This window comes from Amycolatopsis minnesotensis, assembly GCF_039529815.1.
In the GTDB taxonomy this organism is placed as follows: Bacteria; Actinomycetota; Actinomycetes; order Mycobacteriales; family Pseudonocardiaceae; genus Amycolatopsis; species Amycolatopsis minnesotensis.
Genome location: NZ_BAAANN010000004.1, coordinates 1 through 230,686 on the forward strand (window position 1 = coordinate 1; position 230,686 = coordinate 230,686).

204 protein-coding genes and 4 tRNA genes (1 of these 208 cut by a window edge) are annotated in these 230,686 nt (G+C 69.6%); 139 read left to right on the top strand and 69 right to left on the bottom strand.

The window, feature by feature from the left end; translation table 11 throughout:
- Nucleotides 1-149 precede the first annotated feature (149 nt).
- Nucleotides 150-728, bottom strand: coding sequence for a helix-turn-helix domain-containing protein (locus tag ABD256_RS05730; RefSeq protein ID WP_344414229.1), 579 nt, complete (start codon nt 726-728; stop codon nt 150-152).
- Nucleotides 729-816: 88 nt separating this feature from the next.
- Between ABD256_RS05730 and ABD256_RS05735 the strand changes: the two genes are divergently transcribed.
- The 5 genes from ABD256_RS05735 (at nt 817) to ABD256_RS05755 (ending at nt 5,757) form a co-directional block, all read left to right on the top strand.
- Nucleotides 817-1,437, top strand: a complete 621-nt coding sequence (locus ABD256_RS05735; protein WP_344414231.1) for a class I SAM-dependent methyltransferase — start codon at nt 817-819, stop codon at nt 1,435-1,437.
- 10 nt (nt 1,438-1,447) lie between these two features.
- Nucleotides 1,448-1,918, top strand: a complete 471-nt coding sequence (locus ABD256_RS05740; RefSeq protein ID WP_344414233.1) for a DinB family protein — start codon at nt 1,448-1,450, stop codon at nt 1,916-1,918.
- Nucleotides 1,919-1,943: 25 nt separating this feature from the next.
- Nucleotides 1,944-2,933 carry an alpha/beta fold hydrolase gene (locus ABD256_RS05745; RefSeq protein ID WP_344414235.1) on the top strand — a complete coding sequence of 330 codons (990 nt, stop codon included), beginning with the start codon at nt 1,944-1,946 and terminating at the stop codon, nt 2,931-2,933.
- A 169-nt stretch (nt 2,934-3,102) separates the two neighbouring features.
- Entirely contained in the window at nt 3,103-4,122 is a 1,020-nt protein-coding gene (locus ABD256_RS05750) for a polyprenyl synthetase family protein (RefSeq protein ID WP_344414237.1), read from the top strand.
- Nucleotides 4,123-4,215: 93 nt separating this feature from the next.
- On the top strand, nt 4,216-5,757 hold the full coding sequence (locus tag ABD256_RS05755; protein ID WP_344414239.1) for a sunset domain-containing protein: 1,542 nt from the start codon (nt 4,216-4,218) through the stop codon (nt 5,755-5,757).
- Between the two features lie 164 nt (nt 5,758-5,921).
- Here ABD256_RS05755 and ABD256_RS05760 read toward each other — a convergent pair whose 3' ends face one another.
- The 4 genes from ABD256_RS05760 to ABD256_RS05775 all read right to left on the bottom strand — a co-directional run bounded on the left by ABD256_RS05760 (nt 5,922) and on the right by ABD256_RS05775 (nt 9,674).
- Entirely contained in the window at nt 5,922-7,097 is a 1,176-nt protein-coding gene (locus tag ABD256_RS05760) for a M1 family metallopeptidase (protein WP_344414242.1), read from the bottom strand.
- 23 nt (nt 7,098-7,120) lie between these two features.
- Nucleotides 7,121-8,425, bottom strand: a complete 1,305-nt coding sequence (locus ABD256_RS05765; RefSeq protein WP_344414244.1) for a M1 family metallopeptidase — start codon at nt 8,423-8,425, stop codon at nt 7,121-7,123.
- A gap of 212 nt (nt 8,426-8,637) precedes the next feature.
- A complete protein-coding gene (locus tag ABD256_RS05770) occupies nt 8,638-8,820 on the bottom strand; it encodes a DUF397 domain-containing protein (RefSeq protein ID WP_344414247.1) in 183 nt (60 codons plus the stop codon).
- The gene (locus ABD256_RS05775; protein WP_344414249.1) at nt 8,817-9,674 is read right to left on the bottom strand and encodes a helix-turn-helix domain-containing protein; all 858 of its coding nucleotides are present in this window, start codon (nt 9,672-9,674) and stop codon (nt 8,817-8,819) included. Before ABD256_RS05775 ends, ABD256_RS05770 begins: the two co-directional genes overlap by 4 nt.
- Nucleotides 9,675-9,827: 153 nt before the next feature.
- Here ABD256_RS05775 and ABD256_RS05780 point away from each other — a divergent pair, with 153 nt between their 5' ends.
- On the top strand, nt 9,828-10,061 hold the full coding sequence (locus tag ABD256_RS05780) for a hypothetical protein (RefSeq protein ID WP_344414252.1): 234 nt from the start codon (nt 9,828-9,830) through the stop codon (nt 10,059-10,061).
- 135 nt (nt 10,062-10,196) lie between these two features.
- On the top strand, nt 10,197-11,522 hold the full coding sequence (locus tag ABD256_RS05785; protein ID WP_344414254.1) for an acyltransferase family protein: 1,326 nt from the start codon (nt 10,197-10,199) through the stop codon (nt 11,520-11,522).
- A gap of 28 nt (nt 11,523-11,550) precedes the next feature.
- Here the strand turns inward: ABD256_RS05785 and ABD256_RS05790 are convergent, their stop codons facing one another.
- On the bottom strand, nt 11,551-11,889 hold the full coding sequence (locus tag ABD256_RS05790) for a hypothetical protein (RefSeq protein ID WP_344414256.1): 339 nt from the start codon (nt 11,887-11,889) through the stop codon (nt 11,551-11,553).
- A 91-nt stretch (nt 11,890-11,980) separates the two neighbouring features.
- Between ABD256_RS05790 and ABD256_RS05795 the strand changes: the two genes are divergently transcribed.
- Nucleotides 11,981-12,751, top strand: a complete 771-nt coding sequence (locus tag ABD256_RS05795; RefSeq protein WP_344414258.1) for a helix-turn-helix domain-containing protein — start codon at nt 11,981-11,983, stop codon at nt 12,749-12,751.
- Nucleotides 12,752-12,779: 28 nt separating this feature from the next.
- Complete coding sequence (locus ABD256_RS05800; RefSeq protein WP_344414260.1) at nt 12,780-13,214, top strand: hypothetical protein; 435 nt, start codon at nt 12,780-12,782, stop codon at nt 13,212-13,214.
- A gap of 21 nt (nt 13,215-13,235) precedes the next feature.
- Here the strand turns inward: ABD256_RS05800 and ABD256_RS05805 are convergent, their stop codons facing one another.
- Nucleotides 13,236-14,213, bottom strand: coding sequence for a helix-turn-helix transcriptional regulator (locus ABD256_RS05805; RefSeq protein WP_344414262.1), 978 nt, complete (start codon nt 14,211-14,213; stop codon nt 13,236-13,238).
- A 96-nt stretch (nt 14,214-14,309) separates the two neighbouring features.
- On the opposite strand from ABD256_RS05805, the gene ABD256_RS05810 reads away from it, so the two are divergent.
- Nucleotides 14,310-14,711 carry a RidA family protein gene (locus ABD256_RS05810; protein ID WP_344414264.1) on the top strand — a complete coding sequence of 134 codons (402 nt, stop codon included), beginning with the start codon at nt 14,310-14,312 and terminating at the stop codon, nt 14,709-14,711.
- Nucleotides 14,712-14,824: 113 nt separating this feature from the next.
- Here the strand turns inward: ABD256_RS05810 and ABD256_RS05815 are convergent, their stop codons facing one another.
- From ABD256_RS05815 to ABD256_RS05830, 4 genes are all read right to left on the bottom strand, one after another.
- Nucleotides 14,825-15,889 (bottom strand): 2-oxoacid:ferredoxin oxidoreductase subunit beta, encoded by a 1,065-nt coding sequence (locus ABD256_RS05815; RefSeq protein WP_344414266.1) that lies wholly within the window; start codon nt 15,887-15,889, stop codon nt 14,825-14,827.
- Nucleotides 15,886-17,805, bottom strand: coding sequence for a 2-oxoacid:acceptor oxidoreductase subunit alpha (locus ABD256_RS05820; RefSeq protein ID WP_344414268.1), 1,920 nt, complete (start codon nt 17,803-17,805; stop codon nt 15,886-15,888). The genes ABD256_RS05815 and ABD256_RS05820 overlap by 4 nt, the downstream gene beginning before the upstream one ends.
- 219 nt (nt 17,806-18,024) lie before the next feature.
- On the bottom strand, nt 18,025-18,786 hold the full coding sequence (locus ABD256_RS05825) for an enoyl-CoA hydratase (RefSeq protein ID WP_344414270.1): 762 nt from the start codon (nt 18,784-18,786) through the stop codon (nt 18,025-18,027).
- Nucleotides 18,787-18,799: 13 nt separating this feature from the next.
- Nucleotides 18,800-19,246, bottom strand: coding sequence for an Lrp/AsnC family transcriptional regulator (locus ABD256_RS05830; protein ID WP_344414273.1), 447 nt, complete (start codon nt 19,244-19,246; stop codon nt 18,800-18,802).
- A 73-nt stretch (nt 19,247-19,319) separates the two neighbouring features.
- Here ABD256_RS05830 and ddaH point away from each other — a divergent pair, with 73 nt between their 5' ends.
- Both ddaH and ABD256_RS05840 read left to right on the top strand, forming a co-directional pair.
- Nucleotides 19,320-20,171, top strand: coding sequence for a dimethylargininase (gene ddaH, locus ABD256_RS05835; RefSeq protein ID WP_344414275.1), 852 nt, complete (start codon nt 19,320-19,322; stop codon nt 20,169-20,171).
- 918 nt (nt 20,172-21,089) lie between these two features.
- Nucleotides 21,090-21,779 (top strand): glycoside hydrolase family 75 protein, encoded by a 690-nt coding sequence (locus ABD256_RS05840; RefSeq protein ID WP_344414277.1) that lies wholly within the window; start codon nt 21,090-21,092, stop codon nt 21,777-21,779.
- 105 nt (nt 21,780-21,884) lie between these two features.
- Here the strand turns inward: ABD256_RS05840 and ABD256_RS05845 are convergent, their stop codons facing one another.
- From ABD256_RS05845 to ABD256_RS05865, 5 genes are all read right to left on the bottom strand, one after another.
- Nucleotides 21,885-23,981 carry a glycosyltransferase gene (locus ABD256_RS05845; RefSeq protein WP_344414278.1) on the bottom strand — a complete coding sequence of 699 codons (2,097 nt, stop codon included), beginning with the start codon at nt 23,979-23,981 and terminating at the stop codon, nt 21,885-21,887.
- Nucleotides 23,978-24,829, bottom strand: a complete 852-nt coding sequence (locus ABD256_RS05850) for a WecB/TagA/CpsF family glycosyltransferase (protein ID WP_344414279.1) — start codon at nt 24,827-24,829, stop codon at nt 23,978-23,980. The genes ABD256_RS05845 and ABD256_RS05850 overlap by 4 nt, the downstream gene beginning before the upstream one ends.
- Nucleotides 24,830-25,153: 324 nt before the next feature.
- Nucleotides 25,154-26,464, bottom strand: a complete 1,311-nt coding sequence (locus tag ABD256_RS05855) for a cytochrome D1 domain-containing protein (RefSeq protein ID WP_344414280.1) — start codon at nt 26,462-26,464, stop codon at nt 25,154-25,156.
- A 28-nt stretch (nt 26,465-26,492) separates the two neighbouring features.
- On the bottom strand, nt 26,493-27,470 hold the full coding sequence (locus ABD256_RS05860) for a TolB-like translocation protein (protein ID WP_344414281.1): 978 nt from the start codon (nt 27,468-27,470) through the stop codon (nt 26,493-26,495).
- On the bottom strand, nt 27,467-28,714 hold the full coding sequence (locus ABD256_RS05865) for an MFS transporter (RefSeq protein ID WP_344414282.1): 1,248 nt from the start codon (nt 28,712-28,714) through the stop codon (nt 27,467-27,469). Before ABD256_RS05865 ends, ABD256_RS05860 begins: the two co-directional genes overlap by 4 nt.
- A gap of 259 nt (nt 28,715-28,973) precedes the next feature.
- Between ABD256_RS05865 and ABD256_RS05870 the strand changes: the two genes are divergently transcribed.
- From ABD256_RS05870 to ABD256_RS05915, 10 genes are all read left to right on the top strand, one after another.
- On the top strand, nt 28,974-29,894 hold the full coding sequence (locus tag ABD256_RS05870; RefSeq protein WP_344414283.1) for a glycosyltransferase family 2 protein: 921 nt from the start codon (nt 28,974-28,976) through the stop codon (nt 29,892-29,894).
- Nucleotides 29,891-30,778, top strand: a complete 888-nt coding sequence (locus ABD256_RS05875; protein ID WP_344414284.1) for a DUF6492 family protein — start codon at nt 29,891-29,893, stop codon at nt 30,776-30,778. The genes ABD256_RS05870 and ABD256_RS05875 overlap by 4 nt, the downstream gene beginning before the upstream one ends.
- A 3-nt stretch (nt 30,779-30,781) precedes the next feature.
- Nucleotides 30,782-31,864: a glycosyltransferase family 2 protein gene (locus ABD256_RS05880; RefSeq protein WP_344414286.1), complete on the top strand. Its 1,083-nt coding sequence runs from the start codon at nt 30,782-30,784 to the stop codon at nt 31,862-31,864.
- Nucleotides 31,861-33,300, top strand: coding sequence for a lipopolysaccharide biosynthesis protein (locus ABD256_RS05885; RefSeq protein WP_344414288.1), 1,440 nt, complete (start codon nt 31,861-31,863; stop codon nt 33,298-33,300). The genes ABD256_RS05880 and ABD256_RS05885 overlap by 4 nt, the downstream gene beginning before the upstream one ends.
- Before the next feature lie 10 nt (nt 33,301-33,310).
- A complete protein-coding gene (locus ABD256_RS05890; RefSeq protein ID WP_344414290.1) occupies nt 33,311-34,528 on the top strand; it encodes a rhamnosyltransferase WsaF family glycosyltransferase in 1,218 nt (405 codons plus the stop codon).
- Nucleotides 34,525-35,259 carry a class I SAM-dependent methyltransferase gene (locus tag ABD256_RS05895; protein WP_344414292.1) on the top strand — a complete coding sequence of 245 codons (735 nt, stop codon included), beginning with the start codon at nt 34,525-34,527 and terminating at the stop codon, nt 35,257-35,259. Before ABD256_RS05890 ends, ABD256_RS05895 begins: the two co-directional genes overlap by 4 nt.
- Nucleotides 35,260-35,350: 91 nt before the next feature.
- Complete coding sequence (locus ABD256_RS05900) at nt 35,351-36,100, top strand: YveK family protein (protein ID WP_344414294.1); 750 nt, start codon at nt 35,351-35,353, stop codon at nt 36,098-36,100.
- Nucleotides 36,097-37,410: an O-antigen ligase family protein gene (locus ABD256_RS05905; protein ID WP_344414296.1), complete on the top strand. Its 1,314-nt coding sequence runs from the start codon at nt 36,097-36,099 to the stop codon at nt 37,408-37,410. The genes ABD256_RS05900 and ABD256_RS05905 overlap by 4 nt, the downstream gene beginning before the upstream one ends.
- A gap of 86 nt (nt 37,411-37,496) precedes the next feature.
- Nucleotides 37,497-39,323 (top strand): DUF4082 domain-containing protein, encoded by a 1,827-nt coding sequence (locus ABD256_RS05910; protein WP_344414298.1) that lies wholly within the window; start codon nt 37,497-37,499, stop codon nt 39,321-39,323.
- A gap of 458 nt (nt 39,324-39,781) precedes the next feature.
- Nucleotides 39,782-40,801 (top strand): HNH endonuclease signature motif containing protein, encoded by a 1,020-nt coding sequence (locus ABD256_RS05915; protein ID WP_344414300.1) that lies wholly within the window; start codon nt 39,782-39,784, stop codon nt 40,799-40,801.
- Nucleotides 40,802-40,844: 43 nt separating this feature from the next.
- Here ABD256_RS05915 and ABD256_RS05920 read toward each other — a convergent pair whose 3' ends face one another.
- Together ABD256_RS05920 and ABD256_RS05925 are read right to left on the bottom strand one after the other, a co-directional pair.
- A complete protein-coding gene (locus tag ABD256_RS05920) occupies nt 40,845-41,033 on the bottom strand; it encodes a DUF397 domain-containing protein (protein WP_344414302.1) in 189 nt (62 codons plus the stop codon).
- A gap of 1 nt (nt 41,034) precedes the next feature.
- Nucleotides 41,035-41,877 (bottom strand): helix-turn-helix domain-containing protein, encoded by an 843-nt coding sequence (locus tag ABD256_RS05925; protein WP_344414304.1) that lies wholly within the window; start codon nt 41,875-41,877, stop codon nt 41,035-41,037.
- 95 nt (nt 41,878-41,972) lie between these two features.
- On the opposite strand from ABD256_RS05925, the gene ABD256_RS05930 reads away from it, so the two are divergent.
- A complete protein-coding gene (locus tag ABD256_RS05930; protein ID WP_344414306.1) occupies nt 41,973-43,274 on the top strand; it encodes a pentapeptide repeat-containing protein in 1,302 nt (433 codons plus the stop codon).
- Between the two features lie 183 nt (nt 43,275-43,457).
- Nucleotides 43,458-43,784, top strand: coding sequence for a beta/gamma crystallin domain-containing protein (locus ABD256_RS05935; protein ID WP_344414308.1), 327 nt, complete (start codon nt 43,458-43,460; stop codon nt 43,782-43,784).
- Nucleotides 43,785-43,807: 23 nt separating this feature from the next.
- Here the strand turns inward: ABD256_RS05935 and ABD256_RS05940 are convergent, their stop codons facing one another.
- The 9 genes from ABD256_RS05940 to ABD256_RS05980 all read right to left on the bottom strand — a co-directional run bounded on the left by ABD256_RS05940 (nt 43,808) and on the right by ABD256_RS05980 (nt 55,990).
- Nucleotides 43,808-44,161: a VOC family protein gene (locus ABD256_RS05940; RefSeq protein WP_344414310.1), complete on the bottom strand. Its 354-nt coding sequence runs from the start codon at nt 44,159-44,161 to the stop codon at nt 43,808-43,810.
- A 27-nt stretch (nt 44,162-44,188) separates the two neighbouring features.
- Nucleotides 44,189-44,767, bottom strand: a complete 579-nt coding sequence (locus tag ABD256_RS05945; RefSeq protein ID WP_344414312.1) for an acyltransferase — start codon at nt 44,765-44,767, stop codon at nt 44,189-44,191.
- Nucleotides 44,764-45,876: a DegT/DnrJ/EryC1/StrS family aminotransferase gene (locus tag ABD256_RS05950; RefSeq protein WP_344414314.1), complete on the bottom strand. Its 1,113-nt coding sequence runs from the start codon at nt 45,874-45,876 to the stop codon at nt 44,764-44,766. The genes ABD256_RS05945 and ABD256_RS05950 overlap by 4 nt, the downstream gene beginning before the upstream one ends.
- A complete protein-coding gene (locus tag ABD256_RS05955) occupies nt 45,873-46,532 on the bottom strand; it encodes a NeuD/PglB/VioB family sugar acetyltransferase (protein WP_344414316.1) in 660 nt (219 codons plus the stop codon). Before ABD256_RS05955 ends, ABD256_RS05950 begins: the two co-directional genes overlap by 4 nt.
- Nucleotides 46,529-51,373: a DUF4082 domain-containing protein gene (locus tag ABD256_RS05960; RefSeq protein ID WP_344414319.1), complete on the bottom strand. Its 4,845-nt coding sequence runs from the start codon at nt 51,371-51,373 to the stop codon at nt 46,529-46,531. Before ABD256_RS05960 ends, ABD256_RS05955 begins: the two co-directional genes overlap by 4 nt.
- Before the next feature lie 205 nt (nt 51,374-51,578).
- Nucleotides 51,579-52,691 carry a DegT/DnrJ/EryC1/StrS family aminotransferase gene (locus ABD256_RS05965; RefSeq protein ID WP_344414321.1) on the bottom strand — a complete coding sequence of 371 codons (1,113 nt, stop codon included), beginning with the start codon at nt 52,689-52,691 and terminating at the stop codon, nt 51,579-51,581.
- Between the two features lie 8 nt (nt 52,692-52,699).
- Complete coding sequence (locus tag ABD256_RS05970) at nt 52,700-53,698, bottom strand: SDR family NAD(P)-dependent oxidoreductase (protein ID WP_344414323.1); 999 nt, start codon at nt 53,696-53,698, stop codon at nt 52,700-52,702.
- Nucleotides 53,695-54,735 (bottom strand): Gfo/Idh/MocA family protein, encoded by a 1,041-nt coding sequence (locus ABD256_RS05975; RefSeq protein WP_344414326.1) that lies wholly within the window; start codon nt 54,733-54,735, stop codon nt 53,695-53,697. The genes ABD256_RS05970 and ABD256_RS05975 overlap by 4 nt, the downstream gene beginning before the upstream one ends.
- Nucleotides 54,736-54,847: 112 nt before the next feature.
- Nucleotides 54,848-55,990 (bottom strand): BtrH N-terminal domain-containing protein, encoded by a 1,143-nt coding sequence (locus tag ABD256_RS05980; protein WP_344414328.1) that lies wholly within the window; start codon nt 55,988-55,990, stop codon nt 54,848-54,850.
- Between the two features lie 150 nt (nt 55,991-56,140).
- Between ABD256_RS05980 and ABD256_RS05985 the strand changes: the two genes are divergently transcribed.
- The gene (locus ABD256_RS05985) at nt 56,141-56,698 is read left to right on the top strand and encodes a hypothetical protein (RefSeq protein WP_344414330.1); all 558 of its coding nucleotides are present in this window, start codon (nt 56,141-56,143) and stop codon (nt 56,696-56,698) included.
- A 114-nt stretch (nt 56,699-56,812) separates the two neighbouring features.
- Here the strand turns inward: ABD256_RS05985 and ABD256_RS05990 are convergent, their stop codons facing one another.
- Nucleotides 56,813-57,784 carry a beta-propeller fold lactonase family protein gene (locus tag ABD256_RS05990; protein ID WP_344414332.1) on the bottom strand — a complete coding sequence of 324 codons (972 nt, stop codon included), beginning with the start codon at nt 57,782-57,784 and terminating at the stop codon, nt 56,813-56,815.
- A 258-nt stretch (nt 57,785-58,042) separates the two neighbouring features.
- Here ABD256_RS05990 and htpX point away from each other — a divergent pair, with 258 nt between their 5' ends.
- On the top strand, nt 58,043-58,912 hold the full coding sequence (gene htpX / locus ABD256_RS05995; protein ID WP_344414333.1) for a zinc metalloprotease HtpX: 870 nt from the start codon (nt 58,043-58,045) through the stop codon (nt 58,910-58,912).
- A 116-nt stretch (nt 58,913-59,028) separates the two neighbouring features.
- Here htpX and rfbA read toward each other — a convergent pair whose 3' ends face one another.
- Nucleotides 59,029-59,910: a glucose-1-phosphate thymidylyltransferase RfbA gene (gene rfbA, locus ABD256_RS06000; protein ID WP_344414335.1), complete on the bottom strand. Its 882-nt coding sequence runs from the start codon at nt 59,908-59,910 to the stop codon at nt 59,029-59,031.
- Between the two features lie 70 nt (nt 59,911-59,980).
- Complete coding sequence (locus ABD256_RS06005) at nt 59,981-61,132, bottom strand: glycoside hydrolase family protein (RefSeq protein ID WP_344414337.1); 1,152 nt, start codon at nt 61,130-61,132, stop codon at nt 59,981-59,983.
- 189 nt (nt 61,133-61,321) lie between these two features.
- Between ABD256_RS06005 and ABD256_RS06010 the strand changes: the two genes are divergently transcribed.
- Nucleotides 61,322-63,970, top strand: a complete 2,649-nt coding sequence (locus ABD256_RS06010; protein WP_344414339.1) for a glycoside hydrolase family 84 protein — start codon at nt 61,322-61,324, stop codon at nt 63,968-63,970.
- Here the strand turns inward: ABD256_RS06010 and ABD256_RS06015 are convergent.
- Together ABD256_RS06015 and ABD256_RS06020 are read right to left on the bottom strand one after the other, a co-directional pair.
- Nucleotides 63,942-64,505, bottom strand: a complete 564-nt coding sequence (locus ABD256_RS06015) for a CYTH domain-containing protein (protein WP_344414341.1) — start codon at nt 64,503-64,505, stop codon at nt 63,942-63,944. The genes ABD256_RS06010 and ABD256_RS06015 overlap by 29 nt on opposite strands.
- 214 nt (nt 64,506-64,719) lie before the next feature.
- Nucleotides 64,720-65,211, bottom strand: a complete 492-nt coding sequence (locus ABD256_RS06020) for a YajQ family cyclic di-GMP-binding protein (RefSeq protein WP_344414343.1) — start codon at nt 65,209-65,211, stop codon at nt 64,720-64,722.
- Nucleotides 65,212-65,330: 119 nt separating this feature from the next.
- Between ABD256_RS06020 and ABD256_RS06025 the strand changes: the two genes are divergently transcribed.
- The 4 genes from ABD256_RS06025 (at nt 65,331) to ABD256_RS06035 (ending at nt 68,342) form a co-directional block, all read left to right on the top strand.
- Nucleotides 65,331-65,412: transfer RNA gene (locus tag ABD256_RS06025), tRNA-Tyr, on the top strand.
- Nucleotides 65,413-65,574: 162 nt separating this feature from the next.
- On the top strand, nt 65,575-65,784 hold the full coding sequence (locus ABD256_RS44345; protein ID WP_425546396.1) for an HNH endonuclease: 210 nt from the start codon (nt 65,575-65,577) through the stop codon (nt 65,782-65,784).
- A gap of 102 nt (nt 65,785-65,886) precedes the next feature.
- Nucleotides 65,887-67,446, top strand: coding sequence for an LVIVD repeat-containing protein (locus ABD256_RS06030; RefSeq protein ID WP_344414345.1), 1,560 nt, complete (start codon nt 65,887-65,889; stop codon nt 67,444-67,446).
- A 149-nt stretch (nt 67,447-67,595) separates the two neighbouring features.
- A complete protein-coding gene (locus ABD256_RS06035) occupies nt 67,596-68,342 on the top strand; it encodes a hypothetical protein (RefSeq protein ID WP_344414347.1) in 747 nt (248 codons plus the stop codon).
- A 2-nt stretch (nt 68,343-68,344) separates the two neighbouring features.
- On the opposite strand, the gene ABD256_RS06040 is transcribed toward ABD256_RS06035, so the two are convergent.
- Complete coding sequence (locus ABD256_RS06040) at nt 68,345-69,082, bottom strand: TIGR04222 domain-containing membrane protein (protein ID WP_344414349.1); 738 nt, start codon at nt 69,080-69,082, stop codon at nt 68,345-68,347.
- Nucleotides 69,083-69,142: 60 nt separating this feature from the next.
- Here ABD256_RS06040 and ABD256_RS06045 point away from each other — a divergent pair, with 60 nt between their 5' ends.
- Complete coding sequence (locus ABD256_RS06045) at nt 69,143-69,970, top strand: alpha/beta fold hydrolase (protein WP_344414351.1); 828 nt, start codon at nt 69,143-69,145, stop codon at nt 69,968-69,970.
- A 315-nt stretch (nt 69,971-70,285) separates the two neighbouring features.
- Here ABD256_RS06045 and ABD256_RS06050 read toward each other — a convergent pair whose 3' ends face one another.
- Nucleotides 70,286-72,805 carry a DUF4135 domain-containing protein gene (locus ABD256_RS06050; RefSeq protein WP_344414353.1) on the bottom strand — a complete coding sequence of 840 codons (2,520 nt, stop codon included), beginning with the start codon at nt 72,803-72,805 and terminating at the stop codon, nt 70,286-70,288.
- 215 nt (nt 72,806-73,020) lie between these two features.
- Here ABD256_RS06050 and ABD256_RS06055 point away from each other — a divergent pair, with 215 nt between their 5' ends.
- Entirely contained in the window at nt 73,021-73,209 is a 189-nt protein-coding gene (locus ABD256_RS06055) for a hypothetical protein (RefSeq protein WP_344414356.1), read from the top strand.
- A gap of 51 nt (nt 73,210-73,260) precedes the next feature.
- Here ABD256_RS06055 and ABD256_RS06060 read toward each other — a convergent pair whose 3' ends face one another.
- Complete coding sequence (locus ABD256_RS06060) at nt 73,261-74,208, bottom strand: methionyl-tRNA formyltransferase (protein ID WP_344414358.1); 948 nt, start codon at nt 74,206-74,208, stop codon at nt 73,261-73,263.
- Nucleotides 74,209-74,376: 168 nt separating this feature from the next.
- Between ABD256_RS06060 and ABD256_RS06065 the strand changes: the two genes are divergently transcribed.
- The 4 genes from ABD256_RS06065 (at nt 74,377) to ABD256_RS06080 (ending at nt 101,272) form a co-directional block, all read left to right on the top strand.
- Nucleotides 74,377-75,729, top strand: a complete 1,353-nt coding sequence (locus ABD256_RS06065; RefSeq protein ID WP_344414360.1) for a lysine N(6)-hydroxylase/L-ornithine N(5)-oxygenase family protein — start codon at nt 74,377-74,379, stop codon at nt 75,727-75,729.
- Between the two features lie 61 nt (nt 75,730-75,790).
- A complete protein-coding gene (locus ABD256_RS06070) occupies nt 75,791-76,813 on the top strand; it encodes an iron-siderophore ABC transporter substrate-binding protein (protein ID WP_344414362.1) in 1,023 nt (340 codons plus the stop codon).
- On the top strand, nt 76,810-77,802 hold the full coding sequence (locus tag ABD256_RS06075) for an iron-siderophore ABC transporter substrate-binding protein (protein ID WP_344414364.1): 993 nt from the start codon (nt 76,810-76,812) through the stop codon (nt 77,800-77,802). The genes ABD256_RS06070 and ABD256_RS06075 overlap by 4 nt, the downstream gene beginning before the upstream one ends.
- A 16-nt stretch (nt 77,803-77,818) precedes the next feature.
- Nucleotides 77,819-101,272 carry a non-ribosomal peptide synthase/polyketide synthase gene (locus tag ABD256_RS06080; protein WP_344414366.1) on the top strand — a complete coding sequence of 7,818 codons (23,454 nt, stop codon included), beginning with the start codon at nt 77,819-77,821 and terminating at the stop codon, nt 101,270-101,272.
- Between the two features lie 529 nt (nt 101,273-101,801).
- On the opposite strand, the gene ABD256_RS06085 is transcribed toward ABD256_RS06080, so the two are convergent.
- A complete protein-coding gene (locus ABD256_RS06085; protein ID WP_344414368.1) occupies nt 101,802-102,401 on the bottom strand; it encodes a TetR/AcrR family transcriptional regulator in 600 nt (199 codons plus the stop codon).
- Nucleotides 102,402-102,496: 95 nt separating this feature from the next.
- Here ABD256_RS06085 and ABD256_RS06090 point away from each other — a divergent pair, with 95 nt between their 5' ends.
- Nucleotides 102,497-103,987: a carboxylesterase/lipase family protein gene (locus ABD256_RS06090; RefSeq protein ID WP_344414370.1), complete on the top strand. Its 1,491-nt coding sequence runs from the start codon at nt 102,497-102,499 to the stop codon at nt 103,985-103,987.
- A gap of 312 nt (nt 103,988-104,299) precedes the next feature.
- Here the strand turns inward: ABD256_RS06090 and ABD256_RS06095 are convergent, their stop codons facing one another.
- Entirely contained in the window at nt 104,300-105,556 is a 1,257-nt protein-coding gene (locus tag ABD256_RS06095; RefSeq protein ID WP_344414372.1) for an APC family permease, read from the bottom strand.
- Between the two features lie 214 nt (nt 105,557-105,770).
- Here ABD256_RS06095 and ABD256_RS06100 point away from each other — a divergent pair, with 214 nt between their 5' ends.
- On the top strand, nt 105,771-105,986 hold the full coding sequence (locus ABD256_RS06100) for a hypothetical protein (protein ID WP_344414374.1): 216 nt from the start codon (nt 105,771-105,773) through the stop codon (nt 105,984-105,986).
- 245 nt (nt 105,987-106,231) lie between these two features.
- Here ABD256_RS06100 and ABD256_RS06105 read toward each other — a convergent pair whose 3' ends face one another.
- Together ABD256_RS06105 and ABD256_RS06110 are read right to left on the bottom strand one after the other, a co-directional pair.
- Nucleotides 106,232-107,977: an ABC transporter ATP-binding protein gene (locus ABD256_RS06105; RefSeq protein ID WP_344414376.1), complete on the bottom strand. Its 1,746-nt coding sequence runs from the start codon at nt 107,975-107,977 to the stop codon at nt 106,232-106,234.
- Entirely contained in the window at nt 107,974-109,662 is a 1,689-nt protein-coding gene (locus ABD256_RS06110; protein ID WP_344414378.1) for an ABC transporter ATP-binding protein, read from the bottom strand. Before ABD256_RS06110 ends, ABD256_RS06105 begins: the two co-directional genes overlap by 4 nt.
- An 88-nt stretch (nt 109,663-109,750) precedes the next feature.
- Between ABD256_RS06110 and ABD256_RS06115 the strand changes: the two genes are divergently transcribed.
- The 5 genes from ABD256_RS06115 (at nt 109,751) to ABD256_RS06135 (ending at nt 115,524) form a co-directional block, all read left to right on the top strand.
- Nucleotides 109,751-110,815 carry a FecCD family ABC transporter permease gene (locus tag ABD256_RS06115; RefSeq protein WP_344414380.1) on the top strand — a complete coding sequence of 355 codons (1,065 nt, stop codon included), beginning with the start codon at nt 109,751-109,753 and terminating at the stop codon, nt 110,813-110,815.
- Between the two features lie 20 nt (nt 110,816-110,835).
- Nucleotides 110,836-111,867 (top strand): FecCD family ABC transporter permease, encoded by a 1,032-nt coding sequence (locus ABD256_RS06120; RefSeq protein ID WP_344414382.1) that lies wholly within the window; start codon nt 110,836-110,838, stop codon nt 111,865-111,867.
- Nucleotides 111,868-111,981: 114 nt separating this feature from the next.
- A complete protein-coding gene (locus ABD256_RS06125) occupies nt 111,982-113,019 on the top strand; it encodes an ABC transporter substrate-binding protein (protein ID WP_344414384.1) in 1,038 nt (345 codons plus the stop codon).
- On the top strand, nt 113,016-114,527 hold the full coding sequence (locus tag ABD256_RS06130; RefSeq protein ID WP_344414386.1) for a sugar ABC transporter ATP-binding protein: 1,512 nt from the start codon (nt 113,016-113,018) through the stop codon (nt 114,525-114,527). Before ABD256_RS06125 ends, ABD256_RS06130 begins: the two co-directional genes overlap by 4 nt.
- Nucleotides 114,514-115,524, top strand: coding sequence for an ABC transporter permease (locus ABD256_RS06135; RefSeq protein ID WP_344414388.1), 1,011 nt, complete (start codon nt 114,514-114,516; stop codon nt 115,522-115,524). The genes ABD256_RS06130 and ABD256_RS06135 overlap by 14 nt, the downstream gene beginning before the upstream one ends.
- 36 nt (nt 115,525-115,560) lie before the next feature.
- Here the strand turns inward: ABD256_RS06135 and ABD256_RS06140 are convergent, their stop codons facing one another.
- Together ABD256_RS06140 and ABD256_RS06145 are read right to left on the bottom strand one after the other, a co-directional pair.
- Nucleotides 115,561-115,743, bottom strand: a complete 183-nt coding sequence (locus tag ABD256_RS06140; protein ID WP_344414390.1) for a DUF397 domain-containing protein — start codon at nt 115,741-115,743, stop codon at nt 115,561-115,563.
- Nucleotides 115,721-116,590, bottom strand: coding sequence for a helix-turn-helix domain-containing protein (locus ABD256_RS06145; RefSeq protein WP_344414392.1), 870 nt, complete (start codon nt 116,588-116,590; stop codon nt 115,721-115,723). The genes ABD256_RS06140 and ABD256_RS06145 overlap by 23 nt, the downstream gene beginning before the upstream one ends.
- 173 nt (nt 116,591-116,763) lie before the next feature.
- Here ABD256_RS06145 and ABD256_RS06150 point away from each other — a divergent pair, with 173 nt between their 5' ends.
- On the top strand, nt 116,764-117,048 hold the full coding sequence (locus tag ABD256_RS06150) for a hypothetical protein (protein ID WP_344414395.1): 285 nt from the start codon (nt 116,764-116,766) through the stop codon (nt 117,046-117,048).
- Between the two features lie 30 nt (nt 117,049-117,078).
- Here ABD256_RS06150 and ABD256_RS06155 read toward each other — a convergent pair whose 3' ends face one another.
- Nucleotides 117,079-117,609: a cupin domain-containing protein gene (locus tag ABD256_RS06155; RefSeq protein WP_344414397.1), complete on the bottom strand. Its 531-nt coding sequence runs from the start codon at nt 117,607-117,609 to the stop codon at nt 117,079-117,081.
- 88 nt (nt 117,610-117,697) lie between these two features.
- Between ABD256_RS06155 and ABD256_RS06160 the strand changes: the two genes are divergently transcribed.
- Nucleotides 117,698-118,258, top strand: coding sequence for a TetR/AcrR family transcriptional regulator (locus tag ABD256_RS06160; protein WP_344414399.1), 561 nt, complete (start codon nt 117,698-117,700; stop codon nt 118,256-118,258).
- An 80-nt stretch (nt 118,259-118,338) separates the two neighbouring features.
- Here ABD256_RS06160 and ABD256_RS06165 read toward each other — a convergent pair whose 3' ends face one another.
- On the bottom strand, nt 118,339-118,983 hold the full coding sequence (locus ABD256_RS06165) for a response regulator transcription factor (protein ID WP_344414401.1): 645 nt from the start codon (nt 118,981-118,983) through the stop codon (nt 118,339-118,341).
- The gene (locus tag ABD256_RS06170; protein WP_344414403.1) at nt 118,974-120,104 is read right to left on the bottom strand and encodes a sensor histidine kinase; all 1,131 of its coding nucleotides are present in this window, start codon (nt 120,102-120,104) and stop codon (nt 118,974-118,976) included. The genes ABD256_RS06165 and ABD256_RS06170 overlap by 10 nt, the downstream gene beginning before the upstream one ends.
- A gap of 133 nt (nt 120,105-120,237) precedes the next feature.
- On the opposite strand from ABD256_RS06170, the gene ABD256_RS06175 reads away from it, so the two are divergent.
- Nucleotides 120,238-120,882: a DedA family protein gene (locus ABD256_RS06175; protein WP_344414405.1), complete on the top strand. Its 645-nt coding sequence runs from the start codon at nt 120,238-120,240 to the stop codon at nt 120,880-120,882.
- A gap of 278 nt (nt 120,883-121,160) precedes the next feature.
- On the opposite strand, the gene lon is transcribed toward ABD256_RS06175, so the two are convergent.
- From lon to ABD256_RS06190, 3 genes are all read right to left on the bottom strand, one after another.
- Nucleotides 121,161-123,572 (bottom strand): endopeptidase La, encoded by a 2,412-nt coding sequence (gene lon, locus ABD256_RS06180; RefSeq protein ID WP_344414407.1) that lies wholly within the window; start codon nt 123,570-123,572, stop codon nt 121,161-121,163.
- Between the two features lie 103 nt (nt 123,573-123,675).
- The gene (locus tag ABD256_RS06185) at nt 123,676-124,524 is read right to left on the bottom strand and encodes an SAM-dependent methyltransferase (RefSeq protein ID WP_344414409.1); all 849 of its coding nucleotides are present in this window, start codon (nt 124,522-124,524) and stop codon (nt 123,676-123,678) included.
- A gap of 121 nt (nt 124,525-124,645) precedes the next feature.
- Nucleotides 124,646-125,584: a GNAT family N-acetyltransferase gene (locus ABD256_RS06190; protein ID WP_344414411.1), complete on the bottom strand. Its 939-nt coding sequence runs from the start codon at nt 125,582-125,584 to the stop codon at nt 124,646-124,648.
- A 275-nt stretch (nt 125,585-125,859) separates the two neighbouring features.
- On the opposite strand from ABD256_RS06190, the gene ABD256_RS06195 reads away from it, so the two are divergent.
- The 7 genes from ABD256_RS06195 (at nt 125,860) to ABD256_RS06225 (ending at nt 131,408) form a co-directional block, all read left to right on the top strand.
- Entirely contained in the window at nt 125,860-128,502 is a 2,643-nt protein-coding gene (locus tag ABD256_RS06195) for a putative bifunctional diguanylate cyclase/phosphodiesterase (RefSeq protein ID WP_425546389.1), read from the top strand.
- A 66-nt stretch (nt 128,503-128,568) separates the two neighbouring features.
- Nucleotides 128,569-128,641, top strand: a tRNA-Thr gene (locus tag ABD256_RS06200).
- Nucleotides 128,642-128,792: 151 nt separating this feature from the next.
- Nucleotides 128,793-128,865 (top strand) — tRNA-Met (locus tag ABD256_RS06205).
- Between the two features lie 126 nt (nt 128,866-128,991).
- Nucleotides 128,992-129,156, top strand: coding sequence for a 50S ribosomal protein L33 (gene rpmG, locus ABD256_RS06210; RefSeq protein ID WP_005152047.1), 165 nt, complete (start codon nt 128,992-128,994; stop codon nt 129,154-129,156).
- A 256-nt stretch (nt 129,157-129,412) separates the two neighbouring features.
- On the top strand, nt 129,413-130,522 hold the full coding sequence (locus tag ABD256_RS06215; RefSeq protein WP_344414413.1) for a S1 family peptidase: 1,110 nt from the start codon (nt 129,413-129,415) through the stop codon (nt 130,520-130,522).
- Nucleotides 130,523-130,557: 35 nt separating this feature from the next.
- Complete coding sequence (locus ABD256_RS06220; protein ID WP_344414415.1) at nt 130,558-131,007, top strand: MaoC family dehydratase N-terminal domain-containing protein; 450 nt, start codon at nt 130,558-130,560, stop codon at nt 131,005-131,007.
- Nucleotides 131,004-131,408: a MaoC family dehydratase gene (locus ABD256_RS06225; RefSeq protein ID WP_344414417.1), complete on the top strand. Its 405-nt coding sequence runs from the start codon at nt 131,004-131,006 to the stop codon at nt 131,406-131,408. The genes ABD256_RS06220 and ABD256_RS06225 overlap by 4 nt, the downstream gene beginning before the upstream one ends.
- 15 nt (nt 131,409-131,423) lie before the next feature.
- Here ABD256_RS06225 and ABD256_RS06230 read toward each other — a convergent pair whose 3' ends face one another.
- From ABD256_RS06230 to ABD256_RS06240, 3 genes are all read right to left on the bottom strand, one after another.
- Complete coding sequence (locus ABD256_RS06230) at nt 131,424-132,329, bottom strand: SGNH/GDSL hydrolase family protein (RefSeq protein WP_344414419.1); 906 nt, start codon at nt 132,327-132,329, stop codon at nt 131,424-131,426.
- A gap of 220 nt (nt 132,330-132,549) precedes the next feature.
- On the bottom strand, nt 132,550-133,545 hold the full coding sequence (locus ABD256_RS06235; RefSeq protein WP_344414421.1) for a hypothetical protein: 996 nt from the start codon (nt 133,543-133,545) through the stop codon (nt 132,550-132,552).
- Complete coding sequence (locus tag ABD256_RS06240; protein WP_344414423.1) at nt 133,542-133,892, bottom strand: GntR family transcriptional regulator; 351 nt, start codon at nt 133,890-133,892, stop codon at nt 133,542-133,544. The genes ABD256_RS06235 and ABD256_RS06240 overlap by 4 nt, the downstream gene beginning before the upstream one ends.
- Before the next feature lie 128 nt (nt 133,893-134,020).
- Here ABD256_RS06240 and ABD256_RS06245 point away from each other — a divergent pair, with 128 nt between their 5' ends.
- Nucleotides 134,021-134,236, top strand: coding sequence for a hypothetical protein (locus tag ABD256_RS06245; protein WP_344414425.1), 216 nt, complete (start codon nt 134,021-134,023; stop codon nt 134,234-134,236).
- A 54-nt stretch (nt 134,237-134,290) separates the two neighbouring features.
- On the opposite strand, the gene ABD256_RS06250 is transcribed toward ABD256_RS06245, so the two are convergent.
- The gene (locus tag ABD256_RS06250) at nt 134,291-135,520 is read right to left on the bottom strand and encodes a pyridoxal phosphate-dependent aminotransferase (protein WP_344414427.1); all 1,230 of its coding nucleotides are present in this window, start codon (nt 135,518-135,520) and stop codon (nt 134,291-134,293) included.
- Between the two features lie 225 nt (nt 135,521-135,745).
- On the opposite strand from ABD256_RS06250, the gene ABD256_RS06255 reads away from it, so the two are divergent.
- The 6 genes from ABD256_RS06255 to ABD256_RS06280 all read left to right on the top strand — a co-directional run bounded on the left by ABD256_RS06255 (nt 135,746) and on the right by ABD256_RS06280 (nt 139,399).
- Nucleotides 135,746-135,818 (top strand) — tRNA-Trp (locus ABD256_RS06255).
- A gap of 28 nt (nt 135,819-135,846) precedes the next feature.
- Nucleotides 135,847-136,305: a preprotein translocase subunit SecE gene (secE, locus tag ABD256_RS06260; protein WP_344414429.1), complete on the top strand. Its 459-nt coding sequence runs from the start codon at nt 135,847-135,849 to the stop codon at nt 136,303-136,305.
- Between the two features lie 95 nt (nt 136,306-136,400).
- A complete protein-coding gene (nusG, locus tag ABD256_RS06265) occupies nt 136,401-137,258 on the top strand; it encodes a transcription termination/antitermination protein NusG (protein WP_344414431.1) in 858 nt (285 codons plus the stop codon).
- 83 nt (nt 137,259-137,341) lie between these two features.
- Nucleotides 137,342-137,773, top strand: a complete 432-nt coding sequence (rplK, locus tag ABD256_RS06270) for a 50S ribosomal protein L11 (protein ID WP_344414433.1) — start codon at nt 137,342-137,344, stop codon at nt 137,771-137,773.
- Between the two features lie 73 nt (nt 137,774-137,846).
- A complete protein-coding gene (gene rplA / locus ABD256_RS06275) occupies nt 137,847-138,563 on the top strand; it encodes a 50S ribosomal protein L1 (protein ID WP_344414435.1) in 717 nt (238 codons plus the stop codon).
- 71 nt (nt 138,564-138,634) lie between these two features.
- Nucleotides 138,635-139,399 (top strand): alpha/beta fold hydrolase, encoded by a 765-nt coding sequence (locus ABD256_RS06280; protein WP_344414437.1) that lies wholly within the window; start codon nt 138,635-138,637, stop codon nt 139,397-139,399.
- A gap of 245 nt (nt 139,400-139,644) precedes the next feature.
- Here the strand turns inward: ABD256_RS06280 and ABD256_RS06285 are convergent, their stop codons facing one another.
- Nucleotides 139,645-140,826: an acyl-CoA dehydrogenase family protein gene (locus tag ABD256_RS06285; RefSeq protein WP_344414439.1), complete on the bottom strand. Its 1,182-nt coding sequence runs from the start codon at nt 140,824-140,826 to the stop codon at nt 139,645-139,647.
- Nucleotides 140,823-142,001: a CaiB/BaiF CoA transferase family protein gene (locus ABD256_RS06290; protein WP_344414868.1), complete on the bottom strand. Its 1,179-nt coding sequence runs from the start codon at nt 141,999-142,001 to the stop codon at nt 140,823-140,825. Before ABD256_RS06290 ends, ABD256_RS06285 begins: the two co-directional genes overlap by 4 nt.
- A gap of 123 nt (nt 142,002-142,124) precedes the next feature.
- Between ABD256_RS06290 and ABD256_RS06295 the strand changes: the two genes are divergently transcribed.
- The gene (locus ABD256_RS06295; protein ID WP_344414441.1) at nt 142,125-142,847 is read left to right on the top strand and encodes an IclR family transcriptional regulator; all 723 of its coding nucleotides are present in this window, start codon (nt 142,125-142,127) and stop codon (nt 142,845-142,847) included.
- On the opposite strand, the gene ABD256_RS06300 is transcribed toward ABD256_RS06295, so the two are convergent.
- A complete protein-coding gene (locus tag ABD256_RS06300) occupies nt 142,831-143,730 on the bottom strand; it encodes a hypothetical protein (RefSeq protein ID WP_425546390.1) in 900 nt (299 codons plus the stop codon). The two genes, ABD256_RS06295 and ABD256_RS06300, sit on opposite strands and share 17 nt — an antisense overlap.
- A gap of 417 nt (nt 143,731-144,147) precedes the next feature.
- On the opposite strand from ABD256_RS06300, the gene rplJ reads away from it, so the two are divergent.
- From rplJ to ABD256_RS06400, 20 genes are all read left to right on the top strand, one after another.
- On the top strand, nt 144,148-144,699 hold the full coding sequence (rplJ, locus tag ABD256_RS06305; RefSeq protein WP_344414445.1) for a 50S ribosomal protein L10: 552 nt from the start codon (nt 144,148-144,150) through the stop codon (nt 144,697-144,699).
- A gap of 38 nt (nt 144,700-144,737) precedes the next feature.
- Nucleotides 144,738-145,124 carry a 50S ribosomal protein L7/L12 gene (gene rplL / locus ABD256_RS06310; protein WP_344414447.1) on the top strand — a complete coding sequence of 129 codons (387 nt, stop codon included), beginning with the start codon at nt 144,738-144,740 and terminating at the stop codon, nt 145,122-145,124.
- 259 nt (nt 145,125-145,383) lie between these two features.
- On the top strand, nt 145,384-146,550 hold the full coding sequence (locus ABD256_RS06315; protein ID WP_344414449.1) for an ABC transporter ATP-binding protein: 1,167 nt from the start codon (nt 145,384-145,386) through the stop codon (nt 146,548-146,550).
- Between the two features lie 55 nt (nt 146,551-146,605).
- A complete protein-coding gene (locus ABD256_RS06320) occupies nt 146,606-147,400 on the top strand; it encodes an MlaE family ABC transporter permease (RefSeq protein WP_344414451.1) in 795 nt (264 codons plus the stop codon).
- 3 nt (nt 147,401-147,403) lie between these two features.
- Entirely contained in the window at nt 147,404-148,243 is an 840-nt protein-coding gene (locus ABD256_RS06325; protein WP_344414453.1) for an MlaE family ABC transporter permease, read from the top strand.
- Nucleotides 148,240-149,592: an MCE family protein gene (locus tag ABD256_RS06330; protein WP_344414455.1), complete on the top strand. Its 1,353-nt coding sequence runs from the start codon at nt 148,240-148,242 to the stop codon at nt 149,590-149,592. Before ABD256_RS06325 ends, ABD256_RS06330 begins: the two co-directional genes overlap by 4 nt.
- On the top strand, nt 149,592-150,623 hold the full coding sequence (locus ABD256_RS06335; RefSeq protein ID WP_344414457.1) for an MCE family protein: 1,032 nt from the start codon (nt 149,592-149,594) through the stop codon (nt 150,621-150,623). The genes ABD256_RS06330 and ABD256_RS06335 overlap by 1 nt, the downstream gene beginning before the upstream one ends.
- Nucleotides 150,620-151,606: an MCE family protein gene (locus tag ABD256_RS06340; RefSeq protein ID WP_344414459.1), complete on the top strand. Its 987-nt coding sequence runs from the start codon at nt 150,620-150,622 to the stop codon at nt 151,604-151,606. Before ABD256_RS06335 ends, ABD256_RS06340 begins: the two co-directional genes overlap by 4 nt.
- A complete protein-coding gene (locus ABD256_RS06345; protein WP_344414461.1) occupies nt 151,603-152,799 on the top strand; it encodes an MCE family protein in 1,197 nt (398 codons plus the stop codon). The genes ABD256_RS06340 and ABD256_RS06345 overlap by 4 nt, the downstream gene beginning before the upstream one ends.
- Nucleotides 152,796-154,028, top strand: a complete 1,233-nt coding sequence (locus tag ABD256_RS06350; RefSeq protein ID WP_344414463.1) for an MCE family protein — start codon at nt 152,796-152,798, stop codon at nt 154,026-154,028. The genes ABD256_RS06345 and ABD256_RS06350 overlap by 4 nt, the downstream gene beginning before the upstream one ends.
- On the top strand, nt 154,028-155,305 hold the full coding sequence (locus ABD256_RS06355) for an MCE family protein (RefSeq protein ID WP_344414465.1): 1,278 nt from the start codon (nt 154,028-154,030) through the stop codon (nt 155,303-155,305). The genes ABD256_RS06350 and ABD256_RS06355 overlap by 1 nt, the downstream gene beginning before the upstream one ends.
- Before the next feature lie 36 nt (nt 155,306-155,341).
- Nucleotides 155,342-156,001 (top strand): hypothetical protein, encoded by a 660-nt coding sequence (locus ABD256_RS06360; RefSeq protein ID WP_344414468.1) that lies wholly within the window; start codon nt 155,342-155,344, stop codon nt 155,999-156,001.
- 195 nt (nt 156,002-156,196) lie between these two features.
- Nucleotides 156,197-157,156: a prolipoprotein diacylglyceryl transferase gene (locus ABD256_RS06365; protein WP_344414470.1), complete on the top strand. Its 960-nt coding sequence runs from the start codon at nt 156,197-156,199 to the stop codon at nt 157,154-157,156.
- A gap of 143 nt (nt 157,157-157,299) precedes the next feature.
- A complete protein-coding gene (locus tag ABD256_RS06370; RefSeq protein WP_344414472.1) occupies nt 157,300-159,234 on the top strand; it encodes a Xaa-Pro dipeptidyl-peptidase in 1,935 nt (644 codons plus the stop codon).
- Nucleotides 159,235-159,495: 261 nt separating this feature from the next.
- Nucleotides 159,496-159,918, top strand: a complete 423-nt coding sequence (locus ABD256_RS06375; RefSeq protein WP_344414474.1) for a hypothetical protein — start codon at nt 159,496-159,498, stop codon at nt 159,916-159,918.
- Nucleotides 159,915-160,505 carry a DUF3558 domain-containing protein gene (locus ABD256_RS06380; RefSeq protein ID WP_344414476.1) on the top strand — a complete coding sequence of 197 codons (591 nt, stop codon included), beginning with the start codon at nt 159,915-159,917 and terminating at the stop codon, nt 160,503-160,505. The genes ABD256_RS06375 and ABD256_RS06380 overlap by 4 nt, the downstream gene beginning before the upstream one ends.
- 2 nt (nt 160,506-160,507) lie before the next feature.
- Nucleotides 160,508-161,749, top strand: coding sequence for a hypothetical protein (locus ABD256_RS06385; RefSeq protein ID WP_344414478.1), 1,242 nt, complete (start codon nt 160,508-160,510; stop codon nt 161,747-161,749).
- A gap of 4 nt (nt 161,750-161,753) precedes the next feature.
- The gene (locus tag ABD256_RS06390) at nt 161,754-162,503 is read left to right on the top strand and encodes an ESX secretion-associated protein EspG (protein WP_344414481.1); all 750 of its coding nucleotides are present in this window, start codon (nt 161,754-161,756) and stop codon (nt 162,501-162,503) included.
- Nucleotides 162,504-162,880: 377 nt separating this feature from the next.
- Nucleotides 162,881-166,390: a DNA-directed RNA polymerase subunit beta gene (gene rpoB / locus ABD256_RS06395; protein WP_344414483.1), complete on the top strand. Its 3,510-nt coding sequence runs from the start codon at nt 162,881-162,883 to the stop codon at nt 166,388-166,390.
- Nucleotides 166,391-166,479: 89 nt separating this feature from the next.
- On the top strand, nt 166,480-170,391 hold the full coding sequence (locus ABD256_RS06400) for a DNA-directed RNA polymerase subunit beta' (protein ID WP_344414870.1): 3,912 nt from the start codon (nt 166,480-166,482) through the stop codon (nt 170,389-170,391).
- A 147-nt stretch (nt 170,392-170,538) separates the two neighbouring features.
- Here the strand turns inward: ABD256_RS06400 and ABD256_RS06405 are convergent, their stop codons facing one another.
- From ABD256_RS06405 to ABD256_RS06425, 5 genes are all read right to left on the bottom strand, one after another.
- Nucleotides 170,539-172,116, bottom strand: a complete 1,578-nt coding sequence (locus ABD256_RS06405; protein ID WP_344414485.1) for a hypothetical protein — start codon at nt 172,114-172,116, stop codon at nt 170,539-170,541.
- Nucleotides 172,116-173,276: a hypothetical protein gene (locus ABD256_RS06410; protein WP_344414487.1), complete on the bottom strand. Its 1,161-nt coding sequence runs from the start codon at nt 173,274-173,276 to the stop codon at nt 172,116-172,118. Before ABD256_RS06410 ends, ABD256_RS06405 begins: the two co-directional genes overlap by 1 nt.
- 11 nt (nt 173,277-173,287) lie before the next feature.
- The gene (locus ABD256_RS06415; protein ID WP_344414489.1) at nt 173,288-173,632 is read right to left on the bottom strand and encodes a type VII secretion target; all 345 of its coding nucleotides are present in this window, start codon (nt 173,630-173,632) and stop codon (nt 173,288-173,290) included.
- Complete coding sequence (locus tag ABD256_RS06420) at nt 173,629-174,210, bottom strand: YbaB/EbfC family nucleoid-associated protein (RefSeq protein WP_344414491.1); 582 nt, start codon at nt 174,208-174,210, stop codon at nt 173,629-173,631. The genes ABD256_RS06415 and ABD256_RS06420 overlap by 4 nt, the downstream gene beginning before the upstream one ends.
- 142 nt (nt 174,211-174,352) lie before the next feature.
- Nucleotides 174,353-174,631, bottom strand: a complete 279-nt coding sequence (locus ABD256_RS06425) for a hypothetical protein (RefSeq protein WP_344414493.1) — start codon at nt 174,629-174,631, stop codon at nt 174,353-174,355.
- Between the two features lie 633 nt (nt 174,632-175,264).
- On the opposite strand from ABD256_RS06425, the gene ABD256_RS06430 reads away from it, so the two are divergent.
- The 3 genes from ABD256_RS06430 (at nt 175,265) to ABD256_RS06440 (ending at nt 179,240) form a co-directional block, all read left to right on the top strand.
- Entirely contained in the window at nt 175,265-177,118 is a 1,854-nt protein-coding gene (locus ABD256_RS06430; RefSeq protein ID WP_344414496.1) for a hypothetical protein, read from the top strand.
- A 66-nt stretch (nt 177,119-177,184) separates the two neighbouring features.
- On the top strand, nt 177,185-178,957 hold the full coding sequence (locus ABD256_RS06435; RefSeq protein ID WP_344414498.1) for a hypothetical protein: 1,773 nt from the start codon (nt 177,185-177,187) through the stop codon (nt 178,955-178,957).
- 58 nt (nt 178,958-179,015) lie between these two features.
- Nucleotides 179,016-179,240, top strand: coding sequence for a hypothetical protein (locus ABD256_RS06440; protein WP_344414501.1), 225 nt, complete (start codon nt 179,016-179,018; stop codon nt 179,238-179,240).
- Between the two features lie 64 nt (nt 179,241-179,304).
- Here ABD256_RS06440 and ABD256_RS06445 read toward each other — a convergent pair whose 3' ends face one another.
- Nucleotides 179,305-179,544: a hypothetical protein gene (locus ABD256_RS06445; protein WP_344414503.1), complete on the bottom strand. Its 240-nt coding sequence runs from the start codon at nt 179,542-179,544 to the stop codon at nt 179,305-179,307.
- A 92-nt stretch (nt 179,545-179,636) separates the two neighbouring features.
- A complete protein-coding gene (locus ABD256_RS06450; protein ID WP_344414505.1) occupies nt 179,637-180,278 on the bottom strand; it encodes a hypothetical protein in 642 nt (213 codons plus the stop codon).
- A 230-nt stretch (nt 180,279-180,508) separates the two neighbouring features.
- On the opposite strand from ABD256_RS06450, the gene ABD256_RS06455 reads away from it, so the two are divergent.
- From ABD256_RS06455 to truA, 40 genes are all read left to right on the top strand, one after another.
- Nucleotides 180,509-180,655: a hypothetical protein gene (locus ABD256_RS06455; protein WP_344414507.1), complete on the top strand. Its 147-nt coding sequence runs from the start codon at nt 180,509-180,511 to the stop codon at nt 180,653-180,655.
- A 430-nt stretch (nt 180,656-181,085) separates the two neighbouring features.
- Nucleotides 181,086-181,460 (top strand): 30S ribosomal protein S12, encoded by a 375-nt coding sequence (rpsL, locus tag ABD256_RS06460; RefSeq protein ID WP_003102113.1) that lies wholly within the window; start codon nt 181,086-181,088, stop codon nt 181,458-181,460.
- Nucleotides 181,460-181,930 (top strand): 30S ribosomal protein S7, encoded by a 471-nt coding sequence (gene rpsG, locus ABD256_RS06465; RefSeq protein WP_344414509.1) that lies wholly within the window; start codon nt 181,460-181,462, stop codon nt 181,928-181,930. The genes rpsL and rpsG overlap by 1 nt, the downstream gene beginning before the upstream one ends.
- 64 nt (nt 181,931-181,994) lie before the next feature.
- Nucleotides 181,995-184,091: an elongation factor G gene (gene fusA, locus ABD256_RS06470; RefSeq protein ID WP_344414511.1), complete on the top strand. Its 2,097-nt coding sequence runs from the start codon at nt 181,995-181,997 to the stop codon at nt 184,089-184,091.
- A gap of 127 nt (nt 184,092-184,218) precedes the next feature.
- The gene (tuf, locus tag ABD256_RS06475) at nt 184,219-185,412 is read left to right on the top strand and encodes an elongation factor Tu (RefSeq protein WP_344414513.1); all 1,194 of its coding nucleotides are present in this window, start codon (nt 184,219-184,221) and stop codon (nt 185,410-185,412) included.
- A gap of 347 nt (nt 185,413-185,759) precedes the next feature.
- The gene (rpsJ, locus tag ABD256_RS06480) at nt 185,760-186,065 is read left to right on the top strand and encodes a 30S ribosomal protein S10 (protein ID WP_003883485.1); all 306 of its coding nucleotides are present in this window, start codon (nt 185,760-185,762) and stop codon (nt 186,063-186,065) included.
- A gap of 31 nt (nt 186,066-186,096) precedes the next feature.
- On the top strand, nt 186,097-186,753 hold the full coding sequence (gene rplC / locus ABD256_RS06485) for a 50S ribosomal protein L3 (protein ID WP_344414517.1): 657 nt from the start codon (nt 186,097-186,099) through the stop codon (nt 186,751-186,753).
- Nucleotides 186,750-187,457 (top strand): 50S ribosomal protein L4, encoded by a 708-nt coding sequence (rplD, locus tag ABD256_RS06490; RefSeq protein WP_344414519.1) that lies wholly within the window; start codon nt 186,750-186,752, stop codon nt 187,455-187,457. Before rplC ends, rplD begins: the two co-directional genes overlap by 4 nt.
- A complete protein-coding gene (gene rplW / locus ABD256_RS06495; RefSeq protein WP_344414521.1) occupies nt 187,454-187,765 on the top strand; it encodes a 50S ribosomal protein L23 in 312 nt (103 codons plus the stop codon). The genes rplD and rplW overlap by 4 nt, the downstream gene beginning before the upstream one ends.
- Before the next feature lie 15 nt (nt 187,766-187,780).
- Nucleotides 187,781-188,614 (top strand): 50S ribosomal protein L2, encoded by an 834-nt coding sequence (gene rplB / locus ABD256_RS06500; RefSeq protein WP_344414523.1) that lies wholly within the window; start codon nt 187,781-187,783, stop codon nt 188,612-188,614.
- A gap of 18 nt (nt 188,615-188,632) precedes the next feature.
- On the top strand, nt 188,633-188,914 hold the full coding sequence (gene rpsS / locus ABD256_RS06505; RefSeq protein WP_153035997.1) for a 30S ribosomal protein S19: 282 nt from the start codon (nt 188,633-188,635) through the stop codon (nt 188,912-188,914).
- A gap of 55 nt (nt 188,915-188,969) precedes the next feature.
- Nucleotides 188,970-189,398 (top strand): 50S ribosomal protein L22, encoded by a 429-nt coding sequence (gene rplV, locus ABD256_RS06510; RefSeq protein WP_344414528.1) that lies wholly within the window; start codon nt 188,970-188,972, stop codon nt 189,396-189,398.
- The gene (rpsC, locus tag ABD256_RS06515) at nt 189,398-190,249 is read left to right on the top strand and encodes a 30S ribosomal protein S3 (RefSeq protein ID WP_344414530.1); all 852 of its coding nucleotides are present in this window, start codon (nt 189,398-189,400) and stop codon (nt 190,247-190,249) included. The genes rplV and rpsC overlap by 1 nt, the downstream gene beginning before the upstream one ends.
- Nucleotide 190,250: 1 nt before the next feature.
- Complete coding sequence (gene rplP / locus ABD256_RS06520; protein WP_215547950.1) at nt 190,251-190,670, top strand: 50S ribosomal protein L16; 420 nt, start codon at nt 190,251-190,253, stop codon at nt 190,668-190,670.
- Complete coding sequence (gene rpmC, locus ABD256_RS06525) at nt 190,670-190,921, top strand: 50S ribosomal protein L29 (protein ID WP_215547949.1); 252 nt, start codon at nt 190,670-190,672, stop codon at nt 190,919-190,921. The genes rplP and rpmC overlap by 1 nt, the downstream gene beginning before the upstream one ends.
- On the top strand, nt 190,918-191,223 hold the full coding sequence (rpsQ, locus tag ABD256_RS06530; RefSeq protein WP_344414536.1) for a 30S ribosomal protein S17: 306 nt from the start codon (nt 190,918-190,920) through the stop codon (nt 191,221-191,223). Before rpmC ends, rpsQ begins: the two co-directional genes overlap by 4 nt.
- 79 nt (nt 191,224-191,302) lie before the next feature.
- The gene (rplN, locus tag ABD256_RS06535) at nt 191,303-191,671 is read left to right on the top strand and encodes a 50S ribosomal protein L14 (RefSeq protein ID WP_020668416.1); all 369 of its coding nucleotides are present in this window, start codon (nt 191,303-191,305) and stop codon (nt 191,669-191,671) included.
- A 3-nt stretch (nt 191,672-191,674) separates the two neighbouring features.
- Nucleotides 191,675-191,989: a 50S ribosomal protein L24 gene (rplX, locus tag ABD256_RS06540; RefSeq protein WP_344414540.1), complete on the top strand. Its 315-nt coding sequence runs from the start codon at nt 191,675-191,677 to the stop codon at nt 191,987-191,989.
- On the top strand, nt 191,989-192,552 hold the full coding sequence (gene rplE / locus ABD256_RS06545; RefSeq protein ID WP_344414542.1) for a 50S ribosomal protein L5: 564 nt from the start codon (nt 191,989-191,991) through the stop codon (nt 192,550-192,552). Before rplX ends, rplE begins: the two co-directional genes overlap by 1 nt.
- 4 nt (nt 192,553-192,556) lie before the next feature.
- Complete coding sequence (locus tag ABD256_RS06550; protein ID WP_344414544.1) at nt 192,557-192,742, top strand: type Z 30S ribosomal protein S14; 186 nt, start codon at nt 192,557-192,559, stop codon at nt 192,740-192,742.
- Nucleotides 192,743-192,815: 73 nt separating this feature from the next.
- Nucleotides 192,816-193,214: a 30S ribosomal protein S8 gene (gene rpsH, locus ABD256_RS06555; protein WP_344414546.1), complete on the top strand. Its 399-nt coding sequence runs from the start codon at nt 192,816-192,818 to the stop codon at nt 193,212-193,214.
- Nucleotides 193,215-193,229: 15 nt separating this feature from the next.
- Nucleotides 193,230-193,766 (top strand): 50S ribosomal protein L6, encoded by a 537-nt coding sequence (gene rplF / locus ABD256_RS06560; RefSeq protein ID WP_344414548.1) that lies wholly within the window; start codon nt 193,230-193,232, stop codon nt 193,764-193,766.
- A complete protein-coding gene (gene rplR / locus ABD256_RS06565) occupies nt 193,763-194,170 on the top strand; it encodes a 50S ribosomal protein L18 (RefSeq protein ID WP_425546391.1) in 408 nt (135 codons plus the stop codon). Before rplF ends, rplR begins: the two co-directional genes overlap by 4 nt.
- 31 nt (nt 194,171-194,201) lie before the next feature.
- Nucleotides 194,202-194,852, top strand: a complete 651-nt coding sequence (gene rpsE, locus ABD256_RS06570; RefSeq protein WP_215547942.1) for a 30S ribosomal protein S5 — start codon at nt 194,202-194,204, stop codon at nt 194,850-194,852.
- Nucleotide 194,853: 1 nt separating this feature from the next.
- Nucleotides 194,854-195,039: a 50S ribosomal protein L30 gene (gene rpmD, locus ABD256_RS06575; RefSeq protein ID WP_344414553.1), complete on the top strand. Its 186-nt coding sequence runs from the start codon at nt 194,854-194,856 to the stop codon at nt 195,037-195,039.
- The gene (gene rplO / locus ABD256_RS06580; RefSeq protein WP_344414555.1) at nt 195,036-195,482 is read left to right on the top strand and encodes a 50S ribosomal protein L15; all 447 of its coding nucleotides are present in this window, start codon (nt 195,036-195,038) and stop codon (nt 195,480-195,482) included. The genes rpmD and rplO overlap by 4 nt, the downstream gene beginning before the upstream one ends.
- A gap of 187 nt (nt 195,483-195,669) precedes the next feature.
- Nucleotides 195,670-196,383 (top strand): hypothetical protein, encoded by a 714-nt coding sequence (locus ABD256_RS06585; RefSeq protein WP_344414557.1) that lies wholly within the window; start codon nt 195,670-195,672, stop codon nt 196,381-196,383.
- A gap of 61 nt (nt 196,384-196,444) precedes the next feature.
- Nucleotides 196,445-197,071: a LysE family translocator gene (locus ABD256_RS06590; RefSeq protein WP_344414559.1), complete on the top strand. Its 627-nt coding sequence runs from the start codon at nt 196,445-196,447 to the stop codon at nt 197,069-197,071.
- 196 nt (nt 197,072-197,267) lie between these two features.
- Nucleotides 197,268-198,581: a preprotein translocase subunit SecY gene (gene secY, locus ABD256_RS06595; RefSeq protein WP_344414872.1), complete on the top strand. Its 1,314-nt coding sequence runs from the start codon at nt 197,268-197,270 to the stop codon at nt 198,579-198,581.
- Nucleotides 198,578-199,132: an adenylate kinase gene (locus ABD256_RS06600; protein ID WP_344414561.1), complete on the top strand. Its 555-nt coding sequence runs from the start codon at nt 198,578-198,580 to the stop codon at nt 199,130-199,132. The genes secY and ABD256_RS06600 overlap by 4 nt, the downstream gene beginning before the upstream one ends.
- 44 nt (nt 199,133-199,176) lie before the next feature.
- Complete coding sequence (gene map, locus ABD256_RS06605) at nt 199,177-199,959, top strand: type I methionyl aminopeptidase (RefSeq protein WP_344414564.1); 783 nt, start codon at nt 199,177-199,179, stop codon at nt 199,957-199,959.
- A 315-nt stretch (nt 199,960-200,274) separates the two neighbouring features.
- Entirely contained in the window at nt 200,275-200,496 is a 222-nt protein-coding gene (gene infA / locus ABD256_RS06610; RefSeq protein ID WP_009948665.1) for a translation initiation factor IF-1, read from the top strand.
- 40 nt (nt 200,497-200,536) lie between these two features.
- The gene (rpmJ, locus tag ABD256_RS06615; protein ID WP_004558882.1) at nt 200,537-200,650 is read left to right on the top strand and encodes a 50S ribosomal protein L36; all 114 of its coding nucleotides are present in this window, start codon (nt 200,537-200,539) and stop codon (nt 200,648-200,650) included.
- A 204-nt stretch (nt 200,651-200,854) separates the two neighbouring features.
- Complete coding sequence (gene rpsM, locus ABD256_RS06620) at nt 200,855-201,235, top strand: 30S ribosomal protein S13 (RefSeq protein ID WP_344414568.1); 381 nt, start codon at nt 200,855-200,857, stop codon at nt 201,233-201,235.
- Nucleotides 201,232-201,429 carry a hypothetical protein gene (locus tag ABD256_RS06625; protein ID WP_344414571.1) on the top strand — a complete coding sequence of 66 codons (198 nt, stop codon included), beginning with the start codon at nt 201,232-201,234 and terminating at the stop codon, nt 201,427-201,429. Before rpsM ends, ABD256_RS06625 begins: the two co-directional genes overlap by 4 nt.
- Before the next feature lie 18 nt (nt 201,430-201,447).
- Nucleotides 201,448-201,852, top strand: coding sequence for a 30S ribosomal protein S11 (rpsK, locus tag ABD256_RS06630; protein ID WP_091505007.1), 405 nt, complete (start codon nt 201,448-201,450; stop codon nt 201,850-201,852).
- Between the two features lie 23 nt (nt 201,853-201,875).
- A complete protein-coding gene (gene rpsD, locus ABD256_RS06635; RefSeq protein WP_215547934.1) occupies nt 201,876-202,481 on the top strand; it encodes a 30S ribosomal protein S4 in 606 nt (201 codons plus the stop codon).
- Nucleotides 202,482-202,596: 115 nt separating this feature from the next.
- A complete protein-coding gene (locus tag ABD256_RS06640; protein ID WP_215547933.1) occupies nt 202,597-203,670 on the top strand; it encodes a DNA-directed RNA polymerase subunit alpha in 1,074 nt (357 codons plus the stop codon).
- Between the two features lie 81 nt (nt 203,671-203,751).
- Nucleotides 203,752-204,465, top strand: a complete 714-nt coding sequence (gene rplQ / locus ABD256_RS44615) for a 50S ribosomal protein L17, sunset domain variant (RefSeq protein ID WP_486303462.1) — start codon at nt 203,752-203,754, stop codon at nt 204,463-204,465.
- Nucleotides 204,466-204,530: 65 nt separating this feature from the next.
- Nucleotides 204,531-205,367 (top strand): tRNA pseudouridine(38-40) synthase TruA, encoded by an 837-nt coding sequence (gene truA, locus ABD256_RS06650; RefSeq protein WP_344414874.1) that lies wholly within the window; start codon nt 204,531-204,533, stop codon nt 205,365-205,367.
- On the opposite strand, the gene ABD256_RS06655 is transcribed toward truA, so the two are convergent.
- The 3 genes from ABD256_RS06655 to eccE form a co-directional block, all read right to left on the bottom strand.
- Complete coding sequence (locus tag ABD256_RS06655) at nt 205,364-206,281, bottom strand: DUF559 domain-containing protein (protein WP_344414576.1); 918 nt, start codon at nt 206,279-206,281, stop codon at nt 205,364-205,366. The genes truA and ABD256_RS06655 overlap by 4 nt on opposite strands.
- Before the next feature lie 204 nt (nt 206,282-206,485).
- On the bottom strand, nt 206,486-207,208 hold the full coding sequence (locus ABD256_RS06660) for a hypothetical protein (RefSeq protein ID WP_344414578.1): 723 nt from the start codon (nt 207,206-207,208) through the stop codon (nt 206,486-206,488).
- Complete coding sequence (gene eccE, locus ABD256_RS06665; RefSeq protein WP_344414581.1) at nt 207,205-208,386, bottom strand: type VII secretion protein EccE; 1,182 nt, start codon at nt 208,384-208,386, stop codon at nt 207,205-207,207. The genes ABD256_RS06660 and eccE overlap by 4 nt, the downstream gene beginning before the upstream one ends.
- Nucleotides 208,387-208,904: 518 nt before the next feature.
- Between eccE and eccB the strand changes: the two genes are divergently transcribed.
- The 3 genes from eccB (at nt 208,905) to ABD256_RS06680 (ending at nt 211,966) form a co-directional block, all read left to right on the top strand.
- A complete protein-coding gene (gene eccB / locus ABD256_RS06670; RefSeq protein ID WP_344414583.1) occupies nt 208,905-210,521 on the top strand; it encodes a type VII secretion protein EccB in 1,617 nt (538 codons plus the stop codon).
- Nucleotides 210,522-210,584: 63 nt separating this feature from the next.
- The gene (locus ABD256_RS06675; protein WP_344414585.1) at nt 210,585-210,902 is read left to right on the top strand and encodes a hypothetical protein; all 318 of its coding nucleotides are present in this window, start codon (nt 210,585-210,587) and stop codon (nt 210,900-210,902) included.
- Entirely contained in the window at nt 210,899-211,966 is a 1,068-nt protein-coding gene (locus tag ABD256_RS06680) for an endo-1,4-beta-glucanase (RefSeq protein ID WP_344414587.1), read from the top strand. The genes ABD256_RS06675 and ABD256_RS06680 overlap by 4 nt, the downstream gene beginning before the upstream one ends.
- A 143-nt stretch (nt 211,967-212,109) precedes the next feature.
- Here the strand turns inward: ABD256_RS06680 and ABD256_RS06685 are convergent, their stop codons facing one another.
- On the bottom strand, nt 212,110-213,768 hold the full coding sequence (locus tag ABD256_RS06685) for a type VII secretion-associated serine protease mycosin (RefSeq protein WP_344414589.1): 1,659 nt from the start codon (nt 213,766-213,768) through the stop codon (nt 212,110-212,112).
- A 9-nt stretch (nt 213,769-213,777) separates the two neighbouring features.
- Nucleotides 213,778-215,145 (bottom strand): type VII secretion integral membrane protein EccD, encoded by a 1,368-nt coding sequence (gene eccD, locus ABD256_RS06690; protein ID WP_344414876.1) that lies wholly within the window; start codon nt 215,143-215,145, stop codon nt 213,778-213,780.
- 346 nt (nt 215,146-215,491) lie between these two features.
- Here eccD and eccCa point away from each other — a divergent pair, with 346 nt between their 5' ends.
- The 5 genes from eccCa to ABD256_RS06715 all read left to right on the top strand — a co-directional run bounded on the left by eccCa (nt 215,492) and on the right by ABD256_RS06715 (nt 222,764).
- On the top strand, nt 215,492-219,505 hold the full coding sequence (eccCa, locus tag ABD256_RS06695) for a type VII secretion protein EccCa (RefSeq protein ID WP_344414591.1): 4,014 nt from the start codon (nt 215,492-215,494) through the stop codon (nt 219,503-219,505).
- Between the two features lie 52 nt (nt 219,506-219,557).
- Nucleotides 219,558-221,456, top strand: a complete 1,899-nt coding sequence (locus ABD256_RS06700) for a type VII secretion-associated protein (RefSeq protein WP_344414593.1) — start codon at nt 219,558-219,560, stop codon at nt 221,454-221,456.
- A gap of 15 nt (nt 221,457-221,471) precedes the next feature.
- Complete coding sequence (locus ABD256_RS06705) at nt 221,472-221,843, top strand: hypothetical protein (RefSeq protein WP_344414595.1); 372 nt, start codon at nt 221,472-221,474, stop codon at nt 221,841-221,843.
- Nucleotides 221,844-222,090: 247 nt separating this feature from the next.
- The gene (locus ABD256_RS06710; RefSeq protein WP_344414597.1) at nt 222,091-222,420 is read left to right on the top strand and encodes a WXG100 family type VII secretion target; all 330 of its coding nucleotides are present in this window, start codon (nt 222,091-222,093) and stop codon (nt 222,418-222,420) included.
- Between the two features lie 56 nt (nt 222,421-222,476).
- A complete protein-coding gene (locus tag ABD256_RS06715; protein WP_344414599.1) occupies nt 222,477-222,764 on the top strand; it encodes a WXG100 family type VII secretion target in 288 nt (95 codons plus the stop codon).
- A gap of 74 nt (nt 222,765-222,838) precedes the next feature.
- Here ABD256_RS06715 and ABD256_RS06720 read toward each other — a convergent pair whose 3' ends face one another.
- Nucleotides 222,839-223,387, bottom strand: a complete 549-nt coding sequence (locus tag ABD256_RS06720; RefSeq protein ID WP_344414601.1) for a DUF4333 domain-containing protein — start codon at nt 223,385-223,387, stop codon at nt 222,839-222,841.
- Complete coding sequence (locus ABD256_RS06725) at nt 223,388-224,257, bottom strand: hypothetical protein (RefSeq protein WP_344414603.1); 870 nt, start codon at nt 224,255-224,257, stop codon at nt 223,388-223,390.
- A 233-nt stretch (nt 224,258-224,490) separates the two neighbouring features.
- On the opposite strand from ABD256_RS06725, the gene rplM reads away from it, so the two are divergent.
- From rplM to ABD256_RS06755, 6 genes are all read left to right on the top strand, one after another.
- Complete coding sequence (gene rplM, locus ABD256_RS06730) at nt 224,491-224,943, top strand: 50S ribosomal protein L13 (protein WP_215547919.1); 453 nt, start codon at nt 224,491-224,493, stop codon at nt 224,941-224,943.
- A 14-nt stretch (nt 224,944-224,957) separates the two neighbouring features.
- A complete protein-coding gene (gene rpsI / locus ABD256_RS06735) occupies nt 224,958-225,434 on the top strand; it encodes a 30S ribosomal protein S9 (RefSeq protein WP_344414606.1) in 477 nt (158 codons plus the stop codon).
- Nucleotides 225,435-225,628: 194 nt separating this feature from the next.
- Nucleotides 225,629-226,963, top strand: a complete 1,335-nt coding sequence (gene glmM, locus ABD256_RS06740; protein ID WP_344414608.1) for a phosphoglucosamine mutase — start codon at nt 225,629-225,631, stop codon at nt 226,961-226,963.
- Nucleotides 226,964-227,147: 184 nt separating this feature from the next.
- On the top strand, nt 227,148-227,561 hold the full coding sequence (locus ABD256_RS06745) for a hypothetical protein (RefSeq protein ID WP_344414611.1): 414 nt from the start codon (nt 227,148-227,150) through the stop codon (nt 227,559-227,561).
- An 18-nt stretch (nt 227,562-227,579) separates the two neighbouring features.
- Nucleotides 227,580-227,903 carry a hypothetical protein gene (locus ABD256_RS06750; RefSeq protein ID WP_344414613.1) on the top strand — a complete coding sequence of 108 codons (324 nt, stop codon included), beginning with the start codon at nt 227,580-227,582 and terminating at the stop codon, nt 227,901-227,903.
- Between the two features lie 3 nt (nt 227,904-227,906).
- Nucleotides 227,907-230,186: a collagen-like domain-containing protein gene (locus ABD256_RS06755; RefSeq protein ID WP_344414615.1), complete on the top strand. Its 2,280-nt coding sequence runs from the start codon at nt 227,907-227,909 to the stop codon at nt 230,184-230,186.
- A gap of 60 nt (nt 230,187-230,246) precedes the next feature.
- Here the strand turns inward: ABD256_RS06755 and ABD256_RS06760 are convergent, their stop codons facing one another.
- Nucleotides 230,247-230,686, bottom strand: the 3' portion of a protein-coding gene (locus ABD256_RS06760; protein WP_344414617.1) for a dienelactone hydrolase family protein. 376 nt of this gene lie beyond the right edge of the window; only the last 440 of its 816 coding nucleotides appear in the window; its start codon lies beyond the right edge, outside the window; its stop codon occupies nt 230,247-230,249.

Here is a 230,686-nt window from a genome sequence, read left to right on the forward strand (position 1 = left end):
CCTGCACACCACGCGGCAACCGCGCCCGAACCACCATCACAACCTCCGATCACAACCGGTGTTGCAACGACCCCATGAACCCAAGACGCCTTCAGGGCATGCGCCCCGGAGGCGGAGCAGGCCCACGACGGCCACACCTGCGCGCGGAGTCAGTCGGCCGGGGCGCGCACGTGTGAGCGCACCCCTTGCAGGCCGAACAGGATCAGGAGTTCGACCGCGCCGCCGTCGGCGCTGCCCAGCCAGTGCGGCAGGGAGGTGTCGAACTCGGCGGCCTCACCGGGCGGCAGGACCAGGTCGCGCTCGCCGACCACCAGCCGCAGCCTGCCGTTGAGCACGTAGAGCCATTCGAGGCCCTCGTGGGTTTGCGGCGTCGGCTCAAGGGGTTCCGGCCGCGCGGGGATGATCATCTTGAACGCCTGCGTGCCGCCCGGCCGCTTGGACAGCGGGATGAAGACCATGCCGAACTTCCGGATCGGCTTCAGGTGGATCCGCGGGTCGCCGGTGCGCGGGGCGCCGACGAGATCGTCCAGCGGGACGCCGTAGGTGCGGGCCAGCGGCAGCAGCAGTTCCAGCGTCGCCCTCCGCTGACCGCTTTCCAGCCGGGACAGCGTGCTCTCCGAAACCCCGGTCGTCGCCGCGAGATCGGCGAGGGTGATGCCGCGGTCCCGGCGCAGCGCACGCAGCCGCGGCCCCACCACGCCGAGCAGCTCTTCCGTTTCGGGGTCCACATCGACCAGCTTGCCATAACCGCAAGATTCCGTGCCAAAGCGCGGTGAGCCTGGCGAGACTGGGCGCATCCCGACTGAAGGAGCCTCGATGAGCAGCACGGATGCGGTCGCGTTCTGGGACGGCGTCTACTCGGCCCGGCCCGCCGCCACCGACCCCCGGCCGAACGACCGCCTCACCGAAGTGGTCACCCGCCTGCCGCCCGGTGACGTGCTGGACCTCGGCTGCGGTGACGGCGGCGACGCGCTGTGGCTCGCCGGCCAGGGCTGGCGCGTCACCGCCGTCGACATCTCGGCCGTCGCGGTGGAGCGCCTCACCGGCCTCGCCCGCCTGCGCGGCCTGAACATCACCGCCGGACGGCACGACCTGAACGAGTCCTTTCCGGACGGCCGGTTCGACCTGGTCTGCGCCCACTACTTCCACACCTCGTTCGACCTGGACCGGGCGAGGATCCTGCGCTCCGCCGCGCACGCGCTGCGTCCGGGCGGGCTGCTGCTGGTCGTCGACCACGGCTCGACCGCGCCGTGGTCGTGGCACTCCGGCGCCGACGTCCGCTACCCGACCCCGGCCGAGATCGCCGCGGGAATCGACCTCGACCCAGCTATGTGGACGGTCGACCGGGCCGACGCGCCCCGCCGGATCGCGACCGGTCCCGGCGGGGACACCGCCGAGGTCACCGATCACGTCCTGCTCATCCGCCGCACCGCCTGAGGAGAAACCCATGCCTGCCGACACCCCGCCGCCCCGCACCGGGAGCAGCGAAACCGAAGTCCTGCGCGGATTTCTCGACTACCTCCGCACCTCGATCGCCGCGAAGGTCGACGGCGCACCCGAACCGCTGGTCCGCACGGCGGGCGTGCCGTCCGGCACGAACCTGCTCGGCCTGCTCACCCACCTGACCTTCGTCGAGCGCGCGACATTCCTCGGGGACAAGGTCACTAACTGGCAGGCGACCTTCCGGGTCGCACCGTCGGACAGCGTGGCCGAAGTCGTTGCCCGCTACCGCGAGGCGGTCGAGCGCGCGAACGAAGTGCTCGACGGCTGCACCGATCTCGGCGCGCCCGTCCCGCGGCCGGGACGTTCCGCCCCCAGCGTCCGCTGGGCGCTCACCCACCTGATCGAAGAAACCGGCCGCCACGCCGGCCACGCGGACATCCTGCGCGAACTGATCGACGGCGCGACCGGCCGCTGAAACCCTTGAGCAGAACGGAAAATCCATGATCATCGCATCGCGGCGGGCGGCGGCATTCCTGTCCGCAGTCCTGCTCGTCATCGGCACCGCGGCCTGCTCCGCACCCACCGCCGACGTCCCGTCCTACGCCGCCGCCACCCAGGGCGATCCGCGCTTCGGCAGCACCTTCCGGCACGAGTTCGCCGACGTCGACGGCGTCCGGATGCACTACGTGACCGGCGGCCACGGCTCCCCGGTGGTGCTGATCCACGGCTGGCCGCAGACCTGGTTCGGCTGGTGGCCGGTCATGCCCGCGCTCGCCGAGCACCACACCGTCTACGCGATCGACCTCCCCGGCCTCGGCGACAGCACGGGTTCTCCGACCGGGTACGACAAGGCCACCCTGGCGCGGTACGCGCACACCCTGATCGCCGATCGGCTCGGCGTGCGCGACGCCAGCGTGATCGGGCACGACTTCGGCGCCGCGGTGGCGTTCCAGTACGCCGCGCAGTTCCCCGCGGACACCGCCCGCCTCGGCTACTTCGACCTGCCGCTGCCGGGGCCCGCGATCGACGCGCGCACCTACCGGTCGCTGAGCTGGCACATCGCCTTCCATTCGCAGCGCCGGGTCCCCGAGGCGGTGGTCGGCGACGACGTCCGCGACTACCTGGCCCTGTTCTACCCGCAGGTCTCGTTCGGCGGAACGGCGTTCGGCGGCACCTCGGAGCGCTCCCCGTTCACCGACGCCGAAGTCACCGAGTACGCGCGGACCTACGGCAGGCCCGAGGCCCTGTCGGGCGGCTTCGGCCTCTACCGCGCACTCGACAAGGACGTCAGCGACACCGTGGCGGCGGCACCGGTCCGCGTCCCGACGCTGCTGATGACCGCGCAGGGGCAGCTCGACGCGATCAGGGGGACGGTGGCCCCGCGCCTGACCGGCATCGTGCGCGCGGTGGACGTGCCGAAGGCGGGGCACTGGCTCGTCGAGGAGAACCCCCAGTTCGTCACCGCGGAGTTGCTGCGCTTCCTCGGCTGAGCGGTGGCGCCACCCTGACTGACCGTCACCGGCTCCACCCCCTGGGTGAGAAGCGCTGATCTGTCGTGTTCGTCACCCACGCCCGAGACCAGCGGGGGAGAGGTCACACACGGGTTGCCATTACGCTGGCGACAGACCGTGTACCGGGCTTGAGAGGGCGGGAGCCGACGTGTCAGTCCAGGGTGGCGCCATCGAGGACCTGCGCAAGAGCGTCGGCCTCCGCATCGCCGACGAACCGCTGTTGCGTTCGCTCGCGGACGGCCTCGCCGACGTCGAACGCCTCCTGCGGGAGACCGTGCGCAGTGACGTCAAGGCCGTGCACGAGGCGGCGATCCACCTGGTCGAAGCCGGGGGCAAACGTTTTCGCCCGCTGTTCACGCTGCTCGCGGGCCAGTTCGGCAAGGAGAACTCCCGCGACGTCGTGGTCGCGGCCGCCGCGGTCGAGCTGGTGCACCTCGCGACGCTGTACCACGACGACGTGATGGACGAGGCCACCATGCGGCGCGGCGCCCAGAGCGTCAACGCGCGCTGGGACAACACCGTCGCGATCCTCACCGGCGACTTCCTGTTCGCGCACGCTTCACGGCTGGTGGCCGACCTCGGCACGGACGCGGCCCGCATCATCGCGGAGACCTTCGGCGAACTGGTCACCGGTCAGATGCGCGAGACGGTCGGCCCCGTCGACGGGGAGGACGCGGTCGCGCACTACCTCACCGTGATCGCGCAGAAGACCGGTTCCCTGATCGCCACCTCGGGCCGGTTCGGCGGCATGCTGTCCAGCGCGGAGCCCGAGCACATCGAGGCGCTGTGCCGGTTCGGCGAGATCATCGGCACCGCGTTCCAGATCTCCGACGACGTCATCGACATCGCGTCGCCGTCCGCGGAATCGGGCAAGTCGCAGGGCACTGACCTGCGCGAAGGCGTCAAGACGCTGCCGATGCTGTACGCGCTCGCCGACGAGGGCACCGATCCGAGGCTGGTCGAGCTGCTCTCCGGCCCGGTGACCGAGGACGCGCTGGTCACCGAGGCACTGGAATTGCTTCGCCGCTCTTCCGGACTCGAACGCGCAAGGGCCACCCTTTCCGACTACGCTCGTCGCGCGAGGGCCGAGCTGGCGGCACTGCCCGCCTGCCCGGCACGCGACGCCTGTGAGTCCGTTGCCGACTACCTGGTCGAGCGGACGCGCTGAAAGCGGGCCCGGCCTCGCGTCATGGGTGGGTCGCCGAGCCGTCACTGACAGTGGCGCCGCTCGGTGGCGGCAGGAAGGAAGTGACCGCGCGAGATGTCTCTTTTCCAGCAGGTCTGGCTGTGGAGTGCGCTGGCGTTCGTGGTGGGGGCCCTGCTGTCCTGGGTCTTCCTGACCAGGCCGGTGCAGAAGCGCAACCGGGAGCTAGAGCGGAGACTGGCCGAGGAGACCGCGCGGCCCAAGCAGAGCAGCTTCCCGGCGACGGTGGCCGCCGGCGCCGTGGGAGCGGCAGGCGCCGCCGGTGCCTTCGCGGGCTCGGACACCGGATCGGACATCGACGACGCCTTCGCGACTGTCAACCAGGGCGGGGCCCCGGAGCCGACGCCGACCAGGACGTTCGAACCGGCCACGGCCGAGTCGTTCCCGTCGCCGGAAACCGCGCCGCCCGCGCCCTCTGCGTCCTCTCCGGGCTACGCCGCGGACGAGCCGGAGTGGTCCGTCCGCGATCTCTCCGCGGACCGGGACACCGCTCCCGAGACGGCTGGTCACGCACTGTTCGCCGAAGACCCGCCCGATGGCCCGACCGCGCGCACCGGCGGGGTCGGTTCGGTGCTCGAGCCGGAGCAGCCCGAGCGGGTGCGGTTCGATTTCAACGCCGCCGATGACGCGGCGTTCGAACCCGTGGGACGCGACGAGCCAGCGAGCTACGGGCGGGAGTCCGAAAAGGACACCAGTGCGGCCGAAGAGACCTCGATCTTCCAATCGGTCTCGTCCTCCACTGTGGACAATGAGCCTTCGTCGTACGGCTCCGCCGAGGAGACCTCGGTGTTCCAGCCGTCCTCATTGGACTACTACCACGAAGAGAACGGCGACGGTCCGGAGCCGGTTCCCGCGGCACACCAAGAAAAAAATGAGTCCGCGGAACCCGGAGCGCTCTTCGCCGAGCCCGAGCCGACCTCGATGGCCGACCCCCTCGCCGCACCGTCGGAGACCGGGTTCGACCCGGCCTTCCCCGACGACGTGGAAACCCCTGCGGATCCGGGAGCTTCGGTTTTCGAACCGCGCGTGAAGCCGCAGTCGAATTCGTTGTTCCAGCCCGCGCCGCGAGAGGAAGAGACGCCCGCGTACGCGTTCAGCGCCGGTCCCGAAGCCGAATTGAACGAGGACGCGGAGCAGGACGACGACGGCGTGCCCGAAGAGTCGGCCGCCGAAATGACGCAGGTACTGCCGAAGCGGCAGCCGCGCCAGTCACCGCCGGGCGGTTTCGACCCGCCGCGCCCGATCCAGCCGTCGATGCGGCCGATCGAACGGCGCGAACCCGAAGGCGGCGGCCACAGCGGATCGCTTTTCGAACCCGCGGTGCCCCCGAACCAGCACGCCCCGGCGCCCGCCGAGGATCAGTCACCACCCGCGCGCGAGCACAGCGGCAGCAGCGTGCCGCCGGGTCCGTTCGGCCCCGGCTCCGCGATGCCGAAGCCCGGTGGCGGCCGCCCGACCGACGAGTTCACCGTGAAGGCCAGCGTGACCGCGCTGCGGTACTGCTCGGAGGAGTCGCCGCAGTTCCCGCGCATGGTCGCGGAGGTGTGGTTCCGCACCGCGGCCGACGCCGAGCGGGTCGGTTTCCGCCCGGTCACCTAGTGTTCTGGGCCTGTCGCGGATCTGGGCAATCAGCACCGTGACCGAGGTGAAGGTGCCGCGGCGGATCGACTGGCGGGTGATGATCGGTCTCGATCAAGAACCGCGCTCGAACGGCAGCGGCTCCCGGCGGTCACGAGTCGCCGAGGGCCGCTGCCGAGACCCGATCAGTGCTTCAGCGAGCCCGGGTAGAGGTACTCGTCAGCGGGAATCGTGGTGCTCCGCGTCCAGGCTCGGAAGAAACCCGACAGGTCCTTGCCGGAAATGTGCTGCACGAGCGCTTCGAAGTCCGGCCAGGAGGCGTTGCCGCCACTGTGCTGTTCTTGCCACTGGGTGAGTGCGCGGTCGAAGGCGCCGTCTCCGACGGTGCGCCGCAGTGCGTGCAGCATCAGCGGTCCCGTGCGGTACACCGCCCAGAGGTACTTTTCCGCGCCGGGGTTGTAGAGCGGGATGTGCCAGAACTCCGGCTTGTCCTTGTTGGCCACGACGATCTCGTGGTACTTCGCGTCGAGATTCTGCCCCTCCTTCGCTTCGATCCACAACCATGACGCGTAACTGGCGAAGCATTCGGCGACGCAGATGTCGCGCCATTGCTTTCCGGTGACATCGTCGCCGAACCATTGATGCGCCTGCTCGTGCACGATGAGGGAGGAGACGACCTCGGGGAGGTCGATACCGGGGTAGAACGGCCTGCTCTGCGTTTCCAGGCCCAGTGCGACCTGCTCGTTGAAGTAGATGCCACCGGCCGAGGAGAACGGGTACCTCCCGAACTTGGTCGACAGGAAATCGATGATCTCCGGAACGCGGTCGCCGTACTTCCTCGCCGCGGCTTCCGCGCCGGGGGCGTAAGCGCTGATAACGGGGGTGCCGTCGGAGAGGGCGGCGTTCACGATGGTGAACTTCGCGATGGCCAGGATGGCGGTCCACGTGGCCAGTGGTTTGTCCTCGTGCCACCGGAAGGTGGTTTTGTTCGACGGGTGGTCATTGGACGGGTACCAGCTGGTGGCCGAATGCGGCTCGCCGATCACGAACATGCCACCGGTTTCCGGGTTGAACCGGGCGTCACCGTTCTTGCCCGAGTACACCACGCGCACGTCGAACCTGGCACCGCTGGGGATTCGCCTTGCCGGAGTGACGATCAGCTCGTGCTCACCGGAACGGGAGAAACCCTTTACGGCAGTGCCGTTGATCGTGACCGAGGAAATGTCGAAGGTCTTGGCGAAGTCCAGGTTGAACCGGTCCAGCACTTCGGTCGCGGTGGCCGAAACCGTGGTGTCGCCAGTGAGTTCGTCCGCGAGCAGTGCTCCCATAGTCGAAGAACCGCGTTTCACCACAGATAACACGTTCTCTCCTTCGTTGGCACCGGTCAGGCTGGGGCGGCGTCGGACTTCCAGTCGGGATGGCCGGGCATCGGCGGGGTCTTCTTCGCGTACAGCCAGTCGGTGAGCAGCGCGGTGACATCGCGACCGGAGACCTCACGCGCGGTCTTGAGGTAATCGGCAGTCGAGAGCACACCGTCCTTGAACCGGCCGACGACCGCACGTTCGACCTTCTCGAACAACTGCGGGCCTACCGTCTGGCGCAGGGCGTAGAGGGCCAGCGCGCCACCGGCGCGCTGGATCTGGCCGGAAATCGGCTTCGGCGCGGCGGGAGGCCCTTCGGTGTCGCGCAGGTTTTGATCCATGCCGTAGAACATCCGCATGCTGTCGGCGAAGGCTTCGGCGGAACCGGGATGAGCCAGGTCGGCCTCGTACCAGGCTCCGTAGAAGTGGGCGTGGCCCTCGGCGAGCCAGTCGTCGGCGAGCGTCTTCGGGGTGACCGAGGCACCGAACCACTGGTGGTTCAACTCGTGCGCGCGCACGTAGTCCGCGGGGCCGCTGGCCAGCGTGGCCGCGTCGATGGTGCTCATCGTCTGGCTCTCGTAAGGGCCCACGGCGCCCAGCGGGGCGAAGATTCCGTAGGTGCCGAACGGGTAGGGACCCAGTCTCGCGGTCTGCCACCGAAGCTGATCGTCAGTTCGGGCCAGCGTCTCGCGCAACTGCCCGACCTGCGCGGTCGGGACGACATCGCGCATGGTCACCCCGTCCGGCCCCTCGTGGGTGAGCCGCGAATAGGGCCCCACCGCGATCTGACCGTCGGCGGCGGGCATCGGATGGACCATGCGGTACTTGCGGGCCGCGCGGTCCCCGGCGAGCGGGGTGGTCTCGACCAGGTCTCCGTTGGCAACGCCGGTGAGGCGGGCAGGAGCGGTGACGGTGATGGTGAAGGTGGCCTTGTCCGCGATGTCGTTCTTGCACGGGAAGACGTGGTGCATGGTCTGGTGCGTCTGGGGTGAGATCGCGAAGCCGTCCTCGATTTCCCGCCACGGCCCGTGCCCCTCGGGCCCGTTGTCCCTGGTGACCCGGTAGTCCACGGTGACGGTGAACTCCGCGCCCCTGGCCAGCCGGTGCGGGCTGACGTACAGCTTTTCTTCCCTGGTCTCGAATCTGGCCTGCTGGCCATCCACGGTGACCTTGTCGACCGTCCCGCCCCCGAAATCCAGTGCGAATCGGGACAACGGCTGGGTGGCTCTGGCCTTCAGCGTCGTGGTGCCGGCCATGTCCTTGGAGGCGGACCGGTACTCCAGGGACACCGCGTAGTCCAGGGCGTCGTAATCTCCGGTGCCCGCCACAGGTTGACCCGCGGCAACACCCGTACCAAGCGCGACTGCCACGCAGGCAATCGCGGTCGAGCGGTATAGGGTTTTCACGACCACGAACGTAGGGACGCGATGTCCCAGTCTTGTCCAAACGACGTCGCAGTCACTTCGCAACGGCTACCGGGCCAACGAGCGAGGCCCCCGGCGAACTGAACTGCCGAGGGCCCCTGCCGTGCGGTCTGCGGTCAGTGCGCGGCGTTGCGGGTGAAGGCCGCCCATGCGGTGGCTGACACGGTGAGGTGTCCGGCGGCGCGGTCCTTGGTGTCCCGCACGCCCACGGTCGGCGTGAGCCGCACCTCGACGCAATCCTGCGTTTCCTTGCTCCAGCTCGACTTGAACCAGGTGCCGGAGTCACGAGGTATCGTCATTCTGCTTTCTCCAATTCAGTGAGCCGGTCCGCGATGATCTCCGCAGTAGCCTCGGAAGTCATCGCCTTCTCTCGCACATCGTCGGCGGCCCGCCTGTGATCTGCGATGTATTGGGGCGCCTGCATCATTAGTCCGCTACGGTGCATTTCCAGGCTCACGATCGGTGGCACCTCGTCGGAGTCGATCAGGATGAACGGCCCTGTGAGAAGTGGCGTCCACCCTGCCGAGTTGGACACCAGTCGTATGTCCACATTGGACTGACCCATCGATTCGAGAAGATGGCGCATCTGGTCGGCCATGATTTCGCGGCTGCCGATGACCTGGTGAATCGCGGATTCGCCGAGGAGCACGTTCAACTGGGCGGGGTTCTTGCGGGTGATCAGGTGGCGGCGGCCGATCCGTTCGGTGACGCGCTGATCGACTTCGTCCTCGGGCACGCCGCCGCTGATCATGATCGCCCGGATCACGTCGTAGGTCTGGAGCACGCCAGGGATCAGGAGTGGCGACAGCTGGGTAACAACCGTCGCCGTGCGTTCGGCGGCGAGCAGTGCCGCGACCTGCTGACGGCGTTCGGGCAGGGTGACCGCGAGCCACTGGGAACGACCGGCGCCGTTCGCGAGCGCCATCAACTCGTTCGCGGCGGCACCTTCGAGGCCGAGGGCTTCGATGACTTCCGCGACATCTTCCGGCTTCGGCGTTCGCTCGCCGGTTTCCCACCGTGCGATCAGGCCGGACGAGGATGTCTTGCGTCCCATCAGTTCAGCGAGCTTCCGCTGGGTGACGCCAACTTCTTCCCGGGCGGCTTTCAGGGCGTGTCCCAGTGCGGTCGTGGGCGTCCGCGTGCTTCCAGCCATGCAGCAGATCATAGGGCAGGTCCGGCGATATGCGGACCTCACCCGATCAGGCTCTTGCACTCGATGCTACCAGTGGTGACACTACTGGGCATCATGGGTAGCACGGGTAGCAGACGTCGCGGGCCCACCAGAAGGCTACCGGGGAGGTTCCGCATGGACGGCGCGGCATGGCAGACGAGGCTCATCACGCCGGTACTGGAGCTGCCCGGCAGAAACCCGACGCAGCTCGTCGTCGGCCTGCTCGTGACCGACCAGGGCATCCGCACCGGAATGCGGATCGGCGAGGACGGCACCGTTGTCCTCGTCCCCGACCAGGCGGCGAACGAGCACATCAAACACGTGCGGGCGACCGTCGCCGACCGGCGACGGCTCGGCGACACCTGGTGAACCCCGTTGTGTGGTTGCTTCCGCTGCTGACACTCGCGGCCGGTCTGCCGCAGTGACTTCACACCGGCGCGCACCGCGACATGATTGCGACAAAGCCCGGACGAGACCCGGAGGTACCGCCGGGAATCTGGGGACATGACCGACAACCCACAGCAGGAAGCGGAACGTGCCACCGCGCGGCAGCCGGACGCGGTCGCCTCGTGGCGCCGCCACCTCCCGGAAGGACGACTGCTCGGCATCGACGTCCTGCGCGCGATCGCCATCCTCGGGATGATCTGGATGCACTTCGGCCTCACCGGCTGGCTCACCGCGGGACCACCCGGCGAGCCGGCGGAATCGATCGGCTGGCTGAACCACCTGTTCGACGTCCGTTCCCGGGAGATCTTCTTCCTGCTGGCCGGGGTCACCGTCGCGGTGACCACCGGCGGGGCGAGGCGGCACCGGGGACGGCTGATGGCACGCAGCGCACTGCGGGTGGCGGTGCGGGCGATCGTGTTGGTCCTGTTCGCGCTCGTACTCGGCGAACTCGGTGCGTGGGAGGCCCAGATCCTGCACTTCTACGCGGTGTGGCTGGTGCTCCTGCTGCCGTTCGCGGTGCTCCGGGCGCGCACGCTGTTCGTCATCGCCGGTGTGCTGGCGGTCGCCGCCCCGATCTTCAAGCTGCTCCAGCACAATCTGCGGCTGTTCGAACCGGACCTGCGGGAGATGCTGCGGATGTCCGGGCACGGCGGGTTCAGCCTGCTCGCGCACCCCGGGGACTGGCTGCCGACCCTGCAGAACGTCGTCTTCGGCGCCGGAACCACCGCCCAGGACACCATCGCCGTCCTGCCGTTCCTCGTACTCGGTCTCGCGCTGGGCCGGCTCGACCTGCGCAGCCACGTGATTCGCCTGCGCATGGTGGTGACCGGTGCGGTGACGGCCGTCGGCACCGTCCTCATCGGACTCCTGGCGATGTATCCGTTCGGCGCCGCGGGCGCGGTCACCGCGTTCGCGAACGCCGGGGACGCGGCGGATATCCGCGCGCCGTGGCAGGAACTCGTCACGACGGCCTGGCCCGGCCCGGCGAACACCCTGTTCAGCATCGCCGAGTTCGTCCTCATGATGGGCCTCATCACCGCCCTGCTCGGCGCTCTGCTCATCGCGGCGGAGCTCACGATGTGGCGGCGGCTGCTCTGGCCCTTAGCCGCCTTCGGCAGCATGGCGCTGACGTGGTACTTCGCCCACTTCGAGATGCTCGGGTCCGGCCTTTTCCTCGATGTGCGGGGACTCCCGGAGAACCGCACGGTTGTGGCGTTCCTCGTCTTCCTCGTCCTCGCGCTCGCCATCTCGGTCCTCTGGCGGCGATGGACCGGCCGCGGGCCGTTGGAATGGCTCCAGCACTGGATCATCACGCACGTCGTACCGGTCCGGACGGCCGGGCCGGACCCTCGTTCGCGAACTCAGGATCCGGGGACGGTGTGAACGTGCGCCAGAACCCCGGATCACTCAGCTAGTCGATGCAGTGGGCCAGCGCGTTGTGGACGAGCAGGTACTCGCGGAGTGCCATCGCCCGGTTGTCGTGCACCATGGGGTCCGCCCAGTTGTGCCAGCGGAGATGGGCTTCCGCGACCCCGCAGCCGGCGGACTCGGCGATCGACCTCGGGTCCACCCCGGCCAGGACGGCGCGGTGGAGCAACGGCGGGAACGCGCGGCGGGTCCATGCGGTCAGCGAAGCCAGCTCGGCCAGCTCGTCGAGCACGGCGCTTCGATAAGCCTTCTGCCGTTGGCGCGGCAAAACCCCGTTCGAAGCTCGTTCGCCGGTTTCCACCACTGTCCGCACTTCGCTCATCACGCGACACCTCACGGGTTGCCAGCCACCTGCCTGATGGATACCCACCATGGCCCGGCCTCACACCCCCGTTTCCGCGTAAGGTCGCCTCGTGTCGTCCGCCGAAACCGAGGTCGTCTGCGTTTCCCGTGATGATCCGCGTCTCTGCGCCGGGTACCACGAGCGGTATCCGGAGGGCGAGGCGTACCCGGAGCTGCCGTCGACGCGGGTGCTGTGGGTGATCGGGTTCGGCGAGCCGGTCTCCGTCGGCCGGGGCGAACGGCGCTCGTCCTTCGTCGCCGCGCCGCGCGACCGGGTGTCGATGATCGGGGTCGGTGGCCTGCAGCACGGGATCCGGTTGCGGCTCGACCCGTTGGACGCGTTTTCGCTGTTCGGGGTGCCGATGCGCGGGCTCGGCACCGAGTTCCCCGAGATCGACGCCGTGCTCGGGCGCCAGGGTGCCGACCTGACCGAGCGGCTCTTCGAAGCGGGCGGCTGGCGCCGCCGGTTCGCGGTCCTCGACGCGGCGCTCGCGCGGCTGCGCGCGCGGGGTCCGAAACCGGATCCCGGGGTGGCGTGGGCGTGGCGGCGGATCGCGGCGACCGGTGGCACGGTCAGGATCTCCGGGCTGGCCGACGAGCTGAGCATGAGCAGGCGGCATCTCGCGCGCCGGTTCCACGACCAGGTCGGCATGGCGCCGAAGACCGCGGCGAGGATCCTGCGGTTCGAGCGGGCCGCCGAACTCGTCGCCGACCCGTCCCGTTCGTTCGCGCAGGTCGCCGCCGAGACCGGGTACGCCGACCAGGCGCATTTCACCCGCGAACTGCGCGCGTTGACGCTGCGGACGCCCGGCGATCTGAGGTCCCAAACGTTCAAGCCGTGACCGGCCGCGCGACCGTACCGTCCCGGGCATGGACAAGCTCAGACCGACTCGGGTCGTCCCGGTCATGTGCGCCGGCCTCGTGTGCACCGTCGTCGTCGCGGTGCTCCCGCTGTTCGCCGGGGACGTGCTCGGGCAGCACGTTCGCGACGTCTACACCGGCTATGTCGATGCCGCGAAGATCGATTCGAGCGGGACGGTGGTGCTGGGGTACCTGGTCGCGATCGGTGCGCTGGGCGCGCTCGCCTGGCTCGGGAGCATCCGAGCGGTACGCCGCGGGAACCGCCGGGCCCGCGTGGTGGCGACCGCGGTCTTCGCCGTCGCGACCTCCTTCGCGGTGGCGAACCTGTTCGTCGGCGAGTACGGGAAGCCGCTCGTGCCCCAGCTTTTCGGGCTCGCGGGACTCGCGCCGTGCGTGATCGGTCTCGGCGCGGTCATCCTGCTCTGGCGGCGTCCGGCGGCCTAGCCGGTGCCGACTCCGCACGACCTACTTTTCCGGCGTCTCGTACCGGGTGGCGAGCGCGACGGCGCGGTCGCGCAGGGACGTGCGCAACCATTGCGGGGCAAGGGCTTCCGCGTCCGTGGTGAGCCGCCACAGCGCCCATTCGGCGTGTCTCGGATCCTGGTAGGTCACCTCCAGCCGCAGCCAGCCGTCCGCATCGGCTTCTTCGGTGCGGACGGTCAGTGCGGTGCCCGCCAGGTCCTCGCGCCGTGCCGGGTTCACCCGTACCAGCACGGCGACCTGGTCACCGCTGGTCCGGAACCGCGTGCCGCGTTCCTGCCAGGCCCGGTCCAGATCGACCCGGTCCGGTCGCTGCGCGGGTTCGTCGAGTTCCTCGGCCGCCAGGATCCTGGACAGCCGGTAGGTGCGGTCCTCGCCCGCTCTCGTGGCGAGCAAATAGCCCTGCTCGCGCACGGTGACCAGGCCGATCGGGTCCACCGTGCGCCACTTCGGGGCCTGATCGCGTGCCGCGTAGTGGATGCGCAGCTTGTGCCCGGCGAACACCGCGCGCCGCACTTCGGACACCAGGGTGTCGGGCACCTCCTCCGCGACCACGCGGCGCGAGAGGAGATCGGTCTCCGGGTCGATGAGCAGGCGCTGGACCGCGCCCGCCGCGGTGGCCCGATAGCCCTCGGGCAGCGCGTCGACCACTTTGCGCATCGCCGAAGCGAGCGCCGAGCCGAGGCCGAACACCTGCGCGCCGCGCCGTGATCCGGCGACCAGCAGTGCGAGCGCTTCGTCGTGGTTCAGCCCGGTGAGTTCGTCCTGGAAACCGGGCAGCAACGCGAAACCGCCGTGCCTGCCGCGTTCGGCGTAGACCGGGACACCGGCCGCGGACAACGCCTCGATGTCGCGCAGCACGGTGCGCGTGGACACTTCCAGCTCGCGGGCCAGCCTGGCCGCGGACAGCCGGCCGTGCCGGCGCAGCAGCAGCACCAGCGAGACCAGCCGGTCGGCGCGCACCCGGAAACCCTATCGGAATACGCGACACAGGATGTCGTGATTCGCTGCGAGGCTGTCATCGCAGGTGAGCCCGAGGAAGCGAATGGAGCTGCGGCAGTGGAACGAACGGCAGTCAACCCGGTGACGTGGTCGGCGGAAATGGGATTCAACCAGGGTGAGCTCGTCACCGGGCACACCCGCACCCTGTACTGCTCCGGGCAGACCGCGATGAGCGGCGACGGCAAGCCCCAGCACGACGGTGACCTGGCGGCGCAACTGGCCCTGAGCCTCGACAACCTGGAGGCGGTGCTCGGCGAGGCAGGCATGTCGCTCGCGAACCTCGTCCGGCTCACCGTCTACGCCACCGACGTCGATCTGCTCCTCCGGCACTACGGCGTGCTGGCGTCGCGGCTGGGTGCCGCCCCGGGCATGGTGGCGCCGGCCACCACCATGCTCGGGGTGGCACGGCTGGCGATCCCCGGCCAGCTCGTGGAACTCGAAGGAACCGCCGTCGCGTAGCACGGGTCACGCGGAGCGCGCGACGCGGAACCCCACGTCGCGCGCTCCGGAAGGTCGGGTGGCTGCGCCGCCGCACCGACGCCCGGCAGCCCCGGGGACGGCGACCAGCCCGGTTACGCGACCGTCCAGGTGTCCTTGCCCCGCAGAAGTCCTTGCAGGTCAGGGGTTTTCGCGGCCTGGGCCTGCTCGACCTGCGCGCGGGCCTGGTCGTCGTAGGTCGGCCTGCTGACCTGGCGGAGGATCCCGGTCGGCGTGTGGTGCAGGTCCTGGTCGGCGAGGCGGGACAGCGCGAACGCGTAGCTGGTGTCCATAATGGACGGATCGTGGGTGACCAGGTTCGCCTCGCCGATCTCGGAGACCTTCGCGACTTCGAGGCCGCCCCAGCCGCTGCTCGTGACGCCGTACTCCTGCTCGGGACCGAACCGGATCGGCTCGCCCGCGCGCAGCGGGATGATCCGCCGCTGCGCCTCTTCCTTGTCCTTCAGCACGTCGAACGCGCCGTCGTTGAAGATCGGGCAGTTCTGGTAGATCTCCACCAGCGCCGATCCCCGGTGCCGAGCCGCCGCGGTGAGCACCTCGGTCAGCCCGGCGCGATCGGAGTCCAGCGCCCTGCCGACGAACGTGGCCTCGGCGCCGAGCGCCAGCGAAAGCGGGTTGAACGGGGTGTCCACCGAGCCCATCGGGGTCGACTTCGTGACCATGCCCTGGTCCGAGGTCGGCGAGTACTGGCCCTTGGTGAGCCCGTAGATCCGGTTGTTGAACAGCAGGATCTTCAGGTTCACGTTGCGCCGCAGCGCGTGGATCAGGTGGTTGCCGCCGATCGACAGCGCGTCACCGTCCCCGGTCACCACCCACACCGACAGGTCCGGCCGCGTGGTCGCGAGCCCGGTCGCGATCGACGGGGCGCGCCCGTGGATCGAGTGCATGCCATAGGTGTTGAGGTAGTACGGGAACCGCGACGAACAGCCGATACCCGAGACGAACACGATGTTCTCGCGCTTGAGGCCGAGCGTGGGCAGGAACGACTGCACCGCGTTCAGCACCACGTAGTCGCCGCAGCCGGGACACCAGCGGACCTCTTGGTCGCTCTTGTAGTCCTTGGCCTTCTGCGGCTCGTCCGTTGCTGGCACCAGGTCCTGCCCGCCGAGCGCGGGAAGGCCAAGGTCGGTGGCCGTCATGCGGAGGCCTCCTCGGTGGTCGCGGTGATGATGTCGGTGAAGACGTGCTGCAGCTCTTCGGCCTTGAACGGCAGGCCCGCCACCTTCGTGTAGCTCTGGACGTCGATCAGGAAGCGCGCCCTGAGCAACATCGAAAGCTGGCCGAGGTTCATTTCCGGCACCACGACCTTGTCGTACGACGCGAGGATGTCGCCGAGGTTCGACGGCATCGGGTTCAGGTGGCGCAGGTGCGCCTGCGCGATCGGCAGGCCGCCCTTGCGGACGCGGCGGCACGCGGCGCCGATCGGCCCGAACGACGAACCCCAGCCGAGCGCCAGCACGCGCGCCTTGCCCCCGGAGGGGTCGTCGACGACGAGATCGGGCACGTCGATGCCGTCGACCTTCGCCTGCCGCAGCCGCACCATCTTGTCGTGGTTGTCGGGGTCGTACGAGATGTGCCCGGTGCCGTCGGCCTTTTCGAGCCCGCCGATCCGGTGCTGCAGCCCCGGTGTACCCGGCACCGCCCACGCGCGGGCGAGGGTCTCGGGATCGCGGACGTAGGGCCAGAACTCGCCCGAATCGTCGGTGGCGTTCGGCTCGGCCGCGAAGGTGACCTTCAGATCGGGCAGCGACGCCACGTCCGGGATCAGCCACGGCTCGCTGCCGTTCGCGATCGCGCCGTCGGAAAGCAGCAGCACCGGCGTGCGGTAGGCGAGCGCGATCCGGGTGGCTTCGAGCGCGGCGTCGAAGCAGTCGGCGGGGGACAGCGGCGCCACGATCGGCACCGGCGACTCGCCGTTGCGGCCGAACATCGCCTGCAGCAGGTCGGCCTGCTCGGTCTTGGTCGGCAGCCCGGTGGACGGCCCGCCGCGCTGGACGTCGATGACGACGAGCGGGAGTTCCGTCATCACGCCGAGCCCGATCGTCTCGGACTTCAGCGCGACACCGGGGCCCGACGTCGAGGTGACCCCGAGCGCGCCGCCGTAGGAGGCCCCGAGTGCGGCGCCGATCCCGGCGATCTCGTCCTCGGCCTGGAAGGTGATGATGCCGAAGTTCTTGTGCTTCGACAGCTCGTGCAGCACGTCGGAGGCCGGGGTGATCGGGTAGGTGCCGAGCAGGATCTTCAGCCCGCTCTGCTGACCGGCGGCGACGATCCCGTACGCGAGCGCGGTGTTGCCGGTGATCTGCCGGTAGGTGCCCCGCGCCAGCTTCGCCGGGGCGACCTGGAACGTCGTCGCGAACGACTCGGTCGTCTCGCCGTAGTTCCAGCCCGCGCGGAACGCCAGGATGTTGGCCTCGGCGATGTCCGGCTTCTTCGCGAACTTCTCGCGCAGGAACCGTTCGGTGCCCTCGGTCGGCCGGTGGTACATCCAGGAGAGCAGGCCGAGCGCGAACATGTTCTTGCAGCGCTCGGCGTCCTTCTTGCCGAGGCCGGTGTCCGCGAGCGCGCCCTGGGTCAGCGTCGACATCGCGACTTCGTGCACCCCGAACGGTTCGAGCGAGCCGTCCTGCAGCGGATCGGCGCCGTAGCCGACCTTCGTCAGGTTCCGCTTCGAGAACTCGTCGGTGTTCACGATGACGGTGCCGCCGTGCGGCACGTCGGCGATGTTGGCCTTGAGCGCCGCGGGGTTCATCGCGACGAGCACGTCCGGCCGGTCGCCGGGGGTGAGGATGTCGTAGTCGGCGAAGTGGACCTGGAAGCTCGACACGCCGGGAATGGTGCCTTGCGGCGCCCTGATCTCGGCGGGGAAGTTCGGCATCGTCGACAGGTCGTTCCCGAAGGCCGCGGCCTCGGAGGTGAACCGGTCACCGGTCAGCTGCATGCCGTCACCGGAGTCGCCCGCGAACCGGATGACCACCCGGTCCAGCTGGCTGATTTCAGTGGTTCGGGTCGCTGACAGGGCACCGTTGCCGCTGCCGTTCGCGCTCGCACTCATGGGGCTGGGAATCCCTCTCTCCCGGCTAGCTGCACTGGACGCATCCTGTCGCCCATACCTCGACATTACTTGGTGTTTCCCTGGAGGGGGCGGCGGTGTGACCTGATTTACCTGTAACCGATGGTAACAGTAACTTTCCGCAGGTGGGTGTGGTGCCGATCTCACGGACGGTACGCCCGGCGTCTCACTCCACGGGAACCCCTGAACTGAGAACTGGGGTTATTTCCGGTGTATCCGGGCGCGCATCGCGGCGAGGCGCTCGGCGAACGCGTCGGAATCGACCGATTCGAGCTGCGGCACCAGTTCCACGTCGACGGCCTCGGCGTGCGCGATGCCGGTACGGGTCTTCCGCATCGACCGCTTCGTCGCGAGCACCAGTTCCCTCGGCGCCTCGGCCGCGGGGCGGGCGAACGCCAAGGCGGCGGCGACGAGCGCGTCGTGATCACCGTCCACGACGCGCAGCACGAGTCCGGCGTTCGTGGCGGCTCCGGCGTCGAGGACCTCACCGAACAGGGTCATCGCGGCCGCCCGCTGCGCGCCGACCGCGCGCTGCAGCATCCACGTCATGCCGCCGCCGGGGTGCAGGCCGAGTTCGAGGAACCGGGCCACGAACTTCGCCCGCGGCCCGGCGATCCGGACGTCCGCCGCGAGCGCGAGGTTCAGCCCGGCGCCGACCGCCGCGCCGCCCACCGCCGCGATCGTCGGCAGCTCGCACCTGGCCACGGCGAGGAACCCCTCGTAGACGCGGCGCAGCCCGGTCTCCTTCGCGGCACCGAGGTGCGCGAGGTCGGCGCCGGCGCAGAACGCGGGCGGTGCGCCGGTCACGACCAGCGCGTGCACCGTCTCGTCGCGTTCCGCCTCGGCGACGGCCTCGCTGAGCTGGTCGGACAGGTCGAGGGTGAGCGCGTTGCGGGTGGTCGGCGCTTCGATGGTCAGCACCGCGACGCCGTCGGCGCGCTCGCTGCGGATCCGGTCGGTCATGCCCCGCACTCTCTCAGGTGCCCGGCGTCGGCGGGCGGTCCAGCATCCGGGAGAGCACCACGGTCGACACGGTCCGGTCGACGATCTCCAGCCCGCGCAGGCGTTCGAGCGCGGTTTCGAGCTGGTGGATGTCGGCGGCGCGCAGGTGCACGATCGCGTCCGCGGCGCCGGTCACGGTGTACGCGGCGACGACCTCGGGCAGCGGTTCGAGGCGCGCCCTGATCCTCGCCGGGGTCACGTTGCCCTGGCAGTGCACTTCGACGAAGGCCTCGGTGCCCCAGCCGAGCGCCTCCGGGTCGACGACCGCGGTGAAGCCGCGGAGCACCCCGGTTTCGAGGAGCCTGTCGACGCGGCGCTTCACCGCGGGCGCCGACAGTCCGACGACCTTGCCGATGTCCGCGTAGCTCGAGCGCGCGTTCGCGACGAGGCACGAAATGATTCGCTGGTCGATCGAGTTCACACGCAATGTTTAGCAGGTATGCGCGCATGAAACCTTGATTGCTTGCATCTTGATCGAGCAATACCGTTGAGTCATGACGGTTGCTGGGACGCTCGACGCGACGCGGGTTCCGACCACCCGCCGCTACCTGATGTGCCCGCCGCGGTTCTTCGCGGTCGACTACGTGATCAACCCCTGGATGGACCCGAGCCAGCCGGTCGACGCCGACCTCGCGATGGCGCAGTGGACCGAGCTCAGGGACACCTACCGGCGCCTCGGCCACACCGTCGAGGAGATCACCCCGCGGCCCGGCCTGCCGGACATGGTGTTCGCCGCCAACTCCGGCACCGTGATCGACGGCCGCGTGCTGGGCTCGCGGTTCCGCGCGCCGCAGCGCTCGGCCGAGGCGGAGCACTTCCGCCGGTGGTTCGTCGAGCACGGCTACCGCGACCTGACCATGCCCACCAAGATCAACGAGGCCGAGGGCGACTTCGCCTGGACGGGCGGGCTGCTGCTCGCGGGCACCGGCTTCCGCACCGACCCCGCCGCGCACGGCGAAGCGCAGGAAGTGCTCGGCGTCCCGGTGGTCTCGCTGCGGCTGACCGATCCGCGCTACTACCACCTCGACACCGCGCTGTTCGTGCTCGCCGAGGCGACCGACACCGCGCCGGCCCAGATCGCGTACTACCCGGACGCCTTCTCTCCGGGGACTCGGCGAGTGCTCGCACGGCTCTTCCCGGACGCCGTGCTCGGCGACGAAGCGGACGCGTCGTGCTTCGGGCTCAACGCCGTTTCCGACGGCCGCAACGTGGTGCTGCCGCTCGAAGCCGTGTCACTGGCGGACCGCCTGGCCGCGCGCGGGTACGAGCCCGTGCTGCTGGACATCTCCGAGCTGCGCAAGGCAGGCGGCGGCCCGAAGTGCTGCACCCTCGAAATCCGCAAGTGAGCGCCGACGGAGGACGCTGACTTCGCTTCGGGCCTCTCGTGCGGGCCGGGTTCCCTGGCGCGGCGGCTTCCTGGCGCCACTTTCCGCACCCTCGCGGGTGGGCGGGGACGGTGCTGGTATGCCCTGGCTCGAAAATAAGCAGATTCGCCGGGCACGACAAGATCGCCCCTCCACTGGAGGCGCGCGCCATATTTTCACCCCTGGCAGTACGTCCCCGCCAGGGGACACAGATGACTGAAGGATGCTTTCCGGGACTCTGACGCCACTTTTCGCACCCTCGCGGGTGGGCGGCCACGGCTGTTCATGCCCCGAAGGCGTCCTTCGGGGCATCTATGTCCCCGAAGGCGTCCTTGAGGGCATAAGCAGCACCATGCCGCGCGCCGCGAAGGGCGAGAGCGCGGCGTCAGATTCCCCGAAGGCGTCCTTGAGGGCATGTGCCGGGGCTTCGCAGCTCGTGTCTCTTTCTCGTTTCCGTGCTGACGCCCCGGAAGGGGGGCCCTCAGAGACGTGACTGTCGCGGATCTGGCCTTCGCGGCCTGCCCTTCGCGGATCCGGCCTTCGGGGCTTGCCCTGCTCCAGGCCGCATGCCCCGAAGGGGCCCTTGAGGGAATCTGACGCCGCGAAGGCGTCCTTCAGGGCATGGGCGTGGCCGTGTCGCGCGCCCGCGAAGGGCGAGGATGTGGCGTCAAAGTCCCCGAAGGCGTCCATCAGGGCATGGCAGGACCCCGCCGGGCAGCGCGAGTTCGTGCGAGGGCGGGGTTCAGGGCCGCTCGGGGTCGCATTTTCGCGCGGCGGGGATTGTCGCTTATTTACCTACGGTTGGAGCATTGAGTTGGGCCGCTTGCCGGGCCATGATGGGCATGTCTCGCCTTGGTAAGGAAAGGTTCCTAACTAGCTCGGCCTATCTAGGGAGTTGGCATGCGAAAGTTCGTCCTTGCCGCCGCCTTGCTCTTCGCGGGAGCGCTCACGCCTGCCGCGTTCGCCTCCGCGAGCCCGGCAGCGCCGCCGTCCGCCGGGGCGGCGATCCAGGCCGGGCCGAGCGCGGCCCAGCTGCTCGCCAAGGTCAGTTCCTGCAAGCAGATCTCGAACGGCAAGTACCGGACCGACGACGAGACCGGCAAGACGGTCCCGGTCTGCGACGCGGGCGGCGCGGTCTTCTGGAAGGCCGACCTGGACATCGACTGCGACGGCCAGCGCACCAGCCAGTGCAACGAGAACACCGACTGCTGCTTCCTCCCCGACACCGCGTTCCCCCAGTCCGACGGCAAGCCGCTGAACGCCGCGAAGCTGCCCTACGTCGTGGTGCCGAGCGCCAGTGGCATCTGGGACTACCGCGAGTCCGGGCTCAAGGGCGGCGGCTCGTGCGCGGTGATCTACCGCGACAAGGTCGTCTACACGGTCATCGGTGACACCGGCCCCGACCAGATCATCGGTGAGGCCTCGTACGCGACCGCCGGCGCGCTCGGCATCAACCCCGACCCGAAGAACGGCGGCACCGACTCCGGCGTCACCTACGTCTGCTTCAAGAACTCCGTGGTGTCCCCGATCGAAAACCACGACAAGGCCACGAGCACCGGCGAGGCGCTCGCCACCAAGTTCGTCGGCTGAGGCCGGACCGGAAAACGCCGGACCGGAAACGCCGGACCGGAAACGCCGAACGGGAAAACACAGACCGGCGCGGAGCCGAGGGGGAGCGGGCTCCCCTGAAGGCCGTCACCCCTCGGACAGGCGGCCTTCGGGGGCAGCTCGCTCGATGAGCGCGGTGAGCTCGTCCGCCCTCGACTGCCACGAGAACGCGCGCACCGAAGCCCGTAGCTCCTCGGCGGGTTTCGGTGCGCCTTCGGCGATGCTGGCCCTGATCGCGTCGAGGAACTCCGCGTGGTCGTGCGCCACCCGGACGCGGTCGGCGTAGCCGGCGAGTTCGGCGAAGTCCGTGCTCACCACCGGCAGCCCGAGCGCGAGGTACTCCTTGAGCTTGATCGGGTTGGCGTGCCGGATCCAGTCGTTGTCGAGCCACGGCATGATCGCCACGTCGAACCCCGACCCGTAGGCCGGGATCGTCTCATGTGGACGGAACCCGAGCCGGTGCACGTTGGGGTACTTGTCGAACCGGGACATGTCGTGGGTCGCGTCGCCGATCAGCACCAGCGCGCAGTCCGGCAGCTCGGCGGCGACCCGTTCGAGCAGGTCGAAGTCGACCACGAAATCGTCGAGCGCGCCGAAGAACCCGATGCGCGGGCCGCGGATCTCGGTGAGGTCGGCCGGCCACTGCTGACGGGCACGCGGGCGGAAGTGTTCGAGATCGACGCCGTGGTCGAGGAAGTGCGCGCGGTCGCCGGTGCGCGGGCGCTCCTCGTCGAGCAGCGCGTGGCTGACGTAGGTGACGAGATCCGCGTTCTCCAGCAGCCCGTGTTCGAGCGCCTCGATCGCACCGCGGTCGGCTTCGGGGAACTCGGAGTGCCGGTCGGAGCGGTTGAACACCAGCGCGCGCCGCGGCATCGGGCGCACCACGTCCCACGCGGTCGGGATGGTGACGACGTAGGCAGGCCGGTGGATCCGCAGCGCGGCGCACACCGCGCGCACCTGCGCCCTGACCAGCACCGCGTTGACCTTGCGCAGCAACGGCGAGCCGTAGAAGGGCAGCGGCAGCGGTGACATCATGTAGAACCCCGGCAGCGGCTTGCGCACGAACTTCGCGACGCTGCGCAGCTTCCGCAGGATCCGCGCGCCGGTGCGGGTGCTCTTGCCCGGCGTCGGCATCCGCATGCCGATGCTGTTGACGACCAGCACCTTCCGCCGCCGTGCGATCGAGCGCATCAGCTGGAAGTCCGAATGCGCGCGGTTGTGGTACCACCAGTCCTGCGCGGCGAAGCACACGTACGCCGGTGCGCCGGAGTCTTCGGGGCCTTCCGGCCAGTCGGGCATGCGCAGCAGTTCGTGCACCGCCCTGCGGTGCTTGGCGCCGGCGTCCCCCTTGCGCACGGCCGCGCGCAGCAGTTCGTTGCCCAGCACGGCGAGCCACATCGACGTGGCGGCGAACCGGCCGTCGCGTTCGCGGCGCAGCCGGATCCGGTTGGTGGTGGCCAGCGACCACAGGTAGTCCGATGTGGACTGTTCACCGCCGAGGTGCACGGCGACGGCCCTCGGGTCGTAGCGCACCGCGAACCCGTGGTCGCCGGCGCGGAGCATGTACTCGGTCTCCTCCGAATAGAGGAAGTACCGTTCGTCGAGCCTGCCGACGGCGTCGACGCATTCGCGGGAGACGAGCCAGCACGCGCCGGTCGCCCAGTCCGCGGTGCCCGCCCGTTCGTAGGCGGCGCGGTCGACGACGAGTTCCCCGAGCGCGCGGATCCGCCCCGCCCTGGTGCCGCCGAGGAGTGCTTCCCCGAGCGCGCGCCTGGTCGTGGGCCTGCGGCGGAGGGAGAGTTGCGGCCGTCCCCGCCCGTCGAGCAGTTCGGGCACCGCGATCCCGGTGCCGGGCGCGGTCACGGCTTCGCGCAGCGCGCGAACCGCCGCCGGGTCGAGCCGGATGTCGGGGTTGAGGACGAGGATGTCGCTTTCGGGCGCGGCGGCGATGCCCGCGTTGACGCCCGCGGCGTAGCCGAGGTTCGGCTGGGTGAGCACAGTGGCGGGCACCGGGGTCGCGGCCACGACGTCGAGCGTGTCGTCGGCGGAGCCGTTGTCCACCACGATGATGCTGCTGTCTTCGAGCCCGGCGAAGGCGGCTTGGACGGAGAGCAGGCAGTCCTCGATCACCGCGGCGCTGTGGTGGGTGACGATGACGGCGCAGATCGGCCGGAATGCGGTCATCGGCTCTCCGCTCCCTTCGCGGGCGTGGTTCTTCGCAGGCGCCGCACCGCCGCCGTGGCGAGCAGCCGTGCGGCGAACGGCGCGTCGTCGACGAGGTAGCGCTTCGCGAGCCGCTTCGGTTCGAGCGCGAGCCGGTGCAGCCATTCGGCGCCCGCCCGCTGCATCGCGGCCGGCGCGCGGCGGAATTCGCCCGCCGCCATCGGAATGCCCGCGCCGCAGCCGACGTACCACGCCGACGGCAGGTCCGCCCGCAGCCTGTGGATCACCCGTTCCTGCTTGGGAAACCCGAGCCCGGCGAACACGAGGTCGGGCTTCGTCTCGGTGAGCTTCGCGGCGAGCGCGGCCATGCCGTCCTCAGTGCGGTCGAAGCCGAGCGGGGGTGAGTCGGTGCCCGCGACCCGCAGGCCGGGGAACCGCGTGACGAGCGCTTCGGCCGCGGCTTCGGGCACGCCGGGTTCGCCGCCGACCAGGTACACCGACCGATCGGTGCGTGCGGCGGCCTCGGACAGGGAGAAGACGAGCGACGCCCCGGTGACGCGCTCGGGCACGCGGTGCCCGGCGAGGCGGGCGGCCCACACCACCGGCATCCCGTCCGCGACCACGAGATCCGCTTCCGCGATGAGCGCCGCCAGTTCGGGCCGCTTCACCGCGGCGCGCACGATGTCGACGTTCGCGGTGACGACCCAGCCGCCCGCGCCGCGCTCCCACGCGGATTCGACGATGGCGGAGAGCCGCTCTTCGGAAACGGGGTGGACGTCGGTCGCGCCGACGCGGGCGACCGGGAGCGTCAGCGTGCCGAGAAAGCCGTCTTCGGCCACCGAGGCGGCAGCGGGGGCTGGAGCATTCATGGTGTTTTGCCACCTAAGTTTTTCGCGAAAGGCCGACTGAACACTCTGTGGTCGCATAGTCTGCGGATCGCCGGAAAACGTTACAGGGCACTGAAAAACTGAGAAAGTGGCGCTGTGGCCGCATTCGGCCTGGTCGGGTTGGTTATTAACGGGTTGCCGGGAAATGGTGTGTCAGCACCGGTGTTCCTGCGGCTGAACGGCCCAATCGCCTTTTGCTCTCAGTAGCACGAGTGGTTTTTCCGCCGCGTCAAGGAACCAGGTGGGTGGAAAAGGGGACGGGGAGGGAAACAACAGGTTTCCCGCCCCGTCCGGGAAAGGAAACCTTCACAGCAGCCGGATGCTGCCGTGCGTCGCGGCGGCGCGGTGCGCGGAGGTGCCCGCGTACCCGGTGGTGTATCCCTGGAGCAACGTCGCCAGGCCGACGAGGAGCGACACGTTCGCGTCGCAGCGCGCGGTTCCTGTCGAGTCCGTGGTCGCGCCGCAGAGCGTCTGGCCCTTCGTCGTGGTGAACGAGACGCGCTCACCGGCGAGCAGTTTCCCGGTGTGCGTCTCGACGAGCTTCGCGGTGAGCCCGGCGACGGTGAAGCCGAGCAGGCGCAGTTGCAGGCGTGCGGTGCCGGTGGTGATCGTCGTCCCCGCGGCGGGCACGGTGTGGACGGCGACGCCGACGGGCTGGCTCCCGACGCCGACGGTGCCGGTCGTGGTGCGGCTCGCGGTGTCCAGCACCGAGGTGGTGCCCGCGGCGTAGTTGGTGACGTAGGCCTTGGCGCCGTCGGGGGTCAGCGCGACACCGATCGGCCGGTCGCCGACCGGCACCGTCGCGGCCACCGCGCCCGCCGCGATGTCCACAACGGACACCGAGTCGGATTCGCTGTTGGTGACGTAGGCGAACCGGCCGTCGGGGGAGATCGCCACGCCGTGCGGGACCGCGCCGACGCCGATCGTCGCGGTGATCGTGTTGACCGCGGTGTCGAGGAAGGCCACCGAGTTCGAGAACTTGTTGACCACGACGACCTTGCTGCCGTCCGGGGTGATCGCGAGCGCGGACGGGGTGAGCCCGGTCGGCACGTTCACGCTCAGCGCGTTGGTCGCGAGGTCCACAACGGACACGAAACCGCCGCCGGGGACGTCGTGCGCGACGTAGAGCGTCTTCCCGTCCGGCGCGACGTCGATCCCGTCAGGACGGTCCCCGACGGTGATCGTCGCGGTGGTGCTCAGCGTCGCGACGTCCACTACGGACACCGTGCCGTCGTCGTAGTTGCTGACGTAGACGTGCCCTCGGTCGGGCGCGATCGTGACGCCCGCCGGGTGCGCGCCGACCGGCACGGTGGCGTCCACGGTGTTCGTCGGGGTGTCGAGCACGGACAGCGAGTTGTCGCGCGAGTTGGTGACGTAGCCGCGGGCGCCGTCGAACGCGACCGCCGCGTCGTACGGCGAGGTGCCGCTGGTGCCCGCGATGGTGGTCGACACGGTGTCGGTAGCAGTGTCCACAACGGACACATCGCCGCTGCCGTTGTTGGCGACGTAGCCGAGCACCCTCGGTGGTGGTACCGCCGCCGAGGCGGGGGCGGTGAGGAGTCCGGTGGCGAGTGCGAGTGATCCCGCCACGGCGGCGAAGCGGTGCCGAGTGAGCATGGGGGTCTCCAGTTCTTCAGCGGAACGGTTACCGTACGGGTGCGGGGGAAGCGGCGTTTTCGACGAGCACGCGCGGCGGTGCGGAGCCGTCGGCGGGGACGGCGTAGATGGCGGACGGGCTGTCCTGGCGGACCTTCCCGTAGGCGAGCGTGGCGTCGTCGAGCCAGGCGGCCTGGTCGTCGATGCCCTCGGTGCCGGGGAGGCCGAGTTCCTTCCCCGTGCGCAGGTCGAGCACGGCCAGTTCCCACGGGCCGAGCCTGCGGACCCGTTTCTTGTAGGCCACGCGGGTGCCGTCCGGCGACAGCGACGGGCATTCGGCGGTCTGCCGGACGCCGGTCATGGTGCGGGTGACGAGATCGCCGCGCATGAGCCAGGTGCGGTTCGCCGAGGCCATGGTGGCGTAGAAGGTGCGGTCGTCGGCGGCGACGGTGACGCCCCAGAAGTTCCGGTCCGCGGCGCGGTTCTCGGCGCCTTCGACGGTGGTGTGGAAGTCCTCCAGCGTGTCGGCGACGGCCCCGGTGCGGAGGTCGAGCACGCCGGTGCGGGTGGAGAACCCGCCGGGCACCGAGTAGGAGTCGCCGGTCACGAACGAGGTCCAGGAAACGATCTTGCCGGAGGCGGAAACCCGTGCGCGGTTGGGAATACCGGCGAGGCCGACGGTGCGCAGTTCGGCGCCGGAGGGGTCGAGCACGGCCGCCTCGTAGCTGGGGCCGGGCCCGGCGAGCCGCAGGCACACCGTGGTGCCGCCCGCCGCGTACACGCGCTGGCACCGCTGCGAGGTGGCGGCGGGCTTCGCGCCGGGGGAGCCCAGCCGCAGCGTGCGGACCTGGTCGAGGCCGCCGGTGAGGTCGACGTAGAGCAGGTCGCCCGCGATCGGCTTCGCCGCGGGCGCGTCGTCGGGGCCGGGGCCCGCCGCGGAGATGACGTAGCCGCCGCCCGCGACGACCACGAGCACCATCGCCACCACGCCGACGAGCACGCGGTGCGAGATCAGCCAGGTTTTCAAGAGGTCGCCTCTCGTGCCCGGACGAGGAGCGCGGCCCCGCCCAGCGCGACCACGAAGGCGCACAGCACGATCGTCACCGCGGTGGACATCGCGAACGACGCCAGCAGCAGGCCGAAGACCACCGACGACAGCAGCCGCGCGACCGCCTGCCCGGTCTGCACCACGGCGAGCCCGCTGGCGCGCAGTTCCTCCGGCACGAGCGGGCCCGCGTACGCCATCAGCACCCCGTCCGTCGCGGCGTAGAACAGGCCGTGCAGCAGGAGCGCGAGCGCCAGCATCGGCACGCCGCCGCCGGGCGCGAGCAGCACCGCGTACACGCCGAGCAGCGCGACGTGCCCGGCGAAGAACACGCGCCACCGGCCCCAGCGGTCGGCGAGCCTGCCCAGCGGGATGGCGGCGAGCAGGAACACCAGCGCGGTGCCGAGCGGCAGCAGCGGGAGCACGTCGAGCCCGACGCCGGTGGACTTCTGGACCACCACGAAGACGAACGCGTCGCTGATCGTGGCGAGCCCGAGCAGCCCCGCCGCGTAGGTCATCCGGCGGATCCCCCTGTCCTTCAGCAGGCGGGCGCAGGCCTTCAGCGAAACGGCCGGGCGGGGCGCCGCCGATGGCCGTCGTTCGCGGACGAAGGTGGCGAGCACGATCAGGCCGAGCAGCGCGAAGCAGAAGCTGACCACGAACACCGGGGTGGGCCCGGTGCCGAGATCGCGCATGATCCAGAACGTGACGAGCGGGCCGATCAGCGCGCCGACGGTGTCCATCGACCGGTGCACGCCGAACGCGCGGCCCAGTCTCGACGGCGGGGTGGACAGCGAGATCAGCGCGTCGCGGGGCGCGGTCCGCAGGCCCTTGCCGGCGCGGTCGGCGGCGAGTACGCCGCCGATCCCCGCGCCGGACGCCCCGGCCAGCGGGAACGCGAGCTTGGTCGCCGCGGAGGTGCCGTAGCCGATCAGCGCGACCAGCTTCGGCCGGTTGAGCTTGTCCGACACGTAGCCGCCCGCGAGCCGGAGCAGCGCGGTCGCGCCGTTGTACAGGCCGTCGAGGAGTCCGAATTGGACATACCCGAGCTGCAGCGTGTACAGCAGGTAGACCGGCAGGAACGCGGTGATCATCTCCGCCGAGACGTCGGTGAGCAGGCTGACCGAGCCGAGCGCGAAGACGGTGGCCGGGAGCTTGCCGGTGCCGCGGGTGTGCCCCTCGCCGGACGTGCTCCGTTCGGGGGCGGCACGCGACGTCAGGTACACCCGGACCTCCCTTTGTGGTGTCACGGCACTGATCGCGGGCGGAGGGCGCGCCGTTTCGCGGATGGCCGCATCGTTATGAACGCGCGCCGCCGTTGCTTTTCCACGAAGTGAAGCGCGGAAGGGAAAACGGGGCCGGTGTAACGGGAACGGCCGTGTACCGATTCCTTTTCAGCGGCGTGGCCAGGTTTTCGCTCCTGGTGATCTTTCCCTTAGTCCGCCCGAGTGACACCCGGCGAAAAGGCGAGGAGGTGACCGGTGCGTGAACACTCGGATCAGTGATCCGGCGGCACGGCGGCCGCCACGAACGGCCGAATGCGCGGTGGTCGTCGTCTCCTACCAAAGCGCGCGGCAGCTTCCTCGGCTGCTTTCCGATCTCGGCGCGGCACAGGTGCGGCAGGTGCTCGTGGTGGACAACTGCTCCACCGACGACAGCCGCGCGCTCGCCGAGGCCGCGGGCGTGGAAGTGCTGTCCACCGGCGCGAACCTCGGTTACGCCGGCGCGCTGAACCTGGCGTGGCGCACCATCCCCGGCGATCTTCCCGTCCTCGTGCTGAACCCGGACCTGACCATGGGGCCCGGCGCGGTGCGCGCGCTGCTGGCCGCGGTGCACGAGCAGCACGCGGGCGTCGCGGTGCCGATGATCGTCGGACCCGGTGGTGTGCTGGCGCGGTCGCTGCGGCGGGAGCCGTCGGTCCTCCGCGCCTTCGCCACCGCGCTGCTGGGACGACGGGCGGGCGCGCTGAGCGAGCTGGTGTGGTCCGACGCCGCCTACGCCGGGACCGCGCACGTCGACTGGGCGTGCGGCGCGGCGCTCCTGATCACCGCGGAGTGCCGCCGCGTGGTCGGGGAATGGGACGACGCGCGATTCTTCCTCTATTCGGAGGAAACCGATTACCTCCGGCGCGTGCGCGACGCCGGGTTCGGGGTCGTATACACGCCCGACGCGGTGGTGACGCACGAGGGCGGTGGTTCGGGCGGGGACGGCGAACTCGTCGCGCTGATGGCCGTGAACCGCGTCCGGTACTTCGAAAAGCACCACGGTCCGGCCGCCGCGCGCTGGTTCCGCGCCGCGGTCGCCCTGCACGAACTGCTGCGCTCCGCCGATCCCGCCCACCGCGCCGCGCTGCGCGCGGTGCTCCACCGCCCGAGCTGGCCCGACCTGCCCGGAGGGCGCGCATGACCGGATTCGCCGTGATCACCCCGAGCTACGCCCCCGACGCCGAGCTGTTCGGTGAACTCCACGAATCCGTGCTGGCCCACACCGACGCCGTGCACCACGTGCTGGTACCGGCGGCCGATCGCGCGCTCTTCGCGAGCCACGAGGGTCCTCGGTGTCGCGTGTGGACATACGGGGAACTGCTGCCGCGCCGGTACGTTCCGATCCCGAAGCCGCCGCTGTGGGTCAACGTCCGCCGCCCGTGGCCGCCGGTGCGCGGGTGGGTTCTGCAGCAGGTGCTGAAGATCGAAGCCGCGGCCCGGTTCGACGAGGGTTCGGTGCTATTGGCCGATTCCGACGTGGTGCTGGTGCGGCGCACCACACCGGGGGCGTTCGAAATCGAGGGCACGCCCGGCCTCTACCGGAACGAGGGCGCGGTGCACGCCGGGATGCGGCGGCACGTGCGGTGGCACCAGGTGGCCAGGAGGCTGCTCGGCGTGCCGGGCAGCGCGCATCCGCCGATGCACGACTACGTGAGCCCGTTCAACGTGTGGGAGCCCGCGGTCGTCCGCGCCATGCAGGCGAGGATCACCGAAGTCACCGGCCGCAACTGGTTCGACGCCTGCACCGCGGAACTGCACATCTCCGAGTTCATCCTCTACGGCGTCTTCGTCGACGAGGTGCTCGGCCAGGCGCCGCGGTTCTCCCCGTCGCCGACGATGTTCTGCCACACCTACTGGGACACCGTGCCGCTCGACGAGCCGGGCGCGCGCGAGTTCGCGCTGCGCCGCGATCCCGGCTCGCTCGCACTGATGATCTCGGCGAAGTCCGGCACTCCCCGCGAGGCCAGGCTCGCCGCCACCCGAGCCTGCGGGACCAGCGCGGGCGAGCACCGAGGGAAAAGCTGAGCCGTGTTGTCAGAACTGCCGAAACCGGTGACCCGGAGCCGCGGCTCGCTGCCGACGGTCGATGTCGTGATCCCGTGCTACAACTACGCGCACTTCCTCTCGCACTGCGTCGACAGCGTGCTCACGCAACGCGGCGTCGACGTGCGGGTGCTGATCATCGACGACCATTCACCCGACGACACCCCCGAGGTGAGCGCCAGGCTGGCGCGCGATCCCCGCGTCGAGGCGCGGCGGCACGCGGTCAACCAGGGCCATCTCGCGACCTACAACGAGGGCCTGCTCGGCTGGGCGTCGGCGGACTACACGGTGCTGCTCTCCGCGGACGACCTGCTCGCGCCCGGCGCGCTCGCCCGCGCGGCCGCGGTGTTCGACCGCGACGCGAGCATCGGCATGGTCTACGGCCGCGGCGTCTACTACAGCGACCACGAGGCGCTGCCGAAGACGCTTTCGCTGCCGCTCGGGGTGACGCGCTGGCACGGCACCGAGTGGATCGAGGGCCGCTGCCGCTCCGGCCACAACGTGATCTCCTCGCCGGAGGTCGTCGTGCGCACCTCGGTGCAGCAGCGGGTCGGCGGGTACCGGCCGGAGCTGCCGCACGCCGGCGACCTGGAGATGTGGCTGCGGTTCGCCGCGGTGTCCGACATCGCGTACGTGCGGGGCCGTCCCGCCGCGTACTACCGGGTGCACGAGAACAGCATGCTGCGCACCCGGTTCTCCGCGGTGCTGACCGATCTCGAACAGCGGCTGGCGGTGTTCGACCACTTCTTCGCCGAGCACCCCGTGCTGCACGGCGCGCCGATGATGCGCGCGCGGGCGCATCGCGCGCTGGCCAAGGAAGCGCTGTGGGCGGCCGTCCGCGCCTATGACCGCGACCGCGTCGACGAGGTGCCCACCGCCCAGCTCGTCGACTTCGCGCTGGAGGTCTTCGGGCCGGCGAAGTCGCTGCCCGAGTACGCGGCGCTGCGCAGGCGCCGCGCGCTCGGGGCCGCGGTGTGCGGCCGCACCCAGCTCTTCGCCGGTTCGCAGGTCGCGAAGAAGGCGAAGAACTGGCTGTGGTGGCAGAGCTGGAAGCTGCGCGGCGTATGACCGGGACGAAGGAACCGAGCCTCGGCTCGGCGATCCGCTGGAGCGCGATCAACAGCGTGGTCGGCCGGGTGTGCCAGGTCGGCGTCAGCATCCTGCTCGCGAGGCTGATCGCGCCGGACCAGTTCGGGTTGTTCGCGGTCGCGCTGGTGGTGCTCAACATCGTGCTCAGCGTGAGCGAGATGGGCGTGAGCGTCGCGCTGATCAGGACGCCGGGCGACGTCAAGGACATCGCGCCGACCGTGACCACGCTGTCCTTCGCCTCCGGCACCGGGCTGGCGCTGCTGTGCGTGCTCGGCGCGCCGTGGTTCGCCGCCGAGCTGAACGCGCCGGGGGCCGCCGGGGTCATCCAGCTCATGTCGGTCGCGCTGGTGATCTCCGGTGCGTCCGCGGTGCCGGGTGCGATGCTGCAGCGCGACTTCCGGCAGGACCACAAGGCGATCGCCGATCTCGCCGGGTTCGTCGCGGGCACCGCGGTCGCGGTGGTGCTCGCGCTCACCGGGTTCGGCGCGTGGAGCCTCGCGTGGTCGCGGATCGTCACCAACGGCGCCGCCGCGGTGGTGATGTTCGTGCTGACGAAACACCGGTACCGGCCGGGATTCGATCGCGAGCAGGCCAAGAGCCTGCTGGCGTTCGGGCTCCCGCTCGCCGGGTCGAGCCTGCTCGTGTTCGGCGTGCTCAACATCGACTACGTGGTGGTCGGCAAGCTGCTCGGACCCATCGAGCTGGCCTTCTACCTGCTCGCGTTCAACCTGTCGAGCTGGCCGGTCGGCGCGATTTCCCAGCCGGTGCGCAGTGTCTCGCTCGCCGCGTTCTCCCGTGTCCGCGACGATCGGGACGATCCAGCACGGTTCCGACGAAGTTTCACGCGCGCGCTCGGGCTGCTCGCGCTGTTCACCATCCCCGCGTGCGTGCTGCTCGCGACGTTCGGCGGCCCGCTCGTCCGGTTCGCCTACGGGGAGCGGTGGTCGGCCGCCGCGGCGCCGCTCGCGCTGCTGGTGGTGCTCGGCGCGGTACGCGTCGCGCTCGAACTCGCCTACGACTTCCTTGCCAGCGCGGGGAAAGCGCGCGCGATCCTGTGGATCCACCTGCTGTGGTTCGGTTCGCTGGTGCCGGTGCTGGCGATCGGCGCGCACCTCGGCGGCATCCGGGGTGTCGCCGCCGGGCACATCGTCGTGGCGCTGCTGCTCGTCGCGCCCGCGTACCTGATCGCGTTGCGGCCCTTCGGGATCCGCGTCCGCGCGCTCGGCGCCGCGCTCGTGCGGCCCGCGGTGGGCGGGGTGCTGATGGCACTCGCGGGGGTCGGCGCGCAAGGGCTGTTCGACACCGACGTGTGGCGGCTCGTCGTCGGCGGGCTGGCCGCGGTGGCCGTGTATGCCGTCGTGGTGCTGCCGATGCGGCACGAAGCGCTGCGCGTACTCCGAAACGCCGCGGGATAAGGGGGAAACTGTGTCTCGCTACCGGAAAGCCGTTCGCCGCGGTCATCAGCTTCGCCGCATCCTCGACGAGGGAGGCGCGCGGCACGTCGGCGCGCGGCTGCTGCTCGCCGCGGCCAAGCGGCTCGGGCCGGGTGCCGAACCCGCGCCCGTCCGGATGGCCGACGTGCGCGCCGCCGATCTCGGCTCTCCGCCGCCCGAGGTGATCCCGCCGGTCCCCGCCGACGGCAGGCTCACCGTGAACTGGGTGACCACGCCGCCGAGCCACGGTTCCGGCGGGCACACCACGATGTTCCGGCTCATCGAGCACCTCGAAGCCGCCGGGCACACCTGCCGCGTGTACCTGTACGACACCTACGGCAGCCGCGCCGCCGACCACGAACCGACGGTGCGCTCGGCGTTCCCCGGCTTCCGCGGCCCGGTCCGCGACGCCGGCGACGGGATGGCCGACGCGCACGCGGTGTTCGCGACCGCGTGGATGACCGCGTACCCGGTGTTCACCGATCCCTGCGCGGGCAAGCGGTTTTACCTCGTCCAGGACTACGAGCCGTGGTTCTTCCCCGTCGGCGGGCTGTCCGCGCTGGCGGAGAACACCTACCGGATGGGGTTCCACGGGTTCACCGCGGGCAAGTTCCTCGCCGGGAAGCTGACCGCGGAGCACGGGATGCCCGCGGACTCGTTCGACTTCGGCTGCGACACCGAGCTGTACCGGCTCCGGCCGGGACCCCGGCGCGACGGCGTGATCTTCTACGCGCGGCCGCACGCGTCGCGGCGGGCGTTCGAGCTGGGCAGGCTCGCGCTGGAACTGTTCTCCGAACGGCATCCCGGGCTGTGGGTGCACCTCTACGGGGAGAAGGTCGGGGATCTCGGGCCCCGGTTCGTCGATCACGGCCTGCTCACCCCGCCCCAGCTCGCGGAGCTGTACAACCGCTGCTTCGCCGGGCTCAGCCTGTCCATGACGAACGTGTCGCTGGTACCGCACGAAATGCTCGCCGCGGGCTGCGTGCCGGTGGTCAACGAAGCCATCCACAACCGGGTCGTGCTGGACAACACGCACGTCCGCTACGCCGACCCGGCACCGCACGCGCTGGCGGACGCGCTCGGCGAGGTGGTCGCGCGGCCCGATTTCGACGGGGTCGCGGCCGCCGCGTCGGCGAGCGTGTCCGGCCGGTCGTGGTCCGCGGCGGGGAACGAGCTGGAAAAGCTCCTGGGAAGGGAACTGCGCGCATGACCCGCACGTTTTCCGAATCCGCGTTCACCAGCGCCTTCGACGAGGTAGTGCTCGCGGGGAGCTGGCAGGAGGAAAGCCACTACTACCCGCGCTACCGCACGCGGTACGAAGCCGTGCTGCGGCGGTTCGCCGCACTCGCGCCGTCCTCGCCGGTGCGCGTGCTCGAAGTCGGCGGCGGGCAGCTCGCGGCGCTCGCGTCCCGGCTGTGGGACGACCACGTGACGGTCGCCGACATCGACGAAACCTGTTTCGCCACGCTCGCTTCGCAGGGCATCGAGACGTTCCGGTTCAACCTCGCGCGCGACGCGGCGCCGGTGGGCCGGGAGTACGACGTGGTGCTGCTCTCCGAGGTCATCGAGCACCTGCCGGTGCCGGGTCATTCCGCGTTCAGCAGGCTGAACGCGGTCCTGCGGCCCGGCGGCACGCTCGTGTGCACCACCCCGAACCTGTACCGCCTGCGCAACGTGGTCTACCTCGCCACCGGCAGGCCGATCTTCGACCACTTCGACGAACCCTCCGACGAAGGCAGGGGCCACGTGCTGGAGTACTCGGCCGAGCACCTGCGCTGGCAGCTCGAGCGCGCCGGGTTCGACGGCGTTTCGGTGGAGCTGCACGAGTTCGCGCACACGCCGAACCGCAGGGCGGACCGCGTGCTGTCGAAGATCGGGAAGCCGTTGCTGCGCGTGCCGAGGTTTCGCGACAACCTGCTCGCCACCGGGACGGCACCGTGAATTCTTGTACCGAACGTAACAACTTTTCCGCGCTCACGATTCTTTCTAGGACGAGCACGTGAAATCGCGTGCGAGAGCGGGGGCGGGAGCCATGGACTTCTGGGGCGCCGTGCGGCTGCTGCGGAAGCGCTGGTACGTGGTGCTGCCCGCGGTCGTGGTCGCGATCGCGCTGACCTTGCTCACCTACGTCAGCATCCCCACCCGGTACAGCTCGACCGGTGTCGTGGTGCTCACCGCGCCGTCCGCGGGCGGGAAGGTCGCCGAGCGGTCCGACCCGGACCAGGCCGTGCAGATCAACCCGCTGCTCGCCTTCGACGGCAGCCTGGTCACCTCCGCGCAGATCGCCGCGCAGGTGCTCAACGACCCGGCGACGAAGGAGGCGCTGGGCATCGCGACGGGGTCCAGCGACACCTACACCGCGAGCAACGGCACCACGAACGGGCCGTTCGTGTTCGTCACCGCGCAGAGCGATTCCGACGCGCGCAGCCGCCAGCTCGTCGGCAGCACGCTCGACCGCGCGCGCCAGGAGCTCGACACCCGCCAGCGCGAGCTGAAGGCGCCGGAGTCCACGTTCATCCAGGTTCAGGTGCTGGTGAAGCCGACGGCACCGGAGGCGCAGATCGGCGGCAAGCTCCGGTTCGCCGGTGCCGCGTTCGTGCTCACGCTGATACTGGCGCTGGCCGTCACGTTCGCCTACGACAGCATCGCGAACGCGATGCGCAGGCGGCGGCCGAAAGCCCCCGAAGTGGCCGCGCCGCGGGATCCGGAGCTGACCCGGCCCGCGATGCACCCGGTCAACAACAGGCAGCCCGCCGAGGTTTCTGCCGAAGCGCGGGAATGACCAGCCTCACCGCGGTTCGCGCCAGGGTGTCCGCGGACGGCACCACCCTCGTCTGCCTCTACGTGCTGGTGCTGATGCTGGTGCCGGCGAAGTTCGTCATCTCGCGCATCCCGATGACGATGGCGCCGATCACCGTGCTCGCGTTCGGCCTCGGCGTGGTGTGGGGCTGCGCGCACCTGGTGAGCACGCTGCGGATGGCCAAGGGCCGCACGATGGTCCGCACCGGGCTGTTCCTGATGCTCGCCACGCACCTGCTCACCTACGGCATCGCGACGAGGCGGTACCTGCCGCCGGACGAGGTGAACCTGACCGACAGCGGGCTGATCCGGATCCTCGGCACGATCTCGGTCGCGCTGTTCGTCTGCGACGCCGTCGTCACGCGGGATCGGCTCGACCGGCTGCTCAAGGTCGTGGTGGGCGTGGTCGCCGTGATGGCCGGTGTCGGGATCCTGCAGTTCGCCTTCGGTTTCGACCTCACGCAGTACCTGAACGTGCCGGGCCTGCGCGCGCAGGGCGGGTACGACGCGATCCAGGAGCGCGCCGCGTTCCGCCGCCCGGCGGGCACCACGAACCACCCCATCGAATACGGCCTCATCTGCGCCGCGGTCACGCCGCTCGCGGGGCACTACGCGTTCAACGCGAAGGGGAGCGGGGTTTCGGCGGCCCGCTGGTGGCTCTGCACGGCGCTGATCGGCGGCGGCGCGCTGGTTTCGGTGTCGCGCACCGCGATCCTCGGGCTGCTGATCGTCGGCGTGGTGCTGGTGCTGGCGTTGCCGGGGCGCCGCAAGATCGTGGTGCTCGGCTGCGGGCTCGGTGCGATCGGCGTCGCCTCGTTGCTGGTGCCGGGGCTCATCGGCACGCTCTACGGCCTGTTCGCGAACATCGACGAGGACCCGAGCGTCACCTCGCGCACCGACGACTACACCGTGGCGTGGCAGCAGGTGGACCTGCACCCGTGGACGGGCCGCGGGTTCGGCACCTACCTGCCCGACAAGTACCAGCTCCTGGACAACCAGTACCTGTTGACGCTCATCGAAAACGGCTGGATCGGGCTGCTCGGCATGCTCGCGGCGTTCGTGCTGGCGATCACCGCCGCGGTGAAGGTGCGGATGAGCGCGCGGGACCTGACGACGAAGAGCCTGAGCGCGAGCCTGATCGCGGGCGTGGCGGTGGGTGTGGCGGGGGCGGCGACCTTCGACCTGTTCAGTTTCGGCGTCGCCACCGGGCTGGTGTTCGTCCTGATCGGCGCCAGCGGCGCGCTCAACAGAATTGCTGCTGCCGAACGAAAATCGGTCGTCCGAATGGATTAACCCGGGTATCGTTCGCGGGTTTTTGGACGTACGCTCGCCATCTGGGCCATTTTTGGTTTACACACTGTGCGACAGGGAGATGTTGCGTGCGGACGCGAAATTTTCTCGTCGCGATCCCGACCGTGCTGGCGCTCGCCGGTGCCACGCTGGCCATTTCGGCGGCCACTCCCACCTCGGCCCCGGTCACCGAGTCGCTGTGGCCGAACGCCTCGCCGAGCGTCGCCAGTGATGCCGACAGCGGCAGCGTGGAGCTCGGGGTCCGGTTCACCTCGGCCGTTCCCGGGCGCGTCACGGGCGTCCGGTTCTACAAGGGCCCGTCGAACACCGGTGAGCACATCGGCAGCCTGTGGTCGGCGGACGGGGTGCGGCTGGCGACCGTGGCGTTCCGCGACGAGACCGCGTCGGGCTGGCAGCACGCCCTTTTCGAGCACCCGGTCGCCATTGCCGCGAACACGCCGTACGTGGCGTCCTACCACGCCCCGCGCGGCGGTTATTCCGGTGATCAAGGATATTTCCGCGGGTATTCGCAGTTCAGCGGCAACCTGACCGCGCCGAAATCCGGTCCGCAAGCCAATGGCGTGTTCTCCTACGGCCGGAGCAGTAAGTTTCCGACCCAGAGCTACCGCGATTCGAACTATTTCGTCGACGTGTTCTTCCAGGCCGATCCGAACGCGCGCCCGCAGCCCGCTTCGCCGGTTCCCTCGGTGTCTGCAAAGGACACATTGGCGAAGGGGGTCGAGCTGCCCCGCGTGCCGTGGGAGGGCGGGCCCGCGTACTACGCGGCCAACCCCGGTGCGAAGGCGTGGGGCGATCCCGCGTTCTTCCCGACGGCCGTGTGGTTCGAGTCGGTCCTCGGCCGGCAGGACGTCGAGACGGACAAGGCGGCCGGGCTGAACACCTACATCGAGCTGACGAACAACAGCGACCCGGCGCTGCTCCGCGCGAACGGGATGGCCGCGATCGCGGCCGATCTGCCGGGGTCCGGTTCGGAGCGGGTCGGCGCGCTGCTCGCCGACGAGGTCGACATGTGGGCGGGGCCGGGCAGCGGCGCGTGGACCGGCAACTACCCGGGGCAGGGCGAGGTGTGCGCCGTCCGCGGCTGCGGGTACACCGTTTTGAAGACCCTGAGCGACCAGCTGAAGGAGCCGGACGCGCGGCTGCGGTTCGCGAACTTCGGCAAGGGCGTGCTGTTCTGGGAGTCCGACGCCGAAGCGGAGAAGTTCGTCAACGGCTACACGACGGCCGTGTCGAACGACGTCTACTGGTACACCGACCCGAACGTGTGCACGTCGTCGTCGGAGGGGCCCTCGCTCGGCGTGGTCAACCCGAACTGCCGCCTCGCCGCGAACTACGGGCTGACCGTCGACCGCATGCGCGCGCTCGACGCGAAGGACGGCAAGCTCCAGCCGGTGTTCGGGTTCGTCGAAACCGGGCACCCGTTCACCGACGCCGCGAGCCCGACCATCACCGGCCCGCAGCTCGAAGGCGCCGTGATGAACTCCCTCATCCACGAGGCGCGCGGGATCATCTACTTCAACCACAGCTTCGGCGGCCCGTGCGTGAGCCAGCACGTGCTCCGCGACCCGTGCGGCGCGGCGGTGCGGCCGTCGGTGACGAAAATGAACGAGCGGATCCGGCAATTGGCGCCGATCCTGAACACGCAGTCGTTCCAGTATTCGTTCGCGCACGGCATGGACACGATGCTCAAGTCGTATGACGGCTCGTACTATGTTTTCGCGATGCTGGGGCGGGGGACGTCTTCGGGGAAGCAGGTCTTGAACTTGCCCGCGGGGATGGCGGGGTCTCGTGCTTCGGTGTTGTTCGAGGATCGGGAGGTGCCGGTGGTGGACGGCACGCTGACCGATGAGTTCGCTGCTGAGTACAGCTATCACGTCTATCGGATCACGCCTTGAGTTTTGTTCCGGTTCGCGTTCGTTCCAGAACTGTCGGTGCTCTTCGGTAAGCTGGAAAATGGGGGCTGCTTTTTGGGTTTTGCTCGCGTGTTTGGGGGGCGCGGTGAAGGTTTACGGCACGCCTTCGGCGCGCCGTAGGGAACCGACGCTCCTCGGTGCGGGTCGCGTCGTTGGTCACCAGCGTCGGTTCCCTACGGAACGAAAACCTTTGGTCGCCTTGGGGTAGCGTCCCCGACGCACTGTCGGTCCCGTATGTTGTTTGGCTTGCGGTTTCGTTGTGGGCGCGTTGTGGCAGGTAGTCATCTTTGTTGTACCTGATCGGGTGAATGGTTGATTGGTAGAATTGTGGTGTGGATGTACTGGAGATTTCTGACGGTCGGGTTGTTGCTGATTCTGCGGAGCATTGGAAGAGGTGGTTCCGGTTTGGGCAGGCGATGTTGTTGCGGCAAATCGCGCAGATGAGTGGGGTGTGGTCGCGAAGATCGGTGCTGGCGTGGGTGGCGTTGTCGTGCAACTGCACCCAAGCCGGGGCGGAGAAGAAAGCGGCGCTCGCTGACGCGTTGACCTCCTACCTGCCGCGCACGTTGGAGGCGTTGGAGAACGGGCTCATCGATGAGGGCATGGCATCGAAGGTTTTCGAGGCTACCGCGTGTGCGTCCCGGGAGGTCGCGGCTGAGGTGGACTCGCGGTTGACGTTCGAGAACAAGAATCCGGGCTCGTTACGGAGGATGGCCAACTCGCTGCTGATGCGGGTCGACCCCGAGGGGTATGAGCAGCGGCGGCGGGCGAAGACGGCGGCGCGGATGCTGGAGATCCGGCACGGGGATCACGGGTCCTCGACGTTGTTCGCGGAGTTGCCCTCGGATCGGGCGCAGGCGATCTATGCCCTGTGTGACCGGTACGCGTTGGACAAGAAGCGCCAAGGCGACATGCGCACCACGGACCAGCTCAGAGCCGATGGCCTCGTGGAACTGTGCCTGGGCGGGGAGTGCGGCGGTAAGCCGACGGCGCAGGTCTTCGTCTACATCGACCTGCCGACCCTGATGGGCCTGCGGAACAACCCCGCCGAACTGGCCGGATGCGGCGAGATCTCACCCGAGATGGCCCGCGAGATCGCCTTCGATCCGAACTCGGTGTGGAACCGGATCGTGTCCGAGCCGATGACCGGGCTACCGGTCGACATGGGCCGCAAGAGCTACCGGCCCTCGGCCGGGATGCGGAAATACGTCCAGGTCTTGCACCGCACCTGTTACCTGCCGGGGTGTTTCCGGCCCGCGCAGTACAGCGACCTCGACCACATCCAGCCCTGGAGCGAAGGCGGCGGCACCGACAAGATCAACTTCCGGCCCTTCTGCCGCGTGCATCACGGCCTGTGCGATGAACCCGGCTGGGAATTCCACACCGACGACGACGGCACCATCACCGTCACCACCCCCGACGGCCGCACCTACACCGAAAAACCGACCGGATTCTGCTGACCAGGTTCGTGCGCTCGTGGCGCGGCCAGATGTATCGGATGGCCTAGTGGGTACGACCGGTTTCCGGGGATCCGAGACGCTGGGTGAGGGCTTCCCACGATCGGGTGGAAGTTCGGAGGGTGCCCGCGGATCGCGCCTTGGTGTCGCGGACCTGTACCACCGCTGGCGCCAGCGCCACCTCGACACAGTCATCCTTGTCGCTATAGGTGGATTTTCGCCAGGTAGCGGGCATGTCATACCTCCAGGTCGGCGATCACCTCCCGGAGCAGCGTGCAGGAGTCCCGCTCGCTCAGCGCGAGGTTGGTGATGTCCTTGGCGGCCTTGCGATACTCGGCAACCTGCTCTTCATCGTACAGGTACACGTTGCTGCCAAGGTTCTCGCTGAACACGATCGGCCGCAGGTCCGCGAAGTCGAGAATGCTGAAGGGGCCGCAGAGTCCTTGGTGGTAGTTCATGCCGAGTGGCATCACTCGGAGGCTTACGTTTGCCCGCTCGGCGACAGTCAGCAGGTGATCGAGCTGATCGATCATGACAGTTGGCCCACCTATGCTCGCCCTGAGCGCGGCCTCGCCAATTGTGGCGCGATAGCTGGTCAGCGATCCGAGGACTTCCTTGCGGGCCATGCGAACCAGCAGGCGTTTATCGACTTCCTCGCGGCTGCGCCGCTTGGTTGCTAAGACGGCACGCGCGTAATCGCCCGACTGCAACAGGCCAGGGATCAGCAAGGGATGCCAGGTGGCTATTCCTGTCGCCGTGCGCTCGCACTCGATGTACGAAGTGAGACTCAGTGGCGCGTTGGGCATCACCTTCTCCAGCCAGTCGGGTTCGTGGGCGTGCTCCGCCAGCTCCAGGATCCGCTCCCGCTCAGCCCCGACGATGCTGAGACAGCCGAGGAGCGCGGCGACTTCCTTGACCTTCGGTACTCGGGTTCCCTTCTCCCACAGGGAAAGCATCGCGTGGCTGATGCTTTCGATCCGGCTGAGTTCGCGCAGGCCGATGCCGCGCGATTCGCGGGCCGCTCGCAGCGCGGCGCCGAGTGCGCGGGCACGGGGTGATGCGATGGGTGTCGCTGTCATGGACTCAGTGTGACATCAGGGTGCGACGGTTTCTGTTGGTGCTGAGCGAAAAGTGGTACAGATTCGCGCCACCCGGCCCGCGATAGAATACGACGATGAGTGGGGATGAGCGGCCGTATCGGGAGTTGTCGAACCGCGCGATTTTCTGGGCGGCGGTGGTGCTGATCGTGGTCGGTGTCGGGCTCGCCGTGGTGTTGCTGGTGGTGTTCGGGGGCGGTGAGCATTCGGCGCAGCTCGATGCGATCAAGACGGCGGGCACCATTGTGGTCGGTACGGGTGGGGCGGCGGCGTTGTGGTTGGCGGCGCGGCGGCAGCGGACCAGTGAGATCGCACTGAACCAGAAGCACGCCGATCAGCAGGCGGCGGAGCGGGCGCACGCGTTGCAGGAACGGGTGGCGGCGGCCAGTGAAGCGGATGCGGAGTCGCGGCGGATCACCGAGTCCTACGGGCGCGCGGTGGATCAGGTGGGGTCGGACAAGGCGCCGGTGCGCCTTGGCGGGTTGTACGCGTTGCGGCGGTTGGCACAGGACAATCCGGGGCAGCGGCAGACCATCGTGGACGTCATCTGCGCCTACCTCCGGATGCCCGCCGTCGACGGGGAGGACGAGGTCCCCGCGCAGGAGTTGCAGGTGCGGATGACCGCGCAGCGCATCCTCGCACGGCACCTCCGCGACGGCGCCGAGTTCTGGCCGGGCATCGACCTCGACCTCACCGGAGCCGTGCTGACCCGGTTCTCGTTCACCGGGTGCCGCGTCCGGGCGGCCGACTTCACCGATGCGCGCTTCGACGGGGCCGCGGACTTTTCGGACGCCGAGTTCGGTGAGCCCGCGATCTTCCGCTCCGTTCGGTTCCAGGGTTACGCGGACTTCGACGGCGTCACCTTTTCAAGCCTGGTGAAGTTCACCGGCGCTGATTTCGCCGACGAGGTCAGCTTCCGCAAGGCGCGGTTCCACGGCACGGCCGGGTTCGTCTGGGCCACGTTCGGCGGATACGCCTACTTCAGGTCGGCCGTCTTCGCGGATGTCGCGTCCTTCGGCACGTCCGTGTTCGCCGGTGCGGGGTTCGGGGAGGCGGAGTTCCAGGACGCCGCTGAATTCGGGGCCACCCGCTTCACCGGCGGTGCCGGGTTCGACGGGACCCGGTTCGGCGCACTGGCCTGGTTCGCCGATGCACGGTTTCTCGCGGGCGCGCATCTCGCCGGTGCCGAATTCGACGACGAGCACCCCTTCAACTGCCTGCGCGAAAAGTCGGGCGCGCTCGTTCCGCAGCGCAGCTGGGTCCGCCTCGACACCGGGAAGGACGGGCGTTACTGGCCGACGGGATGGGCGGTGGTCCCTGGCGCGGTCAGCCCGGACGGGGAGTCCGGCGGTGAGTGGGGGATCCTCACCCCGAGCTGAGCCGTGCCGGTGGCTGGTGACCAAAAGTACCGAGTTTAGGGGTAAAAGGTTCCGCAGCAGCTCCAGGGACTTGAGGTCGACTGGGCGCCGCCAAAATACTTCCGGTGGGCTCTAAGGCTCCGCACACCTGATTTTCAACTTGGGAGAGTCATGATTTCACCGCGGAAGAAGCTGGCTCGTGCTGTGACCGTCGCGGCCGTCGCCGCCGCCACTTTCACCGTGACCGTACCGACGGGAACCTCGTTCGCGATCAACAAGGTCTACGACTACAACTGCAAAGTGGATGACGGGTTCCTGAAGGTGTGGATTCGCAAAGGAAACATCGGTTGGATCGATTGTTTCGCCAATGCCGGAAAAACCAGCGAGTACGGGTGGCTCGACCGGATCGTTACCGGGAACAATGATGTCACCTACTACGATCAGAACGGCGCGACCGTCTACGTACCACGGTGGACGGACTTGAGCTTTCCGAATCGTCCGGCGGACATCAAAGCCATCGAAATTCACTGACGAAGCCTCGACCGGCGCGCACCTCACGCGTGGGCGATCACGCAGAAGCGGTTGCCCTCGGTGTCTTCGAGCACCACGAAGTCCGCGCCGGGCGGGTAGTCCCAGTCCACGTGCGACGCGCCGATGCCGATCAGGCGGTCGACCTCGGCGGCCTGATCGTCGGCGTACAGGTCGAGGTGCACACGGGGTTTGAGCTGCACCGGTGTCTCGGACCGTCCGAGTGAGACGTTCGGCCCGTCCCCGTACGCCGGGGTCAGCACCACCCAGGTGTCCTCCGGCGCCTCACGGGGTATGTAACCCAGCGCGCGGCACCAGAACTCCATCGCGCGCCGCACGTCCGACACGCCCATCACGACCGATCCGACTCGCACGACCATGCCCACGATTGTCCAGTATTCGCGCGATCACAGCAGCGGAGCGAGCCCAGGCCCCGTCCTGGCGAACCGGGAACCGCAGTCGGCGCAGGTGAACTCGCCGTCGAGCCGGAAGCCGCACGTGCACACCCAGCCCTTGTGCCGCGCGGGGTTCCCGGCGACGAAGGCGTGCGCGGGCACGTCCTTCGTGACGACCGAGCCCGCGGCGGCGAAGGCGTGGTTGCCGATCTCGATCCCGCATACCACGACGGTGCCCGCGCCGAGCGTCGCGCCGTGGCGGACCAGCGTGGGCAGCAGGTCGTCACCGGTCCGGCGGATCGCCGCACGCGGCCGCAGATCATTGGTGAACAACACGTTCGGCCCGAGGAACACCTCGTCCTCGCAGGTGACGCCGTCGAACACCAGCGTGCCGTTCTTGACCGTCACCCGGTTGCCGAGCACCGCCCTGCCCTCGACGAACGCGCCGTCGCAGATGTTGCAGTCCCGCCCGACGCGCGCACCCGGCAGGACGTGCGCGAACGCCCACACCCTGGTGCCCTCGCCGACGGACTTGCTCTCGCACAGCCCGGCCGGGTGCACCCAGACCTTCGCCGACACGATCCCGGTCATCGCGGCGTCCTCTCCACTGCCTTCCGCAGCGCGTCGGCCACGCGTTCCTGCTGGCCAACGGTGATTTCGGGGAACAGGGGGAGCGAGAGCAGTTCGCCGGCGGCCCGTTCGGCCACCGGGAACGAGCCCGGCCCGTGCCCGAGCGAGGCGAACGCGCCGGTGAGGTGCACCGGCACCGGGTAGTGGACCCCCGCGCCGATCCCGGCCTCGTGTAGCGAAGCGAGCACCTCGGCGCGCCGGGGGACCCGCACCACGTACAGGTGCCAGACCGGCAGATTCCCTTCCAGCACAACGGGTCTGCGCACCTGCGGGAGATCGGCGAGCAGCTCTTCGTAACGCGCGGCCGCCTCGCGGCGGGCGGCGTTCCAGGTCTCCAGCCTGCGGAGCTTCGCGGACAGGACCACGGCCTGCAGCGTGTCGAGCCTGCTGTTGAAGCCGAGCACCGGGTGCTCGTACTTCGCGGGCGAACCGTGCTCGCGCAGCAGCCGCACCTTCAGGGCGAGATCGGCCCGCGTGGTGACGACGGCACCGCCGTCCCCGTACGCGCCGAGGTTCTTGCCGGGGTAGAAGCTGGTCGCCGCGACATCGCCGAACGAGCCGACGCACCTGCCGTGCCGCCGCGCGCCCTGCGCCTGCGCGGCGTCTTCGAGGACGGCCGCGCCGACGGACTCGGCGATCGGTGTGATCCGCTCGACCGGCGCGGCCTGGCCGTAGAGGTGCACGGGCAGGACCGCCTTCGTCCGCGGCCCGACGACCTCGGCGAGCTTGTCCACGTCGAGCAGCGCGGTGTCGTCGTCGCAGTCCACGAGCACCGGCTTCGCCCCGGCGCGCGCGACGGCCTCGGCGGTGGCGACGAACGTGTTGGCGGGCAGCACGCACTCGTCGCCCGGCCCGATCCCGAGCGCGCGCAGCCCGAGTTCGATCGCGTCGGTGCCGTTGCCGACCGCGACGCAGTGCGGCACCCCGAGGTAGGCCGCGAACTCGCCTTCGAACGCGGCGACCTGCTTGCCGCCGATGAACGCGGTGGTCTTGAGCACCTCCGTCCAGCCCTGCGCCACCTCGTCGGCCACCTGATCGTGCTGCGCGGCCAGATCCACCAGTGGAATCACGTCGCGGTCCCCTTCGTGTCGAGCATCCTGGCCGGTACCCCGGCCCACACCTGTCCCGCCGGTACGTCGGCGAGGACGACCGCGCCCATGCCGACGACGGCTTCCGTGCCGATCGTCACGCCCTCGCGGATCATCGAGCCCTGCCCGAGGTACGCGCTTTCGCCGACGCGCACGCCCCCGGCGAGGGTCGCGCGGCCGGCGAAGGTGACGCCGTCGGCGATCTCGTCGTCGTGGGTGAGCAGCACGTGCGGCATCGCCAGCACGTGCGCGCCGACCCGCATCGGGGTGGTGAGCACGGTGCCCGCGAGCAGTACGGTGCCCGGCCCGAGCGCGGCGCCCGCGGGCACCGACGCCGCGGGGTGCACCACGGTCGCCCAGCGCTCGTCGGGCAGGCCGAGCTTCCTGGCGACCGCGAGCCTGCCGGCGGGACGCGCCGAATTCGCCACGCACACCACGACCGCGGCGTCCGGGTGCTCGTGCACGAGGTCGCTGCCGCCGAGCACGGGCAGTTCGTCCACAGTGGACCCGTGCCGGGTCTCGTTGTCGTCGAGCGCGCCGAGCGGCGCCCACGCCCCCGGCAGTGCGCGGACGGCCGCCAGCACCTCTCTGGCCAGCCCGCCCGCGCCGACCAGCAACAACGGCCGTGCCGCCCTCATCCGGCGAACCCTGTGAAAATTACGTCAACCCAGTAGTTCGCGCCGCCGTAGGTCGCCGTCGGGAACCCGCTGCCAGGCTGGAAGACGCCGTTCGGGGTCTCGTTGCTGGTCGCGGGTGCGGACAGCGGTGGTGCGGTGACGCCGGTGGCGAAGTACCCGGCGTCCCCGGCGTAGTGTCCGGTGGTCGTGGTGTACGAGGCGACGTAGGTGGTGCCCGCGGTCACCGGCACCGGCGTGCCGAACGTCAGCGTCTGCCAGCCGGTCGCCGTCTCACCGCCGAACGTGCCGGTGGCGAGCTGCTGCCCGGTGTTCGCCCACAGTGCACCGGTGTGCGGCCCGGTGTTGCCGGTGCCCTTGTAGAACTTGACACCCGTGATGGTCCCGTTCGCACCCGGGGTGAACCGGACGCCGAGTTCGTAGGCGCCACCGTCGTCAGTGGACGGTGTGGCGGGCACCGACGCCGCGCTGAACAGCGAGCACGGGCAGGTCCGCGTCGCGGTCGGCGTGAACGACCAGGTGTACGGCGCGCTCATCGGATTGCCGTTCAGATCGGTGATCCGCACGCTCGCGGTGTACGGAGTGGACGGTGCGAGCGCCGCGGCGGGGGTGAAGGTCACCGTCCTGCCGTCGGAGGAGATCGACGACGAGCCGCTGATCTTCGCGCCGCCCGGATCGGACAGCGTGAACTGCGCCGAGGACGGATCGACCGGTTCGTTGAAGGTGGCGGTGACCGCGGTGTTCAGCGGGACGTCGCTCGCTTCGTGCTCCGGCGTGGTGCCGGTGACCACCGGTGCCGTGGTGTCCGCGTTCGGGGTGAACGCCACGTCGACCCAGTAGTTGGTGCCGCCGTAGGTCGCCGTCGGGAACCCCGAACCCGGCTGGAACACGCCGTTCGGGCCCGCCGGATCGGCCGTCGCGGGCGCGCTCAGCGGCGGGCCGGGCACACCGGTGCGCTGGAAGTACCCGGCGTCGGCCGCGTAGTGCCCGCTGGTGGTGGTGTACGACGCGGTGTAGGTGACTCCCGGCGAGACCGCGACCGGTGCCGGGAAGGTCAGCGTCTGCCAGCCCTCCGCGCTTTCCCCGGTGAACGTGCCGGTCGCGAGCCGCTGCCCGGTCGGCGACCACAGGGAACCGGTGTGCGAGCCGGTGTTCTCCGCGCCCTTGTAGAACCGGACCGCGGTGATCTTGCCGCTGCTCGCCGGCGTGAACCGGACGCCGAGTTCGTAGGCGCCGGAGTCGTCGGCCGAGGTCACCGTCGGCACGGTGGCGGTGCTGAACACCCCGCACGGGCACGAGGGATCGCCGACGGTGGTCAGGTCCCAGGTGATCGGCGCCGCCATCGCGTTGCCGTTGACGTCGGCGATGCGCACGCTCGCGGTGTAGCGGGTGTTGGGTGCGAGCTTGCCGCTGGGCGTCCAGGTGACCGTTTTCTGGTCAGGGGAAAGGGAAACCGTGCCGGTGAGCTTGGCGCCGCCGGGGTCGGTGAGCCAGATCTGCGCACTCGCCGGGTCGACGGGTTCGGAGAACGTCGCGGTGATCGGCGCGGTCAGTGCCACGTTCGCCGAGCCGGTGCCCGGGGTGTGCGCGGTCGACGACGGCGGGGTGCTGTCGCCGTTGAGCCCGTTGCGGTAGATCGCGTCGACCCAGTAGTTCGAGCCGTTGTAGGCCGACGCCGGGAACCCGCCGCCGCTGCCGTACCGGTACACGCCGTTGCCGCCGCTGACGCCGTTGGCGAGCGCGTGCATCGGGCCGTAGTCGGCGCTGCGCCCGGCGAAGTAGCCGCCGTCGTTGGCGTACCGCCCGGTCGGCGCGTAGTAGGACACGACGTAGGTGGTGTTCGGCTGCACGACCACCGGGGTGGAGAAGGTCAGCGTCTGCCAGCCGGAGCTGGTCTCCGCGCCGAACTGCCCGGTGGCCAGCAGGAGCCCGCTCGACGACCACAGCGAACCGGTGTGCGTGCCGGTGTTGCCCTCGCCCTTGTAGAACCGGACGCCGAGCACTTCGCCCTTGCCGTCGAACCGCACCTTGGTGCCGACTTCGACCGGGGAAGCGTCGTCGACGGCAGGGGTCCCCGGGGCCGCGAAGTCGTCCCACACCGTGCAGGGGCAGGCGGCGGGCCGTGGTTTCCCGGTGGTGAACGCCCAGGTGGCCGGGCTCGCGAGCGCGTTGCCCGCGGTGTCGGCGACCCGCAGCGACGCGGTGTACTTCGTGCCCGCGGCGAGCGGGGCGTTCGGAGTGAACGAAACGGTGAGCCCGTCGCCGGACACCGAGGAGGTGCCCGCGACCGCGCCGGACGGGCTGGAAAGCGCGTACTGCACGGAAGTCGGGTTCACGCGCTCGTCGAACTTCGCCGATACCGCGGGGCTGAGCGGGACCGTGCCCGCGTTGTTCAGCGGGGTGGTCGAGACGAGGCCCGGTGCGCGGGTGTCCGGGCCGGGATCGGGGGCCCACACCACGTCGACCCAGTAGTTGGTGTCGGTGGAGGTCTGCGTGGGGAACCCGGCGCCGCCGCGGAACACCCCGTTGCCGCCGTCGGTGCCGGTCTGCAGCCCGGTGAGCGGTTCGAGGTAGGCCGACTTCCGGCTGAAGTACTCGGAATCGGCCGCGTAGTGCCCGGTGGGGGAGAAGTAGGACACCACGTAGGTGGTGTTCGCGGCCACCGCGACCGGTTGCGGGAAGGTCAGGGTCTGCCAGCCGGTCGCGGTCTCACCGGAGAAGGTGCCGGTGCCGAGCTGCTGCCCGGCCGCGGACCACAGGGTGCCGGTGTGCGTGCCGGTGTTGCCCGCGCCCTTGTAGAACCTGACGCCGCGCACGTACCCGGCGGAGTTGCTGCGCCACTTCACACCCAGTTCGAGCGCCCCGCCGTCGGCGAGATCGGGCGCGCTCGGCACGTCCGCGTTCGTCCAGATCCCGCACGGGCAGCCGCGCGCCGACACGGTCTTCGTGGTCGACGTGGGCTGGGACAGGTTCGCCGAATCGTCGACGGCGCGGACCTTCAGCGAGTTCGTGCCCGAGCTGCTCGGCGTGTAGGTGTAGCTCCAGGTGCCCTGCCCGGCGAGCCAGTTCGCCGGGTGCCAGGTGGACCCGCCGTCGGTGGACGCCTCGACGCCGCCGACCTTGCCGCTCGCGTCGGTGACCGTGCCGGAGAAGGTGTACGCCGCGCCGACGGCCGCCTGCGCGGGCAGCGAGGTGATCGCCACGGCGGGCGGCGCGGTGTCCGTGGTGGCGCTCGCGAGCACCAGGCCCGGTCGCAGGGTGCCCGGCTGCGCGCCCATGTCGGCGAGGAGGTTCACGGTCGCCTGCTGGATCCGGACGTCGGTGGTCGGCACGTCGGTGGAGAAGGCGTGCTCGTCGTCGAGGCCCCATGCCCACTGCACGGTGCCCGCGCCGAACACCAGCGCCCCGCTCGGCGCGCGGTACAGCGTCAGCGCGTGCGTCTTGGTGCCGGGGCCGTAGAGGTCACCGTGGTTCTTCAGCACGAAGTAGTCGTCGGGCTTCTCCATCGCGACCGTCGTCCTGGACAGCTGCGCCACGCCCGCGGGCTGGAACCCGTTGTCCTCCACCGTGTTCCACTCGTAGCCGAGCGTGCCTGGCTGGAAGGTGTAGGTGGCGTTCGAGGCGAGCGAGCCCAGTGACGTGGTGCGCCACAGCCGCATCTTCCCGTACGCCGAGGGCACCTGCAGCGAGTCGGTGCGGCGCCCGTTGACCATGAAGATGTTGCCCAGCAACGAGTTCTCCGGCCGCCCGCCGTCCGACGGCGGGCTGTACCGCGGATCCCGCCACGTCCCCGTCCACACCGGACTGCTGGTGTCCAGCTTGCCGTTGGCCTTGGTCTCCTTGTAGCAGACCATGGTGCGCCAGTCGGTCTTCGAGGCGTCCGTGCTCTTGTCCCACCTGGTCTTCCAGAAGACCTCGTTGCCGGTGAGGAAGGCGAGGTGGACACCGGCATCCCTGGCGGCTTCGACGTTCGCGCGCTGCTCGTTCGACCAGTACTCGTCGTGCCCGACGGCCATGAACACCTGGTGGTTGCGGATCAGGGTGCCGCGCCGCGCCGAGTCGACGTCCGTGGTGTAGGACAGGTCGTACCCGTTGGCCTCCATGAACCGCAGCATCGGGTACTCGGCGTTGAAGATGAAGTTCTCGTCGCCGCCGCCGACGAGCGGCCGGTTGTAGCTCACCTTGTACGCGGCGCCGCCCTGGCCGGGCCCGGTGTAGGTGTCGCTGCCGAAGTACAGGCTGGTGCCGCCGTAGCGGTTGTAGGCCTGCCAGGTGGAGTCCGAGGTCTGGAAGAGCACCTTCGACTGGCTCGCGTCGTCGCGGACGACGAACGCGATCTCGTTCTCCACGCCGGTGTTCGCGCGCAGGCGGGCGTAGTAGAGGCCGGACACCGCGTTCGACGGCACGGTCCAGCTCGCGGACACCGCCCAGTTCCCGCAGTCGGTGAAGCCGATCGGCGGGTCGGTCAGGCACGGCGGCTGGCTCTGCGGCGTGGACCGGGTGACCGAGGGCAGGATCTGGCGCGCGCCGACGCCGCCGTACCAGCCGAGGCGGAACACGTCGATGGTGTAGGACGACGCGCTCGTCTTGACCTTGAAGTCGACCCGCGAGCCCGCGGTGGTGCTGATATCGGTGGTGTAGCCCTGTATCGCATCGTCCGGGCCCTGCACCTGCCAGTTCTCGGTGCCGGGTTGGGTGTTCTCGCAGGCGATCCGGTTGAGCACCGGCGGGGTGCACGGGTTCGCCGCCGCCGCGGAGGTGTGCAGCCCGCCGAGCGCCACGAAGGAGGAACCGGCGACGGTGATGGCGACCAGCAGCCGCGTCGCCCGCGTGCGCAAAGACATGGGGTGCCACCTCTCGGCAGGTGTCCGGCGTGCGTTCCAGCCGATATTCCGGCGGAAAACCAGCACACATCTGATGCGTTCGTCGAACCGCGCCTGCCGCCCGTTACAAAAACAGGTCACGGCTGGATCGCGCTGGCAGGAAAGGGAAAATCTCTGTGACGGAGGGTGATTCGCGAAATCCGCGAAGGGTAAGATCCGTTCGTTTTCAGCTCGGCGAACGGGTGAGTGCTTCTCCGAGCACCTTCGCGATGTGTCGCTGATCGTCCTCGGTGAGCTCGTGGTGCAGCGGCAGGATCACCGATCGGGTGGTGAGTGCTTCGGTGACCGGCAGCGGCCCGTGCGGATGCCCTTCGTAGGCCGGTTCGAGATGCGCCGCCATGATGCCGCGGCGGCCGGAGATCCCCGCGGCGGCGAGCGCGGACAGCACTTCCGCCTGAGCGGGCCCGGTTTCGGGGAGAAGTATCCAGAAACTCTGGTAATTCGTGGTGCCGTGCGCGGGATCGGTCACCGGCGTGACGCCGAGCGGCGCGAGCAGTTCGTGGTAGCGCGCGGCCAGCCGCCTGCGCTCCGCGACGACCCCGTCGAGGCGGCCGAGCTGCACGAGCCCGACGGCCGCCTGGATATCGGTCATGCGGTAGTTGAACGCGGTTTCGGTGTAGGTCTCGAGCACCGGGTTTCCCGTCGCGTGGCGCTCGGCGGCGGACACGCTCATGCCGTGCTCGCGCAACCGCCGCAGGCGCGCCGCGACCTCGGCGTCGTCGGTGGTGATCATGCCGCCCTCGCCGGTGGTGAGCAGCTTGCGGGGGTGGAACGACCACGCCGCCATCGGTGCGCCCGCGCCGGCCGAACGACCGTCCACAGTGGAACCGATCGCGCACGCGGCGTCTTCGAGAACGGGGATGTCGCCGCATGCTTCGCGCAGTGCGGCGACATCGGCGGGAACCCCGCCCTGGTGCACCGCCAGCACCGCCCTGGTGCGCGGCGACAGTACCGTGTGGACGGTCGAGGGCGTGAGGTTCCCGGTCGCCTCGTCGACGTCGGCGAACACCGGTTCCGCGCCGCAGTACCGGACCGCGTTGGCGGTCGCGATGAAGGAGAACGACGGCACCACCACCTCGTCGCCGCGGCCGACGCCGAGCGAGTGCAGCATGAGGTGCAGGCCCGCGGTGCACGACGACACCGCGACCCCGTGCGCCGCGCCGGCCCGCGCGGCGAACGCCCGCTCGAACTCGGCGACCCTCGGCCCTTGCGCCACCCAGCCGGACAGCACCGCGGCCGCCGCCGCGTCCGCTTCTTCCTGCCCCAGCAGGGGCTTCATGACCGGGATCACGGTTCGCGGTTCTCCCGCCACCAGGAGACCAGCCCGCGAAGGCCGTCGCCGAGGGTGATCTCCGGCTTCCAGCCGAGATCGCGGGCGGCGGCGGAGATGTCCGCGAGCCTGCGGGTGACGCCGTTGACCGCGCGCTCGGGCCCGTGCTCCGGCACGAGCGCCGAGTCCGCCGAGTCCGCCGACTCCATGGCCGCGAGCAGGCTCGACGCCAGCTCGGCGAGGCTGGTCTCGGTGGCCGTCGCGATGTTGTACACCTTGTCCGTGACCGGTGACCGCGCCGCCAGGAGGTTCGCCCGCGCGATGTCGTGGACGTGCACGAAGTCCATCGTCTGCGCGCCGTCGCCGAAGATGAGCGGCGCCTCGCCGCGCGCGATCCGCTCCATCCAGCGGATCAGCACCTCGGTGTAGAGGCCGTGCACGTCCATTCGCGGGCCGTACACGTTGAAGTACCGCAGTGCGACGTAGTCGAGCCCGTACATCGCGTGGAAGCTGCGCAGCATGCCCTCGTTGAACGTCTTCGCGGCCCCGTAGAACGTGTCGTTGTTGTACGGGTGGTGCCGCTCGTCGGTGGGGAAGGTCTCGGCGAGCCCGTACACCGACGCCGAGGAGGACGCGACGACCTTCTTCACCCCCGCCGCGGCGGCGGCTTCCAGCACCGTGAACGTTCCGTCCACAAGGGACTCCAGTGCGAGCCGCGGCTGTTCGGCGCACTGCGTGATGCGCAGCGCGGCGAGGTGGAAGACGACGTCCTTGCGCGCGGTCAGCTCGTGCACGAGCGCGGCGTCGTTGATGTCGCCTTCGACGAGCCGGAGTTTCCCGCCCAACGCGGACGCGGCCTCGGCGAGGTTCGCGCGGCGGCCGCGGACGAGGTTGTCCAGCACCACGATCTCGGCCGCGCCCGCCGCGGCGAGCTGGTCGACGATCGCCGAGCCGATGGTCCCGGCGCCACCGGTGACCAGAATTCGCTGTCCGGCAAGGGTTTGTGCGGCGGTCACGCGAGGATCTCCTGTCGTACGTCGACGAAGGTGCCGCCCGCCCGAAGGCTTTCGGAGGCGGCTTCGAGCAGTGCGAGCACCCGCAGGCCCGCGTGGCCGTCGGTGAGCGGGGCGCGGCCGTCGGCGATCGAATCGGCGAACTCGGCCATCACCGCGCGCAGCGCCTCCCGCTCGGTGAGCGCGGGGGCCACCATGTCGCCGACCCGGTAGGAGATCAGCGCCTGCTCGCGATCGGCCGTCCTGGCCACCCCCCTGTCCACGCCTCTGTCGTAAATGGACAGTCGCTGGCCCGGGTTGAGGTCGTCCCACACCACGGTCCGGTTCGACCCGCCGATCACCATGGTCCTGATCTTGGTCGGCGACAGCCAGTTCACGTGCACGTGCGCCATCGCGCCGCCGGTGAGCCGGATGGTGAGGTGCGCGACGCAGGCGTGCCCGGCGCCGATCGGGTCCGATCCGTGCGCCGCGACCGACTCGGCGGTGACGCCGTCGGGCAGGATCGCGTCGAAGACCGAGAGGTCGTGCGGCGCGAGGTCCCACAGGACGTCCACGTCGGGCTGCACGAGCCCGAGGTTGATGCGCACCGAATCGAGGTACTGGATGGCGCCGAGTTCGCCGCCGCGCACGAGTTCCCGCAGGCGGCGGACGGCGGGGGTGTAGCAGTAGGTGTGGTCGAGCATGAGCGTCAGCCCGCGTTCCTCGGCGGTTTCGACGAGCCGCCTGCCCTCCGCGAAGTTCGCCGCCAGCGGCTTCTCCACCAGGACGTGCTTGCCCGCTTCGAGTGCCTGGAGCGCGACTTTCAGGTGGGTGCCCGCCGGGGTCGCGATGGCGACGGCGTGCACCTCGGGATCGTCGAGCACCTCGTCGAGCGAGCCGGAGACCTTGACCGTCGAGTAGTCGCCGAGCACGCCGCGCGCGCGGTCCATGTCGAGATCGCACAGGTAGCGCAGGCGCAGCGCGGGCGTCTGCTGCGCGTTGCGGACGAGATTGGGCCCCCAGTAACCGGCGCCGACGACCGCGAGGCCAATGCGTTCCACGGGATCCTCCGGGCTAGGAATTGCCCGACGGCCGAGCTGCCGTGGACGACTTCTGATTCGCTGGCCCCGTCCCGGCCGTTACAGTGCTGCCGGTGTTGTTACTTTTCGGGTCTCACTTCCGCGCGCCCGCCACCACCTCGGAAAGCGCGGTGAGCGATTCGCTTTCCGCCCGGTGAATATCAGTCAGCAGAATTGCCATGTCGGTGAACAACCGACCCGCTTCTTCTTCGGTGAACGGCGCTTCGGCGTCGTAGTGCGCGCGCAGCCGTTGGAGTTCGTTCGCGTTTTCGACGGCGTCCTTGCCGTCCCGCACCGCGTTCGCCACCGTCCGCGAGAGGTCCCGCAGCCAGGCGAACTCGGTGTTGTCGCCGCTCAGCGCGAGGTCGCCGAGATCGAGCCAGCGCTGCCCGATGGCGCGCCACCGGGTGGCCTGCTCGGCGAGTTCGGGAATTTCGAGCAGTTCGGCCGCCTCGTCGAGGGAGTCGGCGAACAGGTCGCGAAGGTGCCCGCCGGTCATCCCGGCCGGGTCGACGGCTTCGGCCACCGAGAGCAACGCGCCGACCAACCCCCTGCGGTCCCTGAAGACCGACGGCCAGCCCTTGCCCGCTTTCCGGTCGGTGAGCAGTTTCGCCCATTTGGCCCAGTCGGATTTCTGTTTCACGCAGTCTTCGAGGCCGCGGCGGACCGCGTCGGCGAGATCGCCGAATTCACCGGAACGTACCAGCAGCGTCACGTTCTTGTCGGCGCCTATTCGGTCGCGGGCCGCGTCCAGCACGGCTCGTTCCACCGGGAGCGGCTCCCGGTTCCGGTCGTCGAGGAGCACTTTGCCGTTCTCGCGGTAGGCGACGACGAAGTGCCCGCCCGCCCCGTCGGCGCTCGGCGGGAGGTGCCAGTAGCCGGCGGTGTAGCGGTCGGGGAGGACGATCGCGGGGGTGCCCGCGTCGAGTTCGGCGCTGAGCTTCCTCGCGGCCGTCTTGGCGCGCCCGGTGGTCTCGATGTCGGCTTCGAGCTTGAGCCTGTCCACAGTGGACTTCAGCCAGGTGAGCGGCTCGCGGGGGTGCGCGCGGAACCCGAGACGCAGCGGCTTGCTGCCGTCGTGGGTGAACTCCGAGAGCCGGTAGCTCGCGCCGATGCCGCCGGAAGCCGCGAACAGCAACGGCTCGGTGATCTCAGCGCCGATCTCCGCGCCGTGGTGGGCGAGCACGTGCGCCAGCGCCGACACGTCGGGCTGGCGGCCGCCCCTGAGCTGGTACATGCCCTCACGGTAACCGCGCCCGTATGCGGCTCGGCGTGAAGCCCCTGGTCAACGGCGTGCCCCGGCGAGGAGCGCAACCTCAGTGACCGGCAGGCGTCCAACCAGGCACCGGGGAGTTCGTCTCCCCCCGACCGGAAGGACCGCACCGTCATGCGCAAGAACATCACTCGGGGAATCGTCAGCTCACTCGCCGTGCTCGGGATCGGCATGGCGCTCGCGGCCTGCGATTCCCCGTCGCCCGCCGCCGGTGGCGCCTCCGCCGCGCCCGCCCCCGCGGTCGATGCCGCGCCCGCGACCGCCGGGACCGCGCCGTCCAAGAGCAAACCGGCCCAGGCGCCACCTTCGACGCATCCGGCAGGCAAGGCTGATCCGAAGCACGGCGGCCAGGTGTACATCGGGGACTCGAACGAGCCGAAGGTCAAGCCGGCCGACCTCGCACTCGCCAAGGACGTGCACCTGACCGGAATCCGGTGGGCGGAGTGGGGCGGGGAGGTCGCCGGCGGTGACGGCGTCCTGGAAGTGAACACCTGCGAGCCGGACTGCGCCAGCGCCAACTACGAAAAGCACGCCGCGCACATCGTGGTCGCCGAAATCCGGACGGTGGGCGGAAAGCGCGAATACACGAACTACACGGCCACGTTCGACGGCCAGGACAAGAACCCCGAACTGGGCACCGCGCTCACCAACCAGCCGCTCGGCCAAGGGTGACGCGCACCGGACACCGCACCCGCCCGAGGCGGGCGGGCGCGGTATCCGGTCAGCACGCGGCGGCGGCCCGGGTCACCTCGTCCGCGAACGCGCCTGGCCGTACCCGGCGGGGCCTCAGAAATCCGTGACCGCGTCCACCACGTCGTGCAGCGGGTCCGTCACGTACACGGTCTTGGTGCGCTGGTCGACCGCGACCGAGCCGGGGTTCACCCCGAGCGTGAGCTCGCCGGTGATTTCGCCCTTCTCGCCGTCGATCCTGGCCAGCCCGTCCGGGCCGCCGTTGGTGTAGACGGTGTTCGTGCCCTCGTGCACCGCGACCGACGAGGATTCGCTGCGCAGCAGGACCGTCTTCTTCTCCGTGCGGGTGGCGCCGTCGACGACGGACAGGTGGTGGATGCCCGCGTTGCTGACGTAGACGGTGTCGCTCGTGGTGTGCACGGCCACCCCCGCCGGGCTCTTCCCGACCTTGACGGTGCCGGCGAAGGTGTTCGTCGCGGTGTCCATGACCTCGACCGAACCGGTCGTGACGCTGGTGAAGTAGGCGAGCCTGCGGCCGGAATCCACGGTGGCGCCCGCGAATCCGCCGCCCTTGCCCGGCACGGTGGCGGTCAGCGTGCTGCTGATCCCGTCGAGCACCGCGACCGCGCCGTCCCGCTGGCTGCCCACGTACACCTTGTTCGCGGCTTCGTCGACGTCGAGCACGGCCGCGCCGGCCCCGGCGGGAACGGTGCTCAGCACCGTGTTCGTGGCGCCGTCGAGCACCGTGACGGTGCCCGCCGTGGCGCTCGCCACGTAGGCGCGGTCGGTGCGCTCGTTGACCGCGATCCCCGTCGGGTGCGCGCCGACCGGGACCGAGGCGATCACCTGCCTGGTGCCGGTGTCGATGATCGAGACCGTGTTGTCACCATCGTTGGCGACGTAGACCGTTCCGGTGACGGAATTCACCGCGACGGGCCCGGGGCGGTCGCCGACCCCGATGCCGACCACCTCGGCGGCCTGGGCGGGAGCGGTACTCAGCGAGGCGACGACACCCGCGCTGACCAGGACCAACGCGGTCCTCCTGCCGAAGATCCCGCCCTGAGCCATGGCGCCTCCCACGGTTAGGTTTCACTCATCCGTGCCGCTTCTGGTGGAACCTTAACCCGGCTCGCGCGCCGGTGGGGGCTGAATCGGCAAGGTCGGCGCGGTTGCCGCCGATGCGCTCGTGCACAAGGATTCCGAAGGAACTTCGCGTGCCCGCTGCACGTTTTGTCAGTGTCAGTCTTGTCAAACTTGTCAGTGTCAAACCGGTTTCCGGGAGAACCGGCAGAGTCGCCACGCGAAGTGATGGGAGGCGTACCGCACGTGCACAGGCATCAGAACGGGCTCAAGACCGCGCTGCTGCTGGGCCTGCTCAGCGCCATCATCATCGGCGTCAGCTCGCTGTTCGGCAGGGGCGCGCTGTTCCTCGGGCTCGCGGTGGCGCTCGGTGTCAACGCGTACACGTACTTCAATTCGGGCAAGCTCGCGCTCAGGGCGATGCGCGCCCGCCCGGTCTCGGAGGCCGAGCAGCCCGCGATGTACCGCATCGTGCGCGAACTCGCCACCGCCGCGCGCCAGCCGATGCCGCGGCTCTACGTCAGCCCGACCAGCGCGCCGAACGCCTTCGCCACCGGGCGCAGCCCGCGCCACGCCGCGGTGTGCTGCACCACCGGCATCCTCGAACTGCTCACCGAGCGCGAACTGCGCGCGGTGCTGGGGCACGAACTGTCCCATGTGTACAACCGGGACATCCTCATTTCGTGCGTCGCGGGTGCGCTCGCGAGTGTGCTCGGCGTGCTGGCGAACCTGGCGATGTTCGCGGGCCTGTTCGGCGGCGGCGGTGATCGCGACGACGACGGCGGCCCGCTGGTGTCGCTGCTGCTGATCCTGCTCGGGCCGATCGCGGCGAGCGTGGTGCGCCTGGCGGTCAGCAGGTCGCGCGAGTACCAGGCGGACGAATCGGGCGCCCAGCTCACCGGCGACCCGCTCGGCCTCGCCTCCGCACTGTCCAAACTGGACGCGGGCACGCGCGCCGCGCCACTGGTGCCGGAGCCGAAGCTCGTGTCGCAGTCGCACCTGATGATCGCGAACCCGTTCCGCCCAGGGGAAGCGCTGTCGAAGATGTTCTCGACGCACCCGCCCATCGAGGACCGGATCCGCCGCCTGGAGGAGATGGCCCGTCGCGGCCACTGACCCGGCCCTCGCCCTCGCCCGGCTCGATTTCCCTTGCACAGTCCCTGAAAGTGACCTTCAGAGCATGCGGGATCCTGCCGCCTTCCCGGCCTTCACGGCAGGCGGTACGGCGGCCCTCAGGCCGTGGCGCCCGCTGCTCGCGCGACTCCCATGACGTAGTCGCCGTAACCGGATTTCGCCAGCTTCGCGCCGAGCGCGTAGCACTGGTCCGCGTCGATGTAGCCCATCCGCAGCGCGACCTCCTCCAGGCAGGCGATCCGGATCCCGGTGCGGTGTTCGAGCACCTGCACGAACTGCCCCGCCTCCAGCAGCGAATCGTGCGTGCCGGTGTCGAGCCAGGCGAACCCGCGCCCGAGGTCGACGAGCTTCGCCCTGCCCTGGCGGAGGTAGGTCAGGTTCACGTCGGTGATCTCCAGCTCACCGCGCGCGGACGGCGAGAGCCCGCGTGCGATCTCGACCACTTCGCGATCGTAGAAGTAGAGCCCGGTGATCGCCTTGTTCGACCTCGGCTGTGCGGGTTTTTCCTCGATGGACAGCAGTTTCCCGTTCGCGTCCATCTCGCCGACGCCGTACCGCTGCGGGTCCTTCACCCCGTAGCCGAACAGCACGCAACCGTCCAGTGTGGACACTTCGCGCTGCATGATGCCCGCGAAGCCGAGCCCGTAGAAGATGTTGTCGCCGAGTACCAGCGCGACGTCGTCGCCGTCGATGAAGTCCGCGCCGATGACGAACGCCTCGGCGAGGCCGTTGGGACTGGGCTGGACGGCGTAGGTCAGGTTCACCCCGAACTGGCTGCCGTCGCCGAGCAGCCGTTCGAAGTCCGGCAGGTCCGACGGCGTGGAGATGATCAGGATGTCGCGGATCCCGGCCAGCATGAGCACCGAGATCGGGTAGTAGACCATCGGCTTGTCGTACACCGGGAGCAGCTGCTTGGACACCACCTGGGTGATCGGGTGCAGCCGTGTGCCGCTGCCCCCCGCCAACACGATCCCCTTCATCGCACCCGTCTCCTCCCGATGTCCGCCCGCGCCGCACGCGAGCGTAACCGAACCGGGTGCGGGGCCAGGGTCAGGCGGCCGGGCCCTTGCCGAAGAACGCCGTGCAGGTGTCGCCGACGTACTCGTTCGCGATCTGCAGCACGTTCTTGCCGCCGTCCACCGGCAGCAGCGTCGAACTGTAGTTCGGGCACGGGTCGTTGACCGGCTTGGCGATCTCCACCGGCGCGGGCACCGGGTACCACGGCCCGTTGCCGAAGTTGTCGTTCGCCAGCAGCGTCTTCCCGTTGCCCGGCAGCGGTGTCCCGGCGGGGTTGACGTAGATCTGCCCCACCATCAGCAGCCGCGTCCCGTTCGGGCCGCCGGGGAACAGGGTGACGGTCTGCGCGTGCTGGAAGTGGTTGCCCTCGGCGGTGCCGATCTGGGTGCCCGGCGCGCCGGGGTCGCCGAAGTTCGCGCCGTCCGGCGAGATCTTGAAGTACGGGTCGCAGTACCGCTTCCCGTAGTTGCAGATCTCGTAGCCGAAGTAGAACTGGCCGTCCGGCAGCCTGCGCACGATCGGCATGCCCGGCCGCACGCGGTCCGGCGGGATCGCCATCGTGCGCTGCTTGGTACCCCAGGTGAGGCCGTCGGCCGACGCGACCCGGTTCAGCACCTGCGCGAACCGCGGCGCCTCCGTCTCGTCGGCGTAGTGCAGCCACAGCGTGCCGCCCGCGTCGACGTTCAGCTCCGGCTCCCAGACGCCGTCGGTGTTGTGCGAACGCGCCGCTTCGGACAGGAAGGTCCAGTTCCGGCCGCCGTCGCGGCTCGACCACAGCTTGATCCCGACCCGGCGGTTGAAGCCGCCGTTCTGGCCGTAGCTCGCGGCCCAGATCAGCGTGCCCTCGCGGAGCCTGCCGACCTTCCGCGGCAGCTCGTAGAGGGTGCCGCAGCACATGCCCGCCGCACCTTCCGGGTCGCGGATCTCGCCGATCTTCTGGAAGCTGCCGCCCTCGTCGGTGCTCTCGAACACCGGCGTGAGCTTCATGTTCGCGTCCTGCGAGGTCATCGCGGCGACGATGTGGCCCTGCCTGCTCGGCGTCGCGTGCTGGAGCCGGATCAGCCGTGGGTACTCGCCGGGGCCGAGCGGCTGGCGTTGCGCCGCCCCCGCTGGTGTGGGTGACACCAACGTGGTCACGGCGAGTAGCGACATCAGCAGAGCTGCGAGGTTTCCCAGGCGGCGCATCTTGACCCCTTCACGGCGTGGCGACCCAGGGATTACACCACTCAGTGACACGGTTCGCTGAATTTCCACCCGATTCGAGCAAGTTCCCTGGCAGGGATTTTCCGCCCCGGTTGGTCTACATGTGGTCTAGTCCATTCACTCTTTCCGGTGTTAACCTCCGGTAATTGCCTGCGCACATGGGGGTGCACGATGGTCCTGTCCGGCAGATCGACCAGGCTCTTCGTCACGGGTTTGACGGCGCTGTCCGTCCTCGTGGCCCCGGCGGCCACGGCCGCGCCCGAGACGGCCGCCGTACCGAAGGTCTGGCCGGTACCCCAGCAGGTCGACGCCGGACGAGGCGCGCTCACCGTCCCCGCGACGGTCGGTGAGGTGCTCGGTGAGCACGCCGACCCGGCCGCGGTCGCCGTCGTCGAGCAGGCGCTGCGGGGTGCCGGTGCGAAGCGGTTCGTGCCCGGCCCCGCCGAACTCACCGTCTACCTGGGCGGACCCGCGACGGACGCGCTCGGCCGCCTCGGCGTCCAGGGCCCCGGCGGGCTCCCTTCGGGCGGTTACGCGCTGGCCGCGGACCGCGCCAGCGGCACGCTCGCGCTGTCCGGCGCCGACGCCCGCGGCACGTTCTACGCCGCGCAGACGCTCCGGCAGCTCGTCACCGGGCACCGGATCCCGCAGGTCAAGGTGCGGGACTGGCCCGCGATGCCGTTGCGCGGGGTGATCGAAGGCTTCTACGGCGCGCCGTGGTCGCAGGCCGACCGGCTCGCCCAGCTCGACTTCTACGGCCGCACCAAGCAGAACATCTACGTCTACTCCCCGAAGGACGACCCGTTCCTACGTGCGCGGTGGCGCGACACGTACCCCGCGGACAAGCTCGCGGAGATCAAGGCGCTCGTCGACCGCGGCGCGGCGAACCACGTCGACTTCACCTACGCGCTCTCGCCGGGGCTGTCGATCTGCTACTCCGACCCGGCGGAGACCACCAAGCTGGTCGCCAAGTTCCAGTCCATGTGGGACATCGGCGTGCGCTCGTTCGCGATCCCGCTCGACGACATCTCGTACACGAAGTGGAACTGCGACGCCGACGCCGCGAAGTTCGGCACCGGCGGCGCCGCGGCGGGTGCCGCGCAGTCGTTCCTGCTCAACGCCGTGCAGAAGCAGTTCATCGCCACCCATCCCGGCATCGACAAGCTGCAGATGGTGCCGACCGAGTACTACGACCTCGCCGACTCCGGGTACAAGACCGCGCTGCGCACCCAGCTCGACCCGCGGGTGGTCGTCGAATGGACCGGCGTCGGCGTGATCGCGCCGACGATCACCGCGGACCAGGCGAAGCAGGCGCACCAGGTGTTCGGGCACGACATCCTGGTCTGGGACAACTACCCGGTCAACGACTACATCACCGACCGGCTCCTGATGGGCCCGTACGTCGGCAGGGAACCGGGCATCGCGGGCCAGCTCGCCGGTGTCACGGCCAACCCGATGGTGCAGGCGGAGTCGTCGAAGATCGCGGAGTTCACCTCGGCCGACTTCATGTGGAACCCGAAGGCCTACGACCCGGACGCCTCGTGGCGCGCCGCGCTGGCGGACCTCGGCGGGCGTGCCGTGGCGCCGCTGACCGTGTTCTCCGAGAACAACTACGCGGGCGCGCTGGACCGCGTCCCCGGCAAGCCGGACCAGGACTCGCCGGTGCTGCGGCCGCTGCTCGACGCGTTCTGGTCGGCGCTGGACGGCCACGGCGACCTGCTCGGCGCGACCTGGCGGCTCGACGACTACCTGCGCAAGCTCGCGTCGAACCCGGCCGACCTGCGGAAGGGGATGGCGGGCAACCCCGCGTTCCTCGACGAGATCGGCCCGTGGCTGGACAAGCTGGGCCTGCTCGGCGACGCCGGGCGGCACGCGGTGAAGATGCTGCTCGCGCAGCGCTTCGGCGACAATGCGGGCGCGTGGGCGGAACGCCGTGCCACCGCGGGCCGCTACGCCCGCGCCCAGGCCATCGTCGTGCAGACCGCGCGCGGCACGAAGCAGCCGCTGCCCTGCCTGTTCGTGTGCACGCCCTTCCTGGACAAGGCGCTGAGCAAGGTCGACACGTCGTTCGGCGTGCCGCTGCGGCCCGTCGCGACCACCGCGGGACTCGGCACGTTCCAGGACAACGCGCCGTCGCGGATGGTCGACCGCGACGACGGCACGTTCTACTGGAGCGACTGGAACCCGCCTGCCGGCAGCAGCGTCGGCGTCGACCTCGGCGCGGTGAAACCGGTGGGCCACGTCGAGATCAAGATGGGCAATCCCAAGAGCCCCAACGACTACGTGCACCACGGCGTGCTGGAGTACTCGGCCGACGGGAACTCCTGGACGCAGGCGGCCACCGCGACGGACCAGCCGGTGGTGAGCGCGGACCTGCCCGCGGGCGCGACGGCGCGGTACGTGCGCCTGCGGGTCACCGCGACCCAGGAGTTCTGGGTGGTGGTGCGGGAGTTTTCGGTCGGCACGCTGGACAACCCGCCGCTCGCGGTCACCGGCGGCCCCGCCGGGAACCTGCCCGCGGCCGCCGACGGCGACGCGAGCACTGTCTACACGGGAGTGTCGCCCGCCCCGGGTGAGGCGTTGACCGTCACGGCCGCTTCCGCGCGCGCACTCGACCGCGTCACCGTGCTCGCCTCGGACCCGGCACCGCGAGCGGAGATCCAGGTGGGCTCCGGTGGCCAGTGGCGCACGGTCGGGTTCCTGGCCGGGGCTTACACGTCCGTGCGGACCGACGGCCGCCCCGCCGACGGCGTCCGGCTCGTGTGGCGAGCGGGCTCGCCCGCGCCGCGGATCAACGAGATCGTCCCGCGCTTCCGCTGATCTGCTTCAGGTAGGACACCGTGCTGAGGTCGTGCAGACCGAGGTCGCCGAGCACTTGCTTGATCGCTTGAAGGGCTTCTCGCACCTCACTTTCGCCGGTGACGCATTCGAGTTCGAGGAACGTGCGGCCGGGCAGTTCGGCGATCTCGGCGACGGTGGCGAGCAGCGCGCGGCCGTCGTGGGTGAACCGGTAGTTGGTGCAGTGCTTGGTCAGTGCCGCGGTCTCGCGGAGCCCGAGCGCGGTGAAAACGGTGTGCAGCGTTTCCGCGCTGCCCGCGGTGGTTTCGTGCTCGGGCTTCGACCCGTCCGCGTCGATGGCGGGCTCCTTGAACGTGAGGAGCACTTCGCCGGTGCTGATCCTCCGGACCCGGAGCTTGAGGCCACGACCGGCGAGTCCCCGGTCGGCGTCGTCGTAGTAGGTGTCGGCGTACGTGCACGTTTCGGCGACGGCGCGGCGGGAAAGCTCGGCGTGCAGGCCCGCGGGATCGTGCACGAACGCGGTCAGTTCCGCCTCGACCTGGTTGGCTGTGCCCATGGGTCCCTATCGTGCCGACCTCGCCCGCGTCTATCGAGAAGCCCTCGGCTTTCACGCGGACCAGTCTCGACGGTGGCCACGCATTCGGCACCGAAACCTTTCCGGGCGGCGTGGTCGCGCTCACTAACCAGGTCTGACGGCGCTCACGACTTCGAGCCGCGTCCGGCCTGGTGTGGCCGACCGGGCGCGGCTCGCTCGGTGGAGTGCGTGCTGATCAGCGGTAGTTCGTGAACTGCAGTGCGATGCCGAAGTCCTTGCCCTTGAGCGAGGAGATCACGTCCTGCAGGTGGTCCTTCTTCTTGCCGGACACGCGGAGCTGGTCGCCCTGGATCTGCGCCTGCACGCCCTTGGGGCCCTCGTCGCGGATGAACTTCGCGATCTCCTTGGCCTTGTCCGAGGCGATGCCCTGCAGGATCTTGCCGGTGAGCTTGTAGATCTTGCCGGAGATCGCGGGCTCGTCCGCCTCGAACGCCTTCAGCGAGATGCCGCGCTTGATCAGCTTCTCCTTGAACACCTCGACCCCCGCGAGCGCGCGCTCCTCGGTCTCGGACTCGATCACCAGCGACTCCTCGCCGGACCAGTCGATCTTGGTGCCGGTGCCGCGGAAGTCGAAGCGCGTGGACAGCTCCTTGCTCGCCTGGTTCAGCGCGTTGTCCACCTCCTGGCGGTCGACCTTGCTCACCACGTCGAAAGAGGGATCAGCCACGTGTTCTCACACCTCGTACTCGGGTTTCAGGGTTGCCCGCCAGCCTAGCCGTATCCCGGTTGCGGACCGCCCCACGGCGTTGGGTACTCTCTTCGGTGGCTGGTGGCGACACCGGCTACGGCGAGTTGCCCGAGCGGCCAAAGGGATCTGACTGTAAATCAGACGGCTCAGCCTTCGGGGGTTCGAATCCCTCACTCGCCACAGCAGGCGAAACGCCCCGCTGACCTGCACTAACGCAGGACAGCGGGGTTTTTTCGTCGCACCGTCGCGGGTAGCTGTGTGTGACGGTTTGAAAGGCAATACGTGGGCAAGCCCGTTCGGGTCAAGGCGGCCCTGAAGGAGCACGCTCGGATCTCTTGCGAGGTGTGCGGGTTCGACTTCGAACACACTTACGGTGATCGGGGTGCCCGGTACATCGAGTGCCACCATGCGATCCCCCTCCACGTGTCCGGTGAGACGACCACGCGGCTGAGCAATCTCGTGCTGTTGTGCGCGAACTGTCATCGCATGATCCACCGAGGCGCGAAGTGGATCACGCCAGATGAGCTGCGGGCCCTCGTGGGACATCGTTGATCGGCGGAAGCCGTACCAGTAAGTGGAACCCGACTTAGGTATGTGGTCCGATTTGCCCCGCGCTGCCACGCTTTGACGACGTGGACATGAGGAGGGGCCGGCATGAAGGTGTGGGCGGCGATCGTCAGCGCGGTGCTGATCGGCACGGTGGTTCCGGTGGCCGCGAACGCGGCTGAGAGCCCGCCGGCCGCGAAGGCCCAGGCCAAGGCGCCGCTTCCCGGTGCGGCGAAGAACGTCGAGCTGCGCAAGGCGCTGCCGGAGACCGAGGGCGCGATCTCGATCAACTTCCTCGACTACCAGCACCGCGACGTGATGTTCGTGAGCGGGAAGTTCGGCCTGCGCACCTACGACGTGTCCGACCCGGACGAGCCGGTGCTGCTGGACCACCTGACCAAGCAGGAGCTGGCGCTGCCCGGTGACGACGTGGCCCAGCGGTTCTGGGAGAACGAGGACGTCAGCGTCGACCCGCAGCGCAAGCTGGTGTTCCTCGCGCGGGAGCGCACCGCGTTCGGGCGGCAGGGCGGCGCGGAACGGCCCACCGGCGTCTACATCGTGTCCGCGGCCGACCCGGCGGACCTGCGGTTGCAGAGCTTCGCGCCGATGGGCACCGGGCACATCACCACCTGCGTCAACGACTGCCGCTACCTGTGGACCACCGGCTACGACGGCACACCGTCCACCGATCCGGACACCTACCGCCGCTCGGGCAAGGTGTTCGTCACCGATATCCGGGATCCGCGCAACCCGAAGACGCTGCCGACCTACGTGGACCTCAACCGGAACCAGGGCCAGACCCACATGACCCACGACGTGCAGGTGGACGCGGCCGGGATCGCCTGGGTGGCGGGCACCGGCGGCACTCGCGGGTACCACACCCGCGGCTGGCACCGGGATCCGCTGACGAAGCGCTTCCGCGAGGCGACCGCGATCGACCCCGTGCCCTACGCGGGCGGCGGGGTCTCGAAGGCCACCATGCCCACCGCGTTCTCGCACAACTCGTTCCGTCCCGTCGGCCGCACCCTTTCCGACGGTCCGCGGCCGACGCGGGAAAACCCGGCCGGCAGCCTGCTGCTGCACACCGAGGAGGCGTTCGGCTCGCCGACCTGCAAGGACCAGGGCCGGTTCGTGATCTCGTCGCTGAAGGGATCGGACCAGGGCCAGTCGTGGCGCGCCACGCCGGAAAAGCCGTTCGAGCTGCGCACGGTCGGTGTGTGGACGCCGGACGACCAGGAAGGCACCATCCCCGGCCCTGGCACGTTCTGCTCGGCGCACTACTTCGACGTGCAGAAGCGGATCGTGGCGTACTCCTGGTACGAGCAGGGCACCCGCTTCCTGGACATCAGCAACCCGGCCAAGCCGATCCAGATCGCCTACTGGCGGCCGGAAGGGGCCACCTCGTTCGCGCCGTACTGGCACAAGGGCAGGGTGTTCCTCGCGGACCTGTCCCGTGGCGTGGAGGTCCTCTCGCTGACTCCGGGCGCGCACCAGGCGCAGAGCACCGGCACCAACGTGACGCTGCGGACCACGCCGGGCGAAGCGGTCGCACGGCCCGCCGGTGAGGTCCGCAACCGGCTTCCGCTGGTGCCCGATCCGGACTACGGGGCCGCCTGCCCGATGCTCGAAGGCCGTGAATGCGAGCCGGGATCGCTTTCCTGCTGCTAAGGGACCCGAGCCGCTCGGCTACCTCGGCAACGAAACGCACTGGTACCCGGTGGCCTGGTGCCGCTCGCGCGACGCCGCGAGGACCTCGATATCTCGCACGGTGTCGTCCGCCAGCTCAGCTCGACCTGATTTTCTCCTATGCTGAGCCGGTGAAAAGAGGGCTCGCGGCCGCGGTGCTCGTGGTGTCGCTCGCTGCGTGCGGCCGTGCCGCGGAACCCGCCGCGGCCACCTGGACGACGAGCGCCGCGCAGGTGACCGGGGCGCGTCCCGGCCCGGCACCGAACACGGCGGTGCTCGAGGTCGTCCTCCCCGCCGGCGGCGAGGACTGCGCGAAGGACCTGCGGGTCGAGATGCTCACCGAGGAGAACGGCACCGTCCACGCGAACGTGGTGTTCTCGTCGCGGAGTTCGAGCGCGGTCGGCGCCTGCCCGGCTAAGGTGCGGGCCGAAACGACGCTGAGCACACCGGGTCCGCTCGGCGACCGGCCGCTCATGCTCAATTCGATGGACGTGTGGCACCGGCTCGGCGCCACCTACGGCCGGTGCGACGAGCACCTCGGCTGCGCGCCGCCCGCCGATCACTGCGCCGAAGCGTGGATCGACAAGACGACTTTCGACGCGGACGTGCCGGTCAAGCACCTGAACGGCGCTCGGGACGTGCGCGCCTGCGACGGCACCTGGCTCGTCCTCGACCTCAACCGGCACGTCGGCGGCTGCCCGCCCGCCGACGGCGTCCCCGCGTGCTCGGCGACCGGCACGGCGAACCGCGTGGTCTACCGGTGGAACGGCACGCACTGGGGCTCGGTCGCCGGAGTCAAGGGCGCCGGGTGCGACGAGATCAAGACGCGGCTCCCGGAATTCCCGTCGGTGCTGTGCGACCGGCTGCCGTCACCCTGAAGTCACGGCGTCTCGTGCCCGCCGGCCGCGAAGTTCTGCCCACCGGAACCGCCACCGGGCGAGTCGTCGGACGCGCCACCGCCGAGCAGCCCGCCCTGCTCGGCGAACCGCGGCATCGACGCCAGCAGCGCCGGTTTTCCGTACAGCGCCACCAGCATGCCGACGTCCCGCCCGCCGGGCGGGTGCCGCGCCCGTAGCGCGCGCAGGGTGCGCCGCCCGGCGAAGGTCCGGCGCGGCACGAGCCACAGGACGACCGCGACGGCGATCGCGCACGCGAGCGGCGGCACGGGGCCGCCCTGGCCCAGCCGCAGTGCCGCGAGCGCGATCGCGGCGAGCAGGAGCAGCCGCAGGACCACCCAGCGCCAGGCCGGGAGCAGCGCGCCCGAGGACACCAGGTCACCGCGGAGGCCCGCGAGCATCCGCCGGACCGGTGGCCGCTGGACGAGCGAGCGCGGGCTCATCGACCCGTGCAGTGCGCCGAACACGATGCGTTCCGCGGGATCGGCGCCGCGGGGGAGTGAGCCGTCGCGGCGGACGGTGCCCTGCCGCGCGGCGACCACGGCGCGCCGCAGATGCAGCTCCGCGAGCGCGGTCACGACCGTCGCCCGCGCGCCGCGGCGGAGGTAGGCGACGGCCGCGGGCCGGTGTTCCGCCACCGCCTGCCAGCCCCCGCGCGCCACCCGCGTCACGACGGCCAGCGCGAGCGCGGTCGCGACGGTGACGAGGTACGGATCGCCCATGACCGCTGATGATCCCCTGACTTGCCGCGGCGACGCGGAACTGATGCCAGACTGACACCCGTGGAGCTCGCGCAGACATTCGCTTGGCAAGGCAGGACGGTGGCGTGGGATCGGCTCGGTGCCGGGCCACCGGTGGTGTTCTGCCACGGCACGCCGTGGTCGTCGCTGCTGTGGTCGTCGTTCGCGAAGGCGCTCAGCCACGAGTTCACCGTGTACGTGTGGGACATGCCCGGCTACGGACAGTCCTCAAAGGACCCGGCGCACGCGGTCGACCTCGGCACGCAGGGCGAGGTGTTCGCCGCGCTGCTGCGGGAGTGGGGGCTCGGAGAGCCGCACGTGATCGCGCACGACTACGGCGGCGCGGTGTCCCTGCGCGCGCATCTGCTGCACGGCGCGAAGTACGCGTCGCTGGCGCTCGTCGACGTGGTCGCGTTGCGGCCGTGGGGATCGGACTTCTTCCGGCTGGTGGCCGGGAACTCCGATGTGTTCGCGGCGCAGCCCCTCGCCGTGCACCGGGGCGCGCTGGAGGCATACATCTCGGGCGCGAGCCACCGGGGGCTGACGAAGTCGCAGTTGGACGGTCTCACCGGGCCGTGGCTCACCGAGGATGGCCGAAGCGCCTTCTACCGCCAGATCGCGCAGGCGGACGAGCGGTTCACCGCGGAGGTCGAGGACCGCTACTCCACAGTGGACATTCCGGTCAAGGTCATCTGGGGCACCGACGACACCTGGATCCCGGCGGACCGGGCCGCCCGCCTCGGGGACCTGATCCCGGGCGCGAGCGTGGAACTCATCGGGGGCGCCGGGCACCTGATCCAGTACGACGCGCCGGTGGAACTCGCGACCGCGCTGCACCGCTGGCTCGCGGCACAGCGGGCGCCGCTCTGACGCGCGTTGTCCCAGCGGGGCTCCGCGTGCCCCAAGGGCACCTCCGGGACATCAGCATCGCCATGCCGCGCGCCGCGACGGGCGAGATCGCGGCGTCGGATTCTGTCGGCCTACCCGATCTCGCCGGTAAATGCGTTGCGGCGCGGTCGTTCTTCGCGCGATCCTGGTCCGGCACACCGTGAGGCCAACCAGGGGATGGAGGAGGCCCGGCGGGCGAGCGTCGAGGCGCGCCCGCCGGGTTCGAGGTGATCGCCACGCTACCGGCGGAGCTTCGAGGTCGCCCGTGGATCGATCGATCCGGGCGGCCCTCCCCGGTCAGGTTCCCGGCGGGGGCACCAGGTTCAGCGCCACCGAGGTCATCGACGGGACGTCCGCGGGATCGGCGGCGTGCAGCAGGCCCAGCACCACGCCGGCGTAGCCGTTCATCAGGCCGCTCCGCCGGTCGAGCGGGTTCGGCACCCGGTCGGCGAGCACCCGCGCGGCGACGCCGCGGGCGAGGCGGCGCCCGCGAAGGCCCCATTCCTCCTCGCCGGTCATGATCGCGGCGTCGATCAGGAGCGCGGCCACCCCGAGATCACCGTCGCAGAGGTTGAGCACCGAACCGGCCCCGTGGGACGCGCTCGTCGCGACCGCCGTGCGCAGCCGTTCCCGGTCGCCGCCGAGCCCGAGGTGCGTTTCCAGTGCCAGCGCCATGCCGATGCCGGCGGTGCCGTTGCACCAGGTCGTCCGCACCGGCCCGTCGGCACCGAAGCGGAGATCGCGCCACCCCTCGCCGGGGACGAACTGCTCCTCCTGCCAGGCGGAGAGCCGCCCGGCAGGGCCGAGCGCGCCGGGAAACCCTTGACCGGCAAGGATCTTCAGCGCCAGGACCAGACCGGCGGTGCCGTGCGCGAACCCGGTCAGCCCGCGCCCTGACGTGCCGTGCCACCAGGAACCGCCCGACGCGGCCGCGGTCAGCAGCCTGGCCGCGCACGCCTGCCAGGCAGCGGAGTCCGTGTCGATCGCGCGGAGCACGAGGATCGCACCGGCGACCCCGAAGTGCACGTCGGGTGCGAGCGAGTCGTCCGAGGCACCGGCCAGTGTGGACAGTGCCCGCGCGACCCGGTCCGCCAGCGCCGGATCCGGGTTCCTGCGGTCGACGAGCGCGGCGGCGGCCAGGTGCCCCGCCGCGCCCGCGAACGCCCCGAGCGAGGCCGGAACGGGTGTCCGCAGCCAGCTTTCCAGGACGTCGTCGCGCAGGCTCGCGATCCGGGAATCACCGGTGCGGTGGGCGAGTTCGGTGCACGCGAGCGCGATACCGGGCAGCCCGCGGTACAGCGAATCGTCGCTCGGGCCGACGTGCCAGTCCTGCCCGCCGACGGAGGAGATGTCGAGCCAGCTCACACCCGCGGGAGTGCGGCGGGCGGAGCGGCGCAGCGCGAGCCCGGCGGCCAGCGCGCCGTCGAGGAGGTCCGCTTCACCGGAGTCCGAAGTGGATGCCGGAAGGAACGGGGCGTCGCGGTTGAACCGGTCGGTCAGCAGGCACGCCCGTACCAGCGCGGCCTCCGCGGACACCGATTCCTCGTTCAGAGAGCGGATCTTCTCCCGTGCTCTGTCCACGGGAGACCGGTCGAGAGTGCACACCGGTACCCCTGCGCAGCGAACCTCCACATCGGACGCGTCGACCTCGGTGAGCGGAATGTCCCCGGCGAGCAGGTCCGCGACCTCGGCCGCGACGAGCGCGGGACGCGGGCGGTCGCCGTCGAGCGCGAGCTGTCCGAAGTGGTCGCGTCGCGCGTCCGGGTCGCACAGCAGTGCGGGGTGATCGGCTTTGCCGAGCAGCTCGGCGTACCGGTAGGTCGGGCGCACGAGCACGCGCAGCGGCTGCCCGGTGAACACCGAGAGCGGGGAGTCCGGTCCGAGCAACCGGTCCCGGTGCGCGGCCACGTTCCCCGCCGCGGCGAGGAATCCCGCGACCACGTCCTCGTGCAGCGTGTCCCGTTCGGCGGCCGGTGCCGAAGACAGAAACTCGGCGAGCACACCGACGTTCGGCGCGCCGTCGAACGGCCGCGCGCCGGGCAGCATGCTGGTGCTGAGGACGCTGTCGTGCACGGCCTGGGCGCCCGGTTCACCCGCGATCAGGATCGGGTCGGTGCCCAGCGGGGTCTCCAGGTCGACGAGCACCGGTCGCGTCCCGTCGCCGACGACGTTCTCGTGGTGCAGATCCGTACCACCCAGTGTCCACAGGACCGCGAGCGCGCGTCCGAGCCGCACCGCGTACGCGCGCCGGTCCCGGCACGGCCGGTGCTCGATCCAGCGCGCCCAGCCGTAACCGTTGCCCGGCAGGAGATCGGGAGTGCGCACTTCGGACTCGCCGATGGCGGCGCAGAACCGGGCGAACGCCGCGGCGATACCGACCGGCCTCGGCCGGTAGGCGAACCGGGCACCGCTCCGGTCGGTGATCGCGGCCACCGACCGCGCTCCGTGGTGCGAGTCGCCGAGCCCGGCCGTGACCGCGACGGGACGGAGCGGGCGGTCCAGTCCGAGCCAGCCGGTGAGCGGATCACGGTCGGTGAGCAGCCTGGTGGCCAGCTCCGCGCACGCTTCCGCCCAGCCGCGCAGGCGAGCGGTGGCGAGGTCGCGGAGCGGGCCGAAGGTGTCGAGCGCGGTTCGCCAGTCCTCTTTGTCCTGACGAAGGGCTTGTGCGAGTTCCGTTGTGCCGGCAGGGGATTCCGGTCCCATCGCGGTCAGCAGAGCCGACAGCGCGGCCTCCGCCGACGCGGTGAGATCGGCGGGCTGGCGCGCCGTGCCGAGGTCGAACACTTCGAGCGCTTCCCCCGGCAGTTCCGCCCGCACCGCGGTTACAGCGGTTTCCTTGACCGGTAACAGAAACAGCTCGCCAGCCGACGAGCTACGCACGGTTAGTTTCCGATTCACCACCTTGACACCCTAGCCGCAGGCGAGCAACATTGGGCCGGTCAGCGCTGAAGAGCGCTCTGGGTGACCTGGGGTTTTCGCTACATCGCGCCGTGCGGGGCGATCTCGGCACGGCCTGAGGAAAGGTGCGAAAAATGAGTCTGAGCTTGGCGAGCGATCGCATCAGGGAATGGGCGCGGGAAAACGCCGACGACCGGGAAATGCTGTTCGGCCCGGTGCCCGAGAAGCGGGCGATGACCACGCCCGAGATGACCATCATGTCCAGCTATGCCACGTACTGGCACCCCGGCCCGCCGCCGTACGCCTACCCCTGCTGCGACTGACCACCCGGCGGAAACGCGCTCACCCGTGACCCGCGCCCCCGGCCCGGCGGGTCACGGGTGAGCGGTCAGATATCCGCCCATGGCGCGGAAGTACTCCGTTGCGGCGAGTTCGGTGCCGTCCTCGGTGCGCACGCGCTCGATCCGGAGCCCCCGGCTGCGCCCGCGGCGTGCTTCGGTCCCGGCGACGATGACGATGCCGTCGCCCTCCTTGATGAAGATCCGGCCCGGCGTGCCGCCGTAGCAAGCGTCCGAAACGGACGCGCGCACGATCCTGATCCGCTGTCCTTTGTGGAACGTGAACGCGTTCGGGTACGGATCGGACTGCGCGCGCACGAGCCGTTCGATGTCCTCGGCAGGCCACGTCCAGTCGATCCGGCTGTCTTCGATCGCGCGCTTGTGGAAGAAGCTGGCCTTGGCCCGGTCCTGCGGTGTCCAGTCGCGGCGGCCGCCGGCGATGAGCGCGAGCGCGTCGGTGACGATCGGGCCGATCAGGTCCACCGTCCGGTGGAAGAGGTCCGTCGTGGTGTCGGCGGGCCCGACCTCGATCGCGCGCTGCAGCACGATGTCACCCGCGTCGAGACCGTCGTCCATCATGTGGGCGGTCACGCCCACCTCGGGCTCGCCGTTGATGACGGCCCAGATCAACGGGGAAAACCCGGCGTACGCGGGCAGTAGCGAGTCGTGCACGTTGAGCGTGCCCAGCGGCGGCAGGCCGTAGATCTCGGGCGGCAGCCAGGTTCGCCAGTTGTTCGCGACGATGATGTCCGGCTCGGCCTCCTTGAGCGCGGCCCGCAGCTCCTCGTCGTCGGGCCGGTTGCGCAGCAGCACCGGCACACCGTGCCCGGTGGCGAGATCGGCGACGGAGTCGGACCAGATCTTCTCGTACACGTGCTCGCTCTTCGGGTGCGTCACCACCAGCACGACCTCGTGTTCGGAGTCCAGCAAGGCCTTGAGCGTCCGGTGTCCCCAGGTCTGGTACCCGAACATCGCGACCCGCATGGGTCTCCTCCCTTGACGAGACGGCATGAGCCGAGGTAGTTAAGCAAGGCTGCCCTTAATTAGCAACCAGTCACCCGCAGGACGAACATCACCCTCGAAAGTACTAGCTGAGGGTCGCCTTAGTTAGGTTAGGCTTTCCGCTGCCATACGTCGAGTGATGGGACAGGTATGCCAGCAGGAACGCCGCACGAGGATTCCGGACCGGGCGCGGAAGTCCCGGTGTACGACGTCATAGGGGTCGGCTTCGGGCCGTCGAACCTGGCGCTGGCGATCGCGCTGACCGAGCACAACGCGGGCAACGGCGATCCGGTCACCGCGCACTTCCTGGAGCGGCAGCCCGCGTTCGGCTGGCACCGCGGGATGCTCATCGAGGACGCGACCATGCAGGTCTCGTTCCTCAAGGACCTCGCCACCATGCGGAACCCGTCGAGCGGGTTCACCTTCCTCGCCTACCTGCACGACCGGGGCAGGCTCGTCGACTTCATCAACCACAAGAACCTGTTCCCGCTGCGGGTCGAGTTCCACGACTACTTCGAGTGGTGCGCGGCGAAGGTCGACGATCTCGTCTCCTACGGACACGACGTCACCGGCGTGCGCCTGGTCCGCGGCGAAGACGGCACGGTCGGCTACTTCGACGTGCGCGTGGCCAACGGCGAGACGTTCCGCGCGCGCAACCTCGTGGTGAGCACGGGACTGCGGCCGAACCTGCCCGACGGCGTCCGCACGAGCGAGAAGGTCTGGCACAACAACGAACTGCTGCACCGGGTCGCCGCGCTGCGCGAGCGGGACCCGTCCCGGTTCGTGGTGGTCGGCGCCGGCCAGAGCGCGGCCGAGGTGGCGGCGTTCCTGCACGACGAGTTCCCGCGCGCCGAGGTGTGCTCGGTGTTCGCGCGCTACGGCTACAGCCCGTCGGACGACAGTTCGTTCGCGAACCGGATCTTCGATCCCGAAGCCGTCGATGCCTACTACTCGTCACCGGAACCGGTGAAGCGCAGGCTGATGGACTACCACGGCAACACGAACTACTCGGCCGTCGACCTCGACCTGATCGACGAGCTGTACCGGCGGGTCTACCGCGAGAACGTGCTCGGGGTGCGGCGGCTGCGCATCTTCAACATGTCCCGTCCCGTCGAGCTGACCGAGACCGCGACGGGCGTGCGCGCCACCATCGAGGACCTGGCGACCGGCGAGCACACCGTGTTCGACGCCGACGTCGCCGTGTACTCCACCGGCTACCTGCCCGCGGACCCGTCCCCGTTGCTGGGCGAACTCGCCGAGCACTGCCGTCGCGACGACGACGGCAGGCTGTGCGTCACGCGGGATTACCGGCTGGAGACCGATCCCGCCGTGCTGGGCGGGATCTACCTGCAGGGCGGTACCGAGCACTCGCACGGCATCACCTCGTCCCTGCTGTCCAACACCGCGGTGCGGGTCGGGGAGATCCTCGACTCGATCATCGGCCGCAGGGAGCCTGCCGCGCCCGCCCCCGCCTACGCGGGCAGCGGAACCAGGTCCGAGTAGCGCGCCCGAACCGAACTGTCCATAAGGGACATCCGAAGTAGATCGCTCGAAGGGCGAGAACATGCACACCACCACAACCGTCAAGCGCGGTCTCGCGGGCCTGCTCGCGTTCGCGCTGGCCGCGACGCTCGCGGCTTGCGGGAACTCCGCCGATCCGGCACCACAGGCGCCCGCGGCAGGCCGGCAGGCAGGCGCCTTCCCGGTGACGATCGAGCACAAGTACGGCAGCACCGAGATCAAGAAGAAGCCGGAGCGGGTCGTCACGCTCGGCCTGACCGACCAGGAAGCCGTGCTGGCGCTGGGCGTCAAGCCGGTCGGCGCGGTGGACTGGTTCAAGGAGCGGCCCTACGGCGCGTTCCCGTGGACGTCGGCGCTGTGGGGCGGCACCCAGCCCGAGATCGTCGGCGAACGGGGTGACTTCAACTTCGAGAAGATCGCGTCGCTGCGCCCCGACGTGATCATCGCCCAGTACGCCGCGCTGCCGAAGGACCAGTACGACAAGCTGACGCAGATCGCGCCGACCGTCGCGCAGTCCGGCAAGTTCGCGGACTTCGCCACACCGTGGCGGGACATGACCGGCACCATCGGCAAGGCGCTCGGCCAGGAGCCGAAGGCGAAGGAGCTGATCTCCGGCGTCGACGCGAAGCTCGCGAAGGTGCGCCAGGAGCATCCCGAGTTCGCGGGCAGGACCGTTGCCGTCGCGGACACCACCGGGCAGGGCAAGTACGCCGCGTTCGCCGCGAACGACCCGCGCACGGTGCTGATGACCGAGCTGGGCTTCAAGGTGCCCCAGCAGATCGCGGACCTGACCAAGGACGGCAACCCGACCGAGTTCGGCACCGAGCGGCTCGACCTCGTCGACGTGGACAAGCTGATCTGGCTGACCTCCGACGCCGCGGCGCCCGCCCAGATCAAGGCCGAACCGCTGTACCAGAAGCTCAAGGTCGCGCAGGAGGGCCGCGCGGTGTTCCTGCCCTACAGCGAGCCGCCGATCGGGGCCGCGGTGACCTTCGCGACCGTGCTCAGCATCCCCTACGCGATCGACCAGAGCGTTCCGCTGCTGGCCGCGGCGACCAAGAAGTGAGGGTCGCGCGAGCGCTCGCCGTCGCGGCCGTGCTGGCCGCGACGGTGGTCGCGTGTGGACAGTCCACGAAGGACGCGGGCAGTGCGCCTGCCGCCGGTGTCTTCCCGGTTTCGGTCGCGCACAAGTACGGCACCACCGAGATCCGCACCGCACCGTCCAGGGTGGTCACACTCGGGCTGAGCGACCAGGACGCCGCGCTCGCGCTCGACGTCAAGCCGGTCGGCGTGGTCGACTGGTTCAACGAGCGCCCGTTCGGGAAATGGCCGTGGACCAAGGACAAGTGGGGCGGTTTCCAGCCCGAGATCGTCGGCGAGCGCGATGACTTCAACCTCGAGAAGATCGCCGCGCTGCGCCCTGACCTCATCGTCGCGCAGTACAGCGGGATGACGAAGGACCAGTACGACAAGCTGTCCAAGCTCGCGCCGGTGGTGGCGCAGCCTGCCGGGTTCAAGGACTACGGCGCGCCGTGGCAGGACATGGCGCGCGCGATCGGCAAGGCGCTCGGCCAGGAGCCGAAGATGGCCGGGCTGATCGACGCGATGGACCGCCGCTACGCCGAGGTCAGGGCGGCGCATCCCGAGTTCGCCACGCAGACGGTGGCGATCGCGGACACCTTCAAACCGGGCAGCTACGCGGTGTTCGCGCCGGACGACCCGAAGTCGCTGTTCCTGACCGGGATGGGCTTCAAGCTGCCGGAGAAGATCACTTCGCTGGCGGGCGACAAGAACGTCATCGAGTTCGGCACCGAGCGGACGGATCTGCTCGACGTCGACCGGCTGATCTGGCTGGCCTCCGACGAAGGTGCCGAGCCCCGGATCCGCGCGGACCCGCTGTACCAGCGCCTCGGCGTGGTCAAGGCCAAGCGGGACCTGTTCCTCAGCTACGAGAACCCACCGGTCGGTGCGGCGATCTCGTTCAACACGGTGCTTTCCATCCCCTACGCGCTCGACCAGGCGTTGCCGTCGATCGTGGCCGTCGGGAAGCAGTAGCAACACGGGAGTAGTCGTGGCACGTGTCTCAGGTGGTTCCGGCCTGCCCTTGACCGGGGCGCAGCAGGGGATCTGGCTCGCGCAGCGGATCGAGCCGGACAGCCCGGTCTACAACGTCGCCGGGTACGTCGAGATCCGCGGCGCCGACGTCGACCTGGACCGGCTGTCCCGCGCGGTCCGTGCGGCGGTGGACGAGGCCGAGTGCGTGCACGTCCGGTTCGAAGACCGCGACGGGACGCCGTACCAGGTTCCCGCGGTGCACGACTGGGAGCTGCCCCGGATCGACCTCCGCGGTGAGCCCGATCCCGCCGCGGCGGCCGAGTCCTGGATGCTCGCCGACGTCAAGCGCGTGGCCGACCTCGCGGCCGGGCCGGTGCACGCGCACGCGCTGCTGACCGTCGCCGACGACAAGGTGCTGCTGTACCAGCGCTACCACCACCTGGTGATGGACGGGTACGGCGCGTTCGTGGTGATCAACCGGATCTCCGAGCGGTACCTCGGCGAGGTGCCGGAGCGGCAGTGGCGGTTGACCACGCTCGTCGAGCACGACGCCGAGTACCACGTTTCGGCGCGGCACGAGGAGGATCGCGCGTACTGGCACGCGCGGTTCGCCGACCGGCCGGAGCCGGCGCGGCTCGTCGAGCGGTCACCGGCGCAGCCATCCAAAGTAGACCGTCAGGTCACCGACCTGTCCGGTGCGCGGACGACCACCCTGCACAAGGCGGCGGCCGACGCGGGAACTCGCCTGTCACGCCTGATGATCGCGGCCGTCGCCGCCTACCTGCACCGCGCCACCGGCAGCGAGGACGTGGTGCTGGGCCTGCCGGTCACCGCGCGGCTCGACCAGGAGCTGCGGGAAGTCCCGGGCATGGTGTCGAACGTGCTGCCGTTGCGGGTGCGGGTGCGGCCGTCGAGCACCCCGGCCGAACTGCTCGACGACGTCGCGTGCGCGATCCGGGACCTGGTGGCGCACAGCCGCTACCGCGGCGAGACCCTGGCCAGGGAACTCGGCCTCACCGAAGGGTTCCGCGAGCTGGTCGGCCCGACGGTGAACTTCCTCGCCTTCGAGTCCGACCTGCGGTTCTGCGATCACGACGCGACGAACTTCTACCTCAACAGCGGCCCGATCAACGACCTGACCATCGGGGTCTACGAGCGCCCGCGCGGCAAGGGCATGCGGATCGAGTTCGACGCGGACGCCGCGGTCGCCGGGCCCGGTGAGCTGGCCGTCCACCAGCGGCGGTTCCTCCGCGTGCTGGACGCGCTCGTGCGCGAGCCGGACCAGCCCGTCGGCCGGATCGAGCTGCTCGAACCGGATGAGCGGGAACTGGTGCTCGACCGCTTCGGGACCTCGCCGTATCCCTCGGACGAGGTGAGCTGGCCCGCGGCGTTCGAGGCGCGGGCACGGGAAACCCCGGAGAAGGTCGCGGTTGTCTGCGAGGACGAGCGGCTGACCTACGCGGAGCTGGACGCGCGCGCGAACCAGCTCGCGCATCTGCTGCGGGGCAAGGGAATCAGCCGCGAGGACGTGGTCGGCGTCGCGTTGCCGCGCTCGGCCGATCTCGTGGTGGCGCTGCTCGGCGTGCTGAAGGCGGGGGCGGCCTATCTTCCGTTGGACCTGGATCACCCGCGCGAGCGGATCGCGTACATGCTGTCCGACGCGGGCGCCGGTGTGGTCGTCTCCGCCACCGGCCTTGCCGGGGAACTGCCCGCGGCGGACGTCGTTCTCCTCGACACCGTCGATCTGTCCACACAGGACTCCGGTCCGGCCGGTGTGCACATTCCGCTCGACGCGGCGGCGTACGTCATCTACACCTCGGGGTCCACCGGGAAGCCCAAGGGCGTCGTGGTGCCGCACGACGGCGTCGGCAGCCTGATGGCGACGGCGACCGAGCGCATCGGCATCACCCGCGACAGCAGGGTGGCGCAGTTCGCCTCCGTCGGGTTCGACGTCACGGTCTGGGACCTGGTGATGTCGCTGTGCGTCGGCGGGACGGTGGTCGTGGTGCCGAGCGAGCGCCGCGTCGCGGGCGCGGCGCTGACCTCGTACCTCGCCGAACACCGCGTGACGAACATGATCCTGCCGCCCTCGCTGGTCGCGGCCCTGCCCGCGGACTGCGAGCTGCCCGAAGGCGGGGTGCTGGTCGTCGGCACCGAGACCGTGCCGGCCGAGCTGATCGCACGATGGGCCGAGCGCATGCGCGTGGTGGCCGCGTACGGGCTCACCGAAGCGAGCGTGAACTCGACGCTGTGGCAGGCGGAGCCCGGCTGGACCGGGCCGGTGCCGATCGGCGAACCGGACCCGAACACCCGGTGCCGCGTACTGGATTCATCGTTGCGGCCGGTGGCGCCGGGCGTCGAAGGGGAGCTGTACGTCGGTGGTCGCGGGCTCGCTCGCGGCTACCTCGGCCGTCCCGGCCTGACCGCCGAACGGTTCGTCGCTGATCCGTTCGGGGAGCCTGGTACCAAGATGTACCGGACGGGTGACCGGGCGAAATGGCGTCGTGACGGCACTCTGGACTTCCTCGGCCGTGCCGACGGGCAGGTGAAGATCCGCGGCTACCGGATCGAACCGGGCGAGATCGAGAGCGTGCTGATGCGGCACGACGACATCGCGCAGGCCGCGGTCGTGGTACTGGAGGACCACCGGCGGGTCAAGCGGCTCGTCGCCTACACCGTCGGCGCCGCGGACGCGCAGCAGGCGCGGGCGCAGGTCGAAGCGGCACTGCCCGACTACATGGTGCCCTCGGTCGTGGTGCGCATGGACGGCCCGCTTCCGTTGACGCCCAACGGAAAGCTCGACCGGAAGGCACTGCCGGAACCGGACTGGGCTGGGCTGGCCGGGCGCGACCGGCCGCGGACCCCCGCTGAACGCACCCTTTCCGCACTGGCCGCCGAGGTGCTCGGCCTGCCCGAGGTCGGCATCCACGACAGCTTCTTCGAACTGGGCGGCGACAGCATCGTCGCGATCGGACTGGTCACCAAGGCCCGCCGGGCGGGACTGGTGATCACCCCGCGCGAGGTGTTCGCGCACCGCACGGTCGCCGCGCTGGCCGCGCTGGCGCAGGACAAGGTCGCGGTCGAGCACGGCCCCGATGACGGGACCGGTGTCGTCGTACCGACCCCGATCGTGCGCTGGCTCGCCGCGGGCACCGACCCGTCCGAAGTGGACGCCTTCTATCAGTCCACTTTGGTCAGGGTGCCCGCCGGACTGACCTTCGCCGGGCTGGCCGAGCTGCTCCAGGCCCTGCTGGACCGGCACGACCTGCTGCGCGCGACCCTGTCCGGGGACTGGTCGCTGACCGTCCCCGAACCCGGCTCGGTGCGTGCGTCGGAGCTCATCGAACGCGCTTCGGCCGTCGATCAACGGCAGATCGACGAGGCCGTCCGCAGGCTGGCACCGCGCGACGGGCGGATGCTGCAGGCCGTCTGGTTCGAGACCGGCCACCGGTTGCTGCTGGTCGCGCACCACCTCGTGGTCGACGGCGTTTCGTGGCGCATCCTGCTCGACGATCTCGCGCGGGCGTGGGATGGCGCGGAACTGGCGCCGGTGACGACCTCGTTCCGCCGCTGGGCGGAACTCCTCGCGGCCACCGAACCGGTCGGGGAACTGCCCCTGTGGCGACGGCAGGTGTCCACACCGGACCCGGTGCTCGGTTCGGGTGAGCCGGGCCGAGCCGCCGCTTCGCTCACGGTCTCGCTGCCCGCGGCGAAGACCGCGCCGCTGCTCACCACCGTCCCGGCCGCCGTGCACGGCGCGGTCAACGACGTGCTGCTCACCGGGCTCGCGCTCGCGATCCGCAGGTGGCGCGGCGACGACGGTCCCGTACTCGTCGATCTCGAAGGCCACGGGCGCGAGGAGGAACTGGGCGAGGTCGACCTGTCCAGGACCGTCGGGTGGTTCACCAGCATGTTCCCGGTGCGGCTCGACCCCGGCGACGGCTCGCTCGACGCCGCTTTGAAGAGCGTCAAGGAGCGCCTGCGCTCGCTGCCGCGCAACGGCATCGGCTACGGCCTGCTCGACACCGACCCGGTGCTGCGCGACGCGCCCGCGCCGCAGGTGCTGTTCAACTACCTCGGCCGGTTCTCCAGCCAGGACAAGGACTTTCACCCCGCGCCCGAGTCGGACCCGCTCGGCGCGGGCATCGACCCCCGGATGCCGCTCCGCCACCGGCTGGAGATCAACGCCGTGGTGCGCGACACCGTGGACGGGCCCGAGCTGAGCACCACGTTCGGCTGGCCGGACGGCGTGCTGAGCCAGGCGTCCGTCCGCGCGCTGGCACAGGACTGGCTGGACGCACTCGCGTCGCTGGCGGAGTGCGGCGCCACCGGGCACAGTCCGTCGGACTTCCCGCTGGTCGCACTCGACCAGTCCGAAGTGGACGAACTCGACGCGGCCGTCCCGTCGCTCACCGACGTGGTGCCCGCGACCCCGTTGCAGGAAGGGCTGTTCTTCCACGCCCTCTTCGACGAGGCCGCCGCCGACGCGTACGTCATGCAACAGGTCATCGGCCTGCGTGGCCCCGTCGAGGAGAACCTCCTGCGACGCGCGCTGCAGGGCGTCGTCGACCGCCACGCGCCGCTGCGGGCCGGATTCCGCCAGCGCGACGACGGAACGGTCTTCCAGGTCATCGGCGAAGCCGAGGTGCCGTGGCGCGTGGTGTCCGCAGTGGACGTTCGAGCAGTCGCCGAGCGCGACCGCGGCCGCCGGTTCGACCTGGCCGCCCCGCCGCTGCTCTCGGCGACCTTCGTCCGGGGCGGTGCCGACCGGCACTGGCTGGTGCTGACCCTGCACCACCTGGTGTCCGACGGCTGGTCCACGCCGGTGCTGATCGGCGACCTGTTCGCGCTCTACGGCCGGGACACCGCGGTGCTTCCCGGCGTCACGCCGTACCGCGAGTACTTCGGCTGGCTGTCTGCTCGGGACCGCGACGCCGCGTTGGCCGCGTGGGGATCCGAGCTGGCGGAACTGGAAGCGCCGACGCTGCTGGCCGGCGGCGAAGCCGATCCGGCGCGGTTCCGCCTGGAGCAGGTTCGCCTCGACCTTCCCGTGGAGCTGACCGGCCGTCTCACCGCGGTGGCCCGCGAGCACCACGTCACGCTCAGCACCGTGTTCCAGGCCGCGTGGGGGCTCGTGCTCGGCGCGTTGACCGGCCGCGACGACGTCGTGTTCGGCACCACGGTGTCCGGTCGCGCGGCCGAAGTGCCTGGGATCGAGGCGATGGCGGGCCTGTTCGCCAACACGCTGCCGGTCCGCGTGCGGGCGCCGGGGGCGAAGACGCTCGGCGACGTGCTCACCGGTGTGCAGGCCGCCCAGGCCGAACTGCTCGACCACCAGCACGTCGGGCTCGCGGACCTGCAGCGGCTGGCCGGTTTCGACGAGCTGTTCGACACCTTGCTGGTGTTCGAGAACTATCCGCTCGACCGGGCGCTGACCGACGCGGCCGGTACCGTCGCCTTCGACGGCTTGGAGTTCTTCGGTGCCGGGCACTACCCGCTGACGCTGCTCGTGCTCCCCGGCGACCGGATCGGCATCGAGTTCGACCACGACGCGAGCCGTCTGTCCGAACGGGACGTGCGGCAGCTCGCGGAACGCCTCGTGCGCGTACTGGAGTCCGTCGCGGCGTCGCCGGGTTCCCGCGTCGCGCAGCTCGATGTGCTGTCCCGTCAGGAACACGACCGCATCGACGAGCGGGCGGCGACCGCGCACGCGGTGCCGGGCCGCACGCTCGCACAGGCGATCGCGGCACAGGTGGCGAAGACCCCGTCGGCGACCGCGGTCGTCTTCGAGGGCACCGAGCTGTCCTATGCGGACCTCGACGGCCGCGCCGACGCACTCGCGGCAAGGCTGGACGCCGGGCCGGAGGACGTGGTCGCGGTCGCGGTGCCGCGCTCGGCGGACCTGGTGGTCGCGCTGCTCGCGGTGCTCAAGACCGGTGCCGCCTACCTGCCGCTGGACACCGGCTACCCGGCGGAGCGGATCGAGTTCATGCTCACCGACTCGGGTGCCCGGCAGGTCGTCGTCGCCGATGCTCCGGTGCCCGTGCCGGATGGTGCCGAGTGCGTCGACGTCCGCGCGGGCAGGACCGGTGAACCGGCGGTTTCCCTTGCCGTGCCGGACAATCCGGCGTACCTGATCTACACCTCGGGGTCCACCGGCCGCCCCAAGGGCGTGCTGGTCAGCCACCGCGCGATCGTGAACCGGCTGGCCTGGATGCAGGGGCAGTACGGGCTCGAACCCGGCGACCGGGTGTTGCAGAAGACGCCGTCCAGTTTCGACGTCTCGGTGTGGGAGTTCTTCTGGCCGCTCGTCGAAGGCGCGACCGTGGTGCTCGCGCGCCCCGACGGGCACCGCGATCCCGAGTACCTCGCGGACGTGATCCGGCGCGAGGCGATCACGACGACGCACTTCGTGCCGTCGATGCTCGCCGCGTTCCTGCGCGAAATCGATGATCCGGCGTTCTCGTCGTCCCTGCGCCGCGTGTTCTCCAGCGGGGAAGCACTGCCCGGTGCCACCGCGGCGCGCTGGCTGGCGCTGACCGGGGTGCCCCTGCACAACCTCTACGGCCCGACCGAGGCCGCGGTCGACGTGAGCTGGTTCCCCTGCGGTGACACCGAAGGCGCGTCCGTCCCCATCGGACGTCCGGTGTGGAACACCGGGCTGCACGTGCTCGACACGGCACTGCGGCCGGTTCCCGACGGCACTCCGGGGGAGCTGTACCTCGCGGGTGTTCAGCTCGCCCGCGGCTACCACGGACGGGCCGCGCTCACGTCCGAGCGGTTCGTGGCTGATCCGTTCGGGGAAGCCGGTACGAGAATGTACCGGACCGGTGACCTGGTGTTTCGTCGGTCGGACGGGGTGCTGGAGTACCTCGGCCGGACGGACCGCCAGGTGAAGGTGCGCGGCAACCGGATCGAGCTCGGCGAGATCGAAGCCGCGCTGGTGCGCCAGGACGGGATCGCACAGGCGGCCGTGACCGTCCGGGAGAACGCGCTGGTCGGCTACCTCGTCGGAACCTCCACTGTGGACACCGCGGCGTTGTCAGCGCGACTGGCTTCGGTCTTACCCGCGCCGATGGTTCCGGGCGCCTTCGTGGTACTCGACGAGCTTCCGTTGACCCCCAGCGGAAAGCTCGACGCCAAGGCACTCCCCGCGCCGACCGCGACGCGTGCGCCTGCCGCACAGGGGCAACGGACGGCGGCGGACGGCGTGCTCGCCGAGATCTTCGGCGAGGTGCTCGGCATCACCGAGGTCGCGCCTTCCGACGACTTCTTCGTGCTCGGCGGCGACAGCATCCTCTCCATCGCGGTGACGAGCCGCGCCCGCAAACGCGGCATGAAGATCAGCCCTCGGGAGGTCTTCGAGCACCGGACACCGGCGGCGCTGGCGGCACTCGCGGGACCCGCACCGTCAGCACCGGTGGTGGCGGCGGAAGACGGCGTCGGCGAGGTGCCACCACTGCCCATCGTGCACTGGCTCCGCGAACGCGGCGGTCCGATCGGGCGGTTCAGCCTGTCTTCGCTGGTGCGCACCCCGATCGGCGCGGACGTCGAAGCGCTCGCGGCGGTCCTGCAAGCACTGCTCGACCACCACGACGCACTGCGGCTCCGGCTGACGGTCGTCGGCGGTGCGGTGTGGACACTCGAAACACGGCCTGCCGGAGCCGTTTCCGCGACCGACGTGCTCCGCGGAGTGTCCGCCGTGGACGATCTGCGTGCCCTGGTGGCCGAGGAGGCCGCGGCCGCGGCGGACCGGTTGGACCCCGAAGCCGGGATCATGGTGCAGGCCGTGTTCTTCGACGCGGGCGCCGGGGAACCGGGCCGCCTGCTGCTCGTGGTGCACCACCTCGCGATCGACGGGGTGTCGTGGCGCATCCTGTCCGAGGATCTCGCGGCCGCGTGGGACGCGGTGTCGCGCGGTGCCGCTCCAGCGCTCGAACCGGTCGGCACTTCGATGCGCGCCTTCGCGAAGGCCGTGACCGAACAGGCCCACACCCGCCGCCGCCTCGACGAGCTGGCGCACTGGACCGAGACGCTCGCTCCCGGCGCGGAACTGCTGCCGGACCACCGCGGCGGCGGCACCTTCGGGTCCGCCTCGCGGCGCGTCGACCGGCTCTCGGTGGCCGAGACGAAACCACTGCTCTCCGGCGACGTCACCCGCAAGTTCCTCGACGCGCTGCACGTGTCGGTGAACCGCTGGCGCGGGCGGGACGGCGACCTGCTCGTCGACCTGGAACGGCACGGTCGCGAGGACGTGTCCGGTTCGGACACCGCGCGCACGGTCGGCTGGTTCACCGCGATCGAACCGATCCGGCTCGGCCGCGACGCACCGGTGCCCGACGGGGGTATCTCGTACGGCATGCTGCGGTACCTCAACGCGCAGACGGCGCCGCTGCTGGCATCGACGTCCGCGCAGGTGCTGGTCAACTACCTCGGCCGGGTCCCGGTGGGCGAGAACGGCGACTGGGCCGCGGCCGGGGAAGCGGCGGTGACCGGCCCCGATGCCGATTTGGGCCTGCCGTACGCGTTGCAGGTCGACATCGTCTGCGAAGAAACCGCCGACGGGCCGAGCCTCACCGCGAGCTGGCTGTGGCCGTCGGGCGGACTGTCCGAACAGGACATCGCGGAACTGGGCGACGGCTGGCTGGCCGCGCTGCGCGAGCAGGGCAGCACCGAGGAAGCGTGGCCGCTTTCCCCGCTGCAGGAAGGGTTGTTCTTCCACGCCAGCTACGACAACGCCGCGCTCGACGTCTACACCGTGCAGGACTCGTTCGAACTCGGTCACCGCGTCGACGCCGCACGGTTGCGGGCCGCCGGTGCCGCACTGCTCGGCCGCAACCCCAACCTGCGCGCCGCCTTCACCAGCGAGGGACGCGGCGGCCCGGTGCAGCTCATCTCCGGCGGCGCCCTCGAAATCCCCCTCGATGTCATCGATTTGTCGACATTGCCCTCGGGTGGGCAAGACGCCGAGGTCCGGCGCCTGCTGGAGGCCGACCGGGCCCGCCGGTTCGTCCTCGACGCGCCGCCGCTGTGCCGGATGACCCTGATCCGCCTCGGTGCGGCGCGCGACCGGCTCGTCATCACGCACCACCTGCTGCTGTGGGACGGCTGGTCCGAGGGTGTCTTCCTCGAACAGCTCTTCCACCTCTACGAACGCGGCGGGGACGACCGCGGCCTTCCGGTGCCGGGGTCCTATCGCGACTACCTGGATTGGCTGTCCGAACAGGACACCGGCGAGGCCGCCGCGGCGTGGCGCGAGGCGCTCGACGGGCTGGAGGAGCCGACGCTGCTCGGCCCGGCGTCCGACGAGCCGAGCGTGCCCGAGCAGTGCCGCGCCGATCTCGGCGCCGAGCTGAGCGAGCGGCTGCGTTCGGCCGCGCGTCGGCACGGTCTCACCATCAACACGGTGCTCAACGCCGCGTGGGCGCTCGCGCTCGCCGACGTCGTCGGCCGGGACGACGTGGTGTTCGGCAGCACGGTCGCGGGCCGCCCCGCCGAGATCGACGACGTCGACAAGATCATCGGGCTGTTCCTGAACACCATCCCGGTGCGCATCGCGTTCGACCCGTACGAGCCGGTGCTCGACCTGCTGTGGTGCGTGCAGGACCAGCGCGTTTCCCTGATGGCACACGAGTACTACGGGCTCGGCGAGATCCAGCGCGAGGCGGGGCACGCGCGCCTGTTCGACGCGATCTACGTGCTGCAGAACTTCGCCGACGAGGACGCGTTCGACGAGTTCCGGCACCGCTACGACATCACCACCTCGGACAGCGTCGACGCGACGCACTACCCGATCGGGCTCGTCGTCACGCCCGCGGCGAACCTGCGGGTGCGGCTGTCGTACCGGCCGGAGATCATCGACCGGGCGCTGGCCGAAGACCTGCTCGGCCGGTTCCTCGTCGCGGTGGGCCTGCTCAGCGGCGACGGCGCGGCCAAGGTCGGCGCGCTCGACCTCCGTCCACACGAGACACTTCCGGCGCCGGTCGACCGGCCCATCGGGGACGACACCATCTCGGACCTGCTGGCCGCGCAGGCGTTGCGCACGCCGGACGCGGTGGCCTGCGTCTTCGGCGAGCAGACCGTCACCTACGCCGAGCTGGACGCCAGGATCAACCGGATGGCGAGGTTCCTGCTCTCCCGCGGCGCGGAACCGGAGCAGGTGATCGCGCTCGGCCTGCCGCGGTCGATCGACATGGTGGTGGCGCTGTTCGCGGTGCTCCGCACCGGCGCCGCCTACCTGCCACTGGAGCTGGACTACCCGGCGGACCGCATCGCGCTCATGCTCGATGACGCGAAACCGCTGCTCGTGGTGGACGCCGAACTACTGTCCACAGTGGACCTCGACGGGTTCTCCGCGGACCCGGTCGGGGATGCCGAGCGTCCTCTGTTCGCGCGGGACCGCGCGGACCGGATGGAACACCCGGCGTACGTCATCTACACCTCCGGCTCGACCGGCAAGCCCAAGGGCGTCGTCACCCCGTACCGCGGCCTGACGAACATGCAGCTCAACCACCAGGAGGCCATTTTCGGCCCGGCGATCGCGGCGGCGGGCGGCAGGCGGCTGCGGATCGCGCACACGGTGTCGTTCGCGTTCGACATGTCGTGGGAAGAGCTGCTGTGGCTCGTGGAAGGCCATGAGGTGCACATCTGCGACGAGGAGCTCCGCCGCGACGCGGCCGCGCTCGTCGCCTACTGCGACGCGCGGCGGATCGACGTCGTCAACGTGACGCCGACGTACGCGCACCTGCTCTTCGAAGAAGGCATGCTGCGCGACGACAACGGCGGCCATCGGCCGGTACTGGTGCTGCTCGGTGGCGAGGCCGTCTCCGAATCGGTGTGGGCGCGGCTGCGCGACACCGACGGCGTGTACGGCTACAACCTCTACGGCCCGACCGAGTACACGATCAACACGCTCGGCGGCGGCACCGAGGACAGCGCGACGCCGACGGTGGGCCGCGAGATCTGGAACACCCGCGCGCACGTCCTCGACCGCTGGTTGCGGCCGGTACGCGACGGAGTGCCGGGTGAGCTGTACATCAGCGGCCTCGGCCTCGCGCGCGGGTACCTGCACCGGCACGCGCTCACCGCCGAACGCTTCGTGGCCGATCCCTTCGGTTCTCCTGGTACGAGTATGTACCGCACCGGTGACCTGGTACGGCGCCGTCCGGACGGCAACCTCGACTTCCTCGGCCGCACCGACGACCAGGTCAAGGTCCGCGGCTACCGGGTGGAACTGGGCGAGATCGAGACCGTCCTTTCCGGACATCCGCTGGTCGCGCGGTCCGCGGTGATCGCGCGCGACGACCCGTCGGCACCGGGCCTGAAGCGCCTGGTCGGCTACGTCGTCCCGGCCGAGGTGGACGCCGGAGCGCGCGCCGAGGTCGAGGCGGAGCAGGTCGGCGAGTGGCAGCAGATCTACTCCGACGAGTACACCGAGATCCCGACGGCACTGTTCGAAGAGGACTTCGCCGGCTGGGACTCCAGCTACGACGGTGACCCGATCCCCGTCGAGCACATGCGCGAGTGGCGTGCGGCGACCGTCGAGCGGATCACCGAGCTGTCGCCGGTGAACGTGCTGGAGATCGGTGTCGGCACCGGGCTCCTGATGTCCCAGCTCGCGCCGCGCGCGGAACGGTACTGGGGCACGGACTTCGCGGCACCGGTGATCCGGAAGCTAGGCGAAGAGCTGCGACGGGATCCTTCGCTGGCGGCCAAGGTCGAACTGCGGTGCCGCCCGGCGGACGATCTCGACGGGCTGCCGGGCGGTTTCTTCGACACCGTCGTGATCAACTCCGTGATCCAGTACTTCCCGAGCGCCGAGTACCTCGCCGAGGTCGTGACCGGTGCGGTCGAGCTGCTCGCGCCCGGTGGTGCGCTGTTCGTCGGCGACGTGCGGAACCTGGCGCTGCTGCGGCGGTTCCACACCGCGATCCAGCTCGGCCGCGGCACCCCGGCCGACCGGCTGGAGTCCGCTGTGGACCGCGCGGTCGCCTTGGAGAAGGAGCTGCTGCTGGCGCCGGAGTTCTTCACCGCGCTGGCGGACCGGCTTCCCGGGGTGGGCGTGGAGATCAGGACGAAGCACGCCCGGCACCACAACGAGCTGAGCCGGTACCGCTACGACGTGGTGTTCCACCGCTCACGCGAGTCCGTTGTGGACCTCTCCGCGATCCCTTCCGTCGAATGGCGGCAGGATCTCGAATCGCTGCTGGGCGCGGACGCGGTGCGCGTGACCGCGATCCCCGACGCGCGGCTCGCGTCCGAGGCGCCCGAGTCCGGTACCGGAGTGGAGCAGGACGACGTGCACGCGCTGGGCGAGCGGCTCGGCTACCGCGTGCGCACCACGCCGTCCTCGGTGGCCGGTGCCTTCGACGCGGTGTTCACCCGGAACGAGGCGGAGCTGTCGACCGGGCTGTATCGGCCACTGTCTGAAGTGGCGCAGTCTGAAGTGGCACGGTCCGAAGTGACACAGCCCGAAATGGCACGGTCCGAAGTGGAGCACGCGAACGACCCTGCCGCGGCACGCAGCGCGAACACGCTGGCCCAGCGGCTGCGGAGCGATCTCAAGCAGCGCCTTCCGGACTACATGGTGCCGGGCTCGATCGTGCTCATCGACGAGATCCCGTTGACGGACAACGGAAAGCTCAATGTCCGGGCGCTGCCGGACGCGGAGCCGACCGTCTCGCTCGCGCCGAGCAGGCCGCCGTCGTCGGCGGTCGAAGAGAAGTTGTGCGAGCTGTTCGCCGAGGTGCTCGGTCTCGGTGAGATCGGTGTCGAGGACAACTTCTTCGACCTCGGCGGCCATTCGCTGCTCGCGACGCGCCTGATCAGCCGGGCCCGTACCGAACTCGGGACCGAGCTGGCGATCCGCGACCTCTTCGACGCGCCGACCGTCGCCAAGCTCGCCGAGAAGGCGGGTGACGGGGAACCGGCGCGTCCGGCCGTCACCGCGAGGGAACGGCCGGAACGGATCCCGCTTTCCCCCGCGCAGAGGCGGCTTCTGCTGCTCACGAAGTTCGACGACGGTGGGATCGCGTACAACTTCCCGCTGGTGTTCCGGTTGCGGGGAGCACTGGACGTCGACGCACTGCACGCGGCGCTGGACGACGTGGTCGCGCGGCACGAGTCGTTGCGCACGGTGTTCCCTTCGCAGGATGATGAGCCGTACCAGCGCATTCTGGACTCCGCGGTGGTTCCGTTCGAAGTGCTTTCCACTGTGGAGTCCGCGCTGGCCGAGCGGATCGAAGAGGTGTCGCGCCGCCCGTTCGACCTGACCACCGAGATCCCGGTCCGCGCCACCGTGCTGCGCCTCGGCGCCGAAGACTTCGTGGTGGCGGTGGTTCTGCACCACATCACCACCGACGAATGGTCCGACCGCCCGTTCTTGACCGACCTGACCGTCGCATACCGGTCCCGTGTGGAAGGGCGTGCGCCGTCGTTCGCGCCGCTGCCGGTGCAGTACGCGGACTACACGCTGTGGCAGGCGGATCTGCTGGGCGATTCGTCCACTGAGGACAGTCTCATGGCGAAGGAGCTGGCGTTCTGGTGCGACCGGCTCGCCGGTGCACCCGATGAGCTGGCCCTGCCCGTCGACCGTTCCCGCCCGGCCAGGCCGAGCGGGCGTGGTGGGCGTGTCGAAGCCGAGCTATCGGTGGAGACCGCGAAGGCAGTGCGCGCACTGTCCACTTCGTCCGGTGCCAGTATGTTCATGCTCGCGCACGCGTCGGTGGCGGTGCTGCTGCACCGGATGGGCGCGGGGAGCGACATCGTGCTCGGCGCGCCGATCGCCGGCCGCGGTGACGCCGAGATCGCCGATCTCGTCGGCTTCTTCGTCAACACGCTGGTGCTGCGGACCGATCTCGGCGGCGACCCGACGTTCGGCGAGGTGCTCGACCGCGTCAAGGAGTTCGACCTCGCCGCGTTCTCGCACCAGGACGTGCCGTTCGACCGCGTGGTCGAGGAGCTGAACCCGCCGCGCGTGGCCGGGCGGAACCCGCTGTTCCAGGTGCTGGTCGGCTACCACCACCGGCCGGAATCCGAGCACGAACTGCTCGGGCTGCGCACCGAGTGGTTCGGCATGGACACCGGGATGGCGAAGTTCGACCTGCACTTCACCGTGGTCGACCAGCCGTCGGCCGACCGGGTCGGGCTCGCGCTCGAGTTCGCCACCGACCTGTTCGACGAGCGCACCGCGGCCCTGTTGCTGACCCGGCTCGAACGCGTGCTCGCGCAGGTGGCGTCGGCGCCGTCGCGGCGGGTCCGCGACCTCGACGTGTTGACGGAAACCGAAACCGCCCAGGTACTCGACGAGTGGAATGTGTGGGGTCCTGCGGGGCCGGGGTTGTCTGTGGGGTGGGTGGATCCGGGTGCGGTGGCGGTGGTGTGTTCGGGTGGTGAGTTGTCTTTCGCGGAGTTTGAGGGGTGGGTTTGCGGGGTTGCCGCGTGGTTGTGGGGGTTGGGTGTGGGTCGTGGTGATCGGGTGGGGGTGGTGTTGCCGCGGTCGGTGGAGTTGGTGGTGGTGGTGTTCGCGGTGCGGCGGGTGGGGGCGGCGTATGTGCCGGTGGATCCGGGTTTGCCCGCGGATCGGGTGGAGTTCGTGCTGGCTGATTCGGCGCCGCGGGTGGTGATTGATGATGTGGAGCGGGTGCGTTCGGTTTCGCGGGATGTGTCGTTCGAGCCGGTTGCGGTGGGTCCTGATGATGCGGCGTATGTGATTTATACGTCGGGGTCGACGGGGCGGCCGAAGGGTGTGGTGGTGCCGCGTGCGGGGATGGCGAATCGGCTGGCGTGGATGCAGGACGAGTTCGGGTTGGTTCCGGGTGATCGGGTGTTGTTGAAGACTCCGGCGAGTTTCGATGTGTCGGTGTGGGAGTTGTTCTGGCCGCTCATGGTGGGTGCGACGTTGGTGATCGCCTCGCCCGAGGGGCACCGGGACCCGCACTACCTGGCTGGTCTGATCCAGCGGGAGCGCGTGGACTTGGTGCATTTCGTGCCGTCGATGCTGGAGGTCTTCCTGGCCGAGCCCGCGGCTGCCGCGTGTGTGTCGTTGCGGCGAGTGGTGTGCAGTGGTGAGGCCCTGTCGGCTTCCGTGGCGGCCCGGTTCCGTGAGGTGCTGCCGCAGGCAAGCCTGCACAACCTGTACGGCCCGACCGAAGCCTCGGTGGATGTCACGTCGTGGACCTGCACGGGGGATGAGGTCGGTGCGGTGCCGATCGGGCGGCCGATCTGGAACACCCAGACCTACGTCCTCGATCACGCCCTCAACCCGGTCCCGCCGGGTGTCGCGGGCGAGCTGTACCTGGCGGGCGTCCAACTGGCGCGGGGTTACCTGGGTCGTGCGGGTCTGACGTCCGAGCGGTTCGTGGCGAGCCCGTTCATTCCGGGTGAGCGTCTCTACCGCACGGGCGATTTGGCGCGCTGGACGTTTGACGGTGTGCTGGAGTTCCTGGGCCGGGTGGATCACCAGGTGAAGATCCGCGGCTTCCGGATCGAACTCGGCGAGATCGAGACCGTCCTGAGGGCTCACCCGCAGGTCGAACAGGCCGCGGTCGTGGCCCATGACGGCACCCTGGTCGCCTACCCGGTCCCCGCCACCGTGGACCTCGACGACCTGCGGATCCACGTCTCCGGGGTGCTGCCGGAGTACATGGTCCCGACGACGTTTAGCCCGCTAAACGCACTCCCGCTCACCCCCAACGGCAAGCTCGACCGGGCCGCACTCCCCAAGCCCGACTACGCCGGGAAGGCAGCGGGCGCCGCGCCGCGCACGGAGCGGGAGGAGCAGCTCTGCGCCGCGTTCGCGGACGTGCTGGGCGTCGAGCGGGTCGGCGTCGACGACGACTTCTTCGCACTCGGCGGCCACTCGCTGCTGGTCATGCGGCTGGTCGGCCGGATGCGCGCGGAGCTGGGCATCGAGGTGCCGCTGCGGGCGGTGTTCGACGCGCCGACGGTCGCCGCGCTCGCCGGAACGCTCGGCGACACGGTCCCGGCCGCGGCGCCGCTGACCGTGCGGGACCGCCCCGAGCGGATCCCGCTGTCGTTCGCGCAGCGGCGGCTGTGGGTGCTGGACCAGGTCGACGGCCCGGGCAGCACCTACACGATCCCGCTCGCCTGGCGGATGAGCGGCGCACTCGACCTGGACGCGCTGCGCGCCGCCGTGCACGATGTCGTCCTCCGGCACGAGTCGCTGCGAACCGTGTTCCCCGCCGACGGCGGCGAGCCGTACCAGCAGGTCAGGGCCGAGCCCGAGGTGCCGTTCGCGATCGAGCGGGTCGGCGAAGACGAGGTGGCCGCGAAGCTCGCGCAGGCGGCCGACCACGCGTTCGCACTGGATCGTGAGCTGCCGATCCGCGTCACCGTGCTCGGGACGGCGGACGACGAGCACGTGGTGCTCCTGCTGGTGCACCACATCGCGGGCGACGAGTGGTCGAGCGCGCCGCTGGCCGCGGATCTCGCGCGGGCCTACGCGTCCCGTGTGGACGGTCGTGTGCCGGAGTTCGCGCCGCTGCCGGTGCAGTACGCCGACTACGCGCTCTGGCAGCGCGAAACCCTCGGGGACACCCTCGCACGGCAGCTCGGCTTCTGGCGCGCGGAACTCGCCGGACTGCCCGACGAGCTGGCGCTGCCGACCGACCGGACCAGGCCGGCCGAGGCAAGTCACCGGGGCGCTTCGGTGTCGGTCCCGTTCACGCCCGAGCTGAGCCAGGGCCTTCGCGACCTGGCGCGACAACACGACGTGAGCCTGTTCATGGTGCTGCATGCCGCCGTCGCGACCCTGCTGACCAGGCTCGACGCGGGGACAGATGTGCCGATCGGCAGCCCGATTTCGGGACGCGGCGACGCGGCACTGGAGGATCTCGTCGGGTTCTTCCTCAACACGCTCGTGCTCCGGACCGACACCGGCGGCGACCCGACGTTCGGCGAGCTGCTGACCAGGGTCCGCGACACCGATCTGGCCGCGTTCTCCAACCAGGACGTGCCGTTCGAGCGGCTCGTGGACGCGCTCAACCCGGAGCGCTCGCTCGCGAGGCACCCGTTGTTCCAGGTCATGGTGGTCTACCTGGCCGATCCCGGCGACGGCCTCGCGCTGCCGGGGATCAGCGCGCGCCCGGAACCGGTGGGGCAGCGGACCGCGAAGTTCGACCTCGAATTCGACTTCACCGACGACGGTGGCCGCATCGAATACAGCACCGACCTGTTCGACGAGCGCACCGCCGAACGGCTCTCCGAACAGCTGCTTCGCGTGCTGACGGCCATCGTCGCCGAGCCCGGCGCGAGGATCGGATCGATCGGCCTGCTGTCCGAAGTGGACCGTCAGCGGATGCTGGTCGAGTGGAATGTGTGGGGTCCTGCGGGGCCGGGGTTGTCTGTGGGGTGGGTGGATCCGGGTGCGGTGGCGGTGGTGTGTTCGGGTGGTGAGTTGTCTTTCGCGGAGTTTGAGGGGTGGGTTTGCGGGGTTGCCGCGTGGTTGTGGGGGTTGGGTGTGGGTCGTGGTGATCGGGTGGGGGTGGTGTTGCCGCGGTCGGTGGAGTTGGTGGTGGTGGTGTTCGCGGTGCGGCGGGTGGGGGCGGCGTATGTGCCGGTGGATCCGGGTTTGCCCGCGGATCGGGTGGAGTTCGTGCTGGCTGATTCGGCGCCGCGGGTGGTGATTGATGATGTGGAGCGGGTGCGTTCGGTTTCGCGGGATGTGTCGTTCGAGCCGGTTGCGGTGGGTCCTGATGATGCGGCGTATGTGATTTATACGTCGGGGTCGACGGGGCGGCCGAAGGGTGTGGTGGTGCCGCGTGCGGGGATGGCGAATCGGCTGGCGTGGATGCAGGACGAGTTCGGGTTGGTTCCGGGTGATCGGGTGTTGTTGAAGACTCCGGCGAGTTTCGATGTGTCGGTGTGGGAGTTGTTCTGGCCGCTCATGGTGGGTGCGACGTTGGTGATCGCCTCGCCCGAGGGGCACCGGGACCCGCACTACCTGGCTGGTCTGATCCAGCGGGAGCGCGTGGACTTGGTGCATTTCGTGCCGTCGATGCTGGAGGTCTTCCTGGCCGAGCCCGCGGCTGCCGCGTGTGTGTCGTTGCGGCGAGTGGTGTGCAGTGGTGAGGCCCTGTCGGCTTCCGTGGCGGCCCGGTTCCGTGAGGTGCTGCCGCAGGCAAGCCTGCACAACCTGTACGGCCCGACCGAAGCCTCGGTGGATGTCACGTCGTGGACCTGCACGGGGGATGAGGTCGGTGCGGTGCCGATCGGGCGGCCGATCTGGAACACCCAGACCTACGTCCTCGATCACGCCCTCAACCCGGTCCCGCCGGGTGTCGCGGGCGAGCTGTACCTGGCGGGCGTCCAACTGGCGCGGGGTTACCTGGGTCGTGCGGGTCTGACGTCCGAGCGGTTCGTGGCGAGCCCGTTCGCTCCGGGTGAGCGTCTCTACCGCACGGGCGATTTGGCGCGCTGGACGTTTGACGGTGTGCTGGAGTTCCTGGGCCGGGTGGATCACCAGGTGAAGATCCGCGGCTTCCGGATCGAACTCGGCGAGATCGAGACCGTCCTGAGGGCTCACCCGCAGGTCGAACAGGCCGCGGTCGTGGCCCATGACGGCACCCTGGTCGCCTACCCGGTCCCCGCCACCGTGGACCTCGACGACCTGCGGATCCACGTCTCCGGGGTGCTGCCGGAGTACATGGTCCCGACGACGTTTAGCCCGCTAAACGCACTCCCGCTCACCCCCAACGGCAAGCTCGACCGGGCCGCACTCCCCAAGCCCGACTACGCCGAGCTGGTCACCGGCGGGCTGCCGACGACACCGCGCGAGGAGGTCCTGTGCGGGCTCGTCGCCGGGGTGCTCGGCCTCGACCGGGTCGGCGTCGACGACGACTTCTTCGCGCTCGGCGGCGACAGCATCGTGGCCATGCAGCTCGTCGCCCGCGCCAGGGCCGAGGGCCTCGCGCTGAGCCCGCGTGACGTGTTCCGGCACAAGACCGTCGCCGGGCTCGCCGCGGTCGCGAGCACCCACGACACGGTCACCGCCGACCCCGGCACCGAGCTGGTGACCCTCGACGAAGCGGAACGCGCGGAAGTCTCCGGCGACGTCCTGCCAGTGACCCCGCTGCAGGCCGGCCTGCTGTTCCACGCGTCGATGGACACCGACGGCGAGGACGTCTACACGGTCCAGGTCTCGTTCGACCTCGAAGGAGACGTCGACGCCGCCCGGTTGAAGGAGGCCGCGGCGGCGCTGCTGGACCGGCACCCGAACCTCCGCGCCGGGTTCCGCTACCTGCGGTCCGGCCGCGCGGTGTCGGTCGTGCCGAGGGCGGTCACGCTGCCGTGGCGCGAGGTCGCGCTCCCCGGCGAGCAGGCATGGGAGCGCGCCCTCGGCCAGGAACGCCGCCGGTTCGACCCGGCGGAACCACCGTTGATCCGGTTCCTCCTGGCCAGGGTCGGCGATGCCTACCGGTTCGCGGTGTCCCACCAGCACCTCCTGATGGACGGCTGGTCGGTGCCGCAGGTGATGCGCGAACTCGCCGAGCTGTACCAGGGCGGCGCCACCGCGCCGGTGCGCTACCGGGACTACCTGCGCTGGCTGTCCGAACAGGACACCGGCGCCGCGCGTGCGGCGTGGACCCGTGAGCTGGAAGGCTTCGAGGAGCCGACGCGGCTGGTGCCAGCCGACCCGGACCGGGTCGCCGCGACGCCCCGGCGGCGTACCGAGTTCCTCGACGAAGACCTCACCACCCGGCTCACCGCGTTCGCCCGCACCCGCGGGCTGACGGTGAACACGCTGGTCCAAGGTGCGTGGGGGCTCTTGCTCGGTCGTTTCACCGGCCGCGACGACGTGGTGTTCGGCGCGACGGTTTCCGGCAGGCCGGGCGAGGTGCCCGGTGTCGAGTCGATGATCGGGCTCTTCATCAACACCGTGCCGGTCCGGGTCGAAGCGGGCGACGCCGAAACGCTCGGCGCCGTGCTGGACCGGCTGCAGGAGCGTCAGGCCGAGCTGATGGCGCACCAGCACCTCGGCCTCGCGGACATCCAGCGCGCGCACGGGATCGGCGAGCTGTTCGACACGCTCGTCGTGTTCGAGAGCTATCCCGGCGCCGACGCGGGCCCTGGCGCCGAGTTGCGCGTGACCGCGCGCGACCACGATGACGCGACGCACTACCCGTTCACGTGGGCGGTCGAGCCGGGTGAACGGCTCCGGCTCACCGCCGAGTACCGGGCTGACCTGTTCACCGAGCCGATGATCGACCGGATCGTCACCGGGATGCGCGCCCTGTTCGACGCGATGGTCACCGGTGCCGGCCGGAAGCTGTCCGAAGTGGACGTGCTGTCCGTCGCGGAACGGCGGCAGGTGATCGAATCCTGGAACGACACCGCGCTCGAGGTGCCGTCGTCCACGGTTCCCGCGCTGTTCGAAGCCCAGGCACGCCGCACCCCCAACGCTCCGGCGCTCGCTTTCGGACGGACACAGTGGACGTTCGCGGAACTGGACGCGTGGACGAACAAGGTGGCGCGCAGGCTGATCGCGCTCGGCGCGGGGCCGGAAACCGTGGTGGCGCTTTCGCTGCCGCGTTCGGCCGAGTTCCTGGTCGCGATCCTCGCCGTGCACAAGGCAGGTGCCGCCTACCTGCCGCTGGATCCGGACTACCCGGCGGAGCGGGTGAGCGCGATGATCGAGGACTGCCGCCCGGTCGTCGTGCTGGACGAGCTGCCGGACCTCGCCGGGGCGGACGCGGGCCCGGTCACCGACGACGACCGGCTCGCCCCGCTGCACCCGGACCACCCGGCGTACGTGATCTACACGTCGGGCTCGACCGGGCGGCCGAAGGGCGTGGTGGTGTGCCATCGCGGTGTGGCGAACCTGTTCCACAGCCACCGCGAAACCCTGTACCGGCCCGCGGCCGTCCGCACCGGCCGCGACCGGTTGCGGGTGGCGCACGCGTGGTCGTTCTCGTTCGACGCTTCGTGGCAGCCGCAGCTGTGGCTGCTCGACGGGCACCTGCTGCACGTCGTCGACGAGGAGACGCGGCGCGATCCCGAGCTGCTGGCGGGAGTGCTGGCCGACGAGCGCATCGACTTCGTCGAGGTGACGCCCTCCTACTTCACGCAGATGGCCGACGCCGGGCTGATCCGCGACGGCGAGTGCTCGCTCGCCGTGGTCGGTGTCGGTGGTGAGGCGGTGCCGGACACGTTGTGGTCGCAGCTACGCGACCTGCCCGGAACCGAGGCCTACAACCTTTACGGGCCAACGGAAAGCACGGTGGACGCACTGGTCGCGCGAGTGTCCGAAACGGACCGTCCACTGGTCGGGCGGCCGGTGGCGAACACGAGCGCCTACGTGCTGGACGCCGCGCTGCGCCCGGTGCCGCCCGGGGTCACCGGTGAGCTGTACCTGGCCGGTGCCGGTCTCGCCCGCGGCTACCTGGAAAAGCGCGCGCTGACCGCGGAGCGGTTCGTGGCGAATCCCTACGGGCCGGGCCGCGTGTACCGGACCGGTGACCTCGCCAGGTGGACCGAGGACGGCAGGCTCGACTACCTCGGCCGCGCCGACGACCAGGTCAAGATCCGCGGCTTCCGGATCGAACTCGCGGAGGTGGAAGCCGCGCTGGCCGCGCACGTGAAGGCGGGCCAGGTGCTCGTCGTGGTCAGGGAGGACCGGCCGGGGGTCAAGCGGCTGGTTGCCTACGTGGTGCCCGCGGAGGGCACCGCGCCCGACCCGGCCGAGCTGCGGGAGCACGCGGGGGAGCGGCTGCCCGAGTACATGGTGCCGGCCGCGTTCGTGCTGCTCGACGCGTTCCCGGTGCTGTCGAACGGGAAGCTCGACCGGAAGTCCTTGCCCGCGCCCGATTTCTCGGACGTCGTGTCGGGGCGCCCGCCGGAAACCGAGCGGGAGCGGGTGCTCGCCACGGTGTTCTCCGCCGTGCTCGGGGTCGCCGAACCGGGCGTCGACGACGACTTCTTCGCGCTGGGCGGCGACAGCATCGTCGCCATGCAGCTGGTGAGTCGGATGCGCGCGGCGGGGCTGCGGATCACGCCGCGCCAGGTGTTCGCGCACCGGACCGTGGCCGCGCTCGCCGAGGTCGCCGAAGAAAGCGTTACGGCACAGCACCTTCCTGCGGACGGGACTGGAACGGTGGCATTGACCCCGATCATGCACGCGCTGCGCGAGCACGGCGGACCGATCGACGGGTACCACCAGGTCGCGCTGGTCCAGACCCCGGCGGAACTCGGCTGGGACGGTGCGCGCGCCGTGCTGGCCGCGGTCGCCGCGCGCCACGACATGCTGCGCGCGCGGCTGGTCCGCGAAGGCGACTGGACGTTCGAAGTACCGGAGACCGCGAACAGCGACGACTGGATCGTCCACTGTGCTGTGTCCACTGAGGACGATCTGCATACGGTGATCGCCGGGCAGGCGCCCGCCGCGCGCGACCGGCTCGATCCGGACGCGGGCCGGATGGTGTCCGCCGTCTTCTTCGACGCCGGGCGGGACCGGCCGGGCCGCCTGCTGGTGCTGATCCACCACCTCGTGGTCGACGGTGTCTCGTGGCGGATCCTGCTGCCGGACTTCGCGGCCGCGTGGGCCGATATCGCCGCGGGCAGGCCACCCGAGCTGACTCCGGTGGACACCTCGTTCCGCCGGTGGTCTTCCGAACTGGCCGTGCGGGCGGCCGAACCGGCGCGGCTCGACGAGCTGCCGTGGTGGCGTGCCGTGCTCTCCGGCGGCGACCCGCTGCCGCTGCGCGCCGAGCTGGACCCGGCGAGGGATGTCGTGCGGACCGTGCGCGGGGTCGGGCTCACCCTGCCGACCGAGCGGACCGAACCCCTGCTCACCACCGTGCCCGCGGCTTTCGGCGTCACCGTGAACGACGTGCTGCTGACCGCGTTCGCGCTGGCCGTCGCCGACTGGCGGCGGCGCGAAGGCGGGACGGGGAACGCCGTGCTGGTGGACCTCGAAGGCCACGGCCGTGAGGAGGAGCTGGCCGCGCACGCGGACCTTTCCCGCACCGTCGGCTGGTTCACCAGCGTCATTCCGGTGCTGCTGGATCCCGGCGAGATCGATCTCGACGACGCGCTCGCCGGGGGACCGGCGGCGGGCGAGGCGATCCGGCGGGTGGCCGCGCATCTCGCCGGAATGCCGTCGGCGGGTGTCGGCGCCGGCCTGTTGCGGCACCTGAACCCGGACACGAAACCGGAGCTGGCGGCGCTGGGCTCGCCGAAGATCGAGTTCAACTACATGGGCCGGTTCGGCTTCCCGCCGTCGACGGACTGGTCGTACGCGGCGGAAACCGAGGCCGCGGACGTCAACCCCGATGACGAAATGCCGGTCTCGCACTGCCTCGTGGTGAACTCGATGACCGAGGACCGCCCGGACGGCCCGGTGCTGTTCGCGCACTGGTCGTGGCCGGACGCGGTGCTGGCCGAGGAAACCGTGCGCGCACTGGGAACGGGCTGGTTCGCCGCGCTCACCGGGCTGGCGAGGGCTATTGGCTGAGTGACCTTTGTGGACTCGCTGGTACGGATTCGTCCAGACCCGATCGAGGCAGAACGGCGCGCATCCTAGCCGGACGCACCGGCCGACGCGGCCGATCCGACGCCGGATGCGGCGAGTTGTGCACACCGGACCGCACCTGTGGACAACTCGGCTCCACGCCCTCCCACAGACCCGAACCCCGGTAGACTGGGCTTGGGCCGTCCCCCGGGATGGGTGGGGGATTGGCTCCAGTAAAGGGAAATTCCGCGGCCGAGATCGGCTTTGGGGTCGTTCTCGTCGTCGATGTGCTCCGTGCGGCGAGATAGCGCCGAGGGCAGTGGGCGCGCCTCGTGCCGGTGGGCGAAGTGGCATCGATCAGGTCGATCGTTGACTGTTGAGGTAGCACAGTCATGGTTCAAACCATGGGCGCATCGCGGGTCACCGGCACGCTCGAAACTGGTTCGCCGGGTCAAGTGGGCTCAGACTCGTAGACCACCGCGGTCGCGGGGTCGCCCTTCGGCAGCCGGTAGGCCGTGCCGTCCCGGACGGGTCACGTACTCCTGAACAGCCGGTCCAGATGCACGTCGATCGCGGCGAGCGCGTCACGGGGCTTGATCACGTCGAGTTCGATCAGGGAGGTGAAGCCGGTGAGGGCGAGAAGCAGGTTGGTCTCGGTCGCCGGGTCGCGGCCGGAGTCGATGTGCCCGTCGGCGATCGCCTGGCGGACCAACTGCTCGACGAGGGCCCGCCCTTGGACGAGGCCGCGGCGCGCCTGCTCGTGCACGGCCTCGTCGTGCAGCGCCTCCAGGGCGTAGGCGGCGCTCATCCGGCTGGTCGCGCGGGCGTCGGCATGCAGCGGGAGCATTTCCGCGAGCGTCAGCCGCAGCACGTCACGGGGGTGCGGATGGTCACCGAGCTTTTCGAGCCCCTGGTGTGTGCGCACCGAGGTCTGCTCGGACGCGAAGTCCATGGCGAAGGAGAGCATGGCGGTCCGGGAGGCGAAGTAGTGCTGAAGCTGCCCGAGTGACATGCCCGCCTCCTGCGCCACCACGCGCATCGTCAGCTGTGCGACACCGCGCTGCTCCACCACCCGCCACAGTGCGCGGGCGATCGCTTCGCGGCGTCCGCGGTGATCCACCTGTTTCGGCATCGCCGGCCCCTCCCTCGTACCCGGGACTGTTTCAATACAGTTGACATAATACACCTGACCCATAATCCTGGGTCCACTCGAGGGAAGGAATCGCCATGTCCGAACAGCCAACGGTGCGGACCACGGAAGGCGTGGTGCGGGGGCGCCGGCGGCAGGGGCACGCGGTGTTCCGCGGCATCCCCTACGCCCAGCCCCCGGTCGGAGCGCTCCGCTTCGCCGCGCCCGCGCCGCCGCACCGCTGGGAGGGGACGAGGCAGGCGGTCGAGTTCGGCCCCGTGGTGCCGCTGTCCCTGCCGATCGACGTGCCCCCGCAGGGCGCCGACTGGCTGACGCTCAACGTCGGCACTCCGGATCCCGGCGCGGCGGGACTGCCGGTGCTGGTGTGGATCCCCGTGGGCGGCTACCTCTCGGCCGCGTCGAGCGACCCGATGTACGACCCGGCGGCGCTGGCCGAGGCGGGAGTCGTCGTGGTGACCATCAACTGCCGCGTGGGCGCGGAGGGATTCGCGTTCCTCGACGACGTGCCGCCCAACCGCGGATTCCTCGACCAGATCGCGGCGCTGGAGTGGGTGCAGCGCAACATCGCCGCTTTCGGAGGCGACCCCGGCCGGGTCACCGTGGGCGGGGTGTCCGCCGGGGCGGGCTCGGTGGCCGCCCTGCTGACGATGAAGTCCGCGCGCGGGCTGTTCCGGCGGGCCATCGCCCATTCGGTGCCGGGGCTGCACAGCACCCCCGCGCTGGCACGGCAGGTCACCGCCGCGTTCGCGGACCGGATCGGCGCGGCGGCGCCCACCGCCGAGGCCCTGCGCGACATCGACCCATGGCACCTGGCCGCCGAGCTCACCTCCTTCAACGCCGGACTCCACGCGCACCGGGAGAGCTGGGGACGCCTCACGGAGACCGGCACCGCGCTGTGCCCCGTCGTCGACGGCGAGATCCTCCCGGAAACGCCCTGGTCCGCGCTGACCGGCGCGCGTGCGAGCGGGACCGAACTGCTCGTCGGCCACACCCGGGACGAATTCCGGTACTTCAGCGTCGTGAGCGGACGGCACGGCACCTTCACCGAGGAGGACGCCCACGCAGCCCTGGAGCTGCACGCCCCGCAGCCGGACGGCGCGCGGGCTTACCGTGCCGCGTTCCCGCAGGCAGGCCCGGAGGAGCTGGTGGAGACGGTGTACTCCGACGCCCTCTTCCGCATGCCGTCGCAGAAGCTGGCCGAGGCGAACGCCGCGGCCGGCGGCACCTCGTACCTGTTCGAACTGGGCTGGGTCGCCCCGGCCCTCGGCGGCATCCTGGGCGCCTGCCACAGCCTCGACGTGCCCCTGGCGTTCGGCACGCTGGACAGCCCCGTCGGCACCCAGCTCATCGGCGAGGAGCCCACTCCCGAGGCCGTCGCGCTCTCCCGCGAACTCCAGGAGGCATGGGTCCGCTTCGTCACCACCGGCGACGCGGGCTGGTCCGCCCACCGGCCCGGCGGCCACCTCACCCGCGTCCTGGACACCGAGTCGAAGACGCTGCCCTACCCCGAACAGGCATCCCGCCAGATCTGGGAAGGTCACTCTCCCGCCCCCTTCGACCTCTCGTAATCGTCCGGATCGGCTCCTACGGCTGCGACGCGCCATCGCGCACGCCTAGCGGATGCCTCTCTCCGGCGCACCTGCTGCTCGGCGGTGAACGGGACGCCGGGTTCGCGTGCCGGGCCGAGGTACGCCGCGCCTGCGCCAGGCAGCGGAGACGACCTCCCGGTCGTGCGGCTCCGTGCTGAAGCGGTTGTGCGCCGCGAGTCCGGCGGCTTCAGCCGGGTTCGTCCGCGTCGTGGCCGGCTGGTTCAGCCACAGCACGCCGAGCACCACCCAGACGGCGAAGGCGACCAGCTCGCCGAGAACCGGCCGGAGTGCCTAGGCGCGTCTCCATAGCACCAGACACCGCCCGGCGAGGCCGATGGCGAACATGAGGAGCCCGGCGGCCACCGACACCCACGGCAGCGTGGCCACCAGGGTGACGCAGCCGAGGATGCCGAGGACGTTGAGCCAGCGCGGCCAGCGGCGCTGATCGGCGGGCTGGGTGAACGCGGAGGCGTTGGCGATGGCGTAGTAGACGAGCACGCCGAACGAGGAAAAGCCGATCACACCGCGCAGGTCGAGGGTGAGCACGAGGACGGAGACGACGACGGCGAGCGCCGCTTCGGCGTGGTGCGGGACCTTGAACCGGGGGTGCACGGCGGCCAGCCACGTCGGCAGGTCGTGGTTGCGGGCCATGGCGAGGCCGGTGCGCCCGATTCCCGCGATGAGCGCCAGCAGCGCACCGAGGCTCGCCACCGCGCCGCCGATGCGCACCACGGGTTCGAGGCCGCCCGCGCCGGCGGCGCGGATCGCTTCCGACAGCGGCGCCGTCGCGGCGGCGAGCTGGTCGGGACCGGCCGCGAGCAGCGCGGCGACGCCGACCACCAGGTAGAGCACGACGGCGATGGCCAGCGCGGTGGTGATCGCGCGGGGGATGGTGCGCCGCGGGTCGGTGACCTCCTCGGCCATGGTGGCGATGCGGGCGAACCCGGCGAAGGCGAAGAACAGCAGCCCGGCCGCCTGCAGCGTGCCGTACAGGCCACCTCGGGAGCTGCCGAGGTTCGTCACGGTGGCGCCGCCGCCGGTCGCGATGCCGAGCACGACCGCGATCAGTGCGAGCAGGGTGAGGCCGACCAGGACGCGGGTGAGGATCGCGGTCCTGGTCACGCCCCGGTAGTTCAGCGCCGCGAGCGCGAGCACCCCGGCGACCGCGACGGCCCGCTGCGCCCACTGCGCCCACCACGGGCCGGGAACCGCGTAGCTCGCGAAGGTCAGCGCCATCGCCGCGCACGACGCGGTCTTGCCGATCACGAAGCCCCACCCGGCGGTGAACCCCCACCACTGCCCGAGGCGCTCGCGGCCGTAGACGTAGGTGCCGCCCGAGACCGGGTACACCGCGGCGAGCTGAGCGGAGGCGGTCGCGTTGCAGTAGGCGATCACCGCCGCGATCGCCAGCCCGGCCAGCATCCCGGTGCCCGCCGCCCGCGTCGCGGGTCCGAACACCGCGAACACGCCCGCACCGACCATCGAACCCAGCCCGATGACCACCGCGTCCGCCGTGCCCAGCCGACGGTGCAAGCTCGGTGAGTTCATCGCGTCCGTTCCGCTCGGTGTCGGACATGCCGGGCGTCACCCTAGGTGCCCAAGGTGTCCGGACGGTGACTTCGCGCCGCCGCACGTTGCCCGCGCGGTCTTCTTTGCCTGGCTGTACGTCCCGGAACGACCGGAACGAATTGTGGTGCCAGTACTCGTCGCGACAGGCTTTTCGCCATTACCGAGAGTTTTTACCGAAAGGGTGTGCTCGACCATGCGCAAGATCTTGATGGCCGCCGTGCTTGCCGGTGCCGCGTTGGCGGTGGGCGCTCCGTCGGCGTCCGCGGCGGAGTCCTACCCCGCGGGGGTTTACCCGAACGGGCCGGCCGCCGAGGCCGCGTGCGCACAGGGGATTCAGCAGGGACGCTGGAAGGCCTGCAGCTACACCTTCGTCGCAGGTGGTCAAGCGGTGCTTTGGGTCGTGGTCTGACCCGCCGGTTTCCGCGTCGGGGCGGGACATCATAGCGGTGCGCACCGGCGACGGGACCTGATCCAGCCGAGATGGGCCGAGTTGTCCACATCCGCGCGGCGGTGTGGAGAACTCGGCCTCTCGCCCTGCTTTTCCACCCCCGTCACCCGGAGCGCCGGTAGACTGGGCTGGGGCAGCCCCCCGGGATCGGGTGGGGGATTGGCTCCAGTAAGGGAACCGGCAGCGGTCTCGCGGCCGGGCCTGCTTCAGCGGTGATCCGACCAGGCCGCCCACAGCGTCGCGTACTGCCCGCCCGCGGCGACGAGTTCGGCATGGGTGCCGGTTTCCACCACGCGCCCGGCGTCGAGCACGACCACCCGGTCCGCGCCGGCGGCCTGCGTGAGCCGGTGTGCCACGACCAGTCCGGTCCGGCCGGAAAGCGCGGCGTCCGCGGCCTTTTCGAGCACCTTGGACCCGGCGCTGCCCGCTTCGGCGGTCGCCTCGTCGAGGATCGCGATCGGCGGATCGGTCAACACGAGCCTGGCCAGCGCGAGCTGCTGCGACTGCGTGACGGTCAGCCGGTGCCCACCATCACCGACCACAGTGGACAGTCCATCCGGGAGCGCGCGCACCCAGTCCGAGGCGCCGACGCGGTCCAAGGCGAGGTGCAATTCCGGTTCCGTGGCATCGGCCTTCGCCAGCCGCAGATCCTCCGCCAACGGCCCCGCGAAGACGTGCACTTCCTGGCTGATCAGGGAAACCGTCTCCCGCACCCCGGACGGCCCCAGCTCCGCCACATCAACGCCGCCGAGCGTGATCGAACCCGCCGACGGGTGGTGGATCCCGGCGATCAGCTTCGCCAGCGTGGTCTTCCCCGCCCCGCTCGCCCCGACCAGCGCGACCCGCTCGCCCGGCGCGACCTCGAGGTCCACCCCGTGCAGCACCTCGTGTCCGTCCACATAGGAGTGTCCGAGGCCCGCGGTCTTGACCGACGAGTCGACCGGCACGGCGGGGTGCGCCGGTTCCCGCACCGGCGGCAGGTCGGAGACGCCGATGAGCCGGGACAGGCTCGCGTTCGCGGACTGCGCGTCGTCGACGAGCGCGAGCGCGGCGTTGATCGGGTTGAACAGGCTGTGGAAGTACAGCGCCGCCGCCGTCGCGGTGCCGATCGTCGCGCTGCCGTCGCGCACCAGCCAGAACCCGGTCGCCAGCACCGCGCCCAGCCCGATCAGCTCGGCGAGGTTGAGCCTGCCGAAGAACCGCGTCACCAGCCGGATCCCGCGCAGCGCGAGATCGACGGCGGCACCGGAGCGCGCCCGCACCCGGCCGACGTGCTCGCCGGCGAGCCGGAACGCGCGCACCGTCGGCGCCCCGCCCACGGTGTCCAGGAGTTGTTGCTGCTGCTCGCCGACGGCCACCCGCTGCTTCGCGTAGAGCGGGACGGCGCGGCGGATGTACCAGCGCACGGTGCCGAGCTGGATCGGCGCCGCGAGCAGCGCCGCGATCAGGAACCGCCAGTCGAGCACCGCGAGCCCGCCGAGGGTCAGCACGATCGTCAGCACCGACCGGCCCAGTTCCGGCAACGCGTCGCGGACACCGTCGGCGATCTCGGAAACGTCGTTCGTGACGCGGGTCGTCAGGTCACCCGAACCCGCCTTTTCGACCTGTTCCAACGGAAGGCCGAGCGCGCGTTCCACGAACTTTTCCCGCAGTTCGGCGAGCATGCCCTCGCCGAGCCGCGCGACGAGCGACGTCCCGATCGCGGTCGCCACGCCCTGCCCGAGCGCGACGAGCGCGATCAGCAACACCGGCAGCGTGACCGCCTCCGCGAGACGGCGCTGCGCCACCAGGTCGACGATGTGGCCGAGCAGGGGCGCGGTGAGCAGGCCGATCCCGGTCGCGGCCACGACGAACACGAACGCGCTCAGCGCGAGCCAGCGCCGCGGGCGCACCAGTTCGCCGAGCACGGCCCGTGTCCTCGCCCAGGTCGCGGTGGGGAGCAGTTCGGTCACGACAGCACCGCCGTCCGGTAGAAAGCGTTGTCCCGCACCAGATCCGGATGCCTCCCGTGCGCCGAAACGGTGCCGCCGTCGAGCACGACCACCCGGTCGGTCACGGCCAGCAGCGCCGGGCTCGTGGTGACCACGATCGTGGTCCGGCCCCGGCGCACGGCCGCGATCTCGGCCGCGATCTTCGCCTCGGTGACCGCGTCGACCGCGGTCGTCGGATCGTGCACGAGCAGCACCGGCGGGTCCGCGGCGAGCGCACGCGCGAGCGCGACGCGCTGGCGCTGCCCGCCCGAAAGCGAGCGCCCGCGTTCGGTGAGGACGGTGTCCTGCCCGTCCGGCAGCGTCGCGGCGACCTCGTCCGCGTTCGCCGCGGCCATCGCGCGTTCCACGGCGGGGCCTCCCGCGCGGACGTTGTCGATCAGCGAGCCCTCGAACAGGTCCGCGTCGTGCGCGGCGACCAGCACCGCGCGCCGCACCTCATCGGGGTCCACAGTGGACAACGCGGTGCCGTCGAGCGTCACGGCGCCCGAAGCCGGGTCGAACTCGCGCCCGAGCACGGCGAGCAGGTCGCGGGCGGCCGCCGGGTCCGGCGCCACCACCCCCAGCAGTTCCCCCGGTGCCACCTCCAGCGTCAGATCGCGCAGGTTTTCGTGGCACAGTCCGGAAATCCGGAGCGCGCCCGGCACTTCCGAGGGCAGCTTCCCGTCCCCGCCGGGAACCGCGGGCGGGGCGGCCAGCACGTCGGCGACGCGCGCCGCCGACGCTCGTGCCTGCGCGACGCCCGCGTTCACGCGCCCGAAGATCTGGAACGGGGTGAGCAGGAACTGCGCCAGTCCCACGGCGGCGACCAGATCGCCGACGCTGATGTCACCCGACGCGGCCAGCCTGCCGCCCACCAGCGCGACGAGCGCGATGAACATGCCGGTCAGCGCCAGAATCGCGCCGTCGTGCCAGGACTTCGCCCGCGCCGCCCGCAGCGTCGCCTTCAGCGAGTCCCGGCTGGTCCGCCGGTAGCGCGCGACCGCGCGCGGCTCGGCGCCGATGCCCTTCAGCACGCGCAACCCGTTCACCAGGTCCGCCGCGACCCCCGACGCGTACGCGGCGCGCTCCTGTTCGACACCGCTCCGCCGTTCCAGCGGGCGGCCGATGAAATGCGCCAGCACCAGCAGCGGCGGCGTGCCCAGCAGCACGAGCAGGCCGAGCGGCACCGACATCCGCAGCAGCGAGATCGCGCTGACCAGCAACCCGGCGAGCCCGGCGAGTCCGAAGGGGAGGATCAGGTTCACCGAGCCGACCCGTTTCGCGTCGGAGGTCGCGATGTTCGCGAGTTCCCCCGCGAGCCGTCCCTTCGACGCGCCGCCGCGCGAGTCGAGCACGCGTTCCGACACCCGCACCCGCAGGTCGTGCGCCGCCGTCTCCGCAGCGCGCTCGGCGAACCGCGCGCCGAACCGGTAGCACGACGAGAAGGCGGCGAACAGCACGGCGAGGATCGCGATCCACCGCAGCAGCGCCATCGCGGACCCGGTCGACACCGCTTCGTCGATCGTCCTGCCGATCACCACCGGCACCAGCGCCTCGCCGCCCTGGTGCCCGGCGACCAGCAGGGCGGCGACGCCGACGGTGCCGCGTTTGCTCGTGATCGCCCCGCGCAGCACACTGCCGGGGGTGGGTGGCGCGGCAGCGCGCACGGCGAGGCCCCTTCCGTCGATCGAGCACTGAGATAGGTAAGGCTAGACTAAGCCGTACTGTCGTCATGACCACCGAGAAGGGTGACCCGTGTCTCTTGGCGCCGTGCGCACCGAAGCCGCGCCCGACGAGACTCCCGGCAAGGCACCGTCGCGCCGGGCCCAGTCCGTCCGGGCCGTCGGCCTGCTCGTCGCGCTCGGCGTGCTCGCACTGGTCTTCCTGCTGAGCCTGTGGATCGGCTCGCGGAACATCGCGTTCCTCGACACCTGGAACGTGTTGTGGCACAACGACGGCAGCGAAGAAGCGATCATCATCCACGACCTGCGCATCCCGCGCGCGCTGATCGGGCTGCTCGTCGGCATCGGGCTCGGGGTCGGCGGCGCGCTCATGCAGGCCGTCACCCGCAACCCGCTCGCCGATCCTGGGATACTCGGCGTGACCATGGGCGCGTCCGCGTCGGTCGTCGTCGCCATCGCGTTCCTCGGGATCACCTCGGTGCTGGGCTACGTCTGGTTCGCCTTCGCGGGCGCGGCCATCGCCTCGGTCGTGGTGTACCTGCTCGGCTCGGCGGGCGCCAGCTCGGCGACGCCCGAACGGCTCGTGCTCGCCGGCGCCGCGATCACCGCCGTGCTGTTCGCGTTCAACCAGGCCGTGCTGCTGCTGGACCCCACCGCGTTCAACGAGTTCCGGTTCTGGGAGATCGGCTCGATCGCGGGCCGCAAGATGGACGTGGTGGTGCGGATCGCGCCGTTCATCGGCGCCGGGCTGCTGCTCGCGCTTTCCCAGGCCCGCCCGCTCAACGCGCTCGCGCTCGGTGACCAGGCCGGCCGGGCGCTCGGCGCGAAGATCGGCACCACGCGCCTGCTCACCGCCGTCGCGATCACCCTGCTGTGCGGGGCGGCGACCGCGGCGGCGGGCCCGATCACCTTCGTCGGGCTGGCCGTGCCGCACGTCGCGCGCCTGATCGCCGGGCCGGACCAGCGCTGGGTGCTCCCGTATTCCACCGTGCTGGCACCGGTCCTGATGCTCGGCGCGGACGTCATCGGCCGCAAGATCGGCGGCGCCGAGGAGTTCGAAGTGGGCATCATGACCGCGTTCGTGGGGGCGCCGGTGTTCATCTGGCTGTGCCGTCGCCGGAAGTCGGCCCGGTTGTGAGCGCGCTGAAGGAGAGCTGCGTGCTGAGGACCAGGAGCGAACGCGTGTCGTTCCGCGTCGACGCGCGCGCGACGACCGTGGCGCTGGCGCTGCTGGCCGGGGTGATCGTGGTCGGCCTGATCGCGATGACCACCGGCGACTACCCGCTTTCGGTCGGCGAGGTCGTGCAGACCCTGTTCGGGCAGGGCCCGCCCGGCGCGGACTTCGTCGTGACGACGCTGCGGCTGCCGCGCCTGCTCGCCGGGATCCTGGTCGGTGCGGCGCTGTCGGTGAGCGGGTCGATTCTGCAGAGCGTTTCCGGTAACGCACTCGGAAGCCCCGACCTGATCGGGTTCACCAACGGGTCCGCGGTCGGCGCGCTCCTCGTGATCATCGTGTTCGGCGGCGGCGCGGTGCAGGTGTCGATCGGCGCGCTCGTCGGCGGCATCGCCACCGCGCTGGTGCTGTTCGTGCTCGCGTATCGCGGCGGCGTGCACGGCAGACGGCTGGTGCTGATCGGCATCGGCCTGAGCACGATGCTGCTTTCGGTCAACTCGTACCTGATCACGCGCGCTTCGCTGCAGGAAGCGGTGACCGCGCAGTCGTGGCTCGTCGGCAGCCTCAACGGGCGCGGCTGGGAGCAGGTCGTCCCGGTCGCGGTCGCGGTGGCCGTGCTGATCCCGCTGGCCCTCTACTACGGCAGGCGGCTTTCGCTGCTCGAACTCGGCGACGACAAGGCGAAGGCGCTCGGCGTGCACGCGGACCGGACGCGGCTCGTGCTGGTCACGGTCAGCGTGCTGCTGGCCGCGGTGGCCACGGCCGCGGCTGGCCCGATCGCGTTCCTGGCGCTGGCCGCGCCGCAGCTCGCGCGGCGCCTGACCAAGGCGGCCGGGCCGTCGCTGGTGGCGTCGGCGCTGATGGGCGCGTTCATCCTTACTTTGAGCGACTTCGCGGTGCAGCGGGTGTTCAGCGGGACGCAGCTTCCGGTGGGCATCGCGACCGGTGCCATCGGCGGGCTGTACCTCGCCTGGCTGCTCGTGCACGAATGGCGCCGCAACCGCGCGGCCGGATAAGTCCGAAGTGGACACCGGGTGCCGAGGGCGCTGGGTAATCGATTGCTTGTCTAGCCGGGTGAGCGGTGTTACGTTCGCCGAAACGCCACCGCCCTCCCGTTAGGCAGACCCAGTATGGCGCGCAACCGAGTGCTGTTCTCCACGCCGTTCCTCATCGCCGCGCTGGTACTGGCGCTGGTCGTCGGGCTGGTCGTCGGCAAGGCCACGTCCAGTTCGAGCCAGACCGGCAACGCGGGGCCCGGCAAGGCGTCCGGCCTGCGGGTGGACGTGATCGTGAAGGCCACCGACTCCTCGTTCTGGCAGAGCATGTTCGCCGGCGCTCAGAAGAGCGGCGAGGACTTCGGGGTCGAGGTCGGCCGCTTCGGGCCCACTTCGGAGACCGATGTCAACGAGCAGGTCCAGCTCGTGGAGAACTCGATTTCGCGTGGTGTCAACGCGATCGTGGTCGCCGCGAACTCCGAGTCCGCGCTCGACAAGGTGATCGAGCGGGCGCGCCAGGGCGGGATCAAGGTGATCACCGTCGACGGCACCGTCACCACGCCGACCGAGGCGTTCATCGGCACCAACAACCTCCGCGCGGGCGAGCAGGCCGGACAGCGGCTGTGCAAGCTCGTCGCCGCGCAGGGCAAGACCAGCGGGAAGGTGCTGCTGGAGAACGCGGTCGCCGGCGTGCAGGCGCTCGGGGACCGGGCGAAGGGCTTCCGCCAGGGCCTCGCCGGGAACTGCCCGCAGATCTCGGTGTGGCAGGAGCGGTTCAACAACAACGACATCGCCACCGCGGCCAACCAGACGAACGACGCGATCGGCGCGGTGCCGGACCTGGTCGGCGTGTTCGCCGCGAACAACATGTCCGGCAACGGCGCGGCGCGCGCGATCAAGGACACCGGCAAGTCCGCGACGCTGCCGGTGGTCGCGTTCGACTCCGACCCGCAGGAGAACGGCGCGCTCGCCGACGGCTCGATCGACGCGCTCGTCGTGCAGAACCCGTACTTCTTCGGCTACCAGGGCGTTTCCGAGGCGATCGCGGTGAGCACCGGCGCGAAGGTGCCGCTCTCGCTCGACCCCGGCGCGGTCGTCGCGGACAAGGACAACCTGAACGACCCGGCGGTCAAGGACCTGCTGAACCCGCCGACGGCACAGGCGACGAAATGAGCCTGGTCCAGATTTCGGGGCTGCGCAAGGCTTTCGGCGCCAACGTCGCGCTCGCCGACGTGTCGCTGGAGCTGCGCGCCGGTGAGGTGCACTGCCTCGCCGGTGAGAACGGCGCCGGGAAGTCCACGCTGATCAAGGTGCTCACCGGCGCGCTCAAACGCGACGCGGGCGAGTACCTCGTGGACGGTTCGCCGATGCCGCGGTCGCTCACGCCCGCGGTGCCGAGGGCGGCCGGGATCGCCGCGGTCTACCAGGAGCTGAGCCTGCTGCCCGAGCTTTCCGTCGCGGAAAACCTGCTGATGGGCCGGTTCCCCGCGCGCGGCGGCGTGGTGCGCCGCGGTCCGCTGCGGGAGCAGGCCGTGGACCGGCTTTCCCGCGTGGGGCTGGAAGATCTCGACACCACGCGCAGTGTCGCCGAACTGCCCGCCGCGACCAGACAGCTCGTGGAGATCGCGAAGGTGCTCGGCGACGACCCGCGCGTGCTCATCTTCGACGAGCCGACCACCGCGCTTTCCGGTGCCGAGGCCGAGGCGCTGCTGCGGCGGATCACCGCGCTGCGGGACGATGGCGTCGCGATCCTCTACGTCAGCCACCGGCTGGAGGAGATGTTCGAGATCGGCGACCGCGTGACCGTGCTGCGCGACGGTGGCGTCACGAAAACCGCGCCGATGGGCGAGTTCACCGAGGACACCCTGATTGCTTCGATGGTCGGGCGCGACGTGGAGGAGCTTTACCCGAGCGCTTCGGATCGCACCGAGCAAAGCACCGCATTGCTCCGAGTACGGGGGCTGCGGCCTCCGGGCAGCCCGCACGCGGTCGATCTCGACGTGCGCGCGGGCGAGATCGTCGGCATCGCGGGCCTGCTCGGGGCGGGGCGCAGCGAACTGCTGCGCGCGGTGTTCGGCGCGGACAGGCCGGAGGCGGGCACCGTCGAGGTGGACGGCAAGCAGGTCCCGCTGGGGAAGCCCCGCGAGGCCGTGCGGTCCGGGATCGGGCTGCTGTCGGAGGACCGCAAGGAACTGGGCCTGCTGCCGGAGTTGACCATCCGGGAGAACGTGTCGGTGGCGAGCCTGACCGGGATCGCCTCGCGCGGCCTGCTCTCCCGGCGCCGCGAGGCCGAACGTGTCGATTCCATTTTGGACGATCTGCGGCTGCGCGCGGGCTCGTACGACCAGCCGGTGTCCACTTTGTCCGGTGGGAACCAGCAGAAGGTGCTGGTCGCGCGCTGGTTGCTGTCCGGGGTTCGCGTGCTGCTGTTCGACGAACCCACCAAGGGCGTCGACGTCGGCGCGAAGGCCGAGTTGTACGCGCTGATCGGGGATCTCGCTTCGCGCGGGTTCGCGATCGTGGTGGTGTCGTCGTACCTGCCGGAGCTGCTCGGGCTGGTCGAGAGGATCCTGGTGCTCAGGGCGGGGCAGCTCGTCGGCGACGTGCCCGCGGCCGAGGCGACCGAGGAAGGGCTCTTGCGGCTGGCGAGCACGGGGAGGCTGGAAAATGGTGCTGCGTAAGCTGATCGTCCGCGAGGACGAGTTCGGGACCGAGCGCCCGCGCGTGATCGGCTGGGGCGACGCCGTCGGTCGCGAAGGCGGCGGGCTCGTCGTGCTGGTGATCCTGTTCGGCGCGCTGTCGCTCGCCAGTGACAGCTTTTTGACCGGCGGGAACATGGCGAACCTGTCGCGGCAGTGGGCCGTGTACGGGATCATCGCGATCGGCGAGCTGCTGGTCATCCTCACCAAGGGCATCGACCTGTCCGTCGGCTCGGTCGTCGGCCTGACCGGTGCTTCGGCCGCGCAGTTGCTGGTGGCGGGGTTGCCGATCCCGATCGCGGTGCTGTGCGCGGTGCTCGTCGGCGGCGCCATCGGCGTGCTCAACGGCGTGCTCGTCGCGTACGCGAAACTGCCGCCGTTCATCGTGACGCTCGGGATGATGGGTGCCGCGCGCGGGCTGGTGCTGGTGATCACCAACGCCAACACGATCCAGCCGCTGCCCGAAGGCTTTTCCGCGATCGCGAACGACTCGCTGCTGAGCATCCCGAACCTGCTGTGGATCACCGTCGTGGTGATCGCGCTCCTCGGTTTCCTGTTGCGGCGCACCGTTTTCGGCCGCTACATCTACGCGACGGGGTCGAACGCCGAATCCGCGCGGCTGTCCGGCGTACCGGTGCCGAAGGTGCAGGTGACGGTGTACGCGATGTCCGGGCTGCTGGCCGGGGTCGGCGGCGTGCTGCTCGCGTCGCGGCTGGACGCGGGCGTGCCCACCATGGGCGAGGGCTACGAGCTGGACGCGATCGCCGCCTGCGTGATCGGCGGCGCGAGCCTGTTCGGCGCCAAGGGCAGCGCGCTGGGCGCCGCCGCGGGCGCGCTCATCACGTCCACCCTGAACAACGGCGGGAACCTGCTCGGCGTCAACTCGTTCTACCTGCGCATCGCGATCGGCGTGCTGATCCTGCTGGCGGTTTCCTTCGATCAGATCCAGTCCCGCCTCTTCGCGAAGCGAAGTCCGTGATGGCCACCTTCCCGTGAAGGTGGCCATCACGGCGGTTCAGCGGGCGGTGCGGGTGAACGCGGCCCAGGCGGCAGGGGAGACGGTGAGGTGCCCGGCGGCGCGGTCCTTGGTGTCGCGCACGCCCACGGTTTCGGTGCTCACGGCGACTTCGACGCACTCGTTGTTGTCGCCGCCGCCCATACCGCTGTAGCTGCTCTTACGCCATTGGTCCTTCTTCATGGATGCCTGCCTTCGCGCGGATGAACTCGGCCGTGTCCTCCGGCGACAGCGCGTCCGCGCTGACGTTGTCGAACATGGTCGAGAGGTGCTGTACGTCCTCACCATTTTCTACCCAAACACCCCCGGCCGCGTGCTCCAGGTAGGCGACAGATTGATCATCCGGATCTTCGTAGCCGAAGAGGTAGCAGGTGCCCGCCATGCTGCCGTACGCGCCGATGTCATAAGGGAGCACTTGGATGCGCACGTTCGCCATCTCGCCCGCTCGAAGGAGGTGTTCGAGCTGACCGCGCATGACTTCCCTGTCGCCGACCAACCGGTGGAGAACGACCTCATCGAGCAAAGCGTGCAGGTGCAAGGGATCGGGGCCGGTGAGGCGCTTCTGCCGGTTCAGGCGTTGCGCTACGAATTCGTCCACGGCGACCTTCGGCTCCCGTGAGCGCTGCGCGGAAGCGTGCACCGCTCGCGCGTAATCCGCCGTCTGCAACAGGCCCGGAACCACCGACGGCGCAATGGTTCGCACCGTCGAAGCTTCGCCTTCCGAGCGGACGAGTTGGCGGAACATCTTCGAGGCGCCCGCGGGCAGGCGGATGTACGGCGTGGGTATCGCGGCCTCGTCCCAGAACACCTGGATCCTGGCGCGGTCCTCGTCGCTGGCCTCGTACATGCTCAGCAACGTCTTCACCGTCGGCCACTGCGGGCGGTTCACCCCGGACTCGTACTTGCTGACCGAGCTGTCCGTGGTCCGGAGTTCGAGCGCGGCTTGCCGCAAGGTCACCCCGGCGTGCTCGCGCAGTTTCCGCAGGTTCCTGCCGAGTCGCTTCTTGAGCCGGGTCGGTGTCGCTGGCATGTTCGGGAGCTTACTGTCCGCAATTATGGACATGTCGCCCGATTGAATGATGACTGGAGACACGTCTCCCTTCTATCGTGAACCGGTCAGCGGGGCCGCGGGGAACACCTGCTGCGCGGCAGGGCTGTACGCCCGGCGCGGCCCCGCTGGCGCACGACTTCGAGGGGATGACGATGAGCTGGTGGCGCGGCACGGACGGCGGGGTCGAAGACTTCGACGGCACCGGCCCGGTCGACGAAGACGACGTTTTGCCCGCTAAACGTCAGCTCCGCCCGGTGATCGGCGGAGTGCGGCACCGTGCCCGCGTGCGCGGTTTGCCCGCGAAAGGCACCGTGATCCGCATGGCGTGCGGGTTCCTCTGGACGGTCAACCGGCGGAAGAAGTCCCCGCACCTCTACGACTGCCACGCCTGCGACGAGGTCTGGCCGGAGTCCCGCGACCGTCCCCCGGCTCCCTAGCCCCACCTGCATTCAGCGGGCTAAATGTCGTCAGCCGCGATCCGCGCCGACGGCGATGCCGACGATGGTGCACGGCTCGGCGCTGTGGTTGCGCCACGCGTGCCGGGTGCCGTTCTGCACGAGCACGTCACCCGCTCGCAGCACCGTCTGCTCGCCGTCGTCGAGTTCGAGCGTGACCTCACCGGAGACGATCAGGACGTAGTCGATGCTGTCCGTGGTGTGCATCCCCGGGTTGCCGGGCTCCATCGCGGCCAGCGCGCCCGGCATCCGCCGCTCCAGTTCCGCGGTGGCCGCGGCCAGGTCGAGGTCCGGTGGCGGGGTCAGATCGCCCGGCGCGATCACGTTGATCATGAAGCGCGATCCGTTCGCGGGCGGATACCACGACTCGCCGCCGCGCGGCGCGCCGTCGTCCGGGAAGGTCGGCCGCTCGTCCCGGCCCCACAGCCGGTAGGCCGCGCTGCCGGGCATCAGCTCGGAAGTGATGGGCTCGACCGTGCCGTCGTCGACCACGCGGGCCTTGCCATCGGAGTCGTGCCCGGTGACCACTCGTCGTATCCGCATGTGCTCCTCGTTCAATACGGTAGCGTATGGATACGGCACCGTATCCTGTGCCGGTGAAGCCGTCAATACGCTGGCGTACGCTGTGGCCGTGGTGAGCGAGTCGACCCGGTTGTCCGCCCAGGACTGGGCGCGGGCCGCGCTGAAGGCGATCGCGGACGGCGGGGTGGCCGCGGTCGCGGTCGAACCCCTCGCGCGGACGCTCGGTGTGACCAAGGGCAGTTTCTACGCGCACTACCGGAACCGGGACGAGCTGATCGCCGCGGCACTCGCGGAGTGGGTGCGCGGCCACGGCGAGGGCGGGCTCACCGCATTCGCCGCGATCGCCGATCCGGCCCAGCGGTTGCGCGAACTGCTCACCGCTGTCGTGCAGGCCGTCCAGCCGCTGGCTCCCTCGGTGCACTTGAGCCTGCTCGGCGAGCGCAACGACCCGCGGGTCCGGAACGCGGTCAGCCGGGTGAACAGCGCCCGGCTGGAAATCCTGGTCCGCACCTACCGTGAACTCGGCCTGTCGCCCTCTCGTGCGGAGTCTCGGGCGCGAGTCGCTTACGCGGCCATCCTCGGGTTGTCGCACCTGGCGCAAACCGATCCGGACGGCCCGGATTCCGCCGTGCTCGCCGACGAGGCCGCCGCGATCTTCCTGCCTGCCTGAGCTCCGGCAGGCGGCCCCTCCTGCCCCTGCCGGCCAGGTGGCTCCCACCTGCGTTTAGCGGGCTAAACGTCGTCGGTCGTTCAGCTGCCCAGGTAGCGCAGCACGGCCAGTACGCGGCGGCTGTAGCCGGCGGTGTGCCGCAGGTCGAGCTTGTCGAAGATCGCGTTGACGTGCTTCTCCACCGCGCTCTGCGACACGAACAGGGCCGCGGCGACGCTGGCGTTGGTATGCCCCTCGGCCATTTTCTCCAGCACCTCGCGTTCGCGCGCGGTCAGCTTCGTCAGCGGGTCGGTGTGCGTGGTGCGGGCGAGCAGGCGCCGCACCACCTCCGGGTCGAACGCCGCCTCGCCGCGGCCGACCCGGTCGAGCGCGTCCAGGAACTCGGCGACCTGGGCGACCCGGTCCTTCAGCAGATAGCCGACGCGGCCGCCTTCACTCGTGATCAGCTCCGTCGCGTACCGCTTCTCCACGTACTGCGAGAGCACCAGGACGCCCACCTCTGGCCGGCGCGCCCGGATTTCCATCGCGGCGCGCAGGCCCTCGTCGGTGTGGGTCGGCGGCATGCGGACGTCGGTGACCACGACGTCGGGCACGTGCTTTTCGGTGGCGGCGAGCAGTTCGACACCGGTGCCGACCGCGGCCACCACCTCGTGGCCTTCCTCGGCGAGCAGCCGGATCAGGCCCTCGCGCAGCAGCGTCGAATCCTCGGCGACGATCAGGCGCACGGCAGCACCGCGGTGACCGTGGTGGGACCGCCGTCCGGACTGTCCACGGTGAACTCCCCGTCGGCGGCGGCGACCCTGCGGGCGAGGCCGGAGAGCCCGCCGCCGGACGGGACTGCGCCGCCGCGGCCGTCGTCGGTGATCCGCACGACGATCATGGTGCCCTGCCTGGCCACCTCGATCGCGATCAGGCTCGCCGAAGCGTGCTTCAACGCGTTGCCGACCGCTTCGGAGACGACGAAGTACGCGATGGTCTCGGTGGCCGGGCCGGGGCGGTCCTTCAGCCGGTAGCCGAGTTCGACCGGCACGCTCGACCGTTCCGCCACCACTTCGAGCGCCGCGTGCAGCCCGCCCGCGTCCAACGCCACGGGGTACACGCGCCAGCTCACTTCGCGCAGGTCGCGAAGGGCCTCCTGGGACTGTTCGTGCGCCTGCCGCAGGAGTTCGCCCGGCTCGTCCGTCCGGCGCGCGCGGCCCAGCAGCATGCCGAGCGCGACCAGCCGCTGCTGCACGCCGTCGTGCAGCGCGCGTTCGATGCGGCGGCGCTCCTCGTTGACGGCTTCGATCACCTCGGCGCGCGTGGTCGCCAGCTCGGAAACCCTGCGCCGCAACAACTCCTCACGGCTCGGGCCCAGCATCCTCCCGGCGAGCCCGCGTTCGAGCGCCGCCACCCCGAGCAGGCCCTGGACGGCGATGAACCCCAGCAGGACGCCGAGCAGGACGAAGACGATCGGGTCGTACCAGTCGAGCCCGTCGCTGCGGTTCGAGTCGCCGATCGTGCCGCCGACGGCGAGCTGCCAGACCGCGGTTCCCCCGACGAAGAGGCCGTAGGCGATGAGCAGGAAGATCCCGGCGCCGAGCCCGCCCGCGATCGAGCGGACGCCGAGATAGCCCAGCGCCCTGGTGTCCGAGTAATCGCTCGCGCTTTCGGTCCTGAGGTAGGTGGCCAGCCTGCGCCGCTCGAACTCGGTCAGCGCCCGCGCGCCGCGGCCGACCGCGTTCCGTGCGCCGGGGATCGCCAGCAGCGCGCCGCCGAGCACCGCGTAGGGCAGCTCGGCGAACGCGCTCGCGGCGCCGAGCGCCAGCCCGGCGGCGGCGCGGGCGACCACCGTGAGGACAGCCATAGCCGCAGGTTATCCGCCCGCCGACCAGCGCGTACTGCGGCTTTCCGCAGTGTTTCCGGGTGCCGTTCCCCAGTGTCACGGCACGCGCCGGTTTCTAGCGTCGTTGGCAGTTCAGCGACCACGAAAGGCCGTCATGCATTCCGTTCTCACGCAAACCGCCGCCGAACCCATGGGCGGTCTCGCCGGGTGGGCCGTCGATCTGATGGACTCGCTCGGCGGGCTCGGCGCCGCCGTCATCGTCGGCCTCGACAACCTGTTCCCGCCCATCCCGAGCGAGCTGGTGCTGCCGCTCGCCGGGTTCTCCGCCAGCAAGGGCACCTTCAGCCTTCTCGGCGCGCTCACCTGGACCACCGTGGGATCGGTGGCGGGCGCGATCGTCATGTACTACCTCGGCCTGCTGCTCGGCCGCGACCGCACCCGCGCGCTGATGGCGAAGATCCCGCTGGTGAAGGCGTCCGACTTCGACAAGACCGAAGCCTGGTTCGCCCGGCACGGCACCAAGGCGGTGTTCTTCGGCCGGATGGTGCCGATCTTCCGCAGCCTCATCTCGCTGCCGGCCGGGATCGAGCGGATGCCGTTCTGGAAGTTCCTGTCCCTGACCACGCTCGGCAGCCTGCTGTGGAACGCGCTGTTCGTGGTGACCGGATACCTGCTGGGGGAGAACTGGCACCTGGTCAGCGACTACGCCGACTACTTCCAGTACGCGGTGATCGGCCTGGTCGCACTGGCCGTCGCCCTGTTCGCCGCCACCCGCCTGCGCTCCCGCTCCCGCGTCTGATCCGGGCGACGTTTAGCCCGCTAACTGCAGGCCGGGGCACTGCTCCGGCTGGGAGGCCGCCGGGTGCGTTTAGCCCGCTAAACGCATCCGTGGCCCCTTCCAGCCGGGAGGCCGCTGACGACGTTTAGCCCGCTAACTGCAGGCCGGGGCGCTGCTTCGGCTGGGAGCCCGCCGGGTGCGTTTAGCCCGCTAAACGCACCCGGTGACCGCGCCCCGGAAGGCCCACCCCCGGGAGATCGGGGGTGGGCCTTCCGGGGCGGAGAAACCCGCGAGCGGGGTCAGGCTGCCTGCGGGATCGGCGCGGCGGCCGGTTCGAGCGCCAGGTCGAGCACCTCGCGCACGTTCGCCACGGCGTGCACGTCCAGCTCCGAGAGCACCTCGGCCGGCACGTCGTCCAGATCGGGCTCGTTGCGCTGCGGGATGATCACGGTCTTCATCCCGGCCCGGTGCGCGGCGAGCAGCTTCTGCTTCACGCCGCCGATCGGCAGCACCCGCCCGGTCAGCGACACCTCGCCGGTCATCGCCACGTCCGCCTTCACGACGCGGCCCGAGAGCAGCGACGCGAGCGCGGTGGTCATGGTGATCCCCGCCGACGGGCCGTCCTTCGGCACCGCCCCGGCCGGAACGTGCACGTGGATGCCGCGGTCCTTCAGGTCGCCGACCGGCAGCTCCAGCTCGGCGCCGCGCGAGCGCAGGTACGACAGCGCGATCTGCACCGACTCCTTCATCACGTCGCCGAGCTGACCGGTCAGCGACAGCCCGGTCGAGCCGGACTCCGCGTCCGCGAGCGACGCCTCGATGTAGAGCACGTCCCCGCCGGCACCGGTCACCGCCAGCCCGGTCGCCACGCCGGGGATCGAGGTCCGCTGCGTCGACGCGGGCAGCGACGACTCCGGCAGGTGCCTCGGGCGGCCGAGGTAAGTGTCCAAATCGGACGCGTCCACCGTCACCGGCAGCGCCAGTTCGTCGAGCGCGACCTTCGTGGTGATCTTCCGCAGCACCTTCGCGATGGTCCGGTTCGCGTTGCGCACCCCGGCCTCGCGGGTGTACTCGGCCGCGACCCGGCTCAGCGCCGCGTCGGTCAGCGTGACGTCACCGTCGGCGAGCCCGGCCCGCTCCAGCTCGCGCGGGAGCAGGTGGTCGCGCCCGATGGTCACCTTCTCGTGCTCGGTGTAGCCGTCCAGGCTGACCAGTTCCATCCGGTCCAGCAGCGGCCCGGGGATGGTTTCCAGCGCGTTCGCGGTCGCCAGGAACACCACGTCCGACAGGTCCAGCTCGACCTCGAGGTAGTGGTCGCGGAAGGTGTGGTTCTGCTCGGGGTCGAGCACCTCCAGCAGCGCGGCGGTCGGGTCGCCCCGGTAGTCCGCGCCGACCTTGTCCACCTCGTCGAGCAGCACGACCGGGTTCAGCGAACCGGCCTCCTTGATCGCCCGCACGATCCGGCCCGGCATCGCGCCGACGTAGGTGCGCCGGTGCCCGCGGATCTCGGCCTCGTCCCGGATCCCGCCGAGCGCGACCCGCACGAACTTCCGGTCCATCGCCTTCGCCACGGACTCGCCGAGCGAGGTCTTGCCGACCCCCGGCGGGCCCACGAGCGCCAGCACCGCCCCGGAACGACGACCGCCCACAGCACCCTTGCCGGCCTGCGCACGCCGCGCGCGCACGGCCAGGTACTCGATGATCCGTTCCTTCACGTCGTCGAGACCGGCGTGGTCCGCGTCGAGCACTTCGCGCGCGGCCGCGATGTCGTGCACGTCCTCGGTCGTGCTCTGCCACGGCATTTCGAGCACGGTGTCCAGCCAGGTGCGGATCCAGCCGCCCTCCGGCGACTGCTCCGAGGTCCGCTCCAGTTTGTCCACTTCGGACAGAGCGGCCTTGCGGACGTGCGCAGGCAGCTCGGCCGACTCCACGCGCGAGCGGTAGTCGTCGTCCTCGCCGGACCCGTCCAGCTCGCCGAGCTCCTTCTTGATCGCCTCGAGCTGGCGGCGCAGCAGGAACTCCTTCTGCTGCTTCTCCATGCCCTCCGCGACGTCCTTGCGGATCGTGTCGTTCACTTCGAGCTCCGCGAGGTGCTCGCGCGTCGATTCGAGCGCCTTTTCCAAGCGGGACGGCACATCCACGGTCCGGAGCAGCTCCAGCTTCTCCTGGACGCCGAGGTACGGCGCGTTCCCGGCCAGGTCCGCGATCGCCGACGGGTCTTCGAGGCCGTTGACGGCGTCGATCATCTGCCAGCCGCCGCGCTGTTCGAGCACGGAGACGACCAGCGACTTGTACTCGGCGGCGAGCGCCTTGGTGCGTTCGCCGTCGTTCCCGGTTTCGGGGGCCTCTTCGGCGTGCACCCAGCGCGCCGCGCCGGGGCCGTCCGCGATGTGGCCGACGCGGGCACGGCCGGTGCCGCGCAGCAGCGCCGCGGCCTTGCCACCCGGCACGCGCCCGACGCGTTCGACGGTGGCGATCGTGCCCATTTCGGCGTACTCGCCGTCGATCCTCGGCACGATCAGGACCTCGGCGCGCTGCTGCGGCGCGGCCGACCGGATTCCGGGGAACGAGGCGCCGCTGGGCGCCTTCGCCTGCGCGGACTCCACCGCGGCGCGGGTTTCGCCTTCGGTCAGGTCGAGCGGCACGACCATGCCGGGCAGCACCACGTCGTCGTCGAGGGGGAGGACGGGCAGGAGGCGTGTCTCACTCATCTGTGCACTCCTTGAAGGTTGAGTTCACCTCGCTCAACTTCTTCGAGTGCGCGTTTGTTTCCGCTGGTTGTTCGCTCGTAGCGAGCGCCGCCGGGGAATAAGATCAGTGCTTTTCGCCGACGCCGCACCACGCGAACGGGCGGCCTTCGGCCTCCGTTTCGGTGACCCTGCGCTCCGGCCGCCAGTCCGGCAGGTGCACGAAGCCGGGGCGGACCAGCTCCCAGCCGTCGAACCAGCCCTCGATCTCCTCGCGGTCTCGGACCCAGAGCGGGTTGGTCGTCTTCTGGTACGCCTCGCCGAACCGTTCGATCTGGATCTTCCCCACGGGCTCGGCCTCGTCGGAGGCGATGTGCGACAGCCCGAGCCAGCTTCCCGGCGCCAGTTCGTCGCGGTAGGCGCGCACCAGGTCGCCTGGCCGGTCGTCGTCGCCGAGGAAGTGCAGCACCGCGATCATCAGCAGGCACACCGGCTTCGAGAAGTCGATCAGCCTGCGGATGTCGCGATCGGCCAGCACGCCCGGCACGTCCCGCAGGTCGTGCTGCGCCACGGTGGCCCAGTCCTGCGCGCGGTCCTGGTCGAGCATCGCGGTCGAGTGGACGACCGAAATGGGCTCGTAGTCGACGTAGGCGACCCGCGCGCGCTGGCCCCTCGGCAGGTGCCGTCGCACGACCTCGTGCACGTTGCCGATCGTCGGCTCGCCGGAGCCGAGGTCGACGAACTGGCGGATCCCGGCGTCCAGCGCGTGCCGGACCACCCGGTTCATGAACTGCCGGTTCTGCTTCGCGACGATCCTGATGTGCGGCCAGACGCGTTCGACCTTGCGCCCGAACTCCCGGTCGACCGCCCAGTTCTGGGTGCCGCCGAGGAACCAGTCGTACATGCGGGCCGCCGACGGCCTGTCGGTGTCGACCCTGGCCGGTGCCGCTGGCGCCGACCTCAAGACTTCGCTCATCAAAAATCCCCGACCGCTTCGGGACGCTGGCGGGCCGAGGGTACCGCTCCAGGCGCTCAGCGTGCACGCGCACCAGCGGGTGCATTCGTGGATGCACCAGGGATTTGGTTCCTATGCCCGATTAGTGCACTGCCGGACGGCGGTACCAGTACGTCCACAGCGGGCGGTAGCCCTGCGCGCACCAGAACGGCGTGGACCGGGGGTTCGCCAGCGCGTGGTGGAGCAGGACCACGTCCGTGCTGGCCTCGTCGAACAGCTGGTGCGCGTGCGCGGCCAGCGCGGTGCCGACGCCGGACGAGCGCGCGGCCTCCGCGATGTGCAGCGAGGACAGGTAGCCGACCCGCGAAGCACTGGTGTACGGCGCGACCCACCCGGTCTCGTGGGGCATCTGCACGTGCAGCATGCCCAGCGGCCTGCCGTACAGCTCGGCGATCCACAGCGCGGGGTTGTCGCGGGAGAGCAGGTCGCCGAGCTCGGCCTCCACGACCTTGCCCGCGTCGGGCCGGTGCGTGACCACGCCGAACTGCGCCTCGTAGTTCCGGAGTTCGAGCTGCAGTTCGACGGCGGTGGCGAGATCGCCCTGCTCCGCGGGCCGGATGTGCACGCCAGGCGTGGCGCGCGGGCCGGTGGCGACGAGCCGGTCGGCCGGGCGGGCGGCGAGCACGCGCACCGCGGAAAAGCCGTGCCGGAGCAGCTCGGCGCAGCCCGCCGAATCACGGCTCGGCCTGGCGACGACGGCCGCGGTGTCCCAGTCACCGGGAGCCGTTTCCGCTGAGAGGGCGGCCTCCCACCGCGTGAGCAGCCCCTCCAGCGCGGCACCGGGTTCCGGGCCGGCGAGGTGCACCGACAACGTGTGCTCGACCAGCGGTCGCGACAGTGCGTCACGGGAGTCCGCGGCCACCTCGGTGCGCGAGGCGAAGCCCGCCGCCGCGGAACCGCCCGCTTCGACGAGCAGGTCCGCGCCGTCCGGGGCGGCGAGATGCCGATCTACGTCGGGAAGAAGGGGGTCGATCGTGCGCAGCCTGCCGTTGTGGGCGGTCGCGATCGTGTCCACGTCCATCGCGTCATTGAAGACCCCCCGCGGCGATCGGCCGCACCCAGGTCGGTCACTCCGTGCGATACCGGCCGGATGTGAAAAGCGCTCTTGTTTCACCCCGTGGTCCGTGCAGGTCAGCGCTGTTGGGGCGGAGTTAACCCTGAGCTGATCTGATCGGCATCGGAGAGAGGCCTAAATACGCCCTCCGGGGTACAGTGATGCCTCGTTCGCGCTCGGCCGTGCGCTCTGCGCGAATCGATCGGGTGGCGGACTGGGGAGAGCAGCCGGAAGGGGGTTGCATGCCGGACTCAGGTGGCGAGCCTGACGTTTCCGTCCCGGTCGACATGCCGGGTAAGCGGGGTGGCACCGGGCCGGTGCGGCCTGCCGTCCGCGCCGGGCGTTCCGACGAGTTCCGCTTCCGCGTCTACACCGCCACCGTGGTGACGGTCGGCCTCCTCGCGGCGACCGCGGTCGGCCTGTGGCTGCCCTTCAAGGCCTCCGGCGACCTGTGGTGGATCGGGCTGGTGCTGGCCGTCGCGTTCCTGCTCGCCGAGCAGCTCGGCATCAACGTCGACGTCCGCAGCGGCATCTCGTGGACCATCTCGTTCACCGAGATACCCCTGGTCATCGGGTTCTTCGTGGCGCCGTTCGAGGTCGTGCTCGCGGCACATCTCGTCGCCGGGATCGGCACCCTGCTCGCCCGCCGCGTCGCGGGACGCGTGCTCTACAACGCGGGCGCCTTCCTCCTCGAAATCACCGGCGCGTTCGCGGTCGCCGGGATCGTCCAGCACGCGCTCGGCGCCACCGAAATGCCGTGGCCCGCCGCGCTCGCGGGCACCCTCACCGCGCCGCTGGTCAGCACGCTGCTCGCGCTCGCCGCGGTGCGCGTGCTGCGGCGGCGGATGCGGATCAGCACCGCGCTCCGCCTCACCGGCCGGATTCTGGTGGTCGGCTTCGTCAACGCCTCGGTCGGGCTCTCCGGGTACCTGGTGATCTCCGGTTCGCCCAGGGCGTGGCCGCTCGTGCTCGCCGTCTTCCTCGGCCTCACCGCGTTGTACTGGGCCTACTCCGATCTGCTTCGAGAGCAACGAGACATGGAGGCCCTTTCCGACGTGAGCCTGATGGTCGCCAGGTCGGGCCAGCAAGCCGCGGCGAGGCCCGCGAGCAAGGCCGAGAACTCGGGAGAAGGCGTCGACATCGGCGAATGGGCCACCATCGCCGAGCGGATCAAGGACCAGCTCTCCGCGGCACGCGTGGTGCTGCGGCTGCGGCTCGAACCGGCGGAGGAGATGCGCGCCGTCGTCGCCGGCGACCCGCTGCCGTCCGAGCAGTCGCCGGCCGAGGACCCGCTGCTGCGCCTGCCCGGCGCGCACGTCCGGCACTTCCGGCTCACCGAAGCCAATTCCGACGTCCGCGCCGCGCTGCTGGACCGCGGTGCGCAGGAAGCGCTCGTCGTCCCGTTGCGCAGCGCCAACCAACTGCTCGGCGTCGTCGAAGCGCACGACCGGCTGTCCCGCTGGCGCGGGTTCGGCAAGTACGACGTGCAGCTCCTCGGGCTGATGGCCAGCCACCTCGCGACCTCGCTCGACAACCGCAGGCTGCTGGCCACCCTTCGCCACGACGCCTACCACGATCCGCTCACCGGGCTGTTCAACCGGCTCGGCTTCCGCCAGGTCGCCCGCGACCCGCTGCGCGACCACCCCAGCTCGGTCGTGCTGCGCGTCGAACTCGACGTCTTCTCCACGGTCAGCGACGCACTCGGCTACGCGTGGGCGGACCGCATGGTGATCGCCGCGGGCAGGCGCATCCGCGACGCGCTCGGCCACGAGGTGCCCGTCGCGCGGCTCGAAGGCGCCTCCTTCGCGGCACTGCTGATCGCCTACGGGCCCGACCAGGCGCACCGCGTCGCCGAACGCCTGCGCGCGGAACTGTCCGTGCCGTACCCCGTCGACCGGCTCACCGTCGAAGCGAACGCGATGATCGGCTACGCGTCGCCGTCGGTCGAGGAGGCGGGCGAGATCGTCGACGTCGACGGGCTGCTGCAGCGCGCCGACGTCGCCGTCCGCGCGACCCGCGGCGGCGAGGAAGTGCGCGGCTACGTGCCGAGCATGGGCCAGATCTTCATGCGCCGCTTCCAGATGGTCACGCAGTTCCGGCAGTCCCTCGAAGACGGCCAGGTCAGCGTGCACTACCAGCCCAAGGTGTCGCTGCCGAACCGGCAGGTGCAGGGGGTCGAGGCGCTCGTCCGCTGGGTCCACCCCGAGTTCGGCAGGCTCAGCCCCGACGAGTTCGTGCCCGCGATCGAGGCGGCAGGCCTGATCGGCGTGCTCACCGGGTTCGTACTCGAAGAGTCCCTCAAGCGCATCCGCAAATGGCTCGACGAGGGCCTGCGCATCTCGGCCGCGGTGAACCTGTCCGTCCGCAACCTCGCCGACGAGGAGTTCCCGGCGAAGGTCGTGCGCGCGCTCGACCAGTTCGGCGTGCCGCCGGAGCTGCTCACCTTCGAGCTCACCGAGTCCGGTGTGATGTCCGACCCGCAGAAGGCGCTGCCGATCCTGCGCGAGCTGCACGCGCTCGGCGTCGTGCTCGCCGTCGACGACTTCGGCACCGGCTACTCGTCGCTGGCCTACCTCCGCCAGCTCCCGGTCGACGAGGTCAAGATCGACAAGAGCTTCGTCCTCGGCATGGGCACCGATCTCGGCGACCTCGCCGTCGTCCGGTCCATCGTCGAGCTGGGGCACTCGCTCGGGCTCACCGTCGTCGCCGAGGGCGTCGAGGAGGACGTCGCGCGCGATCAGCTCGAGGCGATGGGCTGCGACGTCGCACAGGGCTACCTCATTTCGCGCCCGCTGCCCGAGGACCGGCTCGAAGCCTGGCTGCAGGCACGAACCGCCAGGTCGCCGGGCCGTCAGGCGCACAACGTGCTGACCCTGCTGACTTAAGGGGACCCCCTCGCAGCGCCTCGCCCCGCGTCTTGTAATCTCTTCGAGGCTTGAACGTTGAGCCAGGCCCCTTTAGCTCAGTCGGCAGAGCGTCTCCATGGTAAGGAGAAGGTCTACGGTTCGATTCCGTAAAGGGGCTCGCGAGTGGGCGGGTTCTGTTTGCGGTAAAGCGCAAACGGAACTCGCTTCGCGGTGTCCTCTGGGGGCCTGGCCCCCAGACCCCCGCCAGGGGGCAAGCCCCCTGGATCCCCGTAGGCAGGCAAGATGGGGTTGGGGTGGGCATGTTGTAGGGCGGTGTAGCTCAGTTGGTAGAGCAAGCGGCTCATAATCGCTGTGTCGTCGGTTCAAGTCCGATCACCGCTACGCAGAACAGGCGGAGCGCGATTCATCAGGTGCGATGAGCCGCGCGCCGACTCGCCAGTAGACTGGGGCGAGCCCCAGGCCCCCGCACACGCGGGGTACCGAATTTTTAGCTAGAGGAGCTTTGCCGTGGCTGCGACCGACGTGCGACCGAAGATCACGCTGGCGTGCGAAGAGTGCAAGCACCGCAACTACATCACCAAGAAGAACCGGCGCAACAACCCGGACCGTCTTGAGATGAAGAAGTTCTGCCCGAACTGCGGTACGCACCGTACCCACAAGGAGACTCGCTGACCGCGCGTCCCACCGGCTGTCGAGAAGGCCGCTCCCGTATTCGGGGGCGGTCTTCTTTGCGTGTGCCGACACCTACTCAAATCGGACACTACTTGTTTTAACGGACAGCCGACTGTCGGCCCTGTTCCGTACCGCCTGACGCGGGACACGCTGCTCTGCGCCGGGAATCCCGGTGCCGGTCACGCGAGACGTGCCGGCGAACCCACTCCGACGAGCGCGCTACCGCGCGCCCGGCGTCAGAAAGTGAGTTGCCGGAATGACGAAGTCCCCAAGTCGCACCCCACGAAGGCTCGCCACCACCGCGGCCGTCGCAGGCCTCGCGGCCTTCGGTCTCATCGCCCCCAGCACCGCCTCCGCCACGGGCATCGACGGGTACGGCGCGTCCGTCCAGCACGCCGCCGTTTCCTCGCTCGCCGCGGACGCGCACGTGTCGGCGGCCGAGGCGACCGCGCAGCTGCGGGCCCAGCAGGCCGCCACCGACACCGTCCACGCGGTCACCGGCGCGCTGGGGCAGCGCGCCGCCGGTGGCTATCTCGACGCGAAGGGCACGCCGACCGTGAACGTCCTCGACGCCGCGGCCGCCGACCAGGCCCGCGCCGCCGGTGCCGTCGCCAAGGTGGTCCGGCACAGCTCCGCGCAACTCGCCGACGCCCAGGGCGCACTGCAGGCGCTGCCCGCCGTCACCCACACCGCGATCGGCCTCGACGAGCAGGCGAACCGGATCGTCGTCACGGTGTCCGACGCCGCCAAGGGCCCCGCCCTCGACCGGCTGCTCGCCGCCGCGCGGGGCTTCGGCGAGCGCGTCGCCGTGGAGCACGTCACCGGTGCCATGCACACCGCGATCTACAACGGTGAGGCGATCACCGGCGGCGGTACCCGCTGCTCGGTCGGGTTCAACACCAACAAGGGCGGCCAGAACTACATCGTCGACGCCGGGCACTGCACCCGCGCGGTTTCGCAGTGGAACGTCGGCCCGTCGCAGGGGGCGAGCTTCCCCGGCAACGACTACGGCCTCATCCGCAACAGCAACAGCACCGGCCCCGGCGAGGTGTCGCTGTACAACGGTTCGACGCAGCGCATTTCCTCCGCGGCCACCGCGACGGTAGGCGAGCGCATCTGCAAGAGCGGCAGCACCACGCGCCTCACCTGCGGCTCCGTGACCCGCACGAACGTCACGGTGAACTACTCGGAGGGCAGCGTTTCGCAGCTCATCCAGACCAGTGCCTCGGTCAACCCCGGCGACTCCGGCGGCTGCCTCTTCGACGGCAGCAAGGGCCTCGGCATCACCTCCGGCATGGGCGGCGGCAGCTCGTACTTCCAGCCCGTCGGCGAGGCGCTCTCCGCGTACGGCGTGAGCCTCAACTGATCCAGCGGGCACGGCGGCCCGGTAAGGTGGCCGCCGTGCCCTTGGATTCCTCGTTCGTCGGTCGCAGTTACCCGCCCGAAAGCACGTACGACGTGGGGCGGGAGAAGATCAGGGAGTTCGCCGAGACGATCGGCGACACCAACCCGCTCTACCACGATCCCGAAGCCGCGAAGGCCGCCGGTTATCCCGACGTCATCGCGCCGCCGACGTTCCTGACGATCCTCAACCTCCCCGCGATCAACAAGGTCGTCGCCGATCCGGAACTCGGCCTCGACTACGCGCGGATGGTCCACGGGAACCAGCGCTTCGCGCACTCGCGGCCGGTGCACGCGGGGGACCGGCTGAGCCTGACGGTGTACATCGACGACATCATGGACCGGGCGGGCAACGACTTCCTGACCGCGCGCGCGGAGATCGTGGACGAGGCGGGGGAGCACGTGTGCACCACCTCGGCGCAGCTCGTGGTCAGGAGGGCCGAGGCATGAGCAAGGTCGAACTCCCACCGCTGAGCGTGCGGGTCACCAGGGCGCAGCTGGTCCGGTACGCGGGCGCGTCGCTGGACTTCAACCCGATCCACTGGAACGAGCGGTTCGCCAAGGAGGTCGGGCTGCCCGACATCATCGGCCACGGCATGCTCACCATGGCGCTCGGCGGCCGGTTCGTCACCGACTGGCTCGGCGACCCCGGCAGGCTCGTCGACTACAGCGTGCGGTTCACCCGGCCCGTCGTGGTGCCCGACGACGACGAAGGCGCGCTCGTCGAGTTCACCGGCACCGCGGGCGAACCCGACGAGAACGGCACCGTGACCGTCGCGATCACCGCCAAGTTCGACGGGAAGACCGTGCTGGGCAAAGCCGTCGCCCTCGTCCGCCCCGAGCGCGTTTAGCCCGCTAACCGCAGGTCAGGTCAGGAGCTTCGCGACCACGTCCGCCATGCCCCGCTCGCCCTTGGCGTTCGGGTGCAGCGGGGCGGCGGCGCTGGTCGGGATGAGGCCCTCGACCCAGCGCTCGTCGGAATCGGTGCACAGGTCGTGCCCCTTGCCGGGGCGCGCGGTGTCGGCGAACCCCGCGTTGTTGGCCTTCGCCTGCGCGGCGAGCATGTCGTTGAGCTTGCCGAGCTCATCGCGCAGGTAGGCGACGTCGGGCGCGCCGAACGGCAGCACCGGCCAGCAGCCGTCGCCGTCGGGCAGCACCGTCGGGTAGCCGACCACCACGACGCGCGCCTTGGGCGCCTTCTGGTGGATCTTCTTGAGCGTCGAGGAGACCTTGCCCGCGGTGGCGTCGATCTTCGCGGCCAGTTCGTCCTTGCCGCCCCCGGTGAGGCGGTCGCGGCACGGCGCGCCGTTCGGGTTCGCCGTCGCGCAGGTGCCCGCGAGGCCGATGAGCCCGACATCGTTGCCGCCGATCCCGATCGTGACCAGGGTCGTCTTGTCGTTCACCGCGTCGAGCTGGGGCGGGTTCGTGCCGTCCTTCGTCTTCTGCGAGCCGGTGAGGTTCGCCGTCGTCGCGCCGCTGCAGCTGACGTCGGCGAACTCGGCCGGCTTCAGCTCGGCGGCCACGAGGTGCGGGTAGTTGTTGTCCGAGCGGGCACACCCGGCAGGCCCGCCGGCCTGCTTGCCGGTGCGCGGCGCGGACGTGTACGAGTCACCCAGCGCGACGTAGCGGCCGGACCCGCCGCCGATCGTCGACCCCGGCGGCGCCGGCGGCTCGGCGGAACCGCCCTGGTGGCTCCGGTAGTAGGCGTACCCGCCGATCGCGGCCACGATCACGAGCAGGACCAGGCATCCCCCACCACCCTTGTTCGCCACAGTTCCTTTTGTACGCGAACTCGGCGCTTCGGGTGAGGGCCGACCGGGCACTCTCCCCAACCGAGCGAAGCTCGGCCCGGCCCGCGTTCAGCGGGCTAAACGTCGCGGGCGCCGACCCCGGGCCGGCAGGGGCCTGGCGTGCGTTTAGCGGGCTAAACGTCGTCAGCGGCCGGGACGCCAGGGTGAACCGGCGTCCTGGCCGCCGTGTGCGTTTAGCGGGCTAAACGTCGTGGGCGGCGGCCCGGTGCCGCAGGAGGTCGTTGAGCAGGCCCGCCCCCGGAGCGGGGTCGTCGACGGAGACGTAGACGAGCCCGCCCTTGCGCAGCGCGACCGCGAGCGCCGGGCCCCCGCGGAGCTTGTAGAGCGACTCGCCGGTGAACGGGTTCACGCGGTACCCGAAGCCGCCGCCCTGCAACAGGCCGAGGTCGGCGACGTCGGCGTGGTCGATCCGGTCGAGCGGGAAGTGCCGCCGCGGCCAGCCGAGCAGGCCCATCCGGATGGTCAGGCCCGCGGAGTCCACGGTCGCGCCGAGCCGCGCGCCGAGCAGTGTCACCACGGCACCGACGAGGAACAGCGCCAGGTAGATCCACGCGGGCACGGCCACCATGCCGACCTGGTTGACCACGAACCCGACGAGCGGCACCACGAGCACGGACGACAGCAGGAACCGGTTGGTGGTGCTGCCGACCCACACCGCGCGCTGACCGGGTGCGAGCCCGATCGCGGGTGCGTCCGCCGCGGGCCCGTCCGCCCCCGGGACGCTCGGGACCGGGCCCATGACGAACGCCGCGAGGACCCCCGCGACCACCGCCACGAGCAGGGACACCATCGCGACCAGCGCGGACCCGGTCGCCCGGTGCCAGTCCCCGACGTCGAGGTTGCCGACCAGGACACCGAGCACGCCGCTCGCCGGGATCGTGGTGAACCCGGCGAAGAAGCCGATCGCGATGCGCGAGAGGCCGTTGCCCCGGCGCGCCGCGGTCACCGCCAGCCACGAAACGGCCATCGCGAGCACGGCACCGACGAGGAGCGCGATCGTCAGGAACGGGCCGAGCGACGCGGAGTTGTTCGGTTCGCCGCTCGTCCAGTGCACGGCGACCACCTCGGGCAGCCGCGCGTCCCACAGCCACGCCATCACCCCCGCGACGGCGACGGCTGCGGCGGGCACCCCGGCGGTCGCCAGCAGGATCCGGGTCTTTCCGTGTGGCGCTGTCATGTGTACCTCTCCCTGAGCACATGGGTGAGCTCGTCGGCGCTCATCCCTTCCCGGCGTGCTTCCGTGATGAGCTCGCCGACGAGTTCGTTGAGGCGGGCCCGCGGCTTCGCTTCGGCCGTCACCACCGCGCCGCGACGACGGCGCAGGTCGATGAGGCCCTCGTCGCGCAGGACGGCGTAGGCGCGCAGCACGGTGTGCACGTTGATCTCGAGTGACGCCGCCAGCTCGCGGGCGACGGGCAACTGCTCCCCGCGGCGCACCGTGCCGTCGGCGACCGCGCGCCGGACCGCCGCGGCCACCTGCTCGTAGAGCGCGACCGTCGACGCCGGGTCGATCCGGATCAACATAGTTCGCACTGTACTAGAACAAACTGGGTTTTGGTCAACCCCGATGTGGGGGACGCCGAGTTGCGATCACCGGTGCGCGGGATGAGAGTCCGTGGCGCACCTGCTCCTACCGGAAGGAACGCGAACCCGTGAGCCTGAACCTGAACAAGCTGGTGGACAAGGCATACGAGGACAAGGGAATCAGCGAACTGCTCGACGCGCCGCCGTCCGCGCTCGAGGGCCTCACGCCCAAGCACGACGAACTGCTCGCGGAGCTGAAGATCAAGACGATCCGCGACCTCGGGAAGTGGAAGTACGCGGCGAAGGCGTCGGCGCTGGTCGCGCTCGCCGACGGCGAAGAGTGACGTGACGAAGGCTGCCGGTGCGCCGAGCGGATCGCCCGGCGCACCGGCAGCGCGCTACTTCGCTTCGGAGAGCAGGGCCGCGACGCGGTTGACGCCCTCGACCAGGTCGGCCTCGGCGAGCGCGTAGGAGAACCGGAAGTACCCCGGCGTCCCGAACGCCTCACCCGGAACGACGGCGACCTCGGCCTCGCGCAGGATCAGGTCGGCCAGCGCGACCGTGTCCGCCGGCTTTTCCCCGCGGATCTCCTTGCCCAGCAACGCTTTCACCGACGGGTAGGCGTAGAACGCGCCCTCCGGGGTCGGGCAGTCCACGCCGGGGATGGCCGAGAGCAGCGAAACGATCTTCTTGCGGCGCACGTCGAACGAGGCCCGCATTTCGGCGACGATGTCGAGCGGGCCGGCGACCGCGGCCAGCGCCGCGCGCTGCGACACGTTCGCCACGTTGCCGCACAGGTGCGACTGGTAGCTGGAAGCCGCCTTGATCACGTCCTGCGGGCCGACGATCCAGCCGACGCGCCAGCCGGTCATCGAGTAGGTCTTCGCGACACCGTTGAGCACGAGCGTCCGGTCCGCCATCTCCGGCACCACGACCGGCAGCGACTCGGCCTTGACGCCGTCGTAGACGAGGTGCTCGTAGATCTCGTCGGTGATCACCCAGATGCCGTGCTCGTACGCCCAGCGGCCGATCTCCTCGACCTGCGCGCGCGAGTACACCGAGCCGGTCGGGTTCGACGGCGAGTTGAACAGCAGCACCTTGGTGCGCTCCGTGCGCGCCGCCTCGAGCTGCTCGACGGTGACCAGGTAGCCGGTCGACTCGTCCGCGGTGACCTGCACCGGGACGCCGCCGGCGAGCGTGATCGACTCGGGGTAGGTGGTCCAGTACGGCGCGAGCAGCAGCACCTCGTCGCCGGGGTCGACGAGCGTCGCGAACGCGGAATAAACGGCCTGCTTTCCGCCGTTGGTCACCAGCGTCTGCGAGGCTTCGACGGCGTAGCCGGAGTCGCGCAGCGTCTTCGCGGCGATCGCCTCCCGCAGCTCGGGCAGGCCGGCCGCGGCGGTGTAGCCGTGGTTCGCGCGGTCGCGCACGGCGGCGGCGGCGGCCTCGACCACGTAGTCCGGGGTCGGGAAGTCGGGCTGTCCGGCGCCGAAGCCGATCACCGGGCGGCCCTCGGCCTTGAGCGCCTTCGCCTTCGCGTCGACCGCGAGCGTCGCGGACGGGTTGATCCCGGCGATCCGGGCGGAGACGCGAGTGCGGGCAGAGGACGAAGCAGCCTGAGTAGCCATGGCTGCCATGGTTCCACGGGCGCCGCACACGGCCTTACGCAGGTCCGTGCGTCAACCGCCGTACGGGGGTCAGTAGGTCACGGGGCAGCGAAGGTAGTCGGTTGCGGACCGCCCGGCGGCTTGCCGTAGACTGCCGAACTTGGAACGCATGACCCCTGACCCCGCTGCGAGGCGGGGATGGTGAAATGTGTCCTGCGGGCGGTGCAGCGGTCGGGCACCGGCCGAAGGGGTGTAGCTCAATTGGCAGAGCAGCGGTCTCCAAAACCGCAGGTTGCAGGTTCAAGTCCTGTCACCCCTGCGTTCGACCCAACTGGCTAAGCGGAGGAGTGGTCGTGAGCGACAGCGACGCCAGCGGCGAGAAGGACCAGGAGAAGGAGCCGAAGGCTCCCTCCCGTCCGGTCACCGCCGCGGCCCGGCGTGAGCGGCGCGCCTCCGCGCGCCCGGCCGGCAAGGCTGGTGCTTCCAGGGCCGACTCGGCGAGTACGGACGAGGACAGGACCCGACCCGCCGGGAAGGCCAAGGCGGACAAGCCGGCCAAGGCCGGTGGCAAGGAGAAGGCGACTCCCAAGCGGAACCGCCAGGACAAGAAGAAGGTCTCCCTGTGGGGGCGGCTGTCGAGGTTCATCCGCGAGGTGTGGGCCGAGCTGCGCAAGGTCATCTGGCCGACGCGCAAGCAGATGGTCACCTACACGACGGTGGTCCTGGTCTTCGTGAGCTTCATGGTCGCGCTCGTGTGGGGCCTGAACTTCGTCTTCGAAAAGGGCGTGTTCTGGCTGTTCGGCTGAGCGAGTTCGCGTCCGGCGCCGTAGCGTCGGCGAAGCTGTGGCTTCATGGCGGGCTTGAGACGAGCACGACAAGCGATTAGGTGAGAGGACGGAACGTGGCTGGCGAGAATGGCGCAGTCGCCGGTCAGGATCTGACCGGCCTTTCTGACGAAGAAGTGCACGCGGCGGTCGCCGAGGAGAACTCGGAGCACACCGAGCCGGTCGAGGTGCCCGCCACGGACGAGAGCGACACCGCCGAAGACGAGGACGCAGCGGACGAGTCCGAGGACCCTGCCGACTCCGGCACCGCTGACGACGTCGTGGACGAGACCGGGGCGCCCGCCGAGGACGAGGAGCAGGACCCGGTCGCCAAGCTGCGCGCGGAGCTCAACGCCGCGCCGGGCGAGTGGTACGTCGTGCACTCCTACGCCGGCTACGAGAACAAGGTCAAGACGAACCTCGAGACCAGGACCCAGACCCTGGACGTCGAGGACTTCATCTTCCAGATCGAGGTGCCGACCGAAGAGGTCACCGAGATCAAGAACGGCCAGCGCAAGCAGGTGCAGCGCAAGGTGCTGCCCGGCTACATCCTGGTCAGGATGGACCTCAACGACGCTTCGTGGAGCGCCGTCCGCAACACCCCCGGTGTCACCGGCTTCGTCGGCGCGACCTCGCGCCCGTCGCCGCTGACCACCGAAGACGTGCTGAAGTTCCTCGCACCGCAGGTCGAGAAGGCCGCCCCGGCGAAGGCCAAGGGCGAGTCCGAGACCACGGCAGCCCCGCTCGGCGGCGGCACCGTCGAGGTGGACTTCGAGGTCGGCGAGTCGGTCACCGTCATGGACGGCCCGTTCGCCACGCTGCCCGCCACGATCAGCGAGGTCAACGCGGACGGGCAGAAGCTGAAGGTCCTGGTGTCGATCTTCGGCCGGGAGACCCCGGTCGAGCTGTCGTTCACCCAGGTCTCCAAGATCTGACGGCCGCAGAGACGGCCGGCAGTTCCCGCGCCACTGGCAGGTGCGCTCGGGAAACGCGATAACCCGCAGAAGGACATACAGAAATGCCACCCAAGAAGAAGAAGCTCGCAGCGATCATCAAGCTGCAGATCTCGGCTGGTGCGGCCAACCCGGCCCCGCCGGTCGGCCCGGCGCTGGGTCAGCACGGCGTCAACATCATGGAGTTCTGCAAGGCCTACAACGCGGCCACCGAGTCGCAGCGCGGCAATGTCGTGCCGGTCGAGATCTCCGTGTACGAAGACCGCTCGTTCGACTTCAAGCTGAAGACCCCGCCCGCCGCGAAGCTGCTGCTCAAGGCCGCTGGTGTGCAGAAGGGCTCGCCGGAGCCGCACAAGAACAAGGTCGCCAAGGTCACCTGGGACCAGGTCAAGGAGATCGCGGAGGTCAAGAAGAGCGACCTCAACGCGCACGACGTCGACCAGGCCGCCAAGATCATCGCGGGCACCGCCCGTTCGATGGGCATCACCGTAGAGTGACCGCCCCTGTGGGAGAGCCGGCGCTGGCTCGCACCACGACTGATCCACTTTCGTATCTAGCTAAGGACAGAGCATGACCAAGCGCAGCAAGGCCTACCGCCAGGCCGCCGAGCTGATCGACCGCGAGCGGCTGTACGCACCGCTCGAGGCGGCGAAGCTCGCCAAGGAGACCACCAAGGTCAAGCTGGACGCCACCGTCGAGGTCGCCATGCGGCTCGGCGTGGACCCCCGCAAGGCCGACCAGATGGTCCGCGGCACCGTGAACCTGCCGCACGGTACCGGTAAGACCGCCCGCGTCATCGTCTTCGCCACCGGCGACAAGGCCGCCGAGGCCGAGGCCGCCGGCGCGGACGCGGTCGGCACCGACGAGTTGATCGAGCGCATCCAGGGTGGCTGGCTCGACTTCGACGCCGCGATCGCGACTCCGGACCAGATGGCGAAGGTCGGCCGGATCGCCCGCATCCTCGGCCCGCGCGGCCTGATGCCGAACCCGAAGACCGGCACGGTGACCCCTGCGGTCGCCAAGGCCGTCGCCGACATCAAGGGCGGCAAGGTCAACTTCCGCGTCGACAAGCAGGCCAACCTGCACCTCGTGATCGGCAAAGCGTCCTTCGACACCGACAAGCTGGTCGAGAACTACGCCGCGGCGCTGGACGAGATCCTGCGTGCCAAGCCGTCCTCGGCGAAGGGCCGCTACGTCAAGAAGGTCACCTTCTCCACGACGATGGGTCCCGGCATCCCGGTCGACCCGGCTCGCACCCGCAACCTCCTTGCCGAGGACGCGGTCTGAGCTAGGTAAATCACGTAAGAAGGGCGGCCCTGCATCACGCGGGGCCGTCCTTTTTCGTGTGTGATGGACGCATGCCCACGTTTGCTTCGTTCGACGGTGTCCGCCTCGCCTACCAGGTGTGGGAGGGGAGCGACGGGCACGCGCGCCCGGTGGTGCTCTACCACGGGTTCGCCGCGAACGCGGACGCGAACTGGGTGCTGACCGGCGTGGTCGCCGCGCTGTCCGACGCGGGCTACCCGGTCGTCGCGCTCGACGCGCGCGGGCATGGTGCGTCGGAGGCGCCGCACGATTCGTCCGCGTACACCGCCGAAGCGATGACGAAGGACGTCTCGGCGCTGATCGACGAACTCGGCGTCGACGAAATCTCCCTCGTGGGGTACTCGCTGGGTGCGGTGCTGTCGCTCCTCGTCGCGGGCACGGACAAGCGGGTCCGGTGCCTGGCGACCGGCGGCGTCGGCTCGGGGGTCGTCGACTTCGGCGGTTTCGACGGCAACGTGGTGACCGCGGACGACATCGCCGGCGCGCTGCTCGCGGACGACCCTTCCGACATCCCGGCGGCCGGTGCGCCGTTCCGCGCCCTCGTCGACTTCGTGGGCTCCGACCGGGTCGCGCTCGCCGCCGTGATCCGCGCCGACCGGCCGACCTCGATCGACCTGACCGCGATCACCGTGCCGACGCTGGTGTTCGCCGGGGAAAGCGACCAGCTGGCCGCGGAACCGGAACGGCTGGCCGCCGCGATCGCGGGCGCGCGCCTGGTGCGGGTGCCGGGGGACCACGTCACCGCCCTCAGCCGCCCCGAGTTCACCAAGGCCCTGGTCGACTTCCTCGCCACCTGACCCCCCGCCCGCCCGCATTCAGCGGGCTAAACGTCCCCGGGGCCCTGCCACTCCGGCCCCGGCCAGCGGGATCCGGCCGCGTGCGTTTAGCGGGCTAAACGTCGTCCGGGCCCCAGCCGCACCGATCCGGGGTGAAGCCTGGTCGCGCGCGTTTAGCGGGCTAAACGTCGACGGTGCCCGCGTCGCCGGGGGAACTGGCGACGCGGGGCTGAGCTGCGTTTAGCGGGCTAAACGCGCCGGGCGGGTCAGACGAAGGCGCCCATGCCGGTGGCGGCCCTGCCCACGATGAGGGTGTTCATCTCGCGCGTGCCCTCGTAGGAGTAGAGGGCTTCGGCGTCGTTGAAGAAGCGGCCGATCTGGTAGTCGAGCACGATCCCGTTGCCGCCGAAGACCTCCCGTGCGTGCGCCACGCTCTCCCGGAGCCTGCTCGTGCAGAAGGACTTCGCCATCGCGGCCTGTTCGTCGCGGAACACCCCGTTGTCCTGCAGTTGGGCCACCCGGACCGCCATCCCGAGCGAGGCGGTCACGTTCGACAGGATCGTCGCGAGGTGGTCCTGCACGAGCTGGAACTTCGCGATCGGCTTCCCGAACTGCACCCGCTCCGTCGCGTAGTCGCGAGCGAGCTCGTAAGCGCCCATCATCGCGCCCACCGCGCTCCAGGCGACGCCGCCGCGCGTCAGCCGCAGCACTTTCCCGGTGTCGCGGAAGGAGTTCGCGCCGGTGAGCCGGTTCGCGTCGGGCACCCGGCAGCCGGTGAGCGTGATGTCGGCGTTCTGCACGGTCCGCAGCGCGAGCTTGCGCTCGATCTTGCGTGCGTCGAACCCCGGCGTGCCCTTCTCGACCACGAACCCCTTGACCTGGTCATCTGCCTCGTCGCGCGCCCAGATGATCACGAGGTCGGCGAAGGTCGCGTTGCCGATCCAGCGCTTGGCGCCGTCGAGCACCCACTTGTCGCCGTCGCGGCGCGCGATGGTCTCCAGGCCGCCCGCGACGTCGGAACCGCCGTGCGGTTCGGTGAGCCCGAACGCGCCGATCTGCTCCATCGACCGCATCGCGGGCAGCCAGCGCTCCTTCTGCTCCGGTGAACCGCACAGGTCGACGCTCGCCATCGCGAGTCCGTTGTGCACGCCGAAGAAAGTGGCCATCGACGGGTCGACACGGGCGAACTCGAGCGCGATGAACGAGGTCAGCAGCTTGCTGCGGCGCGGCCGGTCCGGCCAGTCCATGCCGAGGCCGACGATGCCGAGCCCGGCGATGCCCGGGATCAGGTGGTGCGGGAATTCCGCGCGCTCCCAGTACTCGTCGGCGATCGGCGCGACCTCGTCCGCCAGGAACCGGCGGACCTTCGCGAGCACTTCCTTGTCCTCGTCGGACAGCAGGTCGGCGTAGCCGTAGAAGTCTCCTGGCAGGCGCTCGAACCCGGTCATCGGACACTCACCTCGGCGATCTCGGCCGCGGAGTAGCCGATCTCGGCGAGCACCTCTTCGGTGTGTTCGCCGAGCGACGGGCAGTGGGACCGCACGCTCGCCGGAGTCTCGGACAACAGGACGGGCGAGCCGATCTGCCGGTACTTGCCTTCCGTCGGGTGCTCGGCGACGCTCAGCACGCCGCCGTCGGTGAAGTACGGATCGGTTTCGGCGTCCTCGAGTTCGAGCACCGGTGCGAACGGCACGGACAGCCTGGCGCAGAGTTCCTGCCATTCGGCGGTGGTGCGCTCCACGGCGACCTTCTCGATCTCCTCGTACAACTCGCCGTAGTGCTTCGCGCGGCTCGCGGGGTCACCGAAGCGCGGGTCGGCGGCGAGGCCGGGACGGTCCACCGCGGTGAAGAAGTCGCGGATGTTCTTTTCGTTGTAGGGCAGGATGCACGCCCAGCCGTCGCTCGTGCGCACCGCTCGATGTCCAGGCGTCATCGAGCGGTTGAAGCCCATCGGCCCCTCCGCGGGCTCGAAGGTGTGCCCGGCGAGGTGCTCGACCAGGTTGAAGGCGAGCATCGTGTCGGCCATCGGGACCTCGACCCGCTGGCCACGCCCGGTAGCGCGCTGGCGGACGAGCGCGGCGAGCACCGAGTAGACGATGGTCAGCGCGCACAGCTTGTCGGCCAGGATCGTCGGCGCGTAGGTGGGGGTGCCGGTCGCGCGGCGCATCAGGTCGGCCATCCCGGACGAGGCCTGCACGATCTCGTCGTAGGCGGCCAGGCCGGCGCGGTCGGAGTCGCTCCGGAAGCCCTGTGCGTTGCAGTAGATGAGCTTGGGGTTCTCCCGCGCGAGGTCGTCGTAGCTGAGGCCGAGGCGCTCCAGCGCGCCGGGCCGCATGTTCGTCACCAGTACGTCCGCGCCGCGGATGAGGCGCAAGGCCGCTTCGTGTCCGGGACCTGTCTTGAGGTCGAGCACGACGCTGCGCTTGTTCCGGTTGACGTTGAGCGCGAGCGCGCCCATGCCCTCGTGGCGCTGCGGCCTGGTGACGCGCGTGCTGTCGCCGGCGGGGGACTCGATCTTGATCACGTCCGCGCCGAGGTCGCCGAGGATCTGCGTCGCGTACGGACCCATCACGACCGAGGCGAGATCGACGACCCGCACACCGTCCAGCGCGCCCTCTTCGATTCGTTCGGTACCGGTCACCGTGTCCTCCTCGCTGTTCCTGGCTTCCGCTCTTGTCAATAAGCTTAGGTAGGCTAACTAAAATACGCAATGTGATACGCTGATACCTATATAGATAGGATTGTCATGGATTCGACCTCGATTCGCAGGCCGGGACATCGCACGGTGGACCGGATCGCCGCCATTCTCGAGGCGGTCGCGAACAGCGGGTCAGGGCTCACGCTCACCCAGCTCGCCGTGCGGCTCGAGGCGCCGGTGTCGTCCATCCAGAAGCTCGTCAACGGGCTCGTCGCGGCGGGCTACCTCGACGAAGAGGACCACCGGTTCCTGCTCGGACCCGCGCCGCACGTGTTGTCGATGAGGTCGGGGCGGGTCCCGGTGCGGTCGCTCGCGCACGCGGACCTGGTCGCGTTGAGCGGGCGATCCGGGACGCCCGCGCTGCTCGCGGTCCGCGTCGGGGACAACGCCGTGTACGTCGACTGGGCGGGGACCGACGAGCCGTTCGACTACGCACTTTCGAAGAGCCTGCGCTCCGCGCTGCCCAGAACGGCGGCGGGCCGGGTCCTGCTCGCGCATCTGCCGGAGCGGGACCGGCGCGCGGTCGTGTCGGCCGTGCTCGGGGATGACACGGCCGCCGCGGTCGCCCTGCTCGCCGACGCCGAAAAGATCCGTTCGCGGGGGTACGCCGTCGTGGCATCGGGGCACGTCATGCGGTCGGTCACCGCGGTCGCCGTGCCGGTCGTCGAGGAGGGGCGGGTCGTGGCGGCACTCGCGATCGCCGACCACGCCGACACCGTGAGCGCGCGCCTGGACGAGTTCGTCGCGCTCCTGCTCAGCGCGTCGGCGTAGCGCTCGCGCAGGTCTCGGCCCGGTGGTCGGTGATCAGCCACTGGCCCTTGTCGACGCGGGTCAGGGTGAACACGCCGAGCGGCGGACCACCCTTGATCGGGAACGAGCACGAGCTGATCGTGATCGTCGGGGGGAAGTCGACGGTCGAGTCGCGCTGGCGCACCGAGAACGCGTACGCCCAATCGTCGGTTACCCGCGCGTGCAGGGCGGTGACCGCGGCGGCGCAGTCCGCGGCCCCGAAGTTCCTGGCGAACACCGGGCGCACGTTCTCCTGGAACCGCTCGCACGCGGCAGGGCTGTTCTTATCGATCAGTTCGTAGACCTGGCGGACGGCTTCGTACGGCTGGGTGGGCAGGTACTGGGTCTGCTGGTACTGCTTGCCGCCGGTGACGTTCGCGGGCAGATCGGGGTCTTCGCCGGTGCCGAAGAAGTAGTTCCAGGCGAGCTTGCCCGCGATGATCAGCACGATCAGGAGCAGCACGGCGCTCAGCACCTTGCCGCCGAGCCGCTTCAGCCAGCGGGGCGCCTTGATCTTGGGGCGGGTCGCGGGCAGGTTCTCCTCGCGCGGCACCGGAAGGTACGGCTGCGAGCCCGACAGGACGGGCGGCTGGCCGGGCGGCGGCGCGGGCGGGTGCTGCTGCTGGGGCACCAGCCGCGGGGCCCGCTGGGTGGCCAGCTCGCTGCCCGGCTGCCCGGCTTCGGGCAGGGCGGTCGCGCCGGGCTGGGCTCCTGCCAGGCGCTGCGCCTCGGTGAAGCGCAGGTACTCCTGGAATTGCTGGAACTGCTGGAACTGGCGCAGCTGCTCCGGGTCGAGCGGCTGCGGCTCGTCGCCGCGGCGCGACGGCTCCGCGTTCTCGTCCTTGCCAGGTTCCTGCTCGGCCACGTGACCCATGATGCCTGCTCTGCCACCGACCGTCGCCGCCCGGCGCGGGGAAAACTACATTTAGCCCGCTAACCGCAGGTGGGTGCCGCCTCGGGGTGGCAGGGGGTGGCGATGGTTAGCATGGGCAACGAGCGCGTTTAGCCCGCTAAACGCACTTGAGGGGGCCCCTCGGGGGTGTGGGGGCGGGTCGCGTATTCTGGGTGGCGGTTCTACCGAAGACCGCTGGTTTTCCTGGGTTCGCTCAGGGACGAAGGCTCCGCTGAAGGCGGACGGCCCGCGCAGGAGGAACGAGGCTCGCACCACCAGTGTGCGTTGACGCCCCGCGCCTGTCTGCGCTGGGGCGTTTCGTCGTTTCGGGGCTCTCTTGGCGGTCTGCGGATATCCGCAAGAAACACCAGCCAAGAGAGGAGGCGACCCATGGCGAAGCCCGACAAGGTGGCGGCCGTCGCCGAGATCGCGGACAGGTTCCGCACGAGCTCGGCAACCGTTGTCACCGAGTACACCGGCCTCTCCGTGTCCCAGCTGTCCCAGCTGCGCCGCGCTCTCGGCACCAGTGCCAAGTACCGGGTCGCGAAGAACAGCCTCGTCAAGCGTGCCGCCGAGGACGCCGGCATCGAGGGGCTCGACGACCTGTTCGTCGGCCCCACCGCGATCACCTTCGTCGAGGGTGAAGCGGTCGACGCCGCGAAGGCTCTTCGTGACTTCGCGAAGGACAACAACGCGCTTGTGATCAAGGGCGGCTACATGGATGGCCGCCCGCTCAGCGTTGCCGAGATCAGCAAGATCGCTGACCTCGACAGCCGCGAGGTCCTGCTGTCGAAGGCAGCGGGCGCGTTCAAGGCGAAGCTCTCCCAGGCCGCGGCGCTGTTCCAGGCGCCGGCGTCCCAGGTGGCCCGCCTGGCCGCCGCGCTCGAAGACAAGCGCAAGGCCGAGTCCGGAGATGCAGCCGAAGCACCCGCCGAGAGCTGAACACACACCCCTGAACGGTAGTTAGAAAGGAAGCCATCATGGCGAAGCTGAGCACCGACGAACTGCTCGACGCCTTCAAGGAGCTGACGCTGCTTGAGCTGTCCGAGTTCGTGAAGCAGTTCGAGGAGACCTTCGACGTCACCGCGGCCGCCCCGGCTGCCGTCGTCGCCGCGGCCCCCGGCGCCGCCGCTGACGCCCCGGTCGAGGAGCAGGACGAGTTCGACGTCGTCCTCGAGTCGGCCGGCGACAAGAAGATCCAGGTCATCAAGGTCGTCCGCGAGGTCGTCTCGGGCCTGGGCCTGAAGGAGGCCAAGGAGATGGTCGAGGGCGCGCCCAAGGCCCTCCTGGAGAAGGTCGACAAGGAAGCCGCCGACGCGGCCAAGGAGAAGCTCGAGGCGGCCGGCGCCAAGGTCACCATCAAGTAACTCCCGCGGTACCCGGAAACGGGGGCAGGAACCGGACCCGGTTCCTGCCCCCGTTTTTCGTGGTAGAACGCCCGATCGGCGTACCGGGCACGGGTGCACTACGGTGCTGCCAGCGCGGGATACCGGTATTGAAAAATCTAAACTCGCGAGTAACCTGTCCGCACTCAACTCGTTGCACCTTCAGTGACGCGGGTGACGGCGCACGCGTGCCGGGTCGGGTGCGTGCGGCGGCGGGTGGGCAACAGCTCCGGGAGGTGCGATGGGTGCCGAGGTGGTCGTCGAAGGCCTGACCAAGTCCTTCGGTAAGCAGGCCATCTGGCGGGACGTGACGCTCACGCTTCCGCCGGGCGAGGTGTCGGTGATGCTGGGACCGTCGGGTACCGGCAAGTCGGTGTTCCTCAAGTCGATGATCGGGCTGCTCAAGCCGGACCGCGGGCGCTGCGTCATCAACGGCGTGGACATCGTGACGTGCTCCGAGCACAAGCTGTACGAGACCCGCAAGCTGTTCGGGGTGCTGTTCCAGGACGGCGCGCTGTTCGGGTCGATGAACCTCTACGACAACGTGGCGTTCCCGTTGCGGGAGCACACGAAGAAGTCCGAGACCGAGATCCGCAAGATCGTGCTGGAGAAGCTCGAGATGACGGGTCTCGCCGGTGCGGAGACGAAGCTCCCCGGTGAGATCTCGGGCGGGATGCGCAAGCGCGCCGGGCTGTCGCGCGCGCTGGTGCTGGACCCCGAGATCATCCTGTGCGACGAGCCGGACTCCGGCCTCGACCCGGTCCGCACGACCTACATCTCGCAGCTGCTGATCGACCTGAACGCGCAGATCGACGCCACGATCCTGATCGTGTCGCACAACATCAACCTGGCGCGGACCGTGCCGGACAACATCGGCATGCTCTTCCGCAAGGAACTGGTCATGTTCGGGCCGCGCGAGGTCCTGCTGACCAGTGACGAGCCGGTGGTGAAGCAGTTCCTCAACGGCAGCAGGCTCGGCCCGATCGGCATGTCGGAGGAGAAGGACTCGGCGACGATGGCCGAGGAGCAGGCGCTCGCCGACGCCGGGCACCACGACGGGTCCACGGAGGACGTGCGGGGTATCGTGCCGCAGCTCGAAGCGACCCCGGGACTGCCGGAGCGCAAGGGGATCCGCCGCCGCAAGGACCGGGTCATGAAGATCCTGCACACCCTGCCGCCCGCCGCGCAGGAGGGGATCGTCGACTCCCTCACGCCGGAGGAGCAGCAGCGCTACGGCGTTTCGCCGCACCACCTCGTCGGCGCGGGCCAGCAGCAGCCGTCGGGGCAGCTCCCGAACCAGCACCACGGGCAGTTGCCCGCGGACCAGGTCGCCCGCCTGCCCGAGCCGACCAGACCCGGCGGATCGCACCGCATGCGTCCGCGGGGTCCCGGGCAGGACGGGCCGTGACGGCGAAGAGGACGCCGGGCGCACCGGCAGTTGAAGGTTCGACGCGAGGACGGTCATGAGCTCCACGGCTTCCGGGGCGAAGATCCCCGGGATGGGGATGCTGCGCGAGACCGGCAACCTGTTCGCACTGGGTCTCGACATCATCCGGGGTATCTTCCAGCGGCCGTTCCAGCTGCGGGAGTTCATCCAGCAGTCGTGGTTCATCGCGAGCGTGACGATTCTGCCGACGGCGCTGGTCGCGATCCCGTTCGGCGCGGTCATCTCGCTGCAGTTCGGCTCGCTCGCGCGCCAGCTCGGCGCGCAGTCCTACACCGGTGCCGGCAGCGTGCTCGCCACCGTGCAGCAGGCGAGCCCGCTGGTGACGGCGTTGCTGGTGGCGGGCGCGGGCGGCTCGGCGATCTGCGCCGACATCGGCGCGCGCACGATCCGCGAAGAGATCGACGCGATGGAGGTGCTCGGCGTCTCCGCGGTCCAGCGGCTGATCGTGCCGAGGACGCTCGCGTCGATGCTGGTCGCGTTGCTGCTCAACGGCATGGTGAGCGTCATCGGCGTGCTCGGCGGGTACTTCTTCAACGTCATCCTGCAGGACGGCACGCCTGGCGCGTACCTGGCGAGCTTCTCCGCGCTGGCCCAGCTCCCCGACCTCTGGGTCGGCGAGATCAAGGCGCTGATCTTCGGGTTCATCGCCGCGGTCGTCGCGTCCTACCGCGGGCTGCACCCGGCAGGCGGGCCGAAGGGCGTCGGGGACGCGGTGAACCAGGCGGTGGTCATCACCTTCCTCATGCTCTTCGTCGTCAATTTCGTGATCACCCTGATCTACCTGCAGATCGTTCCCGGGAAGCTGGCCTGACCGATGTCCTCCTTCACCCAGGGCGCGAAGCGGATCGCGAACCGCCCCCTCGAAACGCTCGACGGCCTCGGCGACCAGATGTCGTTCTACGCGCGGGCGCTCGCCTGGACCCCGCGCACCATCCGCCGCTACATGAAGGAAGTGCTGCGGCTGCTGGCGGAGGTCAGCTTCGGCTCCGGCTCGCTCGCGGTCATCGGCGGCACCGTCGGCGTGATGGTCGGCCTGACGCTGTTCACCGGTGTGCTCGTCGGCCTGCAGGGCTATTCGGCGCTGAACTCGATCGGCACCTCGGCGTTCACCGGCTTCCTCACCGCCTTCTTCAACACGCGTGAGATCGCGCCGCTGGTCGCCGGGCTGGCGCTGTCCGCGACGGTCGGTGCCGGGTTCACCGCGCAGCTCGGCGCGATGCGGATCTCCGAGGAGATCGACGCGCTCGAGGTGATGGGCGTGCCGAGCCTGCCGTACCTGGTGACCACGCGGATCATCGCCGGGTTCGTCGCGGTGATCCCGCTGTACGTGATCGGGCTGCTCGCCTCGTATCTCGCTTCGCGGTTGGTCGTTATCTACATCTACAACCAGTCAGCCGGAACCTACGACCACTACTTCGACCTGTTCTTACCACCGCAAGACGTGTTCTATTCGTTCATCAAGGTGCTGATCTTCAGCGTCTTGATCATTCTCACCCACTGCTTCTACGGGTACCGGGCCTCCGGTGGCCCGGCCGGTGTCGGGATCGCGGTGGGCAGGGCAGTCCGGCTGACGATCGTGATGGTGTCCATCGTGAACTTCTTCATCGGCTTCGCGATCTGGGGCACCGATGTGTCGGTGAGGATCGCGGGATGAGCTCGAAGAGTGCGTTGGCGACGGTGCGCCGCCGGCTGCTCGGCCTGGCGCTGGTGGTCGTGATGGTCGGCCTGGTGGCGCTGAGCATCGCCATCTACAACAAGAGCTTCAGCTCGTACGTGACGGTGAAGCTGCAGGCGGACGACGTCGGGAACCAGCTGATCAAGCAGTCCGACGTGAAGGTTCGCGGGCTGATCGTCGGCTCGGTCGCCAAGATCGACGCGACCACCGAGGGCTCCGAGCTGACCCTGAACCTCGACCCGGAGCAGGCGAAGCTGATCCCGAAGAACGTCAGCGCGCGCTTCCTGCCGAAGACGTTGTTCGGCGAGCGGTTCGTGTCGCTGGAGATCCCGCCGGACGCCTCGGGCGCGACGGTGAAATCCGGTGACGTGATCCCGCAGGACCGCAGCAAGAACGCGGTCCAGCTCGACAAGGCGCTCGACGACCTGATGCCGGTGCTGCAGGCGGTGCAGCCGGAGAAGCTCTCCAGCACGCTGAGCGCGATTTCGACCGCGCTCAACGGCCGCGGCAAGCCGCTCGGGGACACCCTGGCCGAACTCGGCCAGTACGTCGGCGAGCTCAACCCGCACGTGCCGAGGCTGCAGCAGGATCTCAAGCAGCTCGCCACGTTCTCCGGGAACCTCAGCGACGCGGCGCCGGATCTGGTGTCCAGTCTGGACAACCTGACCACGACCACGAAGACGATCGCCGACCAGCGCCAGAACCTGCAGTCGCTCTACGGTTCGCTCACCACCGCCTCGACCGACCTGCAGTCGTTCCTGCAGGCCAACTCCAGCAACCTGATCGGGCTCGCCGACACCGCGCGCCCGACCGCGGAGCTGCTCGCGAAGTACTCGCCCGAATACCCGTGCGTGCTCGGGCAGATGGCGAAGCTCGCCAGCGATCTCAACGTGGTGTTCGGCAAGGGCACCAAGCAGCCCGGCCTGCACGCCACGCTGGAGATCACCGCGAACCGCGGCCCGTACAAGCCGGGCCAGGACGAGCCGAAGTTCGAGGAAAAGCGCGGCCCGCGCTGCTACGACATGAAACAGTTCCCGATGCCCTTCCCGCAGCACCCGCCGGACGGCCCGATCAAGGACGGCAGCGTGCCGCCGCCCGCGGGGCGCTCGGTGAACGACGGCCTGAACCCGGCGCTCACCGGGGCGCAGGTCGGCGGCTACAACGGCGGCGGCGCGCCGGCGGGGAACCCCGCGTACACCCAGGCCGAGCACGGGCTGCTGTCCCAGCTCATCGGGATGCAGACCGGCCAGGACCCCGCGGACGTGCCCGGCTGGAGCAGCCTGCTGGTCGGGCCGCTCTACCGAGGGGCGGAGGTGACGGTCAAGTAATGCGCGGACTGCTCGCACCCCTGCTCAAGCTGACCGCTTTCATCGTGGTGACCGTGCTGTTCACCACGGTGCTCGGGATCAGCATCGCCAACATCAACACCAGCGACACCAAGGACTACACGGCGCGCTTCACCGACGCGACGCTCGTGCTGCCCAACGACGACGTCCGCATCGCGGGCGTGCGCGTCGGGCAGGTCAAGGACGTCCGGATCGTCGACCGGCGCCAGGCCGAGATCGAGTTCGAAGTGGACTCGAACCGCAAGCTGCCCGAGGGCGTCACCGCGCAGATCAAGTTCCGCAACCTCGTCGGGCAGCGCTACCTCTCGCTCGGCGAGGGCACCGGCGACGCGAACAAGATCCTGCCGCCGGGCGGGAAGATCCCGCTCGACCACACGAAGCCCGCCCTCGACCTCACCGAGCTGTTCAACGGGTTCAAGCCGCTCTTCCGCGCGCTCCAGCCCGACGACGTCAACAAGCTCTCCTACGAGATCATCCAGGTGCTGCAGGGCGAGGGCGGCACGGTGGAAAGCCTGCTGTCGCACACCGCTTCGCTGACCACCACGATCGCGCAGAAGGACCAGGTGATCGGCCAGGTGATCGACAACCTGACCGGCGTGCTCGACACCGTCAACCAGCACACCCCGCAGCTGTCGGACCTGATCGTCAAGCTGCAGCAGCTGGTGTCCGGGCTCGCGCAGGACCGCAAGCCGATCGGGGACGCGATCGACGCGCTCGGCGGCCTCGCGAACACGACCGCCGGCTTCCTCACCGAGGTCAGGGAACCGCTGAAGAACGACATCGACGCGCTCGGCAAGCTCACGAAGAACCTCAACGACAGCGAGCCGATCGTGGAGCACTTCCTGCAGTTCCTGCCGGAGAAGGCGACGAAGCTGACCAAGACCGCCGACTACGGGTCGTGGTTCAACTTCTACGCCTGCGAGTTCAAGGGCGGCGTTTCGATCCCCGGCCTGCTGCCGCAGCCGTTGTCGCTGCCGTTGATCCCGGTGAACAGGGAGCGGTGCGGCGGATGAAGAGCTTCCAGAGCCGCAACCCGGTCCCCATCGCGCTGGTCGGCATCACGCTGATCGTGCTCGGCATCGTGGCCGCGCTGAACTCCGAAAACCTGCCGGTGATCGGGGCGGGCACCACCTACAGCGCGGAATTCTCCGAAGCCGCGGGCCTCAAGGACGACGACGAGGTCCGCGTCGCGGGCGTGAAGGTCGGCAAGGTCACCGGCATCGACCTCGACGGCGACAAGGTGAAGGTCTCGTTCAAGGTCAAGGACGCCTGGCTCGGGGACCGCACCAGCGCCGCGATCAAGATCAAGACCCTGCTGGGCCAGAAGTACCTCGCACTCGACCCGATCGGCGCGAAGGCGCTCAGCGCGGGCACCGCGATCCCGAAGGAGCGGACGATGGCGCCCTACGACGTCATCGAAGCCTTCCAGGACCTGTCGAAGACCGTCGACGACGTGAACACCGACCAGCTGGCGAAGAGCTTCGACACGCTGACGCAGACGTTCGCGAACACCCCCGGCGACCTGCGCGGCGCGCTCACCGGCCTGTCGAAGCTGTCGGACACGATCTCCAAGCGGGACAGCCAGCTTTCGACGCTGCTGGCGAACACCAAGCAGGTGAGCCAGACCCTCGCCGACCGCGACGCCGAGGTCACGAAACTGCTGGAGGACGGCAACAAGCTCCTGGCGGAGATCTCCAACCGCAAGCAGGCGATTTCCACCCTGCTCGACGGCACCAGGACGCTGTCCACCCAGCTGCAGGGCCTCGTCGACGACAACGACAAGCAGCTCGACCCGGTGCTCAAACAGCTCGACCAGCTCACCTCGATGCTGCAGCGCAACCAGGACTCGCTGGCGCAGGGCATCGCGAAGTTCGCGCCGTTCATCAGGGTGTTCACCAACACCATCGGCAACGGGCGCTGGTTCGACAACTACATCTGCGGGCTCGTGCTGCCCGCGGTCCCGCTGATCAACTCCGAGGGGTGTTACCAGAAATGAGTGACACCCGGTTCGGCCAGTCCCTCATCCGCGCGGTGACGATCGCCTGCGTGCTCGGGCTCGTCGTCGCGGGCGGCCTGTGGTGGGCGATGCGCGACGCGGGCAAGAACCACCTCACCGCCTACTTCACCGGCGCGGTCGGCCTCTACGAGGGCAACAGCGTGCGGATGCTCGGCGTCGAGATGGGCACCGTGACGAAGATCGAGCCGCTCGGGGACAAGGTCCGCGTGCAGCTCGAATACGACCGCTCGGTATCCGTGCCGAAGAACCCGCAGGCGGTCATCGTCGCGCCGTCACTGGTGAGTGACCGCTACGTGCAGCTCGCGCCCGCCTACAAGGGCGGCCCGAAGGCGGGCGACGGCGACACGGTTCCGGTGGACAGGACGGCGACGCCGCTGGAGACCGACGACCTCTACGCGAGCCTCGACCGCGTCACGCAGTCGCTCGGGCCCAACGGCGCCAACAAGAACGGCTCGCTGTCGAACCTGCTCGACACCGCGGCGAAGAACTTCCAGGGCAACGGGCAGAACCTGCACGACACGATCACGCGGCTCAGCCAGGCCGCGGGAACGTTGTCGGGCAACAAGGACGACCTGTTCAAGACGGTGCAGAACCTGGCGAACTTCTCGCAGACGCTCGCCGACAGCGACGGCCAGGTCCGCCAGTTCTCGCAGCAGCTGCAGGACGTCACCGGCTTCCTCGCCGGGGAGCGCGGCGACCTCGCCGAGACCGTCAAGCAGCTCTCCACCACGCTCGGCTCGGTACAGCAGTTCATCGACGCCAACCACGGCCGGTTGAAGTCCAATGTGGACAAACTGGCGAGCGTGACGAAGACGCTGGTGGACCAGCGAGGGGCGCTCGCCGAGATCCTCGACGTGGCGCCGGTCGGCCTCGGCAACGTGGTCAACGCCTACAACGCGTCCTCGGGCACGCTCGACGCCCGCCCGATCCTCAACGAGCTCACCCAGCCGCCCGTCGCCATGGTGTGCGGGCTGCTCAAGCAGGCCCCGGAGGCACTCAAGGTGCTCGGCGACGTCTGTTCGAAGGTGGCACCGGTGGTGGACGGGCTGGTGAAGCTGCCGTCCGTCGCGCAGATCATCAACGGCCTCAACACCGGCCAGCTACCGCCGCTGCCGCTGCCGCTCGTCGGCGATCTCTACGGCTCGCCGTCCGCGCTGGGAGGTGCCAAGTGAAGCGCCTCAAGCTCGCGGCCGTCGGAGTTGCGGGTGCGCTGACGCTGTCCGGCTGCGGGTTCACCGGGATCTACGACATCCCGCTGCCGGGCGGCGCCGATCTCGGCGACCACCCGTACACGGTCAAGGTGCAGTTCAAGGACGTGCTCGACCTGGTGCCGCAGGCCGGGGTGAAGGTCAACGAGGTGCCGATCGGGCGCGTCGAGTCGATCGGGCTCACCCCCGACGGCTGGAACGCCGAGGTCACCGTGCGCCTCAACGGCGGGGTGACCCTGCCGGCGAACGCGATCGCGAACGTCAAGCAGTCGAGCCTGCTCGGGGAGAAGTACGTGCAGATCGCCTCGCCCGGCCCGGACCAGGCCCAGGGCAAGCTCGCCGACGGCGCGGTGATCCCGTTGCCGCGCACCAATCGTAGCGTCGAGGTCGAGGAGGTGCTCGGCGCGCTGTCCATGCTGCTCAACGGCGGCGGCGTCGACCAGCTCAACACCATCACCAAGGAGCTCAACAACGTCACCGCGGGGCACGAGCCGGACATCAAGAACCTGCTCTCCAGCGCGGACAAGCTGGTGACCAGCCTGGACGCCGAGTCGGGCGACATCACGCGCGCGCTCGACGGGCTCAACCGGCTCAGCTCGACCCTGAACGGGCAGAAGAACCAGATCGCGAACGCGCTCGACAACCTCGGCCCCGGGCTCGGCGTGCTCGAACAGCAGCGGGGCCAGCTCGTGCGGATGCTGCAGGCGCTGCAGTCGCTCTCCGGCGTCGCGACCGACACCCTCAACCGCAGCAAGGCCGATCTCGTCGCGGACTTCAAGGCGCTCCTGCCGACGCTGCAGAAGCTCGGCGAGGCGGGCACGAACCTGCCGAAGGCCCTCGAAGTGCTGCTGACCTACCCGTTCAACGACGCCGCGCTCGACGGGGCCAAGGGCGACTACTTCAACCTCTACGCCAACGTCGACCTCAACCTGGGCGAGATCGTGAAGAACCTCGGCCGGAGCAGGCAGAACCCCCTTTCCGGGCTGCCCGGTATCCCGCCGGGGCTCACCGGTGGCGTGCCCGGCACACCGGCGAACCAGCCGCCGCCGCTGCCGTTGCCCGGTGAGCCGCAGTCCCAGCAGCCCTCGAACCCGGCCGGTGGCCAGGGCGGTGGTGTCGGAGGCGGCCCGAACGGCCCGCGGACCTCCGGTGCCGCGGGTATCTTCAACCTCCTGAACGGGGGTGCCGGCTGATGCTGGTCCGCAGGACGAAACTCCAGCTGGTCGCGTTCGCGATCATCTCCGTCGTCGCGATCGTGTACGCGCTGGTCCGGTTCGCCGGGCTCGGCGAGGTGTTCGGCGACAAGGGCTACTCGGTGAAGGTCGAGCTCGCCGAGTCCGGTGGCATCTTCACCGGCGCCGAGGTCACCTACCGCGGCTACAACATCGGCAAGGTCGGCCCGCTCAAGCTCACCGCGAAGGGCCTCGAAGCCGAGCTCGCCATCGACCCCAACGCCCCCGAGGTGCCCGCCGACCTGCAGGCCGTCGTGGCCAACCGGTCCGCGGTCGGCGAGCAGTACGTCGATCTCCGGCCGAAGGCCGAGGGCGGCCCGTCGCTGAAGGCCGGTTCGGTGATCCCGGTCGACCGCACCAAGACGCCGGTCAGCACCGACAAGCTGGTCGCCGGTCTCGACGGCCTCGCGACCTCGGTGCCGACCGACTCGCTGCGCACCGTCGTCGACGAGGCGTACCGGGGCTTCCAGGGCACCGGGCCGGACCTGCAGAAGCTGATGGACACCGCGCGCGACTTCACCCGCACCGCGAAGGAGTACCTGCCGCAGACCGTGCAGCTGCTCGACGCGGGCGGCCAGGTGCTCAAGACCGGCAACGACGAGGCGGGCGCGCTCAAGTCGTTCAGCTCGGACCTGAACAAGATCAGCCAGACGCTCAAGGACGTCGACGGGCCCGTCCGCACCGTGATCGGCGAGGTGCCGAAGCTGTCGCAGCAGGTCACCGACGTCCTCCGGGACACCGGCCCCGGGCTCGGCGCGGTGGTGGCGAACCTGCTCACCACGTCGAACCTGCTGGTGACCAGGCAGGACGGGCTCGAACAGGTGCTCGCGACCTACCCGCTGCTGTCGGTCGGCGGCAACACCGTCGCGCCGGGCGACGGCACCGCGCACCTCGGCCTCGCGCTGAACCTGTTCGACCCGCCGCCGTGCACCAAGGGGTACCTGACCTACGACCAGTACCGCGGCGGCGACGGCGCGAAGAACCTGACCGACCGCCCGCCGAAGGAAGACGCCTACTGCGCCGAGCCGAAGGGCAGCCCGATCAGCGTGCGCGGGGCCCAGAACGCGCCGTACAACGGGGTGCCGACCATCCCGTCCCCGCAGGACGTGCAGGCGAACAAGAACCGCCCCGCCGAGGAGCTCGCCTACGAGCGGGCGACCAGGGGCGTGCCCGGTGTCGCGGGTGGGCCGGCGCTGACCGTGAACGGCATCTCGGGGCTGCTCGGCCTCCCCGGCTGACAGCCACCTGACACCAGTTACCTACCGTGGAGTGTTATGAGTTCGGACAACGCGAGCGAAGGCGCTGAAGACACCGCGGGTGCCGCGGTGCCCGACCCCGGAGCCGAGGTGCCCGCGTCGTCCGAAGCCGGGTTTCCGGACGCCCCGGAATCTTCGGGGTCTTCGGGGGACGACTCGCTGCCGCGCTGGCTCGTGCTCGGCGGTGCCGCGTTCGCGACGGCCGCGTTCCTGGCGGCGGCGCTGTTCGGAATCCTGTGGCTGGTCGCCTCGAACGACCACGACGCGGACCGCGCGAGCGAGCGCGACGACGTGGTGCGGGTCGGCGGCAACGCGGTGAAGGCCTTCACCGAACTGGACTTCACCAATCCCGGCCAGTACTTCTCCCGCGCGGTCGCGGCCTCGACGAAGGAGATCGGCGACCAGATCAAGGCCAGCCAGGAAGCCAACACCAAGACCATGAGCGAGGCCAAGACCACCACCACGACCCGGATCCTCGATCTGGCGGTCGAAGAGCTCAACAGCGACGAAGGCAAGGCCACCTTCATCGCGGCACTGCAGGTCGAGGTCAAACAGGGTGACAAGTCCGTGCAGAAGCCGATGCGGGTCGAGGTGCAGATGACCCGGCAGGCCGACAACGGCGAACAGGTCTGGAAGCTGTCGGGGATCGACTCGGTCCCCGTCGTCAGCGCGGGCTGACCGGCAGCACAGAGTCCTCACCCGAGAACGGAGTAAGCGTTGCCCCCCTCCCGTCGCAAGCCACCGCAGCCGTCAGCCCGGCGCCCCCGGGTCGCCGGATTGCACAAGCCGGCCGGGAAACCGAGTCCCCGTCCACGACCGGAGCCCGCGGACGGCGCGGCCGAACCCGTCGACGAAGCGACCACAGTGGACGCTTTGACCGGCGAACCGTCGGGCGGCGCCACCCCTGCCGAAGCGGCGGACACCGAAGAGTCCTTTGTGGACACCAATGCCGTCGGGCACGTCGAGTCCGCTGAGCCTGTCGAGTCCGCTGAGTCCACCGAGTCCACTGGGTCCACTGAGTCCATTGAGGACACTGTGGTGCGGCCGGGTGCCGATGCGGACGCGCCGGAGAAGGTGACGCCGGAGCCGGTGCCCGCGAAACCGAGCCCCCGCCGCAAGGCGAGGGACAGCGGGGCGCCGAAGCCGGAAAGCGAGATCGAGGCGACGGAGGCCGAGCAGCCCGTCGCCGAGGACGGCGGTGAACCGCCCGAGGTCTCGCCGGAGCAGAGGGCCCGGCGGAAGAAGTTCATCCTCGCGGGCGCGCTGATCCTGGCCGGGCTGCTCCTCGCCGGGCTCGCGGTGTTCTTCAAGGTCAAGCAGAACGAGGTGGACTCGTCCACCAGCAACGCCGCGCTACTGGACATGGCGAAGACCGCCCAGGTGCAGCAGGACGTCAGCGGCGCCGTCGAATCGCTGTTCTCCTACGACTTCAACGATCTCGCCAAGACCAAGAAGGCCGCGAACGACGTGCTGGTCACCGATACCGCGCGTGACAAGTACAACAAGGAGTTCGCCGAGGTCGAGCGGCTCGCGCCGCAGCAGAAGATGGTGGTCACGGTCAAGGTGACCCGCACCGCGACGATCCTGATCGACGGCGACCGCGCCAAGGTGCTGGTGTTCGTCGACCAGACCTCGATCCGCACCGGCGGCGATCCCAAGGCAGCCAACAACAAGGTCGCGGGCGGTTCGCAGCTCTCGGTCACCGCGCAGCTCAAGGACGGCAAGTGGAAGATCGCCGACCTCGACGCCTACAACGGCGGCACGGCGACGCCGCAGGGCGAGCAGCCGGTCCCGTTGCCGGGTGGCCAACAGCAGCCGCCGCCGAGCAAGTAGTACGCCGAGTGGCCGCACCCGCGCGGCCAACTCGGTGATCTTGCCGCCAACTCCGCCGAAACGGCGGTGACCGCCCCACTTTTCCGGGAAGCTCGAAGACACCGGTGCCGGCACCGGTGTCACTTACTGGGAGGAGTGGGGTCTTGCCCCTGCACAGACGCGTGCGCCGCGCGGCGATCATCGCCGCGGTGGGCGCGCTCACTGCATTGTCGTTGCCGAACCTGGCGACGGCGGCACCGGCGACGAAGGTCTCCGGTGGCGAAACGCAGCCGACGTTCTCCTACGCCGACGCGATTCGCGAAACGACCTATGTGGAGTCCCCGGTCGACGGTGACCACGACGGCAGGCCCGACCGGGTCGCCGCCGACGTCATCCGGCCGAAGGAAAGCGACGCCGGGCTCAAGGTTCCGGTGATCATGGTGGCCAGCCCGTACTTCGCGCGCTACCCGGTGCCGATCCCCGACAAGGACAAGCGCGCCAAGGCGAAGCTGACGCCGGCGGGCGACGACGACTACAAGGACGTCGACGACGACGGCAGCCCCGCGAAGTTCCCCGACTGGTACGACAACTACTTCGTGCCGCGCGGTTACGCCGTGGTGCTCGTCGACGTGCCGGGCACCCGCGCCTCGGAAGGCTGCCTCACTTCGGGCGGCTCCACCGAGACCCTCGGCGTCAAGTCCGTAGTGGACTGGCTCGGCGGCAAGGGCAAGGCCTTCGACCACGCCGGCGCCGCGGTGTCCGCGGACTGGACCGACGGCAAGGTCGGCATGGTCGGGCGGTCGTGGCGCGGCACCGAGCCCAACGCGGTGGCCACCATGGACGTGCCGAACTTGAAGACGATCGTGCCGATCTCGGCGATCAGCAGCTGGTACGACTACATGCGCCTGGACGGGCAGGTCCGGTTCGCCGACTACCCGCGCGACCTGGCGAGCAGGGTCGGTTCCGCCAGGAAGACCGATCCCGGCGAGTGCAAGCCGGTCTGGGACTCCCTGGCCGCGGACAGCGCCGAGGACACCGGGAACTACAACGCCTTCTGGGACGAGCGGAACTACGTCAAGGACGTCTCCAAGGTGAAGGCCAGCGTGTTCATGGTGCACGGCCTCAACGACTGGAACGTGCTGGCGCGCAACGGCCAGCAGTTCTGGGACGGCCTGAAGGCGAACAACGTGCCGCGCAAGCTGTGGCTGCACCAGGAAGCGCACACCGACCCGTTCAACGTGCGCAACACCGAATGGGTCAAGCAGCTGCACCACTGGTTCGACTACTGGCTCAAGGGCGTCGACAACGGCGTCATGAGCGAGCCGCAGGTCGACGTCGAACGCGCGCCGGACCAGTGGGCGACCTACTCGTCGTGGCCGCAGGGCGGTTCGCAGCGGCTGTACCTGAACTCCGACGGCAGCTCGCCCACCCGGCTCACCCCGGTCGCCCCGCGGCCGCCCGGCCTCGGGACCGAGGTGCGCATCACCGACTCGATCAACCAGACCGAGTCCCAGCTCATCGCGAACCCGCGGAAGGTGAACCCGAACCGGGTCGTCGCGCTCGGGGAGCCGCTCAAGGCCGACACGCGGATCAGCGGCGTCCCGACGATCTCGCTGACCGCCGACTTCAGCTCCGGTGGCGGCCCGCTGACCGCGCTGCTCGTCGACTACGGGACCGGCACCCGCGTCAAGCACAGCGCCGACAACGGTGAGATCGGGGTCGTGCCGACCGGCAAGACCGTGTGCGTCGGCGAGGGCAACGCCGTCGACACCGGCTGCCTCGCGGAGTTCAAGCACGACGTGGCCACCACGGACGCCGAGGTCGTCGCCGAGGGGTGGACGAACTCGCAGCACCGCGAGTCGCTGACCCGCACCTCGGAGGTCAAGCCGGGCCAGGCGTACGGCCTGACCTGGAAGCTCCAGCCGGAGGACTACGTGTTCAAGGCAGGGCACCGGATCGGCCTGGTCATCGCGGCCACCGACTGCACCGCGATGCCGGACGGCTGCGCCGCGGCGGCGGACGGCAAGGACCCGTGGCCCCGGGTGGCCACGGACATCCACGTCAACCAGACGTCGATCACCCTCCCCATCGCCCCCTGACCCACCCCCCGGCGGCGACGTTTAGCCCGCTAAACGTCGCCGCCGGGGCCTCGGCCGGTCTCCTCCCGCGCCTTGCCCGGGACGAGACGTTTAGCCCGCTAAACGCAGCTCAGGCGGGCCGGTGTCGTTCGTGTCCGCTCTCCCTCGGAGCGGGGAGATTCGCGGGAACCGGATGAGCGGCGCGGCCCGTCGTAGTACGGTGATAGCGCTCTGTGTCAACCGCGGTCACCGGTTGTCGAGTTCACGAGGGGGTAGCTGACCATGCCGGACGGAACGACCACTTCATCGCCCACGCCGCAGGGCTACCAGCCGCCGGCGACCATGTGCTACGTGCCGGGCCGGGAGCCGCCACCTCCGCCACCGCTGTCCGGCGGCTTCAAGATGGACATCGACGCGATGCGCGCCGTCAAACCCCAGTGGGAAGCCCTCCGCGACAAGCTGCAGACGCTGGTGGAGCAGAGCTCGGGGTTGGGCCAGGCGATACCACCGGCGCAAGACGAGGCCAGCACTGGTCAGCTCAACGCAGTGCAAAAGCACAGTGGTCTCTACTCGGAGTCCATCGGGAAACAGTTGGAGTACGCCCGTCAGTACGCCAAAGCGTTGGACGACGCGATCAAGAAAACCGAGGAACAGGATGCCGCCGCGGCGAGAGCGGTGCGAAAGCATGGGAAGGCGTTGACGTGAGGCTTCGCGGTCTTGCGCTGGTCGTAGCCGTGTTGGCGTCAGCATCGGCGTGCAGCGATCCAGCGCCGCAGAACAATCCGTCTGAAACCGCCTCCGCGACTTCGACGCCGTTGGCCGACGTGCCCGCGATTTCGCAGCCGTTGAACACGACAAGTTTTCAGCAGGCGCCGTGTTCTATCTTGCCGATGGTGCAAGCTGCCAACCTCGTCTCCGCCGTCAGGACGAAAGCGGCCTCCGGCGGCACCGGGGAAGCCAGATGTACGTACAACGACCAGGAATCCAACGGTGTTTCCGTCGGTGTGGTGAAAAGAGCGAATTGGCTTCAGAGCACCTATGCCGCCGGGCAGAGCGGCAAATTGGCCTATTTCACCCCGTTGCCTGATGTCGCGGGCTACCCGGGGGCAGTCTCCAACAACGTCGACCAGCGTGCCAACGGGGTGTGTTCAGTAGGAGTCGCGCTGTCCGACCACGAATTTTTGTCGGTGATCTCGACGTTCGGGGGGAGCTCCCCGTTCCGTTCGGATCCTTGTCCGGTGTTGCAAAAGGTCGCCGAAGCTTCGGTCAAGAACATGCGCGGGGGTGCATGACGATGGGGTACGACGCTCCGAAAATCGTGGAACTGGTCAACGGCGGCGACGGCTCACCGAGCATGTTCGCCACCGGTGTCGACGCGGGCAAGATGGCCACGTTGCACAGCGAGATCGCGGGGGACATGAAGGCGCTCCAGGTCGCCATGTCCTCGCACTGGGAAGGCCCGGCCGCCGAGCAGGCGCGTGCCGGGGTGGGGCCGCTCATCCAGGCGTCCCAGGTCAGCGGTGAGCACCTGACCGAGGCCCAGAAGCTCTACGACGGGCAGGGCCGCTCCTTCAACGACCTCAGCGCGAAGGTGAAGGAGAACGACCCTGGCCCGAAGCCGGAGGCGACCTTCGCCAGCGACTGGGTGCCGATCTTCACCGACCAGGACGAGAAGATCGACGCCTGGAACGAGAAGGCCAAGAAGATCACCGAGGGCTACAACCTCTACAACGGGCAGAGCCAGGACAACTCGGGGCGCTGGCCGCGGGACTACGGCCAGCTCGGGCTGCCTCCGGGCGGCTCCGACGTCTCGGTGAAGGAGGTCCCGACGGGTCCCGGAGGCCCGGGGCATGTCGGCGGCGGCTCGCCGATCCGCTCCGGCGGCCAGGGTGGTGATTCCGGCGGGTCCGGTTCCCGCCGGCCCGTGCCACCTCCCGGAGGCGGTCACGTCGTCGCGCCGCCACCAGGTCACGGTGGGACCGGCGGGGACGGCGGCGGAGGCCAGCAGCACCCGCCGCGGACGCCGGTGCAGCCGCCTCCCGCGGTGGACCCGCCCGGAGGCACCGACCCAACGCGCTACCCGCAGTCGCCGCCCGGGATGCGGCCGCCGGGCTTCGCGCCGACGCCGACGCCGAGTCCGGTGCCGGTCGGGTCCGGTGGCGATTCGAGCGCGCCGTTCACCGGCATGATCGGCGGGTTCGGGCCGGTCGGCGGGTTCGGCCCCGGCGGCGGTCCCGAAGGCGGGGCCGGCGGCAGGGCGGGCGGTCTCGGTGGTCAAGGACAAGGCCCAGGACAGGCGGGCAGGCTGACCGGGGGTGCCCCGGCCGCCGAGGGCGGCGCGGTCAAGGGCGGCGGCCCCGCCGGCGGGGCGACGGGTCGCGCCGGTTCCGCCGGCATGGGCGGCATGGCCCCTGGTGCCAGGGGCAAGGGCGAGGAGGACCGGGAGCACCAGCGCCCCGACTACCTGGTCGAGGCGGACCCCGACGAGTACTTCGGCACCGACGAGCGGACGTCGCCGCCCGTGCTCGGGCTCTGAGCCCGTGCGCGTACTGAGCCGCCAGGTCGTGCTCAGCCAGGACAGCCTCGACCTGGCCGCGTCCTGGCTGAACGTCGGCCTGCCCACCACGCTGGAGCCGGAACCGCTCTGGCGCAGCGACGACGAGGTCCGCACCAGGGAGGACCGCACGCGCGCCGAGCTGGCCGACAACGGCCTGCTCGACGGCGGGGACCTGGACGACGACTTCGCGGAGACCCTCCTCGTGCTCTGCAGGGCGGGCCAGGAGTACTTCTCCTACGTCCAGTCCCGCGACGAGGAATACCGCCTCCACGTCGCAGTCAGCGGGCAAAACGCGGTCTTCGCGTGCAACGTGCCCGACACCGGGCGGATCCTCCTGCGCGCGGCGCGCCCGGAGGCGCCGGTGGAGGACCTCGTCGTCGAGCTGCCCGACTGGGGCCCCGGCCACGGCGCGTCCCTGTCGGTGCCCGAGGCGGACCTGCGCGCCGCGATGGGGGGTGCGCACGCGGGGGACGAGGCGCGCCGCATGCTCGCGCTGTTCGACCTGCCGCGCACCGGGGGAGGGCAGCTCTCCGCCGCCGTCCGCGACGGCCTCGGCTCGCACCGCAAGAGCCGCCGCGACGTCTGCACCTATGTGGACACCGAACGCGGGCGCTGGCTCTTCTCGTTCAGCGGCGAGGGTGAAGATCGCTACGTGAACGCCGCGCCCGCCCGCTACGAGACGGTCGTTGCGAAGGGGTACGAGCTCCGCGATCGCCTGCTCGAACCCCGCTGAGCACGCCTTTCCGGGTGCGGGCGGCTGCGCCATCCGGCGGAAAAAGACCACAGTGACGCAGGTGCCCGGCCGGAGCTGGGAGTGGCATCTTGACTACCGGCGGGTTGAGGGTCAGGCTTACCAGCAACGGTCACGCCCTTGCGGGAGGGACGAGCCGGGGAGGCATACCTGAAGACGTCACGGACGAGCTGTGGGCCCCATCGCGAGCGCCCCCTCGACAGAGTGCGTCTTTCGGGCTAGACTGCTTCTTTGCGCTGCCCTCTTTCAGGCTGCCCGGAACCGGTAGCTAGGATAGTGGGCACCACGGCACCCTTGACAGTCGCTTTAGTAGTTGCTAACGCGGCTGCCACCGCTCATTGTCCCCGGAAGGACGCATCTTGGCAGTCTCTCCCGCGAACCAGGCCACTGCTGCGACCACCTCTCCTGTCACCACATCGGCGTCATCGGGCATCCCTGGAGCACCCCTGCGGGTCTCCTTCGCGAAGATCCGCGAGCCTCTGAGCACGCCGAACCTGCTGGACGTGCAGATCAGGTCGTTCGAATGGTTTACCGGCGACGAGGCGTGGTTCGAACGCCGCGTCGAGGAAGGCGAAGAGAACCCGGTCGGCGGTCTCGAGGAGATCCTCAACGAGATCTCCCCGATCGAAGACTTCTCCGGTTCCATGTCGCTGTCCTTCTCCGACCCGCGCTTCGACGAGGTCAAGGCCTCCGTCGAGGAGTGCAAGGACAAGGACATGACGTACGCGGCCCCGCTGTTCGTGACCGCCGAGTTCGTCAACAACAACACCGGCGAGATCAAGAGCCAGACGGTCTTCATGGGTGACTTCCCGGTGATGACCGACAAGGGCACCTTCATCATCAACGGCACCGAGCGTGTCGTCGTCTCGCAGCTGGTCCGTTCGCCCGGCGTCTACTTCGACGCCAACGTCGACAAGGCGACCGATAAGGACGTCTTCAGCACCAGGATCATCCCGAGCCGGGGTGCCTGGCTGGAGTTCGACGTCGACAAGCGCGACACCGTCGGCGTCCGCATCGACCGCAAGCGCCGCCAGCCGGTCACCGTGCTGCTGAAGGCGCTCGGCTGGACCACCGAGGCCATCCGCGAGCGGTTCCACTTCAGCGAGACGCTGCTGGCGACGCTGGAGAAGGACCACACCGCGGGCACCGACGAGGCGCTCCTCGACATCTACCGCAAGCTGCGCCCCGGCGAGCCGCCGACGAAGGAGAGCGCGCAGACGCTGCTGGAGAACCTGTTCTTCAAGGCGAAGCGCTACGACCTCGCCAAGGTCGGCCGGTACAAGGTCAACAAGAAGCTCGGCCTGTCGACGCCGTACGACACCGGCACGCTGACCGAAGAGGACATCGTCTCGACCATCGAGTACCTGGTCCGGCTGCACGCCGGCGAGGACAAGATGACCAGCGCGACGAACAGCGAGCTGGAGCTGCCGGTCGAGACCGACGACATCGACCACTTCGGCAACCGCCGCCTGCGCACCGTCGGCGAGCTGATCCAGAACCAGATCCGGGTCGGCCTCTCCCGCATGGAGCGCGTGGTGCGCGAGCGGATGACCACGCAGGACGTCGAGGCGATCACGCCGCAGACCCTGATCAACATCCGCCCGGTGACGGCCGCGATCCGCGAGTTCTTCGGCACCTCGCAGCTGTCGCAGTTCATGGACCAGAACAACCCGCTGTCCGGGCTGACCCACAAGCGCCGCCTCTCGGCGCTCGGCCCCGGCGGTCTGTCCCGTGAGCGCGCCGGCATGGAGGTCCGCGACGTCCACCCGTCGCACTACGGCCGCATGTGCCCGATCGAGACGCCGGAAGGCCCGAACATCGGCCTGATCGGCTCGCTCTGCTCGTACGCGCGGGTCAACCCGTTCGGCTTCATCGAGACGCCGTACCGCAAGGTCGTCGAGGGCCGGGTCACCGACCAGGTCGACTACCTGACCGCGGACGAGGAGGACCGGTTCGTCAAGGCGCAGGCCAACGCGCCGATCACCGACGACGGCCACTTCGTGGAAGACCGCGTCATGGTCCGCCGCAAGGGCGGCGAGGTCGAGCTGATCGACCCGATGGACGTGGACTACATGGACGTCTCGCCGCGCCAGATGGTGTCGGTCGCGACGGCGATGATCCCGTTCCTCGAGCACGACGACGCGAACCGCGCGCTGATGGGCGCGAACATGCAGCGCCAGGCCGTGCCGCTGCTCCGCAACTCGGCGCCGCTGGTCGGCACCGGGGTGGAGCTGCGCGCCGCGGTCGACGCCGGTGACGTGCTCACCGCGATCGAGGCCGGTGTCGTCGAGGAGCTCTCGGCGGACCTGATCACGGTCATGCACGACGACGGGACCCGGAAGAGCTACAGCCTCTACAAGTTCCGCCGCTCGAACCACGGCACCTGCTTCAACCACCGCCCGATCGTCAACGAGGGCGACCGGGTCGAGAAGGGCCAGGTCATCGCCGACGGCCCGTCCACCGAGAACGGTGAGATGGCGCTCGGCAAGAACCTGCTCGTGGCGGTCATGCCGTGGGAGGGCCACAACTACGAGGACGCGATCATCCTCTCCGAGCGCCTGGTGCAGGACGACGTGCTCACGTCGATCCACATCGAGGAGCACGAGATCGACGCCCGCGACACCAAGCTGGGCGCCGAGGAGATCACCCGGGACATCCCGAACGTCTCCGAGGAGGTGCTCGCCGACCTCGACGAGCGCGGCATCATCCGCATCGGCGCCGAGGTCCGTGACGGCGACATCCTGGTCGGGAAGGTCACGCCGAAGGGCGAGACCGAGCTGACCCCGGAGGAGCGCCTGCTCCGCGCGATCTTCGGCGAGAAGGCCCGCGAGGTCCGCGACACCTCGCTGAAGGTGCCGCACGGCGAGACCGGCAAGGTCATCGGCATCCGGGTGTTCTCCCGCGAGGACGACGACGAGCTGCCCCCCGGCGTGAACGAGCTGGTCCGCGTCTACGTGGCCCAGAAGCGGAAGATCCAGCCCGGCGACAAGCTCGCCGGACGGCACGGCAACAAGGGCGTCATCGGCAAGATCCTGCCCGCCGAGGACATGCCGTTCATGGAGGACGGCACCCCGGTCGACATCATCCTGAACACGCACGGTGTGCCGCGACGGATGAACATCGGCCAGGTGCTCGAGCTGCACCTCGGCTGGCTCGCCTCGCAGGGGTGGAAGATCGAGGGCAGCCCGGACTGGGCGAAGAACCTGTCCCAGGACCTCCTCGACGTCAACCCCGGCACGAACACCGCGACCCCGGTGTTCGACGGCGCCAAGGAGGAGGAGCTCACCGGCCTGCTCGCGTCCACGAAGCCGAACCGCGACGGCGACCGCATGGTCCAGCCGGACGGCAAGGCGACGCTGCTGGACGGGCGCTCCGGCGAGCCGTTCCCGTACCCGGTGTCGGTCGGCTACATGTACATCCTGAAGCTGCACCACCTGGTCGACGACAAGATCCACGCCCGGTCGACCGGTCCGTACTCGATGATCACCCAGCAGCCGCTCGGCGGTAAGGCGCAGTTCGGTGGCCAGCGCTTCGGTGAGATGGAGTGCTGGGCGATGCAGGCCTACGGCGCGGCGTACACGCTGCAGGAGCTGCTGACCATCAAGTCCGACGACGTGGTGGGCCGCGTGAAGGTCTACGAGGCCATCGTCAAGGGCGAGAACATCCCGGACCCGGGGATCCCGGAGTCGTTCAAGGTGCTGTTGAAGGAGCTGCAGTCGCTCTGCCTCAACGTGGAGGTCCTGTCCTCCGACGGTGCGGCGATCGAGATGCGCGACTCCGACGACGAGGACCTCGAGCGCGCCGCGGCGAACCTCGGCATCAACCTGTCCCGCAACGAGTCGCCCTCGGTGGACGACGTCGTTCAATGACCGCGCGCCCGGGTCGGGAGATGCCTCCCGCGTAGCCCGACCCGGGTAGCCGCCCCTCTAGCCACATCTATCCCAAGGGGATGCAAGCTTTGCTGGACGTCAATTTCTTCGACGAACTTCGCATCGGTCTGGCCACCGCCGACGACATCCGCCAGTGGTCCTTCGGTGAGGTGAAGAAGCCGGAGACCATCAACTACCGCACGCTCAAGCCGGAGAAGGACGGGCTCTTCTGCGAGAAGATCTTCGGTCCGACCCGGGACTGGGAGTGCTACTGCGGCAAGTACAAGCGGGTCCGCTTCAAGGGCATCATCTGCGAGCGCTGCGGCGTCGAGGTGACCCGTGCGAAGGTCCGCCGTGAGCGCATGGGCCACATCGAGCTGGCCGCCCCGGTCACCCACATCTGGTACTTCAAGGGTGTCCCGTCGCGGCTGGGCTACCTGCTCGACCTGGCGCCGAAGGATCTCGAGAAGATCATCTACTTCGCCGCCTACGTCATCACCGGCGTCAACACCGAGCTGCGGCACAACGACCAGCCGACGCTCGAGAACGAGATCGGCGTCGAGCGCAAGAACATCGAGACCAAGCGCGACTCGGACATCGAGACGCGTGCGCAGAAGCTCGAGGCCGACCTGGCCGAGCTCGAGGCGGAGGGCGCCAAGTCCGACGTCCGGCGCAAGGTCAAGGAGGGCGGCGAGCGCGAGATGCGCCAGCTCCGCGACCGGGCCCAGCGCGAGCTGGACCGGCTCGAGGAGGTCTGGACCACCTTCACCAAGCTCGACACCCGCCAGCTGATCGCCGACGAGCTGCTCTACCGCGAGCTCGTCGACCGGTACGGCGAGTACTTCACCGGCGGCATGGGCGCGGAGTCCATCCAGAAGCTGGCGACCGAGTTCGACGTCGCGGCCGAAGCCGACAACCTGCGCGACACCATCCGCAACGGCAAGGGGCAGAAGAAGCTCCGCGCGCTGAAGCGGCTCAAGGTCGTCGCGGCCTTCCAGGCCACCGGCAACGACCCGCGCGGCATGGTGCTCGACGCCGTCCCGGTGATCCCGCCGGACCTGCGCCCGATGGTCCAGCTCGACGGTGGCCGGTTCGCCACCTCGGACCTGAACGACCTGTACCGCCGCGTGATCAACCGGAACAACCGGTTGAAGCGGCTGATCGACCTCGGCGCGCCCGAGATCATCGTGAACAACGAGAAGCGGATGCTGCAGGAGGCCGTCGACGCGCTGTTCGACAACGGCCGCCGCGGCCGCCCGGTGACCGGTCCCGGTAACCGCCCGCTGAAGTCGCTGTCCGATCTGCTCAAGGGCAAGCAGGGTCGGTTCCGCCAGAACCTGCTCGGCAAGCGCGTCGACTACTCGGGCCGTTCGGTCATCATCGTCGGGCCGCAGCTGAAGCTGCACCAGTGCGGCCTGCCGAAGGACATGGCGCTCGAGCTGTTCAAGCCGTTCGTGATGAAGCGGCTGGTCGACCTGAACCACGCGCAGAACATCAAGTCCGCCAAGCGGATGGTGGAGCGCTCGCGCCCGCAGGTGTGGGACGTGCTCGAAGAGGTCATCACCGGCCACCCGGTGATGCTGAACCGCGCGCCGACCCTGCACCGCCTCGGCATCCAGGCCTTCGAGCCGCAGCTGGTCGAAGGCAAGGCCATCCAGCTGCACCCGCTGGTCTGCGAGGCGTTCAACGCGGACTTCGACGGTGACCAGATGGCCGTGCACCTCCCGCTGTCCGCGGAGGCGCAGGCCGAGGCCCGCATCCTGATGCTGTCGGCGAACAACATCCTTTCGCCGGCGTCGGGCCGTCCGCTCGCCATGCCGCGACTGGACATGGTGACCGGCCTGTTCCACCTGACCAGGCTGAGCGAAGAGGCCGTCGGTGCCGGGCAGGCGTTCTCCTCGCCTGCCGAAGCGCTGATGGCGTTCGACCGCAAGTCGCTCGGGCTGCACGCGCCGATCAAGATCCGGATCAAGGACCGTCAGCCCGCGAAGGCCGACGTCGCCAAGCTGGCCGAGAACGGCTGGGAGCCGGGCGGGGTGTGGCTCGCCGAGACCACGCTGGGCCGGGTGCTCTTCAACGAGCTCCTGCCCGCCGACTACCCGTACGTCAACGAGCCGATGCCGAAGAAGCGGCAGGCCGCGATCGTCAACGACCTCGCGGAGCGGTACTCGATGACGCAGGTCGCGCAGACGCTCGACCGGCTCAAGGACGCCGGGTTCTACTGGGCCACCCGTTCGGGTGTCACGGTGGCGATTTCGGATGTCGTGGTGCCGCCGGAGAAGCAGGGCATCCTCGACGAGTACGAAGGCAAGGCCGACCAGGTCGAGAAGCGCTACCAGCGTGGCCAGCTCTCGCACACCGAGCGCAACAACGAGCTCGTCAAGGTGTGGGGTCAGGCGACGGAGGACGTCGCGAAGGTCATGGAGGCGCACTTCCCCGACGACAACCCGATCTCGATGATCGTGAAGTCGGGCGCGGCGGGCAACATGACGCAGGTCCGGTCGCTGGCCGGGATGCGTGGCCTTGTGTCCAACCCGAAGGGTGAGTACATCCCGCGCCCGATCAAGGCCAACTTCCGTGAGGGCCTGTCGGTGGCGGAGTACTTCATCGCGACGCACGGTGCCCGCAAGGGCCTGGCGGACACGGCCCTGCGGACCGCCGACTCGGGTTACCTGACCCGTCGTCTGGTGGACGTCTCGCAGGACGTCATCGTCCGCGAGGTCGACTGCGGCACCAGCCGCGGCATCAACATGAAGATCGGCGAGGCCGGCCCGGACGGCAAGGTCCTGCGCGACCAGCACGTCGAGACGAGCACCTACGCCAGGTGCCTGGCGGAGGACGTCTCCGACAGCAGCGGCAACGTGGTGCTCAACCGCGGCGACGACCTCGGCGACCCGGCGATCGAGAAGCTGGTCTCCAGCGACATCGTCAAGGTCAAGGTGCGCAGCGTGCTCACCTGCGAGTCGGCCGTCGGTATCTGCGCCACCTGCTACGGGCGGTCGATGGCGACCGGTCAGCTCGTGGACGTCGGCGAGGCCGTCGGCATCGTCGCGGCGCAGTCGATCGGTGAGCCGGGTACCCAGCTGACGATGCGTACCTTCCACCAGGGTGGTGTCGCCGGTGACGACATCACCACGGGTCTGCCCCGTGTCACCGAGCTCTTCGAGGCTCGCGTGCCGAAGGGCAAGGCGCCGATCGCCGACGTCGATGGCCGCGTGCGCATCGAGGAGAGCGAGCGGTTCTGGAAGATCACGCTGATCCCGGACGACGGCGGCGAAGAGATCGTCTTCGACAAGCTGTCCAAGCGTCAGCGGCTCGCGAACACCCCGAACGGCCCGCTCGGCGACGGCGACCACGTCGCGGTCGGCCAGCAGCTGCTCGAGGGCACGCCGGACCCGCACGAGGTCCTGCGCGTGATGGGGCCGCGCGAGGCGCAGATGCACCTGGTGGACGAGGTCCAGAAGGTGTACCGGGCGCAGGGTGTGTCGATCCACGACAAGCACATCGAGGTCATCGTCCGGCAGATGCTGCGCCGGGTGACGATCATCGACTCCGGTGCCACGGACTTCCTGCCGGGCGAGCTGCCTGAGCGGACCAAGTTCGAGGCGAAGAACCGGGCGTCGGTCGCCGAGGGCGGCGAGCCGGCCTCCGGCCGTCCCGTGCTGATGGGGATCACGAAGGCCTCGCTGACCACGGACTCCTGGCTGTCCGCGGCGTCGTTCCAGGAGACCACGCGTGTCCTGACCGACGCGGCGATCAACGGCCGCAGCGACAAGCTGATCGGCCTCAAGGAGAACGTGATCATCGGTAAGCTGATCCCGGCCGGTACCGGTATCAACCGCTACCGGAACATCCAGGTGCAGCCGACCGAGGAGGCGCGGGTCGCGGCCTACGCGATCCCGTCCTACGACGACGGCTACTACACGCCGGACGTCTTCGGCTCCACCCCCGGTGCCGCGGTCCCGCTGGACGACTACGACTTCGGTCGGGACTTCCGCTGACCCGCACCTGACAGCCGGAAAGGGCCCTCGAGCACTCAACTCGGGGGCCCTTTCCCGTACCCGGCCCGGAGTGCGTTTAGCGGGCTAAACGTAGAAGTGAGCATAGCTAAGTAAGTGCCCGGCCTGGGGCTCCCGCAGGGCCTGTGCTCAGGCGGCCGGGGCGGGTTCGGGCACCGTGGCCCGAGGGCGCCTGCGCTTGGGGAGGTAGGTCGCCCTGGCCAGCCGGTACCCGATCGCCAGTGACAGCGCCCCGAGCAGCGCCATGAAGACCGCGACGTCCGTGGCCTCGATCAGGGGGTTCCAGGGCAACGGCCCGAGCGAGATGTCGACGACGTCGCCGCTCGCTGGATTCCCGCTCAGCGAAGACCAGCGGAGGTCGTTGACGTAGTGGGTGACTCCGTCGCGGTCGTAGTGGCCGTCGACGAGGTGCTGCTCGCGGTTCGGTGAGGGAGCGGTCGCGCGGTCGACCACGAGGTCCACCTGCGGGGCGACGCCGATGACTGCCAGAGCACCGTTCCCGGCGAGCGAGAGCCCCACCGCGGCGAGCGCGACCACGACCAGCGTCCGGGCCGTCAGGGACAGGGCGGACAGCGGCTGCAGGCGCGCCGCGCGCCGCCGGGCGTTCACCGGTGCCGTCACCGAGTTCCCGGGCAGCGGTTCCGCGGCGTCCGGCGCGGTGTCGCGCAGCGCGATGAACTGTTCGGTGAACGCGGCTTCTTCGGCGGCGCCGGATCCGGTACGCCACGCTTCGGGCGGCACGGTCGCCGCGAGTTCGGCCAGTCGTGCGGCATTCCCGGCCAGCTTGTCCTCGGTGAGCGGACCGGATTGGGTCGTCCACAGCGAGCCGTGGTGGAAGGCGACTTCCCGGACCCGGAACCACGGCTCGTCCATGAGCAGCGCGCGCGTTTTCGCGCTCAGCACCGCCCGGGCGAACGCCGGATCGGTCGTGCGCACCGAAAACCGCTTGGTGAACGCGTCGTCGAGTTCGAAGTTCTCGAGGGAAAGATCGGGCGTCGGCGCGCCGACGGTGTTCCGCGTGATCCGCAGGTCTTCGAACGGATGGATCTCGCCGGGCTCCAGCCCGCCGAACTTCTCGTGTTGTTCCGCCGTGGAGCGAGCCTGGATCAGCACGGTGGGCACGCGCGGCGTCCTCACCTGCACCAGATTGTAGGTGCTGTCGACCGCATCGGCGGCGCGCGCGGCCGCGCCGGGTTTGCCACCGTCGAAACCGTCGAGGGGAATGCCGTCGGTGGTGCGGTACTGGATACCCACTACCCGGTATCCGCGGAGGTCGAATTCGATTGCTGCCCGGAAACCGGCGTCGGGATCAGTGCTGTCGACGGGGCGTCCCCGCCGGTAGAGGATGCCGAAAGTCGGCCGCTCCGGTTCGGCGTCATCGGAGAAGTAGGTGCCGTGGTTGTCCGCGACGACCCTCGACATCCAGGTGCGCTGACGTCGCTTGAACCACCAGCCGAGCACGGCCGCGAACGCGGGAAGCGCCCACCAGAGCGTGGACGGGATGCTGCTGGACGTTCCCCAGTCGAGCCACCATTGCGTGGTTTCCGCCGCCACGGCCGCGGCGAGCGAATACAGCACCAGGGCCGGTGCGCGCCCCCGGCCCGTGACCCCGGTCCGCCCCTCCAGCCATCGGGCGATGTACACCGAAACGGCGGCGACGGCGTACCCGCCGAGAATGAGCCACGGGCCGAGCAGAGCAAGGTCCACTAGTCGTCCATGTCGAGTTTCTGGCGGGTTTCGTCCGCGTCCTGGCCCCCGCCGATATCACCCTGCTTGCCCCTGGTTCGCTGGGTTTCGAGGTTGTCGGCGGTTTTCCCGAGCATATCGATGGCCGCCTTGTCCTGGTAGGCGCTGCCCTTTCCGAGGTCTTTCGGGTTGACGCCGACCGTCTGCTTGAGCACCTGCCCCGGCACGCCCTTCGCCACGTCCACCAGCGCGTCGCCGGTCGCGGAAAGGCGGCTGCCGGTGGCCTTGGCCATCGCGCCGCCGACGGCCTTCTCCATGCCGGGGGTGACACGGCCCGCCTTGGACAGCTTCGCACCCTGCTTGATCAGGTCGTCGGTCCACTTGGCCAGGAAGCCCATGAACTTTTCCAGCAGCTCGCCCAGTTTCCCGAGGTGCTTGGTGATCTTGCTGAACGCGCTCGCGGCCTTCGCGATCGACGCGGTCATGGCGGCGGCGACCGAGGAGCCGAGGCTGACGATCGACGCGGCCAGCGCGGGCAGCCAGATGTAGATCAGCGTGCTGACGAGCTCCGAGATGATCGCCTTGACGACCTCCTCGATGACGGTCATGACCATCGACCACATCGTGAGGGTCTCGGCGACCGAGCCCGCGCTGGACCCGATTCCCTTGATACCGACCGCGAAATCGCCGAGCGCGTTGCGCGCGGCCTCGCCCGCGTCGCCCTGCCAGTCCTTGACCGCCTTGTCGCCCGTCGCCACGAAGTCGTCAGCGAGCGCGACGAAGCCCTTGCCGATGCTTTCGAAGTTCGTCGAGGCGGTTTTCAGCGCCGGGCCGTCACCGGTCACGAAGTGCAGGGCGTCCTGCAGCGGCTGGACCAGTTCGAGCAGGATGTTCAGCCCGTTGCTGACCAGCCAGCCGACCGGGTCGAGCACGAAGCTCGCCATGTCCATGCCCGCGCCCGCGACGAATCCCGCGCCGTCGGTGACCAGCTGCGCGCTCGCGTTGGCGAGGTCGCCCGCGTTCTCGGCATCACCGAACTTCTTGGTGGCGTCCGCGATCGTGCTGTAACCCTTGCCGATGACCGGCGCCTTCTTCAGCGCGTTCTCGGCGTCCTTCCCGAAGCTTTCGTCGTAGCCGTCGACCTTGACACCGGCCGCGACGCTGGGCTTTTCGTCAGCCATGACGCCTCCCGTCAGCGTGGTCCGTCGATTTCGGCCTTGTACTTGCCCAGCATCAGCGCGGCGTCGTTGTCGTTGCCGTCGTAGATCTCGGCCGCCTTGGTCAGCTTGGCGGAGAACGCGTCGACGCCGCTCTTCATGGCTTCGAGCAGATCCCGCAGCTCGCTCAGCTTGCCGGTGTAGGTTTCCTTGACCGCGAGCCCGATCAGGCCCCAGGACTTGTCTGTGACGTCGGCCTGGTCGACGAGCTTGCCGAACTTCTCGGCTTCGCCGTGGTAGTAGCCGAGGTCCTGCGAGTACTTCTTCAGCGCCGCCGTGTCGACGGCGTGACTCTGCTGTCCGGTGCCGGGGCCGCTCATCGGTGGCCGCCCTGGTCGTGCTGGTCGTCCTGGTCGTCGAACAGGGAGCTGAGGAACTGGTCGCCTGCCGAGCCGCTGCTGGGCGGTGGCGGCGCGGGCTTCGGGGGCCCGTCCGAACCGAAGACCGAACTCTGGCTGAAGTCCTCGTCGCTGGTCGTCGCTTCGCGCTTCTTCGGGCGCAGCTCGTCGACCGTGGTGCCCAACGCCTCGGCCTGCGCTTCGAGCACCCTGTCCTGTGCGCTCAGGTCGCCGAACGCGCCGCTGCCGAGATGCGCGTCGACGAGACCGGCTTGCTGATAGGCGGCGTCGGCGACAGCCTGCCGCAGGGTGGTCATGATCGTGGCCGACAGGGCCCCCGGCTCCTGCCGGAGCGCCTCCGCGGTGAGCCGGATGTCCTTGACCGAGCCGCCGGGGCCCGCGACCACCGTGACCGAGCCGTCCGGCGACGCGGCGCGCGATTCCAGCGCGGTCAGCTCGGTCTGCATCTGTTCGACGTTCGAGAACCGGGTCTCGGCCTGTTTGACCTTCGCTTGGACCTTCTCGAACTCGGCCTTGAGGGCCTCCAGTTCTGCGGACACGGCGCCAGCCCCTCACCTCTGGTCGAAGATCCAGCCAATGGCGTCCAAGTATGCCGCCTCCGCGCCGAATGAGCGCGCTATCACCCGCCACCCGGCATACCCGAATTCTGTTCACTTAGGGGCCTGGCCTGCATTTAGCGGGCTAAACGTCCCCGGCGACCCGGCATGGGCGGGGGCAGGGGCGCAGGGGCCCGCGCCGTACGGGGAAGTCGAAGTAGGTGTCCGGGCAGGGCTCGTTCTTCAGGGTGTAGCCCTTCAGCGAATAGCCGTGCACCGGCCTGCCGGTGAAGTTGTGTGTCGTCGAGTACCGGATGTCCTGCCGGATCGTCGGGTCCACGTCGCGCAGTGCCACGAACGTCGACGGCGCGGGCCGGTTCGCCGTCGCCGCGCTCACCGTGACGGTGGCCAGGACGCCCAGCACGGCAAGCGCGCGAGCGGCGCGCGTCTTGGCGGCCCGCCGGGCGCGCCGGAAGAACGTTCAGCCCGCTGAAAGCAGGTCAAGCGCACCCTCGATAGTCGGGGCGACGGAGGGATGAGTTCCCGAGGTTTTGTAACGAGTTGGTCACGGGTTGAGCGGGGCCGAATGGCGGAGCGGGTTGGTTCGTAACGGCCAGTGACAACTGCTCGTGGTTTGTTGTCACCTGGTGGGAAATTACCCAGATGAGCGATCCGAACCAAGGGCATACCCGGCAAATCGGGCACTCAGGTTACTCCGTTCGGGGGTGTCTCAGTCTTTGATCTCAAGATTGACGCCATTCACACTTCACGCGACTATTTCGCCCATGTCCGCACGCGTTGCCCTCGTTTGGCGCCTCCACGTTGACTTGCGTCAGCAAGCCAGCGCGCTGTGTATGACTTTCTGATCTTCCTTCCGAAGAACGCGCGCCCGTCACCGTAGCGGCGCCGTATCTCCCTGCTGTGCAACGAAACCTGGCGTTGCGCAAGTCTTTCCCCGTCGTGCGCCGGAAACGGTCCACGTCCTTTTCGGGGAGAGCCGTGCCCTTTTCCTGTGAAGGCGCGCGGGGTTATTTCTCCTGAAACCACCGGAGTACGAATGTTATCGAACTCGCCGCTCAGGCGAAAAATACCGTGGCGAAAAGCGCTGATCGGCGGACTGGCGTCGGTGCTCGCCGCCGGTGCCGTCACCTACACCGGTTCCACCACCAACGCCTACGCCGACGTCCAGGTGTCCATGGACGCCAAGACGGCGGCCGACGGCAAGCAGTACTGGGTGCAGAACCACCTGGTGCCGAAGGACGTCGCGCAGAGCAAGGCGGACACCGGCGGCAAGCGGAAGAAGTGGCTCCTGGTCTGGGCCGGTGACGAAAACATCGCCGACACCCTGGTCAAGGACGTCAAGAACCTGCCGGGCTCGCTCGGCGGCGGGCTCGGCAAGATCCGCAACGCGCTGCCCGGCCCGGACTTCCTCGCCGTCATCGACGCGACGGAGGGGTCGCCGACCTACGGCAAGGTGGTCAACACCGCCACGGTCGGCCCGCTGGTGGAGAACGAGCCGCACCACATGCAGTACGTGTGGCACAAGGGCGACACCATCTACGCGGGCGCGCTCTTCGCCGCGGCCACCTACGCGTTCGACGTCAGCGCGCTGCCGCAGCTGAAGCTGAAGGGCGTGAGCCTGCCGACGCAGACGCTCGGCGGCTCCGTGCCCGACGCGTACTGGACGCTCAAGGACGGCACCTCGTACGGCACCTACATGGGTGGCCCGGTCGTGCCGGGGCCCTACCGGTACGACAACGGCCAGGTCGTGGTCGGCAACGGTTTCGCGGGCAGCCCCGGCGAGGTCGTGCACTTCGACAAGGAGGGCAAGGTCCTCTCGCAGAACCCGGCGGCCACCCCGCAGGGCGACAACCAGAAGCTGTGCGACAACCTCCCGCAGCTCGGGGCGCCGACCTGCGCGAACCCGCACGGCATCCAGGCCCGCGAGGACCTGAACACGCTGGTCACCAGCGACTACGCCGAACCGAGAAACATCATCCTCGACCCGGTGAAGCAGCCGTCGCCGTACCTGCGCCGCCCGACGGTGCGGACCTACGACATTTCCGACCGCAACCACCCGAAGCTCAAGACGGTGTCGTACCTGCCGGACGGCCCCCGCGCCGATCCGAAGGACCCGCTGCACTCGGAAAGCCGTGCGGTGATGGAAACCACGGTGACCAACCTGCCCGGCCACAAGGGCGCGTTCGCCCAGACCATGCAGGGCGGCGCGGTGTACTACACGCCGGACATCACCGCGCGCGAGCCGCACTGGCGCGAGGTGTTCGACGACGGGTCGGCCAACAAGGCGATCTACGAAAAGAACGACGCGAACGGCGCCAGCTCGAACGGTGGCTGGATCCAGACGAGCCCGGACGACAAGTACCTGTACCGGGCGATCGTGGGCAGGCAGAAGGGCACCCTCGGGCCGGACGACCCCGGTACCACCGGTGGCGTCTACGTGCTGGACATCCAGAAGCTGCTCGCCGCGGGCCCCGGCTACCAGGGCTCGATCGACACGAAGGAAAAGGCGCGGCACGGCGGTGGCGGCGTGCTGCCGACCGTCGTCGGGGCGGCCCCGATCAACGCCGGCGTGCCGGGTGCGGGCCCGCACTGGGGCGCCTACGACAACTTCGCGCTCGGTGCGGACGGCTTCTACCGCGAGACGGACCAGCCGCAGCACCTGGCGGTGTCGAACTACTTCGTCGCGAGGTCGGGGCTCGACGGTGACCACAAGGTCAACCTGCTGAACCTCGGCAAGGACGGGAAGGTCGCGGTGGACCAGAACTTCCGCGACGAGTTCACCGGGCAGGTCGGGATCAACTTCAACCGGAAGTCCTGGCCGCACGGCGATTTCGGCAACGCCAAACCGCACTCAGAACTGTTCGTGGTGGCGGACGCGGACTTGAAGTAGCCGGCACGGGCGGGGGCGGCGAACACCGTCCCCGCCCGTCTCCAGGAAGGCTCCACAATGGACCAAATGGACCAAATGGACCAAATGGACCACGGTGCCCAGCTGGGCACCGGATCCGCCGGTATCGACGCCGTGGCGTTGCTCCTGCGCCTCGTGCTGCTCTTCGGCAGCGCGGTGGTGGCGGGGGTCGGCTTGCTGCGGCCACTGGTCGGCGCTGTCGGGCGGCGGCTCACCGTGGTCGTCGCCGCGCTGGCCGGGATTTCCGCGGTGCTCGCGATCGTCTCGATCCTCACGGTCGGCGCGAACGTCGTCGGCGCGGTCGTGCACGCGGCACTCGCCGTCGCGATCGCGGGCCTGCTGCCGAAACCGGGCGCGGCGCGCTGGCCGGCCGCGGCGCTGGTCGTGCTCGTCGTGATCGAGACGGCGCTCGGCAGCTCCGGCATCGACTTCGCGGTGGACACGGTGTTCGTCGCGGGCGCCACCGTGTGGCTCGGGATCACCGCGCTGTCGCTCGGGGTGGCACCGCAGGAGTGGCGCGGCTCGTCGCTGCGCCTCGGGCCGCTGGCGATCACGCTCGGCGGGCTGCTCGTGCTCGCCGGTGGAACGCAGCTCGCGTTGTCCGGCATCGGATTCGACCGCAGGCTCTACGGCAGCGCGTTCGGCGTCGCACTGCTCGCGATCCTCGTGCTGGCGCTCGTGGCGACGGTCGTCGCGGCCGTTCCGCGCGCCGACCCCGGCCGGACCTACCGGTTCGGCGCCGCCGCGATCGCGATCGGCTTCCTCGCCTGGAGCGCGCTCGCGGCGATCCCGAAGCCGCCGGAGCTGCCGGTGCCGGGGGTCCCGCTGCTCGCCTCGGTTTCGGTGGCGGACCAGGACGTCCCCGTGCTCGTCAGCCCGCAACGCCCTGGCCGGAACCTGGTGCACGTCCCCGCGACGGCCGGCGAAGTCTCGGTCGCCGTCGAAGGCGGACAGGCCGTGCGGGCGACCGCGCGACCCGGCGCCGAGGGCAGCTGGGCCGAAGTGGACCTGCCCGACGGCCGCAGCGACCTGGTTCTCACCAAGGACGATTCGCCCGCGAAAGTCGAGGTCGACGCGGGCACCGCCGAGGGGGCCGCGAGCGCGGCGGGCAGCGACGGCCCGGAATGCGCGGCGGCCGCGCTCGGCGGGCTGCTCAACAACCGGCGCACGCTGCTCACCGCCTGCCCGTCGGACGCGCTCAGCGACGACGACGCGGACGCGCTCCGCAAGCTCGTGGGGTTCCTCGCCGAGCGGCGGGCCCCCGTCATCGACCTGGTCGCCGACGAAACCGCGCGCGGTGCCGCGGCGGCGAAGGTCGTCCGCGAAGCGGCGGCGCGGAAGAACATCCCGGTGGCGCCGGGGCAGAGCCCGGACGGCGCGCTCGTGGTCGTGTCCGGGTGGGACCTCGGCTACCGGACCATGCGGGACGCGGCGACGGCGCAACGGGAAAAGCCGGCTTACGGCTACGGCCTCTACGCGGCGCCGTGGCTGCTGCACGGCCCGATCGTGAACCTGGTGGCCAGCTCGTCGATCCCGCTGCGGTTCGACCCGCGCGAACAGCTCGCGGTGAGCTACGCGGTGACCGTCGGGAACGGCTTCGGCGGCGAGAGCCCGTCGGTCGCGGGATTCCGGAACTGGCTCGGCGACCAATGGCGCTCGGTCAGCGGCGAGGTGCAGATCTTCGCCTCGGCACAGGTGAACGCGATGCCGATGTACCCGAACGAACCGCATCCGCCCGGAATGGTGATGGCCCGCGACTACCGCGGGCAGTGGGTGCCCGAAGGAACTGTCGTCCCGGTGAGCGTCCCGCTCAAATCATGACTTCCGCTCGTCCGGTCGAGTGGAAAACCGTAGTCCACGGAATGAGGGAGAAGAAATCGTGAAGAGAATTGCCGTACGTGCTGCCGTGACGGTCGCCGCGGCCGCCGCGTTCGCGGGCGTCGCGGGCGGGGTCGCGGACGCGGCGCCGTCGCACGCCCAGGAGGGGACCCCCATCTGGCTGCTGCCAGGTGTCGACGTCGGACCGCTGCTCGACCCGGCGATCCTCGCGCCGGCGAACCTGCTCGCCCCGGTGTACGGGCTGATCACCCTGATCGGCGGATAGCTTGTAGAGAACCAAAAACCGCTCCCGCGCTGTCCGGTCAGCGCGGGAGCGGTTCGTCGTGCGCTCAGTAGCCGGTCGGGTTCGGCAGGAGCTTGCCCGGTGCCTGCACGACCGACTGGATCAGGCCGAGCACCGGCACGCCGAGCGGTGCGAACGTCCAGACGTTGTTCAGCCCGCTGGTGTCCGGCTCGTCGACGATCACCGGGCCAGGGGTTTCCGATGCCAATGCCGGAGCGGCCGCGCCGACGATCGCCGCGCCCGCGAGCGTAGCCGCGACCACGCCCCTGACAAGAGTTTTCCGCATACCAGTGACACCCTTCGGATAGGTATTCTGCTGCCGCGAAAATCATCGCACGAAATAGCGGGTGGTTCCGATTCCGCCCACGTGGTGGGAACTTATCTCCGGTATCGCCAGGTGTGCGGCGGAAGCGCGTTCACGAAATCGATGAGGAACCCGGCCCTGTCCGGAATTTCGGCGGGGACGAGCTTGCGGTCGCCCTTCGTGAGCGCGACCGAGTTGAGCAGTGCGAACGAACCCGGCGTGCGGGGGTCGTCCAGCAGCCGTCGCAGCAGGGGAGCGCCGAGCACGCCGCGCGCGAAGCCGGGGTGCTCGCAGTAGACGGTGAACCTGGCGTCGAACTCGGGGTGCCCGGTGCGGACCGTGCCGGGTGCCTCGTACGCCGCGGCATCGGTGCGGATCGACCCCAGCATGCTCTTCAGGCCGGTGTCGAAGGTCAGTGCGGGCACGGGCGGCGTCCAGACCTGCACCATGTGACTGCGGCTCGTGCCCGGCGTGCCGTCCTCGCCGGCGGGGCGGTACTCGAACGCCAGCACCGCGTGGCCGCCGACGCGCAGTTCGAGCGCGTGGTCGTACGGCGGGGCCTGCTCGGTGAGATGCGCGAAGGTGGTCCGCTGCTTGGCGTTGGGGAAATACCCGAAGCTCGGGGCGCTGCCGTCGCCGGGGAGGTGGAGCGCCGCGCCGTGCCGGCGGGCCCACTGCCCCGGAGTCAGTTCGCGCCCACCGCGCCGCCCGGCCACGCCCAGGATCCTACGGTGCGGGATCCCCCAGGTCGCCGTCTCCGCCGGAAGGCCGCTCGCGACGTTTAGCCCGCTAAACGCAGCTCAGGACCCCGGGGCCCGGGTCGCAGGGGAGTACCGGGAATGGGTAGTCTGTCCGGTTCGTCCCTGGGCGGGGGTGGGCGTTTCGGGCGGGGGCGCCCGTGCTCGGTACCGTGCGTCCCGGTCGCACCAGGCGAAGAGGAGGAGGCATGGTGGGCACTGAGCAGAACGAGCAGGAGCCGGTCAGCACGGGCCGCAGGGCGGCGCCGGAAGGCGCCGAGAGGCACCCGCTGATCGACCTCTCCCGTGACCCGAACCCGGGGAAGCCGGATCACGCCAAGCCGGACGAGGACTGACCGGCGGGGGAATGCTTCCGGCGGCCCGGGTGTTGTGACACCCGGGCCGTCTCATTGCCGCCATCGGGCCGGGCGAGCCGCTAGACTGGGTGATCGGCCGTGTTGCCACCCCCGATTTGGCCGCCCGTGAGAGGGCCGGGTATCTTTGACGACCGTGCCCGGCAGGCGTCGGGCCGCTCCGTATGCCATCAGGTATCGACGGGCTCCTCTGGTGCCCGGTGGACCAGCGAGGCGAACCGGGGCGAGCACAAGGCAGTTCCACGGAAACCCCGATGGGAAGTTACGGATCGGAAGATCCTGACGCGGGCAGACACGCCCGACCGCGTGGACCGGGGAGACGGCATAGGGGCGCTGTTCACGCAGGTGGAGAGCTCTCCACTGAACAGCGCAGAAGAAGACGTAAGCAAGATCGCGACAGAAAGCTGGTCCATTGCCCACGATCCAGCAGCTGGTCCGCAAGGGCCGCCAGGACAAGGCTGCCAAGCAGAAGACCGCGGCCCTCAAGGGGAGCCCGCAGCGGCGTGGCGTGTGCACTCGCGTGTACACCACGACCCCCAAGAAGCCGAACTCGGCGCTGCGCAAGGTCGCGCGTGTGAAGCTGACCAGCGGCATCGAGGTCACCGCCTACATCCCCGGTGAGGGCCACAACCTGCAGGAGCACTCGATGGTGCTCGTGCGCGGTGGTCGTGTGAAGGACCTGCCGGGTGTTCGGTACAAGATCATCCGCGGTTCGCTCGACACCCAGGGTGTGAAGAACCGCAAGCAGGCGCGCAGCCGGTACGGCGCGAAGAAGGAGAAGAGCTAATGCCCCGCAAGGGTCCGGCCCCGAAGCGGCCGCTGATCTCCGACCCCGTCTACGCCTCGCCGCTGGTCACCCAGCTGGTGAACAAGGTGCTCAAGGACGGGAAGCGGTCACTGGCCGAGCGCATCGTCTACGGCGCGCTCGAAGGCGCTCGCGAGAAGACCGGCACCGACCCGGTCGTCACGCTGAAGCGCGCGCTCGACAACGTGAAGCCCTCCATCGAGGTGAAGAGCCGCCGCGTCGGTGGCGCCACCTACCAGGTGCCGATCGAGGTCAAGCCCGGCCGCTCGACGACCCTTGCGCTGCGCTGGCTCGTGTCGTTCTCCGCGGCCCGCCGCGAGAAGACGATGATCGAGCGGCTGCAGAACGAGCTGCTCGACGCGAGCAACGGACTCGGGGCCAGCGTGAAGCGCCGCGAGGACACCCACAAGATGGCCGAGTCCAACAAGGCCTTCGCGCACTACCGCTGGTGAATCACGCCCGGCTGTCGACCAAAAGCCAGGCCGGGCCCCACGCTTGAGACAGGGGAACATTCTCGTGGCACGTGACGTGCTGACCGACCTGAACAAGGTCCGCAATTTCGGCATCATGGCTCACATCGACGCCGGCAAGACCACCACCACCGAGCGGATCCTGTTCTACACCGGGGTCAACTACAAGATCGGTGAAGTCCACGACGGCGCGGCGACGATGGACTGGATGGAGGAGGAGCAGAAGCGGGGTATCACCATCACCTCGGCTGCCACCACCACCTTCTGGGACGACCATCAGCTCAACATCATCGACACCCCCGGCCACGTCGACTTCACGGTCGAGGTGGAGCGCAACCTCCGGGTGCTCGACGGCGCGGTCGCGGTCTTCGACGGCAAGGAAGGCGTCGAGCCGCAGTCGGAGCAGGTCTGGCGGCAGGCCGACAAGTACGAGGTCCCCCGCATCTGCTTCGTCAACAAGATGGACAAGCTGGGTGCCGACTTCTACTACACGGTGCAGACCATCGAGGACCGCCTCGGGGTTCGCCCGCTGGTGATCCAGCTGCCGATCGGCGCCGAGAACGCCTTCGAGGGCGTCATCGACCTGGTCCGCATGAAGGCGCTCGTCTGGCGCGGCGAAGTCCAGAAGGGTGAGGACTACGCCGTCGAGGACATCCCGGCCGACCTCGCCGACAAGGCCGCCGAGTACCGCGAGAAGCTCCTGGAAGCCGTCGCCGAGACCGACGACGCGCTGATGGAGAAGTTCCTCGAGGGCGAGACGCTGACCGAGGACGAGATCAAGGCCGGCATCCGCAAGGTGACCGTCGACCGCACCGCGTACCCGGTGCTCGCCGGCTCCGCGTTCAAGAACAAGGGCGTCCAGCCCATGCTCGACGCGGTCATCGAGTACCTGCCGTCGCCGCTCGACGTCGCCGCGGTGGAGGGCATCCTCCCCAACGGCGAGACCGCGCCGCGCAAGCCCTCGACCGAGGAGCCGTTCGCGGCGCTCGCGTTCAAGATCGCGGCGCACCCGTTCTTCGGCAAGCTGACCTACATCCGGGTCTACTCGGGCCAGGTCAGCAAGGGCGCCCAGGTCGTCAACGCGACCAAGGAGCGCAAGGAGCGCATCGGCGGCCTGTTCCAGATGCACTCCAACAAGGAGAACCCGGTCGACGTCGGCCAGGCCGGCCACATCTACGCGGTCCAGGGCCTGAAGGACACCACCACCGGTGACACCCTGGCGGACCCGCAGAACCCGATCGTGCTCGAGTCGATGACCTTCCCGGAGCCCGTCATCCGGGTCGCCATCGAGCCGAAGACGAAGGCGGACCAGGAAAAGCTGTCGATCGCGATCCAGAAGCTGGCCGAGGAGGACCCCACCTTCCAGGTCAACCAGGACGACGAGACCGGCCAGACGATCATCGCGGGCATGGGCGAGCTGCACCTCGAGGTGCTGGTGAACCGGATGAAGTCCGACTACAAGGTCGAGGCGAACATCGGCAAGCCGCAGGTCGCCTACCGCGAGACGATCAAGAAGACCGTCGAGAAGCTCGACGTCGTGCACAAGAAGCAGACCGGTGGCTCTGGCCAGTTCGCCAAGGTCATCGTGAAGCTCGAGCCGCTGTCCACCGGAGACGGTGCGCTGTACGAGTTCGACAACAAGGTCACCGGTGGCCGGGTGCCGCGGGAGTACATCCCGTCGGTGGACGCCGGTGCGCAGGACGCCATGCAGTACGGCGTGCTGGCCGGGTACCCGTTGGTCGGGCTCAAGTTCACGCTGCTGGACGGCGCCTACCACGAGGTCGACTCTTCGGAGATGGCGTTCAAGATCGCCGGTTCGATGGCGATGAAGGAAGCCGCGAAGAAGGCGGGCCCGGTCATCCTGGAGCCGCTGATGGCGGTCGAGGTGACCACACCCGAGGACTACATGGGTGACGTGGTCGGCGACCTCAACTCCCGCCGTGGTCAGATCCAGGCCATGGAGGAGCGTGCGGGCACCCGTGTCGTGAAGGCACTGGTTCCGCTGTCGGAGATGTTCGGCTATGTCGGCGACCTGCGGTCCCGTACCCAGGGTCGTGCGAACTACTCCATGACGTTCGATTCCTACGCCGAGGTTCCCGCGAACGTCGCGAAGGAAATCGTCGCGAAGGCGACGGGGGAGTAGTTCCCCCACGCTCGCGGGCGTAAGGAACACTCCTCACGGTCCGCGGTAACCGACAGATACCGAATCGCCGGTCGGCAGCCACGCCGGCAGGCGAGCACCAAGCAAAACAGTCCAGGAGGACATTCCAGTGGCGAAGGCGAAGTTCGAGCGGAGCAAGCCGCACGTCAACATCGGAACCATCGGTCACGTCGACCACGGGAAGACCACTCTGACCGCGGCGATCACCAAGGTTCTGCACGACAAGTACCCCGAGCTGAACACCGCTTCGGCGTTCGACCAGATCGACAACGCGCCGGAAGAGAAGCAGCGCGGCATCACGATCAACATCTCGCACGTCGAGTACCAGACCGAGAAGCGCCACTACGCCCACGTGGACGCCCCCGGTCACGCGGACTACATCAAGAACATGATCACCGGTGCCGCCCAGATGGACGGCGCGATCCTCGTGGTCGCGGCGACCGACGGCCCGATGCCGCAGACCCGTGAGCACGTGCTGCTCGCGAAGCAGGTCGGCGTGCCCTACATCGTGGTGGCGCTGAACAAGGCCGACATGGTCGACGACGAGGAGATCCTCGAGCTCGTCGAGCTGGAGGTCCGTGAGCTGCTGTCCGCGCAGGACTTCCCCGGTGACGACGCCCCCGTGGTCAAGGTCTCCGGCCTGAAGGCCCTCGAGGGCGACGAGAAGTGGGCCGAGACCGTGCTCGAGCTCATGGAGGCCGTCGACGCCAGCGTGCCGGACCCGGTGCGCGACCTCGACAAGCCGTTCCTGATGCCGATCGAGGACGTCTTCACCATCACCGGCCGCGGCACCGTCGTGACCGGTCGTGTGGAGCGCGGCCAGGTCAACGTCAACGAAGAGGTCGAGATCGTGGGTATCCGCGAGAAGTCGACCAAGACCACCGTCACCGGTGTCGAGATGTTCCGCAAGCTGCTCGACTCGGGCCAGGCGGGCGACAACGTCGGCCTCCTGCTGCGCGGCATCAAGCGCGAGGACGTCGAGCGCGGCCAGGTCATCGTGAAGCCCGGCACCACGACTCCGCACACGGAGTTCGAGGGCTCGGTGTACATCCTGTCCAAGGACGAGGGTGGCCGCCACACGCCGTTCTTCAACAACTACCGCCCGCAGTTCTACTTCCGCACCACGGACGTGACCGGCGTCGTGACCCTTCCCGAGGGCACCGAGATGGTCATGCCGGGCGACAACACGGACATCAGCGTCTCGCTGATCCAGCCGATCGCCATGGACGAGGGTCTTCGCTTCGCCATCCGCGAGGGTGGCCGGACCGTCGGCGCGGGCCAGGTCACCAAGATCAACAAGTGATTCGGCGCCCGGACCCGGGGCTCTACACCCCCGGGTTCGGGCCGTCAAATCACGTGTGCGACACTGTTTGGGTTGCTCGTTGTGGGGCGGCCGAATCCTTTCGGGGTTCCGGCCGCCTCTGCACGAGTGGCCACGGTCCGCGCAAGCGGGCAAGGGTCACCGCGGTGACCCCCTCACGTTGAGGCAAACCAGGCAAGACAACGATCCCACGGGATCCGTCTGTGGGTCGGGCGCGACACGCCCGACCGCGTGGACCGGGGACAGGGCCGTTGAACTGCGAAAACCAGGGCCTTCGCGGCCGGGTTTGAGACAAAGCGGCACGAGACGACAAGGAACGAGCAGCCACCATGGCGGGACAGAAGATCCGCATCCGGCTCAAGGCCTACGACCACGAGGCGATCGACGCGAGCGCGCGCAAGATCGTGGAAACGGTCACGCGGACCGGCGCGTCGGTAGTTGGCCCGGTGCCGCTGCCCACCGAGAAGAACGTTTACTGCGTCATCCGCTCGCCGCACAAGTACAAGGACTCGCGCGAGCACTTCGAGATGCGCACGCACAAGCGTCTGATCGACATCCTCGACCCGACGCCGAAGACGGTCGACGCGCTGATGCGCATCGATCTGCCGGCGAGCGTCGACGTCAACATCCAGTAAGCGTTGGGCGAGCGGCGGAGATAAGAGACTCATGTCTGACAGGCAAATGAAGGGCATCCTGGGCACCAAGCTCGGCATGACCCAGGTCTTCGACGAGAACAACCGGATCGTGCCGGTGACCGTCGTGAAGGCCGGGCCGAACGTGGTGACCCAGGTTCGCACCCAGGACAACGACGGCTACGTGGCCGTGCAGCTGGCTTTCGGCGCCGTTGACCCGCGCCGCGTGAACAAGCCGCGCACCGGCCACTTCGACAAGGCCGGCGTGACCCCGCGCCGGTACCTCGCCGAGCTGCGGACGACCGACGCGGACACCTACGAGGTCGGCCAGGAGATCACCGCCGAGGTGTTCGCCGCCGGCGCCGAGGTCGACGTGACCGGCACCAGCAAGGGCAAGGGCTACGCGGGTGTCATGAAGCGCCACGGCTTCAAGGGCCAGGGCGCCAGCCACGGTGCGCAGGCCGTGCACCGCAAGCCGGGTTCGATCGGCGGCTGCGCCACTCCCGGCCGTGTGTTCAAGGGCCTGCGCATGGCGGGCCGGATGGGCAACGACCGCGTGACCACGCAGGGCCTCAAGGTCCACGACGTGCGCGCCGACGAGGGCCTGCTCCTGATCAAGGGCGCCGTGCCCGGCCCCAAGGGCGGACTCCTCTTCGTCCGCAGCGCCGCGAAGGGTGGTGTGACCGAATGAGCAGCAGCATCAGTATCTCTGTGAAGACCCCGGCTGGTGCCGACAGCGCCTCTGCCGGCACTGTGGAGCTCCCCGCGGAGATCTTCGACGTGCAGGCCAACGTGCCGCTGATGCACCAGGTCGTGGTGGCCCAGCTGGCCGCCGCGCGCCAGGGCACGCACGACACGAAGACCCGCGGCGAGGTCTCCGGTGGTGGCAAGAAGCCGTACCGCCAGAAGGGCACCGGCCGCGCACGCCAGGGCTCGACCCGCGCGCCGCAGTTCGTCGGCGGTGGCACGGTCCACGGCCCGACGCCGCGCGACTACACCCAGCGGACCCCGAAGAAGATGAAGGCCGCCGCCCTGCGTGGCGCCCTCTCCGACCGGGCCCGTGCCGGCCAGCTGCACGTCATCACCGAGCTCGTGTCCGGCGAGAAGCCGTCCACGAAGTCGGTGAAGCAGGCGCTGACCGCGGTGACGCAGGCCAAGCGCGTTCTCGTGGTGCTGCACCGCGACGACGAGCTCGGCTGGCGCTCCGCGCGGAACCTCACCGACGTGCACCTCATCACGCCGGACCAGCTCAACACCTACGACGTGCTGGTCAACGACGACGTGGTGTTCACCAAGAGCGCGCTCGACGCCTTCCTCGCCGGTCCCACTCGGGGCAAGGGCGCCAAGGCGACCGCGCGTTCGAGCGAGGTTTCGGAAGGGAGTGACGAGCAGTGAGTGCGGTCGCCATTCCGAACCCCCGCGACATCTTGCTCGCGCCGGTGATCTCCGAGAAGTCCTACGGGCTGCTCGAAGACAACAAGTACACGTTCGTCGTTCGCCCGGACGCCAACAAGACCCAGATCAAGATCGCGGTCGAGCAGGTCTTCGGCGTGACGGTGGTCAGCGTGAACACGCTGAACCGCCAGGGCAAGCGCAAGCGCACCCGCTACGGCTTCGGCAAGCGCAAGGACACCAAGCGCGCCGTCGTGACGCTGTCCGCCGACAGCAAGCCGATCGAGATCTTCGGCGGACCCGCCGCGTAAGGGACTGAGCAGACAATGGGTATTCGCAAGTACAAGCCGACGACTCCCGGTCGTCGCGGTTCGAGCGTTTCCGACTTCGCCGAGATCACTCGGTCGACGCCGGAGAAGTCGCTGCTGCGTCCGTTGAGCGGCAGCGGTGGCCGTAACGCCTCCGGCAAGATCACCACCCGGCACAAGGGCGGCGGTCACAAGCGGGCGTACCGGCTGATCGACTTCCGCCGCAACGACAAGGACGGCGTGCCTGCCAAGGTCGCGCACATCGAGTACGACCCCAACCGGTCGGCCCGTATCGCGCTGCTGCACTACGCCGACGGCGAGAAGCGCTACATCATCGCGCCGGAGAAGCTCAAGCAGGGCGACCGGGTGGAGAGCGGCCCCCGTGCCGACATCAAGCCCGGCAACAACCTGCCGCTGCGCAACATCCCGGTCGGTACCGTGATCCACGCGATCGAGCTCCGCCCCGGTGGCGGCGCGAAGATGGCGCGCTCGGCCGGTGCCAAGGTGCAGCTCGTGGCCAAGGACGGCCCGTACGCGCAGCTTCGGCTGCCCTCGGGCGAGATCCGCAACGTCGACGTGCGCAACCGCGCCACCATCGGCGAGGTCGGCAACTCCGAGCACTCCAACATCAACTGGGGCAAGGCCGGGCGTAACCGCTGGCGGGGCAAGCGTCCCACCGTCCGCGGTGTCGTGATGAACCCGGTCGACCACCCGCACGGTGGTGGTGAGGGGAAGACCTCCGGTGGTCGCCACCCGGTCAACCCGAACGGCAAGCCGGAGGGCCGCACCCGCCGCCGCAAGCCGAGCGACCAACTGATCGTCCGCCGCCGGCGTACCGGCAAGAAGCGCTGAGCAGGGAGGTAGAAGAACATGCCACGCAGCCTGAAAAAGGGGCCCTTCGTGGACGACCACCTGCTCAAGAAGGTGGACGCTCTCAACGAGGCCAACAAGAAGACCGTGATCAAGACCTGGTCCCGCCGGTCCACGATCATCCCGGACTTCCTCGGCCACACGATCGCGGTGCACGACGGCCGCAAGCACGTCCCGGTGTTCGTCACCGAGGCGATGGTGGGTCACAAGCTGGGCGAATTCGCCCCGACGCGGACCTTCAAGGGCCACATCAAGGACGACCGGAAGTCGCGCCGCCGCTGAGCGGGCACGAGCAGTGTTAGTGCGGGACACCCGCACCCGAGCTTAAGGGAAGCAGATGAACGCCCAGAACAACGCCACGGCTACGGCAGTGTCTGATTCAGACCTGCCTACCGCCGTCGCGCGGGCTCGCTTCGTCCGGGACTCGCCGACCAAGGTGCGCCGGGTGATCGAGCTCGTCAAGGGTCGTAGCGTCAGCGAGGCCTTGGCCGTGCTCCGGTTCGCCCCGCAGGCGGCCAGCGAACAGCTCGCCAAGGTTATCGCCAGTGCCGCGGCCAACGCCGAGAACAACCTCGACCTCGACCCGGACACCCTCTGGGTGCGCAACGCGACCGCCGACGAGGGCCCGACCCTCAAGCGGATCCGCCCGCGTGCCCAGGGCCGTGCGTACCGGATCCGCAAGCGGACGAGCCACATCACCGTGGTGGTCGAATCGCGCCCGGCAGAGACGAAGAAGACCGGCAAGAAGAAGGCAGGTGGCCGGTAGTGGGCCAGAAGATCAACCCGCACGGCTTCCGCCTGGGAATCACCACGGACTGGAAGTCGCGCTGGTACGCCGACAAGCAGTACGCGGAGTACGTGGCCGAGGACGTCAAGATCCGGAAGCTGCTCTCCACCGGCATGGAGCGCGCCGGTATCTCCAAGGTCGAGATCGAGAGGACCCGCGACAGGGTTCGTGTGGACATCCACACCGCGCGTCCCGGCATCGTGATCGGCCGTCGCGGCGCGGAGGCCGACCGGATCCGCGGCGCGCTGGAGAAGCTGACCAAGAAGCAGATCCAGCTGAACATCCTCGAGGTGAAGAACCCCGAGGCCGACGCCCAGCTCGTCGCGCAGGGTGTCGCGGAGCAGCTCTCCAACCGCGTGGCGTTCCGCCGTGCGATGCGCAAGGCCCTGCAGACGTCCATGCGGTCGCCGCAGGTCAAGGGCATCCGCGTGCAGTGCGGCGGTCGTCTCGGCGGCGCCGAGATGTCCCGCTCCGAGCACTACCGCGATGGCCGCGTCCCGCTGCACACGCTGCGCGCCGACATCGACTACGGCTTCTTCGAGGCCAAGACGACGTTCGGCCGCATCGGCGTGAAGGTGTGGATCTACAAGGGCGACATCGTCGGCGGGCTCAAGGCCAAGGAGGCGCGTGACGCCGCCGCGGCCGCCGAGCGCGCCCCGCGTCGTGACCGCGACCGCCCGTCCCGTCCGCGCCGCTCCGGCGCTTCGGGCACCACGGCGACGTCGACCGAAGCCGGTCGCGCCGCCGCGGCGGCGAAGACCGATGAGGCCGCGACCTCCCCGGCGCCTGAGGCCGCCGCAGGTAGCGCGCCAGAGAAGACGGAGGGCTGACGTGCTCATCCCACGGAGGGTCAAGCACCGCAAGCAGCACTCCCCGAAGCGTGCCGGCGCCGCCAAGGGCGGCACCCAGGTGACGTTCGGCGAGTACGGCATCCAGGCGCTTGAACACAGCTACGTGACCAACCGGCAGATCGAGTCCGCTCGTATCGCGATGACCCGGCACATCAAGCGTGGCGGGAAGATCTGGATCAACATCTTCCCCGACCGGCCGCTCACCAAGAAGCCCGCCGAAACCCGCATGGGTTCCGGTAAGGGCTCGCCCGAGTGGTGGATCGCCAACGTCAAGCCCGGCCGCGTCATGTTCGAGCTCAGCTTCTCGAACGAAGAGACGGCACGCGAGGCCCTGCGCCGCGCGATCCACAAGCTGCCGATGAAGTGCCGAATCGTGACCCGTGAAGGTGGTGAGTTCTGATGGCGAAAGCAGCAGGCGTCGCGGCGTCAGAACTTCGTGAGCTCACTGCGGAAGAGCTCGTGCTGCGCTTGAAGGAATCCAAGGAGGAGCTGTTCAACCTCCGGTTCCAGATGGCCACCGGGCAGCTGGACAACAACCGCAGGCTGCGTACCGTCCGCACGGACATCGCGCGGATCTACACCGTGATGCGGGAGCGCGAACTCGGGCTGTCCGTTTCCCCCGACGACGCCGAGAGTGAGGGTGCGGCATGAGTGAGCAGACCGAAGAGCTCGCCAAGAAGCCGGTCCAGGACGCAGAGTCCGGCCGTAACTACCGGAAGGTCCGCGAAGGTCTCGTCGTCTCGGACAAGATGAGCAAGACGATCGTGGTCGAGCTCGAGAACCGCAAGAAGCACGCGCGCTACGCGAAGGTGCTTCGCAGCACCAGCAAGGTGAAGGCGCACGACGAGGAGAACAGCGCCGGTGTCGGCGACCGCGTGCTCCTCATGGAGACCCGGCCGCTGTCCGCGACCAAGCGCTGGCGCCTGGTGCGGATCGTGGAGAAGGCCAAGTAAGCAGAGGGCCGCAAGGTTCTCTTCAGTTCCGCAAGGCTGGGCATGCGCCCAGAACCGGCGTGACATACCAGGAGTTGACGTGATCCAGCAGGAGTCGCGACTGCGAGTCGCCGACAACACGGGTGCCAAGGAAATCCTTTGCATCCGGGTTCTCGGTGGTTCGGGGCGGCGCTACGCGGGTATCGGCGACATCATCGTCGCCACCGTGAAGGACGCCATCCCGGCCGCCGGGGTGAAGAAGGGCGACGTGGTCAAGGCCGTCATCGTCCGCACGCGCAAGGAGCGCCGCCGTCCGGATGGCTCCTACATCCGGTTCGACGAGAACGCCGCCGTGCTCATCAAGAACGACAACGAGCCCCGGGGCACCCGCATCTTCGGCCCGGTGGGCCGCGAGCTGCGCGACCGAAAGTTCATGAAGATCATTTCGCTCGCGCCGGAGGTGTTGTAGAGCATGAAGGTGAAGAAGGGCGACACGGTCGTCGTCATCGCCGGCAAGGACAAGGGCGCCAAGGGCAAGGTCATCCAGGCCTACCCCGAGCGCGAGCGCGTGCTGGTCGAGGGTGTCAACCGGATCAAGAAGCACACCCGGATCACCCAGGGCCAGCGCGGTGCGCAGTCGGGTGGCATCGTCACCCAGGAAGCGCCCATCCACGTGTCGAACGTGCAGGTCGTCGACTCCGACGGCAAGCCCGCCCGCGTGGGCTACCGGTTCGGCGAAGACGGCAAGAAGGTTCGCGTCTCGCGCAGGAACGGTAAGGACATCTGATGACCACCACCGAAAAAATCGTGCCGCGGCTGAAGACGCGCTACCGCGAGGAAATCGCGGAAGCGCTGCGCAGCGAGTTCGGCTACGCCAACGTGCACCAGATCCCCGGTGTGGTGAAGGTCGTCGTGAACATGGGTGTCGGTGACGCCGCCCGTGACAGCAAGCTCATCGAGGGCGCGGTCCGCGACCTGTCCACCATCACCGGGCAGAAGCCAGAGGTCCGCAAGGCCCGCAAGTCCATCGCGCAGTTCAAGCTGCGCGAGGGCCAGCCCATCGGTGCCCGCACCACGTTGCGCGGCGACCGGATGTGGGAGTTCCTCGACCGGCTGCTGACCATCGCACTGCCGCGTATCCGCGACTTCCGCGGGCTTTCGCCGAAGCAGTTCGACGGGAACGGCAACTACACCTTCGGTCTCAACGAGCAGTCGATGTTCCACGAGATCGACCCCGACGCCATCGACCGCCCGCGCGGCATGGACGTCACCGTTGTCACTACCGCCACCACCGACGACGAGGGCCGCGCACTGCTCCGCAAGCTCGGCTTCCCGTTCAAGGAGAACTGAGCAGATGGCCAAGAAAGCGCTCGTCCACAAGGCCGCGAAGACGCCGAAGTTCAAGGTGCGTGGCTACACCCGCTGCCAGCGGTGCGGCAGGCCGCACTCGGTGTTCCGCAAGTTCGGACTCTGCCGGGTGTGCCTCCGCGAGATGGCGCACGCGGGCGAACTGCCCGGCGTCCGCAAGTCCAGCTGGTAAGGCTCGTACCAACTCAGAGATCGCCACAGGCCTCCGCAGGGGGAACCAGGGCGAGAAAGGTTGACAGGTCACCATGACGATGACCGACCCCATCGCAGACTTCTTGACCCGTCTGCGCAACGCGAACTCGGCATACCACGACGAGGTCGTGCTTCCCCACTCGAAGATCAAGGCGAACATCGCCGAGATCCTCAAGCGTGAGGGCTACATCGCGGGGTACCGCGACGAGCCGGGCGAGAAGCACAAGAACCTCATCGTCGAGCTGAAGTACGGCCGGAACCGCGAGCGCAGCATCGCGGGCCTCCGCCGGGTGTCCAAGCCCGGCCTCCGGGTCTACGCAAAATCGACCGACCTGCCGAACGTTCTCGGTGGCCTTGGCGTCGCGATCATTTCGACGTCCTCCGGCCTCCAGACCGACCGTCAGGCCAAGCGCAACGGCGTGGGCGGCGAAGTCCTCGCCTTCGTCTGGTAAGGGAGGAGATCAGGTATGTCACGTATCGGAAAGCTGCCGATCTCCGTCCCCGCCGGGGTCGAGGTGCAGATCGACGGGCAGCACATCAAGGTCAAGGGGCCCAAGGGCACCCTGGAGCACACGATCGCCGAGCCGATCACCGCTGAGTTCGCCGATGGCACGCTCACGGTGAAGCGCCCCGACGACGAGCGGACCAGCCGCGCCCTGCACGGCCTGAGCCGCACGCTGGTGAACAACCTCGTGGTCGGTGTGACCGACGGCTACGAGAAGAAGCTCGAGATCCACGGCGTCGGTTACCGCGTGCAGGCCAAGGGTTCGGACCTCGAGTTCGCGCTCGGCTACAGCCACCCGGTGAAGATCGAGGCGCCGGAGGGCATCACCTTCAAGGTGGAGACCCCGACCCGGTTCTCGGTTTCCGGCATCGACAAGCAGAAGGTCGGCCAGACGGCCGCCGTCATCCGCAAGCTGCGGCGCCCCGACCCCTACAAGGGCAAGGGCCTGCGGTACGAGGGTGAGCGCATCCGTCGCAAGGTCGGAAAGACGGGTAAGTGATCATGAGCGACACGACTACGACGAAGCGCAAGCCGATCGGCAAGGACGTCTCGACGCGGCGCCGCGTTGCGAAGGCCCGTCGCCACTTCCGGCTCCGCAAGAAGATCAGCGGGACCCCGCAGCGGCCGCGCCTTGTGGTCAAGCGGTCCTCGCGGCACATCGCCGTCCAGCTGATCGACGACCTCGCCGGGAACACCCTGGCGTCGGCGTCGACCCTGGAGGCGGACGTGCGGGCCCTCGACGGCGACAAGAAGGCCAAGGCCGCGAAGGTCGGCGAACTGGTCGCGGCCCGCGCCAAGAGCGCGGGCGTCACCGCGGTGGTGTTCGACCGTGGCGGCAACGCCTACCACGGCCGGATCGCCGCGCTGGCCGACGCCGCCCGCGAGGCGGGGTTGGAATTCTGATGCACATGCTGGTCAATGGAAGGAAAGCCTGATGCCGGGACGTACACGGCAATTCGGCGGCGGACAGGGCGGCCCCGGCGGCGGTCAGGGCGGCAACGACCGCAATGACCGTCGTGGTGGCGGCCGCGACCGTCGCGACGGCGGTCGTGGCGGGGCCGGCCAGGAGAAGACCCCGCACCTCGAGCGCGTAGTGGCGATCAACCGCGTCGCCAAGGTGGTCAAGGGTGGCCGCCGGTTCAGCTTCACCGCACTGGTGGTCGTCGGCGACGGCGACGGCCAGGTCGGCGTCGGCTACGGCAAGGCCAAGGAAGTTCCCGCGGCCATCGCCAAGGGTGTCGAGGAAGCGAAGAAGAACTTCTTCCGCGTTCCCCGCATCGCCGGCACCATCCCGCACCCCATCCAGGGTGAGGACGCCGCGGGCGTCGTGCTGCTCCGCCCGGCCAGCGCCGGTACCGGTGTCATCGCCGGTGGCCCGGTGCGCGCGGTGCTGGAGTGCGCCGGTGTGCACGACGTGCTGTCCAAGTCGCTCGGCTCGGACAACGCGATCAACATCGTGCACGCGACCGTCGCGGCCCTCAAGGGCCTGCAGCGCCCCGAAGAGGTCGCGGCCCGCCGTGGCCTGCCGCTCGAGGACGTGGCTCCGGCGAGGATGCTGCGTCAGCGCGCCGGACAGGGGGTCTGACGTGTCGCAGCTGAAGATCACCCAGGTGAAGAGCAAGATCGGCACCAAGCACAACCACCGTGAATCGCTGCGCACCCTCGGGCTGCGCAAGATCCGGCAGTCGACGGTGCGTGAAGACACTCCCGAGGTCCGCGGCCTGATCAAGGCCGTCCGGCACCTGGTGGAGGTCGAGGAGGTCAAGTCATGACGGCCATCAAGATCCATCACTTGCGGCCGGCACCGGGATCGAAGCAGGACAAGACCCGCGTCGGTCGTGGTGAGGGCTCCAAGGGCAAGACCGCCGGTCGCGGCACGAAGGGCACCAAGGCCCGCAAGAACGTGCCCGCCGGTTTCGAGGGCGGGCAGATGCCCATCCACATGCGGCTGCCGAAGCTGCGCGGCTTCAAGAACCGGTTCCGCACCGAGTACCAGCCGGTGAACGTGGGCGACATCGCCCGCGTCTTCGCCGACGGTGGCAAGGTCGGCCCCGAGGAGCTCGCCGGCCGCGGCCTCGTCCGCAAGGGCAAGCTCGTCAAGGTTCTCGGCAACGGTGACGTCAACGGCGTCAAGCTGGACATCACCGCGGACGCCTTCTCGGCCTCGGCCAAGGAGAAGCTCGCCGCCGCCGGTGGCTCCGCCACCACCAACTGAGCACCACCCCCCCAGAACGGCCCGTGGACCCCACGGGCCGTTCTGCTGTCCCGGGACGTTTAGCCCGCGAACTGCACCCCGCCCCACTCCCACCCCTCCGGTCCCGGTCTGCGTTTAGCGGGCTAAACGTCCCGGGTGAGCGCCCCTGCGAGGAGGCGAGGGCACCGGGGCTGCGAGGATTCCTCCCGTGACTGATCCCGAGACCCCCACACCGCCGCCGGTCGACGGCGAGCAGGACCCGCCGTCGTCTCCGGTGATCTCGCCGCGCCAGCTCGTGGTGGCCGTGCTCGCCGCACTCGCCGCCGTCGTCGCCGTGGCGGGCTCTTTCCTGACGTTGTTCTCGGGTGGCTTCAGCTCGTTCGGCGGTCGCGGGTTCAGCCTGTCCATCACCGGGTGGGCGCTCGAACTGGGCGGGGCAGCCGGGAAGCAACCCGCTGGCGGGCTCGGACCCGTGATGCCGAGCGGCTACCCGCTGGTGCTCGGTGCCATCCTCCTGCTGTTCGCCGCCGTCATCGTGCTGCGTCCCCGCGGGCCGGAGCCGAAGGCGGTGCCGGTGGGGAAGATCCTCGTGGTCGCCGGGGCCGCGTTCCTGACCGGCACGGTCATCACGATCGCGATGCAGGGGATCGGCTGGTCCGGCCTTTTCACGCCGGCCGGCGTGAAGATCGCCCCCGATGTCGGTTTCTGGCTCATCGCGGTGGGCGTCGTCTCGTCGGTCGCGGCCGCCGTGCTGGCGTTCCTGCCGGAGCGCCGCGAACCCGACGGCCCGGAGCCCGAGGTCGTGGTGCACGACCTGAGCACTCCGCGGCACGGCATCCCGGTCGTCGACCCGCTCACCGGCGAGCCCAAGCCCGCCGCCGACGACACCCAGTGGCGCCCACCCGCTGCCCCGCCCTCCTGAGCTGCGTTTAGCGGGCCAAACGTCGCGCGCCGCCGTATCGTGGCAGACCTGGAGGTGGCCCATGGGGATCCTGCTGTTCTTCGGAGCCGCGCTGCTGCTGGCCGTTACCCCCGGCGCGAACAACCTCCTCGGCCTGCACCACGGGATGCGGTACGGCATCGGGCGTGGCCTCGCCGGACTGGCCGGTCGCCTCGCGGCGTTCGTCCTCATGATCGTCGCGGTCACGGCCGGCCTCGGCCAGCTGCTCGCCGCCTCCGAGCTCGCGCTCACGATCATCAAGTGGGCCGGCGTCGCGTACCTGGTCTGGCTCGCCGCGCGCATGCTGTGGACGGCAAGGCGCGACGGCACCCCGGAACCGGCCGACGAGCAGCAGCCGCGGCGAAGCGGCTGGCAGGTCGCGCGCAAGGAGTTCCTGGTCGCCATCACGAACCCGAAAGCGGTCCTGATCTTCACCGCGTTCGTACCGCAGTTCATCGACCCGGCGCACGGTCCGGTGCCGTGGCAGGTCGCGCTGCTCGGCGCGGTGTACCTGCTCGCCGAGTCCGTAGCGGGCATCGGCTACATCGCGGTCGGCGCCGGCGTGAAGGCGGCCCGGCTGAGCCGGCGCGCGAGGCGCAATCTCGACCGCGGCACCGGCGTCGTGCTACTCGGGATGGCGGGTGCGCTCGCCGGCTCGACCGCCGGGTAACCGACCTCCGTCGGGAAAACTCGCATGCCCTGCGGACGCGCCGTCTGATGCTGTTAGAGTCGGCGGCACGCTTCGGGACGAGTGTGCCCCGAAGCGTTCCTGGCTTGTCCGCCAGCGATGTTGTGTTCCTGCCGGTCCTGTGCCGGCCAAGCCGATCACCGGCGCGATCGCCGGTGACGCCGAGGAGGTCCCCCGCGTGCTCAGCGCCTTCCGCTCGGCTCTCGCGACGCCGGATCTGCGCAAGAAGATCCTGTTCACGCTGTTGATCGTGACGGTCTACCGAATCGGTGCCGTCATTCCAGCGCCCGGGGTTTCCTATACGAACGTGCAGGCGTGCCAAGCGCAGGGCAGCGACGACCAGGGCATCTACTCCCTGCTGAACCTCTTCAGCGGCGGCGCGCTCCTGCAGTTGTCGATCTTCTCGACCGGCATCATGCCCTACATCACCGCGAGCATCATCGTTCAGCTGCTCACCGTGGTGATCCCTCGTTTCGAGGAGCTCAAGAAGGAAGGCCAGTCCGGCCAGAACAAGCTGACGCAGTACACCCGGTACCTGACGATCGCGCTGGCGATCCTGCAGGCCACCGGCGTTGTCGCGCTGGCGGACCGCAAGCAGCTCTTCCCGAACTGCGACAAGGCGATTCTCCCGGACAACAGCGTCTACGCGATGGCCATCGTCGTCGTCGCGATGACCGCGGGCACCGCGGTCATGATGTGGCTGGGCGAGCTGATCACCGAGCGCGGTGTCGGCAACGGCATGTCGGTGCTGATCTTCCTGAACATCGCGGCGCGGATCCCCGGTGAAGGCGCACTCATCCTGAGCAACAAGGGCGGCCTGGTCTTCGCCCTGATCTGCGTGTTCGGGCTGGTGATCATCGCGAGCGTCATCTTCGTGGAACAAGGGCAGCGCCGGATACCGGTGCAGTACGCGAAACGCATGATCGGCCGCCGGATGTACGGGGGCACTTCGACCTATCTGCCGATCAAGGTGAACCAGGCCGGTGTGATCCCGGTCATCTTCGCCTCGTCGCTGCTGTACCTGCCCGACCTGATCGGCAAACTGGTCGGCGGCGCGGACGGCGGCAACTCGTGGTGGCAGCGGTTCCTGCAGACCTACCTGGTGAACCAGTCCAGCTGGGTGCACATCCTGCTGTATGTCGCCTTGATCATCTTCTTCACGTACTTCTACATCACGATCACGTTCAACGTGGACGAACGTGCGGAGGAGATGAAGAAGTTCGGCGGGTTCATCCCCGGCATCAGGCCGGGGCGTCCCACCGCCGAATACCTGAGCTTCGTCCTGGGGCGGATTACGCTGCCGGGCTCGATCTACCTTGGTCTTATCGCGATCCTGCCGAACTTCTTCCTGTCCGTCACCGGCGGCGGGCAGAACCAGAACTTCCCGTTCGGCGGCACCGCGGTGCTGATCATGGTCGGTGTCGGCCTCGACACCGTCAAGCAGATCGAAAGCCAGCTCATGCAGCGTAACTACGAAGGGTTCCTCCGATGACGCGCCTAGTTCTCGTGGGCCCGCCAGGCGCGGGCAAAGGCACTCAAGCGGTGGCGCTCTCGGAGCAGCTCCGAGTTCCGCACATCTCGACCGGCGATCTCTTCCGCGCGCACGTCGGCGACCAGACGCCGCTGGGCCAGGAAGCGAAGCGCTATTTGGACTCCGGCGAGCTGGTCCCGGACTCGGTGACCAACGAGATGGTGCGGGAGCGGCTCGCGGACCCGGACGCGAAGGCGGGCTTCCTGCTCGACGGCTTCCCTCGCAACACGAAGCAGGCCGAGGTGCTCGGCGAGATCCTGTCGGAGTCGGACACCTCGCTGGACGCGGTCATCCAGTTGAAGGTCTCCGAGGACGTCGTCGTCGGCCGCCTGCTGTCGCGTGGCCGCGCTGACGACACCGAAGAGGTCATCCGCCGCCGTCAGCAGATCTACGTGTCGGACACGGCGCCGCTGCTGGAGTACTACGCCGACATCCTGGTCTCGGTCGACGGCGTCGGCGATGTCGACGAGGTCTCCTCCCGGGTGCTGGCCGCACTGCGCGCCCGCAAGTGAACCTGGGTGGCCTTCGTGTCCTGCAAGTGCTCCGTCGCGGCCGCATGATCGAAATCAAGACGCCCGGCGAGCTGGAAGCCATGCGGGCGGCGGGTCTCATCGTCGCGAAGACGCTCGGGCTGGTGACCGCTGCGGCGAAGCCCGGCGTGAGCACCGCGGAGCTCGACGAACTCGCCGAGCAGACGATCAGGGACGCGAACGCGGTCCCGTCGTTCAAGGGCTACCACGGTTTCCCGGCTTCGATCTGCGCGTCCGTCAACGAGCAGATCGTGCACGGCATCCCGGCCAAGTCGGCGGTGCTGGCCGACGGCGACCTCATCTCCGTCGACTGCGGTGCGATCCTCGACGGCTGGCACGGCGACTCGGCGGTGACGATCGCGGTCGGCGAGGTCTCCGACGCGGACCTCGCGCTGTCGGAGGCGACCAGGGAAGCGATGTGGGCGGGTGTCCGCGCCGCGGTCGTCGGCGCCAAGCTCACCGACATCTCGTACGCCGTCCAGACCTCCGCCGAGCGCTCGTCGGCTGCCAACGGCGTCGAATACGGGCAGATCGTCGAGTACGGCGGGCACGGCATCGGCCGCGAGATGCACATGGACCCGTTCCTGCCGAACGTCGGCAAGCCGGGCAAGGGCCCGAAGCTGAAGCCGGGGATGGCGCTCGCGATCGAGCCCATGCTGACCGGCGGCACCGGGGAGACCGTCGAGCTGGACGACGGCTGGACCGTCGTCACGGCGGACGGCTCGCGGGCCGCCCACTGGGAGCACACCGTCGCCATCACCGACGACGGCCCCCAGGTCCTCACCGCCCCCGCCGCGGACGACGTTTAGCCCGCTAACTGCAGGCCAGGCCCTTCCTGCCCCACCAGGCCCCAGTGCGCCGCCGGGTGCGTTTAGCCCGCTAAACGCACGCAGCGGGCCCGCGCTGGCGGCGGCGTAGACTGGGATGAGCCGGGGTGCCTACCACAGGTCACCCCCGTTTGGGTGGCTCGCCGCGACGTGAGTACACTGTCTAGTCGGCGTACTCATCACGCCGGTTCCAGCGCGCTCGTGAATCTCGCGACATTGGAGTCGGGGTGAGGCATGTGCGCCGAGCACCACCCAGGCAAGCACTCACCGCTCAACCAATCACGAAACGCGGAGGACATGGGCAAGAAAGACGGGGCCATCGAGGTCGAAGGCCGCGTAATCGAGCCGCTCCCCAACGCGATGTTCCGAGTCGAGTTGGAGAACGGCCACAAGGTCCTTGCACACATCAGCGGCAAGATGCGGCAGCACTACATCCGCATCCTGCCCGAGGACAGGGTCGTCGTCGAGCTTTCACCGTACGACTTGTCCCGTGGTCGCATCGTCTACCGCTACAAGTGACCAAGGCGAGCGAAGCACACAAAGCAGGAGAGCAGGAGACGTGAAGGTCCAGCCGAGCGTCAAGAAGATCTGCGACAAGTGCAAGGTGATCCGCCGGCACGGCCGGATCATGGTGATCTGCGAAAACCTGCGGCACAAGCAGCGGCAGGGCTGATCCCTCGCACTCGTTCAGAGTGGATTGACAGCTACAAAGAACTCCCCGCACCTGCCGGGTCGCCCAGCGGCCCGGTGCACCCCCGGACTTCAGGCCGGGGCCGGGACACCGGCCGCGCAAGCGGCGGGCACGACAGCGAGTCGGTCCCGGAACCGGACGGGGAGCAGACCTGAAGAGAAGAACTGAGAAGGAGCACCAGCGCCAATGGCACGACTCGCTGGCGTCGATCTTCCCCGCGAGAAGCGGTTGGAGATCGCGCTGACCTACATCTACGGCATCGGCCGTACCCGTTCGAAGCAGCTCGTCGCCGCGACGGAACTGAGCCCGGACACCAGGGTGAAGGACCTCTCGGACGATGACCTGGTCAAGCTGCGTGACCACATCGAAGAGAACTTCAAGGTCGAGGGTGACCTTCGCCGCGAGGTGAACGCCGACATCCGTCGGAAGATCGAGATCGGGTGCTACGAGGGCCTTCGCTGGCGTCGCGGACTTCCCGTCCGTGGCCAGCGCACGAAGACCAACGCCCGCACCCGCAAGGGTCCGAAGAAGACGGTCGCCGGCAAGAAGAAGGCTGGCAAGAAGTGAGCCTCCGGGGCAAGAAGGTCGTGCAGATGGGCGGCGCGCAGCGCCGTGGCACGGCTTCGTGTGTCTCGCCCAAGGCGCTCTACGCCCGCCCGATGGCTCTGCGCCAGCTGTACACCGACGCCGGGTCCGTCATCCGGCGCGGTCAGCGCGAAGCGATCGAGGCTTCAGCCGCTCACCAGCAGAACTCGCGTTAACGAGGAGAAACACCCAGTATGCCACCGAAGTCTCGTACTGCCGGGGCCAAGAAGGTCCGGCGCAAGGAAAAGAAGAACGTCGCTCACGGGCACGCCCACATCAAGAGCACGTTCAACAACACCATCGTCTCGATCACCGACCCGACCGGCGCGGTGATCTCCTGGGCGTCCTCCGGGCACGTCGGGTTCAAGGGCTCGCGGAAGTCCACCCCGTTCGCCGCGCAGATGGCCGCCGAGAACGCCGCCCGCAAGGCCGCCGAGCACGGCATGAAGAAGGTCGACGTGTTCGTGAAGGGCCCCGGCTCCGGCCGGGAGACCGCGATCCGTTCGCTGCAGGCGGCGGGCCTCGAGGTCGGCACCATCCAGGACGTGACCCCGCAGCCTCACAACGGCTGCCGCCCGCCCAAGCGGCGCCGGGTCTGAGGAACGGGGAGGAGTAAGAAGAAATGGCTCGTTACACCGGCCCCGCGACGCGCATCTCGCGTCGCCTCAAGGTTGACCTCATCGGCGGCGACCAGGCTTTCGAGCGTCGCCCCTACCCGCCCGGCCAGCACGGCCGTGGCCGGGTCAAGGAGAGCGAGTACCTGCTTCAGCTGCAGGAGAAGCAGAAGGCTCGCCACACCTACGGCGTGCTCGAGCGCCAGTTCAGCCGCTACTACAAGGAAGCAGCCCGTCGCACCGGCAAGACCGGTGAAAACCTGCTGCAGATCCTCGAGTCGCGCCTGGACAACGTGATCTACCGCGCCGGTATCGCCAGGACCCGCCGCCAGGCTCGTCAGCTCGTGAGCCACGGCCACTTCCTGGTCAACGGTGTGAAGGTCAACGTGCCGAGCTTCCAGGTCTCGAAGTTCGACATCATCGACGTGAAGCCGAAGTCGCTGAACGCGCTGCCGTTCGTCGTGGCCAAGGAGTCCTTCGGTGAGCGCCCGATCCCGGCCTGGCTGCAGGTCGTGCAGTCCAACCTCCGCGTGCTGGTCCACCAGCTCCCGGAGCGTGCGCAGATCGAGGTTCCGGTCCAGGAACAGCTGATCGTCGAGTTCTACTCGAAGTGATCCCCGCCGGGCCACGGCCCGGGGAGATCGGGCGGCGGCGCCCAGAGTGCGCCGCCGCTTCGCCACACCTTTCGACGTCAAATGGCGGGCGTCGGCAGGAAACGGAGAAGGAAAAGTGCTGATTTCGCAGCGGCCGGCTCTCGCGGAAGAGACGGTCAACGAGACTCGCTCCCGGTTCACCATCGAGCCGCTGGAGCCCGGATTCGGGTACACGCTCGGCAACTCGCTCCGGCGCACGTTGCTGTCGTCGATCCCCGGCGCGGCCGTCACCAGCATCCGGATCGACGGGGTGCTGCACGAGTTCACCACCGTCCCCGGGGTGAAGGAAGACGTCACCGACATCATCCTGAACCTGAAGGAACTGGTCGTGTCCTCGGAAGAGGACGAGCCGGTCACCATGTACCTGCGCAAGCAGGGCCCTGGTGAGGTCACCGCGGCGGACATCGTCCCGCCGGCCGGTGTCACCGTGCACAACCCGGACCTCCACATCGCCTCGCTCAACGGCAAGGGCAAGCTGGAGATCGAGCTCGTCGTCGAGCGCGGTCGCGGCTACGTCCCCGCCCTGCAGAACAAGCAGGCCGGCGCCGAGATCGGCCGGATCCCGGTCGACTCGATCTACTCGCCGGTGCTGAAGGTGACGTACAAGGTCGAGGCCACTCGTGTCGAGCAGCGCACCGACTTCGACAAGCTGATCCTGGATGTCGAGACCAAGCCGTCGATCACGCCGAGGGACGCTGTCGCGTCCGCGGGCAAGACGCTGGTCGAGCTGTTCGGTCTCGCGCGCGAGCTGAACGTCGACGCGGAGGGCATCGAGATCGGCCCGTCGCCGCAGGAGGCGGACACCATCGCCGCCTACGCGATGCCGATCGAGGACCTGGACCTCACCGTCCGGTCCTACAACTGCCTCAAGCGCGAAGGCATCCACACGGTCGGCGAGCTGGTCTCGCGCAGCGAGGCCGACCTGCTCGACATCCGCAACTTCGGCGCGAAGTCGATCGACGAGGTCAAGCTCAAGCTCGTCGGCCTCGGTCTCGCGCTGAAGGACAGCCCGCCCGGGTTCGACCCGACCGCCGCGGCGGCCAGCTACGACGGTGAAGGCTGGTCCGAGGGCGTCGACAGCATCACGGACGGCATTTCGGACAACGGCCACGACGATGGCCAGGACTACGCAGAGACGGAGCAGCTGTAAGGCCAGCGAAGGCCCGCCCAACGTGGATTTCCGTAGTGGGCGGGCAGGGCCTCCAGCTGTGCAGCTGAACGAGGAGAATCGATGCCCACCCCCACTAAGGGTCCCCGTCTCGGCGGGTCCGCCGCGCACGAGCGGATGATGATGGCGAATCTAGCCACGTCGCTGTTCGAGCACGGCAAGATCACCACCACCGAGGCGAAGGCCCGGCGGATGCGTCCGCTGGCCGAGAAGATCATCACCAAGGCGAAGCGGGGCGACCTGCACAACCGCCGCCAGATCCAGCGGGTCATCCGCGACAAGGCGGTCGTGCACAAGCTGATCGCCGAGATCGGCCCGTTCTTCGTGGACCGTCCCGGCGGCTACGTCCGGATCACCAAGACGCTGCCGCGCAAGGGCGACAACGCCCCGATGGCGGTCATCGAACTGGTGTCGGAGAAGACCGTGACCGCCGAGGCGGAAGCCGCGCGGGGCACGAAGTTCGCCAAGGACGAGCCGAAGGCGGCCGCCCCGGTCGAGACCGAGGCCACCGAGACCGCGGAGGCCGTCGAGGTCGAGGAGAGCGCTTCGACCGAGGACGCTCCGTTCGGTGAGGGCAGCCACGCCCCGCTGGAGGACGGTTCGCAGCCGGAAGGCTTCCCGATCAAGGGCAACGCCGGCTCGAAGCTGTACCACACGCCGGACAGCCCGCACTACGGCCAGACCGTGGCCGAGGTGTGGTTCGCGACGACCGAGGCAGCCGAAGCCGCTGGCTTCTCGCTCCCGCCGTCGCAGCAGGATGCCAAGGACGAGTCCTGACGGCTGAGAACACCCCGAACGAGCCCGCCACTCCCCCTGGGGAGGGCGGGCTCGTTCGCTTGCGCCTGGACGTCAGCTACGACGGCACGGACTTCTCGGGCTGGGCGCGCCAGCCGGGTCGCCGCACTGTGCAGGGCGTCGTGGAAGACGCCCTGGCGAAGCAGCCTCCCGGGGCCGCCGTCCCGAAATCCGTCGTCGTCGCCGGCCGCACCGATGCCGGCGTCCATGCCACCGCCCAGGTCCTCCACGTCGACGTCTTACCTTTAGCGGGCGAAACGTCCTCGACGAGGTTGGCGGTGGATGCGCTGGGCGTCCCTGACCTCATACGGATGCGGCACCGCTGGAACCGCATTCTGCCCGCGGATGTTCGCGTGCTGGGCGCCCGCGTCGCGCCGGCCGGTTTCGACGCGCGCTTCTCCGCGACGCGACGGCACTACCGCTACCAAGTGTCCGATGCGCCGTGGGGAGTCGATCCGTTGCGCCGCAACGACACTCTGGCCTGGGGTCGTCCGCTGTCGGTCGACGTGCTGAACCAGGCATCCGAGGATCTGCTCGGACTGCACGACTTCGCTGCCTTCTGCAAACAGCGCGAGGGCGGCACGACGATCCGTGAACTGCAGCACCTGGAGTGGCAGCGAGTCGGTGACCACCTGATCCGCGCCGCGGTCTCGGCGGACGCCTTCTGCCATTCGATGGTCCGCAGCCTGGTCGGGGCGTTGCTGCTCGCCGGAGACGGCAGGCGGCGCGCTGCGTGGCCGGTGGAAGTACTGGAAAAGGGCGTGCGTGAAAGCGCCGTGGCACCCGCTCACGGCCTCACCCTGATGGGCGTCGACTATCCCCCTGACGCTGAACTGGCCGCGCGTGCCGACCAGACCCGGAACGTTCGCGGCAGTGCCTTCTAACCCCGCATCACCGCGCGCGCGTCCACGGCTTGCTGGACGAGTTCGAGGATGTGGTGGTGATCGCCCGCGAGATGATCGCGAGTGAGAGTGATCATGATCCAGCCCTCGGCGATGATGGCGGCGCGCCGTGCTTGGTCGCGCCGCCGCTGTTCAGGCTCGTTGTGCCAGGTCCCGTCGTATTCGATGCCGACCTTGTAGCGCCTGAGCGCGAGGTCGAGCCGGTAGCGGTGCCTGCCGACGTGGACCGGGTGCTGCGGCGTCGGGTCGTAGTCCGCGAGGGTCAGGATGACCCGGGTTTCGGACTCCGGAGGGGACTCGGCACGCAGATCCACCATCTGGAGAGCCTCTCGGGCCAGCCGGATCCCGCGATTGCGCCGACGGGAGAACATCGCCACCAGGGTGCGGAACCGGACGTGGATCGCACGCAGGAACGCGTCGAGGTCGGGCACGGCCTCGCGAAGGCGGCGTGCCCAGCCGCGTTTGCGAGGCGACAGCCGTAGCACCAGGTCGAGCGTGATGCGCGCGGGTCTGGCGATGCGGATGCCGTGCCAGTGCCGAGACTGGCGACGGCCCACCGCCGTCCGGCGGACGTGGATGCCGACGATCGGGCCGAACCGGTACTTCTCCGGGACCACGAACTCGACCGGATCGTAGGGCTTCGCCAGGTCGACGCCGCGGACGGTGGCGGCGGACCGGCCGGTGAGCACAGCCTGCCGCGGCACGATCAGAGCTGCGGCGCGACACCTCAGCTCGTGGGTCACGGCCACATCGGCACGGGCGTAGGCGTCCTGGAACAACCTTCGAACTTTGGGGCCGCGAAGCTCGCCCTCCGTGAGCAGGCCAGTACGTCGCGCCCACGACCCTCGGAACACTTCCGGCAGCTCAGGGGTGCCGGTGACATAGGAATCAGACATGATCCGACCGTTGCGGCCCGCACCGACACTCCGATGCGTCAGGGCTCGCGAAACCCCGACTTATCCACAACCCGCACAGTTATCCACAGGGTCGCCCGCCAACTAGCCACCCCCCGCGTCCCTGTGCGCCCCGGTACGTTTAGCCCGCTAAACGTACCGAGCAGGCGAATCCTCGCGTTTAGCCCGCTAAACGTGCCGGGGGACCTAGTCGCCTCGGCGCACGGGGCCCAGGAGTTGCTGCTCTTTCGGGGTTGTGACCAGGCGCAACGGGCGCCACAGGTTTCGTCCGAGCGCGACGACCTGGTCATCCTTCAGCGTTGTCAGCTGACGCATCATCTGCGGCGGGAGACGCCAGATCCGCGCGGCCAGCTCAGCCTGCCCGGCCGGCAGGCGTTGCATCAGGACCATGTCCGCCGCGTTCGCCGTCGCCGCGGCCTGTGGATGGAGGTAGGGCAGCACGTACACCGTCGTCTGCCACGGCGAGCGGGGCGGGAACAGGTCCTGCGGAGTGGGCCCGCCGTCGGTCACGACGAGCAGTGGCGCGTCTTCCGAGGGCCGTGGCAGTTCGACGGGGGACAGCCGCCGGATCTGCACGAGGGGAGACGGGTTGCCGCCTTGCTGCGCGCCCGCCGCCTTCGGCAGCATCTGCCACGCGGCCGGCCGCCCGGTCGCGATGACGACCCAGGCGCCGACGGCCATCGCGCGGAGCGCGACCTGCCGTGCCAGGTAGAGCCCCCCGACCAGCACGATCCTCGTCGGAGCCGACCGCAGGGCCGAAATCGTCAGCGGCTCGCCCTTGAGCCCCGAGCCGAGCACGATCCCGCCGCGGTCGCCCGACGGGCTGATCGCGTCGAGAAGACTGGGGTCCACCGTGAACTCAGGCGCCACGCCGACGTTGTGCCCGGCGTCTCGCAGCCGCGAGGTCATGCCGTCCCTCCCATCGGCAGCGTCGCCGCAAGCCCGTCGATCTGAAGCCCCCGCAGCGGAGTCAGCGTGACCCCGACGCGGCTCGAAATGCCGTTCAGCCGCTCGTCCGCCGCTTCGAGCTCACGCGGGTTGCGCGCGCTCATCCTGACGACGCCGCGCAGGCCGATCTGCCCTTCGTCGGCAGACGGCGAGATCGACATCGCCACGGTCGACGAAAGCGCCCGCACGCTGGTCAGCGCGTTGAGCGTGTTGGTGATCTTGCCCTTCGGCCAGCTGGTGATCGCGTAACTCGCGTGGCCGATGCCCGCGGAAGTCACGCTCGTCCAGTGTTCCTGCAGCCCGACCTTGGAGTTGGAACCGGCCACCGCGGTCAGCTCAGCGGCGGAAATCCCGGCGCGGAGCAACTCGTCCGGGTCCAGCGGACGAGTGGGCACACCGCGTGATTCCAGGGCGTTCCGCACACGGGACAGCGCGCCGATCAGCGCGCGGTGCGCGCCGACCACGCCGCCGCCGCGCTCCCGGATCGCTTCGGCACAGCGACGCGGGTCGAGGCGCACGGTGATCCACGTGGTGCGGCGTGCCGCCGCCGGCAGCGGCCCCAGCACCTCCATGTACGAGCTCAGCGCCGGTGAGTCCGACGGCAGCGCCGCACTCCCGGGATAGCAGTGCCAGATCATCTGGATGGAGTCGAGGACGACACCGCGGTCTTCGAGGCACGGCGCCAGAGCCGAAAGCGGCAGACTCGGCGCGCCGCCTGCCTGGGTGATCAGGCCGGGGGCGGGTTCGACGAGGAGCACGGCCGTCCAGGTGCCTTCGTGCCAGGCGAGGCCGACCTGCTGGCGTTCGTGGTCGATCCCGTGCGCGACGACGAGATCGGGCACGACCAGGCGCAGCAGGTTGACCCGTGCGTCATCCGGGCCCGTGACGGAGTCTTCTTCCGCGGCAATGGTTTCGAGGCTCGCGGGTGGTGCGGGGTTCGCCACGCGCTCGTGCGTCCGGAACGTGTAGCGCGCGGTGAGTCCAACCCATTGGGTGAACCATTTCCCACGCCAGCGCAGGATCGCGATCACGAGCGCCACCACGAGCACGCCGATGCCGACGTACAGCAGTGACTGGTTGATCGCGAGCAGGATCAGGCCGATCGCGAGCCCGACCTCGAGCACGACCAGGTTGACCACCGGCAGCGGACCGAGATTGGTGCCTTCGTTCCGGCGACGCGACGGCGGGGCGATTGCGGCGGGCTGCGGCGGACCACCTGCGGGCGGCTGACCCGGTGGTGGACCGCCCGGCCCACCCGGCCCACCCGGACCGCCAGGCCCTCCGGGGCCATTGGGACCGCCAGGTCCCCCCGGTCCGCCAGGGCCCCCCGGTCCGCCAGGGCCACCACTGCGGCCACCGGGTCCGCCAGGACCGCGTTGGCCAGGTCCGCCGGGACCGCCCACGGGGCCGCCAGGTCTCCCGTGCCGGGGCGGTTGGCCCGGCCTGCCGGGCGGCTGGGCCCCAGGTGGCCCTGGTGGACGTGGAGGAGTGGTGACGGACATCCGCGCGTTTCTTCCCCTCGTGATGTGCTGCATACCCCGAAAGCCTGTCCCGAGGTACCCGACCCTAACTCGGCTTGGTAGAAACCCACACCAGACGGTCCCCGTACGGCTATCCTGCGGAACCGTACCGCGACTGGGAGAGCTGTAGGTCGAGAATGCCGTCAACACCGACAACCAAGTCTCAAGTCCAGGCTTATCAGTTCGTACTGCGCCGCATGCAGTCCGCGCTGGTGCGCCGGGACGCCGTGATGCTGCACGATCCGATGCGGACGCACACACGGGCGACGATCGTCGGCGTCATCCTGGCGGCGCTCGGCATGATCGCGTTCATCGTCGTCGGGTTCTTCAGCGCATCCCCGGCGGTGCCGGATGGCGGCAATATCGTCATCGGCAAGGAATCCGGTGCCGTCTACGTCGTGGCGGGCAATCCCAAGACGCTCGTCCCCACGTTCAACCTCGCTTCCGCGCGGCTGTACCTGATGGCCCAGCAGAACAAGGGCGGCGGTGCGCAGGGGAGCGCCGGCGGGAGCGCCGTGCAGCCCACCGTGATCTCCGACGAACAGCTCAAGGACATCCCGCGCGGCAGGCTGACCGGGATCGTCGACGCGCCCCAGCTGCTGCCGAACAAGGACCAGCGGATCTCCGACGACTGGGCGATCTGCGACAAGACGATCATCGACCCCACGCTTCCGCCGCAGACCGCGGCCGAGAAGGCGACGACGGAGACCACGGTGTTCGGCGGTGTGCCCCAGCTGGGCACCGAACTCGGCAACAACGAAGCCCTGCTGGTCACCGGTGACAACGGGACGAGCTACCTCATCTACCGGCTGCCGTACAACCCGAACCGGCCCAACGCCAACGCCGTGCGTGCGCAGATCGACCCGAACAAGACGTCGGTAGCCACCGCGCTCGGGCTGCCCAAGAAGGGCCGCCACATCTCGATGGGCATGCTCAACGCCATCCCCGAGGTGGAAATGCTGACCCCGCCGGAGATCGCCGGCGCGGGTTCCACGAGCACCTTCGACCTCGGTGGCCTGCAGACCGGCGACGTCTTCGAAACGTCGCGAGGAAACCAGCCCGTCTTCTACGCGATCCTGCAGAACGGCATCCAGGAGGTATCGCAGGCGACCGCCGCGATGATCCGGTTCGAGCGGAGCCCCAGCTCGCGCGGCGAGATGCCCCAGGAAAGCCCGGAGAAGGTCAGCAGGGTCCCGCAGGTGCGCGCGGAGGACCAAGGCGCGCTCAAGGTCGACAACATGCCGCAGGGCATCCCGACCGTGCTCGACGCGGGCAAGGGCAGCCCGGTGAGCTGCCTCGGCTGGAACATCGTGAACGCGGGCACCGCGAACGAAGACGCGCACACCGCGGTCTACGTCAGCTCGGACATGCCGGGCCCGAAGGACCAGAACCAGGTGCTCAACATCCGGCAGCAGAGCCCGGACGGCCTGAAGATCGACCACTTCTACATGCCGCCCGGCCGGGCCGCGGTGGTGCGTTCCGCGACGTCGAAGGCGTCCTTCACGACCGGCCCGATCAGCTTGATTTCGGATCGCGGGCTCCGGTACGGCGTGCCGGACATGCCGACCGCGACCGGTCTCGGGCTGGACAACCCGCGACCGGCGCCGGACGCCATCATCCGGTTGCTGCCGACAGGGGCGTCGCTCAACACGACCGACGTCCGGCGGAACTACGACTCCGTCCCGGTCGACCCGAGGGCGGGGGAGTTCCCGACCCAGCAGCCGCAGGCGCAGGGCACGCAACCGGGGAACTAGGACCTGGAACCGCGCGCGGCTCGCCGCCGTCGAACCCTGCACCTGAGTGGGAAGGGGCATGCCGTGGCCGGCTTCAAAATGGACGCGGACGGCGTGGCCGCGTACGCGGAGACGATGCGGTCGGCGTCGGATCGGCTCGCCGAGGCTCGATCGGCCTTCACCGATGGCGGGCTCTCGGCTGGCACGTTCGGTGCAGTTAGCGGGCAAAACGTCGTCGTCGACGCCTACGCCCGCGCGGCCGGCGCACTGCTCGCCCAGCTGAATGCGGGCGCACAGGCCCTCGAGTCGGCATCCGGCACACTGCGCGTGGTCGCTGCCAGCCAGGCCGAAGGCGATGCCAACGCGGCGGCGAAGCTCAAAAAGATCAAGGACGCCCGATGAGCGTGACGACCGATGGCGACGACCTGCGGTCCGAAGCCAGTGGGCACCTGAAGTACCTGTCGGAACTCGCTTCCCAGCTCGGGACCACGGATATCGTGGCGCAGTACTTCGACCCCGTGATCGGGCGGTGGTCGGATCTCCGTGCCGAGGCGCGGCGCTGGCGTGCGGCGGGGGAGGTCGCCGGGCAGGCCGCGACCGATGTCGACGGACCGCTCGGCTCGCTGGACGCGGTGTGGGAGGGCGCGAACGCGGACGCCTTCGTCGCCTACGTCCGCGAAATCACCCTCGCGGGCGGCGCGGTGGAGGACGTCTTCGTCTCCATGGCCGACGCGCTCGACGAAGTGGCGAGCGGGCTGTCGCAGATCGGCCGGGACCTGACCGATCTCATGATCGACACGGCTGAGGTCGTGTCCGAATCGGCGAGCCTGCCGGTCGGCGGGGAAGAGCGGGCGCGAAAGCAGCTCTTGGCCGCGGGGAATGCGGCCAGGCAGCTGCACGATTCCGTCGGCGATGTTCTCGAGGGCTTCGCGGAATTCTGCGCCGGCGTCGAAGACGGCAAGTCGACCGGCGCCGGAGTCGACCTGGCCCACCGGTATCCCGACGAACGGTTCGTGCTCGGCGAACCGCGACCGCGGGCGAACCCGCCGGTGGCCGGGGATTCGGGTGCGGGTGCTGTCGGTGGGCATCTGACGATGTACGACTGGGCCGAAGAGGAGAGCCCGGACACGCCTGCGGACGGGACGACCCCGGCTTCGGCGGCACAGGAATCGCCCGCTGACCCCGGTCACGGCGCCGTCGGTGACGTCGGACATCAGACGGCCGCGGTACCACCCGTGGACCATGCGCCCGGTATCGCTGTGCCCGAGGCGGAGGTGGTTGCCCCGGGGCAGCCGAGGGGAGCGCAAGGTGCGCCGATGATGGGCATGGTGCCGATGGGGATGGGTGGACTCGGGCAGGCGGGCGCCGAGCGGCAGCGGAAGGGCAAGGCGCGGCCGCAGACCGACCCGAAGGAACTCTTCGGCAAACCGGACCGGGTGGCCCCACCCGTCATCGGAAAGGACTGACCTGTCCCGGCGCACCTTTAGCGGGCTAAACGTCCCGGGGCGGCCCTTCCCGCCGAAGGCCCCCGCTACAGTTCGCGGGCTAAACGTTCCGGCCTGAGTCGGGCCACGGGAACGTTTAGCCCGCGAACTGTAGCGCCGGACCATCACGCGGGTTTTCGGGTGCCGCCCCCGCCTTCAGGCCGGTTCCGCCGGATCGTGTGCACCACGAACAGGGTGACCAGCAGGGCGATCAGCCCGCCGCCCGTACCGGCGAGCGCGACCACCATCGGCGTCCAGTTCTTCGTCGGCAGCTCGGGCAGGCTGTTGTCCGGCGGCGGGTCGCCCGGCAGCGTGATGCCCTCTTCCTGGGGCACGATCGCGGTCATCGCGGCGATCGGGTTCACCACCCCGTAGCCGACGAAGTTGTCCCGCCCCCCGTTCGCGCCGGGGTGCTGCGCGGTGCTCGTGATCCGGTGCATCACCTGCGCGGCGTTGAGATTGGGGAACTGCGCCCTGACCAGCGCCACCACGCCCGAGACGTACGGGGCGGCGAAGCTGGTGCCCTGGATCGTCTGCTCCTTGCCGTCCTCGATGGTCTGGTTGGCCAGTTCCGACGAGCCTTCGGCGGGGTCGAGCGAGATGATGTCGGTACCGGGCGCCGCGACGCTGACCCACGGGCCCCTGATGCTGAAGTCGGCGATCCCGCCGGTCTTGTCGATCGCGCCGACCGAGAGCACCTCGTTGCTGAACCACGGCGGTGTCACGACGGTCTTCGGCTGGTTCGGGTCCGCCTGGTCGTTCTGCGGGCACCCTTCGGACTTGTTGCCCGCCGCGGCCACCACCACGATGTTCTTCTCGGCGACGGCGTAGTGGATCGCGGCCTGCAGGTTGCGTTCACCGGGGGTTATCAAGCCGCCAGCCGAGGACCGGCAGTTGTCGACCGACATGTTGATCACGCCGCCGACCATGTTGGCGTGATCGGCCGCGCGCCGCACCGCCTTCGCCAGCGTGTCGACGGTCCCGGCGCTGCCTTCGCCGTCGCCCTGCTGACGGCCTCCGCTGCCACCCTGCTGCTGCGGCCCGGTGCCCGCGGCTGGTCCGCCGCCGCTCTGGCTCGGCGGCAGCTGCGACTGCGACTGCGACGGAGGTTGTGGCTGGCCGGAACCGCCGGGAGGCGGCGCCCCGGTCGAAGGCGCGGCCGGTGGCGCGGCGGTCTTTTCCGGCTTCTTGTAGTTCTGGCTCGATTGCCGGATCGTGACGATGCGCGAGTCGGGTGCGACACCGGTGAACCCGATGTCGGGCCCGGTTCGCCCGGCGATGATGCCGGCGACCTCGGTCCCGTGCCCGTCGCAGTCTTCGGTGCCGTCGCCGGTCGCGGTGACGTAGTCGCCGCCTGCTTCGAGCCGGTCGGAGAGTCCGGGGTGCGCGCGGACGCCGGTGTCGATCACCGCGACCCTGACGCCGCCTCCCGCGCTGCCCCGCTTGGCCTTGGCGAGCTCCTGCGCCTGCCTGATCTGGAGGTAGTCCTGCCCCCACGGCGCGTTCTGCACCTGGACGGTGGCGCCGAGCTTCCGCTTGACGCACTCCTTCGACTTCTCGTACGCGATGGAGCCGTGCCCGCCGCCGTCGTCGGGTGGCGCCGTGCTCGAGTCCAGCGGGGGCGGCTTCCAAGCCGTGGCGTCCGATGGCTGTGCGACGGCGGTGACCGGGGTGAGGCCGGGGCCGAGCACCGCGACGGTGGCGGCGAGCGCCGCGGCCGTGACCCGGCCGGGAACCTTCGTAGAACGCACGCGCGCCCCCTTGCTGTAGCGCGTAGCCGGCATGTCCTTTGCTCAGCTGCCGAGGTTGATGTGCCGCAGGGTCGCGTACAGGTCCATCACCGCGAGCGCGAGCGGGAGGACGGTCGCGATGCACACGGCCTCGATGATCTCGACGGTCCGTCGCAGCGGCGGCGAGAAGCGCTGGTTCGGGAAGACGACGCCGACCACGAGCGCGGCGGCCGCGATGAGCACGAGCGACCCGAACACCCACAGCAGCCTGCCGAACGTGTCCTGGGTGAACAGCCAGTTCACCAGGATGCCCGCGGCGGCGAGCATGCCGGTGGCGAGCAGGGCGATCGCCTGGCTGCCGTTGGCGTAGGCGCGCCCGCGCAGCAGCAGGACCAGCGTCGCGACGACGCCCATGATGATGCCGAACACGCTCGGCGAGCTCGACGCGATGATCGCCGAGATCGCGGCCGCGACGCCGCAGCCGATCAGGAGCCCGGTCATGTAGTTGTGCGCGATGTTCGTGCGGCGCTCGATGGCGGTGTAGTCCGGGAAGCCGGAGTCCTCCTTGAGCTCCTCCGCGCTGCCCGGCACGTGCGGCAGCGGCAGCTTCGCCAGCCAGATGGTCGCCCTCGGCAGGATGGAGATGCAGCCCAGCGCCACCGCGGTCGTGCCGGCCGCGATCCCGGCCGCGGGGTGCGCGATCAAGGTCGCGACGCCGAACGCGATCACCCCGATGACACCGGCGGTGGCCGCCGCGATGAACGTGGTGATGCCCGAGCCCATCACGAGGATCGCGACACCGGCGAGGATCACCAGCAGGCCGCAGGCGAGCAGGAGGTTCGCGCGCATGGACAGGCCGGGCACGCTGTAGAAGCCGGCCACGAAGGCGAACGGCAGCCCGCCCGCGGCCGCGACGACGACACCGGTCGCTTCCGCCTGGTACGCCTTCGCCAGCGTCGCGCCGATCGCCAGGCAGGCGATGGCGCCGACACCACCGGCCACCGCGGACGCGACCGCGCTGCCGCCGTAGAGGGAGCCGCCCATGAACAGGGCCAGCGCGGCGAGGACGAGTGCGAGCCCGCCCGCGATGTGCCCGATCTTCTTCGCCGTTTCCTTCGTCCACGGCCGGAAGCTGTCGGGATCCGATTCGGCGATCGCGTCGACGACGTCGTCGTAGAGCGGTGGCGGCGGGTTCTCGTTGCGGCGGCGAAGCTGCAGCAGCTCGCCGTCGACGATGCCGAGCGAAGCGAGGGTACGGCTCGGGTCGAGCGGGGCGTCGCCGAGTTTGGCCAGTGCCCAGCCGCCGTGCCGCGCACCGCCGTCCGGAGTGGCTTCCTTCGCCATGTCCAGCAGCATCGGCAGCAGGTCGGCGACCGCGACGTCGGCGGGAAGCGCCACGTCGATCCGGGTGCGTGGGGCCACCACCGTCACCCTGCTGAATACCGTCGTGCCCGTCGCCACGTGCCTGCCCCCTACCTGGAGAGATTCCTGCGGTACTTATACCGAACTGCGGCGGCCACATCTTCGCCCGCCCGCGCGTGCCCGGCAAAGGCAGGCTGCGACGCGGCGCCGGTCGGCACCCGCCGACGGTCTTCTCGGGCGCGGACCTGTCGGTGGGCGGCCCTAGTATCAACGACGCGGACGCGCCGTGGTGCGTGTTCGCCGGAACAGGCTCGGTTGGGCGGTCTTCGCCCGCGCGCCCCGCCTGGTTCGCTAACGTGTGGACCGGCCGCGGACCGGGCAGTCCGCACAGCCGAGTTGAAGAGGGGTTCTTCCGGTGAGCACGCTGCAGTTCAAGAAGTTGCCACGCCTGGCTGCGCCGCGCCCACCCGGCGGTGAGGTGCACCTCGAACCGCCGCCCGAGGTGCCGCGCACCATCCCGGGCAACATCATGATGAAGCTGCTGCCGGTCGTGATGGTCCTGTCCACGCTCGGCATGGTCGGCGTGATGTTCATCGGCGGTGGCGCGGCGGCGAAGAACCCGATGACCATGATGATGCCGATCATGATGCTCGCCTCGATGGGCGGCATGATGGCAGGCGGCGGCAAGGGCGGCGGGGCCAAGAAGGCCGAGATGAACGAGGACCGCAAGGACTACCTGCGCTACCTCGGCCAGATGCGGGACAGGGCGCGCGAGGCGATGGCCGACCAGCGCGCCTCGCTCGAGTGGGTGCACCCCGATCCGCAGATGCTGTGGTCGCTGGCCGCCAGCAGGCGGATGTGGGAGCGGCGCCAGAACGACCAGGACTTCCTGCACCTGCGCGTCGGCCGCAGTTCGCACCGGCTGGCCACTCGCCTCGTGCCACCGCAGACCGGCCCGGTCGACGAGCTCGAACCGATCGCCACGCTGGCGCTGCGCCGTTTCGTGCGCGCCCATTCGATCGTGCCGGAGCTGCCCACCCAGATCACGCTGCGCGGGTTCGCCGCGGTGAGCATGCAGGGCGAGCGCGAGCTGACCCGCGGCCTGACCCGCGCCATGCTGGCCCAGCTCGTGACGTTCCACAGCTCGGACGACGTGCTGATCGCCGTGGCCACCGCGGGCAGGGCCAAGGACGAATGGGAATGGGCGAAGTGGCTGCCGCACGTCCAGCACCCCGAACTCGCCGACGGCATCGGCCAGCTGCGCATGATGGCTGGCTCGCTGGCGCAGATCGAGCAGTGGCTCGACGCGGAGCTCCGCGATCGCCCCCGGTTCTCGCGCAACGCGACACCCGCCCCTGACCAGCCGCACGTCGTGATCATCGTGGACGACGCGGAAGTGACCAGGGAAGAGCAGATCATCCTCGAAGAGGGGCTGGTCGGGGTCACCATCGTCGACCTGTCGGACTCGATCGGGAACCTCGCCGCCCGCCGCGGGCTGCGGCTGGTCGTCGAGGAGGAGCGCCTCGGCGCGCGCAGTGCCGGCGGTGTCGAGTGGTTCGGCAAGCCGGACAAGCTGAGCGTGGTCGAGGTCGAGGCGCTCGCCCGCAAGCTGTCGCCGTACCGCGTCGGCAGCGCGGCGCAGGAGGCCAGCGAGGACGAGCCGCTGCTGTCGAACCCGACGCTGCTCGAACTGCTCGGCATCCCCGGCGACCCGATGACCTTCGACGTGCAGCAGGCATGGCGGCCGCGCCCGGTCCGCGACCGGTACCGCGTGCCGTTCGGCATCGGCGAGTACGGCCAGCAGGTCGAGCTGGACATCAAGGAAGCGGCGATGGAGGGCATGGGCCCGCACGGCCTGTGCATCGGCGCCACCGGTTCCGGTAAGTCGGAGTTCCTGCGCACGCTCGTGCTCGGCATGCTCGCCACGCACTCGTCGACCACGCTCAACTTCGTGCTGGTCGACTTCAAGGGTGGTGCGACCTTCCTCGGGCTCGACAGCGCGCCGCACGTCTCCGCGGTCATCACCAACCTCGCCGACGAGGTCACCCTGGTCGACCGCATGAAGGACGCGCTCGCCGGTGAGATGAACCGGCGCCAGGAGGCGCTGAAGAACGGCGGCAACTTCAAGAACGTCTGGGAGTACGAGAAGGCGCGGGAGAACGGCGCCGACCTCGACCCGCTGCCCGCGCTGTTCATCGTCGTCGACGAGTTCTCCGAGCTGCTGTCCGCGAAGCCGGACTTCATCGAGCTGTTCGTCGCGATCGGGCGGCTGGGCCGGTCGCTGCAGATGCACATGCTGCTGGCGTCCCAGCGGCTGGAGGAGGGCAAGCTCCGCGGTCTCGACTCGCACCTGTCGTACCGGATCGGCCTCAAGACCTTCTCCGCGGCGGAGTCGCGCGCGGCGATCGGGGTGCCGGACGCGTTCGAGCTGCCGTCCATCCCGGGGTCGGGCTACCTGAAGTACGACACCTCGACGATGGTCCGGTTCAAGGCCTCCTACGTCTCCGGCCCGTACCGGCCGTCCGGTATCCAGGCCGCGGGGCCGGTGGCCAGCGTGGTCAGGGCGGACAAGCGGCCGCAGATGTTCGTGCCGGACTTCGTGGAGCTGCCGCCGGAACCCGAACCGGAGATCGAGCAGGTCGAGGTCAAGAAGGAGGAGAAGCCGGAAGAGGCGGTCGAGCCGAGCGAGCTCGACGTGATCGTCAACCGGCTGATCGGCCAGGGCCCGCCCGCGCACGAGGTGTGGCTGCCGCCGTTGAACGAGCCGAGCTCCCTCGACACCCTGCTGCCCAACCTCAACCCGACCGAGGACAGGGGACTTTCCCCGGTCGGGTTCTTCGGCAACGGCAGGCTGCAGATCCCGCTCGGCATCGTCGACCGGCCGTACGAGCAGCGACGGGACCCGCTCTGGGCGGACTTCTCCGGTGCGTCGGGGCACGCCGTGCTGATCGGCGGGCCGCAGTCCGGCAAGTCGACCATGCTGCGGACGCTGATCATGTCCATGGCGCTGACCCACACCCCCGAGGAAGCGCAGTTCTACTGCGTCGACCTCGGTGGTGGCACGCTCGCCGGGCTCGCGGACCTGCCGCACGTCGGCGGGGTCGCCGTCGCACGCCGCGAGCCGGACAAGGCGCGCCGCATCGTCGCCGAGCTGAACGCGCTCGCGAACGAACGCGAAGGCCGGTTCGGCGCGTTGGGCATCGACTCGATGAACGAGTTCCGCAACCGGAAGCGCCGCGGTGAGATCACGCCGGACCAGGACCCCTTCGGCGACGCGTTCCTGATCGTCGACGGCTGGCGTGCCATCCGGGACGACTTCGAAGAGCTCGAGACCACGATCACGATGCTCGCGCAGCGCGGCCTCACCTACGGCGTGCACGTGATCGTCGCCGCGAACCGGTGGGCCGACATCCGGCCCGCGATCAAGGACATGCTCGGCACCCGGTTCGAGCTCCGGCTCGGTGACCCGACCGAATCCGACATCGACCGCAGGGTCGCGGTGAACGTGCCGGAAGGGCGGCCGGGCCGTGGCCTGACCAGGGACAAGCTGCACCTGCTCACCGGACTGCCCCGGATCGACGGGTCCAGCGACGCCAACGACGTCGGTGCCGGCGTCAGCGACGCGGTGGCCAGGATCCGCGGCGCCTGGAAGGGCCGCCACGCGCCGCAGGTCCGCCTGCTGCCGGAGCTCATCAGCTACGACGACGTGCTGGCGATGGACCAGAAGCGGAACACCAAGCTCATCCCGATCGGCGTCGACGAGGAAGAGCTCGCGCCGGTCTACCTCGACTTCACCGCGGAACCGCACTTCATGGCGTTCTGCGACGGGGAGTCGGGCAAGACGAACCTGCTCCGGCAGATCGCCCGCGGCATCACCGAGCGGTACACCGCCAAGGAAGCGGTCATCGTGCTGGTCGACTACCGGCGCACGATGCTCGGGTTCGTCGAGGGCGACCAGTTGCTCGGGTACGCGGTTTCGAGCCAGCAGCTCGAAACGATGATCAGCGACATCGCCGGGTCGATGTCACGGCGGCTGCCCGGTCCCGATGTCACGCCGGAGCAGCTGCGCAACCGGTCCTGGTGGACCGGTCCGGAGCTGTTCGTGATCGTCGACGACTACGACCTCGTGGTGACGCAGACCAACAACCCGCTGCGCCCGCTCAGCGACTACCTGGCGCAGGCCAAGGACGTCGGCCTGCACGTCATCGCCGCCCGCCGCACCGGTGGCGCGTCCCGCGCGCTGTACGACCCGATCCTCGGCAAGCTGAAGGAGATCGCGGCACCCGGCATGGTGATGAACGGGTCCCGTGACGAAGGCGTGCTGCTCGGCACCGTGCGTCCCAGCGCGATGCCGCCGGGCCGCGGGCAGCTGGTCAGCCGTAAGGTGTCCAAGAAGCTCCTGCAGGTTTCGTGGATCCAGCCCGACTGACGGAAAACCGGCGATGGTGCGGCGAAGGGACGAACAGCGGCAGGAGTAGGGCGTGGCACTGCGGGTAGCGGTGGACTTCGGGACATCGAGCACCTGCGTGGTCGCCTCGCTCAACGGCCGCGACGCCCAGGTCGTCGTGGTGGACGGGCAGCCGCTGATGTCCTCGGCGGTGTACGCCGCCGCGGACGGCACCCTGTTCGTCGGGCAGGAAGCGGAGCGCCAGGCCGCGATGGATCCGTCGCGGTACGAGCCGCACCCGAAGCGCCGGATCGATGAAGGCGAGCTCCTGCTCGGTGACACGGTCCTTCGCGTGACCGACGTGGTCCGCGCGGTGCTGAACCGAGCCGTCAGCGAGGCGCGACGGCTTGCCGGCGGAGCCGAGGTTTCGCTGCTGGTGCTGACCCACCCCGCGAACTGGGGCGCGGTCAGGACCCGGCTCCTCCGGCAGGCCGCCGGCGGGCTCGCACACCAGGTCGCGCTGGTACCCGAACCGGTGGCCGCGGCGGTCTACCACGCGGCCACGTTCGCGCCCACCGAGGTGAACCAGGAGCGCACGGTCGAGTTCAGCGGCGCCGCCGGCGACACGCTTGCCGTGCTGGACCTCGGCGGCGGGACCGTGGACGTCAGCGTGGTCCGCCGCGCCTCCGGCACCACCCGCGGCGGGTTCCAGGTGCTCGCGACCAGGGGCGATCCCAGCTTCGGCGGCGCCGATATCGACCAGTCGCTGCTCGACCACGTCGGCTCGCTGGTCTCGGCGACCGATCCCGGTGCGTGGAGCCAGCTGGTCGACGGCAGGGAACTCGCCGACCGCCGCCGTCGCCGCGTGCTCCACCAGGACGTCCGCGGTGCGAAGGAGACCTTGTCGCGGCACACCTACACCGATGTGCCGATGCCGCCGCCGTTCGCCGACGCCCACGTCACCAGGGAGGACCTGGAGCGGCTCATCGCCCCGTCGCTCGGGCGCGCCGTCGAGCTCACGGTGTCGGCGATCGACGAGGCGGCGCTGCGGCCGCGGCAGCTGACGGCGATCTTCCTGGTCGGCGGTTCGAGCCGGGTCCCGATGATTTCGCGGCTCGTCCACGAGCGCACCGGCGTGGTGCCGACCACGCTGGACCAGCCCGAGACCGTGGTCGCCCGTGGCGCCCTCCGGGCCGTCCAGATCGACCCCGTCCGCCCCGTGCCCGTCCGCGCGACCCCACCCGGCGGCATCGCGCCCCCCGGCTCGAACCCGGACCGCCCGACCACGGTCGTCCGCCCCACCGACCCCCCACCCCCACGCCCGGCGCCCCGTGCGTTTAGCGGGCTAAACGTAGCGCGCCAGGGGCCGGTCGGCCGCCCGCTGGTGCCGTTGCCCCCGCCTCGCCCGTTGCGGCCGGTGCAAGCTCCCGAGCCGCCGAAGCCAGCGCGCAAGACGAGGAGGTGGTGGCTGATCGGCGCCGCGGCGCTCGTCGTGGCCGCCGCCGCGGTGACGATCCCGATCGTGCTCACGAAGAACAGCGACGACTCGGCGCGGGCGCAGGGCAGGCCGGTCGCGCAGTACCACTACCGGTTCGTGGCCCCGACGGACTGGGCCCAGACCGACGACAACGTCCAGATCCGGCAGTCGGTGCTCAAACCGGCCGACGCGCAGCAGGCCGACGACCTCGTCGCCGTGCAGGAGTTCCTGCTGATCTCCGACGCGACCGCGAACCGGGCGCAGTTCGTCGATCAGCTCCGCGCGGGTATCGGCGAGAAACCGCAGTACTCCCAGTTCAACCCGGACGCCACCTACGCGGGCAAGGCCGTCATCTCCTACCGGGAGACGAAGCCGAGCGCGGTGACCGACTGGTTCGTGTTGCCGAAAGGCACTGTGCAGGTGAGCATCGGCTGTCAGTATGCCGGGGTGGTGCCACGCGAACGGGTCGCCTCGGCCTGTGAGGAGATCGTGCGCACCCTCGAAATCACCAGCTGAGGATCGTGACAGCCGATGGTCGGCAGCGCGGGCACCCCGCGGGACGCGGCGAGCGAGCACGCGTCGCGGGTGCGAGACGCCATCACTTACACACGCCGGGTCTTCCGTGAGGCATCGGCGGCCAACGAGCGACTCCGCGCGGAGAACGCGGACCTGGTCGCCGAGTTCCGCGCCAGACGGCTGGCCGGCAATGCCACCGATGCGACACCCACCCGGGTGAAGGACTCGGCGAAGAGCTTTCGTGTTGCCGCCGGATTGCCGGTGCACGACCTTCCGGACGCCGCCGATCTGGTTCCCCCGAAGCGGCGGCGACGACCTGAAGCCGCCCTAAAGAGTGAAGAGGACGAGGACTTTTCGCAAGCGCGAATCATGGTCCGCGGCGATTGATCCGGTCCGCGGATTCGGCTGGGAAACGCGGTAAGCCGTTGTGGCACAACGGGTTCCGCAGAGCCGCGTGCTGGCCTGTTTGCTTGTGAAACTGCCTGGTCAGCGGCGGTTCCCGCGATGCGCGTTCACTCTCGCAACTACTTGGGGGCAACTCGCGACAAGGGGGAACCGACCATGGCAGGGTCTTCGTCGTAGGTCCGTACGAAACAAACCGGCACGGGCAACCACAAACGAAGGGGGCCACCCAATGGCTGACGGATTTCACGGTGACGTCGCTCTGCTGAAGCAGACCGAGAAGGAACTCGCCCAGGTGCACATCGCGATGAACGGGCGCTTCCAGCAGCTTCGCGGCGAGATCGACGCGACTCGCGCGGGCTGGAGCAGCACCGCCAGCGGGATCTTCGTCGAGATGATGAACAGCTTCGACAAGCACGCCCAGGCGCTGAGCCAGAACCTGAACCAGATCGGTGAGCTGCTCGGTCGGTCCGGCACCAAGTACGAAGCGACTGAAGAAGACCAGCAGCAGGCCCTCAAGGCAGTGGCCAACCACTCTGAGATCTCCAACATCCTCGGCTGATTCCAGCTCGCCAGCAGACTTTTACTTTTAGTTACGGGAGGTTTTTCGTGTCATCGATGAAGGTTGACTACGGGATCATTCACCAGGCCGCTTCGGACTGCAGCAACACGCACAAGTTCCTGCAGGACGAGTTCTCCGATCTTCAGACGAAGATCGGAAAGCTGATGGAGCAGTGGGACGGTTCTGCGGCTGAGGAGTACAAGGGGCACCTGCAGGCTGAGTGGAACAAGAACTTCCACGAGATGTCCACGCTGCTGAACCGCATCGCGATCGCGCTGCCGCAGATCGCCGACGGCTACCAGGGCACGGAAAGCGACGTCACCAACCTGATGTCGGGTATGTGATTTCCGAGCTGCCCTGACACGGCATCAGCGATGGCCCCGCTCGCAGAGCGGGGCCATCGCTATTTTTCACCGCGTTACTTGGGGGCGCCGACTTCGTATTCCGGCTTGTCGTTGAGAACGCGCACGGAAACCGTCTTGGAGGCTCCCGCGACGGTGACGGAACAGGTGAAAGAAGTGCCGGTGCTCACCGATTCGCCGCTGGGGCAGTCGACGTCGCGCACATCGCCTTCGCCATAGGATTCGTGCAGTACCGCGGTCACGCCTTCGTTCAACGAGTCCTGGTCGAGCACGCTCTTGAACGGGTTGAAGATCAGCAGTGCGGCGCCTGCCAGCACGAGGACCAGTACGACCGCGCCGCCGATGACGAACGGCTTCTTCGAGCGCGGCTTCGACGGCCCGGTTCCTTCGTTGAACGCGCCGAAGCCGCCGTAGCCCGAGGTCTGCGGCTGGAAGTCGCCGCCGTAGCCCGGCTGTGCCTGGGGAGGAGCGGGCGGCTGGCCGGGGTACCCCTGGCCCGGCTGTCCCTGAGGCGGGCTCGCGGGTCCTGGTGACCAGGGCTGCTGGGGTCGCGGCTGTGCGGGCGGCTGCCACCAGCCTGGCTGCTGCTGCGGAGGCTGGTTCATCTACTTCCCACCTGACAGCTTGTCGTAGAAGGCGTCGACCGCGGCCTTGTCCGGGAGCGGGGTGATCTGCGACGGGTCGGGCAGCGCCGGGAAGTCGTTCGGCGACGACGCGCCGGTGACGTGGAACTCCTCGTGCAGCTCGACGTGGTGGCCGCCGTTGTCGATCTTCGCGTCCATCACGATCTGGTCGAGGGTGTTGTCGGCGTTGATGACGATCTTCGTCGGCACGATCTGCTTGCGCATCTCGTCGCCGATCAGCGACGAGAGCGTGCTCGGCAGCTGCTCGACCTTCGCGTCGAGGAACGCGGCGAGGGTGACGTCCGCGCTCAGCTCCGTCTTCCCGCCGGGAAGGCTCTTCGTCACGACCTTGTTGTTGGTGTTGTACGCCCGCGCGACCGCCTGCGTCATGTGGCAGGCGGAGATGATGCCGCCCCAGCCGCAGGACACGGTGACCCTCGCCTTCGGCATGGACACCCACGAGGTCGGCGCCGCGTCCTTGAACGCGGGGCCGATCTCGACGTAGTCCAAGGGATCCTTGGCGGGCGAATAGGTGTTCTGGTACTGGTCCGGCTTCTTCACCGACTTGTTCCGGGTGATCTTGCTCTCCGGCGTGCCCTGGCGCGACGCGGTGACGATGTTGTGCGCCCACTTGTCGTCGATGCGGAAGTAGGTGTCGAACGTCGTGGTGGTGTCCCGCTGCTTGCCCAGCGTGTCGTCCAGCGCGTTCATCGCGCTCTGGAACTTGGCGCTGACGTAGGTCGCGGCCTGGTCGCCGTCGGGCAGCGCCCGCCCCGCCTTCGCCTGCCCGCACGCCGCGCACAGCGCGAGGACCGCGCCGAGCGCGGTGAGCGTGCGCAGTTGCTTCTTCATGCCGGTCCTCGCCGCTGGGATCTTCCGTGGCCGTCGTCCAGGCAGGCACGCTAGTGGAACCGCAGCTCGTGGTGTGCCGGACGCTCGAAGACTAGTATGGGGATTCGCCAGTACCCCCCGCTTCGACCCTGCGAGAAGCGGGCGGGTATCTTCATGTGTCGTTGTGCGCCGCGGCGTGTAATGCGCTAGGCCCGCACAGAACCCACACGCAATGTTGACGACGAGGTAGACCCTTGCCCACGTACAGCCCCAAGCCCGGCGACGTCACTCGTGCCTGGCACGTGATCGACGCCGAGGATGTCGTGCTCGGCCGGCTCGCGACCGAGGTCGCCACGCTGCTGCGCGGCAAGCACAAGCCGACCTATGCCCCGCACGTGGACACCGGTGACTTCGTCATCATCGTCAACGCCGAAAAGGTCGCTCTCACCGGTAACAAGCGCGAGCAGAAGTTCGCGTACCGGCACAGCGGCTACCCCGGCGGTCTGCGCAAGCGCTCCTTCGGCGAACTGCTCGACACCAAGCCCGAGCGCCTGCTCGAGAAGGTCGTCAAGGGCATGCTGCCGAAGAACAAGCTCGGCCGCGCCCAGGCGAAGAAGCTCAAGGTCTACGCAGGCCCGGAGCACCCGCACTCGGCCCAGCAGCCGCAGCCGCATGAGCTCAGCAAGATCGCGCAGGTCGCGCAGTGAGTGAGGAACAGTCTGTGACCAGCACCGAGACCGACGCCGTCGAGACGACCGAGGCCGTCGTGACCAGCGAGACCCCGGAGGCTCCCAAGCCGTCGCGGGCCGCCGGTGGCGCGGCCCAGACCGTCGGCCGGCGCAAGGAGGCCGTCGTTCGCGTGCGGCTCGTCCCCGGTACCGGCGAGTTCAAGCTCAACGGCAAGAGCCTTGAGCAGTACTTCCCGAACAAGGTGCACCAGCAGCTCATCCGTGAGCCGCTGGTGACCGTCGAGAAGCCCGAGTCGTTCGACATCTTCGGCAACCTGCACGGTGGCGGCATCTCCGGTCAGGCAGGCGCGCTGCGCCTCGCGATCGCGCGTGCGCTCGTCGAGGTCGACGCGGACGACCGTCCCGCGCTGAAGAAGGCCGGCTTCCTCACCCGTGACGCGCGCGCCACGGAGCGGAAGAAGTACGGCCTCAAGAAGGCCCGTAAGGCCCCGCAGTACAGCAAGCGCTGATCACCTGCCGGTAGGCAACCTCGGGAGCGCTCATCCGTCATTCGGGTGGGCGCTCTCGTGCTTTCCGCCCCCTGCTGCCCGCCGGCGACGTTTAGCCCGCTAAAGGCACGCCGGGACGGCCCGGCAGCAGGGGCGCCGGGTGGGGTGGCACCGGGGTCGCTAGGTTGTTCGGGTTGCTCGTTCAAGGAGGATCGATGGCTCGCCTGTTCGGCACCGACGGAGTACGTGGCCTCGCCAACGGTGAACTCACGCCGGAGCTGGCCCTGTCGGTCGCGGCCAGCGCGGCGCGCGTGCTCGCCGCCCACGACCGTTCCCACCGGCCGATCGCGGTCGTCGGCAGGGATCCCCGTGCGAGCGGTGAGATGCTCGAGGCGGCCGTCGTCGCCGGGCTCGCGTCCGCCGGGGCCGACGTGCTCCGGGTAGGCGTTCAGCCGACCCCCGCCGTCGCCTACCTCGTCGGCGCGCTCGAAGCCGATCTCGGCGTGATGATCTCGGCGTCCCACAACCCGATGCCCGACAACGGGATCAAGCTCTTCGCCGCGGGCGGGCACAAGCTCCCCGACGGGATCGAGGACGAGATCGAAGCCGGCCTGAAGTCGGATGCCGTCCGCCCCACCGGTGCGCAGGTGGGGCGCGTGTCCGACGTGCCGGACGCCGTCGACCGCTACGTGGCGCACCTGCTGGACGCGCTGCCGAACCAGCTCGCCGGGATCCGCGTGGTTGTCGACTGCGCGAACGGCGCCGCCTCGGTCGCCGCCCCGGAGGTGTACCGCAAGGCGGGCGCCGAGGTGATCGCGGTGCACGCCGATCCGGACGGCATCAACATCAACGACGAGTGCGGGTCCACGCATCTGGAGCAGTTGCAGGCGAAGGTCCTCGAACACCGCGCCGATCTCGGCATCGCCCACGACGGCGACGCCGACCGCTGCCTGGCTGTCGACGCGAACGGCGACGTGGTCGACGGCGACCAGATCCTGGCGGTCCTCGCGCTCGGCATGGCGGAGACGGGTGAGCTCACCGACGGGACCCTGGTCGCCACGGTGATGAGCAACCTGGGACTCCACCTCGCGATGCGCGAGCACGGCGTGTCGCTGAAGACGACCAGCGTCGGCGACCGGTACGTGCTCGAAGAGCTTCGGGCTGGCGGGTACGCCCTCGGTGGCGAGCAGTCCGGTCACGTGGTCCTGCCCGCCTACGCCACCACTGGCGACGGCCTGCTCACCGCGCTGCGCCTGATGGGCCGGATGGCGGCCACGCAGAAGCCCCTCGCCGACCTGGCGGGGGTCATGCGGCGTCTTCCGCAGGTCCTGGTCAACGTCCGCGTCGCGGACAAGGCCGCCGTCGCGGGTTCGACAGCGGTGCGGGAGGCCGTGGACGCGGTCGAGGCCGAGCTGGGCCAGGAAGGCCGTGTCCTGCTCCGCCCCTCCGGCACCGAACAGCTCGTCCGGGTGATGGTCGAGGCACCGGCGCACGACACCGCGCAGTCCGCGGCCGATCGGCTCGCCGGAGTGGTCTCCGCCGTGCATTGACCCTGGTCAGGGCCCGCTACCCGTTTGGTTACGCAAACAGCCGAACCGGCTGCGTGTGCTGCACCCCCTGGGTACATTCTCTGTGCATAAGCGATGGCACCACCGCGGTGTTCCGTGCGTCGAAGCCCTGACGTCGCCGAACACCGCGGGTGTCTCCGGCGTGGAGAGCGAACTAGGGGAGATCATGGACAGCACGGGTCAGGTGCATCCGGCTTTCGAACGGGCTTTGGCGAAGTTCGACGAGGTCGAAGCGCAGTACCGGGCCGACCGTGAAAGAGTGCTCGAGGACGCCGAAGCCAGGCAGCGGGAACTCGACAAGATCTCCGCCCAGCGCGAACGAGTCGCGGCCGAGAACGCGAATCTTCCGAAGAAGGCCGAGCAGAAGCCCGCCGAGCGGCCCGCTGAGCCCACCGACAATCCGTGGCCGGTGCACCGGTCGAAGCGTGGCAAGGCCGGCCGGTCCACGACACCGGAAACCACCGAGCGCACGCCTGCCCCTCGCCGGGGTTCGTGGTCGGATGACGCCGAGTCGAAGGGCGGCCGTCGCCGGGTGTCGGATGATGACTACTTCTCCAGCACCGACTGGTTCGGGAACTGACAAAAGGGGGTTGGACAGATGCCTGACGGCTTCAAGATCGATGGTGAACAGGTCAAGAAGGTCGCCGACGACATCGCGGCGCTGGCCACGTCGGTGGACCAGATGAAGACCTACACCCAGGGTGCGCCCGCAATCGAAAAGGGCCACTTCGGGCTGGTGGCCGGGCAGTCCGAGCACGCGGCGGCCTATTTGGACAAGGTCGCCCAGCTGGCCGAATCACTGGGGAAGGCCACCGGATTCCTGAACGACTTCTCGGTGCGGTTGCACCAGTCGGAGAAGCTGACCTCGGAACGCGACGCCGAGAATGCCTGGAAGGCCTCGAACGCGGGAAAGGGGCAGTAAGCCATGGCTTCCGGACAAGCGGCCGACGGTGTCTTCGCGGCGCTCACGGATCCGTCGGGACCCAATTTTTCCGAGAACTCGGCCCAGATGCTCGAGGCGCTCAGGCCGCTGAACGACGCGCTGGGTCTCGAAGGTCTCGTGGAGATGTACGCGAACTGGACGAACAATCCCAGCCGCGATTTGCACATGACCTTCGAACCGCCGCTGGGCGACGGTGTCGAAGGGACTGACGACAGCGGTGGCAGCGCGGGTGGACGCCGTCGCCTCGACGAGTTGATGAACTTCGGTATCGGCGCGTTCTGGTCCGCGGGAACCAGGTCCTCGAACCTGGGCAAGGCCGCCGCCGCGTTGCAGGCGGCGAACAAGACGGCCAAGGACACGTTGCACAACGCCTGGCACGGCAAGGCGGCCGACACCGCCACCGGCAGGCTCGACGAGTTCGACAAGGCCGTCGGCGAATACGCGGGTGTGGTCAACGGTTTCGGCCAGGCGCTGAACAAGTTGTGGAGCGCGGTCCGGCCGCCGATGGTGGACCTGTGCAACATGCCGACCAAGGGCGCGGCCGCGAGGATAATCGCGAAGCGCTGGGGTGATGAATACACCGGTGGCCAGAACATGTTTCTCGCCAACCTCAAACGCGCTTGTGACTGGGGGCGCGACAATTCGACCTTCGGCGCGAATTCCGAGGTCGCCGAAGAGCAGAGCAGCTCCACGGGGGCGATCAACCCGCAGGACATCAGGATGATGTCCATCGACATCGACGAAGGCATGTACTCGAAGTGGACGAACGAGTTCTGTCTCGAAATGGACGAATTCGCGGCGCTCTACAGCGATGCCCTCAAGGAATACCGCAACCAGATCAACGCGACCTATGACGCGGTGTTCAACGCGTTGCGCGCGTTCAACGAATGCCTGGACGCGCCCACCGACCCGTTCGCGAAGTTCCAGGTCGGCGGGCAGTCGAAGCCACCGGGCCCCGGCCCCGGCCCCGGCCCTGGACCAGGTCCCGGGCCCGGGCCCGGTCCAGGACCTGGCCCCGGGCCGGGTCCGGACACCAAGCCGCAGAGCGCATCCTTCCCGCCGCCGGGTGAGCAGCCGAAGCCGCCGGAGGTGCCTGATCCGGGGAAGAACCCGGTCACCGGGCAGCCGCTCGAAATCGACCCGTCGACTGGCCAGCCGTACCCGATCGACCCGAAGACCGGGCAGCCGATCAAGGACGCCGATCCGCCGGAAACCATGACCGTCAAGCACGGCGACGACACCATCTCGATGTCGGAGCCGGACCGGGACGGCAAGATGGACATCAAGGTCGACGACGGCCACGGGCACAACAAGGACTACAAGCTCGACTGGGGCGACGACGACAAGAGGGCGTCCGACGTGGGCAAGCCCGGCGGGCCGGTGGCGACCGTGCCGCTCGCGCCGACGGACAAGAGCGGCTTCGGGCCGCAGGGCGCCCCGGATGGCCAGCCCGGCCCTGACGGGTCCTACAAACCGGGGCCGGACGGCAAGATCCACATCCAGGACGGCAACCTGAAGATCACCGCCGAGCGCCCGCAGGGCCCCGACGGCCCGACCGTCGTGACCGTCGACGACGGGGCCGGCACCCCGACCACCTACCAGCTCGGTGAGGACGGCAAGGGTGGTCCCGCCTCGTACGGCCTCACGGACCAGCCGGGTGGCACGCACCCGGCACCAGGTCAGGACGGGGCGGCGGGTGGCCCCGGCGGCAATGACCGGTTCGACGCGCCGGGCGGTGTCCACGTCGAAGGCGGTCCGGACGCGGCAGCCGCCGACGCGGGCGCGCAGCACACGCAGCCGTCCGATCTCGGAGCGTTCGAGGGCTCGGGCGGTGGTGACGACGGTGGCGGTGCTCCCGGCGCCGGTGGTGGCGTCAGCGCGGGCGGCGGCGACTCGCTCGGTGCCGGCGGCGGCGACGCTTCCGTGCAACTCGGGCAGGGCGCGATGACGAGTTCGGGTGCGCCGCAGGCGGCTCCCGGCGGTGCGGGCGTCGGCGTCGCACCCGGTGGCGCCGACCCGCACGCGGCGATGGCGGCCGCGTCGGGAGGCGGCCCGCAGGGTGCCGGTGGCGGTGCCGGGGCGGGCGGCATGGGCATGATGGGGGGCATGGGCGGCATGGCCGGTGGTGGCCAGGGCGGTGATCAGGAGCGCAGCTCCAGCCCGTACCGCGTGGACGGCGGCCTGTTCGAGAACACCGAGGGCGGGGTCAAGATCAGCGGCTCGATCGGCGACGAGGACCGCTCGATCAGTTTCGACCGGTGAGCCGCTGAAGTGCGTTTAGCGGGCTAAACGTCGCCGGTGGGCTGGGTCGGCGGCCCCGGCTCACCCGGCGACCGGTGACTCGTCCAGGTCGACGGCTGCCTTCTTCACGTCGGCCTCGAGCAGGGGTTCGTACTGGTTCGTGCCGGTGAGGTGGGTCAGGAAGAACGCGGTGAACAGGGCCCGCACGAGGCGCTGCGTGCCGCGATGGGGCTTGCCGTGCAGGAGCAGCTGGCTCCAGTGCCTGCCCTCGGTGACCGCGAGGTGGGACGACTTCGCGAGCGTGCGGAGCTGGACCGGGCCGCCCCAGGCCTTCGCGATCGCCTCGACGTGCCCGATTCGGGGCGCCACGAGATCTTCCTCGGCGGCGAGGTGCAGACCGGGCGCGGTGATGCGGCGCGCGGCCTCCGTCGCGGACGGGAAGGTCTGCGCCGCCGCGTAGGTGGCGATCGCGCGGATCTTCGGCGCGCTGTCCGTGGCCGCGGCGAGCACGGCGGCACCCG

What these genes read in the sequence shown, in the direction of transcription:
- ABD256_RS06360 (WP_344414468.1), top strand. Translation starts at nt 155,342, where the DNA reads ATGAGTTCGGACAACGCGAGCGAAGGCGCTGAAGACACCGCGGGTGCC.
- ABD256_RS06600 (WP_344414561.1), top strand. Translation starts at nt 198,578, where the DNA reads ATGACGCGCCTAGTTCTCGTGGGCCCGCCAGGCGCGGGCAAAGGCACT.
- infA (WP_009948665.1), top strand. Translation starts at nt 200,275, where the DNA reads ATGGGCAAGAAAGACGGGGCCATCGAGGTCGAAGGCCGCGTAATCGAG.
- ABD256_RS06070 (WP_344414362.1), top strand. Translation starts at nt 75,791, where the DNA reads ATGCACACCACCACAACCGTCAAGCGCGGTCTCGCGGGCCTGCTCGCG.
- ABD256_RS06655 (WP_344414576.1), bottom strand. Translation starts at nt 206,281, where the DNA reads ATGTCTGATTCCTATGTCACCGGCACCCCTGAGCTGCCGGAAGTGTTC.
- ABD256_RS06415 (WP_344414489.1), bottom strand. Translation starts at nt 173,632, where the DNA reads ATGAGCGGCCCCGGCACCGGACAGCAGAGTCACGCCGTCGACACGGCG.
- ABD256_RS06170 (WP_344414403.1), bottom strand. Translation starts at nt 120,104, where the DNA reads ATGGCTGTCCTCACGGTGGTCGCCCGCGCCGCCGCCGGGCTGGCGCTC.
- ABD256_RS06280 (WP_344414437.1), top strand. Translation starts at nt 138,635, where the DNA reads ATGCCCACGTTTGCTTCGTTCGACGGTGTCCGCCTCGCCTACCAGGTG.
- ABD256_RS06225 (WP_344414417.1), top strand. Translation starts at nt 131,004, where the DNA reads ATGAGCAAGGTCGAACTCCCACCGCTGAGCGTGCGGGTCACCAGGGCG.
- rpsS (WP_153035997.1), top strand. Translation starts at nt 188,633, where the DNA reads ATGCCACGCAGCCTGAAAAAGGGGCCCTTCGTGGACGACCACCTGCTC.
- ABD256_RS06430 (WP_344414496.1), top strand. Translation starts at nt 175,265, where the DNA reads ATGTTATCGAACTCGCCGCTCAGGCGAAAAATACCGTGGCGAAAAGCG.
- ABD256_RS06065 (WP_344414360.1), top strand. Translation starts at nt 74,377, where the DNA reads ATGCCAGCAGGAACGCCGCACGAGGATTCCGGACCGGGCGCGGAAGTC.
- ABD256_RS06385 (WP_344414478.1), top strand. Translation starts at nt 160,508, where the DNA reads ATGGGGTACGACGCTCCGAAAATCGTGGAACTGGTCAACGGCGGCGAC.
- ABD256_RS05850 (WP_344414279.1), bottom strand. Translation starts at nt 24,829, where the DNA reads ATGAATGCTCCAGCCCCCGCTGCCGCCTCGGTGGCCGAAGACGGCTTT.
- ABD256_RS05900 (WP_344414294.1), top strand. Translation starts at nt 35,351, where the DNA reads ATGGACTTCTGGGGCGCCGTGCGGCTGCTGCGGAAGCGCTGGTACGTG.
- ABD256_RS06720 (WP_344414601.1), bottom strand. Translation starts at nt 223,387, where the DNA reads ATGAACCAGCCTCCGCAGCAGCAGCCAGGCTGGTGGCAGCCGCCCGCA.
- ABD256_RS06085 (WP_344414368.1), bottom strand. Translation starts at nt 102,401, where the DNA reads ATGCCGAAACAGGTGGATCACCGCGGACGCCGCGAAGCGATCGCCCGC.
- ABD256_RS05755 (WP_344414239.1), top strand. Translation starts at nt 4,216, where the DNA reads ATGTCTCTTTTCCAGCAGGTCTGGCTGTGGAGTGCGCTGGCGTTCGTG.
- ABD256_RS05800 (WP_344414260.1), top strand. Translation starts at nt 12,780, where the DNA reads ATGGACAAGCTCAGACCGACTCGGGTCGTCCCGGTCATGTGCGCCGGC.
- ABD256_RS06750 (WP_344414613.1), top strand. Translation starts at nt 227,580, where the DNA reads ATGCCTGACGGCTTCAAGATCGATGGTGAACAGGTCAAGAAGGTCGCC.
- glmM (WP_344414608.1), top strand. Translation starts at nt 225,629, where the DNA reads ATGGCTCGCCTGTTCGGCACCGACGGAGTACGTGGCCTCGCCAACGGT.
- ABD256_RS06130 (WP_344414386.1), top strand. Translation starts at nt 113,016, where the DNA reads ATGAGCCTGGTCCAGATTTCGGGGCTGCGCAAGGCTTTCGGCGCCAAC.
- ABD256_RS05985 (WP_344414330.1), top strand. Translation starts at nt 56,141, where the DNA reads ATGCGCAAGAACATCACTCGGGGAATCGTCAGCTCACTCGCCGTGCTC.
- ABD256_RS06030 (WP_344414345.1), top strand. Translation starts at nt 65,887, where the DNA reads ATGAAGGTGTGGGCGGCGATCGTCAGCGCGGTGCTGATCGGCACGGTG.
- ABD256_RS05770 (WP_344414247.1), bottom strand. Translation starts at nt 8,820, where the DNA reads ATGACGATACCTCGTGACTCCGGCACCTGGTTCAAGTCGAGCTGGAGC.
- ABD256_RS06190 (WP_344414411.1), bottom strand. Translation starts at nt 125,584, where the DNA reads ATGGACGTGGACACGATCGCGACCGCCCACAACGGCAGGCTGCGCACG.
- map (WP_344414564.1), top strand. Translation starts at nt 199,177, where the DNA reads ATGATCGAAATCAAGACGCCCGGCGAGCTGGAAGCCATGCGGGCGGCG.
- ABD256_RS06340 (WP_344414459.1), top strand. Translation starts at nt 150,620, where the DNA reads ATGAAGAGCTTCCAGAGCCGCAACCCGGTCCCCATCGCGCTGGTCGGC.
- ABD256_RS06195 (WP_425546389.1), top strand. Translation starts at nt 125,860, where the DNA reads ATGCCGGACTCAGGTGGCGAGCCTGACGTTTCCGTCCCGGTCGACATG.
- ABD256_RS05780 (WP_344414252.1), top strand. Translation starts at nt 9,828, where the DNA reads ATGGACGGCGCGGCATGGCAGACGAGGCTCATCACGCCGGTACTGGAG.
- ABD256_RS05920 (WP_344414302.1), bottom strand. Translation starts at nt 41,033, where the DNA reads ATGCCCGCTACCTGGCGAAAATCCACCTATAGCGACAAGGATGACTGT.
- rplJ (WP_344414445.1), top strand. Translation starts at nt 144,148, where the DNA reads ATGGCGAAGCCCGACAAGGTGGCGGCCGTCGCCGAGATCGCGGACAGG.
- ABD256_RS06335 (WP_344414457.1), top strand. Translation starts at nt 149,592, where the DNA reads ATGCGCGGACTGCTCGCACCCCTGCTCAAGCTGACCGCTTTCATCGTG.
- ABD256_RS06150 (WP_344414395.1), top strand. Translation starts at nt 116,764, where the DNA reads ATGAGCTGGTGGCGCGGCACGGACGGCGGGGTCGAAGACTTCGACGGC.
- rpsE (WP_215547942.1), top strand. Translation starts at nt 194,202, where the DNA reads ATGCCGGGACGTACACGGCAATTCGGCGGCGGACAGGGCGGCCCCGGC.
- rpsH (WP_344414546.1), top strand. Translation starts at nt 192,816, where the DNA reads ATGACGATGACCGACCCCATCGCAGACTTCTTGACCCGTCTGCGCAAC.
- rfbA (WP_344414335.1), bottom strand. Translation starts at nt 59,910, where the DNA reads ATGAAGGGGATCGTGTTGGCGGGGGGCAGCGGCACACGGCTGCACCCG.
- rplQ (WP_486303462.1), top strand. Translation starts at nt 203,752, where the DNA reads ATGCCCACCCCCACTAAGGGTCCCCGTCTCGGCGGGTCCGCCGCGCAC.
- ABD256_RS05845 (WP_344414278.1), bottom strand. Translation starts at nt 23,981, where the DNA reads ATGACCGCATTCCGGCCGATCTGCGCCGTCATCGTCACCCACCACAGC.
- ABD256_RS05745 (WP_344414235.1), top strand. Translation starts at nt 1,944, where the DNA reads ATGATCATCGCATCGCGGCGGGCGGCGGCATTCCTGTCCGCAGTCCTG.
- ABD256_RS06215 (WP_344414413.1), top strand. Translation starts at nt 129,413, where the DNA reads ATGACGAAGTCCCCAAGTCGCACCCCACGAAGGCTCGCCACCACCGCG.
- rpsK (WP_091505007.1), top strand. Translation starts at nt 201,448, where the DNA reads ATGCCACCGAAGTCTCGTACTGCCGGGGCCAAGAAGGTCCGGCGCAAG.
- ABD256_RS05815 (WP_344414266.1), bottom strand. Translation starts at nt 15,889, where the DNA reads ATGACGGCCACCGACCTTGGCCTTCCCGCGCTCGGCGGGCAGGACCTG.
- ABD256_RS06445 (WP_344414503.1), bottom strand. Translation starts at nt 179,544, where the DNA reads ATGCGGAAAACTCTTGTCAGGGGCGTGGTCGCGGCTACGCTCGCGGGC.
- ABD256_RS06710 (WP_344414597.1), top strand. Translation starts at nt 222,091, where the DNA reads ATGGCTGACGGATTTCACGGTGACGTCGCTCTGCTGAAGCAGACCGAG.
- ABD256_RS06175 (WP_344414405.1), top strand. Translation starts at nt 120,238, where the DNA reads ATGCATTCCGTTCTCACGCAAACCGCCGCCGAACCCATGGGCGGTCTC.
- ABD256_RS06330 (WP_344414455.1), top strand. Translation starts at nt 148,240, where the DNA reads ATGAGCTCGAAGAGTGCGTTGGCGACGGTGCGCCGCCGGCTGCTCGGC.
- ABD256_RS06060 (WP_344414358.1), bottom strand. Translation starts at nt 74,208, where the DNA reads ATGCGGGTCGCGATGTTCGGGTACCAGACCTGGGGACACCGGACGCTC.
- eccB (WP_344414583.1), top strand. Translation starts at nt 208,905, where the DNA reads ATGCCGTCAACACCGACAACCAAGTCTCAAGTCCAGGCTTATCAGTTC.
- ABD256_RS06455 (WP_344414507.1), top strand. Translation starts at nt 180,509, where the DNA reads ATGGTGGGCACTGAGCAGAACGAGCAGGAGCCGGTCAGCACGGGCCGC.
- ABD256_RS05940 (WP_344414310.1), bottom strand. Translation starts at nt 44,161, where the DNA reads ATGGTCGTGCGAGTCGGATCGGTCGTGATGGGCGTGTCGGACGTGCGG.
- ABD256_RS06140 (WP_344414390.1), bottom strand. Translation starts at nt 115,743, where the DNA reads ATGAAGAAGGACCAATGGCGTAAGAGCAGCTACAGCGGTATGGGCGGC.
- ABD256_RS06355 (WP_344414465.1), top strand. Translation starts at nt 154,028, where the DNA reads ATGCTGGTCCGCAGGACGAAACTCCAGCTGGTCGCGTTCGCGATCATC.
- ABD256_RS06375 (WP_344414474.1), top strand. Translation starts at nt 159,496, where the DNA reads ATGCCGGACGGAACGACCACTTCATCGCCCACGCCGCAGGGCTACCAG.
- ABD256_RS06590 (WP_344414559.1), top strand. Translation starts at nt 196,445, where the DNA reads ATGGGGATCCTGCTGTTCTTCGGAGCCGCGCTGCTGCTGGCCGTTACC.
- ABD256_RS05930 (WP_344414306.1), top strand. Translation starts at nt 41,973, where the DNA reads ATGAGTGGGGATGAGCGGCCGTATCGGGAGTTGTCGAACCGCGCGATT.
- ABD256_RS06320 (WP_344414451.1), top strand. Translation starts at nt 146,606, where the DNA reads ATGAGCTCCACGGCTTCCGGGGCGAAGATCCCCGGGATGGGGATGCTG.
- ABD256_RS06755 (WP_344414615.1), top strand. Translation starts at nt 227,907, where the DNA reads ATGGCTTCCGGACAAGCGGCCGACGGTGTCTTCGCGGCGCTCACGGAT.
- rplF (WP_344414548.1), top strand. Translation starts at nt 193,230, where the DNA reads ATGTCACGTATCGGAAAGCTGCCGATCTCCGTCCCCGCCGGGGTCGAG.
- rpsD (WP_215547934.1), top strand. Translation starts at nt 201,876, where the DNA reads ATGGCTCGTTACACCGGCCCCGCGACGCGCATCTCGCGTCGCCTCAAG.
- rplD (WP_344414519.1), top strand. Translation starts at nt 186,750, where the DNA reads ATGAGCAGCAGCATCAGTATCTCTGTGAAGACCCCGGCTGGTGCCGAC.
- ABD256_RS06040 (WP_344414349.1), bottom strand. Translation starts at nt 69,082, where the DNA reads ATGGGCGATCCGTACCTCGTCACCGTCGCGACCGCGCTCGCGCTGGCC.
- ABD256_RS05885 (WP_344414288.1), top strand. Translation starts at nt 31,861, where the DNA reads ATGACCGGGACGAAGGAACCGAGCCTCGGCTCGGCGATCCGCTGGAGC.
- ABD256_RS06680 (WP_344414587.1), top strand. Translation starts at nt 210,899, where the DNA reads ATGAGCGTGACGACCGATGGCGACGACCTGCGGTCCGAAGCCAGTGGG.
- ABD256_RS06095 (WP_344414372.1), bottom strand. Translation starts at nt 105,556, where the DNA reads ATGAACTCACCGAGCTTGCACCGTCGGCTGGGCACGGCGGACGCGGTG.
- rplA (WP_344414435.1), top strand. Translation starts at nt 137,847, where the DNA reads ATGACCAAGCGCAGCAAGGCCTACCGCCAGGCCGCCGAGCTGATCGAC.
- lon (WP_344414407.1), bottom strand. Translation starts at nt 123,572, where the DNA reads ATGAGTGAGACACGCCTCCTGCCCGTCCTCCCCCTCGACGACGACGTG.
- rplE (WP_344414542.1), top strand. Translation starts at nt 191,989, where the DNA reads ATGACCACCACCGAAAAAATCGTGCCGCGGCTGAAGACGCGCTACCGC.
- ABD256_RS05905 (WP_344414296.1), top strand. Translation starts at nt 36,097, where the DNA reads ATGACCAGCCTCACCGCGGTTCGCGCCAGGGTGTCCGCGGACGGCACC.
- rplK (WP_344414433.1), top strand. Translation starts at nt 137,342, where the DNA reads ATGCCACCCAAGAAGAAGAAGCTCGCAGCGATCATCAAGCTGCAGATC.
- ABD256_RS06660 (WP_344414578.1), bottom strand. Translation starts at nt 207,208, where the DNA reads ATGACCTCGCGGCTGCGAGACGCCGGGCACAACGTCGGCGTGGCGCCT.
- rpsM (WP_344414568.1), top strand. Translation starts at nt 200,855, where the DNA reads ATGGCACGACTCGCTGGCGTCGATCTTCCCCGCGAGAAGCGGTTGGAG.
- rplL (WP_344414447.1), top strand. Translation starts at nt 144,738, where the DNA reads ATGGCGAAGCTGAGCACCGACGAACTGCTCGACGCCTTCAAGGAGCTG.
- ABD256_RS06235 (WP_344414421.1), bottom strand. Translation starts at nt 133,545, where the DNA reads ATGACAGCGCCACACGGAAAGACCCGGATCCTGCTGGCGACCGCCGGG.
- ABD256_RS06100 (WP_344414374.1), top strand. Translation starts at nt 105,771, where the DNA reads ATGCGCAAGATCTTGATGGCCGCCGTGCTTGCCGGTGCCGCGTTGGCG.
- ABD256_RS05875 (WP_344414284.1), top strand. Translation starts at nt 29,891, where the DNA reads ATGACCGGATTCGCCGTGATCACCCCGAGCTACGCCCCCGACGCCGAG.
- ABD256_RS06725 (WP_344414603.1), bottom strand. Translation starts at nt 224,257, where the DNA reads ATGAAGAAGCAACTGCGCACGCTCACCGCGCTCGGCGCGGTCCTCGCG.
- ABD256_RS05735 (WP_344414231.1), top strand. Translation starts at nt 817, where the DNA reads ATGAGCAGCACGGATGCGGTCGCGTTCTGGGACGGCGTCTACTCGGCC.
- ABD256_RS06135 (WP_344414388.1), top strand. Translation starts at nt 114,514, where the DNA reads ATGGTGCTGCGTAAGCTGATCGTCCGCGAGGACGAGTTCGGGACCGAG.
- ABD256_RS06685 (WP_344414589.1), bottom strand. Translation starts at nt 213,768, where the DNA reads ATGCCGGCTACGCGCTACAGCAAGGGGGCGCGCGTGCGTTCTACGAAG.
- ABD256_RS06285 (WP_344414439.1), bottom strand. Translation starts at nt 140,826, where the DNA reads ATGACCGGGTTCGAGCGCCTGCCAGGAGACTTCTACGGCTACGCCGAC.
- ABD256_RS05775 (WP_344414249.1), bottom strand. Translation starts at nt 9,674, where the DNA reads ATGGCTGGAAGCACGCGGACGCCCACGACCGCACTGGGACACGCCCTG.
- ABD256_RS06715 (WP_344414599.1), top strand. Translation starts at nt 222,477, where the DNA reads ATGAAGGTTGACTACGGGATCATTCACCAGGCCGCTTCGGACTGCAGC.
- rplX (WP_344414540.1), top strand. Translation starts at nt 191,675, where the DNA reads ATGAAGGTGAAGAAGGGCGACACGGTCGTCGTCATCGCCGGCAAGGAC.
- ABD256_RS05790 (WP_344414256.1), bottom strand. Translation starts at nt 11,889, where the DNA reads ATGAGCGAAGTGCGGACAGTGGTGGAAACCGGCGAACGAGCTTCGAAC.
- rplO (WP_344414555.1), top strand. Translation starts at nt 195,036, where the DNA reads ATGACGGCCATCAAGATCCATCACTTGCGGCCGGCACCGGGATCGAAG.
- ABD256_RS06435 (WP_344414498.1), top strand. Translation starts at nt 177,185, where the DNA reads ATGGACCAAATGGACCAAATGGACCACGGTGCCCAGCTGGGCACCGGA.
- ABD256_RS06410 (WP_344414487.1), bottom strand. Translation starts at nt 173,276, where the DNA reads ATGGCTGACGAAAAGCCCAGCGTCGCGGCCGGTGTCAAGGTCGACGGC.
- ABD256_RS06145 (WP_344414392.1), bottom strand. Translation starts at nt 116,590, where the DNA reads ATGCCAGCGACACCGACCCGGCTCAAGAAGCGACTCGGCAGGAACCTG.
- ABD256_RS05840 (WP_344414277.1), top strand. Translation starts at nt 21,090, where the DNA reads ATGCGAAAGTTCGTCCTTGCCGCCGCCTTGCTCTTCGCGGGAGCGCTC.
- rpmC (WP_215547949.1), top strand. Translation starts at nt 190,670, where the DNA reads ATGGCGAAAGCAGCAGGCGTCGCGGCGTCAGAACTTCGTGAGCTCACT.
- ABD256_RS05895 (WP_344414292.1), top strand. Translation starts at nt 34,525, where the DNA reads ATGACCCGCACGTTTTCCGAATCCGCGTTCACCAGCGCCTTCGACGAG.
- ABD256_RS05915 (WP_344414300.1), top strand. Translation starts at nt 39,782, where the DNA reads ATGAGTGGGGTGTGGTCGCGAAGATCGGTGCTGGCGTGGGTGGCGTTG.
- ABD256_RS05990 (WP_344414332.1), bottom strand. Translation starts at nt 57,784, where the DNA reads ATGGCTCAGGGCGGGATCTTCGGCAGGAGGACCGCGTTGGTCCTGGTC.
- ABD256_RS06325 (WP_344414453.1), top strand. Translation starts at nt 147,404, where the DNA reads ATGTCCTCCTTCACCCAGGGCGCGAAGCGGATCGCGAACCGCCCCCTC.
- ABD256_RS05740 (WP_344414233.1), top strand. Translation starts at nt 1,448, where the DNA reads ATGCCTGCCGACACCCCGCCGCCCCGCACCGGGAGCAGCGAAACCGAA.
- ABD256_RS05825 (WP_344414270.1), bottom strand. Translation starts at nt 18,786, where the DNA reads ATGACCGACCGGATCCGCAGCGAGCGCGCCGACGGCGTCGCGGTGCTG.
- ABD256_RS06010 (WP_344414339.1), top strand. Translation starts at nt 61,322, where the DNA reads ATGGTCCTGTCCGGCAGATCGACCAGGCTCTTCGTCACGGGTTTGACG.
- rpsG (WP_344414509.1), top strand. Translation starts at nt 181,460, where the DNA reads ATGCCCCGCAAGGGTCCGGCCCCGAAGCGGCCGCTGATCTCCGACCCC.
- ABD256_RS05820 (WP_344414268.1), bottom strand. Translation starts at nt 17,805, where the DNA reads ATGAGTGCGAGCGCGAACGGCAGCGGCAACGGTGCCCTGTCAGCGACC.
- ABD256_RS06015 (WP_344414341.1), bottom strand. Translation starts at nt 64,505, where the DNA reads ATGGGCACAGCCAACCAGGTCGAGGCGGAACTGACCGCGTTCGTGCAC.
- ABD256_RS06250 (WP_344414427.1), bottom strand. Translation starts at nt 135,520, where the DNA reads ATGGCTACTCAGGCTGCTTCGTCCTCTGCCCGCACTCGCGTCTCCGCC.
- ABD256_RS06315 (WP_344414449.1), top strand. Translation starts at nt 145,384, where the DNA reads ATGGGTGCCGAGGTGGTCGTCGAAGGCCTGACCAAGTCCTTCGGTAAG.
- ABD256_RS05785 (WP_344414254.1), top strand. Translation starts at nt 10,197, where the DNA reads ATGACCGACAACCCACAGCAGGAAGCGGAACGTGCCACCGCGCGGCAG.
- ABD256_RS06155 (WP_344414397.1), bottom strand. Translation starts at nt 117,609, where the DNA reads ATGCGGATACGACGAGTGGTCACCGGGCACGACTCCGATGGCAAGGCC.
- ABD256_RS05965 (WP_344414321.1), bottom strand. Translation starts at nt 52,691, where the DNA reads ATGAAGCCCCTGCTGGGGCAGGAAGAAGCGGACGCGGCGGCGGCCGCG.
- ABD256_RS06295 (WP_344414441.1), top strand. Translation starts at nt 142,125, where the DNA reads ATGGATTCGACCTCGATTCGCAGGCCGGGACATCGCACGGTGGACCGG.
- ABD256_RS06345 (WP_344414461.1), top strand. Translation starts at nt 151,603, where the DNA reads ATGAGTGACACCCGGTTCGGCCAGTCCCTCATCCGCGCGGTGACGATC.
- ABD256_RS06550 (WP_344414544.1), top strand. Translation starts at nt 192,557, where the DNA reads ATGGCCAAGAAAGCGCTCGTCCACAAGGCCGCGAAGACGCCGAAGTTC.
- rplB (WP_344414523.1), top strand. Translation starts at nt 187,781, where the DNA reads ATGGGTATTCGCAAGTACAAGCCGACGACTCCCGGTCGTCGCGGTTCG.
- ABD256_RS05960 (WP_344414319.1), bottom strand. Translation starts at nt 51,373, where the DNA reads ATGTCTTTGCGCACGCGGGCGACGCGGCTGCTGGTCGCCATCACCGTC.
- ABD256_RS05855 (WP_344414280.1), bottom strand. Translation starts at nt 26,464, where the DNA reads ATGCTCACTCGGCACCGCTTCGCCGCCGTGGCGGGATCACTCGCACTC.
- rplV (WP_344414528.1), top strand. Translation starts at nt 188,970, where the DNA reads ATGAACGCCCAGAACAACGCCACGGCTACGGCAGTGTCTGATTCAGAC.
- ABD256_RS06705 (WP_344414595.1), top strand. Translation starts at nt 221,472, where the DNA reads ATGGTCGGCAGCGCGGGCACCCCGCGGGACGCGGCGAGCGAGCACGCG.
- ABD256_RS05945 (WP_344414312.1), bottom strand. Translation starts at nt 44,767, where the DNA reads ATGACCGGGATCGTGTCGGCGAAGGTCTGGGTGCACCCGGCCGGGCTG.
- ABD256_RS06090 (WP_344414370.1), top strand. Translation starts at nt 102,497, where the DNA reads ATGTCCGAACAGCCAACGGTGCGGACCACGGAAGGCGTGGTGCGGGGG.
- rpsQ (WP_344414536.1), top strand. Translation starts at nt 190,918, where the DNA reads ATGAGTGAGCAGACCGAAGAGCTCGCCAAGAAGCCGGTCCAGGACGCA.
- ABD256_RS06185 (WP_344414409.1), bottom strand. Translation starts at nt 124,524, where the DNA reads ATGAGCGAAGTCTTGAGGTCGGCGCCAGCGGCACCGGCCAGGGTCGAC.
- ABD256_RS06125 (WP_344414384.1), top strand. Translation starts at nt 111,982, where the DNA reads ATGGCGCGCAACCGAGTGCTGTTCTCCACGCCGTTCCTCATCGCCGCG.
- ABD256_RS05980 (WP_344414328.1), bottom strand. Translation starts at nt 55,990, where the DNA reads ATGTACCAGCTCAGGGGCGGCCGCCAGCCCGACGTGTCGGCGCTGGCG.
- ABD256_RS05925 (WP_344414304.1), bottom strand. Translation starts at nt 41,877, where the DNA reads ATGACAGCGACACCCATCGCATCACCCCGTGCCCGCGCACTCGGCGCC.
- ddaH (WP_344414275.1), top strand. Translation starts at nt 19,320, where the DNA reads ATGACGGTTGCTGGGACGCTCGACGCGACGCGGGTTCCGACCACCCGC.
- ABD256_RS06005 (WP_344414337.1), bottom strand. Translation starts at nt 61,132, where the DNA reads ATGCGCCGCCTGGGAAACCTCGCAGCTCTGCTGATGTCGCTACTCGCC.
- ABD256_RS06055 (WP_344414356.1), top strand. Translation starts at nt 73,021, where the DNA reads ATGAGTCTGAGCTTGGCGAGCGATCGCATCAGGGAATGGGCGCGGGAA.
- ABD256_RS06240 (WP_344414423.1), bottom strand. Translation starts at nt 133,892, where the DNA reads ATGTTGATCCGGATCGACCCGGCGTCGACGGTCGCGCTCTACGAGCAG.
- rpsJ (WP_003883485.1), top strand. Translation starts at nt 185,760, where the DNA reads ATGGCGGGACAGAAGATCCGCATCCGGCTCAAGGCCTACGACCACGAG.
- rplC (WP_344414517.1), top strand. Translation starts at nt 186,097, where the DNA reads ATGTCTGACAGGCAAATGAAGGGCATCCTGGGCACCAAGCTCGGCATG.
- ABD256_RS05955 (WP_344414316.1), bottom strand. Translation starts at nt 46,532, where the DNA reads ATGAGGGCGGCACGGCCGTTGTTGCTGGTCGGCGCGGGCGGGCTGGCC.
- ABD256_RS06745 (WP_344414611.1), top strand. Translation starts at nt 227,148, where the DNA reads ATGGACAGCACGGGTCAGGTGCATCCGGCTTTCGAACGGGCTTTGGCG.